This is a genomic window from Pseudomonas sp. BIGb0176 (assembly GCF_024810175.1).
In the GTDB taxonomy this organism is placed as follows: Bacteria; Pseudomonadota; Gammaproteobacteria; order Pseudomonadales; family Pseudomonadaceae; genus Aquipseudomonas; species Aquipseudomonas protegens.
The window spans coordinates 280,235-506,529 of record NZ_JANUEC010000003.1; the positions used below are offsets into that span (position 1 = coordinate 280,235).

The following is a 226,295-nucleotide window of genomic DNA, read 5'->3' on the forward strand; positions in this document are numbered from 1 at the left end:
CGACGAGGCGCGCGAGGCGTATGTGCAGTTGGGCCTGGGCTACTTGCAGCAGGGCATGAGCGAGCGGGCCAAGGTGCCACTGAAGAAAGCCCTGGAACTGGCCCCCGCCGATGCCGACGCCAATGCTGCCCTTGCACTGGTGTTCCAGGCCGAGATGGAACCGGCCCTGGCCGACGAGCATTTTCGCCAGGCCCTGGCGGCGCGTCCGGAGAGTGCCCGGATCCTCAATAACTACGGCAGCTTTCTGTTCCAGGAAAAACGTTACAAAGAGGCTTATCAGCGCTTTGAGCAAGCCGCTGCTGATACTCTGTACCCCGAACGTTCCCGAGTGTTTGAAAACCTCGGCATGACCGCTTCAAGGCTCGGCCAGCGTGATCTGGCCCAGCTGCAGCTGGAAAAGGCCTTGCGTCTCAATCATCAACAGCCCCGTGCATTGCTGGAAATGGCTGAGTTGTCTTACGAAGACAGGCATTATGTGCCCGCGCGCGACTATTACGATCGTTTTAGCCTGCTCGGCGAGCAAAATGCACGTAGTCTATTGCTCGGCGTTCGGCTGGCAACGGTGTTCGAAGATCGCGACAAGGCCGCCAGTTACGGTCTGCAACTAAAACGACTTTATCCCGGTACGCCGGAATATCAGCAATACCTGTCGGAGCAATGATGAAAGCGGCCCATCCCGAAGTTCAAGCAGTGACTCGCGTAAACCCCGGTGAGACCCTGCGTCAGGCCCGCGAAAGCAATGGTTGGTCGCTGGCCGAAGTGGCCCACAAGCTCAACCTCACCGTGAGCTCCCTGAGCAACCTGGAAGCTGGCGCCTTCGACAAGCTGCCGGGGCACACTTTCGCCCGTGGCTATATTCGTGCCTACGCCAAATTGCTGGGCATGGATCAGGCGGTACTGGTCCAGGAGTTCGATCAATACACCGGTACCGACTCCCAGGGCAGCAGCGTCCATGCCCTGGGGCGCATCGAAGAGCCGGTGCGGGTTTCCCACACTATCTTGCGCATTGTCAGTTTGCTGCTGCTGGTGGCGGTGGTTGGTGGCGGTTTCATCTGGTGGCAGGATCAGTCCTCCCAGCGCGGCAAGGAGCCGGTCTCCCTGAGCCCCGAGCATGTCGAGGTCGAAGGCGCCGACGGCACTACCCAGATTCATCCTATCGACGAGCCCGAAGACCAAGCGGTTGCCGAGGGGCAGAGCGAGGCGCTGGACAACGCCGCTCAAAGCGAAGGCCAGGCAGCGAGCGAGACTCCTGCCGCCCCAGCCGTTTCGACCGCTCCGGCACCGGCTGCCACTGCGTCCGTCCCCGCAGCTCCCGTGCACAACGCGCCGGCTCCGGCGCCTGTCGCACCGGCTGCCGTGGCGCAAGCGCCTGTCACGCCGACCGCGCCTGCTGCTGCGGTTGCACCGGGCAGCGCTGCGGCAACTGCAGTTGCAGGCGCGGGCCAGGTACAGATCCAGTTCAGCGCCGACTGCTGGGCCCAGGTCATCGATGCCAACGGCAAGGTTCTGCTCAGCGCCCTCAAGCGCAAGGGTGAAAATGTCGATGTCAGCGGCAAGCCGCCTTTTGCCGTACGTCTGGGCTATGCCCGTGGCGCACAAATCACTTACAACGGTCAGGCGGTGGATATCGCCCCGTTCACCAGTGGCGAGACTGCTCGCCTGAAGTTAGGTCAATAAGTCATGCACGGCGAATCTCCAATCAAGCGTCGCGAATCCCGCAAGATCTGGGTCGGCTCGGTACCGGTCGGAGGCGATGCCCCGATTGCGGTGCAGAGCATGACCAACAGCGACACCAACGACGTGGCCGCAACCGTCGCCCAGATCAACCGCCTGGAAGCCGCCGGTGTCGATATCGTGCGGGTTTCGGTGCCGGACATGGACGCCGCCGAGGCGTTCGGCCGGATCAAGCAGCAGGTCAAGGTACCGCTGGTGGCCGACATCCACTTCGACTACAAGATCGCGCTGCGCGTGGCCGAACTGGGCGTCGATTGCCTGCGGATCAACCCGGGCAATATCGGTCGTGAAGACCGGGTACGCGCGGTGGTGGATGCTGCCCGTGATCGCGGGATCCCGATCCGTATCGGGGTCAACGCCGGTTCCCTGGAAAAAGACCTGCAGAAAAAATACGGCGAACCGACCCCGGCTGCATTGGTGGAGTCGGCGCTGCGTCACGTAGAGCACCTGGAACGCCTGAATTTCAAGGACTTCAAGGTCAGCGTGAAAGCCTCGGACGTGTTCATGGCCGTCGAGGCCTATCGCCTGCTGGCCAAGGAAATCATCCAGCCCCTGCACCTGGGGATCACCGAAGCCGGTGGTTTGCGTTCAGGCACAGTGAAATCCGCCGTCGGCCTCGGTATGCTGCTGGCCGAAGGAATTGGCGATACCATTCGCATTTCGCTGGCGGCCGACCCGGTCGAGGAAGTGAAGGTCGGCTACGACATTCTCAAGTCCCTGCACCTGCGTTCCCGTGGCATCAACTTCATCGCCTGCCCGAGCTGCTCGCGGCAGAACTTCGATGTGGTGAAAACCATGAACGAACTGGAAGGGCGGCTTGAAGACCTGTTGGTGCCGTTGGATGTTGCAGTGATCGGTTGCGTGGTCAACGGCCCGGGTGAAGCCAAAGAGGCGCACATCGGCCTGACCGGTGGTACACCGAACCTGATCTACATCGATGGCAAGCCGGCACAGAAACTGACCAATGACAATCTGGTGGACGAGCTTGAAAAGCTGATCCGGCAGAAGGCGGCCGAAAAGGTCGAGGCCGACGCAGCGCTGATCGCTCGCGGCTAACCGAACGTATTTAAGGATTTTTTGTGAGCAAGTCTCTGCAAGCCATTCGTGGCATGAATGACATCCTGCCCGAGCAGACGCCCCTGTGGCGTTATTTCGAGGGTACTGTGGCGCGCCTGCTGGATAACTACGGTTACAAGCAGATCCGCATGCCGATCGTCGAGTTCACCGAGCTGTTCAAGCGCTCCATCGGTGAAGTGACCGACATCGTCGAAAAAGAGATGTACACCTTCGAGGATCGCAACGGCGACTCCCTCACCCTGCGTCCGGAAGGCACCGCTGCCTGTGTCCGTGCAGTGCTGGAGCACGGCATTACCGGCGGTGGCCAGGTGCAGAAGCTGTGGTACATCGGCCCGATGTTCCGTCACGAGCGCCCGCAGAAAGGCCGTTATCGCCAGTTCCACCAGATCGGTTGCGAGGTATTCAACCTCGACGGGCCGGACATCGATGCTGAACTGATCGTGCTGACCTGGCGCCTGTGGGGCGAGCTGGGCATCCGTGATGCGGTCAAGCTCGAACTCAACAGCCTGGGTACCGCCGAAGCGCGCGCGCGCTATCGCGACGCGCTGGTGGAGTTCCTGTCGGCGCGCATGGACAAGCTGGACGAAGACAGCCAGCGCCGCCTGAAGACCAACCCGCTGCGGGTGCTGGATACCAAGAACCCGGACACTCAAGCCGTGCTGGTGGAGGCGCCCAAGCTGGCCGACTACCTGGACGAAGAGTCCCGCGTGCACTTCGAAGGCCTCAAGGCTCGCCTGGATGCTGCGGGTATCCCCTATGTGATCAACCCCAAGCTGGTGCGTGGGCTGGATTACTACAGCAAGACCGTTTTCGAATGGGTCACCGACAAGCTCGGTGCCCAGGGCACTGTCTGTGCCGGTGGCCGTTACGATGGCCTGGTGGAGCAGATGGGCGGCAAGCCTACCTCGGGCGTTGGCTTTGCCATGGGGATCGAGCGTCTGGTGCTGCTGCTGGAAACCCTGGAGCAGGTCCCGGAAGAAATCTCGCGCCAGGTCGACGTTTACCTCTGCGCCTTCGGTGAGGCCGCCGAACTGGCTGCGCTGGCGCTGAGCGAGCGTGTTCGCGATCAATTGCCGAACCTGCGTCTGCAGATCAATGCCGGTGCCGGCAGCTTCAAGAGCCAATTCAAGAAGGCCGACAAGAGCGGCGCGCTGTATGCGCTGATCCTCGGTGACGACGAACTGGCCCAGCAAGTGGTAGGTTTCAAACCCCTGCGTGGCCAGGGCGAACAACAAAGCATTGCCTGGGATGCACTCGCTGCGCACCTGGCCACCTGCGTCGTGCAGGGTTGAAGCTGTCAAACAGCCGATTTAGCGAATAAGGAGTATTGGGGTGTCGAGTACCGAAGATGAACAGCTGGCGGAATTGAAAGACTGGTGGCAGCGTAACGGCAAACCCCTGGTGACTGGCGGCCTGCTGGCCCTGGTTATCGTGTTCGGCTGGCAAGCCTGGCACAAGTATCAGAACAATCAGTCGCAAGGCGCTTCGGTGCTCTATCAGCAACTGCTGGAAACTACCCTGACGCCGGATGGCAAGCCGGATGCGGCTCGTGTTACGGACCTGGCGGGCAAGCTCAACAGCGAGTTCGGCGGTACTGCCTACGCGCAGTACGGCAACCTGTTCGTGGCCAAGGTGGCAGTAGACACCGGCAAGCTGGACGATGCAGCGGCACAGCTCAAGGCCGTGGCCGACAAGCCCGCCAACCCGACCCTGGGTGAAGTGGCGCGTCAGCGCCTGGCACAGGTACTGGCGGCGCAGAACAAGGCCGACGAGGCTCTGAAGCTGCTCGACGGCGATGCCGACAAGGCATTCCTGGCGACTCGTGAAGAACTCAAGGGCGATCTGCTGGTCCAGCTGGGCCGTGTGGACGAAGCCCATGCGGCATACCAAAAAGCCAAGGCGGCGCTCTCGGATGAAGCGGCAGTCGGTGGCCTACAAATCAAGCTGGACGACCTGGCCAAAGGGGATGCATGACGTGATCCGTTGGAAACATGCAGCATTGCTGGCTCTGGCCTTGTTGGCCGCGGGTTGCAGCAGCAACAGCAAGAAAGAACTGCCACCGGCGGAACTGGTCGACTTCAAAGAAGAAGTGGTCCTGCAGAAGCAGTGGAGCCGTTCGATCGGTGACGGTCAGGGCGAAACCTATAACATGCTGGTGCCAGCCATCGATGGTGACACCATCTATGCCGCTGACGTGACCGGCGTGGTGGTTTCCATGGATCGCATGAACGGCGACGTCAAATGGAAGAAAGATCTCGAACTGCCTGTTTCCGGCGCCGTGGGCGTGGGTTATGGGTTGGTCATGATCGGCACTCTGAAAGGCGAAGTGGTTGCCCTGGATGCCTCCAGCGGTGAAGAGAAATGGCGTGCCCGTGTGACCAGTGAAGTGCTGGCTCCGCCAGCTACCAACGGTGACGTGGTGGTGGTGCAGACTCAGGACGACCGCGTGATTGGCCTTGAAGCCAGCACCGGTCACCAGATCTGGCTCTACGACAGCACTCCAGCGGTGTTGACCCTGCGGGGCACCAGTGCGCCGTTGGCGACCAACCGTCTGGCCCTGGCCGGTCTATCCACCGGCAAGGTGGTCGCGCTGGATATTCGCAACGGCGTGCCGGTGTGGGAGCAGCGTGTAGCCATTCCACAAGGCCGTTCCGAACTGGATCGGGTCGTGGACATCGACGGTGGCCTGCTGCTGTCCGGTGGCACCCTGTACGTTGCCAGCTACCAGGGGCGTGTGGTTGCCCTGGACCTGGAGAGCGGCCGTCCGCTGTGGCAGCGTGATGCTTCCAGCTACGCCGGTGTGGCCCAAGGGTTCGGCAGCGTTTATGTCAGCCTGTCCTCGGGTACCGTGGAAGGCGTGGACGAGCGTTCGACTACCGCGCTGTGGAGCAACGACTCCCTGGCTCGCCGCCAACTGTCGGCACCGGAAGTCTTCTCCAGCTACGTAGCCGTGGGCGACCTGGAAGGTTACCTGCACCTGCTGAGCCAGGTTGACGGTCGCTTCGTCGGTCGTACGCGCATCGATAGCGACGGCCTGCGTGCTCGTCCGCTGGTGGTGGGCGACATGATTTATGTGTATGGCAACAGCGGCAAACTGGAAGCCCTGACCATCAAGTAATGGTTTGACTATGCTTGGGGTGATCCCCAAGCGAACTGCAGGAGCGAGCGTGCTCGCGATGGATGCCAGGTGACGCCAGCTTGCTGGACGAGCGCGGCGCCATGGAGTTAATCGCGAGCACGCTCGCTCCTACAGTGCTGCCCCGAGCACCAGCCGCTGCCTCGCAGCGGCTTTTGTATTTTCTGAATTAACGCAGTGGAGAGCCGCATGGTTCCCGTAATCGCCCTGGTGGGCCGACCTAACGTCGGCAAGTCCACCTTGTTCAACCGCCTGACTCGGACTCGCGACGCCATTGTCGGCGACCTGTCCGGTCTGACCCGTGATCGCCAATACGGTGAGGCCAAGTGGCAAGGGCGTACCTATATTCTGATCGACACCGGCGGTATCTCCGGTGACGAGCATGGAATGGATGAAAAGATGGCCGAGCAGTCGCTGCTGGCCATCGAAGAAGCTGATGTGGTGTTGTTCCTGGTGGACGCCAAGGCCGGGTTTACCGCGGCCGACCAGATGATCGGCGAGCACCTGCGCAAACGTAACAAGACTTCCTACGTGATCGCCAACAAGGTCGACAACATCGACCCGGACATGGCCCGCGCCGAGTTCGCGCCGCTGGGCATGGGCGATGCCATCCCGATCGCCGGTGCTCATGGCCGCGGTATCACCCAGATGCTGGAAATCGCCCTGAGCGAATTCCCCAAGGATGACGCTGACGAGCCGGAAGAAGGCGAGGAAGAGATCGTTGCCGAGGGTGAGGAAGCCAAGCGCATTCCGGGCCCGAGCGAGAAGGACGGGATCAAGATCGCCATCATCGGTCGTCCCAACGTCGGCAAGTCGACCCTGGTCAACCGCATGCTCGGTGAAGACCGGGTGATCGTCTATGACCAGCCCGGCACCACCCGCGACAGTATCTACATCCCGTTCGAGCGCAACGACGAGAAGTACACCCTGATCGACACCGCCGGTGTGCGCAAGCGCGGCAAGATCCACGAGGAAGTCGAAAAGTTCTCGGTGGTCAAGACGCTGCAGGCGATCAAGGACGCCAACGTGGTGATCTTCGTCATGGACGCCCGCGAAGGTGTGGTGGACCACGACCTGAACCTGCTGGGCTTTGCCCTGGAAGCCGGTCGGGCCCTGGTGATCGCCCTGAACAAGTGGGACGGCATGCAGCCGAGCGAGCGCGACTATGTGAAGACCGAGCTGCAACGCCGGCTGTTCTTCGTCGACTTCGCCGATATCCACTTCATCTCGGCGCTGCACGGTACCGGTGTGGGCAACCTCTACCAGTCGGTGCAGAACTCCTTCAAGTCGGCGGTAACCCGCTGGCCCACCAGCCGCCTGACGCAGATCCTCGAAGATGCCGTTGGCGAGCACGCGCCGCCCATGGTCAACAATCGCCGGATCAAACTGCGCTACGCCCACTTGGGTGGTGCCAACCCGCCGCTGATCGTGATCCACGGCAACCAGGTGGAGAAGGTGCCCAAGTCTTATGTGCGCTATCTGGAAAACACCTACCGCCGAGTCTTGAAGCTGGTAGGTACGCCGATCCGCATCGAGTTCAAGGGCGGCGAGAACCCGTACGAAGGCAACAAGAACACGCTGACCGACCGCCAGGTCAACAAGAAGCGTCGCTTGATGTCGCACCACAAGAAGGCCGATAAGAAGCGCCGCGACAAGCGCTGACCGGCTTAGGGGCCGGCTTGCCGGTGAAGCTCCGGACCTGCTTCAGAGCTTCGCTGGCAAGCCAGTTCCTACGGGATCTGTGTGGATAAGAGGGCGCCCCGGGCGCCCTTTTTCATGCCTGGCGTTTGGGCTATTCTCGGGGACCTCCGCGCCGCCGTAGTGCGGACTGCTCAGCAGGGAATCCTCATGATCATCAGTAAGTTGCCGAATGTCGGCACCACCATCTTCACGCAAATGTCCCAGCTCGCGGTGGAAACCGGAGCGCTCAACCTGTCCCAGGGCTTTCCTGATTTCGATGGCCCGCAAGCCCTGCGTGATGCGCTTGGCTGGCATGCCGCCAATGGCCATAACCAGTACGCACCCATGACCGGCCTACCGGCACTGCGCCAGCAGGTCGCCGCGAAAATCGCCCGCAGCTATGGCGTCCAGGTCGATGCGGACGCTGAGGTGACCATCACCCCCGGTGCGACCCAGGCAATCTTCTGTGCCATCCAGGCGGTGATCCAGCGCGGTGACGAAGTCATTGTGTTCGACCCCAGTTACGACAGCTATGAGCCGTCGGTGGAGCTGGCCGGTGGGCGTTGTGTGCATGTGCCGTTGGCCGGGCAGGGCTTTGCCCTCGATTGGCAGAAACTCGGTGAAGCCCTGAGTCCGCGCACGCGGATGATCATCCTCAATTCGCCGCACAACCCCAGTGGTGCCTTGATCAGCCGCGCCGAGCTGGACCAGTTGGCCGCCCTGATCCGTGATCGCGATATTTATCTGGTCAGTGACGAGGTCTACGAACACCTGGTGTTCGATGGCGTACCCCATGTCAGTGTGCTGGCCCATGAGGAGCTGTATCAGCGGGCCTTCGTGGTCAGCTCGTTCGGCAAGACCTACCACGTGACCGGCTGGAAGACCGGTTATGTGGTTGCACCACCGGCCCTGAGCGCCGAGCTGCGCAAGGTGCATCAATATGTCAGCTTCTGCGGGGTCACGCCTTTGCAGTACGCTCTGGCGGACTTCATGGCCGACCACCCGGAACATGTCGAAGAGTTGCCGGCCTTTTACCAGGCCAAGCGTGATCTGTTCTGCGATCTGCTGAGCGCCTCGCGTTTCAGCTTCAACCGGGTGTCGGGTACCTATTTTCAATTGGTGGACTATTCGCAGATTCGTCCAGACTTGAATGATGTCGACATGGCGATATGGATGACCCGCGAACACGGCGTGGCGGCCATTCCGGTGTCGGTGTTCTATCAGCAGCCGCCCCAGGGGCAGCGCCTGGTGCGTCTGTGTTTTGCCAAGCGCGAGGAGACGTTGCGCCAAGCAGCGGAGAAACTATGCGTGATCTGAGTGCATTACCCGATCTGAATCTGGCCCTGATCCAGACCACCCTGGCCTGGCACGACCGCCAGGCCAACTTCGAGCATTTCGAGCAGTTGCTGGAGCAGGCCCGTGGTGCAGATCTGATCATCCTGCCGGAAATGTTTACCACCGGATTCTCCATGGAATCCGCGACTCTCGCGGAAGCGGAGAATGGCCCTACCAGCAAATGGCTACGTGGCCAGGCGAAAAAGCTGAATGCGGTGATCACCGGCAGCGTGATAATCCAGGCAGCGGATGGCAGCCATCGCAATCGCTTGCTGTGGGCGCGCCCTGACGGTGAGGTCTGGCACTACGACAAGCGCCACCTGTTTCGCATGGCCGGCGAGCACAATCACTACACGCCGGGGGAACGGCAGGTACAGTTCGAGCTCAAGGGTTGGCGTATTCGCCCGCTGATCTGCTACGACCTGCGGTTCCCGGTGTGGAGCCGGGACGCCCAGGACACCGACCTGCTGCTCTACACCGCCAATTGGCCGGGTGCCCGCCGCCTGCACTGGAATCGCCTGCTGCCAGCCCGGGCCATTGAAAACCTCTGCTACGTTGCGGCGGTGAACCGGGTGGGCACCGACGGCAAGGGCTTTGCCTATACCGGAGACAGCCAGGTTCTGGACTATCAGGGCGAAACCCTGCTCAGCGCCGGAGAGGCCGATGGCGTCTTCCAGGTGTGCCTGAACGCGGGTGAACTGGCGGCTTACCGTGCGCGTTTTCCGGCGAACCTCGACGCCGATACCTTCATGTTCACTTAGGATCGCTTCGGCACTGCACACTTTTTTACAGGTTGTGAATATCAAGCTTCGAGGGTGAAGGCCGATAGCAGGATCAGTTCAGGAGGAATCAACCATGACTACCATCACTGCCACCATCGTCAATCCTTACCCCCTGTCGGCACCCAAAACTGCTTCGACTGAAGCCGAAGGCAACAGCGCCAGCCCGCTGGCGCCGGTGGATGACAGCAAGGACGGTCAGGATAAGGAGCTGCGGGTCAACTCTGGCGATGCCAATATCGATGCGGTAAAGGCCGGTGGTGATCCGGTCAAGGCGCTGCAGAAACAGATCGAGCAGACCCAGAAAACCCTGACCGAACAGCAGGCCCAATTGGCCAATGTGCAGAAGGGCCAGGCCAGCGACGAACAGAAAGCCCAGCAGGTGATGGAAGTCCAGGCGCAGATCGCCGTGACCAACAGCACCTTGCAGGTGCTGCAGGCGGCTTTGCTGCAAGCCATGTTCAGCGTTGATGTGCATGCCTGAAACAGTCGTTGCTGACATTTAGCTGGTGTTATCTGTTCCGGCATAAAAAAGGCCCCGGGGAGTCGAGCTCCTCGGGGCCTTTCGCTTTTGGCAGCCTTTAGGCTGCCTTGGCCTGCTGCTCGCTCAAGGAGCGGTTCAGCGCACTGAACAGCGCCTTGAAGCTGGCGGTGGTGATGTTTTCGTCGATACCGACGCCGTGCACGGCGCGCTCACCGTTGACCCGCAGTTCGATGTAGGCCGCCGCCTTGGCGTTGGTGCCGGCGCCGATGGCGTGCTCGTTGTAGTCCATGATCTCCACCGGAACCGGCAGCCCGGCTACCAGCGCTTCCAGGGCACCGTTGCCCTTGCCGCGCCAGCTGAGGTTGGTCTCGCCCTGGCCCTTGCTCGAGACTTCCACTTCCACGGCGCTGTGGCCGTTCTCTTCCTGCAAGCGATGGCTGACCAGCGCGTAGGGAGTGTTGGCCTGCAAGTACTCGCTGTGCAACAGCGCGTGGATCTGCTGGGCGGTCATTTCCAGGCCCAGGCGGTCGGTTTCCCGCTGCACCACCTGGCTGAACTCGATCTGCATGCGGCGTGGCAAGCTGATGCCGTATTCCTGCTCGAGCAGGTAGGCGATACCACCCTTGCCCGACTGGCTGTTGACGCGGATCACCGCCTCGTAGCTGCGACCGATATCGGCCGGGTCGATCGGCAAGTACGGCACCTCCCACAAGCCATCGGCTTTCTGCTGGGCGAAGCCCTTGCGGATCGCGTCCTGGTGCGAGCCGGAGAACGCAGTGTGGACCAGGTCGCCGACATAAGGGTGACGCGGGTGCACGGCAATCTGGTTGCACTCTTCCACGACTTTGCGCACGCCGTCGATGTCGGAGAAATCCAGTTCAGGGTTTACACCCTGGGTGTAGAGGTTCAAGGCCACGGTGACCAGGTCGACGTTACCGGTACGCTCGCCGTTGCCGAACAGGCAGCCTTCGACACGGTCGGCGCCGGCCATCAGGCCCAGCTCGGTGGCGGCCACGCCCGTACCGCGGTCGTTGTGGGTGTGCAGGCTGATGAGCACGCTGTCACGACGGTTGATGTTGCGGCAGAACCACTCGATCTGGTCGGCGTAGATGTTCGGTGTGGCGACTTCAACGGTGGCCGGCAGGTTGAGGATCACCTTGTTGCTTGGCGTGGCGTTCCAGACTTCCACCACGGCGTCGCAGACTTCCTTGGCGAACTCCAGCTCGGTGGCGCTGAAGGTCTCTGGCGAGTACTCGAACTGCCACTGGGTTTCCGGTTGCTGGGCGGCGTATTTGACGAACAGCTTGGCCGCATTCACCGCGATCTCTTTCACACCGGCCTTGTCCTGGTTGAAGACAATGCGGCGGAACGAAGGGCTGGTGGCGTTGTACAGGTGGACGATGGCCTTTTTCGCTCCACGCAAGGACTCGAAGGTGCGGGCGATCAAGTCTTCGCGGGCCTGGGTCAATACCTGGATGGTGGTGTCGTCCGGAATGTGGCCGCCTTCGATCAGGGTGCGCACGAAGTCGAAGTCGGTTTGCGAAGCGGCCGGGAAAGAAGCTTCGATTTCCTTCACACCCACAGCTACCAGGGTCTTCCAGAAGCGCAGCTTCTTGACGGCATCCATCGGTTCGATCAACGACTGGTTGCCATCACGCAGGTCCGAACTGCACCAGATCGGCGCGCTGGTGATGGTTTTCGACGGCCAGGTACGGTCCGGCAAGTTGATGGTCGGGAACGCGCGGTACTTGGAGGATGGGTCTTTGAGCATGGTCATGGAGAAATCCTTATTGTCCGGGCCGAAAAGAGGCGGCCTGCCGGTGAGTCAAGAGTGAGGTTGACGCAAGGGGGTGAGGCACCGCGATTCAGCCTGGCAGTCGTGCGCTGACGAGGCAGAGGCTCCGGTGTTGACGACGCTGAATGAGGGTGTGAGAGGTTTTCATGTGCTCAACCCTAACCACTGGGGTGAGAGATGGCAAGCAGTCGAAAAAAATTGAGAGGAATACTCGAAAACAAAGCTATATCGAGATTTTATGCTGGGTATTCTTTGAAAGAATACTAACGATTGCGCAGTCGAGTAGGGCTGCGCAATCCCTGTGGGCGTCGGCTCGCCGCTGAATCAATGCCTGATGCAGGCAAGCGGCGCTGCGCGATCAGGGCTGGAAGGCCCCGATAAAGATGGCCGGATCGACCCGCGCATCATTCAGGCTGACGTTCCAGTGCATATGCGGCCCGGTGGCGCGGCCGGTCGCCCCCACCTTGCCCACCACGGCGCCACGGGCCAGGGACTGGCCGATCTTCACGTCGATTTTCGACATGTGGCAGAACATGCTGATGAAGCCCTGGCCGTGGTCGACGAACACGGTGTTGCCGTTGAAGAAGTAGTTGCCGATCAGGATCACTTTGCCCGCCGCCGGGGTCTTGATCGGTGTGCCTGCTGGCACCGCGAAGTCCAGGCCCGCGTGAGGGTTGCGCTCTTCACCGTTGAAGAAACGGCGTACGCCGAACTTGCTCGACAGGGGGCCATTCACCGGCTTGTCCAACAGCAGGTTGCTTGGGGTGTTGGGGCTGAAGCTGCGGTAGGCGCGGATCTGTTCCGCCAACTCGCCGTCGATGCGCTTGAGGTCCGCCGGGTTCGGATTGACCTGGCGCTGGTTCTTCAGGGTGATGTGCTGCTCCGGGTATTTCTTGTTGCCGACCACGAAGTTCAGACTGCGCCCGCCGGTGCTTACTTGTTGAGTGCCGGGCTTGACCGTCAGCGGGATGCCGACAATCGCCAGCCAGTTGTTCTGCTCCTTCACCACCAGCACCGGCTTGCCCTGGTAGCTGGCCTTGGGCGCCTGGGCGGCGCTGCCCAGGTCGACCACCGCTACGCCACCGGGCACGGGTTTGTTCAGCAGGCGGGTGATGTAGCTGTCGGCGTGAGCATTGAAGGCCAGGCACAGCAACAGCAGGGAGCAGAGAAAACGCGGCATGGATCAATCCAGTAGAGAAAGAGTGACGGGCGTCAGGTGGTTGTCTTCGACGCGTACTTGCAGCTCGCCTTCGCCCAGGCGGGCACTGAGGCGCTGGCCTGGGCGGGTCTGGCCGGCACTGCGAATGGCCTGCCCGCGATCGTCCAGCAGGATGCTGTAACCGCGCCCCAGGGTGGCCAGGGGGCTGACCACATGCAGGGTCTGCATCTGGCTGTGCAATTGCAGGCGGCGGCCCTTGAGGCCTTCGCGCATGGCCCGGGGCAGGCGTTCGGCCAAGCTGTCCAGGCGCTGGCGCAGCAGTGCCAGTTGCCGCCCTGGATGCTGGGCTCCGAGGCGGGTTTCCAGGCGGATCAAGCGTTCGCGACGGGTATTGAGGCTGCGCTCGAAGGCGCGGCGCAGGCGCATGTCCAGGTCGTCCAGGCGCTGTGCCTGCTGGCGCAGGCGTTCGCCGGGATGGCGCAGGCGTCGGGCCAGGCCGTCCAGGCGCAGCCGGTCGCGCACCAGCCGGTCGCGCATGCGCATCACCAGGCGTCGATGCAGGTTGTCGACCCGGCGTTGCAGGTCACTGGAATCGGGGGCCAGCAGTTCGGCTGCTGCGGAAGGCGTGGGCGCGCGAACGTCGGCCACGAAATCACTGATGGAGACGTCGGTTTCATGGCCGACGGCGCTGACGATCGGTGTCACGCAGGCATCCACCGCACGGGCCACGGCTTCTTCGTTGAAGCACCAGAGGTCCTCCAGGGAGCCGCCGCCACGGGCCAGGATCAGCGCGTCGAAGCCCCGGGCGTCGGCCAGCTGCAGGGCCCGGACGATCTGCGCCGTAGCCTCGCGGCCCTGCACGGCGGTAGGGATCAGGGTCAGCACGACCTGCGGTGCGCGGCGCCGGAACACACTGATGATGTCGCGGATCACCGCGCCGGTGGGCGAACTGATGATGCCGATGCGTTGCGGATGGGCCGGTAGTGGCACTTTGCGTTCGGCGCTGAACAGCCCTTCGGCGCTCAGCTTGTCTTTCAGGGCATCGAAAGCCAGGCGCAGGGCGCCATCACCGGCCGGTTCCACGGTGTCGAGAATCAGCTGGTAGTCACCGCGCCCTTCGAACAGCGAGACCTTGCCCCGCACCTTGACCGCCAGGCCGTCCTTCAGCGCCTGGCGGACCCGCGCGGCGTTCTGCCGGAACAGTGCGCAGCGCACCTGGGCGCCGCTGTCCTTGAGGGTGAAGTACACATGGCCGGAAGCCGGGCGGGCGAGGTTGGAGATCTCGCCCTCCACCCAGATATTGCTGAACACGTCCTCGAGCAGCACCCGGGCGCGGCCGTTGAGCTGGGTGACGGTGAGGACCTCGCGGTCCAGGCCGAGTCGTGCGAAGGGATCTTTAATCATGGGGCGCAGTTTAAAGGCCTGTCTCTGAATGGAACAACGCAAATCAACTACAAGTGATTGCGAAAATGTTCGACGAATTGCGCCACCAGGGGCGTCGGCTCCTGTCGATAGGCGAGGGCCACGGTGCTCTGGCAATCGGCATCCGCCAGCGGTAGGAAGCGGATGCTGGCCGGGGCGATGTCCTGCATCGACTCGGGCAGCAGGGCGATGCCGAAGCCGGCCTGGATCAGTTGCAATTGGGTGGTCTTGCGCGACATCACCCGCGCCGCCCTGGGAAAAAAGCCCTGGCGCATGCACAGCTCGGCCGAGAGGTAACTCAAGCCGCCCCGCTGGGGGTGGGGGATGGAGATGAAGGCTTCCTCGCGAAGCTGGGCCAGGTCGACGCCCCCGGCCGGAGGGTCCAGCGCCAGTGGGTGCTGAGGTGGCACCGCCAGCAGCAAGGGTTCGGCGAACAGGGACGTGATCTGTACACCTGCCCGTTGACGTAACACCGGCAGGCGCAACAGGCCGATATCCAGGTGCCCCTGCGCCAACTCTTCCAGTTGCGCCTCGGAAGACAGCTTGGCGATGTCCATCGAGGCTCCAGGGCAATGCTGCAAGTAGCTGCCGATGCCCTGGAGTAGCCGGCCGCTCATGGGCACGGTGCTGGAGTGGCTCAGGCGCAAGGTGCCCAATTGCCCCATGCCTACCTGAGTGGCCAGTTCGCTGGCCTTGTGCAATTCACTCAGCAGGTTGCGTGCCTTGGGGAAGAACGCTTCACCGGCCGCCGTCAGCCGCGGCAGGCGCGCGGTGCGCTCGAACAGTGGGGTCTGCAATTGGTTTTCCAGCTCCTTGATCTGCCGGCTGAGGGCTGACTGGGCGACGAACAGGCGCTCGGCGGCGGCGCTGAAGCTGCCGCATTCGGCGATTTCCACGAAATAGCGCAGTTGGCGGGTCGAAATCACGAGGCATGCCTTTTTGCGATGAGTTGGCGACTTCGACGATATTAGTCGCAAGGCTCACTGCTGGCTAAAGTCACTGCGTATTCAACTGGGAAGTCGCAGCGATGAGCGTGGTAATCGAGGGTTTGAACCAGTGGTCTTTCGGCCCGGGCAGTTGGTTGGTGATCGGCCTGGGCATCGCGCTGGCGTACATAGTGTTCGGCATTGCCGGGTTCGGTACGGCGCTGGTGGCAGGGCCGGTGCTGATCCTGTTCATGCCGCTGTCGAAGATCGTGCCGCTGCTGGTGCTCCTGGATTTTGTCGCGGCCTTTGGCAACCTTCTGCCCTCGCGCAAGGATGTGGCCAGGCCGGAGTTGCTGCGCCTGTTGCCCTGCATGGCAGTAGGTTGCACCTTGGGGGTGATCTTCCTGCTCAACCTCAAATCCGATCTGTTGCTGCTATTGATGGGGCTGTTCATCAGTGCTTATGCCATCTACAGCCTGTGGGTGAAGGCGCGTCCGACCCAACTGGCGGCCGGCTGGGCGGTGCCGATGGGGATTGTCGGTGGGCTGTTTGGCGCCCTCTTCGGCAGCGGCGGCTTTCTATATGCCATCTACCTGAACAGCCGCCTGCCCAAGGACCCGGCGCGGGCGACCCAGAGCGCGCTGATCAGTTGCAGCACCGTGGTGCGCCTGAGCCTGTTCGCCCTGGCCGGGGTCTATGCCGAGTTGCCGCTGCTGCTATTGGCGCTATGCCTGTTGCCGGCGATGGCCTTGGGGTTGTGGATTGGCCGCCGGCTGACGATGAAACTGTCCCGGGAGGCTTTTGTACGCCTGGTGACCTGGCTGGTGCTGGCCAGTGGCGTTGCCTTGATCGGCCGTTACCTGAGTACTTGACCTGCTGGGGCCAGGGATTAAGCTGCGGGCCTTTGAATTCGTTCGCCGGCAGGCCGGCTCCTACAATTGATGACAGGAGCCGGCTTGCCGGCGAAAGCGTGAGTACCGTCCCCGCATGTTCCAGGCTTATCCATGAACTCCCAAAGCATCCTCGTCCCGAAAATTTCCACCCTGCCGGTGCACGAGCCCCGGGCCCGGGCGATCGTGCGCTGGCTGGTGCGCAAGAACATCGTCGAGGAAAGCCTCAGCACCTGCGGGCGCACGGGCAATCGCATGGGGCACGCCATTGCCGCCGGGGCACGGGAGGTGGTGCTGCGGCCAGAGGCGCTGCCCTTCGGCGAGCCGATCAATGGCCTGGAAATCATCACCAAGCGCTGCATCTATACCCCGGCCAAGGGCTTTCTCGAGGAAGCGGGCTGTGCCGAGTGCCGGCAGGAAATCGGTGAGGCGCTGTTCGAAAGCCTGGAAGACTGGATGCCAGGGCGTACCGACAACTTCACCTGCCCCGAATGTGGCCATGAAGATGACATCAACGGCTTTCTGTTTCTTCAGGAATGCGGTTTTTCCAACTTGGGCTTCATCTTCAACAACTGGGCCGAAGCGGGTTTTAAACAGAGCTTTATCGACGAGTTCGCCGACTGGCTGGATCAGCCGATAAGTTGGGTCAAGGTCGAGTTGTAGCGCGCGGATATCTCCATCTATCACTCCAGCGATATTAGCCAGAGTTTTACATTGAGCCCGGGTAGCTGTCTGAGTATAATGGCGCGCTTCCATTTTCCCGCCCGGGAGCCCCCGCGATGCTGCGTATCAGCCAAGAAGCCCTCACCTTCGACGACATTCTCCTAGTGCCCGGTTATTCCGAAGTACTGCCTAATGAAGTCAGTCTTAAGACCCGTTTGACCCGTGGCATCGAGCTGAATATTCCACTGGTTTCCGCCGCCATGGACACCGTCACTGAAGCCCGTCTGGCAATCGCCATGGCTCAGGAAGGCGGCATCGGCATCATCCACAAGAACATGACCATCGAGCAGCAGGCTGCCGAAGTGCGCAAGGTCAAGCGTTTCGAAGCCGGTGTGGTCAAGGACCCGATCACCATCGAGGCCGACGCCACCGTGCGTGACCTGCTCGAACTGACCAGCATGCATAACATCTCCGGTGTGCCGGTACTGCACAACGGCGACCTGGTGGGCATCGTGACTTCCCGCGACGTGCGTTTCGAAAGCCGTCTGGAAGTCAGCGTCCGTGAAGTGATGACGCCTAAAGAACGCCTGGTCACGGTCAAGGAAGGCGCCGACAAGACCGCCGTCCGCGAGCTGCTGCACAAGCACCGCATCGAGCGTGTACTGATCGTCGACGACGCCTTCGCTCTCAAGGGCATGATGACCGTCAACGATATCGAGAAAGCCAAGGCTTACCCGCTGGCCAGCAAGGACGACCAGGGTCGCCTGCGCGTCGGCGCTGCGGTCGGTACTGGCAAGGACACTGGCGATCGCGTTGCTGCGCTGGTCAATGCCGGTGTCGACGTGGTGGTGGTGGACACCGCCCACGGTCACTCCAAAGGCGTGATCGACCGCGTTCGCTGGGTCAAGGAGAACTTCCCGCAAGTGCAGGTGATCGGCGGCAACATCGCCACTGGCGCTGCCGCCAAGGCCCTGGCCGAAGCTGGCGCCGACGCAGTCAAGGTCGGTATCGGCCCAGGCTCGATCTGCACCACCCGTATCGTTGCCGGTGTTGGCGTGCCGCAAATCAGCGCCATCGCCAATGTTGCAGCGGCGCTGGTAGGCACTGGCGTGCCGCTGATCGCCGACGGCGGTATCCGGTTCTCCGGTGACTTGTCCAAGGCCATCGTCGCCGGTGCTTCCTGCGTGATGATGGGTTCGATGTTCGCCGGTACCGAAGAGGCTCCAGGCGAGATCGAGCTGTTCCAGGGCCGCTCCTACAAGGCTTACCGTGGCATGGGTTCCCTGGGCGCCATGTCCCAGGCCCAGGGCTCTTCCGACCGCTACTTCCAGGACTCCTCCGCGGGTGCCGAGAAGCTGGTGCCGGAAGGTATCGAAGGTCGCGTGCCGTACAAGGGCACCCTGACCGCGATCATCCATCAGCTGATGGGCGGCCTGCGTTCTTCCATGGGCTACACCGGTAGCGCCAACATCGAAGAAATGCGCACCAAGCCGGAGTTTGTCCGCATCACCGGTGCCGGCATGGCTGAATCCCACGTCCACGACGTGCAGATCACCAAGGAAGCGCCAAACTATCGCGTAGGTTGATAGTGATCGCCTCCAGGCCAAGGCCCGGAGGCGATTGACGAATTTAGTAACCGGGGCTGTGTTTTTCAGCCCCGTGTCGTTTCTGAAATTAGACGAGACTGACCATGGCCCTCGACATTCACGCTCACCGTATCCTGATCCTCGACTTCGGTTCCCAGTACACCCAACTGATCGCCCGCCGTGTGCGCGAGATCGGGGTCTACTGCGAACTGCATCCGTTCGACATGGACGACGAAGCGATCCGCGAATTCGCTCCCAAAGGCGTCATCCTCGCCGGCGGCCCCGAATCCGTGCACGAAGCCAACAGCCCTCGCTGCCCGCAGGCGGTGTTTGACCTGGGCGTCCCGGTCTTCGGCATCTGCTACGGCATGCAGACCATGGCCGAGCAGTTGGGCGGCAAGGTCGAAGGTTCCGAGCTGCGTGAGTTCGGCTATGCCCGGGTTGATGTAGTCGGCAAGAGCCGCCTGCTGGACGGCATCGAAGACCACGTCGACGCCGACGGCCTGTTCGGCCTAGACGTTTGGATGAGCCACGGTGACAAGGTCACCAAGATGCCGGAAGACTTCCACATCCTGGCCAGCACCCCGAGCTGCCCGATTGCCGGCATGTTCAACGACGACCTGCGCTACTACGGCGTGCAGTTCCACCCGGAAGTGACCCACACCAAGCAGGGCGGTCGCATCCTGTCGCGCTTCATCCTCGATATCTGCGGCTGTGAAGCGCTGTGGACCCCGTCGAAGATCGCCGAGGACGCCATTGCCCAGATCCGTGCCCAGGTTGGCACCGACAACGTCCTGCTGGGCCTGTCCGGCGGCGTCGACTCCTCGGTGGTCGCGGCCCTGCTGCACAAGGCCATCGGCGACCAGCTGACCTGCGTCTTCGTCGACAACGGCCTGCTGCGCCTGCACGAAGGCGAGCAAGTAATGGCCATGTTCGCCGAGAACATGGGCGTCAAGGTGATCCGCGCCAACGCCGAGGAGCAGTTCCTCAATAACCTGGCCGGCGAAGCCGACCCGGAGAAGAAGCGCAAGATCATCGGCCGTACCTTCATCGACGTGTTCGATGCCGAATCCTGCAAGCTGGAAAACATCAAGTACCTGGCCCAGGGCACCATCTACCCGGACGTGATCGAGTCGGCTGGCGCGAAAAGCGGCAAGGCCCACGTGATCAAGTCGCACCACAACGTGGGCGGCCTGCCGGAGGAAATGAACCTCAAGCTGGTCGAGCCACTGCGCGAGCTGTTCAAGGACGAAGTCCGTCGTCTGGGCCTGGAACTGGGCCTGCCGTACGACATGGTCTACCGTCACCCGTTCCCGGGCCCGGGCCTGGGTGTGCGCATCCTCGGTGAGGTGAAGAAGGAATACGCCGACCTGCTGCGTCGCGCCGACCACATCTTCATCGAAGAACTGCGCAAGGCCGACTGGTACCACAAGGTCAGCCAGGCGTTCGTGGTGTTCCAGCCGGTGAAATCCGTGGGCGTGGTGGGCGATGGCCGTCGTTACGCCTGGGTCGTGGCCCTGCGTGCCGTGGAAACCATCGACTTCATGACCGCACGTTGGGCGCACCTGCCTTACGAACTGCTGGAAACCGTCAGCGGCCGGATCATCAACGAGATCGAAGGCATCTCCCGCGTCACCTACGACGTGTCGAGCAAGCCGCCGGCCACGATTGAGTGGGAATGATCGGGGCCGAGTGATCGGCGCTTGATCCATTCGCGTTAGCCAATGGCGATCGGGACCTTCGGGTGTCGATCGCCATTGTCGTTTCTAGGGGATTGCCTGCGGTACACATCGGCATTTGTGTTGCAGGACCTTTGGAAGCGGCGCTTTTTCGGCTTCCGGCAATATCACGTAAGACATGCTCGGCCCCTTGTCCTGGGCTTCTCTCTACCCTTGGATCTCCCCCCGCCTGTTTTTGCTGCGGCTTGTTCGCGGCGGGGTTTGATCGGAGGGTACAAGGTTGTCGGTTGACAACCTTGTGTGACTGGCGATACTGGAGGCTATGGATGGCTCGTGCAACTCATCCCAAGAAGGACATTGAAATGGCCCTGCGCTACGCCGAATGGCAGGGCTGGCGCATCGAGGTCGGCGGTGGTCATGCCTGGGGGCGGATCTACTGTCCGTACAACAACGAAGTGTGTCGCTGTGGCGAGTTTTGCATCACCAGCGTATGGCGCACGCCGAAGAATCCGACCCAGCACGCCCGGGCGTTATGCCGGGTGATCGATAACTGCACCCTGAACCAGCTGCGTGGAGCCAAGTCGCCGGCAGCCCGCAAGGAGTAAGCACCATGGAATACCTGTTCACCCTCAACTACCTGCTGCCGCTGGAGGGCTGTGATCCGCTGCAACTGGTGGAGCGCCTCGGTGCGGCGGGTTGCACCGACGTTCTGGTGGGCACCGGCCTGGCCGGGCGCCTGGCCCTGGAGTTCAGTCGCGAGGCCGAGAGTGCCGAAGCGGCGCTGCTCAGTGCCCTGGGGGATATCAAGCGGATCATTCCCGAAGCGCGGCTGGTGGAGGCCAGCCCGGATTTTGTCGGCCTCAGCGAGATCGCCGAGATCGTCGGCGTGTCCCGGCAGAACATGCGCAAGCTGATGCTCGGCCATGCCGACAGCTTTCCCCTGGCGATCCATGAAGGCAGCGCTTCGCTGTGGCACTTGGCGGAGGTCCTGAGCTGGCTGGACAGCAAGGGCGGCTACGCCCTCAAGCACCCGGTGATCGAGGTGGCGCGGGTGGCACAGCAGGTGAACACCGCCAAGGAGTCGAAGCGCATCGGCCCCCTCAGCGGTGAACTGGTGGCCTTGCTGGGCTGATGGGGCAGGGTGGGGCTTAGCGCCGCGCCACGTCGGAGAAGTAGAACTTGTCCAGGGTGTGCCGTGATTCGGTGTACTCGAACTGGCGCCCGTCCTGGAGAAAGGTCTGGTTGCTCACCACGATCACGTGGCTCTGGCCGTCCAGGTCGAGCAACTGCTGGTCGTCCTTGCTCCGCGGGCTGGCCTCGATGGTGCGTTGGGCGTAGCTGATGCTCAATTGCAGGGTTTGTTCGATGTAGGCATAGATCGACTGCTCGGCGATCTGCCGGTCCAGCCCTGGAATCAGATCGGCGACAAAGTGGTTGATGTCGAGAATCACCCGTTTGCCGTCAATGCGCCTGACCCGCTTGATCCGGGTGATCAGGCTGCCTTCTTCGGCTTGCAGATGGGCCCGCAGCGGGCCTTCGAGAGGAAACTGGCTGAACTCCACCACCTCGGTGCTGACGTCATCCCCCAGGCCTGGATAGGTTTCCTGGAAGCTGACGATGCCGCCCAGTTGGAACTCGATGGGATTGGGCGAGAGCACGAAGGTGCCCTTGCCGTGGATCTTCTGCGCGAAGCCGCGCTCCTGCAGCAGTTCGATGGCCTTGCGCACGGTGCCGCGGCTGGCCTGGTAGCTGTCCATCAGTTCGCTTTCCGAAGGCAGGCGGGCGCCACGCTCCAGACGTTCGGTGGTGATGCTGGCAAGCAGATCGCTGTAGATCTGGTTGTATTTGCTCATGGGATGGCTCTGCGCCGCGCTGTGCTCAAGGCAGGCACCTTAAGGGCTGCGCGGGGTATTTGTCCATGTACCTGGCAGGCCGGAGTCGGCTCGGAAAAGCACATTTCGAGCGTTGGCCAGAAGAAAAATCCAAACTCGTCTGTACGAGTTGTTGATTTAACTCGTACAGACGAGTAGTTTCCTCCTCGGCGTGCTGCCAATAACAAAAAACTCAGGTGGAAGAACGAGCATGAGCCACGACTATTCAACGATCGCCAGCGAGTTGCTGCACAGCCTCGGTGGCGCCGACAACCTCGAGCAGGCTGCCCATTGCGTGACCCGCCTGCGCCTGGCCCTGAAGGACCCGAGCCGGGTCGACAGCGCCACGCTCAACCAGATCGACCTGGTCAAGGGATCGTTCTTCACCGGCGGCCTGTTCCAGGTTGTGATCGGCCCCGGCGAAGTGGAAAAGGTCTATGCGGCGCTGCGTGAGCAGACTGGCCTTGCGGCCTCGACCATTGCCGATGTGAAGGACAAGGGCGCGCAGAAGACCCACGCCATGCAGCGCCTGGTGCGGGTGTTCTCCGATGTGTTCATGCCTATTCTGCCGGCCCTGATCATCGCCGGCCTGCTGATGGGGGTGAACAACCTGCTGGGTGCCAAGGGCATGTTCATCGAGGGCCAGACCCTGCTCGAGGCCTATCCGGACCTGGACGGGCTGTGGAGCCTGATCAACCTGATGGCCAACACTTCCTTCGTGTTCCTGCCGGCCCTGGTGGGCTGGTCGGCGGCCAAGCGCTTCGGCGGCAGCGAGATCCTCGGCATCGTCCTGGGCCTGATGCTGGTGCACCCGGACCTGCTCAACGCCTGGAACTACGGCAAGGCCGTGGCCGGGCTGGATGGCCAGAGCCTGCCGTACTTCGACATCCTCGGCCTGTTCCAGATCGAGAAGGTCGGCTACCAGGGGCAGATCCTGCCGATCCTGCTGGCAGCCTATGTGATGAGCGTGATCGAAAAATGGCTGCGGGCCCGGGTGCCCAACGCCATTACCCTGCTGGTGGTGCCCATCACCACCATCGTGGTCACCGGGGTGCTGGCCCTGGCGATCATCGGCCCGGTGACCCGCCATCTGGGGATCCTGATCACCGAAGGCGTGGTCACCCTGTTCGACCTGGCGCCGGTGGTGGGTGGGGCGATCTTTGGCCTGCTCTATGCGCCGCTGGTGATCACCGGCATGCACCACATGTTCCTGGCGGTCGATCTGCAACTGATCTCCACCCAGGGCGGCACCTTTATCTGGCCCATGATCGTCATGTCCAACCTGGCCCAGGGCAGCGCGGCCCTGGCGGTGTTCACCATGAGCCGCAATGCCCGGGACCGCAGCATGGCTTCGACCTCGGCGATCTCGGCCTATTTCGGCATCACCGAGCCGGCGATGTTCGGCGTCAACCTGCGCTACAAGTTTCCGTTCTATGCCGCGCTGATCGGTTCGGCCCTGGGCAGCATCTTCCTCTCGCTGAACAAGGTCCAGGCCTCGGCTATCGGCGTCGGTGGGCTGCCGGGGTTCATCTCGATCATTCCGCAATACATCCCGATGTTCGTGATCGGCATGGTCGTCGCCCTGGTGGTGCCTTTCGTCCTGACCTGCGGCCTGAGCCTGAAGATCATCCGTCCCGGCTACCGAGTGGCCTGACCGGCCTTCTAGGCGCCGGCTCGCCGGCGAATGCCCTCGCACTTTCCAAAGGATTCCCCCATGCAAGACTGGCAGCGTTCGGTGATCTACCAGATCTACCCGAAAAGTTTTCACAGCCACCAAGGGCAGGCCACCGGCGACCTGCTGGGAGTGGTAGACAAGCTCGACTACCTGCACTGGCTGGGGGTCGATTGCCTGTGGTTGACCCCGTTCCTGCGTTCGCCGCAACGCGACAACGGCTATGACATCAGCGACTACTACGCCATCGATCCCAGCTACGGCAGCATGGCCGACTGCGAGTTGCTGATCGCCGAGGCCGGCAAGCGCGGGATCAAGCTGATGCTGGACATCGTGGTCAACCACACCTCCATCGAGCACGCCTGGTTCCAGCAGGCTCGCAGCAGCCTGGACAACCCCTACCGGGATTTCTACATCTGGCGCGATGAGCCCAACAACTGGGAGTCCAAGTTCGGCGGCTCTGCCTGGGAATACGAGGCACAGACCGGGCAGTACTACCTGCACCTGTTCGACCACACCCAGGCCGACCTCAACTGGGACAACCCCCGGGTGCGCGCCGAAGTGTTCAAGATGATGCGCTTCTGGCGGGACAAGGGCGTCGGCGGCTTTCGCCTCGACGTGATCAACCTCATCTCCAAGCCTGCGGACTTCCCCGAGGACCAGAGCGATGGCCGGCGCTTCTATACCGATGGCCCGAACGTTCATGAGTACTTGCAGGAAATGCATCGGGAAGTGTTCGCCGGCCATGACCTGGTGAATGTCGGCGAGATGTCGTCCACCCGCCTGGAACACTGCATCCGCTACTCGAACCCGGAGTCGAAGGAGCTGTCCATGACCTTCAACTTCCATCACCTGAAGGTGGATTACCCCAATCAGCAGAAGTGGTTGCGGGCCGATTTCGACTTCCTTGAACTCAAGCGCATCCTGTCCGACTGGCAGTGCGGCATGCAGGCCGGTGGCGGCTGGAATGCGCTGTTCTGGTGTAACCACGACCAGCCCCGGGTGGTCTCGCGCTTTGGCGACGACGGCGAACACCGTGTGGTGTCGGCGAAGATGCTGGCCACCGCATTGCACCTGCTGCAGGGCACGCCCTTTGTCTATCAGGGCGAAGAGCTGGGCATGACCAATCCGCATTTCCAGCGCATCGAGCAGTATCGCGACGTCGAGACCCTGAACATCTACCGCCTCAAGCGCGAGGCCGGTGAAGAGCCGCAGGCCATCATGGCGGCGATCCAGCAGAAGTCCCGGGACAACGGGCGTACGCCAATGCAGTGGAATGCCGGGGCCAATGCCGGTTTCAGCAGCGGCACCCCCTGGATCGAGGTTGCGGCCAACGCTGGCCAGATCAACGTCCAGGCACAGCTCGACGACCCGCAATCAGTGCTGCACCACTATCGCCAATTGATCGCGTTGCGCCGTGAGCAGGGTTTGATCCAGCACGGCGTCTATCGCCAATTGCTGCCCGAGCATCCGCAGGTCTGGGCCTACGTGCGGGAAGGGCAGGGCGAGCGACTGCTGGTGGTGAACAACTTCTACGGTTCGCCGTGCGAGGTTGAATTGCCGCAGGAGGTCGTCGAGCCGGGCATGCAGCAGCGTCTGCTGATCAGCAACTACCCGGGGGATGGCGCCCGCAGCCGGCATTTGCGGCTGCGGCCCTATGAGTCCTTCGTCCTGCACCTGACCGACTGCTGATAATCCTCGCAGAAGCTGCCGGGCGGTTTGCGTCTGCCGTGAATGCGCTGTTGCAGATACAGCGCAGGGCTTCGTTCGTCGGCAAGCCGGCTTCTGCGGATCGAAATATCACAATAAAAATAATGGGGTGGCTTATGAAAACAACAATAAATCGCGGCCTGGCGGCGTCCTGCCTGTGCCTGGCATTGCCCTTTCCGGCCCAGGCCCTGGAGTTCGCCGGCTACCTGCGCAGCGGCCTTGGCACTTCGGTCAACAGCGGCCCGCAATCCTGCTTTCAGCTACCCGGCGCGCCCTCCAAGTACCGCCTGGGCAACGAGTGCGAGCAGTACGCCGAGCTTGAGCTGCGCCAGGACCTGTACACCCTGGAAGACGGCTCGGTGCTCAGCGTCGACGGCATGGCTTCGCTCTACAACCGCTACGACCGCAACCTGACCTTCCAGGGCGAAAACGGCTCGGCGCGCATGCCGCAGATGTACGCCCAGTGGTCGAACCTGCCCAGCCTCAATGGCGGCTCGCTGTGGGCCGGGCGCCGTTACTACAAGCGTAACGACATCCATATTTCCGACTTCTACTACTGGAACCAGAGCGCCACCGGCGGCGGGGTCGAGGACGTGCGCATCGGCGATCTGAAATACAGCTACGCCTTTTCCCGCAAGGACAACCTCTACCAGAAGCAGGCCGTGAGCCGTCATGACTTCAACGTTGCCGGTTTCCAGACCAACCCCGGCGGCGAGCTGGAGCTGGGCCTGAGTTACCTGGAAAAGCCCGATCGCCGTGGTGCCCACAATGGCTGGGCGATCACCGCCCAGCATGTGCAGAAAGACTTTTTCGGCGGCAAGAACAAACTGGCCCTGCAATACGGTGAGGGCCCCGGTACCGGCCTGGGCTACACCGGCAATCCCTACCTGGATGACGGCAACAAGAGCTATCGCCTGGTGGAGTTCTTCGATTGGCAGGTCACCCCGCGCTTCGGCGGCCAGGTAGAGGCGGTCTATCAGAAGGACATTCGCCCCGACGGCCAGGACCAGAACTGGATCTCCCTGGGTGTGCGCCCGGCCTATGCCATCACCGAACAGTTCAAGCTGGTGACCGAGTTTGGTCATGATCAGGTGGAGGCGCCCGGTGGCACCCGCAAACTCAGCAAGTTCACCTTCGCGCCCACCTGGTCGCCCAAGGGGCCGGAGTTCTGGGCGCGGCCCGAGGTGCGCCTGTATTACACCTATGCCAGTTGGAACGAGGCCGCCAAACGCGCGGCCAACGAACTGGCGGCCGGCTCCGCGCTGTCCGACAGTGGTGTCTTCGGCACCGCCCGGCACGGGGCGAACGTCGGTTTGCAGGTCGAGTACTGGTGGAAATAAGCGATGCTGTCGGGGCTCGCGCTCCATCGGCACTTCAAGGAATCATTAGCAGGTGACGTCATGGCCATAACCCAACCCTTGCAATTGCTCGCGCCCCTGTCCGGGGTGCTGCTGCCCCTGGACCAGGTTCCGGACCCGGTGTTTTCCAGCCGGGTGATCGGTGACGGGCTGTGCATCGACCCGACTTCCCAGACCCTCTGTGCGCCTCTGTCCGGGGTGATCAGCAACCTGCAACACAGCGGCCATGCGGTGAGCATCACCGGTGAACAGGGCCAGCAGGTGCTGATGCACATCGGGCTGGACACGGTGAACCTCGCGGGCAAGGGCTTCACCTGTCTGGTCGAGGAGGGGCAGCAGATCTCGGCAGGCCAGCCGCTGATCGAGTTCGATGCTGATTATCTGGCCCAGCACGCGCGCAGCCTGTTGACCCTGATGCTGGTGGTCAGTGGCGAGGCGGTGACGGGGCTGGTGTCCGGCAGCCTGCTGGTGGAGCTGGGACAGCCGGTGTTGCAGATCGAGCCCGCCTGCGCAGAGGAGGGGGCCAAGGTCGAGGGCGCTGAAACTGAGGCGCTGTTTTCCAAACCGCTGATCCTGGGCAACCCCCAGGGGCTGCATGCACGTCCGGCGGCGTTGCTGGCCCAGGCCGCCAAGGGCTTTGCCGCGAATATCTGCCTGCACCGGCGCCAGAACTCGGCCAATGCCAAGTCCCTGGTGTCGATCATGGCGTTGCAGACGGTGCAGGGCGATGTCTTGCAGGTCAGTGCTGCGGGTGCGGATGCCGAGCAGGCGATCCAGGTTCTGGTGGAGCTGCTGGTCTCGGGTTGTGGCGAGAAAGTCAGTGCTGCGGCGCCGAGTCCTGAGCCAGTAGCGGCGCGGGATGAGTCGTTGGAGACGGTTCTGCGGGGTGTCTGTGCGTCACCGGGTTCGGCGGTCGGCCAGGTGGTCCATGTGGCTGAGCAGCGCTTGCAGATAAGCGAGTGGGCGGCAAACCCGCAGCAGGAGCGCGAAATCCTTGAGCGGGCCTTGCGAGAGGCGGTGCGGGGCCTGCAACAGCTGCGGGACAATGCCCCGGGTGAAGCACAGCAGGAAATCTTCCGCGCCCACCAGGAACTCCTCGACGACCCGAGCCTGTTGCAGCAGGCCCAAGCCCTGATCGTCGCCGGCAAGAGCGCCGCCTTTGCCTGGAACTGTGCCATCGAGGTTACCGCCGAGCTGTTCAAGGGCCTGGGCAGTACGCTGCTGGCTGAGCGCGCGGTGGATCTGGCGGATGTCGGCCAACGGGTGCTCAAGCTGATTCTCGGGGTGCAAGAGCATGCCGTGAGCTTGCCGGACCAGGCCATCCTGATTGCCGAGCAACTGACCCCCTCGCAGACCGCCAGCCTGGACACGGCCAAGGTGCTGGGGTTTGCCACTGTCGGCGGCGGCGCCACCAGCCACGTGGCGATTCTCGCCCGAGCCCTGGGCCTGCCGGCGATCTGTGGGCTGTCGCCCCGGGTCCTGTCCCTGGCCAACGGCACCCGGGTGCTGCTGGATGCCGATCGCGGCGAACTGCATACGGACCCTGACCCGCAACGCTTGCAGCAACTGGAGGCCCTGCGTCAGCAGCAACGCCTGCGCCAGCATCAGGACCTGGCCCAGGCGGCGCAACCGGCGGTGACCCGTGATGGTCATCATCTGGAGGTCACGGCCAACATTGCCTCTCTGGCGGAGGCCGAGCAGGCCATGAGCCTGGGAGGCGAGGGCGTCGGCCTGTTGCGTTCGGAGTTCCTCTACCAGGACCGCAGCCATGCCCCCAGCCTGGAGGAGCAGGCCGAAACCTATAGGGCCATCGCCCAGGCCCTGGGCCCTGGGCGCAATCTGGTGGTGCGCACCCTGGACGTGGGCGGCGACAAGCCCCTGGCCTATGTGCCCATGGACAGTGAAGCCAACCCCTTTCTCGGCCTGCGGGGCATCCGTCTGTGCCTGGAGCGTCCCGAACTGCTGCGGGAGCAGTTCCGGGCGATTCTCGCCAGCGCCGGGCAGGCACGCCTGCACATCATGTTGCCCATGGTCAGCCAGCTGGCGGAGCTGCGTCAGGCGCGGCAGCTACTGGATGACGAGGTTCGGGCCCTGGGCCTGGCGGAGCGGCCCAAGTTGGGCATCATGATCGAGGTGCCTTCGGCGGCCCTGATGGCAGACCGCTTTGCTCCGGAGGTGGATTTCTTCTCCATCGGCACCAACGACCTGACCCAGTACACCCTGGCCATGGACCGTGATCATCCGCGTCTGGCCAGTCAGGCCGACAGCTTTCACCCGTCGGTGCTGCGCCTGATCGCGCGAACGGTGCAGGCCGCCCATGCCCACGGCAAGTGGGTCGGAGTCTGTGGTGCACTGGCGTCCGAAACCCTGGCAGTGCCGCTGTTGCTGGGCCTGGGGGTGGACGAACTGTCGGTGAGCGTGCCGTTGATTCCGGCCATCAAGGCCCGGGTACGCGAGCTGGATCTGAGCGAATGCCAGGCGCTGGCAGCTCGGATCATCGATCTGGAGGACGCGGTTCAGGTACGTGAATACCTGCACAAGCAGCAAGTCGCAGCCGATTCACTGGTTCTGGAGAGCTGAAAATGTTCGAGAAATTGCAACGCGCGTTCTGGAAAGCCCTGACTCCGGATCTGATCCCTGATCAGCCGAAGGCCCCCAGGGCCAACGGCAATGTTCTGAATGACGCAATGCTGGCGGCGCTGGGTGGCAGCGCCAACATCAAGAGCCAGCAACCCCTGGCCCTGACCCGCCTGCGCCTTGAGCTGCATGATCCGCAACTGCTGGACAGCAGCGCCCTGCGCGTGGCGGGGGTACCGGCGGTGATGCCCCTGGCCGGTGGCGTGGTGCACCTGCTGTTGGGGTTGCAGGGCTGAGGGGCCTGTTCGCCGGCCAACCGGTTCCTGCAAGAGCAACGGGCTTGCCAGCGAGCAGACTCTCGAAAACACCCATCGTTTCCCCGTCTCGCCTGCGTCCCGTCGCCGCGCCGGCCTTACTGTTTCTCAACTGCGGGTGTATCGTATTCGCCTTTTGCGGGCCTGGGCCCGCGGCTGATACGTGAGGTAGTTGAGTCCATGTCCTTTACCCGTCGACAAATACTCGGTGGTCTGGCCGGTCTGGTAGTGGTGGGCGTGGGGGCGGGCGGCGCATCGCGTTATTGGCTGGGAAAGATGGCTGACGCCGAGGCGGGGCACGATTACGAGCTGATCGCCGCGCCACTGGACGTGGAGCTGGTGCCTGGGCACAAGACCGAGGCCTGGGCCTTCGGCCCTTCGGCGCCGGGTACCGAACTGCGGGTGCGCCAGGGCGAATGGCTGCGGGTACGCTTCATCAACCACCTGCCGGTGGCCACCACCATCCACTGGCACGGCATCCGCCTGCCCCTGGAAATGGACGGTGTGCCTTACGTCTCGCAACTGCCGGTGCTGCCCGGCGAATACTTCGACTACAAGTTCCGCGTGCCGGATGCCGGCAGCTACTGGTATCACCCCCATGTGAACAGCAGTGAAGAACTGGGTCGCGGCCTGGTGGGCCCGCTGATCATCGAAGAACGCGAACCCACCGGCTTCAAGTACGAGCGCACCCTGAGCCTGAAAAGCTGGCACGTGGATGAAGAGGGCGCGTTCATGCCCTTCAGCATCCCTCGGGAGGCGGCGCGCGGTGGTACGGCCGGGCGCCTGTCCACCATCAACGGTGTGTCCCAGGCGGTGATCGACCTGCCGGCCGGGCAGATCACCCGGGTGCGCCTGCTGAACCTGGACAACACCCTGACCTACCGCATCAACATCCCGGATGTCGAAGCGCAGATCTATGCGCTGGACGGCAACCCCATCGAACCGCGCCCCTTGGGCAAGGAATACTGGCTGGGCCCGGGCATGCGCATCTGCCTGGCGATCAAGGCGCCGGCGGCCGGTGTGGAGTTGTCCCTGCGCAACGGACCGGTGCGCCTGGGCACTTTGCGCTCGGTGGCCAACAACGACGCGCCCACCCAGTGGCCCGCCGCCTTGCCGGCCAACCCCGTGGCCGAGCCGGATCTCGACAACGCCGAGAAGCTCAACTTCAATTTCGAATGGGTTGGCTCGGTCTCGGTGAACGTGGACAATGGCAAGCCGCCTAGCCTGTGGCAGATCAACGGCCAGGCCTGGGACATCACCGACAAGACCTGCGCCGACCGCCCGATTGCCACCCTGAAAAAGGGCAAGAGCTACATTTTCGAATTGAAGAACATGACCCAGTACCAGCACCCGATCCACTTGCACGGCATGAGCTTCAAGGTCATCGCCTCGAACCGCAAGAAGATCACCCCCTACTTCACCGACACCTACCTGCTGGGCAAGAACGAGCGCGCCCGGGTCGCCCTGGTGGCGGATAACCCGGGGGTCTGGATGTTCCACTGCCACGTGATCGACCACATGGAAACCGGCCTGATGGCCGCCATCGAGGTGGTGTGATGCGCCAGATACGCCCGGCGCCGATCATCGACCGCAGCCGCGACCAGGACTTCATGCGTGAAGCCCTGGCCCTGGCCGCGCAGGGCGCTGCCCTGGGCGAGGTGCCGGTTGGCGCGGTGCTGGTGCTGGATGGGCAGGTCATCGGCCGTGGCTACAACTGCCCCATCAGCGGCAGCGATCCCAGCGCCCACGCCGAGATGGTGGCGATCCGCGAAGCGGCCCAGGCGGTGAGCAACTATCGCCTGCCCGGCAGCACCCTGTACGTGACCCTTGAACCTTGCAGCATGTGCGCCGGGCTGATCGTCCATTCGCGCATTGCCCGGGTGGTGTACGGCGCACTGGAACCCAAGGCCGGCATTGTGCAGAGCCAGGGGCAGTTCTTCACCCAAGGGTTTCTCAACCATCGAGTGCTGTACGAGGGCGGAGTTCTGGCCGAGGAGTGCGGCACGGTGCTGAGCGAATTCTTCAAGGCGCGTCGAGCGCGCTGATCTCAAACCGGTTCGCGGCCTACACAAAACCGTAGGAGCCGGCTTGCCGGCGAAGAGGCCCTTGAGCCTTGCGCCGCTCTGGCGGGCGCCTTCGCTGGCAAGCGGAACGCCGCCCGGCCAGCTCCTGCGGGGGAAGGCGGGTTATTTCTTGGCGACTATCACCGCACGCATCGGCGCCGGCAGGCCTTCGATGGTCTTGCTGTGGTCGTTGGGGTCCAGGAAGTCGCTCAGGGACTGGTACTTCATCCACTCGGTGCCGCGCTGCTCCTCGACGCTGGTCACGCTGACATCCACGCACCGCACGTCGCTGAACCCGGCGCGCCGCAGCCACAGTTCCAGGGCCGGCACCGACGGCAGGAACCACACGTTGCGCATCTGCGCGTAGCGGTCTTCCGGTACCAGCACCTGATGCTGGTCGCCTTCCACCACCAGGGTTTCCAACACCAGTTCACCGCCCTTGACCAGGCAGTCCTTGAGCGCCAGCAGGTGCTCGATGGGCGAACGGCGGTGGTAGAACACCCCCATGGAAAACACCGTGTCGAAGCCTTCCAGGTTGGCCGGCAGGTCTTCGAAGGGGAAGGGCAGGTGCCACACCGAAGGCTCCGACAAGTAACGCTGCACCGCCTGGAACTGGCAGAAGAACAGCCAGTTGGGGTCGACGCCGATCACGCTGTGGGCGCCGGCGCCAAGCATGCGCCACATGTAGTAGCCATTACCGCAGCCGACATCGAGGATGCGCTTGCCCTCAAGGTCCAGGTGCGGGGCGACCCGCGACCACTTCCAGTCCGAACGCCATTCGGTGTCCACGTGCACGCCGAACAGGTCGAACGGGCCCTTGCGCCACGGCGACAGGCCCATCAGTGCGGTGCGCATCTGCGCCCGAGTGGCGTTGTCGCAGTCGGTGTCCAGGCGCAGGCCATTGATCAGGTCGATTTCGCTGGGCTGGATCTTCGGCAATGCATCCAGGGCGCTTTGCCAGCGCTCCAGGTCGCCATGGCCTTTTTCCATCTTGGCGTCGAGCTGGGCTTGCAGCCCGTTGGCCCAGGTGGCCAGGGGCGTACCCGCCAGACGGCGAGCGAGGGGGGACAGATCAATCATGGCAGGGCAATCAACGAGGCAAAGTTAAGGCATTGGAACCACGGCACCACTTTCGAGAACCCGGCAGCCAGCAGGCGTTCGCGGTGTTCTTCGAGGCTGTCGGGCTTCATGACGTTTTCGATGGCACTGCGCTTCTGGGCGATTTCCAGTTCGCTGTAGCCGTTGGCGCGCTTGAAGGCGATGTGCAGGTCGGTGAGCAGGGCGTGTTCCTGGTCATCGTTGAAGCGCAGCTTCTCCGAGAGGATCAGCGCGCCACCGGGCAGCAGTGACTGGCGGATGCGCCCCAGCAGGGCCAGACGCTGCTCGGGGGCGATGAACTGCAGGGTGAAGTTCAGGGCCACCACCGAGGCCGGCTGGAATTCCAGGGCCAGGATATCGCCCTCGATCACCTGCACCGGCAGCAGCTCCTGGAACATCGAGTCCTGGCCGTTGAGGTATTCCCGGCACCGTTCGACCATGGCTGCGGAGTTGTCCACCGCGATGACCCGGCAGCCATCCGTGCGCACATGGCGGCGCAGGGCCTGGGTCACTGCCCCCAGGGAAGAGCCCAGGTCGTAGAGCACGCTGTTGGGCTGGGCGAACTGCGCCGCCAGCACCCCGAGGTTCTCGACAATGGTCGGGTAACCCGGCACCGAGCGCTTGATCATGTCCGGGAACACCCGCACCACATCCTCGTTGAAGGCGAAGTCGGGCACCTGGGCCAGTGGCTGGGCGAAAAGGCGGTCGGGTTCTTTGCTCACGGCGGTTCCGGCGATGGAGATAAAAAGAGGGCGGCATTGTAGCCGCTGCCGCAGGCTGCGATAAGGCCCGCAGGGCCTTCAGGGGCGCAAGGGCGACGCAAGGTGGGGGCCTTTCGCCGGCAAGCCGGCTCCTACGGAGAGTAGGGACCGGCCTGTCGGCGCAGGCGGCTCAGCGTGGCTTCTGGCTGAACGCCGAAGCGGCAATGCCCCACTGGCCCAGCCAGTAGAAAATGATGATCAGGTAGGGCGCGGCGTCGAAGGCCAGCACGAAGCGGCTGATGCCGATCAGGCTGTCGGAGAAGGCAAAGCTCAGGGCGCCCAGCGCTGCCAGTACCGCGGACCGCGTGGGCACCGCTGAGCCGAGGCGTGCCAGGGCGCGCCAGAGCATGGCGCTGATGGTCAGGGCGTAGACGATCACCGGCACCAGCAACGGCCCCAGGCCGTGGGAGATCAGGATGCTCAACAGCACCGCGCCAATGGCCAGTGCCACCAGCAAGGGCAGCAGCGCCGGGCGCCGGCAGTCGCTGAGATAAGCCTTGAGGTAGGCCAGGTGCGCCACCAGGAAGGCTCCGAGACCGAACACGAACAGGTCCGTGGGCCAGGCCAGCAGGACATCCCCCAGCACCGAGAACAGCAGGCCGATGATGATCCAGCGCCGGTAGTCCCCGGGCGGTGCATCGTGCAGCCAGCCCAGCAGGGCCAGCACCGGCAGTGGCTTGACCAGCAGGCAGAGCAGGGTGGCATGCACGCTGACGCCGTAGAGGAAGGTCGCGGCGCCCATCAGCGCCAGTATCAGCCAGCCCATGTCAGTTCACCGTGATCGAGCAGTCGAAGGCCTTCACCGGGGCCTCTTCCGGTGCCCAGGGTTGCTGGTAGGTCAGCAGCAGCCGGCCCTGGCCGCTGGCGAAGGCCTGGAAACGCCAGGTCGACTGCCCGCCACTGCCCACCAGACCGGTGTCTTCGGGGTTGCTGTAGACCTCGGGGCTGACCTTGCGCAGGATGCCGCCGGCCGAATCCTGGATCGCCCAGCGATAACCGGTGGTGGGGTTGCTTGGCAGGGTGAGGATCAGGTTCTGCCCATTGTGCAGTTGCAGCGGGCATTCACTCTGGTTTTCAACGGTGACGTTCTGCTTGGGCTGGCTGGCGCAAGCGGTCAGCAGGGCGAGGCTGAGCAGGGCAAGAAGGCGGGGTGTGGGCATGGGTCAGGAAGCTCCGATCATTCATGACGAACGGCGAGCATAACTGAAGATGATGGGCGGTGTGGGGAGGGGAATAAAGGTTGGCGGTTATGGCCTGTTCGCCGGCAAGCCGGCTCCTGCGAGGGGGGCCCTGCAGGAGCCGGCTTGCGGCGAAAGGGGTTAGAACAGCACTTTGGCCACGTCGGCAAAACGCTTGGCAAAATGCACGGTGATGCCTTCCTTGAGGTAGTCCGGCAGTTCTTCGAAATGCCCGCGGTTGGGCTCCGGCAGGATCAGCTCGTGGATCTTCTGGCGCCGCGCGGCGATGACTTTCTCGCGCACCCCGCCAATGGGCAGCACGTGGCCGGTGAGGGTCAGCTCGCCGGTCATGGCCACGCCTTTCTTCGGCGGCTGGTTGCGCGCCAGGGACAGCAGGGCGCTGGCCATGGTCACCCCGGCACTGGGGCCGTCCTTGGGGGTGGCGCCTTCGGGAACGTGCAGGTGGACGAAGGCTTCGTCGAAGAACTTGCTGTCGCCGCCGAATTGCTTGAGGTGCGAGCTGACGTAGCTGTAGGCGATCTCCGCCGATTCCTTCATCACATCCCCCAGTTGCCCGGTGAGCTTGAAGCCGCGGTTGTGGGTGTGAATGCGCGTGGCCTCGATAGGCAGGGTGGCGCCGCCCATGCTGGTCCAGGCCAGGCCGGTGATGACCCCGGTGCCGCTCAGGACCTGCTCGTTACGGAACACCGGCATGCCCAGGGAAGCCTCCAGGTCCTTGGGCGCGATCTTGATCGTGGCGTCCGGCTCGTCCAGCAGCTTGACCACGGCCTTGCGTACCAGCTTGCCCAGTTGTTTCTCCAGCTGGCGCACCCCGGCTTCCCGGGCGTAGCCATCGATCACCGTGCGCAGGGCGCCGTCGCTGATGCTCAGGCTGGTCTTGGCGACACCGGCCTTTTCCAGCTGCTTGGGCCACAGGTGGCGTTTGGCGATGGCCAGTTTTTCTTCGGTGATGTAGCCGGACAGGCGAATCACTTCCATACGGTCCAGCAGCGGGCCGGGAATCGAATCCAGGGTGTTGGCAGTGCACACGAACAGGACCTTGGACAGGTCCATGCGCAGGTCCAGGTAATGATCGAGGAAGTCGACGTTCTGCTCCGGGTCCAGGGTCTCCAGGAGGGCCGAGGCCGGGTCGCCCTGGTAGCTCTGGCCCATCTTGTCGATCTCGTCGAGCATGATCACCGGGTTCATCACCTCCACTTCCTTGAGGGCCTGCACCAGCTTGCCCGGCTGGGCGCCGATGTAGGTGCGGCGGTGGCCCTTGATCTCGGCTTCATCACGCATGCCGCCGACGCTGAAGCGGTAGAACGGCCGCCCCAGGGATTCGGCGATGGATTTGCCGACGCTGGTCTTGCCGACACCGGGTGGGCCTACCAGCAGCACGATGGAGCCGCTGATCTCGCCCTTGTAGGCGCCCACCGCGAGGAATTCGAGGATACGGTTCTTGATGTCGTCGAGCCCGGCGTGGTGCTTGTCCAGCACCTTGCGCGCGTGCTTGAGGTCGAGCTTGTCGTCGCCGAAGACACCCCAGGGCACGGCCGTGGCCCATTCCAGGTAGTTGCGGGTAACCGCATATTCCGGCGAGCCGGTCTCCAGGATCGACAGCTTGTTCATTTCCTCGTCGATGCGTTTCTGCGCCTGGGGCGGCAGCACTTTGCCAGTCAGGCGCTGTTCGAACTGCTCCAGGTCGGCGCTGCGGTCATCCTTGGTCAACCCCAGCTCCTGCTGGATCACCTTGAGCTGCTCCTTGAGGAAGAACTCGCGCTGGTGCTCGCCGATCTTGCGGTTGACCTCGGCGGAAATCTCTTTCTGCAGGCGCGCCACTTCGACTTCCTTGCGCAGCATCGGCAGGACTTTTTCCATGCGCTTGAGCATGGGCACGCAGTCCAGCACTTCCTGCAGTTCGTTGCCGGTGGCGGAGGTCAGGGCGGCGGCGAAGTCGGTCAGGGGCGACGGATCGTTGGGGCTGAAGCGGTTGAGGTAGTTCTTCAGCTCTTCGCTGTACAGCGGGTTGAGCGGCAGCAACTCCTTGATCGCATTGATCAGCGCCATGCCGTAGGCCTTGACCTCGTCGGTGGGCTCGCTGGGCTGATGGGGGTACTCGACCTCCACCAGGTAGGGCGGACGATGGTGCTTGAGCCAGGTGCGGATGCGCACCCGGGTCAGGCCCTGGGCAACGAACTGCAGCTTGCCGTTTTCACGGCTGGCGTGATGGACCTTGACCAGGGTGCCGTACTCCGGCAGCGCGGAGGTATCGAAGTGCCGCGGGTCCTCCTGCGGGGTGTCCATGAAAAACAGGGCAAGGGAGTGATGCTCGGATTTGCTCACCAGTTCCAGGGTTTCGGCCCAGGGCTCTTCATTGACGATGACCGGCAATACTTGCGCAGGAAAGAAGGGACGATTGTGAATCGGGATGATGTAGACCTTGTCCGGCAGATTCTGTCCGGGCAGGGCCAGGCCGGTGCCATGGGCAGCCTGGTGTTCGGTGTTTTCCGGATCGACGTAGTCACGTGGATCTTCGGGAAATTCTTGCTGGTCGCTCATGGAGGCTCCTGCGCGATGGACTATGCAGCTTAGATGGGGCAGGTCGCCGCGGGTTTCAATGGGGGACTGGTTTCAGCGTTTTTCCGAAGCGGTGGGAAATGCCGCTGCATCGCCCCTTGCCCTGGCAGAGAAGCGTTGCATAGCCGCGGTCTAGGCTGTTCTTGCTGCATGCCTGGGGGTTTTTGCGAAGGGATTCAAGCTCACTTGAAGGGGCTGTTTGACATGGGTTGTCAATAAAATGACTGCGATGTCACCTGTTTTATTGCGTGATCTTGTGTAATTTGAGGATTAATCTGATTGCCCGGAATGCCGGAATGAAGCTGGCATTTATTTGACGCGCGCATTCAGCTTCTCAGAGGGATGGGTATGAAGAAGGGATTTTTCAGCTTCCGGCAGGGGTTATCCGCGTCGGCCTTTTCAAGGCCCGCCGGGGACTTGGAGCGACTGAGAGCAGCCTTATGAAGTGGCGCCGAACCTTTCAGGCAAGGATTGTCGGGGTGCTGGCGCTATTGCTGTTGGTATTGATTGCCGCGGTGTATTTCGCGGTCAAGACCGCCACCACCCAAGCGGTGGAGCGCCAGGCGCAATTGCAACTGAAGATCGGCACCCGGGTATTCGAACGGCTGCTGGACTTGCGCGGTCGTAACCTGCAGTACGGTGTCGACTGGCTGGTGGTGGATTCCGAGTTTCGCCGGGCGGTGCTCAGCGGCAAGCCGGTGGATATCCTTGCCGCCCTGGCCCAGCATAGCGGCGGCATCCGTTCCAGCGAGATGTTCGTGCTCAGCCCCGAGGGCCGGGTCATCGCCAGCACCCTGCCGGTGATCGCCCGGGACCAGCGCTTTCCCTACGACCAGGCCCTGCGCCGGGCCATGCGGCACAACACCCACATGCTCTTCGTCGCAATCAAGGGCCGGCCCTATCTGCTGGTCCAGGGGGAAGTGCTGGAGTCGCTACCCATCGCCCGAGTAGTGATGGGCTTTCCCATGGATGAGCTGTTTGCCCAGGAACTGCGCTCCATGAGCAACCTGGAAGTGTCGTTTCTGACGGTCGATGGTCAGCATCCCGGCGAGCTGTTCAGCACCCAGCCGGAGTTCTTCTGGTCGCCCATCATCAATGTCCTGGCCGACTCCCTATGGCAATCCCTGCCGCAGTTGAGCGAGACCCATGGCCAGCGTTTCCTCAACCAGGCCTTGCAACTGGCCAATACCGGGGATGCCGGCGATCCGCGGGTCATGGCCTTGCTGCAAAGCCCCCTGGAGCAGGCGTTGCAGGCCTTTGCCCCGCTGGACCGGGAGTTCATGTGGATCGCCATGGTGGCGCTGGTGGTCTCCCTGGTCTGCGCCCTGCTGATGGCGCGGCGGGTATCGCGGCCCCTGGAAGACCTGGCCCAGGCGGCAAGGCGCATCGGTGCCGGTAACTATCAGGCCCCGGTAACCATCAAGCGCAGCGACGAGTTCGGGGTGCTGGCAGATGCCTTCAACGCCATGCAGAGCGCCATTGCCACCCGCGAACGGCAACTGGCCCACAACGCTCTGCATGATCCGCTGACCGGGCTGCCGAACCGGGCCCTGGCCATCGAACGCCTGACCAAGGCCATTGCCGCCCGGCGCAATGTGGTGCTGCTCTACCTGGGCATCGACAACTATCGGGCGATCAACGAAGGCTTTGGCACAGAAGGCCTGGACCAGATGATGGGCGAGCTCAGCCGGCGCCTGCGAGAAGTATTGTCCCAGGGCGATACGGCGGCCCGGATCACCGCCAGTGAATTCCTCCTGCTGCTGGAGAACACCGAACTGGACGGGGCCATGGCCATGGCTGACCGGCTGCATGACCTGCTCAGCCGGCCGCAACTGATCCAGGGCGATGAGGTGCGCCGGCAGATCTGCATGGGGATGGCGGTGTACCCCGCCGACGGCAAGTCCGCCGAGGAGCTGATCAGCCGCGCCGCCATCGCCCGCCATGATGCTTCGCTCAAGCCCGGTTACTTGCAGGTCTACCAGCAGGACCGAGACCTGGCTCACCAGCGGCAGATCAGCCTGATCCGCGACCTGCGCCGGGCGGCCGCCGAAGGTGAGCTGTTCCTGTTGTACCAGCCCAAGCTCGATTTGCGCCGGGACTACCTGCACCAGGCCGAAGCCCTGCTGCGCTGGCAGCACCCGGTGTTCGGCGTGGTCTCGCCGGCGGAATTCATTCCCCTGGCCGAGCGCACCGGCAGCATGCACAGCCTCACCGCCTGGGTCATCGAAGCCTGTATCCGCCAGTTGGCGGAGTGGAACCGCCGGGCCCTGCCCGTACGCCTGTCACTGAACATCTCGGCCAGCGACCTGGAGGACGACGGCCTGGAAGTACGGGTCAGCGATTACCTTGAGGGCTATCAGGTGGCAGCCGAACAGTTGGTGTTCGAGATCACCGAGAGCGCCATCATGCGCGACCCGGAGCAGGCCCTGGCCGTGCTGCAACGCTTGCGCGGCTGCGGCATCAGCCTGTCGGTGGACGATTTCGGTACCGGCTATTCATCGCTGGCGCAGTTGCAGCGCCTGCCGGTGCAGGAACTGAAGATCGACCAGTCGTTCATCCGCAATCTGGATGAAACCAGCGGCGATGCGGTGATCGTGCGTTCCACCATTGAAATGAGCCACAAGCTGGGGCTCAAGGTGGTGGCCGAAGGCGTGGAATATGAGCATTGCCTGAAATTGCTGGAAAGCTGGGGCTGCGACACGGTGCAGGGCTATCTGATCAGCCGACCGTTGCCGACCGAGGCCTTTGAGCGCTGGCTGGTGAACTCCCGGGTGTCGAGCTGAAAGCTGGATGGCCGAGGGGCCATCCAGGGGGCGCGCTCAGGGGGCGGCGGACTCGGCCTTGGTCAACAGGCTTTGCAGCTCCGGTTCTATGCCTTCCTCACTGAGGTTGTCCATGATTTCCAGAATGCAGGGCGCATAGCGGGGCTCGATGGCCGCTTCCGACCAGTCCAGTTCATAGATCGCCATGACCCTCACGTCCAGGTAGGGCGAATCCACCAGCAGGCGTTTCAGCAGCTCGATGGCCGGCGGGCTGCGCAACTCTCCCAGGGACACCGCGCAGCGGTGCTGCCAGTACTCGGGGCGCGACAGCAGGGTTTCGCCGAGGCGTTGCCATTGCGCCGGGGTAAAGGCGTGGAGGACTCCCTTGGCCACCTGCTCGGTGGTGTATTCGTTCCAGTTGGCGGCTTCCGAGTCACCGAACCAGTGGTGTAACCGTTCAAACAACTCATCACGCTTATCCGTACTCATGATGTCTTTCTCCTGCGAGGGCGGTCGCGCCAGCACGCTGTTCCTGGCGTGCCGCCCAATGCCATGGCGTTTATACCGGCGTGCCAGAACCGATGCTGCCTCATTTGCGCAGGGCTTCCCAGCATTAACGGCGCGCGCTGACCAACCGTGTCTTGGCATTCTGGTGCAGGCCGCCCGATAGCGCGGCCCCGATTGTCCCGGTTTACCAGGTGCCGGCGAACTTCACCGCCGCCGCGGCGCGCGACGGCACCTTGAGGGTATGCAGCAGGGAAGACACGTGGATGCGCACGGTGAACGGCGAGATATCCAGCTCTCGGGCGATTTCCTTGTTGGTCTTGCCCTGGGCGATCAGGCGCAGGACTTCCTGTTGCCGGGTGGTCAGCTGGCTCACTTCGGCGCAGGCGTCCAGGGGCAGCAGCAGGCCGGAAGGCGCGTACTTGACCACCACGTCGCCTTCGCGGATGGCCTGAATCGCCTGGCCGATCTCGTCCGGGCTGATGCTCTTGCCGATGAAACCGTCGGCCCCGGCGGCCATGACTTCGGCGATCAGGTCCTGGTTGTCGACCATCGACACCACGATGATCGAGGTGCGCGGCAATTGCTGGCGCAGGCCGGCAATCATGCTGACCGAGGTCAGGCCGGGAAAGCGCAGGTCGAGAATCAGCGAGTCCGGCTCCTCGCCGCTCTCGGCCAGGGCCATTACCGCAGCCAGGTCGCCGGCCTCTTCGAGCACGGCATCGGGCAGCAAGCGCTGGATGGTGCGCAGCATGCCTTCGCGAAACAACGGGTGGTCGTCGGCGACGATAATCCGGCATGTCATGTTTGAAACTCCTTGAAACATCCAGTCCTGTGGGCATGCTAACTTGGCGCACGGCGTTGTAACTGCCCGCTGGTCGTGTCCGATGGGCCAGTTTGCCGAACGGCAAAAGACCACGGCAGCGCATATTGCACAAGGAGGTGATTGCATGAAAGTTGAGAAAGACAGTGAACTCGATCAGGCCACCCTGCGGATTATCGTGGCCGGATGCGCCCTGGTCTGGTTTGGCGTGATCGGCTTCCTGCCGGGGCAGGATGTGGATCCCTACGTGCCGGTGATGATCTACATTTCCCTGTTCATGCTGGGTTCGATCGTGCTGCGCATGGCCATTGCCCGTTGGCCCGGGCACTACCCGGCGCGGCGCATCCTGGGCATGGTCTATGACTACACCGGCACCTGTTACGGCCTGGTGGTAGGCGGCGAGGGGGCGCTGCCGATCTATGCGGTGATGGTCTGGGTCAACCTGGGCAATGGCATGCGTTTCGGCTCGCGCTACCTGGCCATCGCCACCGTGCTGGCGCTGTTCGCGCTGTTCATGGTCTACCTGCTGACCCCCTATTGGCAGGCCCAGCCCTACATGGTGCTGATGCTGATGATCACCAGCACGGTGATCCCGGTGTACGCCCACATCCTGCTCAAGCGCACCCGCCTTGCTTCGGAAGAGGCGATTGCCGCCAACCTGGAAAAGTCCCGTTTCCTGGCCCAGGCCAGCCATGACCTGCGCCAGCCGATCCACTCCATCGGCCTGTTCACCGCCTGCCTGCGCGAAGCCAGCCTGGGGGTGGATGAGCGGCGCCTGGTGGACAACATCGATCGTTCGCTGCTCAACGTCTCGCAGTTGTTCCGCTCGATCCTCGACCTCTACACCCTGGACAACGGGCGAGTGCAGCCCAAGTACGAAACCGTCCACCTGGGCGAACTGTTGCGCGACCTGGTACGCCAGAATTCCGAGGCGGCGCGCTGGGCCGGTGTCGAACTGCGGCTGCGGCCCTGCGCCCATTGGGTGCGGGTCGACCCGGGGCTGTTGGCGACCATGGTGCAGAACGTACTGTCCAATTGCTTCAAGTACGCCGCGGAACGGCCGGTGCTGATTGGCGTGCGCCGGCGTGGCCAAGGCCTGGCCATTGTCATCTATGACCAGGGCCGGGGGATTGCCGAGGAGCATCTGCCGAAGATCTTCGATGAGTTCTACCGGGTTCGCCAGGTACGGGACAAGGACGTCGAAGGCGTCGGCCTGGGCCTGTCCATCGTCAAGCGCCTGGGGCAGATGACTGACCTGCAGGTAATGATTCGTTCGCGGGTCGACCACGGCACCACGGTCAGCCTGCACGGCCTGTCACTGGCCGCGCCACAGCGTTTGCACGGTCGTGACGAGGCGTTGCAGAGCGGCTTGCTGACCGGGCTGCGGGTCTGTCTGGTGGAGGATGACCGTAACGTGCTGCTGGCCACTTCGGCGCTGCTGGAGCGCTGGGGCTGCGTGGTCCAGGCCGAATCGAGCGGGGAGAACCTGCTGACCGATTGCGACATTATCGTCGCCGACTATGACCTGGGCACCCGGGCCTCGGGTATCGAATGCATCGACAGCATCCGTCAGCAGCGGGGCTGGGAAGTGCCGGCGCTGATCATCACCGGGCACGACATCGAGAAAATCCACGTCGCCCTGCACGACCGCAACATCGCCATACTGTCCAAGCCGGTGCGGCCGGTGGAACTGCGCAGCACCTTGCGAGCCCTGCGCGAGGCACCGCTGGTGCCTGCCCACAGGGCTGCGGCGCCAGAGACAGTTACCAGGTCCGGCACGGGATAAGCAGAGGGTAGTTGGTCATGGTCAGCTTCTTGTTCTCGCCGCTGGCCAGTTCGACGAAGTCATCCAGCATGCCCGAGTACGAAGAGATCGAACTGCGCTCGGTGTAGTAGTGGGTGGTCACCGGCCCGTAGTTGGTGTTGCTCTGGCCGGTGCCCACGTACTCGTTCCAGCGGCTGGTGCCGTACACCATATCGTGGCCCTGGACGAAGTAGCGGCCCGGTTGCAGCCCCGTGAACTGGAAGATGCCGTTGCCGTCGGTGCGGGTCACCCGGTGCACGGCCAGGGCTTCGGGGACCATGCTCACCGGTGCGCCTTCGGGTTGGGACGCGCGCAACTTGTGCCAGGCCTGCAAGTGCGGGGTGGCCGGGTAGAGATAGATCTCGACGTTGCGGCTGTCTTCGATACCGTCATTGCCGACGATACAGAACTTGCCGGTGAGCGTTGCGGTGCCGGGTTGCAGCGCGGCGCGCGCGGCCTGGGTGTCGAAGGGCTCGTCGGGGTACTGCACGGTGGGAATCTTGACTGGCGGGTATTCGTCCAGGGTTCGCCCTTGGCGCGGCGCGCAGGCAATCAGGGTACAGGCGAGCAGGGCCAGGCCTGTCACCATGAAGAGACGGGGTTTCATCAACTCAGGACCTTTTCAGGAGGGAGTGGTGCTCGCCCGACGCTGTCCCGCTGCTACACCGGTGCAGCCCGTCGCGGCGAACCTGGTTGGCCAGGGGCTAGCGGTTTATTGCTTGCTGCACTCGGCCGGCAGCGCTACTGCTCCACCCATGGTGGCGAAGGCGACCATGCCGCCGCTGGGCAGTACGCAATTGTATTCGCCGGCACTGGTGCTGGCGGTGAAGTAGGTCTGGGACGCGTCGCTGCGCACGTTGGAAACCGTGGAAACCGGCTTGCCAAGGGTGATCTGGGCGCGGTTCTTGAGGTCGTCGTTGCTCGGTTTGGCGATGGCGCAACCGCCCAGTGCGAGTGCCAGGAGGCTGAGCAGGGCAACGGGGCGGAGGCTGGACTGGAGTTTCATGATGAATCTTCCTTGGTGTTGTTGTGTTTTCAACGGCGCAGCCGCTCCCGACACCGCAGGCTGGCAACGGTGGGGAGATCAGATGGTTGCCCGGAACTATAGCCCCGGGTTGGGGGAGGGTCGATTAGCACAAATGGGCTAATGTCGCTTTGCAATTACGGGACTGCTGGGCAGGCGAGCAGGGCCGCTTGAGAGGACCGGCGAGGCGCCGCCGGTCCTGGAGCCGGGGTCAGGTCAGCAGTTGTTCCTGCAGGCGTCGGCCCAGTACGTCCAGCAGGTCGCAGCCATCGCGCAGGGGGATGACGCACAGTTGGGCGAAGTCCTGGAGCAGGGCCGGGTTGCTCTGCAGGTTGTCGTGGCTGGCGATGTTCTCCAGCAACTGGGTGGCCGCGCGGATGCGGTGCGCGGCGGCTTCGTGGAGAGCGTCCAGCGGGGCCTGGGTGTCCACCAGCAGGGCGGGGATGTTGTAGTCGTTGCTGGTGAGGGGCATGTATTGCTCCACGGCTTTGTCCAAAGTGCAGGCTACAAACAGGTCAGGCATTTGCTGGTGCTTTGCGCGCCTGACTATATGGGGGGCTTCCACACCCCTGTCACTGAGTTTTCAATGACCCCCAGACCTTAAGGGCAGAGCCCTTGAGGGGCAAGGTGATGCGATGGGACGTGAGTTGTAGGAATTTTCGGTGACCGTCCTTTGAGGGGCTGCCGGTCGAGCAAGATGGAATGACAAGCCCCTTGTAGGAGCCGGCTCGCCGGCGAAGAGGCCCGCAAGCCATGCAGCGCCCGGGCCCGCGCCTTCGCTGGCAAGCCAGCTCCTACGCAGAGGGCGAACGGCACAAAAAAAGGCGGCTACCAGAAGGTAGCCGCCTTTTTCATGCCTGCCGGTAAAGCTTATTCCGACAGTTTGTAGGCAATGATGTAGTCGCCCATCTTGGTGCCCAGGGAGCCGTGGCCGCCCACGACCACCAGCACGTACTGCTTGCCATCCTTGCCGGTGTAGCTCATCGGCGTGGCCTGGCCACCCGCTGGCAGGCGGGATTTCCACAGCTCCTTGCCGTTCTTCACGTCATAGGCGCGGATGTACTGGTCCAGGGTGCCGCTGAGGAAGCCCACGCCACCACCGGTAACCATGGAGCCGCCCATGCTCGGCACGCCCATCGGCAGGCCGATCGGGATCGGCGAGCTGTCACGGCTGGTGCCGTTCTTGTGCTTCCACACCACCTTGTTGGTGGTCAGGTCGATACCGGCCACGTAGCCCCAGGCCGGAGCCTGGCAAGGTACGCCGAGCGGCGACATGAACGGGTGCATGATCACCGCGTAAGGCGCGCCGGTGTTGGGTTGCACGCCCGAGGTCTCGCTTTCGCGCTTGCTCCCGGCGGCCACTTCGGCACGCGGCACCAGCTTGGAAACGAAGGCCATGTAGTTCGGGCTGGTGAACAGCAGTTGGCGAACCGGGTCCAGGGACACGCTGCCCCAGTTGAACACGCCCACGTTACCCGGGTAGATCAGGCTGCCCTGCACCGACGGCGGGGTGTACTGGCCTTCATAGCGCAGTTCCTTGAACTGGATGCGGCACAGCATCTGGTCGAACGGCGTGGCGCCCCACATGGCTTTCTCGTCCAGTGGCGGCGGCAGCAGGTTCAGGTCCGAACGGGCCTGGGTTGGCGCGGTGTGGTCGCCTTCGACAGCGCCAGTGGGGGCCGGTACTTCACGGATCGGCACGATCGGGGTGCCATCGCGACGGTCCAGCACGTACAGGCTGCCTTGCTTGGTCGGCTGGATCAGCGCCGGCTTGACGCCGTCCGCAGTCTTCATGTCGAGCAGGGTCGGCTGGCTGCCCACGTCCATGTCCCACAGGTCGTGGTGGGTGAACTGGTAGTTCCAGCGCAGCTTGCCGGTGTCGATGTCCAGGGCCACGGTGCCGGCGCTGAATTTCTCGGCGCCCGCGGTGCGGTTGCCGCCCCATTGGTCAGGCATCTGGTTGCCCAGTGGCAGGTAGACCATGCCCAGTTTCTCGTCGACGCTGGCCAGGGACCACATGTTCGGCGAGTTGCGGGTATAGGTCTTGCCTTCCGGCAGCGGAGTGGTCTCGTCCGGGTTGCCCGAATCCCAGTTCCACACCAGGTGGCCGTCGTGCACGTCGAAGGCGCGGATCACGCCGGACGGCTCGTTGGTCGACTCGTTGTCGGTCACGTGGCCGCCAATGATCACCAGGTTACGGGTGATGGCCGCCGGGGAGGTGGAGTAGTAGCCGCCCGGGGTGAATGGGCCGATACCGGCCTTCAGGTCCACGGCGCCCTTGGTGCCGAAGTCTTCACAGACCTTGCCGGTGTCGGCGTTGATGGCGATCAGGCGCGCATCGGCGGTAGGCAGGAACAGGCGACGCGGGCAGCTGGTGGCGATGGCCTGGCCCGCCGGGGACAGGGTGGCCGGCTGGCTGATGGCGTCGGCGTTCTTGAAGTTGGCTTCGTCGTAGTACGACACGCCACGGCAGGTCATGTGTGCCCAGCCACGGAAGTCGTCGCCGTTGGGGCCCTGGATCTGCGGGTCGAAGCGCCAGATTTCCTTGCCGGTATCCGGGTCCAGGGCCAGCACCTTGCTGTGGGCGGTGCAGGCATAGAGCTTGCCGTTGACCTTCAGCGGGGTGTTCTGGTTGGTGATTTCCACCGGGTCCTTGTCGGTCGGCATGTCGCCGGTGCGGATGCGCCAGGCTTCCTGCAGCTTGCCGATGTTGGCCGGGGTGATCTGCTTCAGCGGCGAGTAGCGATCGCCGAACTCGGTGCGGCCGTAGGCCTGCCATTCACCGTCGGGGATGGCCGGCGCGGTGCTGGTCATGTCCGCGGTGTCGCGGCCCAGGTCACCGGAGATTTCCCCGGGGTTGGTGAACTGGCTGCCAATGGCGGCGCCACCGGCCAGGACCACGGCCACGCTCAGGGCAGCGGTGCCCAGCGGGGCCGGGCCATCGCGCAGCAGCGGGCGACGGAACCAGGGCAGCAGCAGGACCACGCCGAGGGCGAACCACAGCGACAGGCGTGGCACCAGTTGCCACCAGTCCAGGCCGATTTCCCAGAGCGACCAGACGGTACTGGCGAACAGTACCAGGGCGTACAGGCCCAGTGCCGCGCGTTTACCGGCCAGCAGCAAGAGGCCGGTCAACGTCAGGCCGATACCGGCCAGGACGTAATACAGCGAGCCGCCGAGCATGCTCAGCTTGATCCCCCCGGCCAGCAAGGCCAGGCCCATTAGCAGCAGCAAGATCCCGAGCAGGCTTGGCAGCAAGCGGCTCGGACTTGAAGCACCCTCAGTGCTCATAGTGTGGTTCTCCGTGACGTTTAGAGTGTTCCCGCGCATGTTCACTGTAGATGACGATCAGGCGCGGGCTTGGTTCAGCTGAAAACTGTGAATGGCGTCGTTGTGTGCCTGTCGGCCTTAGAACGAACTCTGGATCTTGATCCCGCCGATCAGGGCGTCGTCCACCCGGCTCACGCCGCCGGGGTGGCGGATGTATTGCAGGTTGGGGCGCACGGTCAGCCAGTTGGCCAGGTGCACGCCGTAGTACAGCTCGGCGCTGTATTCGGTGTCCTGGGGCGGCAGGTAGCTCGGGTTGTCGTAGTCGTAGAGCGCCCGGGCCTGGTTGCTGGCCTGGGCGTTCTTGCGGTACGCCGGGTTGACATGGACCCGGGCCAGGGCAAAGCCGATGTCATCCTTGGCCCGGGCATCGAACAGCCCCTTGTAGACCAGGCCCGCCTGGACATAGTTGTCGATGGCGTTGGTCTTCTTGTCGTGGGCGGTGACGTTGGCGAACAGGCTCAGGCCGCGGGAGTGGTCGCTGGCCTGGCTGGTGACCTGCTGTTGCGCGCCCAGCCACAGGCCGTGCTTGCTGGAGCTGCTGCGGTAGGCCTCGCCGGTCAGGGCTGCAGGCTGGCCATTGCCATCCTTGTAGACGTCGCTGGCCTTGGCGCTGCTGTAGTAATAGCCGGCGCGGTACTCACCGGCCAGGCCGTTGAGTTTGGGTGTCCACACCAGTTCCACTGGCAACAGTGTGCCCTGGGTGCCGCTGCCGCTGAGCTTGAAGCCGTTGTCGCGATCGAGGTTCGAGGGGTTCTGCTCATAGGCACCGATCTGCGCGTAGAGCTCGGCGCTCAGGTGGTACTTGACCCGCAGGGCCCACTGGCTGACCGGCCAGTTGTACCAGACGCTGCCGGCCCAGTTGCCCACCTGGGAGCCGCAGAACGCCAGGTTCTGGAAGTCGCAGGGGAAGCTGTTGAAGTCTTCGCCCTGGCCGAAGCGGCCGGCCTTGATGTCGAGCTTCTGGTCGAAGAATTTCTGCTGGTACCACATTTGCGTCAGGCGCCAGGTCTGGCCGCGGCCCCAGACTTCCTGGGCCGAGGTGAAGCCGCCGACCCGCGGGTCGTTGATCCGGTCGTTGCTGATGTTGTCGCCGTCGCGCTTGGTCACCGTCAGTTGGAATTCGGCGTCGTCCCAGCCGAGGATCTTCTGCAGGTCCAGGTGGCTGCCGAAGGCAAACTGGTCGCTGTAGCGCGCGGTGCGGTCGTGGTCGTAGCCACCGTGCAGGTTGGCGCCCATCTCGCCGACGTAGTCGATCTTGAAGTCGTAGCCTTTGTTGGCCAGTTCCGTGCGGGTGCCATTCCAGTCGCCGAGCATCCACGGTGAGTCACTGTCGAAGGCCGGTGCGGCCTGGGCGCAGGCGGCAAATCCAAGGGCGCCGAGCAGGCTCAGGCTCTTGGGCAGGGCGACGGAAGTCAGGACAGCGCTGTCTTTTAAACGCTGAAAAGTGGGCATAGGCATTCGGATAAGGTCTTTTTCTAGGAATAGGCAGAAGCAAGGGCATGGCGCGTAGCGTCGATGCAGGTTGATCGCGAACGGCAGGCCACTGATTTCAAAGGGAAAGATGAAACGGTTCAGCTTTATTAGGGGGCTAAGGATAAAGCGCCGTCTCCGGGAGAGAAAGCGCTTTTATTGACATGAACAGTTTCGCAATCGGTAACAGTTCCCGGCCCGGGCTCTGCTCAGCGTGGGGCGCTGGCCTGGGCGAGGCTGGGTTTGTGCCGGGTGTGGCTCAGGGCAAAGTGCGCCACCAGGCCGAAGATCAACCCCCAGAACGCGGCCGCCAGGCCCAGGAAGCTCATGCCCGATGCCGTGACCAGGAAGGTGATCAGCGCCGCTTCACGCTGTTTTTCGTCGGCCATGGCGCCGCTCAACCCGGCGCTGATGGCGCCGAACAGGGCCAGGCCGGCCAGTGCCGCAATCAGTTCCTTGGGCAGGGCGGCGAACACCGAGGCCAGGGTCGCGCCGAAAATCCCCATGAGGATGTAGAACAGGCCGCAGGCGATCCCGGCGATGTAGCGCTTGTCCTTGTCTTCATGGGCTTCGCGGCCGGTGCAGATGGCAGCGGTGATGGCCGCCAGGTTGATCCCGTGGGAGCCGAACGGCGCCAGCAGTGCCGAGGTGATGGCTGTCCAGGAAATGATCGAGCGGGCCGGGGTGTTGTAGCCGGCGCTGCGCATCACCGCCATGCCCGGCACGTATTGCCCGGTCAGGGTGACCAGGGCCAGGGGCAGGCCGATGTTGATGATGGCGTGCCAGCTCCACTCGGGAGCGATGAAGATCGGCTGGGCCACCGCCAGGGTGATGGCACCGCCATTGAGTTCGCCCAGGCCTGCGGCCATCGCGCAGCCCACCAGCAGCACCGCGAGGATCGCGTAGCGGGGTGACAGGCGCTTGCCCAGCAGGTAGGCGGCGATCATCGCCAGCACCAGGGCCGGTTGCAGGCTGACCGAAGTGAACAGGCCGGCGCCGAAGCGGAACAGGATGCCCGCCAGCATGGCGGCGGCAATCGCCTTGGGCAGGCGGCTCATGAGCTTGTCGAAGGCCCCGGAAAGCCCGACCAGCGCGATGAGCAATGAGGCCACGATGTAGGCGCCGATGGCCTGGGGCAGCGACACCGTGGGTAGCATCGACACCATCAGCGCCGCGCCGGGGGTGGACCAGGCGGTGATCACCGGCACTTTCAGGCGCCAGCTCAGCAGCAGGCCGGTGAGGCCGCTGCCGATGGAGATGGCCCAGATCCACGATGACACCTGGTCGCTGGGCAGATGGGCTTCGCGGGCGGCCTGGAACACGATGATCAAGGGGCCGGCGTAGGAAATGATCACGGCGATCAGGCCGGCGATCACGGCGGAGAGGGACAGGTCCTTGCTGAGACTGTGCATGGCATCTCGACTGGGCATGGGTGGGAGGGATTGAGTCGATTGGGTTGGTGTTGGTTGAGTGTATTTCAATGAATTGAATCGATTCAATTGTTTCTCGGGATGGCTCTACCGAAGTTGGCTGTGGTTTGTTGATAACTTAATGATTTATAGGGATTTATAGATCATATAAAAATTTTTTAGCGGTTTTGAGTCGCCAGTTTGGCTTGAAGATCGAATCAATTTTCCAAATGAGTCGATGTTAAGGGGCGATCCATGGCTGTGATATGCTCCGGTCCACCTCAACGCAGCCGATGGTCATCAGCCTCCATGTGGGTTCCCCAGTTAAGCGAGTTCAATCAACCGGTCTACCTGTCCATCGCCGACGCCCTGGCGCGGGATATCGGCAGCGGTTTGTTGAATGATGGTGACCGCTTGCCGACCCTGCGCGAGCTGGCGGTAACCCTGAATGTCACTCCTGGCACCATCAGCCGCGCCTACAGCGAAGCTCAGCGGCGCGGGTTGGTGCAGGGCGAAGTCGGCCGCGGCACTTACGTGCTGGCGCAGCCGCCGCTGGTGTTGCCCGAAGGTTCCAGCGCTCCGTCCCTGTCCCTGGGGCAGGCCGAAGCCCTGGACCTGTCGATCATCAAGCCCTACAGCGAAACCCTGGAGTACTGGTTGCGTGGCGCCCTGGTGGGCATGGCCCGCAGCAGTGACTTCGGCCGGGCGCTGGACTACGCCCCCGATGGAGGCCACCCGGCTCATCGCGAGGCCGGGGCGCAGTGGTTGCGGCATTCCTTGCCCGAGGCCAACTGGCAGCAGGTGGTCATTACCTCCGGTGCCCAGCACGGGCTGATGGTGGCCATCAGCGCCCTGAGCAACGCCGGCGACCTGGTGCTTTGCGAGTCGCTCTGCTACCCGGGCATCATCTCCGTGGCCCACGGCCTGGAGCGGCGCCTGCGGGGCGTGGCCATGGATGAAGAGGGGATACTCCCCGAGGCCCTGCGCGAGCAGTGCCTGCGGGAAAAACCGGCGCTGCTGGTGTGCGTCGCCAGTTGCCAGAACCCCACCACGGCGATCATGTCGCCAAGGCGTCGGGCGCAAATTGCGGCAATCGCCGAAGAGTTCGACTTCCTGATCATCGACGACGATATCTACGGCTTTCTCGCCACCGATCCGTCGATCAAGCCGCTGGCGAGCTATGCGCCGCAGCGTTCGGTGTACCTCACCAGCCTGTCCAAGGCGATCATGCCGGCGTTGCGCGTGGGTTACCTCTACAGCCCGCCAAAGCTGCTGTCGCGGCTGAGTTCCATGGTCCGTAGCAGCGTGTGGATGCCGTCGCCGCTGACCGCGCAATTGGCCAGCAATGTGATTGTCGAAGGCTTGGACCGCAAGCTGGTACAGACCCAGCGCAATGAAGCGGCAGCGCGCCAGGCGATTGCCCGGGACGTGTTTGCCGGCCTGGAGATCCGGACCCAGCCCCACAGCTATCACCTGTGGCTGACCTTGCCGGAGCCCTGGACGGGCGATGAGTTCGCCACCCTGGCCCGAGCCAATGGCGTGCTGGTGATGAGCGGCAGCCAGTTCCAGGTGGAACGCGGTGCCAGCTCCCGTTGTGTGCGGGTGGTATTGATGTCGCCCACCACCCAGGACGAGTTGCGCTTTGCCCTGACCCAGCTGGCCAGCCTGATCGAGGCTGACCCGCGGCGTTACCGCTAAACCCTTGGCCGGCAAGCCGGCTCCTACGGGGCCGTGTAGGAGCCGGCTTGCCGGCGAACAGGGCCTTAAAAGGTAGTACGCAACCCCACTTCCACACTGCGCCCGGCGGCCGGCGCGATATCCCGCAGGATCGAGCTGGCATAGCGCACGGTCTGGTTGGTCAGGTTCTCGCCCTTGACGAAGGCCAGCCACTGGCTATGTCCGATATCGAAGCGATAACCGGCACTGGCGCCAAAGGTGGTGTAGCCATCGGTGCCGCTTTCGTTGTCCGGCACCCGGCCCTGGCTGGCGGCATGTTGTACATCCAGGCGTGCCTGCCAGCGGTCCAGTTCCCACAGCAGGCCACTGTTCAGGCGCAATGGAGCGATGCGGGGCAGGTCCTGGCCGTTATCCAGGTTCTTGGCCCGGGTGTAGTCGCCGGACAGTTCCAGGGCGAACTTGCCGTAGGCGTTTTCCCCCAGGGTCCAGCGATCCTGGGCCTCGATCCCACTGAAGCGTGCCCGCACTCCGCTGTAGGCGTATTCCGGGATACCTGTCGCATCTTCTTCGCCTTCATCGTTGAGGGTGCGCCCCGTGCCCAGCAGGCCGATGTAGTTGGAGAAGTGGCTGTAGAACACGCCGACGCTGCCTTTGTGGATGCCGTTGTCGAAGCGCAGGGCTAGGTCGCTGGACACGGCTTTTTCCTTCGATAGCTTGGCGCTGCCCACTTCATAGGTGCCGGTGGCGACGTGGGCGCCGTTGGCATACAGCTCGTAGAAGGTCGGGGCGCGCTCGGTGTAGCCCAGGGTCGCGGCCAGGGACCAGACCGGGGTCAGGGTGTAGACCGCCCCCGAGGACAGGCTGCCGGCGGTGAAGCTGCTGGACTTGTCGGCCTGGGCGAAGCGTTCGTTGCCCTTGCTGTCCGGGTCCACGGTGGTGTGTTCCAGGCGCCCGCCGAGGCTGAGCCGCAGGCGTTCGGTGGCTTGCAGTTCTTCGAGGATGAACAGCGCGCCGCTGTTGGTATCGGTCTGTGGCACGAAGGCTTCTTCGCCCAGGGCGGAGAATTCGTTGCGGTTGACCTGTGCACCGATCACCCCTTCGAGCGGGCCCAGCGGCTGGTGCCGGGCCTCGACACGGGCCTCGTAGCCCTTGTTCTTGAAGGTGGTGCCGGTTTCGCCGCCCTCGATCTCGCGGTGTTCGTAGTCGGTGTAGCCGGCGTTGAACTTGAGCGAGCTGAACGGGCCCTGCAGGTTGCGCAGTTCCGAAGCGAAGGCGTAGTGGTCCTGCTTCATGCGGATGCGCACGTCTTCTTCGGCGGGGGAGCCGTAGTTGGAGTCGTAGTTGCTGTAGGACAGGCCGGCATAGCCGTCGTCCCAGGTGTAGGAACCGCCGATGGCACCGCCGTCCTGGCGACCGTCGCTGTTGCCCAGGCGGCCTTTCTTGCCATCCCCGTCTTCACTGGCCGCAGCGTGACGGCTGCGGGCGTAGCCGGGAATCTTCAGGTCATTGAACTGCCGCGAGTTGGCATCCAGGTGCAGGGCAAAGGTGCCATCGCCGGCTTCCAGCTTGCCGGCGCTGCTGCGGGTGGTGTCGGCGCCGCCGTAGCGCAACTCGCCCGCCCCGTGGATGCCCTCGATGGCCTCGGTGGGAATCCGATTGTCGAAGCTGTTGACCACCCCGCCAATGGCGTTGCCGCCGTACAGCAGGGCCGCCGGGCCGCGGACGATCTCGATGCGCTCGACGTTAACCGGGTCCAGGGGCACCGCATGGTCGTAGGACAGCGACGAGGCGTCGAGGGCCCCGACGCCGTTCTGCAGAATGCGAATCCGGTCGCCATCCAGGCCGCGAATGATCGGCCGGCTGGCCCCCGGCCCGAAGTAGGATGAAGACACGCCCGGCTGTTTGTTCAGGGTTTCACCGAGGCTGCCTTTTTGTTCCAGGGTCAGTTGGTCGCCTTCCAGCACAGTGCTTGGGGCGGCCAGTTCGGTGCTGCCCAGGGGGTTGGCGGTGATGACCTGCTGGGGCAATTCCACGGCATGGGCCTGGGAGGCGATCAGCAGCGCGGCGGACAGTGGCGACAGGCGCCAGAGCAGGGAGCGAGAAGGGCGGGGAGTTGAGCGGGACATCGGTCATTCCTTGGCGAACAGAGCGCTAGGCGCTTTGAGTCAGTGAGCAGGCGGGACACGGGGGTGCCCAAAATGCGGGTGAGTTGTTATTGATTGATACAATATAACATCTCTTTTATTTCGAAAAGCCAGGAACTTTTCGCCGTTCATGCCCGATCACCTCGGTGACGGGCTGCGACTACAGTTACTCAAGCGTGCTGGCGCGGGGCCAAGCCCTCGGCTAAGGTGCGCGGCTTTCCTCATTTTCTTCCCGCAAAGGCCTGGCATGACCGACACCCACACCGACCCGCTGCATGGCGTGACCCTGGAACAGATCCTCAAGGCGCTGGTGGAACACTACGAGTGGTCGGGGCTGGCCGAACGCATTGATATCCGCTGCTTCAAGAGCGACCCGAGCATCAAGTCGAGCCTGACCTTCCTGCGCAAGACGCCCTGGGCGAGGGAGAAGGTCGAGAAACTCTATGTGAAGTTGCAACGTACCAAGCGCCCGCTTTAAGGAGCTTTATGGCTGGCTTCTCGCTGCCGGGGCTGTGCACTCGGCGTGGCCTGATTGCCGTGGCGGCGATCCTTGGCTGGTTCGGGCTGACCGTCCAGCTGTACCTGATCCTGCTGTTGCGCTGGGACAGTGGCGCCAGCCTGCTGGGCGGGCTGGTGAACTTCTTCAGTTTCTTCACCGTGCTCAGCAATACCCTGGTGGCCAGCGTGCTGACCTGCGCCCTCAACCTGCGGGTTTCCAAGGGGCAGGCGTTCATGCTCCAGCCCTGGGTCAGCGGCGCCGTGGCGGCGAGCATTCTGCTGGTGGGGCTGGCCTACAGCCTGCTGTTGCGCCACCTCTGGCATCCCCAGGGTTGGCAATGGCTGGCGGACGAGTTGCTGCATGACGTGATGCCGCTGCTGTTCCTGGTCTATTGGTGGTGTTGCGTGCCCAAGGGCGGGCTGCGGATGAGGCACATCGGGTGGTGGACGCTCTACCCGATTGTGTATTTCGCCTACCTGTTGCTGCGTGGGCACTTGCTTGGGCTGTACCCCTATCCCTTCATCTCCGTGGACAGGCTGGGCTACCCCCGGGTGCTGCTCAATGCCCTCGGGATATTGGCGGGGTTCGTCCTGGTATCCCTGCTGCTGCTGGGGCTGGACCGCTGGCTGGGTAAACTCCGGTCCCGGGTCCCGTAGGAGCCGGCTTGCCGGTGAGGGGGCCCTTGGGACCGCCTTCGCTGGCAAGCCAGTTCCTACCCTGATGCGCGATTATTCTTCTTCGCTGCTGTCCAGGCGCCAGTAACCGGCGGCCTTGACGAATTCGTCGTTGAGCTGGTGCTCATCCAGCAGCACTCGACGCACCTGGCGCGACACCTTGCTCTCGGTGGCTACCCAGGCATACAGCTTGCCTTGCGGCACCTGCACCTGGCGCACCGTGCTGATCAGGTCCTGCCCGCCTGCGTCCCGTTCAACCCAGATCACCTGCACCTGGGCGGCGCTGTCCAGAGCCTGGCGTTCGGCGGCGTTCTGCACCTCGATCACCGCCAGCACCTGGCGCCCGGCCGGCAGTTCTTCCAGGCGCCGGGCAATGGCCGGCAGCGCGGTTTCATCGCCGATCAGCAGGTAGCTGTCGAAGATATCCGGCACCACCATCGAGCCCCGTGGCCCGCCGATGTGCAGGAACTGGCCCGGTGCGGCCTGTTCGGCCCAGGTGGAGGCGGGGCCGTCGCCGTGGAGCACGAAGTCGATGTCCAGTTCGCCCAGCTCCAGGTCATAGCGGCGCGGGGTGTAGTCGCGCATGGCGGGCATCGGGCCGCTGTCCTTGCCCGGGCCCAGTACCAGGGTTTCCAGGGCGGCTTGCTGTTCGGCGTTCTGCGGGAACAGCAGCTTCACATGGTCGTCGCTGCCCAGGCTGATGAACCCGGCCAGCTCAGGGCCGCCCAGGGTGATGCGGCGCATGCGCGGGGTCAGGTCGACTACGCGCAGCACCTCCAGGCGGCGGCGCTTGATCTCGTGCATGACCCGATGGATGGACAGTTCTGGGCTGGCAGTCATTGGCTTTTCTCCGGGGCGGGGTGGCTCACAGGACCATCGACAATGGCCTTGGCGGTGTTGTTCAGCAGGTCGCGCACCCGAAGGATTTCTTCCGGGCTCCAGCGGCCATGGTGCATTTGCAGGGCGTGGCGCAGGTTGTGCACCGCCTCGTGGATTTCAGCGGGGCGATCATGTCCGCGCAGGGAACGCTTGCTGACCTCGATGCGCATGCGCACGCCGTCCAGGGCGATGGCCTGCTCCTGCAGGGAAAGACGTCCGGCGTCGGTCACGCTGTAGCGCTTTTTGCCGCCTTCGGCATCGCCCTGGATCATTTCGCTTTCTTCGAGAAAGGTCAGGGTCGGGTAGATCACCCCGGGGCTGGGGCTGTAGGCGCCGTCGAACATGCTTTCGATCTGGCGGATCAGGTCGTAGCCGTGGCAGGGCTGCTCGGCGATCAGCGCCAACAGCAGCAGTTTCAGGTCGCCGGGGGCGAATACCCGGGGCCCGCGGCCACCGCGTTCGCGGCCCGGGCGGCGTTCGAAGATCTCATGGCTGTCCCCGTGCTCGCGATGGGGAGGGTGGTGGTGCTCTCTCATTTTCTCTTTCTCCGTTTCGATTTAGACATAACTTAAGATATATCTTAAGAGTGACGCAAGCACTTCTGCCTGCGGCAATGCTGCCGTTTGTCGGAGAGAGAGGGGGCTGCCTGTCGTGATTCAGCGTTGCGCCACGCTGCCCAGGCATTGGGTGCCACTGCCCGGTTGCAGGTAGGGCATGAGGATCGGCGCCATGCCCTTGAGCACCTGCACCGGCAAGGCCGAGGTGAATCTGAAGGCCTGGGCCGAGGCCCCCGGCACGTAGGCGGTAAGGGTGCCGAAATGGTGGTCGCCGATGTAGAACACGAAGGTTGCGGTGCGGTTGATGGATTTGGAGCTCAACACCCGCCCGCCGGCGCCAATGGCTTCGATGCGGTTGTCGCCGGTACCGGTCTTGCCGCCCATGGCCAATGGCGTGCCATCAGCCAGCTTGAAGCTGCCGGACACCCGTTTCGCGGTGCCGGCATCCACCACCTGCGACAAGGCTCCGCGCAGCGCCGTGGCCACCTCCGAGGGCATCACCCGCTTGCCCTTGTCCGGGTCGTTGAGCAGGCGGGTTTCATAGGGCGTGCCGGCGGCGAAGTGCAGGCTGTCGATGCGCAAGGTTGGCAGGCGCACGCCGTCGTTGAGGATGGTGCCCACCAGTTCCGCCAACGCCGCGGGGCGGTCGCCGGAGCTGCCGATAGCAGTGGCCAGGGACGGTACCAGGTGGTCGAACGGATAGCCGACGCTCTGCCAGCGCTGGTGGATATCGAGGAAGGCCTCGATCTCCAGCATGGTGCGGATACGGCTGTCGCGGGCACTGCGATGGCGGCTCTTGAACAGCCAGCTGTAGACCTCCTGGCGCTCGAACTCGCTGGCCTTGACGATCTGGGTGAAGTTCGCCTCCGGGTTGTTCATCAGGTAGCCCAGCAGCCAGAGGTCCAGGGGGTGGACCTTGGCGATGTAGCCCTGGTCCGGCAGGTCATAGGCGCCGGGGCCGTAGCTGGCGTAGAGCTTGTCCAGGCGCTCGTCGGTGAGCTTCTCGCTGACCTTGGCGCTCTTCATGTGGGCCCGGACGAAGCGGTTGAAGCTCTCCTGGCTGGCGTCCGGCAGCAGGTAGCGGTGCACGGCGGCGAGGCGGATTGCCGTGGGGTGCATGCTGTCGAGGAAGGTTTCCAGGCGCGACTGGGTGTCCTTGTTGCGGTACTTCTTCCAGAAACGCAGCAGGAACGAGGTGCCCTCACGGTCGGCAAAGCGTGCCAGGTACTCCTGGCGCCGCGGGTTCTGGTCGTCCTTGAGCAATTCGGCGCTGCTGCTGTCGCCGCCATAAGTGCTGTAGCGCACCAGGTCGCGCATCAGGCGGATGAACGGCAGGTTGATGGATTCGCGCAGGGCATCGCGCAGGGTCGGGCTGCGGCCGTTGTCTTCGTTGCGAAAGTTGTGGAAGTGATGCACCCCGCCACCGGTGAAGAAGGCCTCGCCGGGGCTGGCGGAGTAGGTGCGGTCCAGGGCGGCGTCGAGCATCTTCGGCAGGCTGCGGTCGCTGTTCTGCATCAGGTAGTCGAGGGCCCAGCGGCTCAGGCGGTCCTGCTCGTTCACCGGGATCTTTTTCAACTGCGCGGGTGTTTGCCCGGCGTACTTGTCGTGCAGCTCGGAAATGATCTGCAGGTAGGTGGTCAGCACCCGCAGCTTGGCGGTGGAGCCCAGTTCCAGCTTGCTGCCTTCGTTGATGTCGAAAGGCTGGTCGGTGCTGTCGGTCTGCACCCGCACCCGCGAGCCGTCGGGGGTCAGTTCGAACAGGGTGAAGCTGTAGCGCACCTGGGTGGTGCTGGTGGGGGTCAGCAGGCGTTCGCCTAGCACACCAATCTGCGCGGCAAAGGCCGGGTCCGCAAGGTGCTTGAGGTACTCGGTGGCCTGGCGCTGCAGGTCGCTCTGCAAGGTGCTGGTGGCCGAGAGGTCGAGGCGGTCCAGGTCATACAGTGGCCGGTTGAGCAGGGCGGCGAGGCGGCTGCGGGCGACGCTGATGCCCTTGTTGGTCTCGATCGGCTGAATGGTCGGCTGCTGCTGCCAGTCCCGGTAGGTCACCTGGCTGGCCAGGGCGGCGCTGCTCAGCGCCGGGTCGATGACGTTGTTCTGTGCCAGCAGGCGGATATGGCTGTCCGTCAGATCCGCCAGTTCTGCGCGCCCCTTGGCCAGGTAATGGGAGGGACGGCGCTGGGCAATCATCAGTGACAGCACCTGGCGCAGGGCCAGCCCTCGTGCGGCGAGGCTTTTCGAGTCCATGGCGGTGCTGCCGAGCACCTGGTTGACCTTGTCGAAGTCAGCGCCATACCAGACCCGCAGCCCCTCGGCCATGCCGTGCACTTCGCCGTGGCCGGGCACCGCGGACAGCGGCACGCTGTTGAGGTAGTCGCGCACGATGCGTTTGCGGGCCTCCAGGGTCTGTGGGCCGTCCTGATAGGCCCGCACGCTGGCGGAAACCATCTGCCGGATCTTCTCGCCCCCGGATACCGTCAGGCCATCCGGCGAATGGCGGTATTTTTCCAACTGGGTGGCCAGGGTGCTACCCCCGGCGCTCTGCCCCGGCAGGTGCAAGAGCCGGGCGATCTGCGACCAGGCGGCCTTGGCAAAGCGCGGCCAGTCCACCGCCGGGTTGGCCTCGGCCGGCTTGGGGGCCAGCAGATCGCGGTTCTCGATGAACAGCAGGCTGTGCACCACCAGCGGCGGAATACTGGCAAAGCTCTCATACAGCTGTTGCGGGTAATTGAACTGGTACAGGGGCGCGGCGCGGCAGTCGGTAATGGACAGGCCAGCCTGGATCTTTTCGGTGTAGGGCACGAAAAATCCGCTTTTGCTGTAGTCCATCAGTGCCGGGGAGAAACGCGTCTGGGCGTCGATCAGGTAACCGCGCTTGAGCAAGCGTGGCAGGAACTCCCCCAGGGCGCTGTAGCCCAGGCGCCGGTCGAACGGCCCGGCACCGGGATAGAGCACGGCATCACTGGGGCCGGGCTCCAGGGAGTAGCTCAGGTCAGCGGCCAGCCGGCTGAATTCCCGGGCCTGGAGTTTCGAGGTGCGCATCTCCCGGGCAGCGGCAAAGCCAAGGGCAATCAGGGCGATCAGCAGCAACAGCCAGAACAGGCGCCAGGCATAACGGCGGGATTTGCGGCGTTTCGGTAAAGGCGTTTCGTCCTCGCTGTGGCTTGGCACTGCGTTCTTATGCGAATCGGTCTGCCACAGAGCGCCCATAGTCGATTGATCCATTCACGCAGATTGATCGGACTTGCCTGAAGCTTAGTCGGTGGTGGGCGTCGGTGAAGAAAATGTGAAAACGACCCGGCCCCGCTTCTGTGGCAAGGGAGCAAGCTCCCTCGCCACAGGGTAGAGCCTTTTCCCAGGTAAATACGCCCTAGGTAGGGGCATGACGATGCACCAGGCCTGTGCAATACTCCCGGCCCTTTCCGAGTGAGGTTTCAGGGCAAAAAGCAGGTAATGCTTCTCCGTGAAAGCGGTATTTGCCGAGATTTCTCTCTGAATATTGCAACTTATAGAGTGAAAAGCCCTGTCGGGAGCTTTTTATACTGCGCACCCCGCTGATCTGGCAGGTCTTGTCCTACCAGACGCTCCGTCCCACAAGGCCGGTGCGGTCGAGCAAGCTTCGGCTATCCGCTGGTGCTTCGAAGGCTCGGTGGTTCATATCCAATAACAAAATGAGGTTGTATCTCTATGCCAGTTGGCAACCAACTGCCCCACGGCGAGACCGCTCAGGGCGGCCCGCTGAAACGCGAACTCGGCGAACGGCATATTCGCTTGATGGCCCTCGGCGCCTGTATCGGTGTCGGCCTGTTCCTCGGCTCGGCCAAGGCCATCGAGATGGCCGGCCCGGCCATCATGCTGTCCTACATCATTGGCGGCCTGGCGATCCTGGTGATCATGCGCGCCCTCGGCGAGATGGCGGTGCATAACCCGGTCGCAGGTTCCTTCAGCCGTTACGCACAAGACTACCTGGGCCCGCTGGCGGGCTTTCTCACCGGCTGGAACTACTGGTTCCTGTGGCTGGTGACCTGTGTTGCGGAAATCACCGCAGTGGCGGTGTACATGGGGATCTGGTTCCCCGATGTGCCGCGCTGGATCTGGGCCCTGGCGGCCCTGGTGAGCATGGGCTCGATCAACCTGATCGCGGTCAAGGCCTTCGGTGAGTTCGAGTTCTGGTTCGCCCTGATCAAGATCGTCACCATCATCGCCATGGTGGTCGGCGGTATCGGTATCATCGCCTTCGGTTTCGGCAATGACGGCGTGGCCCTGGGCATCTCCAACCTGTGGACCCACGGCGGCTTCATGCCCAATGGCGTGACCGGCGTGCTGATGTCCCTGCAGATGGTGATGTTCGCCTACCTGGGCGTAGAGATGATCGGCCTCACCGCCGGTGAAGCGCGTAACCCGCAAAAGACCATTCCCAACGCCATCGGCTCGGTGTTCTGGCGCATCCTGCTGTTCTACGTGGGCGCGCTGTTCGTGATCCTGTCGATCTACCCGTGGAACGAGATTGGCACCCAGGGCAGCCCCTTCGTGATGACCTTCGAGCGCCTGGGTATCAAGACCGCCGCCGGCATCATCAACTTCGTGGTGATCACCGCTGCGCTGTCGTCCTGCAACGGCGGCATCTTCAGCACCGGGCGCATGCTCTACAGCCTGGCGCAGAACGGCCAGGCCCCGGCCGGCTTCGCCAAGACCTCGAACAACGGCGTGCCACGTCGCGCGTTGCTGCTGTCGATCTTCGCCCTGCTGCTGGGCGTGCTGCTGAACTATTTGGTGCCGGAAAAAGTGTTCGTCTGGGTGACCTCCATCGCCACCTTCGGTGCGATCTGGACCTGGGTGATGATCCTTCTGGCCCAGCTCAAGTTCCGCAAGGGCCTGAGCCCGGCAGAACGTGCCGGCCTGAAGTACCGCATGTGGCTGTACCCGATCAGTTCCTACCTGGCCCTGGCCTTCCTGGTACTGGTGGTGGGGCTGATGGCCTACTTCCCGGATACCCGTGTGGCGCTCTATGTCGGCCCGGCGTTCCTGGTGCTGCTGACGGTGCTGTTCTATCTGTTCAAGCTGCAACCGACCAATGTCCAGCAAGGTTCGGCGCGATCGGCGTCCTGACCTGCGCTTGGGTGATGCGGCTGGCTTGAGCATCCCGGACTGAAACGCTGAGACCAGAAATCCGGCGACCTGCAAAGGCCGCCGGATTTTTTTTGCCCGGGTCAACCGCCCAGGGTGCCGCTGGTATCGGCGTCGAAGATGGCCTTGGTCTGCAGCGCCGCCGGCGCCAGCAGGGCGAGCAACGCCGTTTCGCTGTGGAGCTGATGGGCGGCCAGGGTCTTGGGTGTCGGCTCGATGGGAATCAGCACCTCTTCGCCGGGCCCATGCAGCCAGATCGCCGTGACCTGCAGCGCCGAGATGAACAGCAGGCGCAGTTCATAGCTTTTTCCCTGCAGTTGCGGCGCCTGTTCCGCCAGGTCCAGGGCGTTGACGGCGGACGCCGCCAGGCTGCCATGGTTCAGCGCAGAGAAGCCGACCTTGCCGGCCACCTCGGTCAACTGCGCATCGGCAATCGACACTCCGGCATCGAACACCAGGTAATGCCAGTCACCGGCCTTGGCCTCGGCCAGCCCCTTGCCCTGGGCCAGGTCCTCCAGGCTCAGGGCGTAGCCGCGAAAGGCCTGGGACAGATTCAGGTTACGGGCACGGGCCTTGGCAAACCCGCGGTTGATACCGAAACCCTGGGTCTGCAGGGCCGCCTGAAGGGCCGAGTGCAGGTGCTGGACGCCATCGACAGGCGCCTTGGGGTAAGTCAGTTGCATGTCGCCTCCTAGTTTTTTCGGGTGAAGTAGGTGTGGGTCCAGTTGCCGCCGCCGTTGTAGGAGCCGGGGAAACTGTTCAGGGCGCGGGTCGAGTAGCCGTAGATCGAATCCGCCACCAGGATGTAGCCGCCATCGCTGCCGTAGATCGTCAGGAAATGCGCGCCGCCACCGTACCAGGCACAGCGCAGGCCGACGGGGCGGCCCATGCCGAGCTGGTTGTCGATGGCCGGCATCTGCATCCGGTCCTCACGCATGCCGCCGTAGCAGCGGGTGGTGCGCAGGGCCGAATCCAGGTAGCCGTAGACGTTGCACGGCCCGGGCTGGCTGCAGCAGGAGTTGCGGCCCAGTTCGGCGTTGGCCACTCCGCACTGGGTCCAGGAACCGGTGCCGTAGTAGTTGCCCACCGATGCGGACAATGCTGCCCAGCACCAGTTGCTCTGGGTTTGCTGCTGCACGCTGAAGTTGAGCCGGGCAGCGGCCTGGGGCGCGGCTTCGGTGTGTGGATCGACTTCGCTCAGTTGCGGGTCGAGCAGGCTGCCGGCCAGGCACTGGGGCAGGGCCTGGGGAGCGTCGCCTGGGGTCAGGTTGCTACTTAACATGTTCATCCTCCATGAATGAAATCCAGCCTCCGGCTGGTGTCGTCGTTGCGTGTCGGGCTACTGCGCGTAGCCGGACCCGGGACATGATGTTGCGCTGGACCAGCCTCGATGGCCTGCGTTGACCGGGTCTGCAAACAACCTTAGAGGATTGATGCGTCAATGCAATTAAAATATGCGTTTATGCATACCGCCTGCCGTGGACGTCCCTGGAAAGAGGGGCATCCATGGCGATGGCCGGGGCTATTTTTCGTCGAGGAAATGTTCCAGGGCTGCATTGAACAGGCCCGGGTCCTGGAGGAAGGCGAAGTGGCTGACGTTGGGCAGGATCAGCAGCCCGGCGCCGGGAATCGCCTGGGCCATGTATTCGGTGTGCTCGCGCTTGATGGCTTCATCGTGGTCGCCATCGACGATCAGTACCGGCGTCTTGATCTTCGCCAGGTCGGCGTCGCTCCAGTTCGGCTGGCTGGCCCACATGTGGCCGATCTGCTCGACAAAGGCCGGGTACTCCTTGGGCGTGGGTGACAGGCGGGTGTACTCCTGGCCGGCGCGCTCGATGTAGGCGGCGAAGGTCGGGTTGTTCTCCACGCCTTCTTTGACCCCTGAGGTCTGGGTGTTGGCGGCGTAGGCGAAGACCTTGCCGACCCGCTGCGGGTAACGCATGGCCAGGTCCAGGCCGAGGATCGCGCCGTCGCTCCAGCCGACGAAATCGGCGCGGGGGATCTTCAGCTGGTCCAGCAGGGCGATCACGTCGTCGGCCATCAGGTCGTAGCCGTAGGGCCGGGCGTCCCGGGTGCTGCGCCCGTGGCCGCGGCTGTCGACGCTGATCACCGTGTGCCGGGCGGCCAGGGCCTTGGCCTGGAGCCCCCAATAGTCGGCATTACCCAGGCCGCCATGCAGCAGCACCACCGGTGAGCCGTGGCCGAGCTTGCTGTAATACAGGCGGATGCCGTTGACTTCGGCATAACCGGCTTGCGCCCCGGCCACCGGGGCCGGTGTGGGCGGCAGGCTCTGCCAGCGTTCGCCGGCAAAGGCACTGTTGAAGGACATCAGTAAAGCGATCACTGCAAACAGACGACGAGGCATGGGCTTCTCCGTGCATGGGCCCTCTGGTCGGACCGACCTTGGGCAGGTGGTTACCGCGATTGAGTCGATGCGAGACAGGCTAGACGTCGATGATCACCAGGGTGCCGTGGCTGCCGGGCAGCACGCTATGGGCCTGGCCGGCCTCCACCAGGTACATCTGGCCCGTCGCCACTTCCACCACGGCCTGGCCAATGCCCAGGTGCAGGCAGCCCTGGGTCACCAGCAGGCCTTCGTTGAAGTCGTGGGTTTCTTCCGGGTAGGGCTGGCCGTCCATGCGCAGCACCTTGATGCGGGCCGGGCCGACCTGGCCCACCAGCGTGGATTGCCAGGGCGCTGGCAGTTGGCGGCACAGTTGTTCGAATGACAGCAAGGGCATGGCGGGTCTCCGAAAGGTCAGTGGGGTTGGGGTCTGCTTTCGGTGGTCCGGTCAAGCAAGGTCTGGGTCGGGTTTTCTAGAACTCGTTCATCAACAGCACACGGCATTCGCGGCGCTGAAAAGCATTGATCTGCGGCACCAGGCGGGTGAAGTGCTCGGTCTGGCAGTGGGTGTCGAGGGCCGCTTGGTCCGGCCACTGTTCGACGAAGATGAAGTGCCCGGGGTCTTTCTGATCGACGAACAGATCGTAGGCGATGCACAGCGGTTCCTGGCGGGTTTTTTCCACCAGTTCGGCGTACCACGGGCGCACGGTGTCCAGGTGTTCGGGCTGGATGAAATCTTCAGCGATGACCTTGAGCATTGCAATCTTCCTTGGGTGATGCCCCGCGCTCCCCGGCAACCGGGGAGCACTGGGCAATGGGGCTTAAGCGGCGGCTTCGGTGTTGGGTTCGAAGCTGTCGGCCCGGGCCAGTTGCCACATGCGCGAGTAGAACTCGCCGTTGACCTCGCCGGTGAGCAGCTCGCCGGGCTTGAGGAACACGTGCAACTGGGAGAACAGCTTGATCTCGGTGGCCGACATGCGTCGCACCAGGTGCTTGGCTTCCAGTTGCGAAGGGTGTTGCAGGCCGGCGGCAGCGAGCATTTCCGCCAGGGCCTTAAGGGTGTTGCGGTGGAAGCTGAATACCCGCTGGGCCTTGTCCGGCACCACCAGGGCGCGCTGGCGCAGGTTGTCCTGGGTGGCGACACCGGTGGGGCACTTGTTGGTATGGCAGCTCTGGGACTGGATGCAGCCGATGGCGAACATGAAGCCCCGGGCCGAGTTGGCCCAGTCGGCACCGATGGCCAGCACGCTGGCGATGTCGAAGGCGCTGACGATCTTGCCACTGGCGCCGAGCTTGATCTTGTCCCGCAGGTTCAGGCCCACCAGGGTGTTGTGGACGAACAGCAGGCCCTCGCGCATCGGTGCGCCGATGTGGTCGGTGAACTCCACGGGGGCCGCGCCGGTGCCGCCTTCCTTGCCGTCCACCACGATGAAGTCCGGCAGGATGCCGGTTTCCAGCATGGCCTTGGCGATGCCCATGAACTCCCAGGGGTGGCCCAGGCAGAACTTGAAGCCCACCGGCTTGCCGCCGGACAGCTCACGCAGTTGCTGGATGAAATGCATCATCTCGATCGGGGTGGAAAAGGCGCTGTGGCTCGACGGTGAAATGCAGTCCTCGCCCATGCGGATGCCCCGGGTGTCGGCGATTTCCTGGGTCACCTTGTGCTTGGGCAGGATGCCGCCGTGGCCAGGCTTGGCGCCCTGGCTCATCTTGATCTCGATCATCCGCACCTGGGGGTTCTGCGCCTGCACGGCGAAGCGCTCCGGGTCGAAACGGCCGTCGCTGGTGCGGCAGCCGAAGTAGCCGCTGCCCAGTTCCCAGGTCAGGTCGCCGCCGTGTTCGCGGTGGTAGGGGCTGATGCTGCCTTCACCGGTGTCGTGGGCGAAGTTGCCGAGCTTGGCACCCTGGTTCAGGGCGCGGATGGCGTTGGCGCTGAGGGAGCCGAAGCTCATGGCCGAGATGTTGAACACCGAGGCCGAGTAGGGCTGGGTGCATTGCGGGCCGCCGACGGTCACGCGAAAGCTGTTGGGATCACTCAGGGGCGCCGGGCGCATGGAGTGGCCGATGAATTCGAAGCCCGACTGGTAGACATCGATCAGGGTGCCGAAGGGTTTGTCGGCGCTTTCGTTCTTGGCCCGGGAGTACACCAGGGAGCGTTGGGCGCGGGAAAAGGGCAGGGCGTCGCTGTCGGATTCCAGCAGGTACTGGCGGATCTCCGGGCGGATGCCTTCCACCAGGTAGCGGATATTGCCCAGGATCGGGTAATTGCGCCGCACCGCGTGCGGGCTTTGCAGCAGGTCGAAGATCCCCAGCAGGCTCAGCAGGCCGGTGACCAGGGCGAATGGCCAGAGCCAGTCGTGTTCGAGAAAGGGCAGGCTGGCGAGGGTGAAAATCACACAGGCGGCAAAGAAGGCGTAGCGGCTCAGAAGGGACAGGCTCATACGGTTTCCTTGGTTCGGACTCATTAAGGTCGTTTATCAGTACTCATTCTTATGGGTGCACAAGATCTTATTGTTGTGTGGGGCTGCCGGGGCGGCCCTGAAGGGGTATCAGGCGCTTTGCGCCTGGAGAAAAATCGAAAACAGCTCGGACTGGGATTTGATGCCCAGCTTGCTGTAGATGTGCTTTTTATGAACTTTCACGGTTTCGGCGGAGATTTCCAGCTTACGAGCGATCTCCTTGTTGGAGCAACCGCTGAGCATCAGGCGCCCCACATCCAGCTCCCGGGCGGTGAGTTGTGCGCCCCGCAGTTGTTGCATGGAGTGGTCCAGCTGGCTGCGCCAATCGGGCATTGGATGCAATTGCGCTGGGTTGTCTTGCTCAATGCTTTCGTGGGGCAGGCGCTGGCGCAGCAAGGCCACCACCCAGGGCTCGATCAGTGACAGCAGGGCGATCTGGGGTGGGGCGAAGCGTTGTCGCGAACCCAGGGACAGGCACAGGGTGCGGTCGTCCGCCAGCTGGCAATTGAACTGGATCTCATCGGCCACCACATTCAGACGAAAGTAGCGTTGGTAGTACTCGGTCAGCTGGAAGTGTTCCGGGGCCACTTCCGCCAGGCGCAGCAGGCCGCTGCGCGATTGTTCGCGGCTGGCAACGTAGAAGGGGTCGAGCAGGTACAGGCCGTTGAGGTAGTCCTGGAACAACTGGTCGGGGCTGCCGTCCTCCCCCGGGCATTCGGCGAACACCAGGGGTTTGCGCTCACTGCAAAACAGCAGCGCCACCCAGCTGTCGAAACTCACGTACTGCTCCAGCAGGCGTACCAGCTGGGGCCAGAAACTGGCCTGGTCCAGGGCTTCGATCATCTGCCCCACCGAGCGGTGCCAGGCGATGTCATCCAGCGACAATGTCATGCATCTACCCCTATCGGGTTACCCCGGCTGCGTGATTTGCGGGCCGGTTGCTGCTGCGCATACTGCGGCACAGCCAAAGAACAAGGAATACCCATGAAGGTTGAACTGGCCCAGTTGGCGGGCCGTGATAACGCCACAGCTTACAACCTGGAACGGGCCCTGGCGGCCATTGCCGCCTGCGCCGCCGATACCCGGTTGATCGTGTTTCCAGAAACCCACCTGATGGGTTTCCCCAGCGCCGAGACCGTGGCCGCCGTGGCCGAGCCGCTGGATGGCCCCACCGTGCAGGCCGTGATCCAGGCCGCCCGGGCGCGCAATATCGCGGTGGTGATCGGCATGGCCGAAAACGACGACGGCCGATTCTATAACACCACTTTGCTGATTACCCCCGAGGGCATCGCCCTGCGTTATCGCAAGACCCACCTATGGGCGTCCGACCGCGGTGTGTTCACCCCCGGTGACCGCTACGCCACCTGCCTGTGGAACGGTGTGCGGGTCGGCCTGCTGATCTGCTACGACATCGAGTTCCCCGAAAGCGCCCGGGCCCTGGCGCAACTGGGCGCCGAACTGCTGATCGTGACCAACGGCAACATGGACCCCTACGGGCCCACCCACCGTACCGCGATCATGGCCCGGGCCCAGGAAAACCAGGCGTTCGCGCTAATGGTCAACCGAGTGGAAGAAGGCGATGGCGGCCTGCTGTTCGCCGGCGGCAGCGCCCTGGTGGACCCCCTGGGTAGCCTGCTGTTCGAAGCCGGGCGCGAGGAAGGTCAGTTCAAGGTCGAGCTGGATCTCAAGCAACTGCAGGTGGCGCGCCAGGACTACCGCTACCTCGAAGACCAGCGCCTGAAGCTTGCGGGCGAAGTGCTCGAACACGGCGATGGCGTGCGTGAACTGCTGATTCCGATCCGCTGAAAGGGCCGTCCGCGGACGGCCAATCCCATAAGAAAGACCCCCTGCTTCACTCATTTCAGTCCTGCCATAAATCTAATAATTGCGGAGTACTCGCTCATGGCTCGCTTGCAACGCACCCTTTCATTGGGCGCGGTGGTGCTGTTCGGTATCGCTTACATGACGCCGATCATTGTCCTCGGCACCTTTGGCATCCTCGCCCAATCCACCGCTGGCATGGTGCCGGCAGCCTATCTGGCAGCGCTGGTGGCGATGTTCTTCACCGCCATGAGCTACGGGCGCATGGCCGCGGCGTTTCCCGTGGCCGGCTCGGCTTACAGCTATGTGCGCAAGGCCATCAGCCCCAAGCTGGGTTTCATCGCCGGCTGGGCGGTGCTGCTGGATTACCTGTTCCTGCCCATGGCCATCTGGCTGATCGGCGCCGCTTACCTGCATTCGGCGTTTCCCGGTGTACCGCAGTGGGTCTGGGTGCTGGCTTTCATCGGGGTGACCAGCGCGATCAATATCGTTGGCCTGAAACTGGCCAACGGCATCAACGGCCTGCTGATGCTGGTGCAGTTCCTGGTGCTGATCGCCTTTGTCGGCCTGTGCATCCACTACCTTGGTGGCGAGGCCGGGCGGCCGCTGTTCACCCTGGCACCGTTCTTCAACGGGCAGATGCACCTGCCGCTGATCATGAGCGGGGCGGCAATCGCCTGTTATTCATTCCTGGGCTTTGACGCGGTCAGCACCCTGACCGAGGAAACCCGCGACCCACGGCGGACCATTCCCCGGGCGATCATGCTGATTACCCTGGTGGGCGGGCTGATCTTTGTCGCGGTGTCCTACTTCGTCCAGGTTGCCCATCCGTCCTTCGAGTTCGCCGATGTGGATTCGGCGGCCTACGAGATTGCGCGCAATATCGGCGGCGACCTGTTCGTCTCGATCTTCCTGATCGGGCTGATTGTCGGTCAGTTCGCCTCGGGGCTTTCGGCCCAGGCCAGCGGCTCGCGACTGCTGTTCGCCATGGGCCGCGACGGTGTCTTGCCCAAGCGCTTTTTCGGCAGCCTGCACGAGCGCTTCGGTACCCCGGTCAACAGCATCCTGCTGTGCGCCGTGGTGGCGTTGCTGGCATTGAAGCTGGATGTCACCACCTCGACGTCCTTCATCAACTTCGGCGCCTTCCTGGCCTTCAGCCTGGTCAACCTGTCGGTGATCTTTCATTACTGGGTGGGGGCCCGGCAGCGTGGCCTGCGGGAGCTGATCCTGTTCCTGATCTTTCCCCTCATCGGTCTGGCGGCCGATCTGTGGCTGATGTCCAGCCTCGATCACCTGGCGATCTACCTGGGGGCAAGCTGGCTGGTTATTGGCCTGGTGTACCTGGGTTTCCTCACTCGCGGTTTCTCCCGCCAGCCTCCGGAAATGGATTTTCAGGAAGCGGCATAGAACTGTCGGCAGTTTCCTTATTGCAATCGGTTCTCGTTTGGGTGATTTGGATATGTTATTGTATAACGCATCCAGCTCACCCAGATGCCCAGGAGGCCTCATGAAACCCGGTATCCATCCTGACTACCGCACCGTGCTTTTCCACGATACCGCTGCCGACGTGTACTTCCTCATCGGCTCCACCGTCGATACCGATCGCAGCCACACCTACAGCGACGGCAAGACTTACCCCTATGTGGCGCTGGACGTTTCCAGCGCCTCGCACCCGGTGTACACCGGCCAGCAGCGCAAGACCCAGTCCGAAGGCCGCATCGCCGGCTTCAACAAGCGTTTCGCTTCCTTCGGTTCCGGCGCCAAAGCCGCCCAGTGACGGCGTGCACGGCGAGTGTTGCGACTGCGCAACACTCGCTGAAGGTGGTTGGCGGCGCAGCCGCAGCGGACCGATGGTATTAAAAAGCCACTATCTCGATTGGAAATTCTTCTAGTCTTCAATCAGGCAACAGGGATTACCGTTGCCAGCTCTAACAATGAAGGACACGTGCATCGACGTTGACCCGAGGTGTCTCATGGGTGAGCTAAACGTTGCCACTGTCACACGCCGACCCGAGATTCTGCTGGTCGATAGCCAGGAAGTGATCCTGCAACGCCTGCAGCAGTTGCTCAGCCCGCTTCCCTACACGCTGCATTTCGCCCGCGATGCCACCCAGGCCCTGCAGCTCCTGGCCAGCCGGGAGGTGGACCTGGTGATCAGCGCCGCCCATCTGCCGCAGATGGATGGCCCGACCCTGCTGGCGCGTATCCATCAGCAGTACCCGAGGACCACCCGCATCCTGCTGACCGGCGACCCGGACCTGAAATTGATTGCCAAGGCCATCAACGAAGGGGAGATCTACCGTTACCTGAGCAAGCCCTGGGATGACCAGGAATTGCTGCTGGCCCTGCGCCAGGCCCTTGAGCATCAGCACTCCGAGCGCGAGCGCCTGCGCCTGCAGGATCTGGCCCAGCAGCAGAATGCCGAGCTCAAGGCGCTCAACACGCTGCTGGAAAAACGCGTGGCGGCACGCACCTCGGAGCTGCAGCAGACCGCCGACATGCTCGACCTGGCCTATGAGGAGCTCAAGCACAGCTACGCCACTGGCGCCGAGCTGTTTTCCCTGCTGGTCAACCAGCGCTTGCCCGCGGACAAGCAGACCAACCGGCGGATCATCGAGCTGGTGCGGGCCTACTGCAAAGTCCAGGGCATCGACCCTGGCGCCCAGCGTGACCTGGCCATGGCCGCGGCGTTGCACAACATCGGCAAGCTGAGTTGGAGCGACAGCATGATGACCAGCCCGGCGGATTTGCTGCATCACCATCAGCGCGAGCGTTATCGGGCCTATCCGGCGCAGAGCGAATCGTTGCTGATGACCCTGGAACCGGTGCAGGACGCCGCGCGGCTGATCCGCCATCACCAGGAACACTGGGACGGCAGCGGTTTTCCCGACCACCTCAAGGGCGACGCGATTCCCCTGGGCTCGCGGCTGCTCAAGCTGGCGGTGGACTTCATCGAGTTGCAGTGCGGGCTGATCCTGGAACGGCACATGAACAGCGACGAGGCCCTGGTGTTCATCCGCAAGTACGCCGGCCGCTTGTACGACCCGGACCTGGTGGAAGGTTTCATCCAGGTGTGTGCGGTCTACCTCAGCGACGTGACCCTGGGCGACCCTTCGGTGAAGGTTCTGAGTACCCGGGAGCTGGCGGCGGGGATGATCCTGGCGCGCAACCTGAATGCCGATAACGGCATGCTGCTGCTCAACGCCGGCAAGGTGCTCAACCTGCCGCTGGTGGACAAGCTGATCGCTTTTGAAACCATGGAGGGCGCCCGCTACAGCGTGTTCGTCAAGTTGCCCCAGGAACAGCAGGCAAGGGCCTGAAGCCGGGTGGCGGTCACATCGAAAAATGCCGGCGGCGGATGACGAGCCGCCGCCGCGCATGTGATCCTTGCGCCCTCATTCTCAAGGCTCCCGGGTTCCCATGTCGCTGTCGTCCGTTGCTGCACCCTCCATCATTCGTATCGCCGCTGCCCTGCTGATCGGTGCCGACGGCCAGACCCTGCTGGTGCGCAAGCGCGGCACCCAGGCCTTCATGCAGCCCGGTGGTAAGATCGAAGCCGGTGAACAACCGGTGCACGCCCTGGCCCGTGAGCTGGAAGAAGAACTGGGATTGCGCATCGACCCGGCCCAGGCCCGTTACCTGCAACAGTTCTCGGCACCGGCGGCCAACGAGCCGGGGCATGTGGTGGAGGCCGAGGTGTTCCTGGTCCATATCCATGGCCCGGTGACCCCGGCGGCAGAGATCGAGGAAGTACGCTGGATCGACCCGGCCGGCGATGGAGATTTGTTCCTTGCGCCGTTGACACGCGATCTGATCTTGCCGTTTTATCGCAAGGCCCGAGCGGGCCACGCCTGACCCCCTCCCATTGCCAAGGATTGCCATGATTCCACTCCACGACTACCTGATCTTCGCCGCTGCTTCCCTGCTGATGGTGCTGACCCCGGGGCCGAACATGATCTACCTGATTTCCCGTTCGATCTGCCAGGGGCGCAAGGCTGGGGTGACGTCGTTATTGGGGGTGGTGGCGGGGTTCTTTGTCCACCTGTTCGCCGCCGCGCTGGGCCTGACCGCGGTGTTCATGGCGGTGCCCATGGCCTATGAGGTGCTCAAGTGGGCCGGCGCCCTGTACCTGCTGTGGCTGGCCTGGCAGGCCCTCAAGCCTGGCGCGCGCTCGCCCTTCGAAGCCCAGCAGCTGCCGGCGGATTCGCCGCGCAAGCTGGTGACCATGGGCTTTCTGACCAGCGCCCTGAACCCCAAGATCGCGGTGTTCTACCTGTCGATCTTTCCGCAGTTCATCCACCCCGAGCACGGTTCGGTGTTCTCCCAGAGCATCATCCTGGGCCTGACCCAGATCAGCGTGAGTTTCTCGGTGAACCTGCTGATCGCCCTGTTTGCCGCCGGTATCGCCTCCTGGTTTGCCAGCAACCCCACCTGGCTCTCGGTGCAGCGTTATTTCATGGGCTTTGTGCTGGCGGGGCTGGCCGTGCGCCTGATGTTCGAACAGCGTCGCGTCAACTGATCGAGGAGCGCCAGCATGAGTGATTTTCCAAGCCCGCAAGCGGTGGTCGAAGCACAACTGCAGGCCTACAACCGCAAGGATCTGGAGGCCTGGCTGGCGACTTATGCCGTAGATGCCCGGCAATACGAACATCCGGCCACCTTGCTGGCCAGGGGGCACGAGGAAATACGAGCTCGGGCCGTGGTGCGTTTCCAGGAACCCAACCTGCATGCCCGGCTGATCCAGCGTACGGTCATGGGCAACGTGGTGGTCGATCACGAACTGATCAGCCGCACCTTCGCCGATGGCAGCGGCACCCTGGAAACCGTGGCCATTTATGAAGTGCAGGGCGGCAAGATAAAATGCGCTTCATTCATTACCGGACACAAGACCCTCGACTGAGCATGCAGATCCAGCGCCTGACCCCTGACGATGTGGAGCAATACCGGGCCTTGATGCTCGAGGCCTATGAGCGCCATCCCCAGGCGTTCACCTCCAGCGTCAAAGAGCGGGAAAAACTGCCTCTGGCCTGGTGGGCCGCACGCCTGGACGGCGAGCTGGACCTGTTGCTGGGGGCGTTTTCCGAAGGGCGGTTGCTGGGGATCGTCGGCCTGGCCTTCGAGCTGCGGGAGAAGGCCCGGCACAAGGCGACCCTGTTCGGCCTCTATGTCACCGGCACGCAGCGCAACAGCGGGCTGGGCTACCGCCTGGTCCAGGGGCTGCTGGCCGAAGCGGCTGAATACGAAGGGCTGCGCCTGATCCAGTTGACCGTGACGGCCGGCAATGAAGCGGCGCTGGCCCTGTACCAGCGCTGCGGTTTCGTCCAGTTCGGCCTGGAACCCCAGGCAGTGCGGGTGGGCGAGGACTATTTCGACAAGATCCACATGTGGCGCCAATTGCCGGCCGAAGGTTGACCCTGGTTCGCTGGCAAGCCGGCTCCTGGGCAAGCCTGCTTGGGGTCAGCGTACGGCGCTGACGCCGTCCAGGGTCGAGAACGAGGTGTCCTTGGCCGTGAGCAAAAAGTCGCGCATGTAGGGCGCATCCAGCATGTCGGCGCGAATCGCCGCGTACAGGGTGGCGAACAGGCCCTTTTCCCCGAGCCGCTTGGCCTTCACATAACCCCGTGAGCTGTACTCGTGCAGGGCCCAGTGGGGCATCCCGCACACGCCCCGGCCGCTGGCCACCAGTTGCATCATCATCACCGTCAGCTCCGAAGTCCGTACCTGGGCCGGTTCGATGTCCGCCGGTTCCAGGAAGCGGGTGAAGATGTCCAGGCGGTCGCGTTCCACCGGGTAGGTGATCAGGGTTTCGCTCAGCAGGTCTTCCGGGACTACGTATGGCTTGCTTGCCAGCGGGTGCTGGTTGGCGACCGCGAGCATGGCTTCGTAGGTGAACAGCGGCACGTAGGTGATACCCGCCAGCTCCAGGGGGTCGGAGGTCACCACCAGGTCCAGGTCGCCCCGGGCCAGGGCTGGCAACGGAGCGAACGAGAAGCCGGAGGCCAGGTCCAGCTCCACTTCCGGCCAGGCGTCGCGGAACTGATCGATGGTCGGCATCAGCCACTGGAAGCAGCTGTGGCATTCGATGGCCATGTGCAGGCGCCCGGCAGTACCGCCGGCCAGCCGCGAAATGTCGCGTTCGGCGCCGCGCAGCAGGGGCAGGGTCGCATCCGCCAGTTGCAGCAGGCGCAGACCGGCGCTGGTGAAACGCACGGGCTTGGTCTTGCGCACGAACAGCGGCATGCCCAGGCGCTCTTCCAGCTCCTTGAACTGATGGGACAAGGCGGACTGGGTCAGGTGCAGGCGTTCAGCGGCTTCCACCAGGCTGTCGGCTTCGCGCAAGGCGTGCAGGGTCTTCAGGTGACGGATTTCGAGCACCAGGATCTCCATGAGTAAATTTTGTGGTTAAAGCGAAAAGATTGAGTTTGTCTCATGTTGACGGGCCTGTCGACCATCCCGCGTTCATCGATTCGCGGGCATCTTTGCCGATACGGGCGACAGCGCCTGTGTGTTGTGCACCGGGTGCCGGGGGCAAGCGCCGACCCTTGCCGCGGAAAAAGTACCGCTGGGGCAATCTTCATCAAATTGTCACGCAACTGTGGCAGCGCGAATCATCCAGGTTCATCAGACTCGCGCTCCACTGGGGTTCTGCGTTTCGGTGTTTTTCATGCGGGTACGATTTCTTTCGACTGTTCTACTCTTGGCCGGGCTGTTGCTCGGCCCGCTGTGTTTTGCGGCCGCGCGCTGCGATGTCAATGTCCCGACCCAACGGGTCGACCTGCCGCAGGTGAGCCTGGCCTACCAGAGCATTGGGCGCACCTCCGACCCGGCGTTACTGCTGGTCATGGGCCTGGGCGGGCAACTGATCCACTGGCCGGATGAGGTGGTGGTGGCCCTGTGTCAGCAAGGGTTTCGGGTGATCCGCTACGACAATCGCGATGTCGGCCTGTCCACCTGGCGCCAGGCCCCGGCCAGCGCCAACCTGACCTTCGAAGTGCTGCGCTACAAGCTGGGCCTGCCGGTGGCGGCGCCCTACACCCTGACCGACATGGCCGATGACGCCCTGGGCCTGATGGACGCCCTGCATATCGAGCAATTCCACGTGCTGGGGGCGAGCATGGGCGGGATGATCGCCCAGCACCTGGCAGCCATGGAGCCGCGGCGGGTCGAGAGTCTGACGCTGATCATGACCAGTTCCGGGGCCGAAGGTTTGCCGGCGCCGAACGCCGCGCTGGTGCAACTGCTCTCGCGGCGCAACGCACCGAGCCGGGAAGCGGCGCTGGAGCAGCAGGCCGACCTGCTGGCGGCCCTGGGCAGCCCGAAGGTCAGCGATGACCGCCAGGTCCTGTTGCAACAGGCGGCGGTGGCCTATGACCGGGCGTTCAACCCGGAAGGGGTCAAGCGCCAGATCATGGCGATTCTTGCCGAGCCGAGCCGGGTGGCATTGCTCAAGCAACTGCGGGTGCCGACCCTGGTGGTGCATGGCACCGCCGACCCGTTGCTGCCGGTGATGCACGGCGTGCACCTGGCGGCGCAGATCCAGGGCAGTCAGTTGAAGTTGATTCCGGGGCTGGCCCACCGGTTCCAGGAAGCCTTCAAGGCGCCGCTGCTGGCGGCGGTGCTGCCATACCTGCAAACCCACCGGGAAGACACTTCCCACTGGGCGCAGATCGAGCCGCTCGATAGCAGCAACATCCTCTAGGGCAGCGCGGCAAGCCGGCTCTTGCGGTTGGGTGCAGGAGCCGGCTTGCCGGCGAATGAAGCGCCGCGGTTTCAGCGAACGATCTTGTCCACCTGGATGCCGAGTTTCTTCAGCCGGTACCAGAAGCTGCGCTCGGAAATGCCGATCAACTGCGCCGCTGCCGCCTGGACACCGTTGCTCTGCTGTAGGGCGGCGAGAATGTAGGCCTTTTCCACTTCCGCCAGGGCCGCTTCCAGGTCGCTGGGCACTTGCGGGCCGACACTGATGGCTGCGCTGCTCTCTGTGCCCTGCGCCTGGGGGCCGAACAGATACCCTGGCAGGTCCTTTTCTTCGATGACCTGGCCGCTGGCGACGATGGTGGCCCGCTCCACGCAGTTCTGCAGTTCGCGGATATTCCCCGGCCAGGCGTAGCTGGCCATGGCCTGCAGGGCTTCGGGGCTGAAGCCGCTGATGCGCTTGCCGGCGGTGGCACCCAGGCTGTGGGCAAAGTGCCGGGCCAGCAGGGCGATATCCTCGACCCGTTCGCGCAGTGCCGGCAAGGGGATCGGGAATACATTCAGGCGGTAGTACAGGTCTTCGCGAAATTCCTTGTTGGCCACCGCTTCCAGCAGGTTCTTGTTGGTGGCGGCGATCACCCGCACATCCACCTTGCGCTCCCGCGGATCGCCCACCGGCTCGATCACCCGCTCCTGCAGGGCACGCAGGATCTTGGCCTGCAGGGCCAGGGGCATGTCGCCGACTTCGTCGAGGAACAGGGTGCCCTTGTCGGCTTGCTGGAAACGTCCGACCCGGTCCGCCACGGCGCCGGTGAAGGCGCCCTTGCGGTGGCCGAACATCTCGCTTTCCAGCAGGCCCTCGGGAATGGCCGCGCAATTGACCGCGACAAAGGGCTTGTCGGCCCGGTTGCCGTGCTTGTGGATGGCCCGGGCGACCATTTCCTTGCCGGTGCCGCTTTCCCCGGTCAGGAGGATGGTGGCGTTGCTTTCGCGCACCGAATCCACGGCTTGCAGCACCCGACGGAAGGCCGGGCTGTCGCCCACCAGGCTGTCGATCTGCTGATGCTCTGCGAGCTCGGCGCGCATGCGCTGGTTGTCTTTGAGGATGTCGCGAAACTGCAGGGCCTTGCTGACGGTGATGTCCAGTTCGTCGATGTCGAAGGGTTTGGCGATGTAGTCGTAGGCGCCGTTGCGCATGGACTGCACGGCATTCTTCACCGTGCTGTAGGCGGTCATCACGATCACCGGCAACTGCGGGTAGCGCTGCTTGATTTCCCCCAGCAACTGCGGCCCGTCCATGCCGGGCATGCGCCAGTCGCTGATCACCAGGTCGATGTCTTCCTGCTCCAGCACCTTGAGCGCGTGCAGGCCGTTGCCTGCGGTGAATACCTGGATGCCGTTCTGGCTCAGGGCCGAGGACAGCAGGTCGCAGAGTTTCGGCTCGTCATCGACCACCAGCAGGTTATGCGTCATCACCGTCCTCGTCGTCTTCTTCACCGTTGGCCGGAATGTACAGGCTGAAGGTGGCGCCAGCATCTTTTTCGCTGGTGCACTCGATATGGCCGTCATGGCTTTCCATGATCGAGAAGACTTTAGCCAATCCCAGGCCGGTGCCCGAGGCCTTGGTGGTGACGAATGGGGTGAAGATGCGTTCCAGCATGTCCGGCTCGATGCCCTGGCCGGTGTCGCTGACGCTGATGATGGTTTCGTCGTCGCGCTGGGAAATGCCCAGGGTCAGGCGGCCGCCGTCGGGCATGGCGTCGATGGCGTTGAGAATCAGGTTGAGGCAGGCCTGCTTGAGTTGCCGGGCATCGGCGTGGAGGGTCGCGCCGGGGGCCTGGTCGTCGATCCGCGCGTCGATGTTGTGGGTGGCCAGTTCCGGGGTGCAGAAGCCCAGCAATTCCTCCACCAGCGGGCGGGCCAGCTGGGTGGCGCGTATCGGCGCGCTGGGCTTGGCGAAATCGAGGAATTCGGTGATCAGGTCGTTGATCCGGCTGACCTCGCTGATCACGTATTCCAGGTGGCGCTTGTCGTTTTCCGGCAGGTTGGCCCGGCGGTGCAGCAACTGCGTGGCGGTCTTGATGATGCCCAGCGGGTTGCGGATCTCGTGGGCCAGGCCCATGGCCACTTCGCCCAGGGCATGCAGGCGGTCGCGGCGGCGCAACTGGGCTTCCAGATGCTGCAGTTCCCCCAGGCGCTCGGTCATGTGGTTGAAGGTGCTGCTCAGCTCCGCCAGTTCGTCGCCGCCGATCACCGGCACCCGTTGGCGGTAATCGCCGGCGATCACCGCCTGCACGCCCTTGGACAGGCCCCGCAGCGGTCGGGTCAGGCGCTGGGAAACCAGCCAGCCGACGCACAGCGAGGCTGCCGAGCTGAGCAGGAAGATCAGGATGAACAGGTTGCTCTGGTTGACCAGGCCCACCAGGCTGCTATGGCGCAGCAGGCCGCTGAAGATCACCCCCACCAGGTCGCCGCTGTCGTTGAAGATCGGCCGGTACAGGCCGCTGTAGCGGCTGGTGAACTGCTCGGTGGGCTGGCGGGTGGCGCGCAGGATGTCTTCGATCTTGTGCGGCACCTGGGGCGGGTGGTCCTCGAAGCGCTGGGTGGCGAAGATTTCCGAGAAGTCATCGGCCTTGGCCAGGTACAGGCGCAGGTCCAGGGAATGCACGTCGGCCACGCTGGTGAGGAAGCTGGCGTCCAGGTAGGTGGCGATCAGCAACTGGTAGTCGACCCCGTCGAGCTGGGTCTGGAACGTCGAGACCACCGCCCCGGTGGCCACGCCGCCGACCTGGATGGTCTGCAGCACGGCATTGGAGGCGGTACTGATCTGCCCCACCACGTCATCGGCGGCAGTGGTGAACACCACCTTGTGATCGTTCTTGCGGATCAGCGCCACCACGTCGATGCCCATGGAATCGGCGATGTCGGCGGTGAGCTTGTCATGCTTGGCCGCATTGCGGTCCGTGGGCGGGCGCGTATAGCGCAGGAACAGCTGGGCGATCCGCGCGTTGTCATGGAGGATTTCGGTGATCTCGTCCTCGACGATCTTGGTGGACTCCTGCAGCCAGATCCGCACGTTGCTGTCGAAGATTTCCGACAGGGTAGTGGCCGCCAGTTCCGCGGCGATCATGGTGGGAATCACACTGACCAGCCAGAACGCCAGCACCAGCTTGCGTTGCAGGCTCCAGCGGGAAATGGCGAAGGGGCGAGGAGGGCGACGATCTTTTCTGGTCATGTACTTTCGCTTATTGCAGCAGCCATGGCGGGGTCGGAGCGATCCGGGCGGACAAAGCGTTTTATCAGTTTGAGCAGGGCATTGAGCAAGGGATTGCGATGCCGGAAAAACAACATGTTACCGGTGAACTGGCAACCCAGGCGCAACTTGCTGGCATAACCGGCCTGGCCGCACTCGTACAGGGGAATGCGTTGCTGAATACAGTAGTCGACGTTGGCCAGCCAACTGCGGAAATACAGATTGTGCTCACGGGTGACACTGAGGTCGTGGGCAAAGAACTTGTCGATCAGCCGATGCTGGTCGATGAGCACCAGGTTGAAGGCCACCAGTTGCTCGTCGACCCAGTACAGGACACAGGCCGCGCGTTCCCCCAACTGCTCGAGGATGCCGGTGAAGTAGCCTGCCGGCAGGCGTTCGAACTGCAGGTCGCTACGATTCAGGGTGGCCTCGTAGAGGCGCATGATGTCCGGCAGCACGTCGTCGATCTGGCGTCGCCATTCTATGCGTGGCGCCGGTGTCCGGAGTTTGCGGCGCAGGTCCTTGCGGGTGGATTTGCCCAGGGTGCCCAGGTAGGCGTCGATCGAGGCAAAGGGTACCGGCAGCAGCGCCGTGGGCAGGCTCGGCATGGCTTGCAGGCCCGCGGCCAGGCAACTGGCAGCCCATTGCCGGTCGTTGCTCGGCGCATCCTTGACCGCCATCAGGCCGATGCCGAAGCTGTCGGCATCGCGTCGCGCCAGTTGCAGCAACTGCTCCAGCAGCTCCTGGCGGCGTTGCGCAGGCACATGGCTGGCGGTGCCGGCATTGCACTGTTCGGCCACAGGCGAGCCTATGGCGTACAGGCGCAGCTCCAGGGCCCCGGGCCACTGGCGTGCCAGGCGTTCGGTGAAGCGCTTGGCCAGCCCGGAGACCGTAGTATCAAGCCGGTACTGGGTGGTGAAGGCCGGCGCCACTGCCACCAGGGTCGAACCCTCGTAGAGCGCCAGGTAGCGCCAGCGAAAATCGGCGATCGCGGCTTTTTCCACGGCCAGGTAATAGTCCCAATCCTCCAGGGCCCCTGGGAAACAGTCATTCCAGGCGCTGCGATCGATGGCCTGGATGGTTGAAAAGGCTTGGGCGGTTATCACGTCTCTTCCTTAAGTCACGCCAGCTGTCGGTAGTCTTCGCGCACCGCAGGTGCCACCACTCGCTGCTGGATGAAATCTGCGCTCAGCTCGATCACCCGCTGGTACTGCAGGTCCACGGTGATCATGTGATAGCAGTTGTCGAGGAGGATCTTGGTCACCGGGCCGCCGAGCTTGCGCTCCACGTAGTCGGCGTTCCAGGTACTGGTGATGTCGTCTTCGCTGGAGTGCAGCACCAGGGCCGGGGTCAGGATCGACGGCATGCGTTTCTTGACCACGGCGTTCATCCGGTGCAATTCGCGCACCGTCACGCCCTCCATGGTCAGGAGCCCGGCATTGCTGCTTTCACCGGCTTTCATCTGCTTCTCGACGATGGCCCGCAGGCGTTCGTTCTTGATGCCGTAGGGTGGCTTTTCCTCGAAGCGGCAGATGTGCACGCCAAAGGGGATCTTCATCAGCAACGGGGTGAGGAAGGCCAGTTTGTTGATGCTCCAGCCGTCGTACTTCAGGGTGGTGGAGTACATCAGCAGGCCGCTGATCCGTCCCGGATGCTCGGAGGCCAGGTACATGGACATCACCGCACCCATGGACAGGCCGCCGACGAACACCTGCTCGTGGCGCTGCTCTACATCGGCGAAGGTCTTGCACACGCCCTCGTACCAGTCCTGCCAGCCGGTGGCCTGCAGGTCGCTGTTGTCCCCGCAGTGCCCGGGCAGGGTCGGTACGTACACCGTGCACGTACCGTCCTTGGCCAGGCCCTGGGCCACCCGACGGAGTTCCGTCGGGGTGCCGGTCAGGCCGTGGATCAACAAGACCCCGACCGGACCCGTGCCGAGAACGAAGCCGGCGCTGCCTTCGCCCAGATCGATCTCAGCCTTGCTCATCGCTTCATGGCCCGATCCAGCAGGCGATCCAGCAGTGCGATGCCCAGGTCGATTTCCGCGTAGCTGATTTCCAGCGACGGGGCCAGGGTGATGACGTTCTTGTAGTAGCCGCCCACATCGAGGATCAGGCCCAGGCGCTGGCCGTTGATTTCGATGTCGCCCTTCATGCCTTCCTCGACCATGTAGTCCAGGGTCGCCTTGTCCGGGGTGAAGCCGTCGGTGGTGCAGATCTCGCAGCGCAGGGCCAGGCCCAGGCCGTCGACGTCGCCGATGATCGGGTAGCGCTTCTGCAGGTCCTGCAGGCCGGCCAGGAAGTACTTGCCCTTCTCCATGACCATCGCGCCGTAGTCGATCTCGCTGGTCATCTTGAACATTTCCAGGCCCACGGCGGTGCCCAACGGGTTGGAGGCGAAGGTGGAGTGGGTCGAACCTGGCGGGAACACGCCCGGGTTGATCAGCTCTTCACGGGCCCAGATGCCGCCCAGCGGGTTGAGGCCGTTGGTCAGCGCCTTGCCAAACACGATCACGTCCGGCTTGACGTCGAAGTGCTCGATCGACCACAGCTTGCCGGTGCGGTAGAAGCCCATCTGGATCTCGTCGACCACCATCAGGATGCCGTGCTGGTCGAGTACGTGCTTGAGCTCGCTGTAGAAGTTCATCGGCGGGATCACGTAGCCGCCGGTGCCCTGGATCGGCTCGACATAGAAGGCGGCATATTCGCTCTGGCCGACCTTCGGGTCCCAGACGCCGTTGTATTCGGTTTCGAACAGGCGGGCGAACTGCTGCACGCAGTGGCTGCCGTACTCTTCCTTGGTCATGCCTTTGGGGCCGCGGAAGTGGTAAGGGAATGGAATGAACTGCGCACGCTCGCCGAAGTGGCCGTAGCGGCGGCGGTAGCGGTAGCTGGAGGTGATCGACGAAGCGCCCAGGGTACGGCCGTGGTAGCCGCCTTCGAAGGCGAACATCAGGCTCTTGCCGTTGGTGGCGTTACGCACCACTTTCAGCGAGTCCTCCACCGACTGCGAACCGCCGACGTTGAAGTGCACGCGGCCGTCGAGGCCGAACTTCTTCTTGGCGTCGACCGCGATCATTTCCGACAGCTCGATCTTGCCTTTGTGCAGGTATTGGCTGGCGATCTGCGGCAGGGTGTCGATCTGTTGCTTGAGGGCGTTGTTCAGGCGTGGGTTGGCGTAGCCGAAGTTCACCGCCGAGTACCACATCTGCAGGTCGAGGTAGGCCTGGTCGCTGGTGTCCCAGACGTAGGAGCCTTCGCAGCGGCTGAAGATGCGCGGTGGTTCGATGTAGTGAACGGTATCGCCGTAGGAGCAGTACTTGGCTTCTTTTTCCAGAAGGATCTGGTCTTCTGCGGTAGCGATGCGGATATCAGACATGGTGGAAGAGTTCCTGGGTTTCAAGAGAGAAGTTGGTCGCGTTGGCGGCGTTGTTCGGCAGCTTGGCCAGCAGCGCTGGCAGTTCGGCGAAGGAGTCGAACCGCGCATGGGGAATCTTGTTGCGTTCGCAGTAGTCGGCCAGGCGATCCTTGGCGAACACGAAGTCGGCGGTGGAAGCCACGCACATGTCCGACTGGCCGTCGCCGATCACCAGCACGCGCTTGCCCCGCGGGGTGGATTTGCACTTGCAGTTGCCGGAAGCGGCGCGGCAGGCGTCGCTGGCGTAGGGGAAGTCGATGCGCCAGCTGTTGTGGTCGACCTGGCGCAGGCGGTTGGCGAGGATCGGCAGCAGGGTCACGTAGTTGCGTGCCAGGATGCGGGCGATGCCCTGCTCGATGCCGTCGCTGACCACTTCGATGGAAGCGCCCAGGCCGATCACGTGATCGACGAAGTCGGGGAAGTCGGGGTCGATTTCGACACTGTCGAAGTAGCCCAGCAGTTCGGCGGGCGAAGCCTTGACCAGGGCCAGTTGGCGGCTGAGGCATTCTCGGGAGCCGATGTGACCGTCCAGCCATTCCTGCTCTATGCCTTCCCAGCTGGGGTCGGCGAAGCGTTGGAGAACGTTATCGATCACGTCGGCGCGGGAGATGGTCCCGTCGAAGTCACATACGATATGCCAGTGCATCATCTGCTGTTACCTGTTGAATAAGAGCGCTCTTTGCGCTTGTGGCAGGGGTACAGCAGGGACTGTGCCAAGTGGCGAAAACCCAGCGGGGCTGGGGCCTTGGCGAGGAAGGAGGGGGATTTGTAGAGTTCTTGCTACAATTTTTGTAGGTCCCTACAAAGAACATCAGTGCTTGCGCCCAAGGGCCGCTCTGATGATTGATGCGCGCATGTTCAGACAAGGAAACTCATTCATGCCCAGGCTTTTATCCCCCGCCTTACTGGCCGGCCTGCTCTCCCTGACCCTCGCCAGTGGCGCCATGGCCGACTCCGGCATCACCGGTGAACTGGGCCTGGGCCTGGGCTATCAACCCCATGACCCCACAGGCAGCAGCTACGACACCGTGCCGCTGCCGTACATGGACCTGGATTGGGGAGATGTCAGCCTGAACGGTGACGATGGCCTGACCTGGGATGCCTTCAAGAGCAATGGCTTGAGCATCGGCCCCTACATCAATTACCTGCAGGGGCGTAATTCCGACGGTGCGCTGCGCGGCCTGCGGGATGTTCGCGACATGGCCGATATCGGCGCCTTCATCGAGTACGCCCCCGACGACTTCTGGCGGCTGTTCGCCGCCGTGGGCCAGGCGGTGGGCGGGGCCGGGGGCCAGGGCGGGGTGCTGGGCAAGGTCGGGGGTGAAATCGGCTACCCGCTGGGCCTGGGCATCATTGGCAGCAACAACCTGACCCTGCACTTCGCCGATGGCCGCCAGAGCCAGACCTTCTTCGGCGTCGACGCCAAGGAGTCCCTCGCTTCCGGCATTGGCCAGTACAACGCCAGCGGTGGCATGCAGAACTTCACCCTGAGCCAGAATTTCCACTTCCCCCTGGGGGACAACTGGGCGCTGGTGGCCAGTGCCAGCTGGACGCGCCTGGTCAACTCCGCCGCCGACAGCACCATCGTCCGCGACAAGGGCGAGGTCAACCAGGGGCAGGTGCAGACCGCCATCAGCTACAAGTTCTGAGGGGCGCCTCCCTGGCCTGAGCACGGCCTGGGGCGGCTACAGCAAAAACTGGTCTGGCCTTTGCAATGGTCGCCATGAATTCAATTTCTCAGGAAGTTCTTCATGGCTCGACCTGCCTATCGTCTACTCGCCTATTCCCTCTGGGACCTGATCCCGATTGCCATGGCCCTGGCGCATTTCGCCTTTGTGCTGTGGTTGGTGCTGGATTTCCACGCCCTGTCCTGGTGGGTCATCCTGCCGGCGGCGCTGCTCTACGCAGTCAGCCTGTCGTGGAGCATCAACAGCATTTCCCATAACCAGATCCACAACGCCTATTTCACCCCCGGGTGGATGAACCGCGGCTTCGACCTGCTGCTGTCGGTGACCATAGGTTTTTCCCAGACCCTGTACCGCGACATCCACAACCGCCACCACCGGGGCAACTCCGACCTGCCGGACGCCAATGGCAAGACCGTCGACCCGCTCTCCATCTACCTGCATGGCAAGGATGGCCAGCCGGACAACCCCTGGGCCTACACCTTCCTGAGCTTTTTTCGCGACGACCCCAAGGAGATCTACCAGGAAATGCAGCGCAAGCGGCCTGATGATGCCCGTTGGGTAAAGGTGGAAATCGGCGTCACGGTCGCCTTCTACCTGGTTCTGGCGCTGTATGACTGGCACGCGGTGCTGGTGCTGCTGCCGTTCTGGTACCTGGGGCAGTCACTGTCGTCACTCAATGGCTACTACGAGCACCTGGGGGGCAACCCGGACCTGCCTATCGCCTGGGGCGTGAGCTCCTACAGCCCGCTGTACAACCTGATCTGGATGAACAACGGCTACCACGCCGAGCATCACTACCGGCCGAAGATGCACTGGACCAAGGTCAAGGCTTTCCACCGCGAGATCCGCGATCAGCAACGGGCTGCCGGGGTGAAAGTGATTCCGGTGTCCCACGGCCTGGGTTTCCTGGTGTCCCACCGCAAGGCCTAAACCCCGTGGCTGTAGGAGCTGGCTTGCCTGCGAAGGGGCCGGCAAGATCGCCTTCGCCAGCAAGCCGGCTCCTGCACAACGTCCCTTCGCTGTAGCAAAGAGGCCCTCAGGCCTCTTCACCCTCCGCCAAGAGGGCAATCCCGCCGATGATCACAAAGACCCCGACCCAGTGCAGCAGGCTGATCTGCTCGCCCAGGCCCAGCCACGAGCCCAGCAGCACCACCACGAATACCAGGGAGCTCAAGGGGAAGGCCAGGGACAGGCTGCTGCGCCGCAGGATCAGCATCCACACGAAAAACGCGCCGATATAGCAGGCAATCGCCATCAGCACCCCGGGGTTGACCGCGACCGCCGCCAGCCATTGCAGGTTGAAATCCATCTGGCCCAACTGGTCGCCGCCAACCTTGGTGGCGATCTGGCCGGCGCTCTCGAAACCGATGAGCAGGGCCCAGAGCACGATGGTGCCCAGGCGCTCGTGCAGCCAGCCGTGGGAGGTGTTCGAACTCATGAAACGTTTCCTTCTATTCGTTGAACAAGGCTCAGGTACTGGCCACGCACACCAGCATCACCCCGGCGGTGATCACCAGGGTGCCGAGCCAGCGACGGCGGCTGACGGTCTCGCCCAGCACCACCTTGCCCGCCAGTACCACGCCGCAATAGGCCAGGGCCGCCGCGGGGAACAGCAGGCTCAGGGGCGCCCGGGACAGGGCTTCGAGCCAGACGAAGAACTCGATGGCGTAGGCGCCGATGCCGCACCACAGCAAGGGCGCGTTGAACACCTGGCCCCAGAAAGCGTTCAGGCGAAAACCGCCTTCCAGCTCTGGCAGGCGGTCCAGGCCGAGCTTGAAACAGAGTTGGCCGACCACGTCCAGGACAATGGAAAAGGCCACCAGCAGAACAACGGTCAGGGTCACGGGAACAGCTCCTCGAACAGCGAGATCAGGGCTTCATTGGTCACCGAGTTGCGCAGCAGGTCGTCCTGGCTCCAGCGCTCGGCCGGAGGCTGGTCGGACTTGGCTTCCCAGCGTTTGAAGGCGTTGCTGAAGGCCGGCTGGGCGAACTCGCCGCAGACGTCGATGCCCAGGATCCGCTTGCGCGCGGCCAGGGTGCGCAGGGCCTGCAGCAGGTGGGTCAGGCGCATGCCGCCCTGGTCCCAGTTGGTGGCGGCGTCTTCGCTGGCCAGCACATCCTTGTCGATGGTGATCCAGATCGCCTCGGTGGGCAGGCTGTCGATCATCTGTTCGAGAAAGGCCTGCCAGTCCAGTTCCGCCAGGTTGCGCCAATGCAGGTGGTTTTCCTGCTGCTGGTGCCCGGCGCCGTCGCCGACCCGCCCCCAGACCTTGGACGGCGCGTGCTGCCAGGGGAACAATTGCAGCTTGCCGTGCTTGAGGGCGGCGACGTTGCCGCCGCGCAGTTGTGGGTTGTGCAGGTCTTCGCTGCAGGGGCCGAGGGTGACGATGCGCTGGATGTGCGGCAGTTTCAGCGCCCGGTTGACCCAGGAGCCGCAATGCCGGCGCGGAGCCAGGCGCACCCAGTCCGGGTGGTTGTCGAAGTGGATCAGGCTCACCGGCTCTTGCAGGTCGCCGAGAAAGGCCGGGGTCAGGTGGTGATAGTCACCGGAGCCGACAAAGAAGATTTCCGGCTGCGGGCCGCTGTGGCGGGGCCGCTGGCGCAGGCGTTCGGTGAAGTGACGGTAGGTGCGCTCGGTGGACCACAGGCGCAGCTTGGGCCCCAGGTCCAGCAGGTCGAGACGCCGCGCCTGGCCGCTGTTCAGGCGTCGGATGATCGGCTCCTGGGCGGTCAGGCTGTGGTCGAGATCTAAGATATTCAAAGTGTTCTTTACCCATGGCAGCGCCCTCCAGAAAACTGCGTGATACCGCTCGAACGCAGGCTGGACGGGCTTTGCCGGGTAAATGCAAGGGTCGGGCCAGGGTCGTTGCCGGGTTGCCGGCGAAAGACCGCGGCGCAGGCTTCGCGAGCAAGCTCGCTCCTACGGGAAGGGCGGGAGCTCAGGCGTGGAGGCGCACCCAGACGCTGACCAGGATCGTCGCGGCGATCAGCCAGGCCACGGCGGCTACCGCCAGGGAAGCTTCCAGGCGCAGGTGGTCGACCATCACATACAGGGTCGCCAGGTAGACGAAGTAGGGAATGATCGACCACATGCCGAACAGGATGGTGGTCTTCAGGTCATCGAGGGAGCGGCCCTTGCCGACGATGTAGTGGGCGATCAGGGCAAAGGTCGGGAACAGCGGCACCAGGCCGGCGATGTAGTAGTTCCGGGTCTTGGCCAGGGCCGCCAGAATCACCACCACCGCCGCGCCCAGGGCGGCCTTCAACAATAGATCCATGGTTACTCGCGCCTTGGGTTAGTGGCTCAGGCCGTACTTCTTGACCTTGTCGAACAGGGTGGTCTTGGCCATGCCCAGCTCCTGGCTGGCCTGGGTCAGGTTGCCGCCGCTGCGCTGCAAGGCATCGTTGAGCAGGTTGCGCTCGAAGGCTTCCACCGCCTCGGCAAAGCCCAGCCCCTGGGCGACACTGCTGCCGGGCTTCTTGAAGGCCGGCAGGCCGAGGGCAAAGCGTTCGGCGACGTTGCGCAACTCGCGCACGTTGCCCGGCCAGTCGTGGCTCATGAGGGTCGACAGGGTCTGGTTGTCCAGCTCCGGCACCGCGCGGTCAAAGCGCAGTGACGACTGCTGCAGGAAATGCTCGAACAACTGCAGGATGTCTTCGCGGCGTTCGCGCAGGGGCGGCAGTTCCAGGGTCACCACGTTGAGGCGGTAGTACAGGTCGCTGCGAAACTCCTTGGCCCGGCTCATTTCGTCCAGGTCCGACTTGGTGGCGGCGATCACCCGGCAATCCACGGCCACGCTCTGGTTGGAACCGAGGCGCTCCAGGGTACGCTCCTGCAACACTCGCAAGAGCTTGATCTGCAGGTTGATCGGCATGCTTTCCACTTCGTCGAGGAATAGCGTGCCCTGGTGGGCGTGCTCGATCTTGCCGATGCGCCGTTTGCCGGCGCCGGTGAAGGCGTTGGCCTCGTGGCCGAAGATCTCGCTTTCGAAGAGGTTCTCGGGCAGGCCGCCGCAGTTCAGGGCGACGAACTGCTGCTGGTGGCGCCGGCTGAAGTCGTGCAGGCAACGGGCGACCAGTTCCTTGCCGGTGCCGGTCTCGCCTTCGATCAGCACGTTGGCCGAGGTATCGGCAACGTTGGCGATCAGCTCCCGCAGGTTCTGCATGGCCGGCGAGCGGCCGATGATCCGCCCTTCCAGGGAACTGCGTTCGGCCAGCTGGCGGCGCAGCGAGGTCACTTCCCGGGCCAGGCCCCGTTGCTCCAGGGCGCGGCGGGCCACATCCACCAGGCGCTCGGGGGAGAAGGGTTTTTCCATGAAGTCGTAGGCGCCTTTCTGCATGGCGCCCACGGCCATGGAAATATCGCCGTGGCCAGTGATCAGCACCACCGGCAGGCTGCGGTCCCGGGCCTTGAGGCGGTTCAGCAGTTCCAGGCCATCGATGCCCGGCAGGCGAATATCGCTGACCACGATGCCGGGAAAGTTTTCACCGACCTGGGCCAGGGCTTCTTCGGCGCTGCCCACACCGATGCAGGGAATGTCTTCCAGGGCCAGGGCCTGTTGGCAACCCAGCAGGACATGGGGGTCGTCTTCGACGATCAGCACGGTCAGCTCGTTGTTCATATCGGCTCGGCTCGAGTGGGGCTTGCCAGGGGCAAGCTGAGGACAAAGGCGGTGCCGCCGCTTGCCGGGTGTTCCACCCCCAGGCTGCCGCCGGTGGCGGCGGCGAGGCTGGCGGACAGGGTCAGGCCGAGGCCCAGGCCCTGCTCGCCGGGTTTGGTGGTGAAGAAGGGTTCGAACAGGTGCTTGCGCGCTTCAAGATCGATGCCGTGGCCGTTGTCGCGCACCCGCAGGCGGTACTTGCCCTCGCTGAATTCGCCCTCCAGCCACAGTTGCGGCTCCGGTTGGGCCTGCATGGCATCCAGGGCATTGCCGATCAGGTTGACCAGGATCTGCTCCAGGCGGGTCTGGTCGATCTGCAGGGTCTGCTCGGTGAAGTCGCGGTGCAGTTGCAGGGGCAGGGGTTCGAGGCGCGCATTGAGCACTTGCAGGGCTGCGTCAACGGCCTTGTCCAGGCTGGCCTGGCCCTGGTCGTCGCCACGGCGGGCGAAGGAGCGCAGGCTGGCGGTGATGCGGCCCATGCGGTCGATCAGTTCATTGATGGTCTTGAGGTTGGCGCTGGCGGTGTCCAGGGCGCCGCGCTCGAGGAAGCGCACGGTGTTGCCGGACAAGGTACGCAAGGCCGCCAGGGGCTGGTTCAGCTCGTGGGCGATGCTGGTGGACATCTGGCCGATGGCCGCCAGCTTGCCGGCCTGGACCAGTTCGTCCTGGGCCCGGCGCAGGGTTTCCTCGGCCTGGCGGCGTTCGCGGATCTGGCCCTTGAGCCGTTCGTTGCTGGCCCGCAGGTCGGCGGTGCGTTCGGTGATCCGCCGTTCCAGCTGGCTGTTGGCTTCCTGCAGGGCTTCACGGGCGGCCAGGCGAGTGGCGATGACCTTGCGCCGTTCGTTCCAGGCGATCAGCAGAAAGGCCACCAGGGCAAAGGCCACCGCCACCAGGATGCCCTGGTTGATGGCTTCGCGGCGCAGGTCCTGCAACGGGGTGAGCAGGGTGAAGTTCCAGGGGGTATCGCTCAGGGGCCGGGTCTGGGACAGGTAGCTGATGGCTTTCTCGTCGGACACCAGCTCGGTGTTGGCCGGAAAGGTCAGCTTTTCCACGCCTTCGGCCAGGCGTTCCCGGGCCAGGGGTTCCAGTTCGTTGAGGGGGAACCAGTAATATTGCAGGCTGCGGGCCAGGCGTTCCTTGGTGTCGTCGCTGAGCGGGCGGACCGACTTGAGGCGGCGCGCCGGGTCGCTGGACAGGATGATGATGCCGTTTTCGTCGCTGACGAAGGCTTCCAGGCGGGCACGCTGCCAGCGTTCCTCCAGGGCCTCCAGGCGTACCTTGACCACCGCCACGCCGATGATCTTGCCTTGTTCTTCCAGGCCATGGGCCAGGTAGTAGCCAGGTTCGCCGTTGGTGCTGCCGATGCCGTAGAAGCGCCCGGGCTGGCCGCGCACGGCGTTCTGGTAGTAGGCCCGGAACGACAGGTCTTCGCCCAGGTAGCTGTCGACGTCACGCCAGTTGCTGGTGGCTACCACCCGGCCCGTGGTGTCCATGACATAGATGGCCCGGCTGCGGCTGCGGCGGTTCAGGCCTTCGAGGTATTGATTGACGGTTTGCCGGTGTTCCGGCGAAGGATCGCCCAGCAGCTGGGAAACACTGGATTCCAGTTCCAGCAGGCTTGGCAGATAGGTGTACTTGCTGATCTCACTTTCTACGGCGCGGGCATGCAGCTCCAGCTGGCGCTGGCCGTTTTCGCCGAGGGTGCGGATGCCGTTGTGCTCGCTGATCCAGAACCCGACGTAGCCCAGGCCGATCATCAGCAGGATGACCAGGGGCGGCAGGAACAGATGTCGGATCAGGCGGGGTTTCACGGCGAGTGATGGCGGCGCGGCGCGATAGAGAGTGGGGTCGCATTTCATCACAGATGCCTTGGGTCAACCACTGCGCAGTGTCTGTAGGAGCCGGCTTGCCGGCGACCAGGGCGGCACTGACGATAGGGGAGTCAGATACCGTCCCGTCGCAGGCAAGCCGGTGCCTACAGGAACGCGGGTTTTAGTGCTGCAGGATCTTCTCGAGGAAGTGCTGCGCACGTTCGGAGCGGGCGCTGATATCGCCGAAGAACTCTTCTTTCTGGCAGTCCTCGATGATCTGGCCCTTGTCCATGAAGATCACCCGGTTCGCCACTTTGCGGGCAAAGCCCATTTCGTGGGTCACGCACATCATGGTCATGCCTTCATGGGCCAGTTGCACCATGACGTCCAGCACTTCGTTGACCATTTCCGGGTCCAGGGCCGAGGTCGGTTCGTCGAACAGCATGACGATCGGGTCCATGGCCAGGGCGCGGGCGATGGCCACACGTTGTTGCTGGCCACCGGAGAGTTGCCCCGGGTGCTTGTGGGCGTGGGCGGCGAGGCCGACGCGGTCCAGCAGTTGCAGGCCTTTCTTGGTGGCCTCTTCCTTGCTGCGGCCCAGCACCTTGATCTGCGCGATGGTCAGGTTCTCGGTGATGGTCAGGTGCGGGAACAGCTCGAAATGCTGGAACACCATGCCCACGCGGGAACGCAGTTTCGGCAGGTTGGTCTTGGGGTCGGCGATGGAAGTGCCGTCCACCACGATGTCGCCTTTCTGGAAGGGTTCCAGGGCGTTGACGCACTTGATCAGGGTCGACTTGCCGGAGCCGGACGGCCCGCAGACCACCACCACTTCACCTTTCTTGACCTCGGTGCTGCAATCGGTCAGCACCTGGAAGTCCCCATACCACTTGTTGATGTTCTTGATAGAGATCATACGGCGAACCTTTTTTGCAGACGCTTGACCAGCAGCGAGGCGGCAAAGCTGATTGTGAAATAGACCAGACCAGCGATGATCAGGAATTCATTGGAGCGGCCGATGATGTCGCCGCTGGACCGCGAGGCGTTGAGGAAATCCACCAGGCCCACGGTGTACACCAGGGAGGTGTCCTGGAACAGGATGATGCTCTGCTGCAGCAGCAGCGGGGTCATCTTGCGGAACGCCTGGGGCAGGATGATCAGGCGCATGGTCTGGCCATAGCTCATGCCCAGTGCCTGGGCGGCGCCCATCTGGCCCTTGGGGATCGACTGCACGCCGGCACGGACGATTTCGCAGAAGTACGCCGCTTCGAACATCATGAAGGCCACGATGCACGAGGTGAATGCGCCGATCGGGGTGTCTTCGCCGGTGATCCAGCGCAGCACGAAAGGCACCGCCAGGTAGAACCAGGTGATCACCAGCAGCAGCGGGATCGAGCGGAAGTAGTTAACGTAGGCACCCGCCAGGTTCGACAGCAGCTTGTTGTGAGACAAGCGCATCAAGGCCAGCAAGGTACCGAGGATGATCCCGCCGACCACACCCATGACCATCAGCTTGAGGGTCATCAGCATGCCGTTCCACAGGCCGGGAATGGCCGGGATGATGCCCGAGAAGTCGAATTCCATTATTTACCTCCCACGGAGATCAGGCCGGGGACCGAAACTTTCTTCTCCACCAGGCGCATCAGCAGCATCAGGCTCATGTTCAGGGTGAAGTAGATCAGGGTAGCCAGGGTGAAGGCTTCGAACAGGTTGGCCGAGAACTCGGCGGTCTGCTTGGTCTGGGCCAGCAATTCCATCAAGCCGATCAGCGACGCCACGGAGGAGTTCTTGAATACGTTGAGGAATTCCGAGGTGAGCGGCGGAATGATGATCCGGTAGGCCTGGGGCAGCAGCACGTTCCAGTAGATCTGCGGCAGCGAGAAGCCCATGGCGCGTGCGGCGGATTCCTGGCCACGGGGCAGGGCCTGGATACCGGTACGTACCTGTTCGCAAACCCGTGCGGCGGTGAACAGGCCCAGGCACACGACAACGCTCAGGTAGGCCGAGGTGGTCGGGTTGAGGTCCTGCTTGTACCACTCCTGGAGGTTCTCCGGCAGCAGGTCCGGCACCAGGAAGTACCAGATGAACAGCTGCACCAGCAGCGGCACGTTGCGGAAGATCTCCACGTACACGGTGGCGATGCCCGACACCAGGCGGTTCGGCACGGTGCGCATGACGCCCAGGATCGAGCCCAGCAGCAGCGCGATGATCCAGGCCACCACGGCGATGGCGATGGTCCAGCCCAGGCCGGAGATGAACCAGTCGAGATAGGTCTCGCTGCCCACACCGGTGGACTTGAAGAACACGCCCCAGTCCCAGTTGTAATTCATTAGGGTTACCCCTCAGATCGTTCGATGTACAAGCACCCGCCTGGGGACGTCCGTTCCCGCCTGATCATGACGATCAGGCACACACGATCGGCTCGACAACCACCGGTTCGAGTGTTTCCAAAAAATGCCAGCAGGTAGTGACAGACTCCTGAAAGGGCAGGGCCCCTTCAGGAGATAAGGTTAGTCAGGAATCAGGACTTTTTGTCGTCAGCCGCTTTGTCGGTCGGGTTGGCGATCAGGGCCTTGAGCTCATCGCTCATCGGGAACATCAGGTTCAGGCCTTTTGGCGGGATCGGCGACTGGAACCACTTGTCGTAGATCTTGTTGATTTCGCCCGATTTGTAGGTGGCGACGATGGCGTCATCCACGGCTTTCTTGAACGGGGCATCGCCCTTGCGCACCATGCAGCCGTAGATTTCGTAGGACTGAGGGGTACCGGTCACGGCCCAGTCGGTCGGTTTCTTGGCCTTGGCCATTTCACCGGCCAGCAGCGCGTCGTCCATCATGAAGGCTACGGCGCGGCCCGATTCCAGCATCTGGAACGACTCACCGTGGTCCTTGGCGGAGATCACGTTCATGCCCATCTGCTTGTCGGCGTTCATGGCCTTGAGGATGCGCTCGGAAGTGGTACCGGCTGTGGTTACCACGTTCTTGCCTTTCAGGTCCGCGAAGTCCTTGTAGGAAGAGTCCTTCTTGGACAGCAGACGGGTGCCGATCTCGAAGATGCCAACGGAGAAGTCGACTTGTTGCTGACGCTCGACGTTGTTGGTGGTGGAGCCGCACTCGACGTCCACGGTGCCGTTCTGCACCAGCGGGATGCGGGTCTGGGAGGTGACCAGGTTGTACTTGACCTTCAGGTCAGGCATGTCGAGGTCTTTCTTGATCGCTTCGACGATTTTCAGCTGGATGTCGTGGGAGTAACCCACTGGCACGCCGGAAGCGTCAGCGATGTAGGAAAACGGAATGGAAGCGTCGCGATGTCCGAGGGTGATGGTGCCGGACTCTTTGATTTTCTTCAGTGTGCCGGTGAGCTCGGCAGCGAAAACTGGAGTGCTAATCAGAGCGGCAGCGATAGCTGCGCCCAACAGATGGGGAACGATGCGCATCAATATTTCCTCGACATTTGTTTTTTTTATGAAGCCAGTTCGACGGCTCTTTTATACAGCGAATGCCTTGACGGCTCCTGTTGTGTTGGCACGACAGGCATTCGTCGCACAGTGTAGAGCATGAGTCGTGCCAGACCCATTGATCATCGTCAAACCCTTGATTTTCAAGCCTATAGAATATTTATGACCTGGGGATTTCAGCGGCTGTATCCGGTTATCCGAACCCCTGCGGCTTCGCCATTCGGAAAACCGAACGTGCCCCTGCCATTGTAGGAGCCGGCTTGCCGGCGAAACGTTCAATCCTGCGGGCCCACAAAAAAGCCCCTGGACCTTCCGGCGCAGGGGCTTTGCTTGCCTATGTGGCTCAGGCAGCCTTGATCTTGCCGCGATTGTGCTCGACTTTCTGCAGATAATCCTGCAGTTGCTGCTGCTGCGCCTCGGTGGTGAACAGCCCGAGCTTGCTCCGGCGCCAGAGAATGTCCTGGGCTTTCACTGCCCATTCCTCGCTGCACAGGTAATCCACTTCACGGGTATAGAGGCCGCCGCCCAGGTGTTCGCCCAGGTCGCTGAGGCTGTGCACGCCTTCCAGCAGGCGCCAGGTACGGCTGCCGTAGCTGGTGGCCCAGCGCTGGGCGATCTGGCTGGGTACCCAGTCGAACTTCTTGCGGATGGCTTCTGCCAGTGCCTGTGGCGTGCTCATGTTCTCGCCACCGGGCAGGGTGGCCTGGGCTGTCCAGCTCGGCTTGGCCTGCTTGAAGTACGGCGCCAGCTGCGCCATCGCCGATTCCGCCAGTTTGCGGTAGGTGGTCAGCTTGCCGCCGAACACCGACAGCAGGGGGGCCTCCTCGCCATGGCTGGAAAGGGCCAGGGTGTAGTCGCGGGTCACGGCCGAAGGGTTGTCGGATTCGTCATTGCACAGCGGGCGAACGCCGGAATAGCTGTGCAGGATATCGCTGCGGCTCAGCTGTTTCTTGAAGTGCGCATTGACCACTTGCAGCAGGTAATCGGTTTCACCTTCAGTGATCGCTACCTTGGCCGGGTCACCGGTGTATTCGCGGTCGGTGGTACCGATCAGGGTGAACTGGTTGAGGTAGGGAATGGTGAAGACGATGCGCTGGTCTTCGTTCTGCAGGATGTGCGCGTGCTCGCCCTCGTACAGCTTGGGCACGATCAGGTGGCTGCCCTGGATCAGGCGGATACCGTACGGCGACTCCAGCTTGAGGTCGTCCTTGATGAACTTGGCGACCCAGGGGCCCGCGGCGTTCACCAGGGCCTTGGCGCTGATGGAGAACAGGCTGCCATCGGCGCGCTCCAGCTCCAGTTGCCACAGGCCCTTGCTGCGGCGGGCGCTGATGCAGCGGGTCTGGGTATGAACGTGGGCGCCGTGTTCGCGGGCGGCCATGGCATTGAGCACCACCAGGCGCGCATCGTCGACCCAGCAATCGGAGTATTCGAAGCCCTTGGTGATTTCGGCTTTCAGGGCGCTGTCGGCACCGAACTTCAGGCTGCGCGAGCCGGCGAGTTTTTCCCGCTTGCCCAGGTGGTCATACAGGAACAGGCCGGCGCGAATCATCCAGGCCGGGCGCAGGTGCGGCCGGTGCGGCAGGACGAAACGCATGGGCTTGACGATATGCGGGGCCTTGGCCAGCAGCACTTCGCGTTCGGCCAGGGCTTCGCGCACCAGGCGGAACTCGTAATGTTCGAGGTAGCGCAGGCCGCCGTGGATCAGCTTGCTGCTGGCCGAGGAGGTATGGCTGGCCAGGTCGTCCTTTTCGCAAAGGAACACGGACAGGCCGCGACCTGCCGCATCGGCGGCAATTCCAACACCATTGATCCCACCGCCAATGACGGCGATATCGTAAACCTCGGAAAGAGGGCGCGCGGGCAAGGTAGAAGTGGGCATCGACAGGCCTCGTGTTACTTTGATATTTGAATTCGAACATTAATGTTCATTTTCGAAAATACTAGCGCATAAAGATGCACGCATCCAGCGTGCTTCGATTGAAAAAACTGATCGAAGCAGCGCTAAAGGAAAGTTTTCGAACATTGTCGACGGGTAACTGTAGCCGCTGCTGTTGCCTTGGGCTGGATGGCGGGATCGGCCGCGGCGATTTCGAAAGCGATGAAGCGTCGAGGCTCGTCGTTCGAGCGCGGCCGGATCCGCAGGAGGGAGAGCAGTCAGACCACTTCGAGGCGGATCTTGTGCTGGTTGAGCAGTTGGGTCAGGGCCGGTACCGGTTGCTGGTCGGTGACCAGGCAATCGATCAGGCTGATGGGCCCCAGGCGGATCATGGCGTTGCGCCCGAACTTGCTGGAGTCGGCAGCCAGGATCACCTGCCGGGCATTGGCGATGATCGCCTGGGATACCCGCACTTCCTGGTAGTCGAAGTCCAGCAGGCTGCCGTCCTCGTCGATGCCACTGATGCCCACCAGGGCGAAGTCGACCTTGAACTGGTTGATGAAGTCGACACTGGCCTGGCCCACTACGCCGCCGTCACGGCGCACATTGCCGCCGGTGAGCAGCACGTCGAAATCATCCTTGGCACTGAGCATCGAGGCCACGTGCAGGTTGTTGGTGATGATCTTCAGGTGGCTGTGATTGAGCAGGGCCCGGGCGATGGATTCGGTGGTGGTGCCGATATTGATGAACAGCGAGGCGTGATCGGGGATCTGCGCGGCAACGGCTTCGCCGATACGCTGCTTTTCGTCGCGCATCTGGTCGGCGCGCATGGCGTAGGCGGTGTTTTCTACGCTGGAGTCATAGGCTGCGCCACCGTGGTAGCGGCGCAGCAGATTGGCTTCCGCCAGCTGGTTGATATCGCGGCGGATGGTTTGCGGGGTTACGACGAACAGCTGGGCCAATTCCTCGATGCTGACGTAGCCGCGTTCGCGAACCAGATCGAGGATTTGCTGCTGACGGGGAGGCAGATTCATGGGGCTTCCTTTGGGCTGCCGTGCAAAATTTGCCCATGATGCCGCAGGAATCCCCTCCCTACCAGTTACAAGCGGTTACCAATCCACGGCTTGGCTTATTTGGCCTCGTCGTGGGGTTCCCAGTCGCGGGTGCGGCTGACGGCCTTCTTCCAGCCTGCGTACAGGCCTTCTTTTTCCGCTTCCGCCAGTTGTGGTTCGAACTCGCGCTCGATCACCGCCTTGCCCCGCAGTTCTTCCAGGCTGCCCCAGAAACCGCAGGCCAGGCCCGCCAGGTAGGCAGCGCCCAGGGCGGTGGTTTCACGCATTTGCGGGCGTTCCACCTGGGTGCCGAGGATGTCGGCCTGGAACTGCATGAGGAAGTTGTTGGCCACGGCGCCGCCGTCCACCCGCAGGGCTTTGAGGCGTTCGCCGGAGTCCTGCTGCATGGCGTCGAGCACGTCGCGGGTCTGGTAGGCGATGGACTCCAGGGCGGCACGGATGATGTGGTCTACGCGCACGCCGCGGGTCAGGCCGAACAGCGCGCCACGGGCATAGGGGTCCCAGTAGGGAGCACCCAGGCCGGTGAAGGCCGGCACCAGATACACGCCGTTGCTGTCCTTGACCTTGCCGGCGAAGTATTCGGTGTCGTGGGCGTCGTTGATGATCTTCAGTTCATCACGCAGCCACTGCACGGTGGAACCACCGTTGAATACTGCACCTTCCAGGGCGTAGGCCACTTCGCCACGGGGGCCGCAGGCGATAGTGGTGAGCATGCCGTGCTGGGATTTAACCGCCTTGTCGCCGGTGTTCATCAGCAGGAAGCAGCCGGTGCCATAGGTGTTCTTGGCCTGGCCCGGCTCGACGCACATCTGGCCGAACAGCGCGGCCTGCTGGTCGCCGGCGATACCGCCGATGGCGATGCCGCTCTTGGTGCGGCCATATATTTCCGACGAGGACTTCACTTCCGGGAGCATTTCCCGCGGGATGTCCAGCACCTCCAGCATCTTCGCGTCCCACTCCAGGGTGTGGATGTTGAAGAGCATGGTGCGCGAGGCGTTGGTGTAGTCGGTGACGTGGGTCTTGCCGCCGGTGAATTTCCAGATCAGCCAGCTGTCGATGGTGCCGAACAGCAGCTCGCCGTTGCGCGCACGCTCGCGGCTGCCTTCGACGTTGTCGAGGATCCACTTGAGCTTGGTACCGGAGAAGTAGGGGTCGGTCACCAGGCCGGTGGTTTCGCGGATGTAGTCTTCCAGGCCGTCGCGCTTGAGCTGCTGGCAGATCTCGGTGCTGCGGCGGCACTGCCAGACGATGGCGTTGTAGATCGGCCGGCCGGTGTTCTTGTCCCAGACCACAGTGGTTTCACGCTGGTTGGTGATACCGATGGCGGCCACCTGGTCGTGATGCAGGCCGGCTTGTGCCAGGGCCTCGACCATCACCGCGCTCTGGGTGGCGAAGATTTCCATCGGGTCATGTTCGACCCAGCCGGCCTGAGGGTAATGCTGGGCGAATTCGCGCTGGGCGGTGCAGACCACGTTGGCGTCGCGATCGAAAATGATCGCCCGGGAACTGGTCGTACCCTGATCGAGGGCAATGATGTAGTTCTTATTCTGAATGTCGGTCATGTCGATTGCCTTGGACGAAATAAGGGAGTGAGAACAGGCGCGCGATCGATTTGGGCAGGATCACGCGCCACTGGATTCAGGAAGCTTTGACTTTGCCTTCGGTGACCTGTTCGGCCTCCGGGGCGACAGCAGCGCTGGGCAAATGGCGGGCAATCAAGCCGCGATAGGCCGCAGCACCCAGGCAGGCGCCGAGGATCGGAGCGAAGATTGGCACCAGGAAATACGGAATATCACGGCCGCCGGTGAAGGAAATTTCACCCCAGCCGGTCACGAACGTCATCAGTTTAGGCCCGAAGTCCCGCGCCGGGTTCATCGCAAACCCGGTCAGCGGGCCCATGGCACTGCCGATCACGGCAATCAGCAGGCCGATCAGCAGCGGAGCCATCGGGCCGCGCGGCAGGCCATTGTTGTCATCGGTCAGGGACATGATCACTCCCATCAGGATGGCGGTGATCACCAGCTCCACAAGGAACGCCTGGGCAGTGGACAGCGCCGGGTTGGGGAAGGTGGAGAACACCGAGGCCAGTTCCAGGCTGGCCTGGGTGCCACGGACCATCTGGTGGGTTTGTTCGAAATCGAAGAACAGGTTGCTGTACAGCGTGTAAACCAACAGCGCCGCACAGAAGGCGCCAGCGATCTGGGCGAGGATGTAGAACGGCAGTTTGCGCTTTTCAAAATCGGCGAACAGGCACAGGGCGATGCTCACGGCCGGGTTCAGGTGCGCGCCGGAAACTCCGGCGGTCAGGTAGATCGCCATGCTCACGCCGATCCCCCAGATGATGCTGATTTCCCATAGGCCGAAGCTGGCCCCCGCGACCTTGAGCGCGGCGACACAGCCGGTGCCGAAGAAGATCAACAGCGCAGTACCCAGAAACTCGGCGATGCATTGGCCCGATAGCGACGGTTGTTGCAGAGCAGTTGTCATGTGAACCTCGATTTTTGTTGTTGTCTGGCGCTGCTGCAAAAGGCATGGAGCGCGACTTTAAACGAAGGCGGAATCCCCATTCCGACCTCGCCTTGCTACTGGGTACAACCTTGGATCTACCGCATGATATTCAGAAACGAAAAAATATAGACAAGAAACACCGCTGTCAAAGGTCGAAAGTGAACGGATGGTCATTTTATAGATATCAATCAAATGAATGATTCCGGGGCATAGTCGCGGGAACGACAGGCATGGTTGCTTTCGTAGGCACACGGGCCGGTTATCAAGGCTTGGAATAGAGCCTTTTGCTGGTGAATGACCTAAAATTCGCGCGCTTGGTTTTGCCTTTTCATTCCTCGCCTGGAGCTGCCATGACCCCTGCACTGGACCTGCTGAAAAAAGTTCGCGCCGAACATCGCATCCACAGTTACGAACATGACCCCAAGGCCGCCTCCTATGGCCTGGAGGCCGCGGAGAAACTTGATCTTGATCCAGCGCAGGTGTTCAAGACCTTGCTTGCCAGCAGTGAAAAGGGTGAGCTGCTGGTGGCGGTGGTGCCGGTCGTCGGAAGTCTTGACCTGAAGGCCCTGGCCCACGCAGCGGGCGTGAAGAAGGCTGAAATGGCCGACCCGGCTGCCGCCCAGCGCGCCACGGGGTACCTGCTGGGAGGCATCAGCCCGCTGGGGCAGAAGAAGCGCCTGCGGACCTTTATCGATAACAGTGCGCAGCCGTTCGCCAGCATCTTTGTCAGCGCCGGGCGCCGTGGCCTGGAAGTCGAGCTGGCGCCGGCGGTGCTGGCCGAGCATACCCAGGCCAGGTTCGCTGATATCGGTCGTCTTTGAGTCGCAACGGCTGCGGCCAGGGCCGCTGCTGTATGCAGGAAAATCCCGACTTCTGTGTCTGTCGCCCGTTGGGGGCCAGGGCCCATGCTGGTGGCCAGTTATTCACGGAGAAGGGATATGCAGCTTGAGTTTCATCAGGTCGATGCGTTCAGCGAGCGCCCGTTCGCGGGTAATCCGGCCATGGTTTACCGGCTTGAGTCCTGGCTCGATGACAGGCTGATGCAGCAGATTGCCGCCGAGCACAATCTGGCAGAAACCGCTTTTGTGGTGCGTGAGGCCCAGGGCTGGCGGATTCGCTGGTTCACCCCGGTGACTGAAGTGCCGTTGTGCGGGCATGCAACCTTGGCCACTGCCTATGTGTTGTTCGAGGTTCATGGCCAGACCGCGCAGCGTATCGACTTCCTTAGCCAGTCCGGGCCCCTGAGTGTCACCCGTGAAGAGGGCCTGTTGTGGCTGGATTTCCCGCTGCGCAGCCCGAGCAGCCAGGCAGGGCGGGAGGCGGTGGCACAAGCGCTGGGGGTTGAGGTCGTCGAATTGCTGGGGGCCAACGAGCTATTGGCCGTGCTGGAGTCGGAGCAGGCGGTGCGTGAGTGCCGGCCGGATATGACGGCGCTGGCGAAACTGCCCTGGCCCGGGGTGATCGTGACTGCGCGTGGGGAGCAGCACGACTTTGTCTCGCGCTATTTTGCCCCCGCCATCGGTATCGATGAGGACCCGGTGACCGGATCCACCCATTGCTGCCTGGCGCCTTACTGGGCGCAGCGGTTGGATAAGCCGCAGTTGAGCGCCTACCAGTGCTCTGCCCGAGGTGGCGCATTGTTTTGTCGTCTGGAAGGTGAGCGGGTGAAGATCGGTGGGCATGCCCGGCTGATTGCCAGTGGGCAGTTGCATCTGCCATGACTGTGCTGGGTGTTTCGCCGGCAAGCCGGCTCCTACAGTGGGCTGTCGTAGGAGCTGGCTTGCCAGCGAAGACGGCTCAATGCGCGCTGCTGTAGCGGCGCACCCCTGAGTCGCTTTGCGGGATCTGCGCTGCGGTACTGCCCGAGGCCTGGAACAGCACCAGGTGTTCCGCCGCGACCCGGATACCCACGTCGGCGCCGACCTGATGATCGGCGTGGCTCGGAAAGATCGATTCCAGCTGGCTGCCGGTGGGCAGTTGCAGGCGATACAGGGTCGAGGCGCCGAGGAACGTCTTGCCCACGACGCGGGCTTTCAAGGCGCTGTCGGGGGCGTGGACGATGTCGTCCGGACGCAACAGCACATCCACCGCACCGCCGGTTGGCCAGGTGTAGGCACGGTTGCCCTGCAGCAAGCCGAGTTCGGTCTGTACCGATTCCGGGCTGCTCAACTGGCCGCGAATGAAGTAGCCCTGACCGATGAAGCTGGCGACGAAGGGCGTCTGGGGTTCGTGGTAGAGGTTGTACGGTGTGTCCCACTGTTCCAGGCGGCCTTCCTTGAATACCCCTACCTGATCGCTCACGGCAAAGGCTTCCTCCTGGTCGTGAGTGACCAGGATCGCACTGGTGCCACGGGCCTTGAGGATGTCACGCACCTCGTGGCTGAGCTTGCGTCGCAGTTCGCCGTCGAGGTTGGAGAAGGGCTCGTCCAGCAACAGCAGTTGTGGTTCGGGAGCCAGGGCACGAGCCAGGGCCACCCGTTGTTGCTGGCCACCGGACAGTTCGTGGGGGAAGCGCTGGCCGAGGCTCTTCAGGTTCACCAGCTCCAGCAGTTCGGCCACCACCCGCTCTTTCTGCGGGTGTTTGCGAATGCCGAAGGCAATGTTGTCGGCCACGCTCAGGTGCGGGAACAGGGCGTAGTCCTGGAACACCATGCCGATCCGGCGTTTCTCCGGCGCCAGGGTGAAACCGGCGCTGGAGATGGTCTCGCCCGCCAGCTGGATTTCCCCCTCATGCACCGGCTCGAACCCGGCGATGGCGCGCAGGGTGGTGGTCTTGCCGCAGCCGGATGAGCCCAGCAGGCAGCCGATATCCCCTGCATTGAGGTGCAGGTTGAGGTTCTGCACCACGCGTTGGTCCTGGTAGCCGCAAGCGAGGTTGCGCAGGTTCAGTAGCAAGGGCTGGCTCATGCGTGGTGGTACGCCGGCTCGACGAGGAATTCGAGCAGGGCCTTTTGTGCGTGGAGGCGGTTTTCCGCCTGGTCCCAGGCCACCGAACGCGGGTCGTCCAGCAGGTCGAGGCTGATTTCTTCACCGCGGTGGGCGGGCAGGCAATGCATGAACAGAACGTCCTCGGCGGCCAGGTCCAGCAGTGCACGGTTGACCTGGAAGGGAGCGAACAGTTGCAGGCGCTTGGCGGTCTCCTCTTCCTGGCCCATGGAGGTCCAGACATCGGTGCTCACCAGGTGGGCGCCACGCACGGCTTCGCGAGGGTCGCGGACGATGGTCACGCGCTCGCCGGCCTGAGCGACGAAGTCTGCGTTCGGCTCGTAGCCTTCAGGGCAGGCGATGCGCAGTTGGAAGTCGAACTGGATGGCCGCTTCTATATAGCTGTTGCACATGTTGTTGCCGTCGCCGATCCAGGCCACGGTCTTGCCCTGAATCGAGCCGCGATGCTCGAGGAACGTCTGCATGTCAGCCAGCAGTTGGCAGGGGTGCAGGTCATCGGACAGGCCGTTGATCACCGGTACGCGGGAGTTGGCCGCAAACTCGGTCAGGGTGCTGTGGGCAAAGGTGCGGATCATCACGGCATCGAGCATGCGCGACATGACGATGGCGCAGTCGCCGATGGGCTCGCCGCGCCCCAGTTGAGTGTCCCGTGGCGAAAGGAAGATGGCCTGGCCGCCCAGCTGGATCATGCCGGCTTCGAAGGACAGTCGGGTTCGGGTCGACGACTTCTCGAAAATCATGCCAAGCACACGATTTTTCAAGGGCTCGAAGAGTACGCCGCGGTTACGCAGGTCCTTCAGCTCGATGCCTCGACGAATCACACTGACCAGCTCTTCGGGCGTGCAATCCATCAGGGAGAGAAAGTGCCTTGCGCTCATCATTAACTACCTTTTTGCAACGGACCGCAGATTCTCAAAGCCTTGTTTAGTCGAACAACGGGCTGGACCTGCGGCGAAAGCCGCACGGGGCGACGAAATAGGGGAAGGCGCGATCTTATAATTAAATGTCGCGTCTTACCAATAGTAGTGCTACGGCGATTATGGGCATGAGAGGCCAGGACGCGAATGCGCTGGCACTTTTGAGACCAGTTTCCAGACAGCAGCCGGGCATTTGTACACTGCCCCGGCGCGCCTTGGCAATCGAGCGCGGCGCGGGTGATGCCCATGCAGTCGTTTTCTGACCTGGAGGGCGGGGGCTGCGTCCCGGATAATCCGCGGGCTGGCAGCCTGAAACATTTCCTAATGCAAAGTGCTGAGGTTATAAAGGCGAATCAGTGGCAGGGACGGGTGAACGATGGAATCCAGGGAGCAACAACTGATGACGCTCTTGGGGCTCACGGCCCGGGCACTCACCGACATGACAGCTTCGGTGACGGCGTTTTCCTTCGAGCTGCTGCGCAGTGAATATCCGGTGACCCGAGCGGCCGCGCGCAAGATGATCGACCGGATGATGAGCCTCAGTGCAGGCCTGGACGAGCATTGGCGATTGCTCGCACAACTCTCGGGTGGCTATGGAGAGCGGGAGGCCGTGGATGCAACCACCCACGTCTCAGCGGATGGGCCGCCACGGTTGCCCTCCAACTGAAGGCGCCGATCATGGCCGGGGCTGATGGCCGTGAATTCATGGGACGAACGTCACTGGTGTCCTGTCAGGGGAGCGCCCATAGTTTTTGCTTCCGGCAAGCGAATACGCTGCGCTCTCAAACAATAGAGACTGGCCATGACCAAGACTCTCCATCACCGTGCCTGCCACCTGTGTGAGGCCATCTGTGGCCTGACCCTGGAAATCACTGAAGAAGACGGCAGTGCTCCGCGCATCAGCTCGATCAAGGGCGATCTTCAGGACAGTTTCAGCCGCGGTCATATCTGCCCCAAGGCCGTGGCCTTGCAAGATATCCAGAATGACCCGGACCGCCTGCGCCAGCCGGTGCGCCGGGTTGGCAATGAGTGGCAACCGATCGAATGGGACGAGGCCTTTGCCCTGGTGGCCGAGCGGCTGGCGAGTATTCAGCAGCGTCATGGCAACAACGCGGTGGCGACCTACCAGGGCAATCCCAGCGTGCACAACTATGGGCTGATGACCCACAGCAACTACTTTCTCGGCCAGCTCAAGACGCGCAATCGCTTCTCGGCTACCTCGGTCGACCAATTACCTCAGCACCTGACCAGCTACCTGATGTATGGCCACGGCTTGCTGTTGCCGATTCCGGATATCGATCACACCGATTTCATGTTGATTCTTGGCGGCAATCCCCTGGCGTCCAACGGCAGCATCATGACCGTTCCGGATGTGGAAAAGCGCTTGAAAGCGATCCAGGCCCGTGGCGGCAAGGTAGTGGTGGTCGATCCGCGGCGCAGCGAAACCGCGGCCATGGCCGACCAGCATCTGTTTGTCCGCCCGGGGGGCGATGTCGCGCTGCTGTTTGGCCTGCTCAACAGCATCTTCGAAGAGGGGCCGACCCGCGACAGTCACTTGCAGGTGGACGGGCTGGCCGAGGTGCGCCAGGCCATATCCCGGTTCACGGCAGAGGCGATGAGCCCCCTGTGCGCCATTGCGACGCCGCAGATCCGCCAACTGGCCAGGGATTTCGCCTCGGCCGACAGAGCGGTCTGCTACGGGCGCATGGGCGTCTCGACCCAGGCCTTCGGCACGCTGTGCCATTGGTTGCTGCAATTGCTCAACCTGGTCACCGGTAACCTCGACCGCGTGGGTGGCGCCTTGTGTACCAGCCCCGCGGTGGATCTGGTAGCGGCGACTTCGGGCGGCCACTTCAATGCCTGGCAGAGCCGGGTTTCCGGGCTTCCGGAATACGGCGGCGAGTTGCCGGTGTCGGCCCTGGCAGAAGAGATGCTCACCGAAGGGGAGGGGCAGGTACGGGCGCTGATCACGGTGGCGGGCAACCCGGTGCTGTCCACGCCCAATGGCCGGCAGCTGGAGCAGGCGCTGGATGGCTTGGAGTTCATGCTCAGCATCGACCTGTACATCAACGAAACCACGCGCTATGCCGACTTGATCCTGCCGTCCACCTCGGCCCTGGAAAATGATCACTACGACACCACGTTCAATCTGTTCGCGGTGCGCAATGTCAGCCGTTTCAACCGCGCGATCCTGCCCAAGCCCGAAGGTGCACTGCACGACTGGGAGATCTTCGTCGGCCTGGCCAAGGCCTTTGCCGAGCGCACCGAAAGCTCGCTCAAGCCGACTATCGCTCCGGCGCAAATGATTGATATGGGGCTGCGTGCCGGGCCTTATGGCGACGCCTCGCCGTTCAAGCTGTCATTGGCGACGCTGGCCGAGCATCCCCATGGCATCGATCTGGGGCCGCTGCAGCCGAATCTGGCCGGGCGCCTGAAAACCGAAAACCGGCGGGTCCAGGCTGCACCGCCGGCGATCATGGCCGACCTGGAGCGCTTTGCTGCCCTGAAGGCGCCGCAGGAGGGGGAACTGTTGTTGATCGGCCGCAGGCATGTGCGCAGTAACAACTCCTGGATGCACAACTATCACCGCCTGGTGAAGGGCAAGCCTCGTCACCAACTGCTGATGCATCCGCAGGATCTGGCTCACCGGGGTTTGCAGGACGGTCAACGGGTACGCATCAGTTCACGGGTCGGCGCGGTGGAAGTCGAAGTGCTGGCCAGCGCCGAGATGATGCCGGGGGTTGTGAGCCTGCCCCATGGCTGGGGGCATGTGCGTCCGGGCGTGCAGATGAACATAGCCACGGAGCAGCCGGGTTGCAGCGCCAATGACCTGACCGACGAGCGCCAGCTCGATGTGCTGTCGGGAAATGCGGCGTTGAACGGGGTGCCGGTCAGGGTGCAGGCGGCCTGAGATGTTTGTCGGAGAGGCCGAGCAGGGTGCTCAGGATTCCGTTACAATGCGCCACCGTGCCGACAACAGAGTCGGAAAGTTCAGCCGAGGTGTTCCATGGATATCATCGAAACTATTAAAGAGCAGATTGCCAACAACACCATTCTGCTTTACATGAAAGGCTCGCCGAATGCCCCGCAGTGCGGCTTCTCTGCCAAAGCCGCTCAGGCCGTAATGGGCTGTGGTGAGAAGTTCGCTTACGTGGACATCCTGCAGAACCCGGAAATTCGCGCCAACCTGCCCAAGTACGCCAATTGGCCAACCTTCCCACAACTGTGGGTGGCCGGTGAGCTGGTCGGCGGCAGCGACATCATGGCTGAAATGTTCGCCAACGGTGAATTGCAGAGCCTGATCAAGGCCGCTGCCGAAAAAGCCGCTGCCAAGACCGAAGCGTAAAAGCGCGCCTGCTCGCGAGGGTTTCCGGGAATCGACATGCTACTCGTGTGATTCTCGGAAACTTGCGGCAAGCACTCTGCTCCGGTTTGTTACGCGAACATATCCGCGTAATAAAAAAAGCCCCGCTCTCATAAGAGAAGCGGGGCTTTTTTATTCTTCGGGTATTACGAGTTGAGTTACTCGTCACCCATTTGCGATTGCAGATAGTTCTCGATACCCACTTTATCGATCAGGCCCAATTGGGTTTCCAGCCAGTCGATATGCTCTTCTTCGGATTCCAGAATATCTTCCAGCAGTTCACGGCTGCCGAAGTCACCAACCGATTCGCAATGGGCGATCGCGGCCTTGAGGTCGGCATGGCCGGTGCGCTCGATACGCAGGTCGCATTCGAGCATTTCCTTGGTGTGCTCACCGATATGCAACTTGCCCAGGTCCTGGACGTTGGGCAGGCCTTCGAGGAAGAGGATGCGCTTGATCAGCTTGTCCGCATGCTTCATCTCGTCGATGGACTCGTGGTACTCGTGCTTGCCCAGCTTGTTCAGGCCCCAATCTTCATACATGCGCGCATGCAGGAAGTACTGATTGATCGCGACCAGTTCATTGGCAAGGATTTTATTGAGATGCTGGATGACTGTAATGTCGCCTTTCATGATGGGGTCCTGCCCTGTATTTAGTGGAACATGGGCGGAGTCTGAGCTGCATGAACATTACTGTCAAACCTAAGTTATTGAATAATATATGAAAATTAATCGGAATAAGAATGTTTGTGTTCCGCGTTTTGTCTCTAAGCGATTGAATTACAGGCATAAAAAAACCGGACGCCAGGTCCGGTTGTTTGTAACGCCGCTAATTATTGATTAAATCAGGCGACATTAAATTCCACAGGGTAGGGGATTGCCGCTTGGCTGCTCTGCAATTCGGTCAGGGTTTCGCGAACCACTTGCTTGGCCAGGCAGGCACATTTGCCGCACTGGCTGGCAACGCCGGTGGCCTGGCGTACTTCGCGGTAGCTGCAGCAACCTTCGTAGATCGCTTCGCGAATTTGTCCGTCGGTGACACCGGTGCAGAGGCAGACATACATAAGATGAGAACCGTCGCTGGTTAGGGCTCAATTGCGATGGATCTTAATGTTAACGAGAATTATTGTCAAAGTGGTTTCGACGCCCTTTGTTGCTGATTCTTGCTTGAGTGACGAACGGCTTTTCTTGGCATTAATGACAGATCATTCGCATTTTTCGCGTTGGAGGCCGGCCAGAGGAAAAACCACTAAGGACAGCTTAAAAACGCCGTGTATGATGGTCGGTCCTTGCGAAGAGGGCGCACGTCACGGGGCTGTCGTATCAGCATGGCAGGCTCGGGGCCAACCCTTCTTCTTCATTACTACGTCCACACCAGGAGATATCCAATGAGCGTACTCGTAGGCAAACAAGCCCCTGACTTCACCGTTCCGGCCGTTCTCGGCAATGGCGAAATCGTCGACAGCTTCACCCTGTCCTCGGCCATCAAAGGCAAATACGGCCTGGTGTTCTTCTACCCACTGGACTTCACCTTCGTGTGCCCGTCCGAGCTGATCGCTCTGGACCACCGCATGGCCGACTTCAAGGCACGCAACGTTGAAGTGATCGCTGTGTCCATCGACTCGCACTTCACTCACAACGCCTGGCGTAACACCCCGATCAATGCCGGCGGCATCGGTCAGGTTCAATACATCATGGCTGCTGACATGAAGCACGAAATCGCCAAGGCCTACGACGTTGAGTCCGAAGGCGGCGTGGCTTTCCGTGGCGCGTTCCTGATCGACGACAAAGGCGTTGTCCGCTCGCAGATCGTCAACGACCTGCCACTGGGCCGCAACATGGAAGAGCTGATCCGTCTGGTCGACGCTCTGCAGTTCCACGAAGAGCACGGCGAAGTCTGCCCTGCCAACTGGAAGAAAGGCGACAAGGGCATGACCGCTTCGCCAGAAGGCGTTGCTGCTTACCTGAGCGAGAACGCCGGCAAGCTGTAAGGCTTGGCGTCACGCATAAAAAAACCGGCCTTAGGGCCGGTTTTTTTATGGGGCAAAGGTAAGCGACTATTCAGTCGTCGAAATCCTGCCAGCCGCCCATCTGTTTCCAGCGGTTGACGATGCCGCAGAACAGCTCGGCGGTCTTCTCGGTGTCGTAGCGAGCCGAGTGGGCCTCGCGACCGTCGAAGTCGATGTCTGCGCTCTGACAGGCCTTGGCCAGCACGGTCTGGCCGTATGCCAGGCCAGCCAGAGTGGCGGTATCGAAGCTGGAGAACGGGTGGAACGGATTGCGCTTCATGTCCAGGCGCGCCACGGCGGCATTCAGGAAGCCCAGGTCGAAGCTGCTGTTGTGGCCTACCAGGATGGCGCGCTTGCAGCCATTGGCCTTCAGCGCCTTGCGCACCCCGCGGAAAATATCGGTGAGGGCGGTTTCTTCGCTCACAGCCATGCGCAGGGGATGGTCAAGCTTGATCCCGGTGAATTCCAGGGCTGCAGCTTCGATGTTCGCGCCTTCGAAAGGCTCGACCCGGAAGAAGTAGGTGTGTTCGGGGAACACGAAGCCTTTTTCGTCCATGCCGATGGTGGTTGCGGCAATTTCCAGCAGGGCGTCGGTGGCCGAGTTGAAGCCACCGGTTTCAACATCGACGACTACCGGCAGGTAACCGCGAAAGCGTGCCGCCATCGGATGGCGAGGACCGCCGCTGCTACCTTCTTGTTCGTCGTCGAAATGGTCGTCACTCACGAGTGATCCTCCAGCAGGCGCCAGCGCAGTTTTTCACCGGCGCGCAGCGGAATGACAGTCAGCTCGCCAAACGGCAGGCTGGCAGGAGCGGTCCATTCTTCACGGACCAGGGTGATGCTGTCGGTGTTGGCCGGCAGGCCGTAGAAGCGCGGGCCGTTGAGGCTGGCGAAAGCTTCCAGCTGATCCAGGGCATTGCGTTGTTCGAACGCTTCGGCGTACAGCTCGATGGCGGCGTAGGCGCTGTAGCAGCCGGCGCAACCGCAAGCGGCTTCCTTGGCGTGCTGGGCGTGAGGTGCCGAGTCGGTGCCGAGGAAGAACTTCGCGTTGCCGCTGGTGGCCGCATCCAGCAGGGCTTCCTGGTGGGTGTTGCGCTTGAGGATCGGCAGGCAATAGAAGTGCGGACGAATACCGCCCACCAGCATGTGGTTGCGGTTGTACAGCAGGTGGTGCGCGGTGATGGTTGCGCCAACGTTGGCCGAAGCCTCCTTGACGAACTGCACGGCTTCAGCGGTGGTGATGTGTTCGAACACCACTTTCAGGCTGGGGAAGCGTTCAACCACACGCCGCATGTGCTCGTCGATGAAGATTTTCTCGCGGTCGAAGACGTCGACGTCGCCGCGGGTTACCTCGCCGTGGATCAACAGCGGCAGGCCGACTTCGGCCATGGCTTCAAGCACCGGGAAAATCTTGTCGATGCTGGTCACGCCCGAATCCGAGTTGGTGGTCGCGCCGGCCGGGTACAGCTTGGCGGCGTGGACGAAACCGCAGGCCTTGGCCGCGCGGATTTCCTCCGGCTGGGTACGGTCGGTCAGGTAGAGCACCATCAGTGGCTCGAAGCGGCTGCCGGCCGGGCGCGCAGCTAGAATGCGCTGGCGATAGGCGTCGGCTTCCGCGGCGTTGCGCACCGGAGGTACCAGGTTGGGCATGATGATGGCGCGGCCAAAGGTGCGCGCGACATCTGCGACTGTATTGGGCAACACGGCCCCATCGCGAAGATGAATATGCCAGTCGTCGGGACGCAGCAGGGTCAGGCGGTCGGACATTGGAGGTTCCAGGCGGGTAAAACTCGGGGGAATGCTACCGGAAAAGACTCTTCCAGGCACTCGCTATCAAGTTTTGCGACGAGCAACCGATATCCCGAAGGTATGGCGTATTAACGCCTGTCGATTTTTCTGTTGTACACGTCAGTGGAGCCTCCCGTGCGCCAGCGTTATCTAGCCTTGCTCAGTGTGTTTGCCAGCCTGCCTGCGATGGCTCTCACTTTCCAGACTCGCCTGGAGAGCATTGAGTGGACGGTCGAAGGTGACAAGTTCGAGTGCCGCCTGATCCAACCGGTTACCGATTTCGGTTCCGGCGAATTCGTTCGTCGCGCCGGCGAGCAGGCGATTTTCCGCCTCAAGAGTTTCAACCCCATGCAGGCCGGTGGTTCCGCGACCCTGCTTGCGGCCGCCGCCCCCTGGCAGCCGGGGCGTGGCGACATCAACCTCGGGGCGGTCAAGGCCGGTACCGATGGGGTGCTGTTCAACAGCAACCAGATGCAGGCCGGACGTCTGATCGTCGGTTTGCTGGAGGGGCGCAGCCCGGTGGTCCGGCACTTCTCCCGCGAAGGCGGAGTGTCCGAGGTACGCCTGTTGCCGGTGAAGTTCAGCAAGGCCTACGGCGACTATCAAAGCTGCATGGCCAAGCTGTTGCCGATGAACTATGAACAGGTCAAGCAGGCCGAGATCGGTTTCCCCGGGGGGGGCATCGACCTGGACGCCCGGGCCAAGGCCAAGCTGCAAGTGATGGTGGACTTCATCAAGGCCGACCCCACGGTCAATCATGTCGAATTGGACGGGCACTCTGATAACAGTGGCAACCGCCTGACCAACCGTGACCTGTCGCGCCGTCGTGCGCTGGCGGTCATGGAGTTCTTCAAGGCCAATGGCCTGGCGGAAAACCAGATCGTGGTGCGCTTCCATGGCGAGCGCTATCCCCTGGCCCCCAACACCAATGCGGCCAACCGGGCGAAGAACCGGCGGGTCAATGTGCATCTGGAGCGGGTCGCTCCTGCCGAAAAGCCGGCCCCAGCGCCTCAGGCGGCTTCCGGATCCAGCGCAGCGGCGACTTCCTGATACGGCTGTCGTCGTCGCTCGCTCGACATAATCTGTCGCTTGGTCGTCATAAGCTGTCGCGCCTCTGTAAATTATCCGCGTGGATCGGTAGACTTGGCGGCTTTCCGTACAACCCCGTGGAGTGATGGCATGGCGGACGTTAACAAGGTCGTTCTGGCGTATTCGGGCGGCCTGGACACTTCGGTGATCCTCAAGTGGCTGCAGGATACTTACAACTGTGAAGTAGTGACTTTCACTGCTGACCTGGGCCAAGGCGAAGAGGTCGAGCCGGCCCGCGCCAAGGCGCAAGCCATGGGCGTCAAAGAGATCTACATCGACGATCTGCGCGAAGAGTTCGTGCGTGATTTCGTCTTCCCGATGTTCCGCGCCAACACCGTCTACGAAGGCGAGTACCTGCTGGGTACTTCCATCGCTCGTCCGTTGATCGCCAAGCGCCTGATCGAAATCGCCAACGAAACCGGCGCCGACGCCATTTCCCATGGCGCCACCGGCAAGGGCAACGATCAGGTGCGTTTCGAACTGGGCGCCTACGCCCTCAAGCCGGGTGTGAAGGTGATTGCCCCTTGGCGCGAGTGGGACCTGCTGTCCCGCGAGAAGCTGATGGACTACGCCGAGAAGCACGGGATCCCGATCGAGCGTCACGGCAAGAAGAAATCCCCGTACTCGATGGATGCCAACCTGCTGCACATCTCCTATGAAGGTGGCGTGCTGGAAGACACCTGGACCGAGCACGAAGAAGACATGTGGCGCTGGACTGTCTCCCCGGAGAAGGCCCCAGATACCCCGCAATACCTGGAACTGACCTACCGCAACGGCGATATCGTGGCACTGGACGGCGTCGAGATGACCCCGGCCACCGTGCTGGCGACCCTGAACCGCATCGGTGGCGAACACGGTATCGGTCGTCTGGACATCGTCGAGAACCGTTACGTGGGCATGAAGTCCCGCGGCTGCTACGAGACACCTGGCGGCACCATCATGCTGCGTGCCCACCGCGCCATCGAGTCCATCACCCTGGACCGCGAAGTGGCTCACCTCAAAGACGAGCTGATGCCCAAGTACGCCAGCCTGATCTACACCGGCTACTGGTGGAGCCCTGAGCGTCTGATGCTGCAACAGATGATCGACGCCTCCCAGGCCCACGTGAATGGTGTGGTACGCCTGAAGCTGTACAAGGGCAATGTGATCGTGACCGGTCGCAAGTCTGACGAGTCGCTGTTCGACGCCAACATCGCTACCTTCGAAGAGGACGGCGGTGCCTACAACCAGGCGGACGCAGCTGGCTTCATCAAGCTCAACGCCCTGCGCATGCGCATTGCCGCGAACAAGGGTCGGACCCTGGTCTGATGCTTTGAGTGGTTGAAGAAAGCCCCGCGATAAGCGGGGCTTTTTTTTGCCCTGGATAATTGCAGTGAGCGTCGAGGCCTAATTCAGATCAGCAAATGTCTGTTGGGCAAGGTGAGCCACTTCTTGATGGGCGAAGTACCAAGTACCGCTACCGAGAGTGCTTGTAGGTTGGAGTTTTATTAGTACGAAAAGTAGCTGATTTGACGATTGATCCTAGGCGGTTTGGATATTGAACCACTTTTATCTAGGTCGTTTTGTAAGGCAATTCGGTATTGTTTGTAAGGATCGTCCTCGTAAGGTCGTAGCCCTCTGTAGCACGGTGTCAGAGTCAATTCTCTGGGGTATTGTGCGGGCTCTAAAAAAACTCTCAGGACTGAGATGGACCTATGAAAAGAGTATTGATCGTGGATGATCACCCTGTTGTCCGTTTGGCTGTGCGCATGTTGATGGAGCGCCATGGCCTTGAAGTAGTAGCGGAAGCAGATAACGGCACGGATGCATTGAAGTTGGCTCTTGAATATGTTCCAGACATCTTGATTCTGGATATTGGAATTCCGCAACTTGATGGGCTCGAAGTTATAAACCGGCTGATGTCCAGAGGTATGTCGATCAAGATTCTGGTATTGACCCTGCAAGTTCCGGGGCCTTTCTCCATGCGCTGCATGCAGGCCGGTGCTGCCGGTTATGTGTGCAAGCAGCAGGACATCACCGAGCTGTTGAGTGCCGTGCGTGCGGTGCTTGCGGGATACAGCTACTTCCCCAACGAGGCCTTGCACACCTTTCGCTCAAGCCAGGGCATCAGCAGTGAGCAGCAGATGATCGAGCTGCTTTCAGGGCGCGAATTGATCGTATTGAAACAACTCACCAACGGCATGAGTAACAAGGAAATTGCCGAGGGGTTGTGCTTGAGCAACAAGACCATCAGTACCTACAAGCGCCGGTTGCTGGCCAAGCTCAATGCTCGTTCACTGGTTGATCTGATCGAGTTCGCTCAACGGCATCGGTTGATATGAGCCTTTAGAGCACGTGCGCATTGAGACGGTGTTGCTGGATGGGCTCGCTTGAGTGCCGACGCAGCCGGTCAGTCGGGGAGGCTGACCGGCCAGATTTGCGGCTGGGCACAGGTACAAAAAAACCTCCATGGGGAGGTTCTTTTGTGACTAGAGGTCAAAGTCGTAATCGGCCAACTGTTTTTGCAGGCGCCGTTCCTCGAGGAGATTGTCGATGGTCCGGCGCTTGCTCAGATTGGTTTTCGCCACTTCGACCACCGGTTCTGCGTCATCTGTTTCAGCTGCGACGAAATCGTCTTCTACGTCCAGTTGTTCTTTGCCAGTACTCATAAGGTCGACTCCAGGCTAGGACTGCCATTGGCGCTCCTTATATCGATATTCTCCTGGCGGGTAAAAAAGATTTTTTCAATCGATCTATCGGCAAAATCAATGCTTGCTCAATCGTCGGAAGTCTTTTGCTTGTATTCGCACAGGTCTTCGATTCGACAGCTGCCACAGCGTGGCTTGCGTGCCAGGCAAACGTAGCGGCCGTGGAGGATCAGCCAGTGATGGGAGTCCAGCAGAAACTCCTTGGGCACGAACTTCATGAGTTTCTTTTCGACCTCGACCACGTTCTTTCCCGGGGCCAGCCCGGTTCGGTTGCTGACCCGGAAGATATGGGTGTCCACCGCCATGGTCAGTTGCCGGAAAGCGGTGTTGAGGACCACGTTGGCGGTCTTGCGGCCCACTCCGGGCAGAGCCTCCAGCTCTTCCCGGGTCTGTGGCACTTCGCTGTTATGGCGTTCCACCAGCAGGCGACAGGTCTCGATGACGTTCTTGGCCTTGCTGTTGTACAGGCCGATGGTCTTGATGTATTCGGACAGGCCTTCGACACCCAGGGCGTAGATTGCCGCTGGGGTATTGGCTACGGGGAAGAGCTTGGCAGTCGCCTTGTTGACTCCGACGTCGGTCGATTGCGCCGAGAGAATCACCGCGATCAGCAGCTCGAACGGCGAGGAATAGGCCAGCTCGGTTTTCGGTTCGGGGTTGTCTTCGTGTAGCCGGCGAAAGATTTCCAGGCGTTTGGCGGCATTCATGGGTGATTCATTTCCTCGAAGGCGGTCGGTTTAAGGTCCAGGAGCCGGCCCAGGCTCGTTTTGCGGCCAGCAGCGCACCCAGCAGGATAAAACCGCCGGGGGCGAGGGTCAGCAGGCGTAGCCCCCCATGTGGCAGCACGACCCAGCCGCTGCCTGCATCCGGCTGGCCGACAAGCCAGCCCAGATGGCTGCCCAGCGTACCAGCGCCCAGCAGCTCGCGCAGGGCACCCAGGCCGATCAGGGCCACACAGAAAGCGCCGGCCAGGCGCAGTCGGTTGCGGTGCTGGAAGAAACCCGCCTGTTCCAGTACCACGCATTGCAGGGGCAGCAGGCCCAGGTACAGGCTCAATTGCTGGTGCAGCTCATAACTCCAGGCCTGCAGCGCCAGCCACAGGCAACTGCCGAGGCTGGCGCTGAGCAGCAGGCTGGCCAGCCAGTGGTGGCGGGCCTCGATGGGCGGACGCAGCAAGCGCATGCCGGCGCCGTAGAGGCCGATCAGCAATACCCAGGCCAGGGTCAGGCCGATTGCCTTGACCCAGGAGTCCGTAGCCCCGATCAGGGGTGGCAGCATCAGCAGCCCCGGCAATGACAGCGGCTTATTCATGAGGCGTTCCAGGGAGCAGTTGTCCGCGGTGTTCGTCGAAGTAGCGCAAGGCATCATGCAAGGCACTGATCACCGCACGGGAAGTGATGGTGGCGCCGGCAATCTGATCGAACTGCCCGTTGTCCTTTTTCAAGGCCCAGGCGCTGTCGCCCGGATCATTGCGGGATTTTCCTGAAAACCCCTGGAGCCAGGCATTGGGCCAGCTGGCAATATGTGCTCCCAGCCCTGGAGTCTCATCCTGCCGGAGGGTCTTGCTGCCCAGCAGGCGCCCCTGGCTGTCGATAGCGATCAGCAACTCGATGGGGCCGGCGTAGCCTGTGACCTGGCTGCGCAGCAGCACGGCGCTGGGCCGGCCATTGCGGGTGGCCAGGTAGCCATCGAGCAGGCGACTGCTGCTCAGTTGCCCATCGGCCAAGGGCAATGGCTGGTCCAGGGGCTGGTTGTCATAGCTGGCGGCGGGCAGCACATCCAACAGCTTGCGTGCCTGCAAGGCCCGTTGTTCGGCTTCTATGCGTGGAGTGGCGGCATATTGCAGCCACAGGGTGGCACCGATGCCCAGGGAGCCGAGCAGCATCAGCAGCAACAGGCTGCGAGCCCCTTTCATGAGGGGCGCTCCAGCGGTTTTTCGGAGTTCAGGCGCTCCAGGGCCGGTACCGCCAGGTTCATCAGCAGCACGGCGAATGCGAGCCCGTCGGGGTAGCCACCCCAGGTGCGGATCAGGTAGGTGAGCAGGCCAACGCCAACGCCAAACAGCAGGCGGGCCTTGGCGGCCTTGGGGCCGGACACCGGCTCGGTGACGATAAAGAACGCACCGAGCATGCTGGCGCCGCTGAGCAGGTGGAACAGCGGCGAACCGTGGGAGTCGGAGCCGCTGCCGTTCCAGCACAGCAGGCTGATCAGCAGCAGGCTGCCAAGCATGCCCACGGGCGCCTGCCAGCCGATGACCCGCTGTTGCAGCAGAAACAGGCCGCCAGCCAGAAATCCAAGGTTGACCCATTCGGTACCACGGCCGCCGAAGTGACCGAAGGCGGGGTTGCCGGCAAAGAGTTCATCGACGGTCAGGCTCTTGTTGATCCGCAGGCTGTCCAGCGCCGTGGCCTGGGCCCAGGCGTCCGGGGGCGGGTTGCCTCCCAGGCCGAATACCTGTTGCAGCCCGCCGAGCAGGTCCAGGGCATGGGGCGTGGGCCAGTGAGTCATGGATTGCGGGAAGCACAACAGGGCCAGCGCATAGCCCAGCATGGCCGGGTTGAAGGGGTTCTGGCCGACACCGCCATACACCTGCTTGCCCAAGAGCACGGCGCTGGCGGCAGCGCTCAGCGGCAGCCACCAGGGGCAATAGGGTGGCAGGGCCAGGGCCAGCAAGGTGGCACTGACCAGCGCACTGCCATCGCTGAGGGCAGGTTGCAGCGGACGCCGCCGCAGGAACAGCACCAAGGCTTCCATGGCCAGGGCCCCACTGGCTGCCAGCAGTAGATTCAGCAGCGGCCCCCAGGCATACAACCACAGCAGTACCAGCAGCCCCGGCAGCGTGGCCAGCAGCACGCGCTGCATGGCCTGGCGCAGGCGCGGGTCGACTGTTTCAGGGCACGTCATGGGCGTTTACCTGGCGCTCGGCTTCGCTCAGGCGGGCTTGGGCCTGGGCCAGTTGTTCGCGGCTGGTATCGGTCTGGCGTTGCAGTTTGCTCAGTTCGGCTCGGGCGTAGGCCAGTTCGGTCTTCAGTTGTCGCAGTTGTGGGGCGATCGGGCGTTTCTCGATCCGCTCCAGTACTGGTGCCGGTTTGCCACTGGCGTCTTCCGCGGCGTGCAGCGCCTGTTCGGCCGCCGCCAGGGCCGCGGCCAGGGTTTGCAGTTCGGCTTCGGGGGCTGCTGCGGCCTGGGCCTTTTTCAGTTCGGCGCGGCGCATCGCCAACTGGATCTTGGCTCGCTTGAGGTCGGCATCCCGGGCCACCGGCGCGGGCGGTGGAGGCGCCTGGGCTTCCAGTTGGGCCAGTGCCTGCTCCGCCACTTCGAACTGGCGCTGCAGGACGACCAACTGCGATTGCTGCTCGAAGGTCGGCGGATGACCGAAGGCCTTGAGGGATTTGTGCAATTGGGCGCGACTCATGGCCAGCTCGATCTTGGCCTTTTTCAAGGCGGCATCGGCCGCCGCGGCTTTCTGCGCGCGGACCCGCTCGATAGCCGACTGAACCGGGTCTTGGCTGGCGTCGCTGGCCTGGGTGGCGCGCTGGGCCCTGGCCTGACGTTCGGCCAGGCGCCGGGCCTCTTCGCGCTGCAAGCGATCATTGCGCTGCTCGAAGCGGCGCCGGGCGTGATCGCGTTTGGCGGCGCGAGCCTGCAACTGCTCGGCGCTGCTGGCCAGGCCGCCGACAATGGGCAGCACTCGGGCCATGGGCAACGGCAGCATGTCGATGCAATCCACCGGGCAGGGCGCCACACAGAGGTCGCAGCCGGTGCATTCGTCGATCAATACGCTGTGCATGAGCTTCGCCGCGCCGACGATGGCGTCCACCGGGCAGGCCTGGATGCACTTGGTGCAGCCGATGCATTCGGCCTCGCGGATATGGGCGATCTGCGCCGGGGCTTCGCCACGGCTGTGGTCCAGTTCTACCACCGGCAGCTGGAGCAGTTGTGCCAGGCCGGCGATGGTTTCCTGGCCCCCTGGCGGACACTTGTTGATGGCCTCGCCACTGGCGATGCCCTGGGCGTAGGGTTTGCATCCGGCGTGGCCGCACTTGCCGCATTGGGTCTGGGGCAGAAGGGCGTCGATGCGTTGAATCAGACTCATGTCTTGGGCAGTCCGTTGAAGCCGAAAAACGCCACTGCCATCAGGCCGGCGCTGATCAGGTCGATCGGCAGGCCTTGCCAGGGCAGGGGAATATCGTTGGTGGAAATACGCTGGCGCAGGTCATTGAACAGGCTCAGTACCAACCAGAAGCCCAGCCCGGCACCCAGGCTCATGGCGCCGAGGGTCGCCAGCCCGAGGTTTTCCCCGCTGGCGATCAACAGCAGGCCGAGCATCCCGGCATTGGCCAGCAACAAGGGCCAGAGGCCATCGAATGGCAAACCGGGCAGGGCCCGGGGCAGCCAGTGTAGCGCCGGCCTGATCAGCAGCACACTCAGGGACAGCCAGGCAAACAGCTGCAAGGACTGCAGCCCCCAGGGCACCAGCACGCCACGATAGAGGACATGGCCGAGTACGCAACTGACCAGCATCAAGACCGTCGTTGCCAGGCCCAGCGCATGGATCCGAAGCCGAGCGCCATCGGCTGGGGCCTGCAGCAGCGGGTCGATGCCCAGCGGCCACTGCAACACGAAGTTGTTGATCAGGGCAGTGCTGACAAGGGCGAGGAGGAAGTCGGTCATGGTCGGGGCCGGTACGGGCAGGCTGTCCTTCAAGAGTAGGCAAACTCCAGCGTCGGCGCAGGGCCCGCCAGATATGCAAATCCCCCCGCTGCGCCGGGCGCAACGGGGGGATGGGGTCCAGCCTGCAGCCTTACTTGATCCGCTGGCCGGGCTTGGCGCCGCTGTCCGGGCTCAGCAGGTAGATTTCTTCACCGCCAGGGCCGGCAGCCATCACCATGCCTTCGGAGATGCCGAACTTCATTTTCCGTGGCTTGAGGTTGGCGATCATCATGGTCAGGCGGCCATCGAGCTTGGACGGATCAGGGTAGGCGCTCTTGATGCCGGAGAACACGTTGCGCTGTTCGTCGCCGATATCCAGGGTCAGGCGCAGCAGCTTGTCGGCACCTTCCACGGCTTCGGCCTTGACGATCAGGGCGACACGCAGGTCGATGGCGGCAAAGGCATCGAAGTCGATTTCCGCGGACAGCGGGTCCTTCACCAGTTCACCGTTGCCTTTAGGGCCACCGGTGTCGGTCTGGCTGGCGGCCAGGTCTTCCTTGGAGGCATCGGTCATGGCTTGCACTTTTACCGGGTCGATCCGCGTCATGAGTGGCTTGAATTCGTTGAGCTGATGGTTGGCCAGCAGTTGCTGGTGGTCGTTCCAGGTCAGCGGGGCCACGTTGAGGAAGGCCTCGGCATCGGCAGCCAGCAGTGGCAGCACCGGTTTGAGGAAGATCACCAACTGGCGGAACAGGTTGATGCCAGTGGCGCAGATGGCCTGGACTTCATCCTGCTTGCCTTCCTGCTTGTTCAGCGACCATGGAGCCTTGTCGGCGATCCAGGCGTTGGCGCGGTCGGCCAGGCCCATGATCTCGCGCATGGCCCGGGCGAAGTCACGGGCTTCATAGGCGTCGGCGATGCTTGGCGCCGCGGCCAGGAAAGCCTCGGTCAGCTCGGGGGCGGCATTGCTGTCCACCATCACCCCGGCATTGCCCTTGTGGATGAAACCGGCGCAACGGCTGGCGATGTTCACCACCTTGCCCACCAGGTCGGAGTTGACCTTCTGCACGAAGTCTTCGAGGTTCAGGTCCAGGTCGTCGACACCACGGCCCAGCTTGGACGCGTAGTAGTAGCGCAGGTATTCCGGCGACAGGTGCTCCAGGTAGGTGCGGGCCTTGATGAAGGTGCCACGGGACTTGGACATCTTCTGGCCATTGACCGTCAGGTAGCCGTGGACGTTGATGCCGGTCGGCTTGCGATAGCCGGCGCCTTCGAGCATGGCGGGCCAGAACAGGGCGTGGAAGTTGACGATGTCCTTGCCGATGAAGTGATACAGCTCGGCGGTGGAGTCCTTGCCCCAGAAGGCGTCGAAATCCAGTTCCGGACGACGGCTGCAGAGGTTCTTGAAGCTGGCCATGTAGCCGATCGGCGCGTCCAGCCACACATAGAAGTACTTGCCCGGCTCATCCGGGATCTCGAAGCCGAAGTACGGTGCATCGCGGGAGATGTCCCACTGCTGCAGGCCGGCGTCCAGCCACTCGGCGATCTTGTTGGCCACGGCGTCCTGCAGGGTGCCGCTGCGGGTCCAGCTCTGCAGCATCTGCTGGAAGTCCGGCAGCTTGAAGAAGAAGTGCTGGGAGTCCTTGAGCACCGGAGTGGCGCCGGAGATCGCCGACTTAGGATCCTTCAGGTCGGTCGGGGCATAGGTGGCACCGCATTTTTCGCAGTTGTCGCCGTACTGGTCCTCGGTGCCGCATTTCGGGCAGGTGCCCTTGATGAAGCGGTCGGCCAGGAACATTTTCTTTTCCGGGTCGAAATACTGGGTGATGGAGCGCGTGGCGATGTGCCCGGCGTCCCGCAGCTTGAGGTAGATCTGGCTCGACAGCTCACGGTTTTCTTCGGCGTGAGTGGAGTGGAAGTTGTCGAAATCCACCAGGAACTCGGCAAAGTCGGCGCAGTGTTCAGCCTGCACGTTGGCGATCAACTGCTCCGGGGTGATGCCTTCCTTCTCCGCGCGCAACATGATGGCCGAGCCGTGTGCGTCGTCCGCGCAGACATAGATGCATTGGTTGCCGCGTAGCTTCTGGAAGCGCACCCACATGTCGGTCTGGATGTACTCAAGCATGTGGCCAAGGTGGATGGAACCATTGGCATAGGGCAGGGCGCTGGTGACGAGGATCTTGCGTGGCTCGGACATGGGGCTCGGCTACTTGATGAAACGGAGGTCGGCCACTATAAAGCGCCGGAGCGGAATTTTCACCCTTCCAGGCACATTGTGCGCAGCAAGCTTTCTCGCCACGAAGGAGTCGGCGGCGTAGGATAGCCGGCTGATTTTCCTGTCTTGTTATCGGAGTTGCCCATGAGCGCCGTCAATCGCGCAGCGGTGGAAGCCGTCCTTCGTCAATACACCGACCCTTACCTGAACCAGGACCCGGTCAACGCCGGCTGCGTGCGGGACATCGAGGTCCAGGGCGACCGGGTCACGGTCCGCATGGAACTGGGTTATGCCGCCGGCCTGTTCAAGAGTGGCTGGGCGCAGATGCTGCAACTGGCCATCGAGGGCCTGGACGGCGTGAGCTCGGCCAAGGTCGAGATCAGCAGCGTCATTGCCGCGCACAAGGCCCAGGCGCAGATCCCGGGCCTGGCCAACGTCAAGAACGTGGTGGCGGTGGCTTCCGGCAAGGGCGGTGTGGGCAAGTCCACCACCGCGGCCAACCTGGCCCTGGCCCTGGCCCGCGAAGGCGCCAAGGTGGGGATTCTCGACGCCGATATCTATGGTCCGAGCCAGGGCATCATGTTCGGCATCGCCGAAGGCACCCGTCCGAAGATCAAGGACCAGAAGTGGTTCGTGCCGATCGAGTCCCACGGCGTGGAGGTCATGTCCATGGCCTTCCTCACCGATGACAACACGCCGATGGTCTGGCGCGGTCCTATGGTCTCCGGGGCCTTGCTGCAATTGGTGACCCAGACCGACTGGGGCAACCTGGACTACCTGGTGATCGACATGCCGCCAGGCACCGGCGACATCCAGCTGACCCTGGCGCAGAAAGTCCCGGTGGCCGGTGCGGTGATCGTCACCACGCCCCAGGACCTGGCTCTGCTGGATGCGCGCAAGGGCGTGGAGATGTTCCGCAAGGTCAATATCCCGGTGCTGGGCGTGGTGGAGAACATGGCGGTGCACATCTGCTCCAACTGTGGCCATGCCGAGCACCTGTTTGGCGAAGGCGGCGGCGAGAAGCTGGCCAGCCAGTACGACGTCGAGCTGCTGGCCTCGCTACCGTTGTCGATGCTGATCCGCGAGCAGGCCGACGGCGGCAAGCCGACGGTGATCGCCGAGCCGGAAAGCCAGATCGCCATGGTCTACCAGGAGTTGGCGCGGCATGTGGGCGCGCGCATTGTCTTGCAAGAAGCGGCCGCTCCGGCGATGCCCAATATCACCATCAGCGACGACTGAAGCCCCAGGCGGGTGAGTCATGTAGGAGCCGGCTTGCCGGCGAAGGCGTCCTCAAGATCGCTTTCGCCGGCAAGCCGGCTCCTACCGTTGCGACGGCAGGATCAGACCCGCAGGCCGCCGTCCATTTCCAGGATGCGCCCGGTGTAGTAGTCGTTCTCGAAGATATAGGCCGCCGAGTGGGCGATCTCTTCCGGCTTGCCCATGCGCTTGAGGGGAATACCGGCAGTCATCTTCTCCAGGGCCTCGGGTTTCATGCCCAGAGTCATCTCGGTTTCGATAAAGCCCGGGGCAATGCCCGCCACGCGGATACCGTAACGCGCGAGCTCCTTGGCCCAGGTGACCGTGGCTGCCGCGACCCCGGCCTTGGCTGCGGAATAGTTGGTCTGGCCGATATTGCCGGCGCGGGAGATCGAAGAAATGTTGATGATCGCGCCGTTGTTTCCGAGCTCGATCATCTTCGCCGCCACTTCCCGGGTACAGAGGAAGACCCCGGTCAGGTTGACGTCGATCACCGCCTGCCACTGGGCCAGGCTCATCTTGGTCATCTGGCCGTCCTTGACCTTGACCAGCAGGCCGTCGCGCAGGATCCCGGCGTTGTTGATCAGGCCGTGGATGGCGCCAAAGTCCTCGGCGACCTGGGCCACCATGTGGTTCACCTGCTCTTCATCGGCGACGCTGCACAGATAGGCACGGGCTTCGACGCCGTGGGTCTTGCACGCCGCGACAGCCTGGTCGAGCTTTTCCTGGTTCAGATCGACCAACGCCAGGCGCGCGCCCCTGGCTGCGAAATACTCGGCCATGGAGCGGCCCAGACCTTGGCAACCGCCGGTGATAATGATTACTTTGTCAGTGAGTTGCATTCGCATGTCCCGCTAGCTGGTCTTGAGGGGAGTCCTTTTCGGGAACCCTCGCTCGGCGGCCGGACCTGGCCTGGCTGCAGATGAGAATTGCCCTGTTGGCGTAGCTGGAACAATGCTCCAGGCGCCCGTCCGTTTTCGACGGATTCTACATAAGGAGTCATAAAGTGAGCGTTGAAGCTGCCAAGAATGCACGAGAACTGCTGCTCAAGGAATATCGTGGGGTGCTGTCCACTCACTCCAAGGCCATGCCGGGATTTCCCTTCGGGTCCGTGGTGCCCTATTGCCTGGACGCCGAGGGCCGGCCGCTGATCCTGATCAGCCGTATCGCCCAGCACACCCACAACCTGCAGAAGGATCCCAAGTGCTCGCTGCTGGTGGGTGAGCGCGATGCCGATGACGTGCAGGCAGTCGGTCGCCTGACCTACCTGGCCGAGGCTGAGAAGCTCGAGGATGAGGCTGCCATCGAAGCCGCAGCCGAGCGTTACTACCGTTACTTTCCCGAGTCACAGAACTACCACAAGGCCCATGACTTCGATTTCTGGGTGCTCAAGCCGGTACGCCACCGCTACATCGGCGGCTTCGGGGCGATCCACTGGGTCGACCAACTGACCCTGGCCAACCCCTTCGCCGGAAAGGCCGAACTGAGCATGGTGGAACACATGAACAGCGACCATGCCAAGGCCATTGCCCACTATGTCCAGTTGACCGGGTTGCCGGACAACGCGCCGGCGCAGATGGCCGGGATCGATACCGAAGGCATGCACCTGCGCATCGGCCAGGCGTTGTATTGGCTGCCCTTCCAGGCGCCTTGCAATACGCCGACACAAGTACGCGAGGCCCTGGTTTTCCTGGCCCGAGCTGATCAATGGCCGAAAAATCCGCCCCTGGGTGCTTGAATTCACGAATTGGCGACGTCATTTACGGTCTACTGGAAGGCATTCTTCCGCAGAGGAAACCATTTGATGCGCCCTTTTCTGTTGCTCTTTTTACTTTTCCCGGTGCTCGAGCTGTTCGTCTTCGTCAAGGTCAGCGCGGCCATCGGGTTTTTCCCGGCGCTGCTGCTGATCATTCTCGGTTCGATGCTCGGTGTGCTGGTGTTGCGCGTGGCCGGTCTGGCCACGGCACTGCGTGCCCGTGAAAGCCTCAATCGCGGTGAGCTGCCGGCCCAGCAAATGCTCGAGGGCCTGATGCTGGCCCTGGGTGGCGGTTTGCTGATCCTGCCGGGTTTCATCAGCGATGTGTTCGGCCTGCTGATGCTATTGCCGATCAGCCGTCGCCTGCTGGCCAATAAAATGCGCCAGCGTGCCGAGGAGCAGGCCCTGCGCCAGCGCGCCTTTGCCGACGACATGCGTGCCGCCCGTGGCGGCCCTGCGCCCCAGCAGCCGCTGGGCCGCGAGCCCAACGTGATCGAAGGCGAATTCGAGCACCGCGACTCCTGAGTCAGAAGCTCACGTCTCACGGCACCTTCGGGTGCCGTGTTCGTTTTGGCGCCAGCGATGTAAAAAATTTCATCGGCCAGCCCTTGTAATAACCTTATGCGCCCTTATGTAACGGTCACCGCAAGGTTTCTGGTGCTGACACCAGACAGACTTCCGCGGCTCGCTTGTCGAGCCGCACCCGGCAAAGCCGGATTTGCTAACCCGCCGGTATCGACACCGGCCGTTGAAAACCACAATTAGGAGAGATCGACAATGAAGCTTCGTCCTCTGCATGACCGCGTCGTCATCCGTCGCAGCGAAGAAGAATCGAAAACTGCCGGCGGTATCGTTCTGCCTGGTTCGGCTGCTGAAAAACCTAACCGTGGCGAAATCGTCGCTGTAGGTACCGGCCGTGTGCTGGACAACGGTGAAGTACGTGCGCTGGCCGTGAAAGTGGGTGACAAAGTGGTGTTTGGCCCGTACTCCGGCAGCAACACCGTGAAAGTCGATGGCGAAGATCTGCTGGTAATGGCCGAGAACGAGATTCTCGCTGTTATCGAAGGCTGATTTCCCGCGTATTTTCCCGCTACTACACAGTATTTAAGGAATATCGATCATGGCTGCTAAAGAAGTTAAATTCGGCGATTCCGCCCGCAAGAAAATGCTCACTGGTGTCAACGTTCTGGCTGACGCAGTAAAAGCGACCCTGGGCCCGAAAGGCCGTAACGTGATCATCGAGAAGAGCTTCGGCGCTCCGACCATCACCAAGGACGGCGTTTCCGTTGCCAAAGAAATCGAGCTGAAAGATCGCTTCGAAAACATGGGCGCGCAGCTGGTCAAAGACGTTGCCTCCCGTGCCAACGATGACGCTGGCGACGGCACCACCACCGCTACCGTTCTGGCTCAGTCGATCGTCAACGAAGGCCTGAAAGCCGTCGCTGCCGGCATGAACCCGATGGACCTGAAACGCGGTATCGACAAGGCGACCATCGCCATCGTCAAAGAACTGAAGGGTCTGTCCAAGCCATGCGCTGACTCCAAGGCCATCGCTCAGGTCGGCACCATCTCCGCCAACTCCGACAACTCCATCGGCGACATCATTGCCGAAGCCATGGAAAAAGTTGGTAAAGAAGGCGTGATCACCGTTGAAGAAGGCTCGGGCCTGGAAAACGAACTGTCTGTCGTAGAAGGCATGCAATTCGACCGCGGCTACCTGTCCCCTTACTTCATCAACAAGCCGGACACCATGGTCGCCGAACTCGACGGCCCGCTGATCCTGCTGGTGGACAAGAAGATCTCCAACATCCGCGAAATGCTGCCAGTGCTGGAAGCCGTTGCCAAAGCCGGCCGCCCACTGCTGATCGTGGCTGAAGACGTTGAAGGCGAAGCCCTGGCGACTCTGGTTGTGAACAACATGCGTGGCATCGTCAAAGTCGCTGCCGTCAAGGCACCTGGCTTCGGCGACCGTCGCAAGGCCATGCTGCAGGACATCGCCGTTCTGACCGGCGGTACCGTCATCTCCGAAGAGATCGGCCTGAGCCTGGAAAGCACCACCCTGGAGCACCTGGGTAACGCCAAGCGCGTGATCCTGTCCAAAGAAAACACCACCATCATCGACGGTGCTGGCGTTGAAGCGGACATCCAGGCTCGTGTGACTCAGATCCGTCAACAAGTCGCCGACACTTCGTCCGACTACGACCGTGAAAAACTGCAAGAGCGTCTGGCCAAGCTGTCCGGCGGCGTTGCAGTGATCAAGGTTGGCGCTGGTTCCGAAGTTGAAATGAAAGAGAAGAAGGCCCGCGTTGAAGACGCCCTGCACGCTACCCGTGCAGCCGTTGAAGAAGGCGTGGTACCTGGCGGTGGCGTAGCCCTGATCCGTGCTCTGCAAGGCATCAACGACCTGAAAGGCGACAACGCCGACCAGGACGTGGGTATCGCTGTTCTGCGTCGCGCTATCGAAGCTCCACTGCGCCAGATCGTTGCCAACTCCGGTGACGAGCCAAGCGTTGTCGTGGACAAGGTCAAGCAGGGTGCCGGCAACTTCGGCTACAACGCTGCTACCAGCGAATACGGCGACATGATCGAAATGGGCATCCTGGATCCAACCAAGGTAACCCGTTCCGCGCTGCAAGCAGCTTCGTCCATCGGCGGTCTGATCCTGACCACCGAAGCCGCTGTTGCTGAAATCGTGGAAGACAAGCCTGCAGCTGGCGGCATGCCAGACATGGGTGGCATGGGTGGCATGGGCGGCATGATGTAAGCCAGCCTTACCCCTGTACTGAAAAAGCCCCGCCGGTGAAAGCCGGCGGGGCTTTTTTATGCCCCGGATATGGGGGGCGCCTGGATCTTCGCGGGCAAGCCTGCTCCACTTCTGCAGGAGCGGGCTTGCCCGCGAACGACTTCAGCGCTGGCTCAGTTCATCCGCCGCTGCCTTGGGCGCCTTCCAGCCCAGCAATTGCTGCTTGAAGCCATAACTGGCGCTCTGGTAGTAGCTGATGCCGCGCTGGATCAACGGATCGCTGTCCGGTACCCGGGATTCCTGGCTGGCGCCCAGGGCCTGGTCATGCCGGCGCAACCCCTGGCGCGGGCTGAGAATCGCCAGGTCCTGGCCGTCGAACAGGCCCAGGTGCTGATAGTTGCCCACCAGCACCCGGGGAGGCAGAGGGTTGTCCTGCAGCAGGTTGCGTCCGAAGAAGGTCGACTCGTAGTCCAGGTTCAACAGGCCCAGCAGGGTTGGCGCCAGGTCGATCTGGCTGGCCAGCTGTGCATTCTCCCGCGCCGGAATCAGCTTGGGCGCATAGATGAACAACGGAATCTGATAGTTGCTGATGGGCAGGTCTTCCTTGCCCGCGCTGCCTGCGGTGTGGTCGGCGACAAACACGAAAATGGTGTTGTCGAACCAGGGCTTCTGGCGGGCGGCCTTGAGGAACTCGCCAATGGCGTAGTCGGTGTATTTGACCGCGCCGTCCCGGCCCTTGCCGGACTTGATGTCGATCCGGCCATCGGGATAGGTGTAAGGGCGATGGTTGGAGGTGGTCATCAGTTGCAACAGGAAGGGCCGCTGCTGTGCGTAGTCGGCGTCCGCCAGCTTCAGGGTCTGGGTGTAAAGGTCTTCGTCGGCCATGCCCCAGGCGTTCTTGAAGTGGATCTCGGATTCCTCGACGCTGCTCTGGTCCACCACGCGGTAGCCGTTGCCGCTGAAGAAGGCATTCATGTTGTCGAAGTAACCTCGGCCGCCATAGACAAACACACTGTCGTAACCCACGGCCCGCAGTTGCTGGCCAAGGCTGGCGAAACCACTTTCACGACCGATGCGCTTGACGATGGAGCGCCCCGGGGTGGGGGGAATCGCCAGGGTGATGGCTTCCAGGCCGCGGTCGGTGCGGGTGCCGGTGGCGTAGAAGTTGTTGAAGTACAGGCTCTGTGCGCGCAACGCATCCAGGTTCGGGGTCAGGTTGCGGTCGTCGCCGTTGCTGCCCATGTATTTGGCGCTGAAGCTTTCTATGGTCACCAGGACGATGTTGGGGGTGCGTGGAGCCCCCGGGTTGTCGATGGCGCGCCGGATATCCAGCGGGTCCTTGCCGATGAAGCGGGCATTGGGTTCATTCAGTTCGGCGCGCATCTGGCGGGCCACCACATCGGCGGGCAGGCTGCGATAGAACTGCTGGTAGTCCAGCTCGTTGTTGCGAAAGGCGGCAAAGAACTGATAGGGGCCGTTGCTCGCCAGTTCGTTCTGATAGGCGTTGCCGCCTTGGCTGCGCGGGCTGTCCTGGCTGAGCAGTTGCAGGCTGGCGCCGACCACCAGCAGCAGGCCGAGGGCACTGAGCAGGCGGCCACGCAGAGGCGGCAAGGGCGCATCCAGCGCAGCCTTCAGGGGCTTGCGCAGGGCCAGGCTCAGGGCGATTGCCGCCAGGGCCAGCAGGCTCATGTACAGGCCGATCGGGTAGGACTCGAGAATGTTGTTGAGAACCTCGTCGGAGTACACCAGGTAATCGACGGCGATGAAGTTGAAGCGCACGCCGAATTCATCCCAGAACAGCCACTCCGCCACGGCCGTGAACAGCATGGCGAACAGGCTCAGGCTGAACAGGCCCTGCAACAGCCAGCGGTGGCCGCGCCGACGCCACAGGGCGGGTGGGCAGAGCACCAGGTACAGGCCCAGGGGCAGGGCGGCATAGGCCAGGAAACCCAGGTCGTAGAGCAGGCCGACGCCAAACAGCGGCAGCCAGCCGCTACCGGCTTCGTCGAGGTGGGTGAGCAGCAAAATGCCGCGGGTCAGCAGGAAAATCGCCAGCCAGGTGCTGGTCAGCAGCAGCACGAAACGCGCCGGAGCTGTCTTGAGAAGATCCATCAGAGGGTGTTCCTTGGGGGCAAATGGCCCGCAGTCTGGGGTTGTCCCTGTAGTCAGCTTGTGAACCGCTGGTGAAAATATTGTTAAGCCCCCAGGCTCGGGAAAACTCTGCCAGGCACCGGCCGACAAGGCTGGCGGCGAGCCGGACTTGGCCTTAAGCTGCGCGAGCCAAGATGGCCGTAACCCTGTACGGAGAGAGTGCCGATGCGAATTCTACTGGTTGAAGACAACCGCGATATTCTCGCCAACCTGGCTGACTACCTGGGGCTCAAGGGCTATACCGTGGATTGCGCCCAGGATGGCCTGTCCGGGTTGCACCTGGCGGCCACTGAGCATTACGACCTGATCGTGCTCGATATCATGCTGCCGGGAATCGATGGCTATACCCTGTGCAAGCGCCTGCGCGAAGACGCCCGGCGTGATACTCCGGTGATCATGCTCACCGCCCGCGACCAGCTCGACGACCGCCTTCAGGGCTTCAAGTCCGGGGCGGATGACTACCTGCTCAAACCCTTCGCTCTCTCGGAACTGGCGGCGCGTATCGAGGCGGTGATGCGCCGTTCCCAGGGTGGTGGCCGTCGGTCGCTGCAGGTTGGCGACCTGAGCTACGACCTCGATACCCTGGAGGTCACCCGCGAAGGCCGCTTGCTCAAGCTCAACCCCGTGGGCCTCAAGCTGCTGGCGGTGCTGATGCAGAAAAGCCCCCATGTGCTGCGTCGGGAGATCCTCGAAGAAGCCCTGTGGGGCGACGATTGCCCGGACAGCGACAGCCTGCGCAGCCACGTTCACCAATTGCGCCAGGTGATCGACAAGCCGTTCGCCAAGCCGCTGCTGCACACCGTGCACGGTGTCGGGTACCGCCTGGCCGAGGGCCGAGATGGAGTTTAAGCAGAGCCTTGCCCAGCGCATCATCATCGCCTTTGCGTTGATGAGCGCACTGGTGGCGGGGGCGTTCGCCATGGGTATCGTGGCGACGGTGCACCTGGTGGAGGAGAAGCTCATCTCCGCAGGCCTGGGCGGTGACCTGCAACGCCTGTTGCTGATGGATAACGTCGGCGACTGGAGCCACCGTCCCGAGCCCGACCAGTTGTTCTACTACAGTGGCGGGCGCGGCGACTTCGAGCTGCCCAAGGATTTGCGCCATCTGGATCCGGGTTTCCACGAGGTGTTCCGCGAGGAGTTGTCCTATCACGCCATGGTCGAGGTGGTGGACGGTCGGCGCTATGTGCTGCTGCAGGACCAGAGCGATTTCGAAGAGCGCGAGCGAGTGCTGTTCGCCGTGGTGCTGGTAGGTTTTGTCCTGAGCCTGGCGCTGGCGGTGTTTCTCGGCTGGATCCTGGCTCGCCGGGTGATGGCGCCGGTGGTCCGCCTGGCCCGCCAGGTACGTCACCGGGACCAGTTGCTGGGGCTGGCCCCGCCCTTGGCGCCGGATTATGCCGCGGACGAGGTCGGCGAACTGGCCATCGCCTTTGACGCAACCCTGGGGCGCTTGCGCCAGGCCTTGAGCCGCGAGCGGCTGTTCACCAGTGACGTCAGTCATGAGCTGCGCACGCCATTGATGGTTCTGGCCACCTCCTGCGAGCTGCTGCTGGAGAATCCACGGCTGGACCCCCGTGGGCGAGCCCAGGTCGAACGCATCGCTCGCGCTTGCGACGAGATGCGCGAGCTGGTGCAGACCTTCCTGATGCTGGCCCGAGCCCAGCGTGAAGATGCCAGCATGTCGCCGCAGCTGAGCCTGAGCCAGGCGGCCAGTGACTTGACCGGTATCTGGCGCGAAGCCATCGAGGCCAAGGGGCTCGAGCTGATCTTCGAGCCCGGAACCCCAGGTGACAATCGCTACAACGCCACCTTCCTGCATGCGGTGATGGGCAACCTGCTGCGCAACGCCTTGCACTACACCGAACAGGGTTTCATCCGCCTGAGCCTGGTGCCCGATGGATTCGTGGTGGAGGACAGCGGCGTGGGCATTCCCGAGGAGAAGCGCGAGGCAATGTTCCAGCCGTTTGTGCGGGGCGATGAAAAGCGTGGGGAAGGCCTGGGGCTGGGGCTGTCCCTGGTGCAGCGGATCTGCGAGAACCAGGGCTGGACTGTCAGCCTCACTACCATGACGCCCAATGGCTGTCGTTTTTTCGTTCAGCTGAACTCGGCCAAGGCCTGATTGTTCTTTCCCGGCCCTGTTTTACGGGGCCGGTCACTTGTCGTTTTTTCCTCTTAAGTGGCCCCAGGCCACTGTCCTCAGCCTGTAAAACCCTGAAATATTTCCTCGTTGGACGGTACGAAGTTTTCACAAAGGGATGACCTGTCGCTGACACGTCGCTGCTTAAGGTGGCGCCATCAGTTGCAGGAGACTTTGATGATGGCTACGCCGATCAAGCTGGAATTTTCCGAAAAATACGATGCCCAACACGCCCAGGAATACCTGCTCAAGCACCAGGATGGTCTGGCGCGGCAGTTGTCCCACAAGCGTGACGAACAATTGGCCCGTACTGCGCTGGCCCTGGCGGGAGAGCCCGGGCTGGTACTGGACCTGCCCTGCGGTGCCGGTCGTTTCTGGCCGCTGCTGGCAGAAAAAACCAATCGAGTGATCATTGGCGCTGACAATTCAGCAGCTATGCTGAGTACCGCCACGGTGGCCCAGCCGGCCGACGTGGTAAAACGGGTACGGCCCTTGCAGACCTCTGCGTTTGCCATTGATTTGCCGGACAACGCCGTGGACTGCATTTTCTCCATGCGTTTATTGCACCACATAGGCCAAGCGGAGCACCGCATGGCGCTGCTACGGGAGTTTCAGCGGGTCAGCCGTGACAGCGTGATCATCTCGTTGTGGGTCGATGGCAACTTCAAGGCCTGGAAACGCAAGCGCATGGAGCGCAAGCGCCAGGCTGAAGTTGGGCAGGAGGGTTACCAGAATCGTTTTGTGTTACCGGCGGCCACGGTCGAAGAAGAATTCAGGCAAGCCGGCTTTCGTGTCCAGGAGCACCTGGACTTCTTTCCGCTCTACGCCATGTGGCGGGTCTACGTATTACGCAAGAGGTAAGAGGATGGCTGTTGAATGTGCTTCGGAACTGGATGCCGCGCCCACAGATTGCTTCGAATACTTCTGGAATAAACAAGGTGAATGGGTCGAGGAACCCAATCAGCGTCGAGGCGGCGAGAGCGGCGTCCAACGCATTCAAAGCAGTAGCGGCGGCCTGCTCTATGCCAAGCGGCAGATCGGGCACATTCATCGCAGTTGGTTGCACCCTTTCGGGCGACCGACGGTCCTGCGTGAGCGCGAGGCTCTGCAAGGCCTGCGCCTGCTGGACGTAGAGGTCCCGGAACTGGTGTTCTGCGGGGCCCGGCGTGGCCCGGAGCGACAATGGCAGGCGTTGCTGGTCACCGCAGCGCTGGAGGGCTTCATGGAGGTCGACAACTGGTATGCCGCCGGTGGGCGCGAGCGCCATGGTGAAGCCTTTCATGATCGTTTGTTGCAGGCAGTGGCTGCGACCCTGGCGCGCATGCACAAAGGGCGCTGGCAACATGGTTGCCTGTACGCCAAGCACGTTTTCGTACGGGTGGACGGCGAGGGCGAGCAGGCTCAGGTGCGAGTCGCACTGCTGGATTTCGAGAAATGCCGCCAGCGCTTGAGCAGCCGCCGGGCCGCAGCCCATGACCTCAAGCAACTGCGTCGCCATTCGTCGTGGAATGACGCGGACTGGCAAAAGCTCTACTACTTTTACAAGACGGTGTTTGGCAGCCCCATCAAAGGTTTATAGCGATGAAGCTAGAAATTGCACGAGGTTTGTTCCTGGCAGGAGCCTTGGCAGTCGCTTCTTTGGCCGTGGCTGCCTGGGAGCAGCCGCGCACGCAGGTCCTGAGCGCCCAGGGAGACGCCCATTGCCTGTTGCCGCGGGTGGCCAAAGCCTCTGTGGCGGTCAAGCCCGATCATGACCTGTTGCTGTTCATGTTCGGCATGGCTCAAGGATTGAAACCCCAGAGTTGAAACTTGTTCAGCCCCTAGAAAAAGGCCTTGCAATGCGAGGCCTTTTGTTTGCCCGGAAATGATCAGATCAGATGCAGGTGGTTGTCCCACAGGCCCGCTGGAAGGTCCAGGGGCTTGGCCACGATTTGCGTCTGGCGGCAGTCGTAGAAGCGGCAGCGACCTTGTCCCGAGGTCACCACGAAGCCATCGGCTACCGCTCCGACACCGGCGCAATCGGGCAGCGGGGCGTCGACCCGCACGGCACCGCTGTCCAGGTCCCAGATAAAGAAGCGGTTGCCCCGGGGAGCGGTCAGGGCCACCAGCCGCAGGTCGCTGTGCACTGCCACGCTGGCGGTGTAGTGCCCCATGGCCTGCAATTGTTCCTGGGCTACCGGGAAGGGGGCGAAAGGCTGGCCGGGACGCTTGATCGCCAACAGTTCCGAGGATTCGTGGGCAGCGCCCATGAACTGCTGGCCGGTGACTATGGTGCCGTCGCCGGCAATGCCCATGTGGCGCACGCTATTCATCTGCTGGGCCAGGGTTTCCTTGCTCAGCAGCGTGCCATCGCGCTGCATCAGGACCAGGCTCGGTTCCATGGCGTCGAGGTTCATCTCCACCCGGCTTTCGGCTTCGGTACGGATACCGCCGTTGGCCACCACCAGGGTTTCCCCGTCGGGCATCCATGACACCTGGTGGGGGCCGATGCCATGGGTGGACAGCTCGCTGTTGTGCATCAGGCGCTCACCCTCGAAGCGGTAGACACCCAGCAAGCCCCGGCCCGGGTCCCGGGTATCGTTCTCGGTGGCGTACAGCCATTCGCCGCTCTTGTGGATCACCGCATGTCCGTAGAAATGCCGGTCCGGTTGCGCGGTCAGGGTCTGCAGGAGCGCGCCGTTGCGCAGGTCGATCAGGTAGCTTTCGGTGCCCGGGCGCCGCGCCACGAACAGGGCGATGGGCAGTTGCGGGTGGTTGATGATGTCATGGCAACGTTGGCCGACCTGGGTGGCAAACACCTGTTTACCGTCCAGTTGATAACCGACGGCGTAATGCTTGCCGTCACCATCGTCCCTGGCCGAAAGCAGCAAGGGCTGCTTGCCCTTTTGCTTGAACAGCGTCCAGCCGCCCAAGGTCACCGCACTGAGCAGCAGGCTGCCCAGTGCCAAAGCCTGACGTCGCAGCATCATCAGTCACCGTCGTTGGCGTTGAAGCCCAGTTGGATCCCCAGCGCCTTGGCCAATTCGCCTTCATGCAGGCGGTGGACCACGTTGAGGCTGTCATACAGGTCGTTGAGTTGCTGGCGGCCAGCGTCGTCACTGAGCATTTCGGTCAGCGAGCGCTGGGTGCTGGCGAAGAGTTTCAGCGAGGCGGCGTAGGCGGCGTCGATCTTGTCGGCCAGAGGCTTCTGATCGGCAGGCAACAGGCCGCGCAGGCCCTTGTTGTCGACCCCGGCCCAGACTGTCTGGGCAGCGCTGAGGCTGGCTTCCAGGCCCTGCAGGGACGACTGGCTGCGCCAGGCATCGGCCTGGAACGGCTGCGGGATGCCCTTGGTCTGGCGGCCCATCGGCGTGCCGAGCTTCTTCTTCAGGGTATCCAGAGCCGTGACCTGGACCCGCAGCAGGTCGGCGATGGCCTCGTGGGAATCGGCGTACCGCTGGTTGGGGAACTTGCTCATCTGCGCGAGCATGCCGTCGTTGGTGTTCCAGCTCGACAGGATTTCTTCGGCCAGTTGTTTCTGGCGCTCACCAATGGCAGTCAGCAGCGGGCAGTAGCGGGCTTTCTGCGTGCTGTCGGCCATGTCGATCTTGCTGTCGAAGAGGATGTATTCGTAGGCCGACAGCCCCTGCACCACGACGCTGGACTTGGCCAGGGCGGCGGCATCGATCTGCGGGTTGGCGGTGACCAGTTGCTCCACCTGACGGCCCACCAGGTTCTTCTTGTCCGGCCAGAACTGGACCTGCCAGGAGCGGTTGCCCTCGGCCAGTGGGCCGATCAGCAACGGCTGGAGCTCGGCCCAGGCTTTTTGCGCATGGAGGAAGTCGGCCCGGGCGGTGTCCAGGCTTTCCTTGCCTTCACAGAAGGCCAGGGCACTGATGGCCAACTGGCGGTCGGCGTCGACCCAGCGACTGTAGGTCGGCAGGATGACCTGCTTGGCGATAGCCGCCGAGGTCACGGCTTGTGGGTCCTGGGGCGAGCAGGCGCCCAGGGCGAGTGCGGCAAGGCTGGTGAACAGCAGTTTGGGGCGGAACATGTTCGGGCTCCCTTTATTGTGGAGAAAACGTGTGAGTCGAGCGTTATAGAGAATTCAGGAATGCCAGCAACGCAGCGCGCTGCTGGGCATTGAAGGTCAAGACCTGTTGTTTCGCGCCTTCGGCTTCGCCGCCGTGCCAGAGCACCGCCTCCATCAGGTTGCGGGCGCGGCCGTCATGCAGGAACTGGGTGTGGCCGCTGACGGTTTCGGTCAGGCCGATGCCCCACAGCGGCGCGGTGCGCCAGTCGCGGCCACTGGCCTTGAACTCCGTGCGGTGGTCCGCAAGGCCATCGCCCATGTCATGCAGCAGCAGGTCGCTGTAGGGGCGTATCACCTGGTTGGCCAGCTCGGGTTCGGCGGCGTTGGCCGCGGTGGTGAAACTTGGGGTATGGCAGGACTGGCAGCCGGCCTGGAAGAACAGGTTCTTGCCGGCCAGGACCTGGGGCGAGTCGACATCGCGACGTGCCGGCACCGCCAGGTTGCGGGTATAGAACAGCACCAGGCGCAGGATGTTGTCGCTGACCTCCGGCTCGCCATCCGGGCCGTTGCCATTGGGGGCCTGCTTGCAGGCGGTTTGCGCGTCGGTGCAGTCATCGAAGGGTCTCAGACGGGTGGTCAGGCCCATATCACCAGAAAACGCGTGAACATTTTGTTGATTGAGGTTGGGTTGCCCGGCTTTCCAGCCAAAACGCCCGAGTACGGTCTTTTGCAGGGCGTCATCCCAGACCCAGTTGGGCCGGCCGGCGATGGCATTTTTATTCGCCGGCCTGGCATTGGCCAGGATCGCCTCTTCGGGAATGGCTTCCAGCAGCCCCAGGCCGATCATCGGTGGCGCCACCCGGGCGGAAAAACGCGTGTCCGGGTGCATAGGCCCGTAGCCCAGGTCGGTGATCTGCAGCTTGGGTTTGCGCAGCTCCACTTGAGTGCCGTCCTGGAAGCGTACCGGCAGGGGATCGTAGTCCACCCGTACCCGGCCTTCGGGAGCGACCCCGGGAATGGCCATGTCCTGCAACTGGCCGCCGTACACCGGCTCCGGAACGATGCCTGCCTGTTCGATGAGCCTGGCAAAGGCCGGATCGTCGGGGATCGACAGGCGCACCAGCATTGACACCGCGTTCAGCGCATCCGGCGCTGGGGGATGGCCGCGCCCGTCCTTGACGTGGCAGTTCTGGCAGGCGTTGGTGTTGAACAACGGGCCGAGGCCGTCGCGGGCGGTGGTGGTGGAGGGGGCGATGACCCAGGGGCTGCGGAAGAAACTGTTGCCGACGCTGAAGTCCAGGCGCCGGGTGGGTGGCAGGTTGGCCGACGGCAGGGAGAAGGCATTGCGATCGCTCTTGTTGACCGTGGTCGCGCCGCCCGCCCGGGCTTCTCCAGGTTCGGCCTGGGTAAAGCGCGGCGCGTCATCGCAGGCACTCAGGCTCAGGGCCATGAACAGAGCGGACCAGCGAAGCGGCAACGAGGGCATCGGACATCCTGCAAGACGAGCAAAACAAGGGCGCAAAGTCTAACAGGGCGGCCTGGATTGAATAAGAGGAATTATCGTTTGGTTTGACCCAGGACAAGCTGGCCGGGGCGCAGGCAACGATGTTGCAGGTTGTGCAAACGGCTGCGACGGGCACAAAAAAGGCGACCCGAGGGCCGCCTTTCTGCCTGGCGCAACGCTGATCAGAATTCGTGATCTGCGTTGTCCGGGTTCAGGTCGCTGATGCCCAGCTTGCCGGCGGCCTGCTCGATCGAGCCGGTCTGCTTGACCAGAGCGGCGATGGCGTCACGCACGATCTGGTTGCCGGACTCGTTGCCCGCCGCAATCAGTTGGTCGTAGTGCTCGCCCTTGTTGGCGTGGTCGACCATGACCTGGATCTTGGCTTCGGTGGCCGCCAGGTCGGCTTTCAGGGCCGCGTCGGCGGCCGGGTCGGCCTTGGCCACCAGGGACGACAGGCTGGCGCCGCTCATCTTGGTGCCGTCGGTACGGGTGTACTCGCCCAGGTAGACGTTGCGGATGCCCTTGGCGTCGTAGAAGTGCGAGTTGTGGGTGTTGTCGCTGAAGCAGTCCTGCTCGTCTTCAGGGGAGTTGGCTTCCAGGGAAACCTTCATCCGCTCGCCGGCCAGTTCACCCAGGGACAGGCTGCCCATGCCGAACAGCATCTTGCGCAGGCCGGTCTCGGCCGGCTCGGCTTCCAGGGTGGCGCGGTAGTTGTCGGCCACGTCCGGCTTCCAGTTGCCGACCATTTCTTCCAGGTCGTTGACCAGCAGTTGGGTCACGGCCTTCAGGTAGGCACGACGACGGTCGTTGTGGCCGCCAGTGGCACCGGCACCTTCCAGGTAGTCCGAAGCAGGGCGGGCGCCGGCGCCAGGGCCGGTGCCGTTGAGGTCCTGGCCCCAGAGCAGGAATTCGATGGCGTGGTAGCCGGTGGCGACGTTGGCCTCGGCACCGCCCAGCTCGTTCAGGCTGGCGAGTTTTTCCGGGGTGATGTCTTTTACGTCGACCTTGTCTTCGCCGACCTGGATCTCGGTGTTGGCGATGATGTTGGCGGTGGCACCCGGGTTGCCCAGTGCGTGCTCGTAGCTCTTGTCGACGTAGTCGATCAGGCCTTCGTCCAGGGGCCAGGCGTTCACCTGACCTTCCCAGTCATCGATGATGGTGTTGCCGAAGCGGAACACTTCGCTCTGCAGGTAAGGCACGCGAGCGGCGACCCAGGCAGCCTTGGCGGCTTTCAGGGTGTCGTCGTTGGGCTTGGCGAGGAAGGCATCGATGGCGGTCTGCAGGGTTTTCGCGGTGGATTCGGAGTCGCTGTATACGGCGAAGACCATGTCGGCGTAATGCGCGACCACGGCCTTGGCAGCCGCTTCGTCGACCTTGCCGGCTGCATCGGCCGCTGGGGTGGCAGTGCTGGTGGCCGGGGTCGGCGCTTGGGCGGCAGCCTTGTCGTCTTTGCCTTCGCCGCAGCCGGCGAGGGAAATTGCGATGGCCAACAGACTGGCGGTAGCCAGAGGCATACGAATCATGGCGAACATCCTGCTTCGAGAGGGGAGTGGACGGCGCGGGGGCGCGCAAAAGCTGCGACATAATGCGAAAGATTTGCATTATGTGTAAAGGGTTGTACCTGGAAATATTTCTTATTCAACAGGGGATTGCGCTGGGTCAGGTTCGCCAGCGCCGTGCCTGGCTCAGAGGATTGCCGCATTGCTGCGCTGGGCCTGTTTCAGGTAGGCCCCCAGCTCCCGGGCGGGCAGGGGTTTGCTGTAGTGGTAGCCCTGACCTTCGTGGCAGCCTTCGGAGATGATGTAGGCCTCCTGCTCGGCAGTTTCCACGCCCTCGGCGATCACCTGCATGCCCAGGCTCTTACCCAGCTGGATGATCGCGCGCACGATGGTGGCATCGTCGTCGTCATCCAGCAGGTCCTGGACGAAGCTCTTGTCGATCTTGATCTTGTCCAGGGGCAGGCTCTTGAGGTAGCTCAGGGACGAATAGCCAGTGCCGAAGTCGTCGATGGCAATCAGGGCGCCGGAGCGACGCAGGCTCAGCAGGTGCTGGGCGGCGGTGCTGATGTCTTCCATCAGGCCGGTTTCGGTGACTTCCAGCTCCAGGCTGCGGGGCGGCAGGCGGTAGATCTGCAACAGATTGTTGACCACCCGTGGCAACTCGGCGTGGTGCAGTTGCACGGTGGACAGGTTGACCGCCATGCGCAGGTCGCTGAAACCCATGTCGTGCCATTCCCGCAGCTGGCGGCAGGCCTGGTCCAGCACCCATTCGCCGATGGCGATGATGGTGCCGTTCTGTTCCGCCAGGGGAATGAACAGGTCTGGCGGCACCAGGCCATGCTCGGGGTGCTGCCAGCGGATCAGCGCTTCGACGCCCACCACACGGTGGTCGCGATAGCTGATCTGCGGTTGGTAGACGAGGAAGAACTGATCCCGGGCCAGGGCCTCGCGCAGGTCTTTTTCCAGCTCGCGGCGGCGACGCATCTCGCTGTCGACGCTGGCGATATAGAACTGATACCGATTGCGTGACCGGGTCTTGGCCAGGGTCATGGTCTGTTCGGCTTTTTGCAGGAGCTTTTCCGTGCTGTCGCCGTCTTCCGGGAACAGGGTGATACCGATGGTGGCACGCAGGCGGATTTCCTGGTGATCCAGGGCGAAGGTGGCCTCAAGGTCATCGAGGATGCTCTGGGCCAGTTCCGCAGCTTCGTAAGGCTGTTCGATATCGGCCTGGACCAGGGCGAACTGATCGCCCCCCAGGCGCGCCAGGGCGCCAAGCCGGCCGCTGTGGCCGCGCAGGCGGTCGGCCAGGGCCAGCAACAGCTGGTCGCCGGTCTGGTAGCTGAACTGTTCGTTGATGCCCTTGAAATCATCCAGGCCGACACAGAGCACCGCCACCCGGCGTTGCAGGCGCCCGGCGTCCACCAGGATCTTGTCCAGTTGCTGTTGCAACTGCTGGCGGTTTGGCAAGCCGGTGAGGAAGTCGTACTGGGCCATGCGCAACAGGCTGTTTTCCGCCTCGTGACGCAAGTGGGTGTTGCGTTCGATGGAGGCCAGCAACTGGTTGGCGGTATTGATCCAGATCCCCAGCTCGTTCTTCTCGTGGCCCTTGAGCAGGGGCAACTGGTGTTCGCTGGGGCGGTCGGGGTTGATGGTGGTCAGGTGCTCGATGATTCGCGACAGCGGCTTGGTCAGCAGCCAGTGATAGACCAGGTACAGCACCAGGCCCATGGCCAGGGCCCGCAGGACTCCGGAAATGAAGATGATCACCGAACTGACGATGAAGCCCTGGCCATAAGTGGCGGTGTCGAGGGTGATGCTCAGGTCGCCGTAATATTCGCTGTAGGGGCCACGGCCCACCAATTGCGTAGTGAAGGTGCGTTCCTGACCGAGGATCAGGTCGGTCAGCCAGCGGCTGGAGGATTTCTGCAGGTCGCGGGATTTCTCCGCGAGCATGGTCTCGTTCGGGTGGCCAATGGAGGCCATGCGCACAGCGTCATCCTGGAACAGGCCTTCAATGACTTGCATGCCCATTTCCCGGTCCAGGCTGTAGACCGCCTGTGTCGATGGGTCGCGAAACATGTCGAGAATGCGCTGGGCATCGCTAGCTACCGCCTGCCGAGTCTTGTAGGCATCGAAGACGATCTGGGCGCAGCTCAGGACCACGCCCACTATGAGTGCCGACAGCAGCACAACCCGGAGCAACTTCACCGACAAGCTGTTTTTGAGTTCCAGCTTCAAAGGGCTATTCCTTGTTCCGTGCGTGTAGCGTCAAGTTGCCATGAGTATTGGCAATCCCGTGATGGCCGTCAAAGTGACATTAGTGCCGAGAACAGGATGTCTGCGGGCCAGGCCCGGGTGATCAGAATCAGGATTGCTCGTGCTGTGGATAGTGTGTCGGTAGCGACGCCTTGCAACTTGAGGGGCGGCGTTGTTTTTTACCTGCCATGAATCTTAGCGCTTCAGGTGGGCGGGACAAGATCCCGGCTTTGCCACAGGCAAAAAAAACCCGGCCAGGCCGGGTTTTTTACACTGCAAACGGACTTAAGCGACGAAGTTCTTGCCTTCGAACTGCTCAGCCACGAATTTCCAGTTGACCAGGTTCCAGAACGCTTCGACGTATTTTGGGCGAACGTTGCGGTAGTCGATGTAGTAGGCGTGTTCCCAGACGTCGCAGGTCAGCAGCGGGGTGTCGCCGCTGGTCAGCGGGTTGCCGGCGCCGATGGTGCTGGCCAGGGCCAGGGAACCGTCAGCCTTTTTCACCAGCCAGCCCCAGCCGGAACCGAAGGTGCCAACCGAAGTCTTGGTGAATTCTTCTTTGAACTTGTCGAACGAACCGAACGCAGCGTTGATGGCTTCAGCCAGGGCGCCGGTAGGTTGGCCGCCGGCGTTTGGCGCCAGGCAGTTCCAGTAGAAAGTGTGGTTCCAGACCTGGGCTGCGTTGTTGAAGATGCCGCCCGAAGAGGTTTTGACGATCTCTTCCAGAGTCTTGCCTTCGAACTCGGTGCCTGGCACCAGGTTGTTCAGGTTCACGACGTAGGTGTTGTGGTGCTTGTCGTGGTGGTATTCCAGGGTTTCCTTGGAAATGTGCGGCTGCAGAGCGTCGTGTGCATAGGGCAGCGGCGGCAATTCGAAAGCCATGATGATTCTCCTAATCAGGTCAGTTGCGGTGAGCGCAAGGCCGATCACGGGCGGCCAGACAAGCGCCGGGGAGTTTGTACTCTTTGCGGCGCAGGGTTCGGATCATAGCACCGGGGGTGCGGCTTAACCACGCAACAACTGTGTGGGATAGAGGTTCCAGAGCCTTTTGGAATAAGTCACGCGGCGCTGATCAACTGCAGGGCGACGCTGAACATCATCACCGCCACCAGCAGGTCGAGTATCCTCCAGGTGCTCGGGCGCGCCAGCCACGGAGCCAGCCAGGCGGCGCCCAGCGCCAGGGTGAAGAACCACAGCAGCGAAGCGCTCGCGGCCCCCACCACATAGGCGCCCGGTTCGGTCTGCTGGGCCCCCAGCGAGCCGATCAGCAGCACCGTGTCCAGGTACACGTGGGGGTTGAGCAGGGTCACCGCCAGGGCGCTGAGCATCACCGCCCGCAGCGAACGCACGGTCTGTCCTTCGCCCTGCTGCAGGCTCTGTTTCGAGCAGGCACGGCGCAATGCCTGGGCGCCATACCAGATCAGGAATGCCGCGCCGCCCCAGCGTGCCACCGCCAGCAGCATCGGGCTCTGGGTGAGCACGGTGGCCAGGCCGAACACGCCGGCCGCCACAAGCAACGCATCACAGGTGACGCAAAGCGCCGCCACCGGCAGGTGGTGCTCGCGGCGCAGGCTCTGGGCCAGGACGAAAGCGTTCTGAGTACCGATGGCCATGATCAGGCCGAAGGCCACCAACAGGCCATTCACATAGCTTTGCCACATGGTTATTGCTCCTCGCCGGCGGCCAGTTGTTGCAATACCTGCATGGCCCGCCCGGCATCCGCCTGGCCGACAAACAGGTGGTCGTGGTAGTAGCCGGCGATCACGTTGCAACTGATCCCGGCCTTGCCCAGGGCCCCGGCGAAGGCAGCGGTCAGGCCCACGGCTTCGAGCGCCGAATGCACGTTGAGGGTGATCCAGGCGGCTACATAGTCAAAGCCCAGGCCCAGGCGCTCGGCCTGCTGGCGCGGGAGAATCACGGTCAGGCCTTCGCGCTCGCGAAAACTGCCCAGCACTTCGCAGTCCTGCAGCAGGCTGCGGTCGGGGAGGGAGCAGAACACGTACTCGCCGTCATTGAGCTGCGGGCTCATGCTGCGCAGCAGGGTTGCGAGGGAGGTTTCACCGGCCATGAACGGAATCCTTGAACGAAGAGGCATTGCTGAGGCTTTACGCTGGCTATTTTCCCGGCCCGGGTTGTATAAGAAAAACCAATATTGCTGATCTCTCATTAGGAAAACTGATGTTCGACTACAAGTTGCTCTCGGCCTTGGCCGCAGTGATCGAGCAGGCAGGGTTCGAGCGGGCGGCCCAGGTGCTGGGTTTGTCACAGTCGGCGATTTCCCAGCGGATCAAACTGCTGGAGGCCCGGGTCGGCCAGCCAGTGCTGGTGCGGGTGACGCCGCCGGCGCCGACGGAAATCGGCCGGCGCCTGCTCAACCATGTGCAGCAGGTGCGCCTGCTGGAGCGCGACCTGCAAAGCCTGGTGCCGGCGCTGGACGAGGAGGGCCTGCCGGAGCGCTTGCGCATCGCCCTCAACGCCGACAGCCTGGCCACCTGGTGGGCTGGCGCTGTGGGCGATTTTTGCGCCGAGCACCATCTGCTCCTGGACCTCGTGGTGGAAGACCAGACCGTCGGCCTCAAGCGCATGCGCGCCGGGGAAGTGGCGGCCTGCGTCTGTGCCAGCGAGCGCCCGGTGGCCGGGGCCCGCAGCCTGCTGCTGGGGGCCATGCGCTACCGGGCCATGGCCAGCCCGGAATTCATCGCCCGGCATTTTCCCCAGGGCGTGCGTGCCGAGCAGTTGCCGCGCACACCGGCGCTGGTGTTTGGCCCCGACGATTTCCTGCAGCATCGCTACCTGGCTTCCCTGGGCGTGGACGGTGCTTTCGAGCATCATCTGTGCCCGTCTTCCGAGGGCTTCATTCGCCTGACCGAGGCCGGCCTGGGCTGGGGGCTGGTGCCCGAGTTGCAGGTCCGCGAGCAGCTCGAGCGGGGCCTGCTGTTGGAACTGTTGCCGGATAAACCCATCGATGTGCCGCTGTACTGGCATCATTGGCGCAACGGCGGCCAATTGCTGGGGCTGCTCACCGAGCACCTGGCACGTTTGTCGGCACAATGGCTGGTGCCCTGGGAGCAGCCGTAAGCGTCAAGCGACAAGCTGCAAGTAGACAGCTTGCGCACTGATTTTTAACTTGCAGCTTGTAGCTCGTAGCTCGTCACTGCTTTCTTAGGAATATTTCATGAAGATTCTGGTTACCGGCGCAAGCGGCTTCATCGGCGGGCGCTTCGCCCGCTTTGCCCTTGAGCAGGGCCTGGAGGTGCGGGTCAATGGCCGTCGCGCCGAAGCCGTGGAGCATCTGGTGCGCCGTGGCGCTGAGTTCGTCCAGGGTGACCTGAGCGATGCCGATCTGGTGCGCGAGCTGTGCCGCGACGTCGACAGCGTGGTGCATTGCGCCGGTGCCGTGGGCTTGTGGGGGCGCTACCAGGACTTCCACCAGGGCAATGTGCTGGTCACCGAGAACGTGGTCGAAGCCTGCCTCAAGCAGCGGGTGCAGCGGCTGGTGCACCTGTCTTCGCCCTCGATCTACTTCGACGGCCGGGATCACCTGGGGTTGACCGAGGAACAAGTGCCCAAGCGCTTCCGGCATCCTTATGCGGCCACCAAGTACCTGGCCGAGCAAAAGGTCTTCGGCGCCCAGGAGTTCGGCCTTGAAGTGCTTGCCCTGCGCCCGCGCTTCGTCACCGGCGCCGGCGACATGAGCATCTTCCCGCGGCTGTTGAAGATGCAGCGCAAGGGCCGCCTGGCCATTGTCGGCAACGGCCTGAACAAGGTCGATTTCACCAGTGTGCACAACCTCAACGAGGCGTTGTTCAGCAGCCTGCACGCCAGCGGCTCGGCCTTGGGCAAGGCCTACAACATCAGCAACGGCACACCGGTGCCTTTGTGGGATGTGGTCAATTATGTGATGCGCCAGATGCAGGTGCCGCAAGTCACCCGTTATCGTTCCTTCGGCCTGGCCTATGGCGTGGCGGCGCTCAACGAAGGTTTCTGCAAGCTCTGGCCGGGGCGACCGGAGCCGACTCTGTCGCGCCTGGGAATGCAGGTCATGAACAAGAATTTCACCCTGGATATCAGCCGTGCCCGGCATTATCTCGGCTATGAGCCCAAGGTCAGCCTGTGGGCGGCCCTGGATGAGTTCTGCGCCTGGTGGAAAGCCCAGGACATAAGCTGAAACCAAAGACTGAACCGAGTTTGCCCGGCCCGGTCCATTGGCCGGGCGGATTAGCGGTTTATACTCGCCGCACTCAGCCACCACCGCGTTTCACAAAGGTTGCCCCATGCGTAACGATGCAAACGATGACTTCGACGACGTTCCCAGTCTGCGCGCCGATCCTCTCGACGACGATGTCTTCCCCACCACCAGCGCTGCCCGCGAGCGTACCTCCGTGCATTCGCGCGGCACGCCGGTAGTCAAGGTCAAGAGCCCCAGCACCGGCCCGCTCTGGGCATTGGTGGGCGCCTTGTTCTTTGCCTTCATCGGCCTTGCCTGGTGGAGCTTCCAGCAGATTTCGCTGATGGAACAGCAATTGGTGGCGACCCAGGAAAGCTTCGCCAGGATCAGTGAGGAAGCGGCCGGACGCCTGCAGGACATCTCCGGCAAGGTGGTGGCCAGCCAGACCAATGTCACCACGGACAGTGAAGCGCTGAAGCTGCAGATCAAGCAACTGGAGAGCCGCCTGCAGGACCAGAGCCGACAGCAGCAGGGCGTGGCGGGGCAGGCCACCGATCTGGACAAGCGCCTGGCGCAGATGAGCGCGCAGACCGCCGAACAGCAAGCAGCCAACAGCCAGTTGCAGGCTCAGGTGAAAGCCTTGAGCGGTGAACTGGCGAGCCTGAAAAGCGCCCAGATCGACAATGGCAAGGTCGATGCCCAGCTCAAGAGCCTGGGCGCCGACCTGGCCACGCTGAAGAAACAGGGCAATCCGAGCGCCGCCATCGAGCGTCTGGAACAGGACCTGATCGTGCTCAAGAGCCAGCAGGACAACCGTCCCGCCGCTGCGCAAAACGGTGCCAGCACTGCCGAGTTCGACGCCTTTCGCGGCCAGGTGACCCGCAACATCAACACGCTGCAAAGCCAGATCCAGAACCTGCAGCAGCAGATCAACACCCGCCCTTGATGGGGGCCGCCTTCCCACGCCTGGCGTGGGAAGGCGTCGGTTCACCCCCCGTGTGCTGAATGTTTCCGCATATCCTGCAGCCGTCTACGCTCTTCGAACGCCAACACGAACGAGGAGCGGGCGATGAGACTGTGGCTTGGAAATACCTGGGTGGGCTGGCTGCTGCTGTTGTGCTTGGGCCCGCTGCAGGCGGCGCCGTCGGTGGATGATGGCGCGGCGGCCCGGGCGCTGCTGGAAAAGGCCCTGGGCTACTACCACGATCAGGGCGACAAGGCATTCGCTGCCTTCAGCCGCCAGGGCGAGTTCGTCGACCACGACCGCTATGTGTTCGTGGTGGATACCCAAGGCGTGATGCTGGCCAGTGGCGGTCCCTCGTCGGCGTTGATTGGCCGTGATGTGTCGCAAGTCCTGGGGCCGGACCTGCGCAAGGCGTTCAAGCAAGCGTTGAAGACGCCCGAGGGCAATGGCATCCAGCAGGCCGAGTACCGCTGGCAGAACTGGGCCGACGGCAAGATCGAGCGCAAGCATGTGTATTTCCAGCGGGTCGGCGAACGCATCCTGGCGGTGGGTTACTACCAGCCCCGGGCGTCGGCCGAGCAGGCCAGGGCATTGCTGGAGAGGGCAGCCACGGCCTTGAGCACGGACCGCAACGGTACGCTCAAGGCGATCAACCAGTTGCAGGGCGGTTTTCTCGAAGACGATCTGTACGTGTTCGTGGTGGACATGGACAGCCGGCGCTACCTGGCCCATGGCACCAACCTGCGTTTGCTCAACACCGACTTCGCCAAGATCAAGGATCCCGAAGGCAAGCCGGTGGGCGAGCCGATGCTGGCGCTCATGGCTCGCGAGGATCAGGGCGAATACCAATACCGCTGGAAGAACCCGGTGACCGGCAAGGTGGAGGACAAGCACGCCTACCTGCGCAAGGTAGGGAATCTGCTGGTTGCGGTGGGCTACTACAGCCCTTGATCATGCTGCCCTGCAGCCGCTGCCGCAGGCTGCTTCAGCAAAGGCTGGAGCGCTTCGACCAAAGCGGCTACAGGAGCCCGGGGCGGGTTAACGCGCCTTGTCTTCACGACCGCGCAGCAGGCGATTGGGCATGGCGATCGCCGCTGCCAGCCCCAGCAGGGATACCCCGGCACTGACCAGCAACAGATGCTTGAAGGTCGTCAGCAACTCGGCTCGCAAGGCGTCCCGCGCCGGGCCGGGGGCGGCGTTCAGGCCTTCCAGCAGGGCATTGCCGGAGTGCCCTTCAACCATCAGCCCGGCGCCACCGAGATGGGCCAGGCTGGAATCCTGGAGCAAGGCCAGCAGCAACGCCGACATCAGCGCCACGCCCACCGCCCCGCCGAGGGCGCGGAACAGGTTGGTGGTGCTGGTGGCCACGCCGATATCCCGTTGTTCCACCGAGTTCTGCGTGCCCACCAGGGAGGTGGGGAACTGCATGCCGCCGGCGATCCCGCAGAGCAGCATGAACAGGCCGCTGAGCAGCTCCGCCTGCGGCGGCACCAGGGCCATGCCGAGGATCGACAGCGGCATCAGCAGCGCGCCACTGAGGATCATCGGCTTGTAGCGCCCGGTGACCGAGGTCAGGCGCCCGGCACAATAGGCGCCCATTGGCAGGCCCATGGCCAGCGGCAGCAGGTGCAGGGCGGCACTGTCGGCCCCGGCGCCGGTGATGCTCTGGAAGCGCAGCGGCATCAGCACGATCAGGGAAATGGCCTGGAAGCTGGTGAAGAAGATCGTGCACCAGCACAGCAGCGCGTTGCGGTTGGTGAACAGGTGCATCGGCAGCAGGGGTTCCCGGGCCCGGCGCTCATGCCAGACGAACAGTGCCAGGACGATGACCGCGATGGCCAGCAGATCGAGCACTTCGGCGCTGCGCCAGGAATAGCCCTGGCCTACCTGGGTGATACCCAGCAGCAGGGCGGTCAGGCCGATGATCATCAGCACGGTACCGAGGTAGTCGATGATCGGCTTGCGCTGGGGCACCGGCAGCCCGATCAGAGTGCGATGCGCCACCCACCAGGCGCCCAGGCCCAGAGGCAGGTTGATCAGGAACACCCAGCGCCAGGAAAGGAATTCGGTCATGTAGCCGCCCAGCACCGGGCCGGCGACGCTGGCCACTGCGTACATGCTGCTGAAGTAGCCCTGGTAGCGACCGCGCTCCCGAGGCGGAACTATGTCGCCAATAATGGCCTGGCTCACGGAGATCATGCCGCCGGCGCCGATACCCTGAAAAATCCGCGCCAGTACCAGTTGCTCCATGTTCTGTGCCAGGCCGCAGAACAGCGAGGCCAGGGTGAACAGCCCCATGCCGAACAGCATCAAGCGGCGGCGGCCGTAGAGGTCGCCGAGCTTGCCGTAGATGGGCACTGCCACGGTCATCGCCACCATGTAGCCGGAGATCACCCAGGCCAGCAGGCCGACGTCCTTGAACTGGGCGGAAATGGCCGGCATGGAGACGGCGACGATGGTCTGGTCCAGGGCGCCGAGAAAGATCGCCAGCATCAGGGCGATCAGCACGCTGCGAATGGCCGGTTTGGGCGAGACGGGCTGTTGGAAGTGGGTCACGAAAGAACCTGCGGGCAGAGATTGACCCGGCGGAGCAAGGCCGGTGGAAGTGCGCTTCAGTGTACTAGATAGGAGCCTACTAGATAGCCATACAAGGAAGTCTCCGGGGATTTTTCATCTGGGCTTAACTGATGGGAACGATGCTCTGTGAAGACCTGGGCGGTCAGACGAAAACGCAGATTATTTGGCGGTAATTAGCTGGTAATGGGACGCATTCTGTATAGTGCCCGGCACTGGGCTGGTGCTCTGAACGCCGGCCCGGTCAATGTCCATTGATGTTGCTGTTGCTTGCATTTCGCCCGGGCGTATTCGTTTATCGAAGAGCCCTGGCGGTTGTCTGATGGTTCGCCCGCTGGCGCCCCCGTCGCCCGTCACACTGAGGCCTGGACTGTAGTGATGAACAAGCCTGCCCTTGCGTCGATTCCGGTGTTCAAGCTCTATGGCGAGAGCCTGGACTGGCCTACCCCGGACCTGCTTCATTGCGAGCCCATCAGCCAGCGCAGCCGCGAGCACCATTGGGAAATCAAGCCCCATCGGCATGCCGACCTCTGCCAGTTGCTGTTTGTATACCGTGGGCAGGCGGAACTGGAGATCGAAGGCCAGCGTACCCTGCTGGACAAATCGATGGTCCAGGTCCTGCCGCCGCTGTCGGTCCATGGCTTCCGGTTTTCCGAAGACATAGAAGGTTATGTGGTGACGCTGGCAGCGCCGCTGGTAAGCCATCTGCAAACCCAACTGGGGCAGGGGCAAAATACCCTGGCCAGGCCCGAGGGGTATCCGACGGGGGCAGACGAGGCGTACCTGAACGGTTTGTTCGCCGCCTTGCAGCAGGAGTACCAGGGGCAGCAGCCGGCTCGGGAAATGCTCATGCATGCGCTGGTCAGCATGATTGTGGTCTGGGTCGGGCGCCAGGCGTTGCAGCGCAGCAGTGCCAGCCGGCGTCCCCAGCGGGCCCGTGAGTATTTCAATGGCTTCATCCAGTTGGTGGAAGCCCATTACCGCGAGCATGTGAAGGTCGAGGACCTGGCCCACAAGCTGGGCATTTCCGTGTCGCACCTCAACGGCACCTGCCGTGAACTGGCAGGGCAGCCCGCGCTGCAGATCATGCACGAACGCCAGCTACTGGAAGCCAAGCGGCTGCTGACCTACACCGGGATGACCATCTACGAGATTTCCGCGGACCTGGGGTTTTCCGACCCCACCAACTTCACCCGGCTGTTCCGGCGCCGGGAGGGGATCTCGCCCAAGGTATTTCGCGACCGCCTGAAGGCCGATCAGGCCGGGGACGCCGATTCGCTGACGCTCACCTGAGGGCGTTCAAGGTGGCGTTGTGGGGCATGCAGCGCTCCAGGTTGCAACTGGCGTAGTTGCGCGGTTGCATGCGCGCCTGCTCCACGCGATAAGCGGCAGTACCGTATAGCGCCAGGGTCACGGTGCAGGTCATGAAGATGGCCAGGTACCTTCTTGTCTTGACGTTCATGGCAACGACCTCTGAACCCATACCCCTTTGGTTTAAAGGGGTACTGTTATCAGCATAGGTCAGTTGCGGGGGCTTGCCCGGCCTGTTTGGCAGGGTATTCAGCAGTTGGATCGAGCAGCCCGGCCAGCGCCGTGCATCTATCTACAAACCTTCGTCCCAGAGCGGTTGCTGGGGAAACCTGAGGACCAGGAAGTCGAGCATGCTGCGCAAGGTCGCCGGCATGTGCTTGCGCGAGGCATAGACCGCGTACATGTTCATCGTGCGCGGTTCGGCGTGGGGCAGCAGGCGTACCAGCTCTCCACGCTTGATGTACTCACCGGCCTGGTAGCTGGGCAGCATGGCGATCCCGGCGCCGGCCATGGTGGTGCGCAGCAGCGTGCTGGCCTCGTTGGCGCTGATGTTGCCCTGCACCGGCACCGATACCTGTTCGCCATCCTGTTCGAAATGCCACAGGCTCTTGCCGAAGTAGGAGTGGGTCAGGCAGTTGTGCCGGTTCAGTTCCTCCACCCGCTGGGGCGCGGGGTGCTCTCGCAGATAGGCCGGCGAGGCGCAGATCACCGAGCGGCAGACCGTCAGGCGCCGGGCGATCAGGTTCGGGTCCAGGTCATTGCTGGTACGGATCGCCAGGTCAATGCGTTCATCCACCAGGTTCACCGTGCGATCGAGCATCTGCAGGTCGATGCTGACCCCCGGGTAGCGCTTGACGTAGTCGGCCACGGCATCCGCCAGTTGCGACTGGCCGAACGAGGTACTGACGCTGATGCGCAGCAGACCGCGGGGTGCATCGTCCGGCTCGCCGACCGCGGCCTGCATGTCGCTGGACAGCTCCAGCATCTGCCGGCAGCGGGGCAGAATCTCACCGCCGGCGGCGGTCAGGCTGAGCTTGCGCGTGGTTCGGTGCATCAGCCGGGCGCCGACCCAGTCCTCCAATTCCGCCAGATAACGTGACACCACCGGACGCGACAGGTCCAGGTGATCGGCGGCGGCCGACTGGCTGCCCAGGTCGACGACGGTGACGAAGACCCGCATTGCTTGGAGACGATCCATGATTTGCCCGCTTTCAGAAACAAACTATGTTCAAGCATCGCATTTTTTGTAACGAGTCTGGCAACTAAGCTCTGTCCATCCCAACCCAGCCAACAGATGCCGGAGCTGCCCTCATGATCGGATTCACTTCACTCAAACGCTTGCTGCTGGCCACTGCCACCCTGGGCTTTGCCGCCCATGCCGCGGCCGCCGAGCCGCCCCTGAGCCTGGATGTCTACAACCCGGGCGCCAACGCAATCTTCCCGGTGACCTCGGTGCTGGTCAGCGGCAAGAAGGACGCGATCCTGGTGGACGCCCAGTTCGGCAAGTCCCAGGCACAGCAACTGGTGGACAAGATCCGCGCCAGCGGCAAGCACTTGACCACCATCTACATCAGCCATGGTGACCCGGACTACTACTTCGGCCTCGACACCCTGACCGCCGCCTTCCCCGACGCCAAGGTGGTGGCTTCGCAGCCGACCGTGGATCACATCAAGGCCACGGTGGACGGCAAGCTGGCGTTCTGGGGCCCGAAAATGGGCACCGACGTACCGGCCAAGACCATCGTGCCGGGCGTGCTCAAGGGCCACAGCCTGACCCTGGAAGGGCAGAAGCTCGACGTCATTGGCCTGGACGGCAAGCAGCCGGACCGCAGCTTTGTGTGGATCCCGTCGATCAAGGCGGTGGTCGGTGGCGTGGTGGTCGCGGAAAACATCCACGTGTGGATGGCCGACACCCAGACCCCGCAGTCCCATGCGGACTGGCTGGCTACCCTCAAGACCATCGACAGCCTGCAACCCAAGACCGTGATCCCCGGGCACTTCCTCGGTGACAGCGCGCGTTCCCTGGCCCCGGTGCACTTCACCGCGGACTACATCAAGGCCTTCGACGAGGAAACCGCCAAGGCCAAGGATTCCGCCGAGCTGATCGCGGCCATGAAAAAGCGTTACCCGGACCTGGGCGAGGACAGCTCCCTGGAGCTGAGCGCCAAGGTCGCCAAGGGCGAAATGAAGTGGTGAAAACGGTTTGACCCGCTCCCTTGTGGGGGCGGATGCCTCTGTACTCTCTTAGCCAACTGGAGACATGTCATGAGCAAGATCGCAATCATTGGTGCCACCGGCCGTGCCGGTAGCCAACTGCTGGAAGAAGCCCTGCGTCGCGGCCACAGCGTGACCGCCATCGCCCGCAACACGGCGAAGATCGGTCCGCGTGCCGGCGTGGTCAGCCGCGATGTGGATGTGGCCGACAGTGCCGCGCTGCAAGCGGCGGTGGCCGGTCACGATGTGGTGATCAGCGCGGCGCATTTTTCCAGCATCGCTGCCAATGCCATCATCGACCCGGTGAAAAAGGCCGGGGTCAAGCGCCTGCTGGTGGTAGGCGGTGCCGGTTCGCTGTTGCTGCCGGGTGGCAGCAAGGTCATCGATAGCCCGGGCTTCCCGGAGGAATACAAGGCCGAAGCCAGCGCCGGCGGGGTGTACCTGGAGACCCTGCGCAAGGAGCAGGACCTGGACTGGACCTTCCTTTCGCCATCGGCGGAGTTCGTCGAGGGTGAGCGTACCGGGCACTTCCGCCTGGGCCAGGACGACCTGCTGGTCAGCGCAGAGGGCCGTAGCTGGATCACTTTTGCCGACTACGCCATCGCCATGCTCGACGAGGTGGAAAAGCCCGCCCATAGCCGTCAGCGTTTCACCGTCGGCTACTGATCACTGGCCGATTGACCCGTTAGCCGCCTGTTGCAGGCGGCTAACGGGTTGTTCCGGCAAGCGTTGAAGGCCCCTCGCGGGGCTTTTCGCTGTCTGCCGGTATTTCAGCGCTGCCGGGCCTGTTCCACCAGCCAGTCCAGCAGTTCCTGCAGGGCCGGCGAAGGCCCCGGGCGCTCCGGGTACACCAGGTAATACGCCTGCCCTGTCGGCACCTTCAATTCAAAGGGCATGACCAGCCGCCCGGCACTCAGGTCATCGCCAATCAATGCCCAGTCGCCAATCGCCACACCTGTGCCCTGGGAGGCCACGGACATCGCCAGGTCCAGGGTCTCGAAGTGCTGGCCCTTGCCCAGGGTGTCCAGGGGCGTGCCAGCGGCCTTGAGCCAGGTTTGCCAGTCCCGCTGATCATGGGAGGGGTGCAGCAGCAGGTGCTGTTGCAGGTCTCTGGGGCTCGTCAGCGGCACCGGGCCTTCCAGCAGGGGCCGGGAACAGACCGGAGTCAGCTGTTCATTGAACAGGTGTCGCGAGCCCAGGGTCGGTGCCGGTGGTGCGCCGTACATGACCGCGGCGTCGAACGGCTCGCGGCCGAAATCCACGCCATGGGCAATGGTGGTGGTCAGTTGCACCGGCACATCGGGGCGCTCCTTCTGCCACTGCAGCAACCGCGGCAGCAGCCAGCGCATCACGCAGGTCGGGGCCTTGAGCCGCAGGTTGCGCTTCTGGCCGCCGATCTCGTCCACCGCGCCATTGATCATTTCGAACACCTGCTGCACCCGTGGCAGCCATTCCAGCCCCTCGGCGGTGAGGCTCAGGCCCCGGGCCTGGCGCAGGAACAACGGATAGCCCAGGTGACTTTCCAGCCCGGCGATCTGCCGGCTCACCGCTCCCTGGGTGATGTGCAACTGCTCGGCGGCGCGAGTGAAGTTGCAGCACTGGGCGGTGATCAGAAAAGTGTGCAGCGCGGGTAAGGGAGGAAGGCGTTTCATGGCTGGCCGAGGCATGACGTGGGGACATGGCTAGTATGACTTTTTATCCATTGTTGCGGCTACAGGCCCACCGTTCCAATAGCCCCTCTATCGGCGCCCGCAGGCGTTTTCCAGCCTGTGGCCGACGTGCGGTTTTCCTCCAATAAGAAGGGCGATGAGATGGCGACGTGCGGTGAAGTACTGGTCAAGCTACTGGAAGGTTATGGCGTCGAGCAGGTGTTCGGCATTCCCGGGGTACACACCGTGGAGCTGTATCGCGGCCTGGCCCGTTCGCCCATCCATCATGTGACTCCGCGCCACGAGCAAGGCGCCGGCTTCATGGCCGACGGCTACGCCCGAACCAGCGGCAAGCCCGGTGTGTGTTTCATCATCACCGGCCCCGGCATGACCAACATCACCACCGCCATGGGCCAGGCCTACGCCGATTCGATTCCCATGCTGGTGATCTCCAGCGTGCAGGCCCGCAGCCAGTTGGGGGGCGGGCGCGGCAAGCTCCACGAGCTGCCCAACCAGAGTGCGCTGGTCAGCGGCGTGGCGGCGTTTTCCCATACCCTGATGTGTGCCGACGAGTTGCCAGCGGTGCTGGCTCGGGCCTTTGCCCTGTTCCAGGCCGGGCGCCCACGCCCTGTGCATATCGAGATTCCCCTCGATGTGCTGGTCCAGGACGCCGACCACCTGCTGAGCAGCGAGCCGGTGCAGATCGCCCGCGCCGGCGCCGCCCCGGCCGCTGTCACGCAGATGAGCCAACTGCTGGCCAGTGCCAAGCGGCCGCTGATTCTCGCGGGCGGGGGCGCCATCGATGCCGCCCCGGCCCTGACCCGCCTGGCCGAGCTGTTGCAAGCGCCGGTGGCCCTGACCATCAATGCCAAGGGCATGCTGCCTTCGGCGCATCCGCTGCTGATCGGTTCCACCCAGTCCATGGTGGCGACCCGGGCCCTGGTGGCAGAGGCCGATGTGGTCTTGGCCATTGGCACCGAGCTGGCGGAAACCGATTACGACGTGACCTTCGCCGGTGGTTTCGAGATTCCCGCTACCCTGCTGCGTATCGATATCGATGCCGACCAGACCGTGCGCAACTATCCGCCGAAAGTGGCACTGGTGGCCGACGCCCGGATCGCTGCCGAAGCGCTGCTGGCGCAACTTGCCGGGCTGGAATTGGCAGCGCGTCGCAGCGACTGGGGCCAGGTCCGCGCCGCCGCCTTGCGCAGTGAGCTGAGCCAGCTCTGGGACGGCCCGACCCAGGCCCAGACCCTGTTTCTGCAGACTGTGGTCCAGGAACTGCCGGAGATTGTCCTGGTGGGCGATTCCACCCAGCCGGTGTACAGCGGCAACCTGACCTTCAACCCCGAGCAGCCACGACGCTGGTTCAACTCCTCCACCGGGTACGGCACCCTGGGTTATGCCTTGCCGGCGGCCATTGGCGCCTGGCTCGGCGGCGGTTCGCACGCCAGCCAGCGACGGCCGGTGGCCTGCCTGATCGGCGATGGCGGCTTGCAGTTCACCCTTTCGGAACTGGCCTGCGCGGTGGAGGCTCGCACCCCGATCATCGTCCTACTGTGGAATAACCAGGGCTACGAAGAGATCAAGAAATACATGGTCAACCGCGCCATCGAGCCGGTGGGCGTCGACATCTACACCCCGGATTTCATTGCCGTGGCCAAGGGCCTGGGCTGCGCCGCCGAGCGCATCGACAGCGTCGAGCAACTGCGCGCGGCGCTGCGCTCGGCGGCGGATCGCCAGGGCCCGACCCTGATAGAGGTCGATCAGAACCGCTGGACCCAAGGAGTACAGGCATGAGCGCGCAACCCCTGTTGAACGGGCTTTACATCGACGGCCAATGGTTGGCGGGCAGCGAGCATCTGCAGGTGATCAACCCCAGCACCGAGGGCGTACTGGCCCAGGTTGCCGGTGGCGGTCCCGAGGCCGTGGAGCAGGCGCTGTGCGCTGCCAGCGCCGGCCTTGCGCGTTGGTCGCACAGCAGCGGGGCTGAACGTGCCGCGGTCCTGCGACGGATTGCGGCCGGGGTGGCCGAACGCCGGGAGCAACTGATGCACCTGCAGTCGAGCAACAACGGCAAGCCGCAATTCGAGGCCGCCATGGATGTGGACGATGTGATTGCCACCTTCGAGTACTACGCCGGGCTGGCCGAAGGCCTGGATGCCGCTCAGGACGCCAACGTGGCACTGCCCAGCGAGGCCTTCAGTGCCCGCCTGCGCCGCGAGCCCTGTGGCATCGTCGGGCTGATCGTGCCGTGGAACTTCCCCATGGTCACCACCGCCTGGAAGCTCGCTCCGGCCCTGGCCGCCGGTTGCAGCGTGGTGCTCAAGCCTTCCGAAGTCACCCCTTTGCCGGAGCTGGAACTGGCGGCAATCATCGCCGGCAGCGGCTTGCCCCGGGGCGTGTTCAACCTGGTCTGCGGCACCGGCCTGGCGGTGGGCGCGCCCCTGGCAGCCGACCCGCGAGTGGCGAAAATCTCCTTCACCGGCAGCAACGCCGTGGGGGTCCAGGTGATGCAGCGCGCGGCGGAAACCGTCAAGGGCGTGAGCCTGGAGCTGGGGGGCAAGTCGTCGTTGCTGGTGCTGGCGGATGCCGATCTGGATCTGGCGGTGGAGCTGGCCTGTGGTGGCGGCTTTTTCAACGCCGGGCAGATGTGCTCGGCCACCAGCCGGGTGCTGGTGGCCGATGAGTTGGCCGATGAGTTCCTGTTGCGCCTCAAGGCCCGGGCCGAAGCCATTCGTGTGGCCGACCCGTTCGACCCGGAGGTGGAAATGGGCGCGCTGGTCAATCAGGCGCAATACCGGCGGGTGCAGGCCCATATCGAGGAAGGCTTGAATGTGGGGGCCAAGCTGGTCTGCGGCGGTGGCCGCCCGGCCGGCTTGCAGCAGGGGTATTTCATCCAGCCCACGGTGTTCACCGAGGTGCCGCTGGACAGTGCGCTATGGCGTGAGGAGATCTTTGGCCCGGTGCTCTGCGTGCGCAGTTTCAGCAACGAGCAGCAGGCCATCGAAATGGCCAATGACAGCGAGTTCGGCCTGGTGGCCAGCGTAGTGGGAGCGGATGCAGCGCATGCCGAGCAAGTGGCCAATGCCCTGCAGGCCGGTCTGGTGTGGATCAATGCGCCACAGGTGATCTTTCCCCAGACGGCGTGGGGCGGCTACAAGCAGAGCAGCATCGGTCGTGAACTGGGGCCCTGGGGGCTACAGGCCTTTCAGGAAATCAAGCATGTGATCCGCGCTCGTTAGGCAGGCCTCAGCTGCTCACCCGCAGGCGCGCCATATCCCGCAACGGCGGCGCGCCGAACAAGCGGCTGTACTCGCGGCTGAACTGCGACGGGCTTTCATAACCCACCCGATAGCCCGCCACCGAAGCCTCCAGCCCCTCGGCCAGCATCAGCCGCCGGGCTTCTTGCAGGCGCAACTGTTTCTGGTACTGCAGCGGGCTCATGGCGGTCATGGCCTTGAAACGGTGGTGCAGGGTCGAGACGCTCAGGTTCACCTCCCGGGCCAGATCATCGATGCGCAACGGGTGCACGAAATTGCCGTTGAGCCACTTGATGGCCTGGTTGACCCGGTGGCCCTGGCTGTTGGCGGTGGCGATCTCATACAGGCGGTGGCCCTGGGGGCTGCGCAGCAGGCGATAGAGAATTTCCCGGCGTACCAGCGGCGCGAGCATGGCGATGTCTTTCGGGGTATCCAGCAGGCGGGTCAGGCGCAACACCGCGTCGAGCATTGCCGGGTCCAGGCGCTCCACGTACAGGCCGCGCCCGGTAGGCCGGGCGGGTACGCCGATGGGGCCGGCATCGGCAATCAATGCATTGATTTCCCCGGGGTCGATGTCCAGGCGCAGGGCCAGGATCGGCTCCTCTGGTGAAACGATCGCCACCTTGCCGCTCAGGGGGACGGAAACCGAGACCACCAGGTAATTCAAGGGGTCGTAGTTGTAGCTTTCATCGGCCAGGCGTACTTCCTTGCGGCCCTGGGCCATGATGCACAGCGCCGGCTGTGCCAGCACCGAACCGAATTGATGAGAGCTGCTGTGGCGCGAGACGAACAACGAGTCGATGGCCGTGGCGTAGCTGCCGTCCTCGGCGGTGTTGCGTGCAATGATCGCGGCCAGTTCCACGCGCTGCCGTTCCATCTCCGGGGCCAGGGGCGGTGGCGGGGTTTCCAGTGATGGCATGGGGCAGCCTCCGAGTGTTTGCAGTCGGCACAGCTTAAGTTTGTGCAAGAAGCGCGGGTAGGCGAATCCTGCGTAAAACTTGCCTGATCCTGCTGCTTGCGCGCGCGATAGGCAAGATCAGCCGATGCTCCTGAGCTTCACTTGCTTGAAACACCGTTGTCATGCTTTTGCCCAATGGCGCGGAGTCGGGGAGGGAGCAAAGGGCTTGTCGCAGGATTGGGCAAATCAACGGCAGAAATCGACTAACGCGCGCGAGGGCATGCCCCGTATCGTTGATCCTGTCGCAGCCCGTCCCATGGCTGCCTCGACAACACCCTGGGAGGGTCGCACATGTCCACGCATATTCCCGTCAGTCACATGGCCTTTGTCCGAGCCCGGGCCGGGCGTTCCAAGGAGCTGGGTGCGCGTTTGAGCAGCCTGATCGAACCGTCCCGCCAGGCCTGTGGTTGCCTGCATTTTGCCCTGCAGCATTCGCAGTGCGATGCCGACCTGTGGCTGGTGTCCGGTTTCTGGAGCAGCCAGCAGGCGATGACGGCCTATTTCAATTCCCCGGCCATGGCGATCTTTGCCGAGCTGGTGCAGGACCTGGTGGTCAACAGCCTGGATTTTCATACCTTCAGTACCGTGTCGGCGCTGCAAGCCCATGGCGAATATCCGCAACTACAGCAGGCGCCGGTGCACAAGCTGGCCAGTTGAAGGTTTAGAATGGCCGACTTTTCATTGGCCAGGACTCGCAACATGGCACGCAAAGAGTTTGCACACTACGAAGCAGTTTCCGCTGTGGTTCCAGGGGAGGGGGGATACAGCGCCGCCATCGCCGTCAAGGCTCTCGGCGCATCAAGCGCACCACGCTTTCATAAAGTCCTGGATGAGCAGAAATTCAAGACGGCGCATGACGCCGACCAGGCTGCCGCACAACAACTCGAACAGTTGGCCGACGTCGATCAGGGCGGCGAATTGAGCTGGAAGAGCTACTGAGTCCAAGCGCTATTTGACTGCCCCCGGGCGGTGCATCCTGAACAGAGCCTCTGGCCCCAGTTGGAAGTAATCCGCCGGCCCGCCGCCGCGCAGAATCGGCTCTGCCGCGGCGGTGTCGTAGATCCCGTCCTTGAGCAGCCACTTGGCGATATGCACGGCGACCACTTCGCCGAGGATCAGCCAGCTCGGCACCAGTTCCTTGTCCGCCCGCTGCAATTGAATGATCTGGGTGACCTTGCACTCGAAGGACACCGGGCTCTCGGCTACCCGGGGCACGCTGATGACTTTCGACGCCACGGGGGTCAGGCCGGCCAGTTCGAACTCGTTTACCTCGGCCGGGACTGCGGCGCAGCTCTGGTTCATCTGCTCGGCCAGAGGTCGGGTGGCCAGGTTCCAGGCGAACTCGCCGGTCTGCTCGATATTGTTCAGGCTGTCTTTGCGCCCGACGCTGGAGAAACCGATGATCGGTGGAATGTAGTTGAAGGCGTTGAAGAAGCTGTAGGGCGCCAGGTTCAGGCGCCCCTCGCGATCCTGGGAAGAGATCCAGCCGATGGGGCGCGGGCCGACGATGGCATTGAACGGGTCGTGGGGCAGGCCGTGGCCCAGGGCAGGTTGGTAAAAGTGGATATCGTCGGGCATGGCTCAAGGTTCCTGCTTGGGGCGAGTTAAGGGCGTCATAGTGCAGTGCGCAATCGCCCAATTCCAGCGTCCTGGCCCTTGAGCGTTCCACGCTGTGGGTGTTTTCCCCTGGCCAGAAACGACTAAGCCCGGCCAAGGCCGGGCTGTGGTGTCAGGTGCATCAATCAGCTGATGCTGGCGGAACCGGTGCGGTCGTAGCCATCGGCGGCGAAGGTAGCGGAACCGGTGCGGTCGTAGCCATCAGCGGCGAAGGTAGCGGAACCGGTGCGGTCGTAGCCATCGGCAGCGAAGGTAGCAGAACCGGTGCGGTCGTAGCCATCGGCAGCGAAGGTAGCAGAACCGGTGCGGTCGTAGCCATCAGCGGCGAAGGTGGCGGAGCCGGTGCGATCGTAGCCATCGGCGGCGAAGGTGTTGGCAGCCAGTACCGAGAGGGTCAGGGCGAGGATCAGTTTGCTTTTCATGATGGTGACTCCGGGTTCGTTGAGATGAATGCGTTGGGCTTGGTATGAATCCTACTCCGGTAAAGTTGATATAAAAGCGCAAATTTATGCTTATAAATATCTGCTTTATCGATATTTATTAGGTCGGCCCTCGCCGCCAAATACCGCGTTCAAGCCTCACTGCATAGAAGAGCCAAGTACCCACTTGGATTCATTAGCAGGCTATGCATCCAGCATTAACTGATCATTAATTGAGCAGATTGCTTGTAAGAAAATATTTCAACGATTTTTTCATCCGCGCCTTACCTGTTTTTCACCCCTTGACGTTCAGCCTCCGCGCAGGCCTGCAGTCCATAGACAGGCCGCCTTGAATGCGACCTTTGGAGCACCTTTGCGAATGAACAAGCTACCCCAGATCACCCTGGCCTTCTGGGTCATGAAAATCTGCGCGACCACCCTCGGCGAAACAGCGGGGGACCTGCTGTCGATGACCCTGAATGTGGGTTATGCCATCAGCTCGATGATTCTGATCAGTGTGTTCCTGCTGACCCTGGTCACCCAGCTGTGGTCCAAGACCTACAACCCGGTGCTGTACTGGATCGTGATCCTCTCCACCAGTACCGCCGGCACCACCATGTCGGATTTCATGGACCGCACCCTGGGCCTGGGCTATGCCAGTGGCTCGTTGATCCTGATCGGTATTCTGCTGGCGATCTTCGCGCTCTGGCGTCTGAGTGGCGACTCGCTGAACGTCAACAAGATCCAGACCTTTCGCGGCGAGATGTTCTATTGGATGGCGATCCTGTTTTCCAACACCCTGGGCACCGCCCTCGGCGACTACCTGGCGGACGATTCGGGGCTGGGCTTTGCCGGCGGGGCGCTGTTGATCGGCTTGACCATCGCCGTGGTGGTGCTGCTCAAGTACTTCACCAGGCTCTCGTCGGTGCTGTTGTTCTGGGTCGCTTTCGTATTGACCCGGCCGTTCGGCGCAACCTTGGGCGACTTCCTCACCAAACCCCACGAAAAAGGCGGCCTGGATTTCGGCACCATCGGCTCGTCGGCGGTATTGGCGGGAATCCTGCTGGTGATGATCGTGGGGGCGGCCTGGGCCCAGAACCGCGATGGGCGCCAGGGCGCAGCCGAACTTTCCTGACCTGTACAGCCTCTGTAGGAGCCGGCTTGCCGGCGAAAGCTTCCCCACAGATTGCGAAAAGCGCCCGGGCCTTGCACCCGGGCGTTGTTGTTTTCAGTCAGTCTCGATCCGCGAATGCTTGCGGGTGTCTTTCATGGTCGCGTAGACCAGCAGCGAACAGGCGATGCAGGCGGTGACGTACCAGTAGTAGCCGGTTTCCATGCCGATGCTCTTGAACCACAGGGCGATGTATTCGGCGGTACCGCCGAAGATCGACACGGTCAGTGCGTACGGCAGGCCCACGCCCAGGGCGCGGATTTCCGTAGGGAACAGCTCGGCCTTGACCACCGCGTTGATCGAGGTGTAGCCGCTGACGATGATCAGCGCCGCCATGATCAGGAAGAACGCGCCCCACCAGGTCTGGATGGTGTGCAGGGTGGTGAGGATCGGCACGGTGAACAGGGTGCCGAGGATACCGAAGGCAATCAGGATCGGGCGCCGGCCAACCTTGTCCGAGAGAGCACCGATCACCGGTTGCAGGCACATGAACAGGAACAGCGTGGCGGCGGAAATGGTGGTGGAGTCGGAGATGCTCATGCCGACAGTGTTCACCAGGTATTTCTGCATGTAGGTGGTGTAGGTATAGAAGGCCAGGGTGCCGCCCATGGTCAGGCCGACCACGGTCATCAACTCCTTGGGATGACGCATCAGGGTGCGCATCAGGCTTTCCTTGGGCTTTTCCTTCTTCTTGGTGAAGGACTCGGTTTCTTCCATGCCGCGACGCAGGTACAGGGCTACCACGGCGCAGAGGGCACCGATGCCGAACGGAATCCGCCAGCCCCAGGACTGCAGTTCCTCGGTGGTCAGAATGTTCTGCAGCACGATCAGCACCGCCAGGGCGATGAGCTGGCCGGAGATCAGGGTCACGTACTGGAAGCTGGAGAAGAAGCCACGACGTTCCTTGGTCGCCATCTCGCTGAGGTAGGTGGCCGAGGTACCGTATTCACCGCCTACCGACAGGCCCTGCATCAGGCGCGCCAGCACCAGCAGGATGGGGGCGCCGACGCCGATGGTTTCGTAACCCGGGGTCAGGGCGATGATCAGCGAGCCGAAGCACATCAGCAGCACCGAGGCCATCAAGGCGGCCTTACGCCCTTTGCGGTCGGCATACAGCCCCATCAGCCAGCCACCGATCGGGCGCATCAGGAAGCCCACGGCGAAGATCGCGGCGGTGTTCAGCAGTTGGGCAGTGGTGTCGCCCTTGGGGAAGAAGACTTTGGCGAAGTACAGCGAGAAGGCGGCGTAGACGTACCAGTCGTACCACTCGACCATGTTGCCCACGGAACCGCTGAAGATCGACTTAAGGCGGCTGGCGGTGGTCTTTTCTGTGGCGGGCGCAGCCGCCGACCCGGCAGGCAGGGTATTAGAGATATCCATGAAGGACCCTTCTATTCATTGTTTTTGTGGAGTGCGCGCGAGCGCAGCCTGCTGGGGCTATAGCAGGACCTGTGCCAAGGGCGAGAAGCCCGGGCTAGAGGGGGGGAGGCGGGAGTGATGAGCGGAAATCCGCCTATCGGCACCTTGCGGGTAAGCGGGAAATTGCCGAAAGCGGCCGTGCCCCTGGGCATGTGGGCGAAGGCGTCGATGGGGGGCCGGGCTTGAGGGCTGATTCTCCGGCAAGCCGGGTCCTATAGGGGTTACTCCTCCTTGAGGAACTGTTCCCTGGTCAGTCCATGGCGCTGCATCTTTTCGTTAAGAGTCCGGCGGGGCAGTTGCAGCTCGTTGAGCACCGCCTTGATATCACCCTTGTGCCGGCTCAGGGCCGCGCGCAGGCATTGGGCCTCGAAGGCTTCCTGCTGCGCCGCCAGGGACTGGCCGGGTTCGATGGCGTCGGGTTCCGGCTCGCCCAGGCCCAGCACCTGGCGCTCGGCGGCGTTGGCCAGCTCGCGCACGTTGCCCGGCCAGTCGTGGCTGAGCAGGCGGCTCAGTTGCGCGCCGCTCAAGGGCGCGACGCTGCGCCCCAGGCGTTCCCCGGCATTCTGGGCAAAGTGCTCGTAGAGCAGTGGGATGTCCTCGCGGCGCTCGCGCAATGGTGGCAGGCGCAGTTCAGCCACGGTCAGGCGGTAGGCCAGGTCTTCACGGAAACGCCCGGCACGGGCCTCGTCCAGCAGGTCGGGCTTGGTGGCGGCGATGATCCGCAGGTCGACCTTGATGCTCTGGTTGGAACCCAGGCGTTCCAGCTTCTGCTCCTGCAACACCCGCAGCAGCTTGACCTGCTGGGCCAGGGGCATGCTTTCGATCTCGTCGAGAAACAGCGTGCCGCCGTCGGCGTATTCCAGCTTGCCGATGCGTTTGCCCTGGGCGCCGGTGAAGGCGCCGCTTTCATGGCCGAACAGCTCGGCCTCGAACAACTGCTCGGGGATCGCCGCGCAGTTCAGGGCGACGAAGGGCTTGCCGGCCCGCGGGCCGAAGTCGTGCAGGCAGCGGGCAATCAGTTCTTTGCCGCTGCCGGTCTCGCCGCGGATCAGCACGTTGACCGGCAGGGCTGCCAGTTCCAGTACCTGGCGGCGCAGGGTCTGCAAGGCCCTGGAGACCCCCAGCAAGGTGGCGTCGAGCTTGGCCCGGCTGTCGGCCTGTTGGTGCAGGCGGCGGTTTTCCAGGACCAGGCGGCGCTTGTCCAGGGCCCGGCGCAGGCTGCTGAGCAGGGTGTCGGGGCTGAAGGGTTTTTCCAGGAAGTCGTAGGCCCCGTCGCGCATGGCTTCCACCGCCATGGGCACATCGCCGTGGCCTGTGAGCAGGATGATCGGCAGGTCCGGGTCCAGGCGCTGGACCTGGGCCAGCAGTTCCAGGCCACTGATGCCGGGCATGCGCACATCACTGAGGATCACCCCGGGAAAGTTCTTCGGCAGTTGCGCCAGACAGTCCTCGGCCCGGCTGAACAGCTGGACCTCGAAGCCCGACAGGCTCAGCCACTGCTCGACGGCGGTACGGATGCTGGCTTCGTCGTCCACCACGATCACTGAGTTCAGCATTGGATATGGGCCTCCAGGTCGATGGGCAGGCTCAGGGTGAACACCGCCCCTTGCTCCTGGTTGGCCACGCTCAGGCGGCCACCCAGCTCGTGGACTATGGCATAGGACACCGCCAGCCCCAGCCCCAGGCCATCACCCACCGGTTTGGTGGTGAAGAATGGATCGAAGACGCTCAGCAAGTGTTCCTCGGCAATGCCGCCGCCGTTGTCGGCCACCCGCAGTTGCCAGAGCTGGTCTTCGGCTTCGAGACTGATCTCCAGGCGCTTGTGCGGTTTGTCCTGCATGGCGTCCAGGGCATTGCGCAGCAGGTTGATCAGCACCTGTTCCAGGCGGATGGCGTCGCCCCGGACCCAGGCTGGGCGGGTCAGTTGCAGCACCACTTCGACGTCTTCAGCACGCAGCCGGGCTTCCAGCAAGTGCAGCGACTGGTCCACCACAGCGGTCAGGTCCAGGCGTTCTCGCAGGCCACTGGGGCTCTTGCGGGCGAAGGTCTTGAGATGGCTGGTGAGGGCGGCCATGCGGGTCAGCATGTCGTCCAGTGGGCGCAGGGCTTTGTAGGCTTCGTCCACCCTGCCGTGATCCAGCAACAGCCTGAGGGTTGCCAGCTGCATGCGCTGGGTGGTCAGGGGCTGGTTGATTTCGTGGGCCAGGGCGGCGGACATCTGCCCCAGGGCCGCGAGCTTGGCCGATTGCACCAGGCCTTCCTGGGCGGTGCGCAGATCGCGGGTACGTTCCTCCACCAGTTGCTCCAGCTCCTGGCGATTGCGCTGGCGGACTTTCCCCAGGCGCCAGCGCTGGTTGAGGAACAGCAGCAGGAACACCAGGGTCAGCCAGGCACCGGCGGCGGCAAGCCCGGCATTGCGGGTTTCCTCGAAGGCATTCGGCGGTTTGCGCAGCAGGTGCAGGGTCCAGCCTTCGGCGGCCAACGGCAGGGACTCCCAGAGGTAGCTGGCGCGGCCCTCGGGGCCTTCGACCCGGGCCAGGCTGCTGTTGTCGTCAAAGCGTTGCAGCGTCTGGTGCTGCAGCGGGGTCAGGGGCTGTTTGTCGTACTGGCGGGTGAGCTTGATTTCTTCCAGGTCGTTGCTCGACAGCGGCTGCAAGTGCCGGTAGCGCCAGCCTGGCTGGTTGGCGATGAACACAATGCCCCGGGCATCGCTGACCAGCAGGGTGTCGTTGCCCTGGCTCCATTCATGTTCCAGCTCGGGGAATTCCAGCTTCACCACCATGGCCCCGAGGAAGTCCTGGTTGTCGGCCTTGACTGCGCTGGCCAGGAAATACCCCGGGATGCCGCTGGTCACGCCCACCGCGTAGAAGCGCCCGCTGCCCTGGCTGCGGGTCTGCTTGAAGTAGGGGCGAAAGCCGTAGTTGTGGCCCACGTAGCTGCTGGGCAGGCGCCAGTTGCTGGCGGCCACGGCCAGGCCCTCATGGTTCAGCAGCTCCAGGGTCGAGGAGCGGGCCGCGCCATTGATCTTTTCCAGCTTGCGGTTCAATGCGTCCTGGGTTTCGGTGGCCACCGGCCCCTGCAGCGCCGCGCGCAGTTCCGGGTCCAGGGCCAGGACCGCCGGCAGGGCGCGATAGCGTTCGATCAGGGTATGCAGCGAGTTGGCATACAGCCCCAACTGCTCATTGGCACGGGCGGCTTCCTCCACCAGCGTCTGCCGTTCTGCATGGCGCATGGCCAGGCCGGCGCTGAGCACGGTGCCAGCAAGAATCACCAGGATATAGAACGTCAAGCGGAGGGGGCGAGAGATCTGGGCCATGAGTCGGGGCAGGCTGCAATGGGGGCGGGAACGATAGCATGAGCGCCGGGGCTAACGTTGATCGCGGACAGTGTCGGGAAAGGGCGGTGCATAAAAAAAGCGGCGGGCCATTCAATGAACAGCACCGCCGCCTGGGCCGAACGGAGGAAGGGCTTACTGCACTTCTACCGCCAGGCTGTCACTGATCTTCTTCTGCCAGATGGCGGGACCTGTGATGTGCACCGACTCGCCCTTGCTGTCGACGGCGACGGTCACCGGCATGTCCTTGACCTCGAATTCGTAGATCGCTTCCATGCCCAGTTCGGCAAAGGCCAGGACCTTGGACTTCTTGATCGCCTGGGCTACCAGGTAGGCAGCACCGCCGACGGCCATCAGGTACACGGCCTTGTTGTCCTTGATCGCTTCGATCGCGGTCGGGCCGCGCTCGGACTTGCCGATCATGCCCAGCAGGCCGGTCTGCTCGAGGATCTGGCGGGTGAACTTGTCCATCCGCGTGGCGGTGGTCGGGCCAGCCGGGCCGACCACTTCGTCACCGACCGGATCGACCGGGCCGACGTAGTAGATGAAGCGACCCTTGAGGTCCACCGGCAGGGTTTCGCCTTTGTTCAGCATCTCGACCATGCGTTTGTGCGCAGCGTCGCGGCCGGTGAGCATCTTGCCGTTGAGCAGTACGGTTTCGCCCGGCTTCCAGCTTTGCACTTCTTCCGGGGTCAGGGTGTCGAGGTTGACCCGACGGGCCGACGGGCCGGCTTCCCAGACGATTTCCGGGTAGGCGTCCAGCGGTGGCGCTTCCAGGCTCGCCGGGCCGGAGCCATCCAGTACGAAGTGCGCGTGACGGGTGGCGGCGCAGTTGGGGATCATGCACACCGGCAGGGAAGCGGCGTGGGTCGGGTAGTCCATGATCTTCACGTCGAGCACGGTGGTCAGGCCACCGAGGCCCTGGGCGCCGATGCCCAGCTGGTTGACCTTCTCGAACAGCTCCAGGCGGATCTCTTCGATGCGGTTCTGCGGGCCACGGGCCTTGAGCTCGTGGATGTCGATGGATTCCATCAACACTTCCTTGGCCATCACTGCCGCTTTCTCGGCGGTGCCGCCGATACCGATGCCTAGCATGCCCGGTGGGCACCAGCCGGCGCCCATGGTCGGAACAGTCTTGAGTACCCAGTCGACGATCGAGTCGGACGGGTTGAGCATGGCCATCTTCGATTTGTTCTCGGAGCCGCCGCCCTTGGCCGCCACGTCCACTTCCACGGTGTTGCCCGGGACGATGGAGTAGTGGATCACCGCGGGGGTGTTGTCCTTGGTGTTTTTCCTGCTACCTGCCGGGTCGGCCAGGATGGAGGCGCGCAGGACGTTTTCCGGCAGGTTGTAGGCGCGACGCACGCCCTCGTTGATCATGTCGTCCAGGCTCATGGTGGCGCCGTCCCAGCGCACGTCCATGCCCACGCGCACGAATACCGTGACGATGCCGGTGTCCTGGCAGATCGGCCGGTGGCCGGTGGCACACATGCGCGAGTTGATCAGGATCTGCGCTATGGAATCACGGGCAGCCGGCGATTCTTCCCGCAGGTAGGCCTCGTGCATCGCCTGGATGAAGTCCACGGGGTGGTAGTAGGAAATGAACTGCAGGGCGTCGGCAACGCTCTGAATCAGGTCGTCTTGCTTGATCACGGTCATGAGTCGCGCTCCTCTAAAAGACGGGAACATTTAATAAGGTGCCTGCACTTGGGTGCATCGGTCGGATGCAGGCACCTTCTAAGGCACGCCGGACAGACAACTGGCGCGACGCTAAAAAGGCGCGGCAGTATACCTCGCCTGGGGGTTGGGTACACCCGCCGGCCGGGCCAACCAAAGTCGCCCATCGGATGGGCACTGTTCTTGCCTGAGTCGGCGCTGAAACCTGGTGACGGGGTTTTAAATTTGAATAGTCATTTGCCGGGCTCAGCACTAAAGTGGCAAGTGGCCTGCAGGGTAGGAAACTCTTTAAGCCTCCTTTCTCACGGTGAGTCAACGATTGACCCATAAAGCCATCCAGAGCCTGTTATTCAAGCGCTTCGCCATTGCCGCGGGCACTTACGCACTGATCCTGCTGCTGTTCTGGCTGGCCGTCGTCACGGGGCATTCCCGTGCTTCGAGCGGCAGCGCGCTGCTGGGCACTGGCCTGGTGCTGGCCAGCCAGGCGCTGCTGTGCTGGGTGTTCGTCAGCGGACGCAACCTGCAGTTCGCCGACCCCAGCCTGACCGAAGTCCAGGTGGTGCTGGGCATCGCCTGGCAGACCTGGCTGATGGCCCATCTGGATCAGGCCCGCGGGGTGTTCCTGGTGTTCTACCTGCTGCCGTTGCTGTTCGGCCTGTTTCACCTCTCCCGCCGGGCCTATCTGCGCAGCGCGGCGCTGATCTTCTTCTGCTTTGCCGGGGTCAACCTGTGGGACGGCTATCGCCTGCTCCTCGGTGATCCGCAACTGGCCGCGCTGCAGGTCTGCGTGCTGCTGGTGATGCTGGTGTGGATGTGCCTGTATGCCGCCTATGTCCAGGCTTCGCGCTCACGCATGCGCCAGCGGCGCTTTGCCTTGCAGGCCCATCAGGACACGCTGCGAGGCATGATGCGACAGCTGGAGGACCTGGTAGCCACCGATGAACTGACGGGCCTGTTCAACCGCCGGCACTTCCTGCGCATTGCCAGCCGCGAGCTGCAAGCCATGGATCAGGAGCAGGTGCATGGGCTGGCGCTGATCGACCTGGACCATTTCAAGCGCATCAACGATCTCCACGGCCATGCTGCCGGCGACCAGGTACTGCAGGCCTTCGCCGCGGTGGCCACGGCTTGCCTGCGCGATGGCGACGTATTGGCCCGTTACGGTGGCGAGGAATTCGTGGTACTGCTGCCCGAGTGTGACGCCGAGCGCCTGACCTCCTGCTGCGAGCGTTTGCGCCTGGCGTTCACCGAAGTGCAACTGGTGGGCCTTAACGTACGAGACCTGAGCCTGTCGGCGGGGATGACCCTGCTGCGGGCCGGCGACGATCTGGACCATGCCCTGCAACGCGCCGATCAGGCGCTGTATCGGGCCAAGCGCGACGGTCGCAATCGTTGCTCTGCGGCCTGGGAAAACCTCGATGCCTGAATTGACCGTTGGCAACCGGTGCTGGCCGGTGGCGCCTGGAAGCAACCTGCTGGATGCCCTGAATCAGGCTGGCGTGACGGTGCCCTACAGTTGCCGCGCCGGTAGTTGCCATGCCTGCCTGGTGCATTGTGTCCAGGGCTTGCCCAGCGATAGCCGGCCAGATGCCTTGAGCGACGAACAGCGCCGGCTCGGCTGGCGCCTGGCTTGCCAGTGCCAGGTGGTGGAGGACCTGCACGTCGAGACCTTCGACCCTGTGCGTGATGGCCTGCCTGCGACGGTGAGCGGCCTGGACTGGTTGTCGAGCTCGGTCCTGCGCCTGCGCCTGCAGCCGCAGCGGCCCTTGCGTTACCGCGCCGGCCAGCATCTGGTGCTGTGGGCCGCCGGCCAGATCGCCCGGCCTTATTCCCTGGCCAGCCTGCCGGAAGACGACCGCTTTCTGGAGTTCCACCTGGATTGCCGGCATCCGGGCCAGTTCAGCGATGCGGCGCGCCAGTTGCAATTGGGCGACCCGATGCGCCTGGGGGAGTTGCGGGGCGGCGCCTTGCACTACGATCCGGACTGGCAGCAGCGCCCACTCTGGCTACTGGCCGCGGGAACCGGCCTGGCGCCGCTGTTCGGCATACTGCGCGAGGCCTTGCGCCAGGATCACCAGGGCCCTATCCGTATCATTCACCTGGCCCATGACAGCAGTGAGCATTACCTGGCCAAACCCCTGGCGGCCCTGGCGGCGAACCGGGCCCAGCTGTCCGTCGAGCTGTGGACCGGGGCCGAGCTGACAGCCGCTTTGGCGCAACTGCGGCTTGTTTCCCGGCAAACCCAGGCCTTACTCTGCGGTCACCCTGACAGTGTCGAAGCCTTCGCCCGGCGCCTGTACCTGGCGGGGCTGCCGCGCAATCAACTGCTGGCCGATGTGTTCCTGCCCCGCGGTTGAGCGCTGATTCTTCCAGAGCGAGATCCCCATGACCGATGCCATCGAGTTGCAACGTGAGGGCGGGCTGCTGACCCTGCGCCTGAACCGTCCCGACAAGAAAAACGCCTTGACCCGCGCCATGTACGCTCGCCTGGCCGACGCCCTGAGCGAGGCCGATGGCGATCCCGAGATCAACGCCGTGATGATCTGCGGCAGCAGCGAATGCTTTACCGCCGGCAATGACATCGCCGACTTCCTCCAGCAACCGCCCCGGGACCTCGACAGCCCGGTGTTTCGCTTCATGCGCAGCCTTGTGCAATGTCGCAAGCCGGTGGTGGCCGCAGTGGCCGGCGCGGCAGTAGGCATCGGCACCACGATGCTGCTGCATTGCGATCTGGTCTATGTCAGTCGCGATGCACGGCTGCGCATGCCGTTCGTCAACCTGGGGCTGTGCCCGGAATTTGGTTCGAGCCTGATCCTGCCGCGCTTGCTGGGGCAGGCCAAGGCGGCGGAGTTGCTGTTGCTGGGCGAAGGCTTCAGTGGCGAACAGGCCGCCGCCTGGGGGATTGCCAGCGCCGCCCTGGGGGATGGTGTGGCCACCTTGGCCAAGGCCCGGGAGGCGGCCTTGCGTTTCAGCCAGTTGGCGCCCGAAGCGGTGCAGGTGAGCAAGCGCCTGATGAAGGCGCCGGGCCGCGAGCAACTGCGCCAGGTCATTGAGCAAGAGGGCGTGGAATTCACCCGGCGCCTGCAGTCCCCGGAAGCCATCGCCGCGTTGTCCGGGTTTCTCAGCAAGGGCTGAGACCCTGGAAAGCGGTTTCACGCGGGCATGAAAAAGCCCCGGTGTTTTCGGCACCGGGGCTTTTTGTTCAGCAAGGCGAAGACTCAGACCATCGGGTCGCCCACGTGCAGGATCTTCATGCCGTTGGTGCCGCCGGTGGTGTGGTAGCTGTCGCCCTTGGTGAGAATCACCCAGTCGCCTTTCTCTACGACACCGCGCTTGAGCAGCTCATCGATCGCTGCCTGGCTGACCTGCTCGGGCGGCAGGGAAGCCGGGTCGAACGGGATGGTGTAGACGCCACGGAACATGGCTGCGCGAGCCTGGGTTTCGCGGTGCGGGGAGTAGGCGTAGATCGGCACCGAGGAGCGAATGCGCGACATGATCAGCGGGGTGTAGCCACTTTCGGTCAGGGCGATGATCGCCTTCACGCCCGGGAAGTGGTTGGCGGTGTACATGGCAGCCAGGGCGATGCTCTGGTCGCAGCTTTCGAACACCTTGCCCATGCGGTGGCTGGAGGTCTTGCTGGTGGGGTGCTTTTCCGCACCGACGCAGATCCGCGCCATGGCCTGCACCGCTTCCAGCGGGTAGGCACCGGCGGCGCTTTCCGCCGAGAGCATCACCGCATCGGTGTAGTCGAGCACGGCGTTGGCCACGTCGGACACTTCGGCGCGGGTCGGCATCGGGTTCTGGATCATCGACTCCATCATCTGGGTCGCAACGATCACCGCCTTGTTGTGGCGACGGGCGTGCAGAATGATTTTCTTCTGGATGCCCACCAGCTCGGCGTCGCCGATTTCCACGCCCAGGTCGCCACGGGCAACCATGACCGCGTCGCTGGCCTTGATCAGGCCGTCGAGGGTTTCGTCGTCGGCCACCGCTTCGGCGCGTTCGATCTTCGCTACCAGCCAGGCAGTACCACCGGCTTCGTCACGCAGCTTGCGCGCGTATTCCATGTCGGCGGCGTCCCGTGGGAAGGACACGGCCAGGTAATCGACTTCCATCTCGGCCGCGAGCTTGATATCGGCCTTGTCTTTCTCGGTCAGGGCCGGAGCGGTCAGGCCACCACCACGACGGTTGATGCCCTTGTGGTCGGACAGCGGGCCGCCGATGGTCACCACGCAATGCAATTCGGTGGCGGTGGCGGTTTCCACACGCATCACCACGCGGCCGTCGTCCAGCAGCAGCTCGTCGCCCACACCGCAGTCCTTGACCAGATCCGGGTAGTCGATGCCGACGATATCCTGGGTGCCTTCGGTCAGCGGATGGCTGGTGGAGAAGGTGAACTTGTCACCGATCTTCAGCTCGATGCGCTTGTTGGCGAATTTGGCGATGCGGATCTTCGGGCCCTGCAGGTCGCCGAGGATGGCCACGAAGCGGCCGTGCTTGGCTGCCAGGTCGCGGACCAGTTTGGCGCGAGCCTTGTGCTCGTCCGGAGTGCCGTGGGAGAAGTTCAGACGGGCAACATCCAGGCCCGCGAGAATCAGCTGTTCGAGAACTTCCGGCGAGTTACTGGCCGGGCCAAGGGTGGCAACGATTTTGGTACGACGAACGGACATGCACGGACTCCTGAGTTCAAGCGCAACGAGAGGCTACTATGCTCCGAAGTTGTAGTCATTGTTCGTTTGCACTACTTATTGCTTTGTTTGTTTACCGCAACAACCTTGAAGATTTTTGCCGATGAGTCGATACACTGCACAAGACAGGAGATACCCCATGCGATTCGTACTCATTGCTGCCCTGGCCGTCAGTGTTGTCGGCTGTACCCGCTGGTCCATGGACCATCATTTGAATAACGCCTACCGCGCTTATGACCGCGGCAACTGCGAGAGCGTGATGCTCGAGTTGAGCCAGGTCGACCGTGACAGCCGTGCCCGTCGCTATATCCAGCCGGAAGTGTCGATGCTGCGCGGGCAATGCCTGGAGCGCCAGAAGTTGTTCGTCGATGCCGCGCAGACCTACCAGTTCATCATTACCCAGTACCCCACCAGCGAGTACGCGTTTCGCGCCCGGGCTCGCCTGGATACCCTGCAACAGTTGGGGCACTACCCGGCAAATGGCGCCGCTCAAGTTCGTCGCACGGCGTTGTAAAAGAGATTCACTAGGGGGCGGTGTAATTGCCCCTCGTGCTTGAGCTAACATCTGCACAGGCTGTTCGAAAACTGCCCCGGCCCGGCTGGTGGCAGTGGCGTTGGAATCCTTCTGGCAGTCTTCCTCGCGCATCGAATCCGGGAGGGCGGGCCGATATCAGGGCCTGTTCCGAAGCACTAGTGCGGTCATGCTTAATGACCTTTCATAGCGATACCCAGCATGTTCATGGAACCTCGGATCGAGCGGCACCAACTGCCGTCCTTTTTAAAAGTATTCAATCGTTTCACCGACAAGCCGGTGGGTTTCCTTGGCAACCTGTCGGCCGACGGGCTGATGCTGATCAGCCAGTTGCCGATGCTGATCGGTGCTGAATTCGACTTGCGGGTGAAAGTCCCCGGCGGTGACGGCCAGGTGCAGTTCATCGACTTCAGTGCCTGCTGCCTCTGGTGCCATGAGGACCTGACGCCGCACCACTACGACAGCGGTTTCAGCCTGTTGCGGGCCGGTGCGGAGTTTGTCGAGCTGGAGCAGGCGTTGCGTCATTACTTCAGCTTTCACCCGTTGCAGACCTCGGCCTGAGGCGCTCGGCAGCAGCTACAGGCTGCCGGCTTTCTTCCAGCTCAGATAGCGGCTGACCAGTTCGGCCCCCAGTTCTCCCGGGCGGGCGTCGAGCAGGGCGACGCCGTGGGCGCTCAGGCGTTCGTGCAGCTCGGCGCGGCTGTTCAGGTAGTTCACCGTCGCGCTGTAGGCCAGGGCTTCGGGCAGGGTTTGCACCGGGCTCTGGCGCAACTGGTCGAGCACCTCTTCGCGCAGGCTGGCCACCAGCACCCGATGCTGGCGGCCGATTCGCTTGACCGCCGTCAGCAGTTCCTGGTCATCCTCGTCCCGCAGGTTGGTAATCAGCACCACCAGTGCCCGGCGTTTCTGCCGGGCCAGCAGCTCGCTGGCGGCGGCCTGGTAATCGGCGGGGCGCTGACTGGTGTCCAGGTCGTAGACGCCATTGAGCAGCACGCTCAACTGGGCCGAGCCCTTGACCGGTGCAAGGTAGCGCGAGCGTTCCCCGGCAAAGCTGTACAGGCCCACCGCATCGCCCTGGCGCAGGGCGACATAGCTCAGCAGCAGGCAGGCGTTGAGGGCGTGGTCGAAGTGCGCCAGCTCGCCATCCTGGCTGCGCATGCGGCGCCCGCAGTCGAGCATGAAGATGATCTGCTGGTCGCGTTCGTCCTGGTACTCCCGGACGATGGGCGCGCGTTGGCGGGCCGTGGCCTTCCAATCGATCTGCCGCAGGCTGTCGCCTTCGCGAAACTCCCGCAGTTGGTTGAACTCCAGGCCCAGGCCGCGGCGTTGCCGCTGGCGCACACCGAGTTGGCTGAGCCAGTTGTCCACCGCCAGCAATTGCGCGCCGTAGAGCCGGGCGAAGTCCGGGTAGACCCGGGTGCTGTCGTGCACCTTGAGCAGGCGCCTGGCGCTCCATAATCCGAGAGGGCTGGGCAGGCTGACTTCGCACTGGTCGAAATTGAAGTGGCCGCGCTGCAGTGGGCGCACGTTATAGCCGATCCGGCTGACCTGCCCCGGCTCCAAGCGCGTGGACTGCGGCAGGTGCTCGAAGCCCAGGCCCTGGGGCGGGTGGTCGAACAGCTGCACATCCAGTGGTTGCCGGTAGTCGTGCAGGATCTCCAGTTGCACTTCGCTCCAGCGGCCCAGGGGCAGGCTGCCGGGTAGCTGGCGCTGGATCTGCGGCGAGGCCACGCGCAGCAGGCGCAGGGCGTCCAGCAATGCCAGCAGCAACAACGCCAGCAGCAGGCCCCAGGCAATCGAGTCCAGGCGCGGCAGGGCCTCGCTGCCCAGGGCGCGGGCGGCGCCGAGCAGGGTGTACAGGCCGGTCAAAGTACCCAGCCAGATCAACAGCAGACGGGTCGGCTTCATTGGCGTGGGCGGCTCACAGGCGCGGTGCCGGAATCTGTTCGAGCATCTGCTTGAGCACCTGTTCCACCGACAGGCCTTCGATGTCCAGCTCCGGGGCGACCCGTACTCGATGCCGCAGCACGGCCATGGCGCAGCCCTTTATGTCATCGGGAATCACGAATTCGCCGCCACGCAGCAGGGCCCGGGCACGAGCGCCGCGTACCAGGGCAATGGAGGCGCGGGGGCCGGCGCCCAGGGTCAGGCCTGGCCAACTGCGGGTGGCCCGGGCCAGGCGCACGGCATAATCGAGCACCTGCTCGTCCAGGGGCAGTTCGCTGGCGATGCGCTGCAGGGCCAGTACGTCCTTGGCCTGGAGTACGGTGCGCAGAGGCTGTACGTCGAGCATGTCGGCGCGGGTCGAGCGCGTCACCTGGCGGACCATGGTCAGTTCTTGTTCGGCATCCGGGTAGTCCATGCGCAGCTTGAGCATGAAGCGATCCAGCTCGGCCTCCGGCAGCGGGTAGGTGCCTTCCTGTTCGATGGGGTTCTGGGTAGCCAGGACCATGAACGGCTGGGCGATGGGCAGCGCTCGGCCTTCGAGGGTGACCTGACGTTCCTGCATGGCTTCCAGCAGGGCGGCCTGGGTCTTGGCCGGCGCGCGGTTGATCTCGTCCGCCAGCAGCAGGTTGGTGAACAGCGGGCCCTTGCGCAGCTTGAACTGCTCGGTCTGCAGGTCGTATACCGCATGCCCGGTGACGTCGCTGGGCATCAGGTCGGGGGTGAACTGGATGCGCGCGAACTCGCCGCCAAAGCAGCGGGCCAGGGCTCGTACCAGCAGGGTCTTGCCGAGCCCGGGTACGCCTTCGAGCAGCACATGGCCGCCAGCGATCAGGGCGGTCAGCACATCATCGATGACCGCTTCCTGGCCGATCACCGCCTTCTGCAGTTCCAGGCGCACCGCCTGAGCCAGCTGGCTGGCCCGCTGGCGCTGCTGGGCAGCATGGACCTGAGGCTGTGGAGCCTCGGAAGGCTCGGGGAATTCGATCGGTTGTTCGCTCATAGGGCATTCCTGAGAGTTTGCAGGCGGGCGACCTGGTGGCTGAAATCAACGCTGGAAAGGCGCTGCCCGGACAAGGGTTGCAGGGCCTGTCGAATGGCCTCGACAGGTTGTTGGCTGAGCAGGGCCAGCACGTCCCACTGGGCCTCGGCCGGCAATTGCTCGAAGCCCGGGTGGCGGCGCCGCGCACGGCGCCGGATATCCAGTTGCAAGGCCTGCAGCAACGCACCCTGGCCGGCATGGCGCAGCAGGAAGTCGGCACTGGCCCGCAGGTGTTCACGCAGTTGGCGCCGCGCCTTGGGGGCTGGAGCCAGCAACGGCCCGTGGCGCATGCCGGCCTGCCAGAGCCACAGGCCGAGCAGCAGGGCCAGGGCTACCAGCGCCTGGGGGAAATAGCGCCAGAGCAACTGCCAGAGGTCCGGGTGATCGGTATTGAACAGCAGCGTCACGGCGCTATCGGTATTGAGGTACCACAGCAGCCAGGCGTTGTCGTACAGGCCGATGGCCGGGGCTTTCCAGATATCGGCATCGGTGAGCACGATGACCGCGCCCTTGCCGTATTCAAGCTGGATCATGTGGGTCGCCGCGCCGCTGTTGGCCCAGGATTGCGCCAGGCTTTGCGGGTCGTCCAGGTGGAAGTCGGTGTCGAAACTGATGTAGGCCGGAGCCTGTTCGTCTTCCAGGTAGACCTTGGTCAGCTTCGGATAGGCATCGTCGGCTTCCGGCTCCGGTGGCTCGTCAAGGTCCTGGCTGAGCTGCTGGTGGATCTGCACCCGGTCCAGCAGCAGGTCGCCGCTCTTCTGGCTGTCCTCGTCCCACAGGGCCTCGGCGACGAAGAGCAGGCGGCCGCCGGCGCGGGCCCACTCCAGGAGCTGGTCGACCTGGGGCGGGCTCATGTTCGAGCGCTCCCCCAGCAGCAACAGGCTGTTGCCGGCCGGGGGCAAGCTGGCCAGGACGTCCAGGCTATTGGCGTGTTGCACCTTGAGGCCACGTTCGCGCAGGAACATCTCGGCTGCCAGGTAGGGGTTGGCCCGGGCCTCGGGGGAGGGGCCGTGATCGACCAATTCCTGATAGGGCGTGGCATGGCGATACAGGTAATAGCCGCCGGCCCCGAGGACCAGAGCCAGGAGCAGGACCAGGCCGCCCCACAGGTAGCGCTTCATGGCTGTGCTCCGGGGCCGAACAGGCTGCGCCAGGCGCCGCACAGTTGTGGTTGCAGGTCGGCGCCGGGTACCTGATGACCGTACGCCATGTTCTGCCAGTGGCGGGTCAGGCTGATGCTGAAAGCCTCCAATTGTGGCTGCTGCAGCGCCTTGATGCGCTCCAGCACCTGGCCTTCGGTATCGGCCACGCTGAGGGGCAGGTGGAAGTCTTCCAGCAAGCGACTGAGCAGCGCCCGGTACAGCAGGCCCAGGGCTTCCCGGGGCTGGCTGGCCCAGAGTTCAGCGGCGCGGGCGGCGACATCGGCGGGCAGGGTTTCGCTGCTGACTTCCAGGCCGAACAACTGCTGGGGCATGGCCGCGGGGCGTTTCTTGCGCGGCAGCGGACGACGGCTGACGAAGGCCTGCAGCCAATCGCGGTAGCGCCAGATCAGCCAGCCCAGAGCCGCCAGCAGCAACCCCCAGAGCAGAATCTCCAGGCCCTTGGCGACCCCGCCGAAACTGTCCTTGCCGAGGCTTTCCAGCAGGTTCTTGAGCCAGCCTGGAGGCTTGCCCTTGGCGTCCTTCTTCTGGGCTTGCTCGTCACCGAAACGGTAGCGAGTGACCGACTCCTGGTTCTTGAAGGGGGGCTTGTCCAGGATGGCCTGGATGCTGTCCCTGGAGGCCTTGCTGGTCAGCGGTTGCTGCAGCAGCCGCGGGGTCTCGGGGCCGGCCGCGGAACTGCTGGGGGCGGCGGCCCAGAGCGGTTGGGTCGGTGCCAGGAACAGCAGGCCGGCGAGCAAGAGCAGCGTGCTGGCACCGGTCAGGCGCTGGCGCAGGCGACGGAATACCAGCTCGATGTCCCAGGCCTCCAGCTCGGTGCGTCGGTTCAGGTACAGGCTGAAACCGCAGGCCACGTAGATCGGCTCCCAGATCACCAGGACCAGGGCGTAGAAGACGTTGGTCAGGTGTTCCAGCCATAGCCAGTCCTGTTGGGCGGCGATCATCAGGCTCTGCCAGCTCCAGTCCACTTCGACCTGTTGTGGCAGCAGCAGGTAGAACAGCACCATCAGGCCAATCCACAGGGCGCCTTCCAGGTGCATGCCAATCAGGGTCAGCCAGCGCGCGGCCCCGGCATTTTTCTGTAGCAGCACCGCCAGGCGTTGTTGCCGGGCGTCGGCGCTCAGGCCTTCAAGTTGTACCACCGGCAGGGTGAAGCTGCGGCTCATGCTGAAGCGGCGCCAGGTCAGGCTGGCCAGCAGTTGCGGCTTGAGCAGGCGAGGCCATTGTTTCAGCGCTTGCCCCAGGCTGGGTGTTTCGCCGAACAGGGCTTTAGACAGAATAAACAGCGGCAGGCGTTCGAAGGCCGGCTTCAGCCACCAGAACAGCAGGATCGCCAGCGACGGCGATTCCCAGAGCAGTAGGCTCAGCAGGGCGAACACTGGCAGGCTGACGATGGCCCAACTGGTCATCAGCAAGCGCCGATGACGCTGGCTCAGTAGCACGCCCAGGTCCATGGCCTCCCAGGCGCTGCGGGGGCGGATCACCACGCTGGCATCACTCAGGCGCATGGGATTCACGTCCGGCCAGGGTCAGGTAGGCCGCCACCAGGCCCCAAAGGGCACTGCCGACGCTGTATTTGACCCAGGCGGCCGGCCAGGTCATGGAGGACCAGTAGGCTTCGACAAAGGCGGCGATCAGCAAGAAGCCGATGACGCCGTAGATCAGTTGCACGCTGACGCGCGCGGCTTGCAGCAGGGCTTCGCCGCGGGTCAGGCGGCCCGGCGCGATCAACGCCCAGCCAAGTTTTAGCCCGGCGGCGCCAGACAGGGCAATGGCGCTGAGTTCAAAGGCGCCGTGGCCGATCACGAACGGCCAGAAGGTCTGGCCGAAGCCGATCTGGGTCAGGTGGCCGGCAATGGCGCCGATCATCAGGCCGTTGAAAAACAGGAAGAACACACTGCCCACGCCGAACAGCAGGCCGCTGGCAAAGGTCTGAAAGGCGATCCCGATGTTGTGCATGATGTAGTAGCCGAACATCACCCAGTCTTCGCTCGAGGCCCGTTCGGCGGCCCGCCCCAGGCGCCCGGCGGTAGGGTCGTACATGCCCTGCATCTCGCTGACTTGCTGCGGGCTCACCAGGCTGTAGATCAGATCGGGAAACAGGTACACCAGCACCCCGATGGCCAGCAGGCTGCCGAAGAACAGCAGGCTGGCCAGCAGCACCAGGCGCCACTCCTGACGCACCAGGCGGGGGAAACCGGCCAGCACGAAACTCAATAGATTGGCCCCGAAGGCGCTGCGCTGTCGGTACAGCTGCTGGTGGCCGCGCAGGGCCAGTTGTTGCAGCGGATCGATCAGGTAGCTGCTGTAGCCGCGTTCTTCGGCCAGGGCCAGGTGCTGGCACAGGCGCCGGTAGTCCTGGACGAAGCTCTGGCATTCCTCGGCTTTGGCCCGGCCATGTTCCAGACGCTCGAGCAATTGCTCGAACTGTTGCCATTGCGCCTGGTGGCGGTGTTCGAAAAGGCTTTGTTTCATGGGGTTCCCAGGAAGCCGCGGGCAATGCCATTGAGTTCGGCCGTGGCCTGGGCACTGGGTACATGCAGCGGTTGTGCGAGGATGCCGGCCAGTTCCCGGGTACGTTCGGCCGACAGCTGGCCCTGGCGCTCGGCAAAGCCGAGGATCGCCCGTTGCTCATTCAGGCTCAGGGCGAAGGGCGCGGTGCGGGGGACGGCTGGCGGCAGTTCGGGGCGTTTGACCGGCTGCTCGCGGTAGATCACCAGGGTGCCGGCGGCCAGATCGCCGAGGCGTTTGAAGGTCGGGTGCTGCAGGCAACTGATGGCGCCGAGGAAATAGCCGAAAGGCAGCATGTCGGCAAAGCGCAGCAGGTTGCGGGTCAGGGAGGCACTCCAGCCAATCGGGGTGCCGTCGTCCTGCACCACTCGCAGCCCCATCAGTTGCTTGCCGGGGGAGCGCCCCTGGTTCAGCACCTCGAACAGCACCATGTACCACCAACTGATGAGGAACAGCAGGATGGAGCCGAGGCCGACGCCGACTTCGTCGAAAAAGCCCAGGATGATGAACAGCAGGCCCAGCACCAGCCCGCGGATGCCCAGGTCGAGACTGAAGGCCAGGGTGCGCACCAGCAACCCCGCAGGCCGCAGCGGCAGGTCGATGCCCTCGGGGGTTTCGACCTGGTAGCGCGTATCCAGTGGCGGGTGCAGCGATGCGTTCCTTGGCGTTGCTGTCGTCTCAAGCATGGGTAACTTATCGGCTTGGTCTGGTAAAAAATCCAGCGCCGATGCTAGCAGTGTCTGAGGGACAAACGACATCATTAACTACGAATTCGCCAAGTCCAATGCCTTTGCCCCGGTTCGTGCGGCTGGCCCTGACGGCGCCTGAACGCCTAGACTGCGGCGGTCTTTCAGTTCAGGAACAGGCCGTGACTTCCCTCTTTTGGTACGACTACGAAACCACCGGCATCAATCCGCGTTGTGATCGCCCGTTGCAAGTGGCCGGTATCCGCACCGACCTGGCACTCAACGAGATCGACGAGCCGGTCAACCTCTACTGCCAGCCCAGCGACGATATCCTGCCCCATCCGATGGCTTGCATGATCACTGGCATCACCCCTGGCCGTCTGGCCGAACAAGGCCTGGGGGAGGCGGATTTCATGACCCGGGTGCACGAGCAACTGGCGCGCCCCGGGACCTGCGGCGTGGGCTACAACACCCTGCGTTTCGACGATGAGATGACCCGCTACAGCCTGTATCGCAATTTCTTCGACCCCTACGCCCGGGAGTGGCAGGGCGGCAACAGCCGTTGGGACCTGATCGACGTGGTGCGCACGGCTTATGCGTTGCGCCCCCAGGGGATCGTCTGGCCCGAGGAGCAGGGGCAGGTAAGCCTCAAGCTGGAGCGCCTGACCGCAGCCAACGGCATCGATCACGGCCAGGCCCATGACGCGCTGTCCGATGTTCGGGCGACCATCGCCCTGGCGCGATTGGTTCGCGACAAACAGCCCAGACTCTATGACTGGCTGTTCCAGTTGCGCAGCAAGCAGCGGGTGATGGATCAGGTCCGCCTGTTGCAACCCATGGTGCACATCTCCGGGCGCTTTTCTGCGGCGCGCCACTACATCGGCGTGGTCCTGCCCCTGGCCTGGCATCCACGCAATCGCAATGCCTTGATTGTCTGCGACCTGCACCTGGACCCTCAGGGGCTGTTGGAGTTGGACGCCGAAACCCTGCGCCAGCGTTTGTACACGCGCCGGGAAGATCTGCTCGAAGGCGAGTTGCCGGTGCCGTTGAAACTCATCCATATCAATCGCTGCCCGGTCGTGGCGCCATTGAGTGTTCTGCGCAGTGAAGATCAACAGCGGCTGCACTTGGACATGGAGCTATATCAGCGTCGGGCTGTGGCCTTGAGCGAAGCTCAAGAAGTTTGGCGGGATAAACTTTCGGTGATTTATGGGCCGGATGAATTTGCCGCAAGCGATGACCCGGAGCAACAGTTGTACGACGGTTTTATTGGTGACCGTGACCGGCGTTTGTGTGAGCAAGTACGTGAGGCTGACCCGTTGCACTTGGCCCAGCAACAATGGCCATTCGATGATGAGCGCTTGCCGGAATTACTCTTTCGCTACCGTGCCCGCAACTTTCCAGAAACATTGAACAAAGCCGAGCAAGAACGTTGGCTGGTTTTTTGTCAGCAGCGTTTGCTAGATCCGCAACTCGGTGCTCCCAATACCCTGGAAAGTTTCCGGCAAGGGCTTGAGCAATCGCTGTTAAGTGCGGACCCGATGCAGCGTCAGGTTCTGGATCAATGGCAGGACTATGTGCAGGCCCTGACGAGGCGCCTGGCTCTTTGAGCAGCGGCCCCGCTCCTTGGGCGGGTTGCCAGGGCATAAAAAAACGCCAGCATGCTGGCGTTTTCTCTGTAGGGCTGCAAAGCCCGGGCGCTCAACGGAGAGGCTTAGCCCAGCAGGGTGGCCCAGCCTTCTACCACGTCGCCGCCCCACTTGGCTTTCCACTCTTTCAGAGTCTTGTGGTTGCCACCTTTGGTTTCGATGACTTCGCCGTTGTGCGGGTTCTTGTACTGTTTAACTTTACGGGCGCGCTTGGTGCCGGTGGTTTTAACCGCGGCGCGAGGTGCTTTAACTTTCGAGTCCGGATCCAGCAGGGCGATGATGTCGCGCAGGGATTTGGAGTACTCGCCCATCAGGCTGCGCAGTTTGCCTTCGAACTCCAGTTCGGCTTTCAGTTTGTCGTCTTGGGACAGGTTCTTCAAACGCGCTTGCAGTTCTTTGATGGCTTCTTCAGTGGCACGGTATTCGTTGATCAGGGACATGAGGACTACCTTATTGAGCGCTGAGTGGCTGGGTGACAGTGTCGCAATAATAGTCAGGGAGTTTGAGCAAGTAAACATAATACCGCTGTTTTATTCGTCTCTCTTAGTGTGTTTAGGCGTAAAAGACATTTCGCTATTTAATAGGTTGATGCATTCGGGCCGGTTATTCACAAACTAGTTAAGCACTATTTACAAGTGCCATTACGGCGCCTGGAGTAGCGGCCGCTAAGCCGGGCCGGAGCGGCCCTTGGTGATCTGCCCGGGGCGCTGGATGCAATGAATACTGCAGTTTTGTCGCGCAATCGCTAGAATGGCGACCTTTGCGAAGTTCTGGAGTTTCCCCCCCATGCGCACCTTTCGGTTGGTGATTTCTTGCCCTGACCGCGTTGGCATCGTTGCCAAAGTCAGTAACTTTCTAGCCTCCCACAACGGTTGGATCACCGAAGCGAGCCACCACTCGGACAATCTCAGTGGCTGGTTTTTCATGCGCCACGAGATTCGTGCCGATTCACTGCCCTTTGGCCTGGAGGCTTTTCGCGAGGCCTTTGCGCCGATCGCCGAAGAGTTCTCGATGGACTGGCGCATTACCGATACCGCCGAGAAAAAGCGCGTGGTACTGATGGCCAGCCGCGAATCCCACTGCCTGGCCGACTTGCTGCACCGCTGGCACAGCGATGAGCTGGATTGCCAGATCGCCTGCGTGATTTCCAACCACGATGATCTGCGCAGCATGGTCGAGTGGCACGGCATTCCTTATTACCACGTGCCGGTCAACCCGCAGGACAAGGAGCCGGCCTTCGCCGAGGTGTCGCGCCTGGTCAAGCAGCACGACGCCGAAGTGGTGGTGCTGGCGCGCTACATGCAGATCCTGCCGCCGGAGCTGTGCAGCGAGTACGCGCACAAGGTGATCAACATCCACCACAGCTTCCTGCCATCCTTTGTCGGTGCCAAGCCTTACCATCAGGCCTCGCTGCGCGGTGTGAAGCTGATCGGCGCAACCTGCCACTACGTCACCGAGGAACTGGACGCCGGTCCTATCATCGAGCAGGACGTGGTGCGGGTCAGCCACAGCGACAGCATCGAGGACATGGTGCGTTTCGGTCGTGACGTGGAGAAAATGGTCCTGGCCCGCGGCCTGCGCTATCACCTGGAAGACCGTGTGCTGGTGCACGGCAACAAGACTGTGGTGTTCTGATTGAAAAAAAACCAGGCGCGGGGGTTCAATACCCCGCTCCTGGTTTTGCACATCACGAGGTCAGCCCGATGACCGATCCACTGGATAAAGCCACGTCCAAGGCACCCGCCACCCTCGGCGAAGGTTGCCTGAGCCGTTATGACCCTGATGAGTTGAGCCCTGACGACGGCACCGATTTTCCCGATGCCGCGCAGTTGTGGGAGCAATTGCAGCAGGAACCCCAGGCGCCATCCCGGCCCAAGCCTGCTTGAGCCTGCCGCCGGCTAGCCGGCGACAGGGCATTGGGCGCTTTCAGATCCTGAAACTGCCCACCAGTTGCTTCAAGCGTGCTGCCTGCTGCTCCAGATCGGAGCAGGCCCGCAAGGTGGCCTGGAGGTTTTCCACGCCTTCCTGATTCAGCGTATTGATCTCGGTAATGTCCATATTGATGGACTCCACCACCGAGGTCTGCTCTTCGGTCGCCGTGGCCACCGACTGGTTCATGCCGTCAATCTCGCCTATGCGCTGGGTCACGCTGTTGAGTCGTTCCCCGGCCTGGTTGGCGATTTCCACGCTGTCCTGGCTGTGGCGCTGGCTGTTACTCATGGTGCTCACCGATTCGCGAGCGCCCACTTGCAACTCCTCGATCATGCCCTGCACTTGCTGCGCCGACTCCTGGGTGCGGTGCGCCAGGTTGCGCACTTCATCGGCAACCACGGCAAAGCCGCGTCCTGCCTCGCCGGCCCGGGCCGCTTCGATGGCCGCGTTGAGGGCCAGCAGATTGGTCTGCTGGGAAATGCTGGTGATCACTTCGAGGATCTGCCCGATGTTCACGGTCTTGCTATTGAGGGTTTCGATGTTGCTGCTGGAGGCGCTGATCATGTCCGACAGTTGGTTCATCGCCTGGATGCTGCGATCCACCACTTGCTGGCCGTCTTCGGCGAGGTTGCGCGCATCGCTGGCCTGTTGCGAAGCCTGGGCGGCATTGCGGGCGATTTCCTGGGCGGCGGCCCCGAGCTGATTGATGGCGGCGGCCACGCTGTTGGTGCGGCTGGCCTGCTCGTCGGAGTTGAGCATCGACGAGTTGGAGGCGCTGACCACGCGCAGGGCGACTTCGTTGACGTGCTCGGTGGCCGAGGACACTTCGCGGATCGAGCCGTGGATGCGTTCGACGAAACGGTTGAAGGCGGTGCCGAGGATGCCGAACTCGTCCTGGTTATGGATGTTCAGGCGTCGAGTCAGGTCGCCTTCGCCATCGGCGATGTCCTGCATGGCCCGGGTCATCACGTGCAGCGGCTGCATCAGCAGGCGGATCAGCAGGCCCAGCAGGGCAATGGTCAGGGCCACGGCCGTCAGGGTGGCGATGATCGCCGAGGTGCGGAACTCGCTGAGCATGGCGAAAGCCTTGTCCTTGTCCACGGACAGGCCGATGTACCAGTTCACCGAGGACAGGCCCTTGATCTGGGTGAAGGTGACAATGCGCGGCTTGCCATCGACAGTGATCTCGCTGAGTTCACTGCTGATCTTGGGGGTGTCCTGGGGGTAGACGTCCTTGAGGGTCTTCATCACCAGGTTCTTGTCCGGGTGCACCAGGATCTTGCCGTCGGCGCTGATCAGGAAGGCGTAGCCCATGCCGTCGAAGTCCAGGGCATTGATGCTGTCGGTGATTACTTGCAGGCTCAGGTCGCCGCCGACCACACCGATCCTCTGGCCGGCCTTGATCACGCTGTCGACGATGGAGATCACCAACTGGCCGGACGCCAGGTCGATATAGGGTTCGGTCAGGGCCGAGCCGCTGCTGCTTTCGGCACTCTTGTACCAGGGGCGGGCGCGAGGATCGTAGCCATCCGGCATCTTGCTGTTGGGACGGATGATGAAGGTGCCGTCATTGTTGCCCAGGTAGGCCCCCATGAAGGTCGAGCTGACGGATTTCTGTTCCAGCAGGTTGCTGACATTCGCAGGGTCCGTGTTGAGGGCCACCGACTGGGAGATGTTCTCGATCAGCAGGGCGCGACCGGCGAGCCAGGTCTGAATATTTTTTGCCGTGACGTCGCCCATTTCCTGAAGATAGTTGTCCAGATCATCACGAATGGCGTTGCGTTGCAGGTAATCGTTGTAGAGCGTGAATAGTGCAAATGCAGCTATGACGATCAGCGAGGCGGCAAGCAGGATCTTGTGGCTGAAGCGCAGATTTTTGTTCATGGCTTGGGGTGTCCGCTAAGGTCTTTGAGTCCAGGGCATCGGGTTGGAAAAACGCACAGAAGGGCGGTGTTATAAGTAAGCTGATATCTCCATCTATCCCACGGGAATTACCTGACCTTTATTTCAGATACTTCTGATCCATCATTTATTCATATCGACCGTGTAAGGCCAAAGATTAACCAGGGGTGACAAAATGCCTGACTCATCGCAACTCGTAATCGGTGCCGGCCTCGATGGCCTGCCGATCGCCCAGGCCATGCGCCTGGCCAACCGCCACGGTCTGGTGGCGGGCGCCACGGGCACCGGCAAGACCGTCACCCTGCAGCGCCTTGCAGAAGCCTTCAGTGATGCCGGGGTGGCGGTATTTGCCGCAGACATCAAAGGCGACCTCTGTGGGCTGGGGGCTGCGGGCAACCCCCAGGGCAAGGTTGCCGAGCGGATCGCCGGCATGCCCTGGCTCAAGCATCAACCACAGGCCTATCCGGTGACCCTGTGGGATATCCATGGGCAAAGCGGTCATCCTCTGCGCACCACCCTGAGCGAAATGGGCCCGCTGCTGCTGGGCAGTTTGCTGGAACTCACCGACAGCCAGCAGTCGGCGCTCTATGCGGCGTTCAAGGTGGCTGATCGCGAAGGCCTGTTGCTGCTCGACCTGAAGGACCTCAAGGCGCTGCTCAACCACCTCAAGGACAACCCGCAGCTGCTCGGGGACGATGCTGCGTTGATGACTACCGGCTCCAGCCAGGCGCTGTTGCGGCGCCTGGCGACCTTGGAGCAGCAGGGCGCCGAAGCACTGTTCGGTGAGCCGGCGTTGCAGCTGGAGGACATTCTGCAGCCGGCCGCCGATGGTCGTGGGCGGATTCATCTGCTCGATGCCAGCCGCCTCGTGCATGAGGCGCCGAAAGTCTATGCGACCTTCCTTTTATGGCTGCTGGCCGAGCTGTTCGAGCAACTGCCGGAGCGGGGCGATGCGGACAAGCCGCTGCTGGCGCTGTTCTTCGACGAAGCGCACCTGCTGTTCGCCGGTACTCCCAAGGCCTTGCAGGACCGGCTGGAGCAGGTGGTGCGGCTGATTCGTTCCAAAGGTGTGGGGGTGTATTTCGTTACCCAGTCGCCCGGGGACCTGCCGGACAATGTCCTGGCTCAATTGGGATTGCGTATCCAGCATGGCTTGCGGGCCTTTACTGCCAAGGAACAGAAGTCCCTGCGCGCCGTGGCGGATGGTTTCCGTCCCAACCCCGCCTTCGATGCGCTGGCGGTACTGACCGAGCTGGGCATCGGCGAAGCGCTGGTGGGCACCTTGCAGGACAAGGGCACGCCAGAAATGGTCCAGCGGGTACTGGTGGCGCCGCCGCAGTCGCGGATCGGGCCGCTGACCGAGGCCGAGCGCCAGGCCCTGATCGCCAGTTCGCCGCTGCTGGGGCGCTATGACAAACCGATCGACCGCGAATCAGCCTATGAAGTGTTGCTGGGGCGCAAGGAGTTGGCACCGCAGGATCAGCAGCCTTCTGGCAAAGCAGCGGCTGAAGAGCCCAGCCTGGCCGACCGGGCGGGTGAGTTCCTTGGCACGGCTGCCGGGCAGGCATTGAAGTCGGCCATGCGCCAGGCGGCTAATCAATTGGGACGGCAACTGGTGCGGGGCTTGATGGGTTCCCTGCTCGGCGGCAGCAAGCGGCGCTGAAGTACAGGCTTGAGTCAGCCCCGCGGTTTGGCGTGGCTGGCCAGGCGCTCCAGGGCCGCGCGCAGGTTGGGATCGGTGATGCCCTCTGCGGTGGCCTGGATGGTTTCAGCGGCGTTGTTCGACAGGTCCATGGTGTGTCCCGCGGCCCCTTGCTGGACCGTCGGCGGCTGGACCTTGAACAGGATGCGCGTCAGGTTGCTGAACTCGTTGAACTCCAGCAATTGACGTTGCAGGCGCTTTTGCTGATAGCGCAGGCGCGTTGCCCAGTGCCCGTCGGTGACGATCAGCAGCAGGCTGCCTTCACGCCAGGAAGCAACGTGGCAATGTTCGCGAGCGGCCGGCTGCAGCTGGCTTTCCAGCAGGCGCTGCAGATGTGCCAGGCGCTGGGCGTGGCCGAGTATGGCTTTCAGAGGCTTGGCTTCGCGAAGAAGAACGGCGGGAGCGCGTGCCGTAAGGGGGCGAAATGCCATGATCAGAAACCTGAAGTTACAGAGGCGCCATGGTAGCAGAAAGCGCCCGCCACGCCGGTGCCATCGCTTGTTCGTACTTTGATCAATTTCTAGTTCTTTGCTGATCGTAATCATTAACTTCTGTGGTCAATGGGCTTGAAGTTCAGCGAAAAGCCCTTATTTTAGGTGAGCCCCGTCACAGCGCTGTGCCAGCATCGTGGAATAACGCCACTTTCCTCACCATCGTTTCCGGGTAGAATGCTCGTTCGCATGCGGCCATGAGGGCTGCTCGGGCGACTCACGGGGCCGCCCTCCAACCCTATGTGTGGAAGATCCTGCCGATATGTTTGCGCCTTTGTTAAAGAAACTTTTTGGAAGCAAGAACGAGCGTGAAGTCAAACGCATGCTCAAGACGGTACAGATCGTCAATGCCTTCGAAGAGCAAATGGTGGCCCTTTCGGACGATCAATTGCGTGCCAAGACTGCCGAGTTCAAGGCCCGTATCGCCAAGGGTGAAACCCTCGACAAACTGCTTCCCGAAGCCTTCGCGGTCGCCCGTGAAGCCGGTAAGCGGATCATGGGAATGCGCCACTTCGATGTGCAGCTGATCGGCGGCATGACCTTGCATGAAGGCAAGATCGCCGAGATGCGCACCGGTGAGGGCAAGACTCTGGTAGCGACCCTGGGTGTGTACCTCAATGCGCTGTCCGGCAAGGGCGTGCACGTGGTGACCGTGAACGACTACCTGGCTCGCCGCGACGCCAACTGGATGCGCCCGCTGTACGAATTCCTCGGCCTGAGCGTCGGCGTGGTCACGCCGTTCCAGCCGCCTGAAGAGAAACGTGCTGCTTACGCCGCCGACATCACCTACGGCACCAACAACGAATTCGGTTTCGACTACCTGCGCGACAACATGGCTTTCAGCATGGAAGACAAGTTCCAGCGCGAGCTCAATTTTGCCGTGATCGACGAAGTCGACTCGATCCTCATCGACGAAGCCCGTACTCCGTTGATCATTTCCGGCCAGGCTGAGGACAGCTCCCGCCTGTACACCGAGATCAACAAGCTGATCCCGCGCCTCGAGCAGCACATCGAGGAAGTGGAAGGCCAGGTCACCAAGGCCGGGCACTTCACCGTCGACGAGAAGACCCGCCAGGTCGAGCTCAACGAAGCCGGTCACCAGTTCATCGAAGAAATGCTGACCCAGGTCGGCCTGCTGGCTGAAGGCGAAAGCCTCTACTCGGCGCACAACCTGGGCCTGTTGACCCACGTTTACGCCGGCCTGCGTGCGCACAAGCTGTTCAACCGCAACGTTGAATACATCGTCCAGGATGGGCAGGTGGTCCTGGTGGACGAACACACCGGTCGTACCATGCCCGGTCGCCGCTTGTCCGAAGGCCTGCACCAGGCCATCGAAGCCAAGGAAAACCTCAATATCCAGGCCGAGAGCCAGACCCTGGCCTCGACCACCTTCCAGAACTACTTCCGTCTGTACACCAAGCTGTCCGGCATGACCGGCACCGCCGACACCGAAGCCTTCGAGTTCCATCAGATCTACGGTCTGCAGGTGATGGTGATTCCGCCTAACAAGCCGCTGGCCCGTAAGGACTACAACGACCTGGTGTTCCTGACCGCGGACGAGAAATACGCCGCGATCATCAACGACATCAAGGAGTGCATGACCCAGGGCCGTCCGGTGCTGGTAGGCACCGCGACCATCGAAACGTCCGAGCACATGTCCAACCTGCTCAACAAGGAAGGCATCGAGCACAAGGTCCTGAACGCCAAGTTCCACGAAAAGGAAGCGGAAATCATTGCCCAGGCCGGTCGCCCGGGCGCCCTGACCATCGCCACCAACATGGCCGGTCGTGGTACCGACATCCTGTTGGGCGGCAACTGGGAAGTGGAAGTGGCTTCCCTGGAGAACCCGACTCCGGAGCAGATCGCCCAGATCAAGGCCGACTGGCAGAAGCGTCACCAGCAAGTGCTGGAGTCCGGTGGCCTGCAGGTGATCGCTTCCGAGCGCCATGAGTCCCGTCGTATCGACAACCAGCTGCGTGGCCGTGCCGGCCGCCAGGGCGACGCCGGTTCCAGCCGCTTCTACCTGTCCCTGGAAGACAGCCTGATGCGTATCTTCGCCTCTGACCGGGTGAAGAACTTCATGAAGGCCCTGGGCATGCAGTCCGGCGAGGCGATCGAGCACCGCATGGTGACCAACGCCATCGAGAAGGCCCAGCGCAAGGTCGAAGGCCGCAACTTCGACATCCGCAAGCAATTGCTGGAGTTCGACGACGTCAACAACGAGCAGCGTAAAGTGATCTATCACATGCGCAACACCTTGTTGGCCGCGGACAACATTGGCGAAACCATCGCCGACTTCCGCCAGGACGTGCTCAACGCTACCGTCAGCGCCCACATCCCGCCGCAATCGCTGCCTGAGCAGTGGGACGTGGCAGGCCTGGAAGAAGCCATCCAGAGTGGCTTCGGTGTCAGCCTGCCGATCCAGCAATGGCTCGACGAAGACGATCACCTGTACGAGGAAACCCTGCGCGAGAAGCTGCTCAACGAGCTGATCGCCGCGTACAACGAGAAAGAAGACCAGGCCGGTGCCGAAGCCCTGCGCACTTTCGAGAAGCAGATTGTTCTGCGGGTACTGGACGACCTGTGGAAAGACCACCTGTCGACCATGGACCACCTGCGTCACGGTATTCACCTGCGTGGTTACGCGCAGAAGAACCCGAAGCAGGAGTACAAGCGCGAATCCTTCACCCTGTTCTCCGAGTTGCTCGACTCCATCAAGCGCGACTCGATCCGCGTGCTGTCCCACGTCCAGGTGCGTCGCGAAGACCCGGCCGAGGAAGAGGCTCGCCTGCGTCAGGAAGCCGAGGCTCTGGCCCAGCGCATGCAGTTTGAACACGCCGAGGCACCGGGGCTGGATCAGCCGGAAGCCCTGGAAGAGGGCGTCGAGGTCGATGTGGCCCTGGCCACCGCGCCAGTGCGCAACGAGCAGAAGCTTGGCCGCAATGAACTGTGCTACTGCGGTTCGGGCAAGAAGTACAAACACTGTCACGGCCAGATCAACTAAGATCCCCGCCAGACACTGAAACACCCGCGCCGTGACGGCATCAGCCGTCGCGGCGTTTTTCCATTTGCGGCACCGTCTTTTGAGACGACGGTGCAGACACCTGATAAGAGGAGCGCATTCATGGCTGTTGGTCTTGGTCCTTTGCCTACGTTGCACCCGGTTGCCGGCTTCGAGCTCGGTATCGCTTCGGCCGGCATCAAGCGCCCGGGGCGCAAGGATGTGGTGGTCATGCGTTGTGCCGAAGGCTCCACGGTGGCGGGGGTGTTCACCCTCAACGCGTTCTGCGCCGCACCGGTGATTCTGGCCAAGCAGCGGGTACAAGGCCCGGTGCGGTATCTGCTGACCAACACCGGTAACGCCAACGCCGGCACTGGTGAGCCGGGCCTGGCCGCGGCGTCCCGCACCTGCGCCAAGCTGGCGGAGCTGACCGGCGTCGATGCCAGCGCCGTGCTGCCTTACTCCACCGGGGTGATCGGCGAGCCATTGCCGGTAGAGAAAATCGAAGGCGCTTTGCAAGCTGCGCTGGACGACCTGTCCGTGGACAACTGGGCTGCCGCCGCCACTGGCATCATGACCACCGACACCCTGCCCAAGGGCGCCAGCCGCCAGTTCCAGCATGATGGCGTGACCATCACCGTGACCGGCATCAGCAAAGGCGCGGGGATGATCCGCCCGAACATGGCAACCATGCTCGGCTACATCGCCACTGACGCCAAAGTCTCCCGCGAAGTGCTGCAGAACCTGTTGCTGGACGGTGCCAACAAGTCCTTCAACCGCATCACCATCGACGGCGACACGTCGACCAACGACTGCTGCATGCTGATCGCCACGGGGCAGGCCAAGCTGCCGGAAATCACCAAGGCCGAGGGCCCGCTGTTCGCTGCCCTGAAGCAGGCGGTGTTCGAGGTGTGCATGGAAGTGGCCCAGGCCATCGTCCGTGACGGTGAGGGCGCGACCAAGTTCGTCACTGTGGACGTCAACGGCGGGGCTACTTACCAGGAGTGCCTGGACGTGGGCTACACCGTGGCTCACTCGCCACTGATCAAGACCGCGCTGTTCGCTTCGGACCCGAACTGGGGCCGCATCCTGGCGGCAGTAGGTCGTGCCGGGGTGCCGGACCTGGATGTCAGCAAGATCGACGTGTTCCTCGGTGAAGTCTGCATTGCCAGCCGTGGCGCCCGTGCTGCCAGCTACACCGAAGCCCAGGGCGCGGCGGTGATGCAGCAGGAAGAAATCACCATCCGCATCGAACTGGGCCGTGGCGCGTGCAGCGAAACCATCTGGACCACCGACCTGTCTCACGAATACGTGAAGATCAACGCGGAATACCGCACCTAAGAACCTCGCCGGCGTTGCCGCTCCTGCTGTAGGAGCCGGCTTGCCGGCGAAGCGCAGATCCAACGCCCGGCCCGCAAGGGCCTGGCCAACATGCCTGAGCAGAGGAAGTAGTGCGGTGAAACGAGTACATGTGGCTGCGGCCGTTATCCGGGATGCCAGCGGCAAGATCCTGATTGCCCGGCGTGCCGATACTCAGCATCAAGGTGGCCTGTGGGAGTTCCCCGGCGGCAAGGTCGAGCCCGGGGAGGCGGTCGAAGCCGCGCTGGCCCGCGAGCTACAGGAAGAACTGGGCATCGCCGTCACCGCAGCGCGCCCGCTGATCAAGGTGCAGCACGATTATCCGGACAAGCAGGTACTGCTGGATGTTTGGGAAGTCTCGGCGTTCAGCGGTGAGCCTCACGGCGCCGAAGGGCAACCTCTGGCCTGGGTCACTGCTCGTGAGCTGGCCGACTATGAGTTCCCCGCGGCCAATCAGCCGATTGTCGCTGCCGCGCGTCTGCCAGCCCACTACCTGATCACCCCGGAAGGCCTGGAAACCCCGACCCTGCTGCGAGGCATGCAAAAAGCCGTGGCCCAGGGCTGCAAGCTGATTCAACTGCGGGCTCCCGGCGGCTACGATCCGCAATACCGCGACCTGGCGGTGGATGCGGTGGGCCTGTGCGCCGGCAAGGCGCAACTGATGCTCAAGGGGCCCTTCGAATGGCTGGGGGATTTCCCCTCGGCGGGCTGGCACATCACTGCGGCGCAACTGCGCAAGTACGCCAGCGCCGGGCGGCCGTTCGGCAAGGATCGCTGGTTGGCGGCTTCTTGCCATAACGCCGAGGAGCTGTCCCTGGCCCAGCAGATGGACGTGGACTTCGTGACCTTGTCTCCGGTACAGCCCACCCAGACTCATCCGGATGCACAGCCATTGGGCTGGCAACAGGCCGAGCAACTGATCGGCGGTTTCAACAAGCCGGTGTATCTGCTGGGTGGCGTGGGGCCCGCCGAATGCCAGCAGGCCTGGGCAGCGGGTGCTCAAGGTGTAGCGGGTATCCGCGCCTTCTGGCCGCAGGATTGAAGACATCCTCAATGGCAGCCTGGGCCCAGGTCTGCGGGAGCAGGCTTGCCTGAGAGGCATCGTCGGGCGCTTGCAGGCCCTTTCGCCCGCAAGCCGCGTGGTCAGGGCTTGGCGGCGGCCTGCCAGAGGATTTCGGCAATGCCCTGGCGCTTGGCGATCAGTCGGGCGGCGACAAACAGCAGGTCCGACAGGCGATTGATGTAGGCCAGCCCAACCCCTTGCAAAGGCTCAACGGCATTCAGGTGCTGACAGCGACGTTCGGCGCTGCGGGCCAGGCTGCGGCAGACATGGGCCTGGGCGATCAGCGCCGAGCCGCCGGGCAGGATGAAGTTCTCCAGCGGGCCCAACTCCTCGTTCCACAGATCGATGGCCGCCTCCAGGCGCTGTACTTCAGCCTCGTTGAGGGCCTGATAGACCGGCATCGCCAGCTCGCCACCCAGGTCGAACAACCGATGCTGACAGGGAGCCAGCACTGTGATCACTTCCTCGAGCCCGGGGCAGTCACCGCTCTGCTCACCGAGGCCTGCCAGTAGCAGGCCCAATTGGCTGTTCAGGGTATCAACCTCGCCAATGGCTTCGACCCGAGGGTGATCCTTGGGCACCCGACGGCCATCCCCCAGTCCGGTTTCGCCTTTGTCGCCAGTGCGGGTGTAGATCTTCGACAAGCGAAAGCCCATGTTCAGTTCTCCAGTGGTAACGGTTCTTGGACCAGCGGCTGGCTGCTGGCCAGGGGCAGGCGCAAGGTGAAGCAAGTGCCCTGCCCGCGAGTGGACTGCACCTCCATCTGCCCCTTGTGGTTATTGGTGATGATGAAGTACGACACCGACAGGCCGAGCCCGGTGCCCTGGCCGATTTCCTTGGTGGTGAAGAAGGGCTCGAAGGTACGCTTGCGCACGTTTTCGCTCATGCCGATTCCGTTGTCCTCCACCTGGATCTCTGCCCAGGGCGGATTCAAACGGGTACGCAGGATGATACGTCCGGGTTCGCTGTCATCTTCGCGCTGATGGATGGCCTGGGCGGCGTTTTTCAGCAGGTTGAGCAGCACCTGTTCCAGTTCGTTGGCAGTGCCGGCAACCGGGCCCAGGTTCGGGTCGAACTGGCGAATGATCGCCTGGCCCTTGAAGTCGAAGCCAATGGCCAGGTCGAAGTCGTTGCTGGCGATCTCCACCGCCTGGTCGATCAGCGCCGGCAGGTCGCAGGGGGCCATCTGGCGGTTGCTGCGCCGGCTGAAGCTGAGCATGTGGGTGACGATCTTCGCCGCCCGGGCTCCGGCCTGCTGAATGCCATCGAGCAGTTGCGGCACTTCGCGGCTTTCCAGGTAGCGATTGACGGTCTGCAGTTCAACACCGATCTGCTGCGCGTGCTCAAGGTTCTTTGGCAGGTCGGTAGACAGTCGTCGGCGAATGTTCTGTACGTTGTGCAGGATCGCTCCCAGCGGGTTGTTGATCTCATGGGCCATGCCGGCCGCGAGGCCGCCCACCGAAAGCATTTTCTCCGATTGCACCATCATCTCCTCCAGGGACAGGCGCTGGGTGATGTCGTCGATACGGATCACCACCCCGCGTCCGGCGCCCCCCATCAGGGGGTAGAAGGTCAGGGCGTAGTGCTTGGGTTCTTCGTCCTTGAACCAGGTGACCCGCTCCACCTTGGTCACCGTGTGCTGCTCGACGGTTTCCTTGAGTTGCGGCAGGAACGGCTTGAGCGGTTCGAAGGCGAGGAAGATCGGCTGGTTCAGGGCTTCGTCGAGCCGGGTGCCGGACAGGGCGCTGGCTTCCTGGTTCCACTGGGTGACGTAGAGCTGTTCATCCAGAGCGATCAGCGCCGAGGGCATGGAGTCGATGATGCTGTTGAGGTAGTTCTGAAAGCCGGTGAGCTTCTTCTCGATCTTGCTGCGCACCTGGACTTCCAGTTCCAGCTTGCGGTTGGTATGGCGGGTTTCCTCCGCCAGCCCCTGGGCCTGGTCGTAGGCGGCCTGGGAGTCGTCCCGGGCGCGCTTGAGCTGCTGCTCGCGAGCTTCGATACGCGACAGCATGGTGTTGAAGGCTTCTGCCAGGCTGCCGATTTCATCGTGGTTGCCCCGGGCTGCGCGCAGGGCGTAGTTCTCCTCGCGGGTGACCTGGCGCGACAGTTCCTCGAGCTGATGGATCGGCTGGGTGATCAGGCGCTTGATCTGCCGGGCGATGACCAGCCACAGCAGCACACTGAAGATCAGGATTCCCAGGCTGGCGGTCAGGGTGCCGGTGTAGAAGGCCATCGGCAGTTCGCTGGTGGCCACCAGCAGCAGGTGGCCGGGGGCCTGGCCCGGGCGGGGCAGGGTGATGACCTGGTTGCTGCGAAACTCGGTCATTTGCCAGGCTTCGATGTGCCGGTAGCGTTCGGGCAGCTTGAGGCGTTCGCCGTGCTGCAACTGGGCCAGGCGCTGGCCCTTGCCGTCATAGAGTGCGGCTGCCCGCAGCGGGGTATAGCTGTCGAGTTCGTTGAGCAGCTTCTCGGCATCTTCGGGAGAGTTCAGCGCCTGGATCGCCAGGGTCGGATTGGACACCAGGCGGCCAATGGTCTGCAGCGCCTGGGGCGCCATGCTTTCCTGGGAGATCCAGTAGGCCGCGCTGATAAAGGTCAGGTTGGCGACCAGCAGAACGGTGGTCAGCAGGACAAGCAGGGCGGCCAGGAGCTTTTGGCCCACTGGCAGGTTTTCGAGGCGCTGGCGCAATGGCATCGGCTATATCGCTGGAAATGAGCAAGTGGGGAGCGTAGCCGCTGCTCAGGCGCTGGGCAATCCGCGTTGCTGCAGCTGGTTCACCAGGCGCTGTTGCAACTGCTGCAGATGAGGCAGTTGCAGGCGATGCCGGGCAGCGGCTTCACAGGCGTAACCCAGCAGGTAGCTGATTTCGGTGCGTCGCCCGTTACTGACATCCTGGTGCATGGAGGAATAGTTGGCGGCGGTGGCCAGGATCACCCGTTCCACTTCCTGTTGCAGGTTTTGCGCGGCAGCGGGTTGCCCGCAGCATTGCAGCAGCTCGCTCAGCTCGGCGCACAGGGTGGCCACTTCGCAATGATGCTGCTGCAAGCCACCGTTACGGCAGTCGTGCAGTACCGTCAGTGGGTTGATCGCGCAGTTGAGTGCCAGCTTGCGCCAGAGCCGGGTGAGGATCTGGGTGCTCCATTCATGGGGAATGCCGCTGGCCGCCAATTCGTCGAGCCAGATCGGCGGCGTGGGGTGCCCCGAGTCCCCCAGCCAGGTGTAGCCGTGGCCGGCAAAGACCACGCGCCAGTCGCCATCGCGGAAGGCGCCCTCGGTGCTGGAGGCGGCAATGCAGCGTGCCTGGGGCACTCGGGCGGCCACGGCATCCTGGCTGCCCAGGCCGTTCTGCAGCAGGATCAGTTCGGCTCCCGGCTCCAGGCGCGGGGCGATGCTGGCCACTGCCGCCTCGGCGTCGTAGGCCTTGCAGGCCAGCAACAGGCGCTGGATGGGGGCGCTGCTGGTGCTGGTTTCTCCGGGAATTGCCAGCAGGCTGCTCTGGCCCTGTTCTACCAGGGTCAGGCCGCCGGCCGCCTGATAGGCCCGCAAGCGGGCGGGGTCACGCAGAATCAGGCGTACCGGCAAGCCGGCGCGGGCCAGGCGGGTGGCCCACAGGGTGCCGAGGCTGCCGGCGCCGAGAACATGCCAGGTGGTGGACATCAGGTTTTCGCTCTGTTTGGCCGCCCGGGGGAGGGCGCGGGGTGAAGGAGGGGAAAGACCCGTTATAATGAGCGCGGATTTTAACCGCAAGCCGGGCGTGTTCGATGTTTTGAACAGCGCCCCTTTTTATTTGGAGAGATTACATGCCGTCGTTTGACGTGGTATCCGAACTGGACAAGCACGAAGTCACCAACGCGGTGGAAAACGCCGTCAAGGAACTGGATCGCCGTTACGACCTCAAGGGCAAGGGCAGCTTCGAGTTCAAGGACAAGGAACTGACCGTCAACCTGACCGCCGAGGCCGAGTTCCAGCTTGAAGCGATGATCGAGATTCTCAAGCTGGCCCTGGTCAAGCGCAAGATCGACGTGCAGTGCCTGGAGGTCAAGGACGCCTATGCCTCGGGCAAGGTGATGAAGCAGGAAGCGGTCCTCAAGGAAGGTGTCGATAAAGAACTGGCGAAGAAAATCGTCGCCCATATCAAGGACGCCAAGTTGAAAGTGCAAGCCGCCATTCAGGGCGAGCAGGTACGAGTGACCGGCAAAAAGCGTGACGACCTGCAAGAGGCCATCGCCGCCCTGCGTGCCAAAGAGTTCGGCATGCCGCTGCAATTCAACAACTTCCGCGATTGATCGGCTTCTCCGGGAACCTCTAGAGCTTATTGGCGTCCGAGGCCGGAGGAATGGCAGAAACGATTGAGCTCCCGCGGGGCTGGTCGTTCTGCCTGTCAGTCATGTGCGCCGCAACCCCGGGAATCTGGAGAAATAGATGGATTTGAACGCTGAAGTAGACAATCTGGTCCGGGCCTCCCAGGCCTGGATTCCAATGATCATGGAATACGGCAGCCGGGTGCTGCTGGCTGTCATCACCCTGGCCATCGGCTGGTGGTTGATCAACAAACTGACTCACAAAGTGGGCAAGTTGCTGGCCCTGCGCAATGCCGACCTGGCGCTGCAAGGTTTTATCAGCAGCCTGGCCAACATCATTCTCAAGGTCCTGCTGATCGTCAGTGTGGCTTCGATGATCGGTGTCGAAACCACCTCCTTCGTGGCCGCGATCGGTGCTGCCGGCCTGGCCATCGGCCTGGCCCTGCAAGGCAGCCTGGCGAACTTCGCCGGTGGGGTATTGATCCTGCTGTTCCGCCCGTTTCGTATCGGTGACTGGATCGAAGCCCAGGGCATCAGCGGTACCGTCGACAGCATCCAGATCTTCCACACCGTGCTGCGTACCGGTGACAACAAGACAGTGATCGTGCCCAACGGCAACCTGTCCAACGGCATCATCACCAACTACAACCGTCAACCGACCCGCAAGGTGGTGTTCGACGTGGGTGTGGACTATGACGCGGACCTGCAGAAGGCCCGCGAGGTGTTGCTGGAACTGGCCAAGGATGAGCGGGTACTGGCCGATCCGGCCCCGGTAGCTGTGGTTTCTACCCTGGGCGATAGCGCTATTACCCTGTCGCTGCGGGTATGGGTCAAGACTTCGGACTATTGGGACGTGCTGTTCCAGTTCAATGAGTTGTCCCGTGATCGCTTGAAGGCAGCGGGCATTGATATTCCTTTTCCACAACGGGTGATTCGAGTGGTTCAGGAAGCAGCAGCGCAATAAGTCAGTTTCATGACCTGGCCGTTCGGTCAGCTAATGTTGTTCAAGACAAGGGGCTATCAGCCCCTTGTTTGTTTTCAAGTTCGGACTTGGCAACTATGTAAGTTCGAATCGGCAAGGTCTGAAGTAGCTATTGAAGCCTACTTTATTAGTTAGCTTGCTATCTTGATCGGCGGGTTCAATAGGGTACTTTTGCAAGGCAAAAAAAACCGCCAACCTGGCTCAGGTTGGCGGTTCTTATTAGTACTGCGTGTTAAAGCAATCCGCTGAGCCGTGAATTACAAGATGCTCAGTGGGTACTCTACGATCAGACGCAGGTCGTTCAGGTTGTCGTAGTTGGTCGCGCGGTAATCGCTATTGGTACCACGATAGATCGCGTTACGCAGACGGAAGGACAGGTCTTTGGCCGGGCCTTCCTGAAGCACGTACTTGGCTTCTACGTCCCATTCATGCTCTTTGCCGTCACTGGAGTCAGCAACGGTAACGTTGCTGCCGCGAATGTAGCGAGTCATGAAGCTCAGGCCTGGCACGCCGAAGGAGGCCATGTTCAGGTCGTAGCGAGCCTGCCAGGATCTTTCGTCTTCGCCCACGAAGTCGGAGATTTGCACAGAGTTGGCTACGTAAACGGTGCCACCACCATCAACGCCGTAGTTGTAGCCGGTCTTGCCGCTGGACTGCTGGTAAGCCACGGTGAATTTGTGGGCTTCGATGCTATAGGCAGCTGCCAGGCTCCAGACGCGGTTGTCCAGGTCGCCAGCCAGCTTCTTACCATCATCCTTGCTGCGATAGCCGTTGAAGTCGAAGTTCAGAGATTGTTTTTCGCTCAGCGGCAGGGTGTAGTTGACGTTGAAGTACTGCTTCTTCCAGTAGTCTTCAACATCGGAAGCGTGCACGGCGAAAATGAAGTTCTCAAGACCCGAGTAGGTAGCACCTACGATGTTTGCAGAGCTCAGGCCCGGGTTCTGTTTGCCAGTAACGCGGCTGCGACCGTTGATGCTGTCACGGCCCATGCCGGTCTGGGCGCTCAATGCGGTGAAGCGACCACCGATCAGTTCCAGGCCCTTGATTTCGTTGCTGGTGATCAGGGTACCGGTGGCAACTTCAGGCAACAGACGGCCGTCGTCTGTAGTAAATACTGGGCTGGATACGAACTGGTTGCCGTATTTCAGTACAGTATCGGAGATGCGGAACTTCGCAGCGCCGCCCAGTTTCGACTGGGTGTTTTCAGGCTCGCCGGAACCATTGGTGGCGAACAGGCCGTTACCCGCACGACCCGAACCGCCGTCGAGTTTCACGCTGCCCATGGCCATGGCATCGACGCCGAAGCCGACGGTGCCTTGAGTGAAGCCGGACTGATAGGTGAGCAGTTCGCTGATACCGGTGTCTTGACGGTAGCCGCTGGTTTTGTCGTCAGTGCCTGTGGTGTAAGTACCGTTACCACGACGCACGTTACCAACGCCGTCCTTATAGTCACGGTTCATGTACATTGCGCGAGTTTTCGCGGTCAGGGTGCTGTCTTCGATAAAGCCTTTTGCATCGTCCTGGGAGGATGCAATTGCAAACTGCGAGGTGCCTGCTGATACAGCCAGGGCGATCATGCTCCACTTCATCACGCGCATCGTGATTTGCTCCTTTGGTTTTTAGAAGAGTACTGCCGTCCCACCTGTTTTTTTATCTGGGCGGCTCTTTCTTTTTGTGTCGGCGCAAACTTATATCACGCTGACAATGTTGGCGATACTTGCCTATCTATCCTTTCAGCTTCTTTACGGCCCTGTCGCAATTTGCTCGATAGGCGTCGTAATTCTGCAGTCAGTCTGTATCCAGGCCGACAACTTTCAGCAGTGTTTTTCGAAGCCGAGAATGAAGGAAACAAGTCCCCATGCACACACTCTAAAAAGCACCGCGGGGCAGCCCTGCCACTATTATTATGAGTCTGTAAGGCCTGACTTCCGTTAGACCGTTGCAGACGATGCGGGGTTGAATGCAACAAGCGTGCACAAACTGAATCTAGCCACCCATTTTTCTTCAAAGAGCCGTTCGGGCCTGTAAAAACCGCATAAAACCGCTGTTTCAAGGGGCGTTTTGTTTGGCTTGACTCTGTGGTTTTCCTGGTGCAGGGCTGTGCATTAAGTTGCACAGTGCGGCGAAACGTTACCGCTGCACACTGCAAAGTGAGTAAACGGCGGATGCTTGAGGAATTTAGCGTAGACCGCCTGTGCGATTCTGGTGCAAAACTTTTGCAACGCTGTGCACGATTCATACAGTCAGGCCCAGGCAAAATAAGGGGCGCAAGGGTTGGCTCGGGTCATTTTCCGAATGGTCTGCGGGTTGTGGGCGCAAATGGTGCGAGGCGCGAGGAAATGTCCTGCTGTGGGGCGTGGCCTTTGCATCGCGATCGGCTCCTTGCCGTGCCTGAGTGTGTGCTGTCCGGTCTCTGGCTCATTGGTCATGAAGCGCAGGGCATTCGCAGGTATGCTGCGCGTCTGTCGCCTGGCAGGAGTCCGTCTACTGGACGCCGGGCTGAAACAAGCTGAGCGGGAGTAAACGCGGTGTTCACTTTAGATTCACGGCTGCAACAAGACACATTGACCCTCGGGGATTTCCCCCTCTGCCGGTTGCTGCTGTCCAATGACGCCAACTATCCCTGGTTCATCCTGGTGCCGCGTCGCGAGGATATCAGCGAGTTGTTTCAACTGGATGTCACCGACCAGCAACAGCTATGGCAGGAAACCACCGCGCTGGCCGAGTTGCTCAAGGACTCGTTCGATGCCGACAAGTTGAATGTGGCGACGTTGGGCAATGTGGTGAGCCAACTGCATATGCACGTGATCGTGCGCAGGCGTGATGATGCGGCATGGCCGGCACCGGTATGGGGCAAGCATCCGGCCAAGCCTTACAGCACCGAGCAAGTGGCGGCGATCCGTGAACGCCTGCGGTTGGTGCTGACCGATGATTTTCAGTTTCTGGAGGGGTGAGGCATGAGTCTGCAAGAGCGTGTAACCGACCTGGAGAGCCGCCTGGCGTTTCAGGATGACACCATTCAGGCCTTGAACGATGTGCTGGTGGCGCAGCAGAGGGCAGTGGAGCGCCTGCAGTTGCAGATGGCGGCATTGCTCAAGCGCCAGGAAGAAATGGTCGGGCAGTTCGAGTCGTTCGAAGAGGAAGCGCCACCCCCTCATTATTGAGGGGGATCGTTGGCCATAAAAAACCGCGCCTGGGCGCGGTTTTTTATGGGCGGCCGATCAGCGGCGCGGCAGCGCGGCAATCACGTCTTCGGCTTGCAGGCCCTTGTCACGGTTCATTACCGAGAACTCAACGCGCTGGCCTTCCACCAGGACGCGATGGCCTTCTCCGCGAATGGCGCGAAAGTGCACGAAAATATCATCGCCGGAATCCCGGGAGATAAAACCGAAGCCCTTGGAGGTGTTGAACCACTTCACGGTACCGGTATCACGATTGCTCATATCGTAGCTTGGCGTGGCGGAAGCGGAAGGTGATGACTTGTAGAAGCTGATGGCCAGGTGCAGGACTACGGCGATCAGTGCAGTCAGCAAGCTGACCAGAACCGCCGGTTGGCCACCAATGACTGGCATGGGGGCCAGCAGGGTGAGGGTTTGCAGTACAACGACCAGCACCAGCAGGGCGCTGACCAGATTTTGCAGGTGATGACGAGAGCCTTTGTTCCAGTAGGGAATAACTGGAGCCAGGATCAGGTTGAGCAGGCCGAAAAGGGCCAGGTAAAGAGCATCGGGTTGTTGCAGGTAGGGAACCGCGTCAGATCTCAGACTCGGAATCAAGGACAGCAGCAAAGCTGCAATGCCTGTCAGCAGGTGGACGATTTTCAACATTTTGATTAACTCACGTTAAGAAGGAAGCACAAGGAGGAGCTGATCACGCACGGTTCGCTTCTGAACAAATAGGTGAGGCGGTGGTTACGTACGCGGTGTCAGCCTATGCGCGCTGGCCGAAGAAATAGGCAACAGCGACACGGGCTCTATTTAACAGCAAAGCCCAGACCTTCTCAAATCAGCAGCGGGGCTTGGCCCGGGCGTACAAATGAGCGCTTCTGCAGGCCGAGCTCGGAGAATCGGGCAAAAGCCTGTTCTAGACAGATGGCGGTGATTTTTCCAAGGAACGTCGGATTTCTGCTGCTGTCTGACCTGACTCGAACTCAGTGAGGTTTATCCCGGGCCGGGCCACGGGACAATCCACCGCAGGCCGATTGACGATCCTGGGCGGCGCAGGGGCGGTACTCTTGCTAGAGTGGTCCGGCAGATGAATGGGTGAATCCATCCCGATAACGGAGAGAAACATGGCAATTGATATCGGTATCAGCGAAGAAGATCGTAAATCCATCGTCGACGGTCTTTCCCGTCTGCTTTCGGATACCTACGTGTTGTACCTGAAAACCCATAATTTCCATTGGAACGTCACCGGCCCGCAATTCCGTACCCTGCACTTGATGTTCGAAGAGCAGTACAACGAACTGGCCCTTGCAGTGGACCTGATCGCCGAACGCATTCGCGCCCTGGGCTTCCCGGCTCCGGGGGCCTATTCCATCTATGCCCGGCTGTCTTCGATCAAGGAAGAGGAAGGGGTGCCTGCCGCCGAGGAAATGATCAAGCAACTGGTCGCCGGCCAGGAAGCAGTGACCCGTACCGCCCGCGGCATCTTTCCGTTGCTGGACAAGGTCAGCGACGAGCCCACGGCGGATCTGCTGACCCAGCGCATGCAGGTGCATGAAAAAACCGCGTGGATGCTGCGCTCTCTGCTGGAAAACCGTTAAGCCCGCTCTTGCGAATGGCGTCCCGTACGCCGTTCGCACCCTCGCCCAGCAGGCAGCACCTGCGTTCTCCAGACCTTCCGGGGTTGCAGCCGGATAGATGCCTGACGGTCGGTGACGCCCGCGATGGGGTCATACGGCTGCACAGGGCCGATTTAATGGATATAATCCCGCTCTTTGCTACGTAGCCCGGGCTTTGGCGTGGGCTCTGGCTGTAGTTCAAGCAGTAACCTGGATTGCCGAGACGCCCCCCATGCCCATGTACGACTATCAATGCGCTTCCTGTGGTCATCAGCTGGAAGCCATTCAAAAGATCAGCGCCGCGCCGCTGGTCGACTGCCCAGCCTGCCAGGCGCCCGAGCTGAAAAAAATGCTGTCCATGCCTGGTTTCCGCCTGAGCGGCACCGGCTGGTACGAAACCGACTTCAAGACCGGCTCCAAGAAGAACCTGGCCGGTGGCGACAAAGCTGACTAAGTTGAACGACACGCGCGAGTTCTTGCACTATCCGGCACCTTGAGGTGCGCAAGGCCTCCATCGAATTTCGAATTACGAGAAGTGAAACCACTACCATGATGCGCAGCCATTATTGCGGCCAACTGAACGAAAGCCTGGAAGGTCAGGAAGTAACCCTTTGCGGATGGGTCCACCGTCGCCGTGACCATGGCGGAGTGATTTTCCTCGATATCCGTGATCGTGAAGGTCTGGCCCAGGTGGTGTTCGACCCGGACCGCGCTGAAACCTTCGCCGCCGCCGACCGCGTGCGCAGCGAATACGTAGTCAAGATCACCGGCAAGGTCCGTCTGCGTCCGGCCGGTGCCGGCAACGCCAACATGGCTTCGGGCATGATCGAAGTCCTGGGCTACGAGCTGGAAGTGCTGAACGAGGCGGAAACCCCGCCGTTCCCGCTCAACGAATACTCGGACGTGGGTGAAGAAACCCGTCTGCGCTATCGCTTCATCGACCTGCGCCGTCCGGAAATGGCCGAGAAGCTGCGCCTGCGTTCGCGCATGACCACCAGCATCCGTCGCTACCTGGACGAGAACGGTTTCCTCGACGTGGAAACCCCGATCCTGACCCGCGCCACCCCAGAGGGCGCCCGCGACTACCTGGTGCCGAGCCGCACCCACGCCGGCAGCTTCTTCGCCCTGCCGCAATCGCCACAGCTGTTCAAGCAACTGCTGATGGTGGCCGGCTTCGACCGCTACTACCAGATCGCCAAGTGCTTCCGCGACGAAGACCTGCGTGCCGACCGTCAGCCTGAGTTCACTCAGATCGACATCGAGACCAGCTTCCTCGACGAAAAAGACATCATGGGCCTGACCGAAGGCATGATCCGCAACCTGTTCAAGGAAGTGCTGGGTCTGGAATTCGGCGAATTCCCGCACATGACCTTTGAAGAAGCCATGCGTCGCTACGGTTCCGACAAGCCGGACCTGCGCAACCCGCTGGAACTGGTGGACGTTGCCGACCAGCTCAAGGAAGTGGAGTTCAAGGTGTTCAGCGGCCCGGCCAACGATCCGAAATGCCGCATCGCCGCCTTGCGCGTTCCAGGCGGGGCGAGCATGCCGCGCAAGCAGATCGACGACTACACCAAGTTTGTCGGCATCTACGGCGCCAAGGGCCTGGCCTACATCAAGGTCAACGAGCGCGCCAAAGGCGTTGAAGGCCTGCAATCGCCGATCGTCAAGAACATCCCGGAAGCCAACCTGAACGTGATCCTCGATCGCGTGGGCGCGGTCGACGGCGACATCGTGTTCTTCGGGGCCGACAAGGCCAAGATCGTCAGCGAAGCCCTGGGCGCGCTGCGTATCAAGCTCGGTCACGACCTGAACCTGCTGACGTGCGAATGGGCGCCGATGTGGGTTGTCGACTTCCCGATGTTCGAAGAGAACGACGACGGCAGCTTCACCGCCCTGCATCACCCGTTCACCGCGCCGAAGTGCTCGCCGGAAGAACTGGAAGCCAACCCGGCTACCGCTCTGTCGCGCGCCTACGACATGGTTTTGAACGGCACCGAATTGGGTGGCGGTTCGATCCGTATCCACCGCAAGGAAATGCAGCAAGCGGTATTCCGCCTGCTGGGCATCAGCGAAGCGGAACAGGAAGAGAAGTTCGGCTTCCTGCTGGACGCCCTCAAGTACGGCGCGCCGCCGCACGGTGGCCTGGCCTTCGGCCTGGACCGCCTGGTGATGCTGATGACCGGCGCCCAGTCGATCCGCGAAGTGATCGCCTTCCCGAAAACCCAGAGCGCGGCCTGCGTCATGACTCAGGCACCGGGTCTGGTGGATGCCAAGGCTCTGCGCGAGCTGCACATCCGCCTGCGCGAACAGCCCAAGGCTGAATAAGCCGGCCCGATAAGGCGCACCTTCGGGTGCGCTTTTTCTATGGGTCGAGTTTTTGTTGCCCGCACCCGCCAGGCGGCGTGGGCAATGTTTCAAAGAGAATTTGGAGCAAGTTATGGCAGGTCATTCCAAGTGGGCGAACATCAAGCACCGCAAAGAGCGTCAGGATGCCAAGAGAGGCAAGATTTTCACCAAGTGGATTCGTGAGCTGACTGTCGCGGCCCGTCAGGGCGGCGGCGATCCCAACTCCAACCCACGCCTGCGCCTGGCCCTGGACAAGGCCCTGGGTGCCAACATGAGCCGCGACATCATCGATCGGGCCATCGCCCGTGGCACCGGCGCTGCCGGCAGCGACGATGTGGTCGAGCTGACCTATGAAGGCTACGGCCCCAACGGCGTGGCGGTGATGGTCGAGTGCATGACCGACAACCGCAACCGCACCGCGGCAGCTGTTCGTCATGCCTTCAGCAAGTGCGGCGGCAACCTGGGTACCGACGGTTCGGTGGCCTACCTGTTCGAGCGCAAGGGGCAGATCACCTTCGCCGAAGGTGTCGATGAAGACGCCTTGATGGAAGCGGCGATGGAAGCCGATGCCGACGACGTGGTCAGCAACGAAGACGGTTCGATCGATGTGTTCACCTCGTTCGCCGGTTTCTATGGCGTGCGCAATGCCTTGGAAGCGGCGGGTTTTACTGCTGCGGACGCGGAAATCGTTATGCTGCCGACCACCAGTGCCGAGCTGGACCTGGAAGGCGCCGAGAAGGTCCTCAAGCTGATCGACATGCTGGAAGACCTGGATGATGTGCAGAACGTCTATTCCAACGCGGATATTCCCGAGTCGGTCGCCGAGCAACTCGGCTGATTCAACTGCACTAACCTTGAGGCCGGAGGTGCGAAGCCGTGATCATTGCGCGGCAGGGCGCTTCCGGCTTCTGCCTTTTCGCTGTTCCGGTCCTGGCCGGCAAGCCTCTTTATTCAAGCAGCAGGCGTTATGACTCTTATTCTTGGCATCGACCCCGGTTCGCGCATTACCGGTTATGGCGTGGTTCGAGACACGGGGCGCGGCTGTGTGTACGTGGCCTCTGGCTGTATCCGTACCGGGGCTGGCGAGCTGCCCGACCGGCTGCAGATCGTCTATCGCGGGGTGCGTGAAGTGATCCAGACCTACGGTCCGGTGACCATGGGGATCGAGAAGGTGTTCATGGCGCGCAACGCCGACTCGGCGCTCAAGCTCGGCCAGGCGCGGGGGGCAGCGATCGTTGCGGGTGCCGAAGAGGGGCTGGAAATTGCCGAGTACACCGCCACCCAGGTCAAGCAGGCCGTGGCCGGCACTGGCGGGGCCAACAAGGAACAGGTGCAGATGATGGTCATGCACCTGCTCAAGCTGACCACCAAGCCGCAGATCGATGCCTCGGATGCCCTGGCCATTGCCATCTGTCACGCTCATACCCGTTCCAGCCTGCTGCCCCATGGTCTGGGGACAGCACGCAGTCGTGGCGGCCGCCTGCGTCTCTGATAGCATCAGCGCAGTCATTTTAGGGATTGAGCGTTTTGCGCCTGGGTAGCCGGCGCAGACGCTCGCCCAACGAGTCGCCAGCTGCGGGCTGGCCATCGCCTAAGGATCTGAAACGTGATTGGACGCTTGCGCGGCACCCTGGCTGAGAAACAGCCGCCGCACCTGATTCTTGATGTAAACGGGCTGGGATATGAAGTCGAAGTGCCGATGACCACCCTGTATCGCCTGCCGTCGGTCGGCGAGCCCCTGACCCTGCACACCCATTTGGTCGTCCGCGAGGATGCGCAGTTACTCTACGGTTTTGCCAGCAAGCGCGAGCGAGACTTTTTCCGCGAGTTGATCCGTCTCAATGGTGTGGGCCCGAAACTGGCCCTGGCGTTGATGTCCAGCCTTGAGGTGGATGAGCTGGTGCGTTGCGTGCAGGCCCAGGACACCTCGGCCCTGACCAAGGTGCCCGGAGTCGGCAAGAAGACCGCCGAGCGCCTGCTGGTAGAACTCAAGGACCGTTTCAAGGCCTGGGAAGCTGTGCCGAGCATGTTTGCCCTGGTGCCGAACCAGCCGGATGCGCCGGCGCCAGTGGCCAGCGCCGAGTCGGACGCGGTCAGCGCGCTGATCTCCCTGGGCTATAAGCCGCAGGAAGCCAGCAAGGCCGTATCCGCGATCAAAGACAAAGGTTTGAGCAGTGAAGACATGATCCGCCGAGCCCTGAAGGGAATGATTTAAGTGATTGAAGCCGACCGTCTGATCGCCGCCACGGGCCCCCGTGAGCGCGAGGAAATCCAGGACCGGGCGATTCGTCCGGTCAGCCTGGCCGACTACATCGGCCAGCCTAGCGTGCGCGAGCAGATGGAGCTGTTCATCCAGGCCGCCCGTGGGCGCAACGAGTCCCTGGACCACACCCTGATCTTCGGTCCCCCGGGCCTGGGCAAGACCACCCTGGCCAACATCATCGCCGAGGAAATGGGGGTGTCGATCAAGAGTACGTCCGGCCCGGTGCTGGAGCGCCCTGGCGATCTGGCGGCCTTGCTGACCAATCTTGAGCCTCACGACGTACTGTTCATCGACGAGATTCACCGGCTTTCGCCGATTGTCGAAGAAGTGCTGTACCCGGCCATGGAAGATTTTCAGCTCGACATCATGATCGGCGAAGGCCCTGCGGCGCGCTCGATCAAGCTCGATCTGCCGCCGTTCACCCTGGTGGGGGCAACCACGCGTGCGGGGATGCTGACCAACCCGCTGCGGGACCGCTTCGGCATCGTCCAGCGCCTGGAGTTCTACAGCACTGCGGACCTGGCAACCATTGTCAGCCGTTCCGCGGGCATTCTTGGTTTGCCCCTGGATCCGGAAGGCGCCTTCGAGGTTGCGCGCCGTGCCCGGGGCACTCCGCGGATCGCCAACCGCCTGCTGCGTCGGGTGCGGGATTTCGCCGAGGTGCGGGCCAAGGGGCATATCACCAAACCGATCGCCGACCTGGCGCTGAACCTGCTGGACGTCGATGAGCGTGGCTTCGACCACCAGGACCGACGTCTATTGCTGACCATGATCGAGAAGTTCGACGGCGGACCGGTGGGGGTCGACAGCCTGGCCGCGGCCATCAGTGAAGAGCGCCATACCATCGAGGATGTGCTGGAGCCGTACCTGATCCAGCAGGGCTATATCATGCGCACCCCCCGTGGCCGTGTGGTGACCCGGCATGCCTACCTGCACTTCGGTCTTAACATTCCGTCACGAATGGGGGACATGCCCGTGGTAGACGAATTCCTCGATGCCGTGGACGATTAATAACCCGCTCTTTGTCGATTTATTCGGGGTTTGTGCTGTCCTAGGGACTGGCATGGTTAAAACATCACGAAAAGTCGTACAAGAATGAAAAAACAGTTGCCTGGCCGGATTGGCAACCTGAGGAGTAAGCACTAGAGTATGCGCGCGCAAAACGGGCTTGAGCCGTTCGCACATCGTTGTCGCGTTTATTACGAGGACACCGATGCCGGCGGCATCGTGTATTACGTTAATTACCTTAAGTTTATGGAGCGGGCTCGAACCGAGCGGCTACGACACCTGGGCTTTGCCCAGTCGCAGCTGGCGGGGGAGAACCTGTTATTTGTCGTGCACTCCAGCGAAGCGCGTTATCACGCGCCGGCGCGACTGGACGACGAACTTCTGGTCAGTGCCCACGTTACCGAATTGAACCGGGTCAGCCTGCGCTTCACTCAGCAGGTCAGGCGAGCCAAAGACAATGCACTGCTCTGTGAAGGGCAGTTCCTGGTGGCCTGTGTGCGCGCCGACAATTTCAAACCCCGCGCCATTCCAGACGCTCTGCGTACGGCCTTTGCCGACGAGAGCAGCGCGGGTACACACTCAGAGCAGGAGATAAAGCGTGGAAGCTAACGTCGTCGACCATTCCTCCATGTGGAGCCTGGTCAGCAATGCCAGCGTTGTAGTGCAGTTGGTAATGCTGACCCTGGTTGCCGCATCGGTGACTTCATGGATCATGATCTTTCAGCGCAGCAACCTGCTGCGTGCCGGTCGACGTGCCCTGGAGAGCTTCGAAGAGCGCTTCTGGTCCGGTATCGACCTGTCCAAGCTGTACCGCCAGGCGGGCAGCAACCCTGATCCGGATTCCGGCGTGGAGCAGATCTTCCGTGCCGGTTTCAAGGAGTTCTCCCGCCTGCGCCAGCAACCGGGTGTCGATCCTGAAGCGGTCATGGAAGGCGTGGCCCGTGCCATGCGCGTAGCGATTTCCCGCGAAGAAGAAAAGCTCGAGCAGAGCCTGCCGTTCCTCGCCACTGTCGGTTCCGTCAGCCCGTACATCGGCCTGTTCGGTACCGTCTGGGGGATCATGAACTCCTTCCGCGGCCTGGCTCAGGCCCAGCAAGCGACCCTGGCTACCGTAGCCCCGGGTATCGCCGAAGCATTGATCGCCACGGCCATCGGCCTGTTCGCGGCCATCCCGGCGGTGATCGCCTACAACCGCTTCGCCGCTCGTGGCGAGACGCTGATCAGCCGTTACTACACCTTCGCCGACGAGTTCCAGGCGATCCTGCACCGTAAAGTGCACACCAGCGAAGAGTGAGCAGGTAAAACCCATGGCCCGAGTTCGCCACAAACGCAAGCCGGTTGCCGAGATGAACGTGGTGCCTTACATCGACGTGATGTTGGTACTGCTGGTTATCTTCATGGTGACCGCGCCGATGCTCAACCAGGGCGTGAAAGTTGACCTGCCCAAGGTTTCCAGCGAAGCCTTGCCCCAGGACAACAACACCCAGGTGCTGACCATCTCGATCAAGGCTGACAAGACCTACTACTGGAACCTTGGCAGCGAAGTCGACACCGAAAAGCAACAGGACAAGGCGATGACCTTGCCGCAAATGACCGACGCGGTGACCAAGATCATCCGTGCCGGCAATGAAGGCGGCAAGCACACCCAGGTGTTCATTCGCGGTGATAAATCCGTCGACTACGGCGCCGTGATGGGTGCCATGGGCGGCCTGCAGAAAGCCGGAGTCGGTAACGTTGGCTTGATTACCGAGGCGCCCTGATGCACCAACAGCGAGAGCCGTCCGCCTCGGAAAGCTACTTCTGGCCTAGTGTCTGGGCAATTGCCCTGCACGTGCTGGTGTTTGGCATGCTGTTCGTCAGCTTTGCCATGACCCCGGAACTGCCCCCGGCCAAGCCGATCGTTCAAGCGACCCTGTACCAGCTCAAATCCAAGAGTCCGGCAACCACCCAGACCAATCACAAGATTGCGGGTGAGGCGAAGAAATCCGCCGCGCGCCAGACCGAAGCCGAACAGTTGGAGCAGAAGAAGGTCGAGCAGGAAGAGATCAAGGCCGCGGAACAAAAGAAAGAAGAGGCTGCTCAAAAAGCCGAGGAAGCGAAAAAGGCCGATGAGGCCAAGAAAGCCGATGAGGCGAAGAAGGCGGATGACGCCAAGAAAGCCGCAGAAGCGAAAAAGGCTGAAGAGAAACAATTGGCTGATATAGCCAAGAAGAAATCCGAAGAAGAAGCCAAGAAAGCTGCTGAAGAAGAGGCCAAGAAAAAGGCCGCTGAAGAAGCGAAGAAGAAAATCGTCGAAGACGCGAAGAAGAAAGCCGCGGAAGACGCGAAGAAAAAAGCTGAAGCAGACGAAGCGAAGAAAAAGATCGCCGAGGATGCCAAGAAGAAAGCTGCTGCCGACGCTGCGAAGAAGAAGGCCCAGGAAGCAGCGCGCAAATCTGCCGAAGAGAAAAAGGCCCAGGCCCTGGCGGACTTGCTGTCCGATAAGCCGGAGCGTGAAGCCACCAAGTCGGATGAGGTGGGTGACAGTGTCGCAGGCAGTTTCGATGACCTGATTCGCATTCGTGCGGCGGAAGGCTGGGCTCGTCCTCCTTCGGCGCGCAAGGGCATGACGGTGGAACTGCGGATCGGCATGTTGCCTGATGGCACGGTGACCACGGTCAGCGTGATCAAGTCCAGTGGTGATGGTCCGTTCGACGCTTCGGCGGTGGCGGCAGTCAAGAACATTGGGCGTTTGACAGAAATGCAGGGTTTGAGTCCGAAGGATTTCGCGCCCTATCGTTCATTCAAGATGACATTCACACCTGAGGATCTAGCCTTGTGAGAAACCTTCTTCGAGGAATGCTTGTCGTTATTTGCTGTATGGCAGGGATAGCGGCAGCGGATGAAAAAAACATTCTGGTCACCAGTGGCAGTGATCGGGCGACGCCGATTGCGGTAGTGCCGTTTGGCTGGCAGGGCGGCAGCGTGCTGCCGGACGACATGGCACAGATCATCGGTGATGACCTGCGCAACTCGGGTTACTACGCACCGATTCCAAAGCAGAACATGATCAGCTTGCCGACCCAGGCCAGCGAAGTCATTTTCCGCGACTGGAAAGCCCTGGGCGCCCAGTACGTGATGGTCGGCAGCATTGTTCCAGCCGGCGGTCGCCTGCAGGTGCAGTACGCGCTGTTCAACGTCGCGACCGAGCAGCAAGTGCTGACCGGCAGCGTGTCGGGTAGCGTTGATCAGTTGCGGGACATGTCGCACTACATTTCCGACCAGTCCTTTGAAAAACTCACCGGCATCAAGGGGGCGTTCTCTACGCGCCTGCTGTATGTGACGGCTGAGCGTTTCTCAGTGAACAACACCCGTTACACCCTGCAGCGTTCGGACTACGACGGTGCTCGGGCGGTAACCCTGTTGCAGTCTCGCGAGCCGATCCTGTCGCCGCGCTTTGCTCCGGATGGCAAGCGCATTGCGTACGTGTCGTTCGAACAGAAGCGCCCACGCATCTTCGTCCAGCACATCGATACCGGGCGTCGTGAGCAGATCACCAACTTCGAAGGCCTGAACGGCGCTCCAGCCTGGTCGCCAGATGGCACCCGCCTGGCTTTCGTGCTGTCCAAGGACGGCAACCCGGATATCTATGTGATGAACATGGCGTCCCGGCAGATCAGCCGCGTCACCAGTGGCCCGGGCATCAACACCGAACCGTTCTGGGGCAAGGATGGTTCCACCATCTATTTCACCTCCGACCGTGGCGGCAAGCCGCAAGTCTATAAAAGCAATATCAATGGCGGTGGCGCTGAGCGTGTGACCTTTATTGGTAACTACAACGCCAACCCGAAACTTTCTGCTGACGAAAAGACCTTGGTAATGATTCACCGCCAGGATGGTTTCACCAACTTCCGGGTAGCGGCTCAGGATTTGCAGCGCGGTAGCGTAAAAATCCTTACAGACACTAACCTTGATGAGTCAGCTACTGTTGCGCCCAACGGCACCATGGTAATCTACGCCACCCGCCAGCAGGGCCGGGGAGTCTTGATGCTCGTGTCCATTAATGGACGTGTGAGGCTCCCGCTTCCTACCGCTCAAGGCGAAGTCAGAGAACCGTCCTGGTCCCCTTACCTGAACTGACGCGGCGCTACAATGTTTCACTTAACACACTGGGGTTCATTAGGAGTTTCACGATGGAAATGTTGAAGTTTGGTAAGTTTGCTGCGCTGGCTCTGGCCATGGCTGTGGCTGTAGGTTGCTCCTCCAAAGGCGGCGACAATGCCGGTGAAGGCGCTGTTGATCCAAACGCTGGTTACGGCGCTAACACCGGTGCTGTTGATGGCTCCCTGAGCGAAGAAGCTGCTCTGCGCGCAATCACCACCTTCTACTTCGAATACGACAGCTCGGACCTGAAGCCAGAAGCCATGCGCGCTCTGGACGTTCACGCCAAAGACCTGAAAGCAAACGGCGCTCGCGTTGTTCTGGAAGGCAACACCGACGAACGTGGTACTCGTGAGTACAACATGGCTCTGGGCGAGCGTCGTGCTAAAGCCGTTCAGCGCTACCTGGTTCTGCAGGGCGTTTCCCCTGCACAGCTGGAGCTGGTTTCCTACGGTAAAGAGCGTCCAGTTGCTACTGGCCACGACGAGCAGTCCTGGGCTCAAAACCGTCGCGTCGAACTGCGTAAGTAATTCGTCATGCGAACGTGCCGTCGTGCTGTAACTATTTTGGCTCTCAGTCTCACGCCGCTTGCGGCGTGGTCTGCGGTTCCTGTGGTCGATAACAACTCCGGCTATAACAATAGCGGGAGCAGTTATCCGCCAGCGGGTTATGGCACGAACGGCGCCTATGCCGGGGGAGGGGTTTCGACCCCTGTCTCGGCACAGGGCGAGCTGTTCCAGCAACTGCAGCAAATGCAGGAACAGATTGCACGCCAACAGGGTGTGATCGAAGTTCTGCAAAATGATGTAGCGCGGATGAAGCAAGAAAGCCTGGAGCGTTACCAGGATCTTGATCGACGCATAGGAAGCGGTGTCGCACCTGCCGCAACTCCTGAGAATTCTTCTGCCGGTGGCGATAACAGCGCTGCCGGTGCCGCTGCTCAGGCGCCAGCCGCCAGTAGCGAACCCGGTGATCCGGCCAAGGAAAAGCTCTACTACGATGCTGCCTTCGACCTGATCAAGGCCAAGGATTTCGACAAGGCCAGCCAGGCCTTCTCGGCATTCCTGCGCAAGTACCCCAACAGCCAGTACGCCGGCAATGCCCAGTACTGGTTGGGTGAAGTGAACCTGGCCAAAGGCGACCTGCAAGGCGCGGGCCAGGCATTTGCCAAGGTTTCCCAGCTGTATCCCAAGCACGCCAAGGTGCCGGATTCACTGTACAAGCTGGCTGACGTAGAGCGTCGTCTCGGTCACACCGACCGGGTCAAGGGCATCCTGCAGCAGGTGGTGGCCCAGTATCCGGGCACTTCCGCCGCTCAGTTGGCCCAACGGGACCTGCAGCGCATGTAAGTGCGTTGGCCTCCGTTACAAGAAACCCGCGCTTGTCGCGGGTTTTTTCGTTAGAATCCATGCCCTTTTTCTGAAACACGCTTCCTGGGATCTGCGCGATGGCGGGGTTCCTTGAAGTGCCTGACGGAGGCGGACAGCCTGTTTAGCTGTTACGCCCGTGGCGACTATGCAAGACACATTGAGAATCACCGAAGTTTTCTACTCGTTGCAGGGGGAAACTCGGACTGCCGGGCTGCCCACGGTTTTTGTGCGCCTGACCGGTTGCCCGTTGCGTTGCCAATACTGCGACAGTGCCTACGCGTTCAGCGGCGGTAGCCAGCGGACCCTCGACAGCCTGCTGGAGCAGGTTGCCGGTTTCCGCCCTCGCTACGTCTGCGTCACTGGTGGCGAGCCTCTGGCCCAGCCCAACGCCATTCCCTTGCTCCAGCACTTGTGCGATGCCGGCTACGAGGTCTCGCTGGAAACCAGCGGTGCCCTGGACATCTCTGCGGTGGACCCGCGCGTCAGCCGGATCCTTGATCTCAAGACTCCCGGCTCCAAGGAAGCGCACCGCAACCGCTACGAGAATATCGAGCTGCTGACCGCCAACGACCAGGTCAAGTTTGTCATCTGCTCCCGCGAGGACTATGACTGGGCGGTGTCCAAGCTGATCCAGTACGGTCTTGAGCGACGCGCCGGCGAAGTGCTGTTTTCGCCCAGCCACCATGACTTGAATGCACGAGACCTGGCGGACTGGATCGTCGCCGACAACCTGCCAGTACGTCTGCAACTGCAGCTGCATAAATACCTTTGGAATGATGAGCCGGGGCGCTGACATGACTGAACAAGCACAGAACCCATCTTCGAGTGAAAAGCGTGCCGTGATCCTGCTGTCCGGTGGCCTGGACTCTGCCACCGTGGTGGCCATGGCTCGCGCCGAAGGCTACCGCTGCTACACCATGAGCTTCGATTACGGCCAGCGCCATCGGGCCGAGTTGCACGCCGCCGAGCGCGTGGCCCGGGACCTCGGTGTGGTGGAGCACAAGGTGATCGGCCTGAACCTCAACGGTATTGGCGGATCGGCACTGACTGATAGCACCATCGAGGTGCCAGAGGCGCCGGGGGAGGGCATTCCTGTCACCTACGTGCCGGCACGCAACACCGTCTTCCTGTCCCTGGCCCTGGGCTGGGCGGAAGTCCTGCACGCGCGGGATATCTTCATCGGTGTCAATGCGGTGGATTATTCCGGTTACCCGGATTGCCGTCCCGAGTTCGTCGAAGCCTTCGAGCGCATGGCCAACCTGGCGACCAAGGCCGGTGTCGAAGGGCAGGGCTTTCGTATCCAGGCGCCGCTGCAGAACCTCAGCAAGGCCGAGATCATCCAGGCCGGTGTGCGCCTGGGGGTTGATTACGGGCTGACGGTTTCCTGCTATCAGGCAGACGATAGCGGCCACGCGTGCGGCAAATGTGACAGCTGCCGTTTGCGTGCTGAAGGCTTCAAGGCGGCCGGAATCAGTGATCCAACACCTTATTTTTGATTTTTTTCACATAGGGTGTTGAATTCCCGTTAGAAATCAGTATTATACGCGCCACCACACAGCGGGTCGTTAGCTCAGTTGGTAGAGCAGTTGGCTTTTAACCAATTGGTCGTAGGTTCGAATCCCACACGACCCACCATATTTAGCGGTTTAGAAAATCCGGAAGGCCCACGAAAGTGAGGATTTCCGGGTTTTTTTTTGCCTTGCAAAAAACCGTGATCCCGCCACTCAGCTGCTCAGCTTGCCTTCTTCTCACTGCTTGAATATCAACTCTTCTGCAGAGGCTGGCCTTTTGCCGGTAGCCGGACTCATCTCTAAAAACCTTGATAAATTCAGGGGCTTTATCTGAATTCCCCCTTTTTTTCAGGGGTTATCGCTTTAAATTCAGAATAAGTGCGGGGCTCGTTGACAGCACAAATGCCTCCCGCGTAAATCTTGCCGCCATTGCCGACAGGGGTTGCGTCCCTGGCAAGGAGAACACATACCAGGGTCGGTAACTTCGCAGTCAGCAGGGCTTTGCCCTGCCTGTACGAATCTGTCCCTGAGTCTGTGCGTGAGTCACAAGCCCGGCTTACTCAAGGTGACAGGATGTTCACAGAAGCAGTTGCAATATCCGTTAGGCGCAGTGCCCCCTCCAGCCCTTCCGTCATTCGTGGCAAGGGGTGCTTTCTCTACGATGAGCAGGGCAAATCCTTCCTCGACATGTCCGGTGGCAGCGGTGCCGCCAACCTGGGTTATCAGCGCGATGACCTGGTCGAAGTCCTCAAGCGTCAATCCGAACTGCTGATCCATACCGGTTGGAACATCGACAACCCGCAGCGCCATGAAGTGGTCGCCAAGCTGGAGGGGCTGGTGCCCTATGCGCAGGCTTCGGTGTTTGGCGCGGTCACCGGTGCCGAGGCAATCGAGGTGGCGCTGAAAATCGCCCGCGCCGCTACCGGACGCCAGGGCGTGGTGTATTTCCACAATTCCTTCCATGGCAAGACCCAGGGCGCCCTGTCGGTGACCTCCAACCGCGGTTTTCGCAAGCACCTGGCCGGTGGCGACAGCCTGCAACTGACCGCCCTGGCCCTGGACTATGACGCCGACCAGGACCCGGCCCTGGCCGCCTTGTGGCGCGAGCAACTGGCCGAGGATCTGCGCCAGGCGCAGCAGGCCAATTGCTTGCCCGCGGCGCTGATCATCGAGCCGATCCAGGCAGCAGAGGGCATGTATCCGGTGCCCCTGGAGCTGCTCGAAGCGATTGTCGAACTGGGCAGGACCTTCGGCGTGATCACCATCTTCGATGAGATCTACACCGGTTTTGGCCGCACCGGGACGCCGTTTTTCAGCAACCCGCAACTGCTGCCGGACCTGTTGGTGCTGGGCAAGGCCCTGGGCAATGGCTTGCCGATTTCCGCGGTGGTAGGCCGCCCGGAACTGGTGGACTGCCTGGGCTATGCCGAGCATTCCTCCACCTTCACCCAGATGCCGCTGGCCTGTGCCGTGGCTTCCAAGGTGCTGGATATCTACCACCAGGAACAGCCCTGGCAGTGGGCGGCGAGCAACGGCGCGTACCTGCGCCAGGCCCTGGAAGGCCTGGGGGCCCAGGACGCGCGAGTGGTCAATGTGCGCGGCCGCGGCATGATGCTCGCCTTCGATTTCGAGGGCCAGGGCCAGGGCGCTGATGTACTGGCGCTGCGCAACCGGCTGCTGGAGCACGGGGTGATCGTGCGCACCGGCGGGCGCAATCCGGCGACGGTCAAGCTGACCCCGCCACTGAGCATCTCCCAGCAGGAAATCCAGGCATTCATGCAGACACTGCAGGGCGTTTGTCGCTCCCTCTAATAACAACAAGGCAGGGATATCATGTTGCAGGCTTTTACCCGCATGGCGGGTACCGATGTTGCGGGTGTCATCGATGTCCAGGGCAGCCTTGGCTTTGCCGCGCTCGACCAGTTGCGCGAGGGGGTCAGCGCCGAGCTGCAAGGGCTGCCGGAGCCGGTGCTGGCGCTGTATGCCAGCCATGGCCGGGCCATGTATGCGGCGTTGATCGCGGCCTTGTCCGCCGCCCGGCGAGTGGTGTTCATCGACCCGGCGAGCAACCTCGACGAGTTGATGCCGGTGCTCCAGCACCTGGGCGTGAACCTGGTCCTCAATGGCACGACACGGCCTGGTTCACAACTGACCCGTTCCTTGCCGGTGCTCGACCTGCAGCACCTGCAACCCCGGCCCGTGCCCCCTGGCCGGGAATACCCGTTGCGTTGCCAGGACTACGTGATCTTCACCAGCGGCTCCACTGGCGAGCCCAAGGCCATAGTGCAGCGCATCGAGGCCCTGGGCCGGCACATTGACAACTACATCGGCTATGTCGGAATCGGCCCCGGGCAGCGTGTGCTGCAACTGGCTTCCGCGGGGTGGGACGCCGGCCTGATGGACATCTTCGCCAGCCTGAAGACTGGCGCCACCCTGTGCAGCCTCAACCCCCGGGAGCATGACTTCGCCGCAGTCGAGGCGCTGATCGCCGAACATGACATCGATGTGTTGCATATGACGGTGCCCTATCTGCGTGCCTTCTACAGCGATGCGAGCGCCATCTATGCCCGGCCCAAGCAACTGGTGATCGGCGGCGAGATCATCCACCCCTCGGACATCCAGCGCTTCAACCACGCCTTTGCCCCAGGCTCGCAGCTGTTCAACGCCTACGGGCCGACCGAATGCACCACCGCGCTCTACGCCCGCATCGACCAGGGGCAGACGCTGCAGGACCCGACCTGGGCCCTGGACCGGCCGGTGGAAGGCGTCACCCTGGACATTGCCAAGGAACCGGGGCAGCCCTACGGCGAAGGGGTGGGTGAACTGCTGCTCTATTCTTCCCTGGTGGCCCGGCGCTTGGACCCGGCCAGCGGGCTGATCGTCGAGCTGACCCAGCCCAGCCCCCTGGACTCGCAGCGCCAGTGCTACGCCACCGGTGATCTGGCGTGCCACCAGCCCGATGGCGCCATACGCCTGCTGGGGCGCAAGGATTCCATCGTCAAGATCAACGGGCAGAAGGTCAGCCTGGTCCAGGTGGAGTCGGAGCTCAAGGCTCTGGCCCAGGTACGGGAAGCCTGTGTGATCGCCCATCAGGCCGGGGACAACCTGGCCCTGGTGGCCTTTGTCATTGCCCGTGACGCCAGCCTTGGCGAAGACCTCCTGCGTCAGGCCGCCAGGGCCGCACTGCCGGCGCACCGGGTGCCGGCGCGCTTCCTGCTGGTGGAGCGTTTTGCCTTGAACCGCAACAACAAGATCGACCGGCAGGCGTTGGCGCAACTGGCTGCCCGCGCCATGGCGGCGCCGGAGCCGGCACAGGCCGCACCGGAGCCTTTCTGGCAAGCCATCGGCCAGGTACTTGGCGGGCAGAGCCCGGACCGGGCCAAGAGCTTTATCGACAATGGCGGCGATTCGCTGCGGGCCTTGCAGGTGGTTGCCACGCTGAAGAGAAAGGGCCTGGTGCTGGACCTGGAAGAGTTGCTGTCGGATCAGGCCCTGGGGCAATTGCCGGTGCATGCGGCGGCGGCCAAGGCCCGGCCCGGGGTTTCCCGGCCGCAGGTCGAGGGCCTGCCCAATCGCCGCTTCCTGCTGAGCCGCGGCATCAGCGACCTGGATCACTGGAACCAGGCCCTGGTGCTGGACTTAGCTGCCGGCCAGGAGCCACAGCGAGTCAGCCAGGCGCTGCGGGCAATTTTCCGCCATCACTTTATCGAGGCGGGCGTTCAGGATCAGGGGCTGCAGCCCGCCGGAACGGATCTGCAGCAAGCGGTGCAGCGGACCTGCGCAGCCATCTCCCTGAGCCAGGGGCAACTCTTCTGCTTCAGCCAGCAACAGGACGCCGCTGGCCATCACCTGATCATTGCCGGGCACCAGTTCCAGGTCGATCGCTACTCCTGGATGCTGCTGGTTTCCGAGCTGGACGAATGCCTGGGGCAGGGCCTGGAGTGCATGCAAAGCTGGCCGCGGCCGACGGCCTTCGAGGAGTGGCAGCAGAGCTACCAGCGCGAGCATGCCGCGGCGACCCATGAAGCGTTCTGGGAAGCACTGCCCTGGGGCCGCTGCGCGCAGTTGACCGGGCAGCGCCCCGAGTTTCCCCGGCGCGAGGCCTTTCGGCGAGCCGAACTGTGCCTGGGGCCGGTCCGCGACCTGCCGCAGTGGGCCCAGGGTGTGGCCGAGACCAGCCAGTTGCTGCTGGCGGCCATCCTGCGCGCCATGAGCCAGAGCGATGACAACCCGTTCCAGAAAGTCCATTTGCTCGACCATGGGCGGGCCCTGGACAAGAGCGGCGCCGAGCTCAACAGCGTGTTCGGCTGGCTGACGGTGATCTACCCGCTGGTGCTGCAAGTTGCCAGCCTGGACCTGGAGCAGATCGCCAGGGAAATCAAGGCCGGCCAGCAAGCCAGCCAGGGCATTGCCCACAGCTTCGGCAACCGTTATTTCGCCACGCCCGAGGCCGAGCGCCTCAAGGGCCTGTTCGATTGCGGCTACAGCTACAACTTCCTGGGCGCCGTGGAGAACCCGCCCGGGGCCCGGGTCGGCGTGCATCCCTTGAGCCTGCAACTGATGCAGGGCAGCCCCAGCCATCACCTGGAGTTCACCGGCTACCTGGCCGCGGGCGAGTTGCTGCTGAAAATCGACTATGACCCGCAGGTCTTCGGCGAAGAACGCCTGGAGTCGCTGCTGACCGGGATCACCGCTGCCTTGAGCTAGAGAAACCTCCATGAACGCCTTACCCGATAACAACAAGAAATCCCGTTCACTGGTCGCCGTGCTGATTTTCCTCGGCTGCCTGCTGATCTGGTCCACCAACTGGATCGCCATTTCGCTGCAGGTGGAACACAGCGATGTCGGCTCTTCGCTGATGCTGCGTTTCCTCATTGCCTACGGGGTGCTGTGGCTGTGGCAACGGCTGTTCGCCGGCCCGCAGCAGCCGGTAACCCGCAAGGCCTACTTGCTGATGGCCGGGGTGGGGGCGGTGTACTTCTATGCCGGCATCGGCCTGGCCTACCTGGCCACCGCTTACCTGGGCAGTGCGCAGATGGCCTGCCTCAGCGCCTTTGTGATTTTCTACATCATCGGCATCAAGCGCCTGTTCCTGCATGTGCCGGTCGCCCTGCACAACCTGCTCGGCGCACTGGTGAGCATCGCCGGGCTGGGGCTGTTCATGCTTGGCGATCCGGGGCGGCCGCTGTCGCTGGCGGGGGTGGCCCTGGGCCTGACTTCCTTCCTGGCGGTGGCCATCGGATCGGTGCTTTCGGAGCACATCCAGAAGACCTGCCAGCTCGGCACCTTGCACATCAACAAGGTGGCGGCCGGCTGGGCCTGCGCTCTATACGCCGTCAGCCTGTTGCTGGGCGGCCATGGCTTGCAACTGCCGGGCACCCTGGCCGATCTGGGCATCCTGCTGTACCTGGGGGTGGTGTGCTCGGCGCTGGTGTTCGTGCTGTTCATCGACCTGATCAAGCGCATGGGCGCCGAGAACGCCGGCTACGTCGGCGTGCTGTACCCCATCGGCGCCAGCTACCTGTCGGTGTGGCTGGGGGAAACGCCCCTGAGCCTGCACCTGATGCTCGGCAGTGCCCTGGTGATGCTGGGCAGCCTGATCAATTTCAAGTTTCGCTACCACCCCGCCCCCAAGAAAGTGGAGTTCAGCTGAATGAGCAATGTACGGATACGCCAGGCCACCACGGACGATCTGATCGGTATTTTCGAGGCCCACCGCAACTCGGTAGAGCGCCTGTGCACCTCTGAATACAGCGATCAGCAGATCCGCATGTGGCTCGATGGGCGCTCCCCGGAAACCTACCGCGAAGCCGTGGAAAAGGGATCGCTGTGGCTGGCCGAGGGCGAGCAGATCGAAGGGTTCGTCGAACTCGACGGCAATGAGGTCAGCAAGCTGTTCATCCGTGGCGATGTGGCCAGGCGTGGCCTGGGCAGCCGTCTGCTGGAGGTGGCGCTGGCTCGGCTGCGGGCCAGCGGTGCCAGCTCGGCCTACCTGGAGGCGACCCTGACGGCCGAAGGCTTCTATGCCTACCACGGCTTCCAGAAGATCGGCGAGGGCACCTTCAGCCGCGGCAACAGCCCGGTGTCCATCGAGATCATCAAGATGGAACGCCCGCTTTGATCTGACCGTCAGCGGCCACTTCAGCACAGCAGGTCTTGCCCGTCCCCGGTTCGCGGGGGCGCGGCCGGCTGCACCCGGAAAACGGCACACGAGGCTTATCCAAGATGACAGGGATGTTATTGAAATTGACGGTGCTCGATCAGAATCTGTGCGCCGGGTGCGGCGCCTGCGCCCTGGTGTGCCCACAGCAGGTGATCGTTTTCGACCCGGACCGGGTGGTGCCGCTGCTGGAGGGCATCGGCGACAGTTGTGAAAGCTGCACCGAGTGCCTGGCGGTGTGCCCGGGGCTGCAGCCGGACACCGATCGCTCCGAACTGGAACTGTTCGGCCGTACCCGCCGCGCCGAAGAGCGCTGGCTGGGGATCAGCCGCCAGGCCATCGGTGCGCGTTCCACCGACCCGCAGATAGTCCGGCGCTCGGCCAGTGGCGGCACCGCCACCACCTTGCTGCTGACCGCCCGGGAGCACTTTGACGTGGACCTGACCCTGACCATGGGCCGTCATCCGGGGCAGGGTTGGCGCAGCGCGCCGCAACTGGGCAGCGCTGCAGCGGCGATCATCAACAATGCCCAGTCCACCTACCAGCTGGCGCCTTACCTCAATGCCCTGCGCGAATGCTACGAACAGCAGCCGGACGCGCGCATCGCCGTGGTGGGGCTGGCCTGCCACGTCCAGGCGATCCGCAAGCTGCAGCGCCGGGACACGGCCATCGGCCACTGGGCCCGCAGCCGAATCATCTGCGTGATCGAGACCGCCTGCTCCTCCAACACCCTGCCGGCCGGCACCCATAGCATCATCAGCGAGGTGCTGGGGCAAGACCCGCAGCAGGTGCGCGATATCAAGTACCGCGAAGGCGATTACCCCGGCCGGCTGCAAGTCACCTTGCTGGACAGCCAGACCTTTGGCATCGATTTCTGGGAGATCCTCGGCAAGCTCAAGGACAACAAGACCTTTCGCTGCCTCAGTTGCGGTGACTGGATGAGCGGGCTGGCCGACGTCAGCGTGTGTGACGGCGACCCCAACATCTTCGAAGCCAGCCTCAACGGTTCCGAAGAACAGAAACACGGCCGCGCGCTGATCCGCACCGAGATGGGCCAGGCCCTGGTGGACAGCGCCATCACCCATGGCCGGCTGGAAAGCTGGGGAGTGGACCTTGGGGGCTTCAACCTCGGCCTTGAACGCAAGAAGAACCGTCGGCGCTTCTATGAAACCCAGCCGCTGGTGTTGCCCGCGGGCCCCGGGGTGGGCGACCACTTCGAGGACGAAGCGCTGGTGGACGACGCCGAACTGATCAACCCCGCCAAATACAGGAGTAGCCCATGATCGATTACCCGGACCGGCCCATCGATTTCACCCTCGGCCGCCAACAGCAAGTCTGGGCCAACATCGACGGCTACCTGCCATCGGACAAGTCCATCAGCCATCGGATGATCCTGTTTGCCGCCCTGGCCCGGCATCCGGTGCGCCTGCGGGACCTGAACCGCGGCAAGGCGGTGACCCTGTTGCTCGATGCCCTGCAGCAACTGGGCCTTGAGGTGACGCCAGGGCAGACGCCCCAGACCCTGGAGATCAGCGGTGAGTTCGCCCAGGCGACCCACGAGCGGCGGGTCGACCTGGGGCCCTCCAGCGCGGCCGCACGGTTACTGATCGGGATGCTGGTGGGGCTCAATGTGCCGTGCATCGTCGATGGCGACGAAACCCTGCGCAACCGTCCCTTCGACTGGATCGTCGAGCCCCTGAACCAGATGGGCGCCCACCTGGAGTACCTGGGGCGTCCGGGCGCGCTGCCGATCCGTATCCACCAGGCTGCATTCCGCGGCGGCGCGGCGCAGATCCACATCGGCAGCGCCCAGGCCATCAGCACCTTGCTGTTTGCCGGGGTGGCGGCACGCAAGCCGATGTCGATCCGGTACCCGGTGGTGGCCCGGGATCACACCCAGCGCATCATCAACAGTTTTGGCGACCGGCTGCTGGACGAGCAGTTGCAGATCCACTACCAGCCACGGGACTGCGCGATTCCCGAGGAGATCAGCATCCCTCGCGACCCCTCGGCCATTGCCTATCCGGCGGCGTTGTTCCTGCTGTGCAACCGCCACCAGGAGCAGCAGCGCCTGAGCTTCGACAATGTGTGCCTGAACCCTACGCGCCTGGGCTTTTTCAACTGGCTGCTGGCCTGTGGTTTCAACCTGACCCTGGAGGTGGACAGCATTCGTCATGGCGAGCCGGTGGGCCGCCTGCTGCTGCGCGGGGGTGGCCAGCCCAGGGCTCACGACTTGCGCGACAAGCACCAGTTCCACGCAATGATCGACGAAGTGCCGCTGGCCCTGGCCATCAGCTGCGTGCTGCCCGGCAGCGCGACCTTCAGTGACCTCTACGAGCTGACCTTCAAGGAATCGGACCGGATCGCCGCCACCCGCAGCATGCTCAATGCCCTGGGCCTGGACTACCAGGTCGACGGCTACGACGTGCGGGTGGAAGGCGGGCAGGTGCCCAGTGTGCAGGGAGCGATCCCGACTTTCGGCGACCATCGCCTGTCGATGACCGCCCACGTCCTGCTGCTGGCTCACGGGCTGCAGGCCACCATCCTCGAAGGGCATTGCTACCAGACTTCATTTCCAGGGTTTGCCCAGTGCCTGGATCGCCTGACCGGACGGGAGGCCTGATGAGCAGCAGCCGATACACACTCACCGCCTGTGGCGCCGACGGCGTGATCGCCGTGCATGAACCTCTGGCCGCTCTGGCGGCCACTGAAGTGCAGGTGGCGGTGGACTACTCCATGGTCAGCCCGGGCACCGAGCGTCATTACCTGCAGCAGGTACGCGAGACTGGCGAGCAACTGCCGCTGGGCTATTGCGCGGCCGGGGTGGTTAGCGCCGTAGGGCCCGAGGTGGAAGGCGTGCAGCCGGGAGACCGGGTGGTGGCCATGGGCTGGAAGATTGCCACCCATTCCAACTGGATCCAGGTGCCCCAGCGGCTGGTGTGCAAGGTACCGCCGCCACTGACCCAGGACCAGGCGATTCTTGCCACCCTGGGTGCCACTGCGGTGCATGCGGTGGACCGTGCGCAATTGCAGGCGGGGGAGCAGATCCTGGTGGTGGGCATGGGCCTGGTGGGCAAGATGCTGAGCCTGGTGGCGGCCTGTCATGGTGCGCGGATCTGGGTCGCGGACCTCAACCCCGCCGCCATCGACCCGGGCCTGCCGGTGCAGGTGCTCGACCTGCTGGCCGAGCCGGGGGCGATGGCCGGGCAGTTCACCCGGATCTTCCTGTGCATCGATGCTGATATCAGCGCCTTGTTCCCGCGGTTGCTGGCCTTGCTCAATCCGCAGGGCAACGGGGCTGGCCGCTCGCGGCTGGTGAATGTTGGGCGGGTCAGCCTGACCCTGGAGCTCTCGCCGCAAATGGGCAACATCGACATCATCAACGTGTCCCGCTGCGGTAACGGTTACCGCGACGATGCCTACCATCACGGGCGCAAGAGCGTGCAGTGCCCGGCAGGGGAGGCCACGGTGGAGCGCAACATCGCTCGCTGCCTCGACTACCTGGTGGCCGGCAAGGATTGGCTGGAGCACCTGCAGCGAGTCGAGATGGACCTGGGGCAGGCGTTGGCGCACTACAACGGCGCGGCGTTCTTCGCCCCTGGAATCAACCTGATCAAGCACAGGGAAGTGTGACGGCATGGCTCATCTATCTATTGCTTCGTGCCTGGACGACGTCTTCGCCCGGCATGCCACGGATACCGCGCTGAGCTGCAACGGCGCACGGCTCAGCTACCGGGAGCTGGAACAGCGTTCGGCACAGGTGGCGGCCCGCTTG

211 protein-coding genes, 1 tRNA gene and 1 pseudogene (2 of these 213 running past the window's edge) are annotated in these 226,295 nt (G+C 62.7%); 112 read left to right on the forward strand and 101 right to left on the reverse strand.

Annotated elements, in window-relative coordinates:
* The 10 genes from pilW to M2395_RS19430 all read left to right on the forward strand — a co-directional run.
* On the forward strand, positions 1-661 hold the 3' portion of the coding sequence (pilW, locus tag M2395_RS19385) for a type IV pilus biogenesis/stability protein PilW (RefSeq protein WP_053153598.1). The gene continues 98 nt to the left of window position 1, outside the view; 661 of the gene's 759 nt are visible here — the last part of the coding sequence; its start codon lies off the left edge, out of view; the stop codon is at positions 659-661.
* Positions 661-1,677 carry a RodZ domain-containing protein gene (locus M2395_RS19390; protein WP_015636879.1) on the forward strand — a complete coding sequence of 339 codons (1,017 nt, stop codon included), beginning with the start codon at positions 661-663 and terminating at the stop codon, positions 1,675-1,677. The genes pilW and M2395_RS19390 overlap by 1 nt, the downstream gene beginning before the upstream one ends.
* A gap of 3 nt (positions 1,678-1,680) precedes the next feature.
* Entirely contained in the window at positions 1,681-2,790 is a 1,110-nt protein-coding gene (gene ispG, locus M2395_RS19395; RefSeq protein ID WP_011063207.1) for a flavodoxin-dependent (E)-4-hydroxy-3-methylbut-2-enyl-diphosphate synthase, read from the forward strand.
* 23 nt (positions 2,791-2,813) lie between these two features.
* Positions 2,814-4,103: a histidine--tRNA ligase gene (gene hisS, locus M2395_RS19400; protein WP_015636878.1), complete on the forward strand. Its 1,290-nt coding sequence runs from the start codon at positions 2,814-2,816 to the stop codon at positions 4,101-4,103.
* Positions 4,104-4,143: 40 nt separating this feature from the next.
* Positions 4,144-4,785, forward strand: a complete 642-nt coding sequence (locus M2395_RS19405; RefSeq protein ID WP_011063205.1) for a tetratricopeptide repeat protein — start codon at positions 4,144-4,146, stop codon at positions 4,783-4,785.
* Entirely contained in the window at positions 4,778-5,929 is a 1,152-nt protein-coding gene (gene bamB, locus M2395_RS19410) for an outer membrane protein assembly factor BamB (protein ID WP_011063204.1), read from the forward strand. The genes M2395_RS19405 and bamB overlap by 8 nt, the downstream gene beginning before the upstream one ends.
* Before the next feature lie 207 nt (positions 5,930-6,136).
* Complete coding sequence (gene der / locus M2395_RS19415; protein WP_011063203.1) at positions 6,137-7,609, forward strand: ribosome biogenesis GTPase Der; 1,473 nt, start codon at positions 6,137-6,139, stop codon at positions 7,607-7,609.
* Between the two features lie 186 nt (positions 7,610-7,795).
* Complete coding sequence (locus M2395_RS19420) at positions 7,796-8,944, forward strand: pyridoxal phosphate-dependent aminotransferase (protein WP_047337705.1); 1,149 nt, start codon at positions 7,796-7,798, stop codon at positions 8,942-8,944.
* Positions 8,932-9,723 carry an amidohydrolase gene (locus M2395_RS19425; RefSeq protein WP_011063201.1) on the forward strand — a complete coding sequence of 264 codons (792 nt, stop codon included), beginning with the start codon at positions 8,932-8,934 and terminating at the stop codon, positions 9,721-9,723. The genes M2395_RS19420 and M2395_RS19425 overlap by 13 nt, the downstream gene beginning before the upstream one ends.
* 94 nt (positions 9,724-9,817) lie before the next feature.
* Positions 9,818-10,225, forward strand: a complete 408-nt coding sequence (locus M2395_RS19430; protein ID WP_011063200.1) for a hypothetical protein — start codon at positions 9,818-9,820, stop codon at positions 10,223-10,225.
* 97 nt (positions 10,226-10,322) lie between these two features.
* Here the strand turns inward: M2395_RS19430 and leuA are convergent, their stop codons facing one another.
* The 4 genes from leuA to M2395_RS19450 form a co-directional block, all read right to left on the reverse strand.
* Complete coding sequence (gene leuA, locus M2395_RS19435; protein ID WP_011063199.1) at positions 10,323-12,002, reverse strand: 2-isopropylmalate synthase; 1,680 nt, start codon at positions 12,000-12,002, stop codon at positions 10,323-10,325.
* 376 nt (positions 12,003-12,378) lie between these two features.
* A complete protein-coding gene (locus M2395_RS19440; protein ID WP_011063198.1) occupies positions 12,379-13,200 on the reverse strand; it encodes a M23 family metallopeptidase in 822 nt (273 codons plus the stop codon).
* Positions 13,201-13,203: 3 nt separating this feature from the next.
* Positions 13,204-14,583: an exodeoxyribonuclease VII large subunit gene (gene xseA / locus M2395_RS19445; RefSeq protein WP_011063197.1), complete on the reverse strand. Its 1,380-nt coding sequence runs from the start codon at positions 14,581-14,583 to the stop codon at positions 13,204-13,206.
* Between the two features lie 47 nt (positions 14,584-14,630).
* Positions 14,631-15,527 carry a LysR family transcriptional regulator gene (locus M2395_RS19450; protein WP_123431378.1) on the reverse strand — a complete coding sequence of 299 codons (897 nt, stop codon included), beginning with the start codon at positions 15,525-15,527 and terminating at the stop codon, positions 14,631-14,633.
* A gap of 101 nt (positions 15,528-15,628) precedes the next feature.
* Between M2395_RS19450 and M2395_RS19455 the strand changes: the two genes are divergently transcribed.
* The 6 genes from M2395_RS19455 to M2395_RS19480 all read left to right on the forward strand — a co-directional run bounded on the left by M2395_RS19455 (position 15,629) and on the right by M2395_RS19480 (position 21,477).
* Entirely contained in the window at positions 15,629-16,399 is a 771-nt protein-coding gene (locus tag M2395_RS19455) for a sulfite exporter TauE/SafE family protein (RefSeq protein WP_011063195.1), read from the forward strand.
* 132 nt (positions 16,400-16,531) lie between these two features.
* Positions 16,532-17,080 carry a hypothetical protein gene (locus M2395_RS19460; RefSeq protein WP_011063194.1) on the forward strand — a complete coding sequence of 183 codons (549 nt, stop codon included), beginning with the start codon at positions 16,532-16,534 and terminating at the stop codon, positions 17,078-17,080.
* 116 nt (positions 17,081-17,196) lie between these two features.
* Positions 17,197-18,666: an IMP dehydrogenase gene (gene guaB / locus M2395_RS19465; protein ID WP_015636874.1), complete on the forward strand. Its 1,470-nt coding sequence runs from the start codon at positions 17,197-17,199 to the stop codon at positions 18,664-18,666.
* Positions 18,667-18,770: 104 nt separating this feature from the next.
* Positions 18,771-20,348: a glutamine-hydrolyzing GMP synthase gene (guaA, locus tag M2395_RS19470; RefSeq protein WP_011063192.1), complete on the forward strand. Its 1,578-nt coding sequence runs from the start codon at positions 18,771-18,773 to the stop codon at positions 20,346-20,348.
* A gap of 323 nt (positions 20,349-20,671) precedes the next feature.
* Entirely contained in the window at positions 20,672-20,950 is a 279-nt protein-coding gene (locus M2395_RS19475; RefSeq protein WP_026019975.1) for a hypothetical protein, read from the forward strand.
* 5 nt (positions 20,951-20,955) lie between these two features.
* Positions 20,956-21,477: an AlpA family transcriptional regulator gene (locus M2395_RS19480; protein ID WP_053153583.1), complete on the forward strand. Its 522-nt coding sequence runs from the start codon at positions 20,956-20,958 to the stop codon at positions 21,475-21,477.
* Between the two features lie 16 nt (positions 21,478-21,493).
* Here the strand turns inward: M2395_RS19480 and treR are convergent, their stop codons facing one another.
* Positions 21,494-22,198, reverse strand: coding sequence for a trehalose operon repressor (gene treR, locus M2395_RS19485; RefSeq protein WP_011063188.1), 705 nt, complete (start codon positions 22,196-22,198; stop codon positions 21,494-21,496).
* Between the two features lie 229 nt (positions 22,199-22,427).
* Here treR and treP point away from each other — a divergent pair, with 229 nt between their 5' ends.
* The 7 genes from treP (at position 22,428) to tadA (ending at position 31,892) form a co-directional block, all read left to right on the forward strand.
* A complete protein-coding gene (gene treP / locus M2395_RS19490) occupies positions 22,428-23,870 on the forward strand; it encodes a PTS system trehalose-specific EIIBC component (RefSeq protein WP_053153580.1) in 1,443 nt (480 codons plus the stop codon).
* Positions 23,871-23,930: 60 nt separating this feature from the next.
* Positions 23,931-25,580 carry an alpha,alpha-phosphotrehalase gene (treC, locus tag M2395_RS19495; protein ID WP_053153577.1) on the forward strand — a complete coding sequence of 550 codons (1,650 nt, stop codon included), beginning with the start codon at positions 23,931-23,933 and terminating at the stop codon, positions 25,578-25,580.
* Positions 25,581-25,714: 134 nt separating this feature from the next.
* A complete protein-coding gene (locus M2395_RS19500) occupies positions 25,715-26,938 on the forward strand; it encodes a carbohydrate porin (protein WP_053159956.1) in 1,224 nt (407 codons plus the stop codon).
* A 60-nt stretch (positions 26,939-26,998) separates the two neighbouring features.
* Positions 26,999-29,536 (forward strand): phosphoenolpyruvate--protein phosphotransferase, encoded by a 2,538-nt coding sequence (gene ptsP / locus M2395_RS19505; protein ID WP_123431377.1) that lies wholly within the window; start codon positions 26,999-27,001, stop codon positions 29,534-29,536.
* Positions 29,537-29,538: 2 nt separating this feature from the next.
* Positions 29,539-29,829 (forward strand): PTS transporter subunit EIIB, encoded by a 291-nt coding sequence (locus tag M2395_RS19510; RefSeq protein ID WP_011063183.1) that lies wholly within the window; start codon positions 29,539-29,541, stop codon positions 29,827-29,829.
* Between the two features lie 198 nt (positions 29,830-30,027).
* Positions 30,028-31,404 (forward strand): multicopper oxidase family protein, encoded by a 1,377-nt coding sequence (locus M2395_RS19515; protein WP_015636864.1) that lies wholly within the window; start codon positions 30,028-30,030, stop codon positions 31,402-31,404.
* Positions 31,404-31,892, forward strand: a complete 489-nt coding sequence (gene tadA, locus M2395_RS19520) for a tRNA adenosine(34) deaminase TadA (protein ID WP_011063181.1) — start codon at positions 31,404-31,406, stop codon at positions 31,890-31,892. The genes M2395_RS19515 and tadA overlap by 1 nt, the downstream gene beginning before the upstream one ends.
* A gap of 141 nt (positions 31,893-32,033) precedes the next feature.
* Here the strand turns inward: tadA and cmoB are convergent, their stop codons facing one another.
* The 5 genes from cmoB to lon all read right to left on the reverse strand — a co-directional run bounded on the left by cmoB (position 32,034) and on the right by lon (position 37,509).
* Positions 32,034-32,990 carry a tRNA 5-methoxyuridine(34)/uridine 5-oxyacetic acid(34) synthase CmoB gene (cmoB, locus tag M2395_RS19525; protein ID WP_015636863.1) on the reverse strand — a complete coding sequence of 319 codons (957 nt, stop codon included), beginning with the start codon at positions 32,988-32,990 and terminating at the stop codon, positions 32,034-32,036.
* Positions 32,987-33,730: a carboxy-S-adenosyl-L-methionine synthase CmoA gene (gene cmoA, locus M2395_RS19530; protein ID WP_011063179.1), complete on the reverse strand. Its 744-nt coding sequence runs from the start codon at positions 33,728-33,730 to the stop codon at positions 32,987-32,989. The genes cmoB and cmoA overlap by 4 nt, the downstream gene beginning before the upstream one ends.
* A 169-nt stretch (positions 33,731-33,899) precedes the next feature.
* Positions 33,900-34,535, reverse strand: coding sequence for a lysoplasmalogenase (locus tag M2395_RS19535; RefSeq protein ID WP_011063178.1), 636 nt, complete (start codon positions 34,533-34,535; stop codon positions 33,900-33,902).
* 1 nt (position 34,536) lies between these two features.
* The gene (locus tag M2395_RS19540) at positions 34,537-34,929 is read right to left on the reverse strand and encodes a protease inhibitor I42 family protein (RefSeq protein ID WP_011063177.1); all 393 of its coding nucleotides are present in this window, start codon (positions 34,927-34,929) and stop codon (positions 34,537-34,539) included.
* Positions 34,930-35,088: 159 nt separating this feature from the next.
* A complete protein-coding gene (gene lon, locus M2395_RS19545; protein ID WP_077934714.1) occupies positions 35,089-37,509 on the reverse strand; it encodes an endopeptidase La in 2,421 nt (806 codons plus the stop codon).
* 458 nt (positions 37,510-37,967) lie between these two features.
* On the opposite strand from lon, the gene M2395_RS19550 reads away from it, so the two are divergent.
* On the forward strand, positions 37,968-40,310 hold the full coding sequence (locus tag M2395_RS19550; RefSeq protein WP_077934713.1) for a bifunctional diguanylate cyclase/phosphodiesterase: 2,343 nt from the start codon (positions 37,968-37,970) through the stop codon (positions 40,308-40,310).
* A 36-nt stretch (positions 40,311-40,346) separates the two neighbouring features.
* Here M2395_RS19550 and M2395_RS19555 read toward each other — a convergent pair whose 3' ends face one another.
* Together M2395_RS19555 and M2395_RS19560 are read right to left on the reverse strand one after the other, a co-directional pair.
* Entirely contained in the window at positions 40,347-40,778 is a 432-nt protein-coding gene (locus tag M2395_RS19555; protein ID WP_011063174.1) for a hypothetical protein, read from the reverse strand.
* A gap of 202 nt (positions 40,779-40,980) precedes the next feature.
* Entirely contained in the window at positions 40,981-41,598 is a 618-nt protein-coding gene (locus M2395_RS19560) for a response regulator transcription factor (RefSeq protein WP_015636859.1), read from the reverse strand.
* Between the two features lie 145 nt (positions 41,599-41,743).
* Here M2395_RS19560 and M2395_RS19565 point away from each other — a divergent pair, with 145 nt between their 5' ends.
* On the forward strand, positions 41,744-43,402 hold the full coding sequence (locus tag M2395_RS19565; RefSeq protein WP_077934712.1) for a hybrid sensor histidine kinase/response regulator: 1,659 nt from the start codon (positions 41,744-41,746) through the stop codon (positions 43,400-43,402).
* On the opposite strand, the gene M2395_RS19570 is transcribed toward M2395_RS19565, so the two are convergent.
* From M2395_RS19570 to M2395_RS19595, 6 genes are all read right to left on the reverse strand, one after another.
* On the reverse strand, positions 43,380-44,027 hold the full coding sequence (locus tag M2395_RS19570) for a carboxypeptidase-like regulatory domain-containing protein (RefSeq protein WP_026019976.1): 648 nt from the start codon (positions 44,025-44,027) through the stop codon (positions 43,380-43,382). The two genes, M2395_RS19565 and M2395_RS19570, sit on opposite strands and share 23 nt — an antisense overlap.
* Before the next feature lie 105 nt (positions 44,028-44,132).
* Complete coding sequence (locus M2395_RS19575) at positions 44,133-44,426, reverse strand: hypothetical protein (RefSeq protein WP_015636856.1); 294 nt, start codon at positions 44,424-44,426, stop codon at positions 44,133-44,135.
* A gap of 229 nt (positions 44,427-44,655) precedes the next feature.
* On the reverse strand, positions 44,656-44,967 hold the full coding sequence (locus M2395_RS19580; RefSeq protein ID WP_019093113.1) for a hypothetical protein: 312 nt from the start codon (positions 44,965-44,967) through the stop codon (positions 44,656-44,658).
* Between the two features lie 347 nt (positions 44,968-45,314).
* Entirely contained in the window at positions 45,315-47,735 is a 2,421-nt protein-coding gene (locus tag M2395_RS19585) for a glucose/quinate/shikimate family membrane-bound PQQ-dependent dehydrogenase (protein ID WP_015636854.1), read from the reverse strand.
* 117 nt (positions 47,736-47,852) lie between these two features.
* Complete coding sequence (locus M2395_RS19590) at positions 47,853-49,226, reverse strand: carbohydrate porin (RefSeq protein WP_077934711.1); 1,374 nt, start codon at positions 49,224-49,226, stop codon at positions 47,853-47,855.
* 227 nt (positions 49,227-49,453) lie between these two features.
* The gene (locus tag M2395_RS19595) at positions 49,454-50,656 is read right to left on the reverse strand and encodes a benzoate/H(+) symporter BenE family transporter (RefSeq protein WP_123431376.1); all 1,203 of its coding nucleotides are present in this window, start codon (positions 50,654-50,656) and stop codon (positions 49,454-49,456) included.
* A gap of 306 nt (positions 50,657-50,962) precedes the next feature.
* Between M2395_RS19595 and M2395_RS19600 the strand changes: the two genes are divergently transcribed.
* A complete protein-coding gene (locus M2395_RS19600; RefSeq protein ID WP_053153556.1) occupies positions 50,963-52,351 on the forward strand; it encodes a PLP-dependent aminotransferase family protein in 1,389 nt (462 codons plus the stop codon).
* A gap of 65 nt (positions 52,352-52,416) precedes the next feature.
* On the opposite strand, the gene M2395_RS19605 is transcribed toward M2395_RS19600, so the two are convergent.
* Entirely contained in the window at positions 52,417-54,456 is a 2,040-nt protein-coding gene (locus M2395_RS19605) for a TonB-dependent receptor (RefSeq protein ID WP_053153553.1), read from the reverse strand.
* A 265-nt stretch (positions 54,457-54,721) separates the two neighbouring features.
* On the opposite strand from M2395_RS19605, the gene M2395_RS19610 reads away from it, so the two are divergent.
* Both M2395_RS19610 and M2395_RS19615 read left to right on the forward strand, forming a co-directional pair.
* The gene (locus tag M2395_RS19610) at positions 54,722-54,952 is read left to right on the forward strand and encodes a VF530 family DNA-binding protein (protein ID WP_019093117.1); all 231 of its coding nucleotides are present in this window, start codon (positions 54,722-54,724) and stop codon (positions 54,950-54,952) included.
* Between the two features lie 8 nt (positions 54,953-54,960).
* Positions 54,961-55,629 (forward strand): Pr6Pr family membrane protein, encoded by a 669-nt coding sequence (locus tag M2395_RS19615; protein ID WP_072450854.1) that lies wholly within the window; start codon positions 54,961-54,963, stop codon positions 55,627-55,629.
* Positions 55,630-55,701: 72 nt separating this feature from the next.
* Here the strand turns inward: M2395_RS19615 and M2395_RS19620 are convergent, their stop codons facing one another.
* From M2395_RS19620 to M2395_RS19630, 3 genes are all read right to left on the reverse strand, one after another.
* Positions 55,702-56,487, reverse strand: coding sequence for a siderophore-interacting protein (locus tag M2395_RS19620; RefSeq protein ID WP_015636848.1), 786 nt, complete (start codon positions 56,485-56,487; stop codon positions 55,702-55,704).
* A complete protein-coding gene (locus M2395_RS19625; RefSeq protein WP_011063161.1) occupies positions 56,484-57,062 on the reverse strand; it encodes a PadR family transcriptional regulator in 579 nt (192 codons plus the stop codon). Before M2395_RS19625 ends, M2395_RS19620 begins: the two co-directional genes overlap by 4 nt.
* A 120-nt stretch (positions 57,063-57,182) precedes the next feature.
* Positions 57,183-60,290: a transglycosylase domain-containing protein gene (locus M2395_RS19630; protein ID WP_077934710.1), complete on the reverse strand. Its 3,108-nt coding sequence runs from the start codon at positions 60,288-60,290 to the stop codon at positions 57,183-57,185.
* Positions 60,291-60,767: 477 nt separating this feature from the next.
* Here M2395_RS19630 and M2395_RS19635 point away from each other — a divergent pair, with 477 nt between their 5' ends.
* Positions 60,768-62,189 carry an amino acid permease gene (locus M2395_RS19635; protein WP_015636846.1) on the forward strand — a complete coding sequence of 474 codons (1,422 nt, stop codon included), beginning with the start codon at positions 60,768-60,770 and terminating at the stop codon, positions 62,187-62,189.
* Positions 62,190-62,290: 101 nt separating this feature from the next.
* Here the strand turns inward: M2395_RS19635 and M2395_RS19640 are convergent, their stop codons facing one another.
* The 7 genes from M2395_RS19640 to M2395_RS19670 all read right to left on the reverse strand — a co-directional run bounded on the left by M2395_RS19640 (position 62,291) and on the right by M2395_RS19670 (position 67,901).
* A complete protein-coding gene (locus tag M2395_RS19640) occupies positions 62,291-62,890 on the reverse strand; it encodes a hypothetical protein (RefSeq protein WP_123431375.1) in 600 nt (199 codons plus the stop codon).
* A gap of 8 nt (positions 62,891-62,898) precedes the next feature.
* Positions 62,899-63,489 (reverse strand): papain-like cysteine protease family protein, encoded by a 591-nt coding sequence (locus M2395_RS19645; RefSeq protein ID WP_011063158.1) that lies wholly within the window; start codon positions 63,487-63,489, stop codon positions 62,899-62,901.
* A 240-nt stretch (positions 63,490-63,729) separates the two neighbouring features.
* Positions 63,730-64,572 carry an alpha/beta fold hydrolase gene (locus M2395_RS19650; RefSeq protein ID WP_015636843.1) on the reverse strand — a complete coding sequence of 281 codons (843 nt, stop codon included), beginning with the start codon at positions 64,570-64,572 and terminating at the stop codon, positions 63,730-63,732.
* Positions 64,573-64,651: 79 nt separating this feature from the next.
* Complete coding sequence (locus M2395_RS19655) at positions 64,652-64,948, reverse strand: cupin domain-containing protein (protein ID WP_123431374.1); 297 nt, start codon at positions 64,946-64,948, stop codon at positions 64,652-64,654.
* 76 nt (positions 64,949-65,024) lie between these two features.
* Positions 65,025-65,309, reverse strand: coding sequence for a putative quinol monooxygenase (locus M2395_RS19660; protein ID WP_019093120.1), 285 nt, complete (start codon positions 65,307-65,309; stop codon positions 65,025-65,027).
* 63 nt (positions 65,310-65,372) lie between these two features.
* The gene (locus M2395_RS19665; protein WP_011063154.1) at positions 65,373-66,992 is read right to left on the reverse strand and encodes an FMN-binding glutamate synthase family protein; all 1,620 of its coding nucleotides are present in this window, start codon (positions 66,990-66,992) and stop codon (positions 65,373-65,375) included.
* Positions 66,993-67,100: 108 nt separating this feature from the next.
* Positions 67,101-67,901 carry a LuxR C-terminal-related transcriptional regulator gene (locus M2395_RS19670; protein ID WP_053153547.1) on the reverse strand — a complete coding sequence of 267 codons (801 nt, stop codon included), beginning with the start codon at positions 67,899-67,901 and terminating at the stop codon, positions 67,101-67,103.
* A gap of 93 nt (positions 67,902-67,994) precedes the next feature.
* On the opposite strand from M2395_RS19670, the gene M2395_RS19675 reads away from it, so the two are divergent.
* The 8 genes from M2395_RS19675 to M2395_RS19710 all read left to right on the forward strand — a co-directional run bounded on the left by M2395_RS19675 (position 67,995) and on the right by M2395_RS19710 (position 74,243).
* The gene (locus tag M2395_RS19675) at positions 67,995-68,816 is read left to right on the forward strand and encodes a carbon-nitrogen hydrolase family protein (RefSeq protein ID WP_015636841.1); all 822 of its coding nucleotides are present in this window, start codon (positions 67,995-67,997) and stop codon (positions 68,814-68,816) included.
* Between the two features lie 96 nt (positions 68,817-68,912).
* Positions 68,913-70,238 (forward strand): APC family permease, encoded by a 1,326-nt coding sequence (locus M2395_RS19680; protein ID WP_015636840.1) that lies wholly within the window; start codon positions 68,913-68,915, stop codon positions 70,236-70,238.
* 100 nt (positions 70,239-70,338) lie between these two features.
* The gene (locus M2395_RS19685) at positions 70,339-70,608 is read left to right on the forward strand and encodes a type B 50S ribosomal protein L31 (RefSeq protein ID WP_011063150.1); all 270 of its coding nucleotides are present in this window, start codon (positions 70,339-70,341) and stop codon (positions 70,606-70,608) included.
* A gap of 196 nt (positions 70,609-70,804) precedes the next feature.
* Positions 70,805-72,151: an HD domain-containing phosphohydrolase gene (locus M2395_RS19690; protein ID WP_123431373.1), complete on the forward strand. Its 1,347-nt coding sequence runs from the start codon at positions 70,805-70,807 to the stop codon at positions 72,149-72,151.
* A gap of 100 nt (positions 72,152-72,251) precedes the next feature.
* Positions 72,252-72,686, forward strand: a complete 435-nt coding sequence (locus M2395_RS19695; protein ID WP_015636837.1) for an NUDIX domain-containing protein — start codon at positions 72,252-72,254, stop codon at positions 72,684-72,686.
* A 25-nt stretch (positions 72,687-72,711) separates the two neighbouring features.
* Positions 72,712-73,350 carry a LysE family translocator gene (locus tag M2395_RS19700; RefSeq protein WP_011063147.1) on the forward strand — a complete coding sequence of 213 codons (639 nt, stop codon included), beginning with the start codon at positions 72,712-72,714 and terminating at the stop codon, positions 73,348-73,350.
* 15 nt (positions 73,351-73,365) lie between these two features.
* Positions 73,366-73,731, forward strand: a complete 366-nt coding sequence (locus M2395_RS19705) for a nuclear transport factor 2 family protein (RefSeq protein ID WP_019093123.1) — start codon at positions 73,366-73,368, stop codon at positions 73,729-73,731.
* Positions 73,732-73,733: 2 nt separating this feature from the next.
* Positions 73,734-74,243 carry a GNAT family N-acetyltransferase gene (locus M2395_RS19710; protein ID WP_053153541.1) on the forward strand — a complete coding sequence of 170 codons (510 nt, stop codon included), beginning with the start codon at positions 73,734-73,736 and terminating at the stop codon, positions 74,241-74,243.
* Between the two features lie 45 nt (positions 74,244-74,288).
* Here M2395_RS19710 and metR read toward each other — a convergent pair whose 3' ends face one another.
* A complete protein-coding gene (gene metR, locus M2395_RS19715; protein ID WP_011063144.1) occupies positions 74,289-75,206 on the reverse strand; it encodes a transcriptional regulator MetR in 918 nt (305 codons plus the stop codon).
* Positions 75,207-75,495: 289 nt separating this feature from the next.
* Between metR and M2395_RS19720 the strand changes: the two genes are divergently transcribed.
* Positions 75,496-76,530, forward strand: a complete 1,035-nt coding sequence (locus M2395_RS19720; protein WP_015636833.1) for an alpha/beta fold hydrolase — start codon at positions 75,496-75,498, stop codon at positions 76,528-76,530.
* Between the two features lie 71 nt (positions 76,531-76,601).
* Here M2395_RS19720 and M2395_RS19725 read toward each other — a convergent pair whose 3' ends face one another.
* Genes M2395_RS19725 through M2395_RS19750 form a run of 6 tightly spaced genes read right to left on the reverse strand, consistent with a single transcriptional unit; the run spans position 76,602 to position 83,845 of the window.
* Entirely contained in the window at positions 76,602-77,999 is a 1,398-nt protein-coding gene (locus M2395_RS19725; protein ID WP_015636832.1) for a sigma-54 dependent transcriptional regulator, read from the reverse strand.
* A complete protein-coding gene (locus tag M2395_RS19730) occupies positions 77,989-79,761 on the reverse strand; it encodes a HAMP domain-containing sensor histidine kinase (protein ID WP_123431372.1) in 1,773 nt (590 codons plus the stop codon). The genes M2395_RS19725 and M2395_RS19730 overlap by 11 nt, the downstream gene beginning before the upstream one ends.
* Positions 79,758-80,885 carry a GNAT family N-acetyltransferase gene (locus M2395_RS19735; protein WP_015636831.1) on the reverse strand — a complete coding sequence of 376 codons (1,128 nt, stop codon included), beginning with the start codon at positions 80,883-80,885 and terminating at the stop codon, positions 79,758-79,760. The genes M2395_RS19730 and M2395_RS19735 overlap by 4 nt, the downstream gene beginning before the upstream one ends.
* A gap of 14 nt (positions 80,886-80,899) precedes the next feature.
* Positions 80,900-81,766: a carboxylesterase gene (locus tag M2395_RS19740; protein WP_123431371.1), complete on the reverse strand. Its 867-nt coding sequence runs from the start codon at positions 81,764-81,766 to the stop codon at positions 80,900-80,902.
* The gene (locus M2395_RS19745; protein ID WP_011063138.1) at positions 81,763-83,157 is read right to left on the reverse strand and encodes an aspartate aminotransferase family protein; all 1,395 of its coding nucleotides are present in this window, start codon (positions 83,155-83,157) and stop codon (positions 81,763-81,765) included. Before M2395_RS19745 ends, M2395_RS19740 begins: the two co-directional genes overlap by 4 nt.
* On the reverse strand, positions 83,150-83,845 hold the full coding sequence (locus M2395_RS19750) for an HAD-IB family phosphatase (protein WP_011063137.1): 696 nt from the start codon (positions 83,843-83,845) through the stop codon (positions 83,150-83,152). Before M2395_RS19750 ends, M2395_RS19745 begins: the two co-directional genes overlap by 8 nt.
* 190 nt (positions 83,846-84,035) lie before the next feature.
* On the opposite strand from M2395_RS19750, the gene M2395_RS19755 reads away from it, so the two are divergent.
* Together M2395_RS19755 and M2395_RS19760 are read left to right on the forward strand one after the other, a co-directional pair.
* Positions 84,036-84,845 carry a MipA/OmpV family protein gene (locus M2395_RS19755; RefSeq protein WP_123431370.1) on the forward strand — a complete coding sequence of 270 codons (810 nt, stop codon included), beginning with the start codon at positions 84,036-84,038 and terminating at the stop codon, positions 84,843-84,845.
* Positions 84,846-84,947: 102 nt separating this feature from the next.
* Complete coding sequence (locus M2395_RS19760; protein ID WP_077934703.1) at positions 84,948-85,814, forward strand: fatty acid desaturase; 867 nt, start codon at positions 84,948-84,950, stop codon at positions 85,812-85,814.
* Between the two features lie 106 nt (positions 85,815-85,920).
* On the opposite strand, the gene M2395_RS19765 is transcribed toward M2395_RS19760, so the two are convergent.
* The 14 genes from M2395_RS19765 to M2395_RS19830 all read right to left on the reverse strand — a co-directional run bounded on the left by M2395_RS19765 (position 85,921) and on the right by M2395_RS19830 (position 100,252).
* On the reverse strand, positions 85,921-86,322 hold the full coding sequence (locus tag M2395_RS19765) for an EamA family transporter (RefSeq protein ID WP_011063134.1): 402 nt from the start codon (positions 86,320-86,322) through the stop codon (positions 85,921-85,923).
* 31 nt (positions 86,323-86,353) lie between these two features.
* Entirely contained in the window at positions 86,354-86,728 is a 375-nt protein-coding gene (locus M2395_RS19770; RefSeq protein WP_011063133.1) for a transporter, read from the reverse strand.
* Positions 86,725-87,645 carry an arginase family protein gene (locus M2395_RS19775; RefSeq protein ID WP_011063132.1) on the reverse strand — a complete coding sequence of 307 codons (921 nt, stop codon included), beginning with the start codon at positions 87,643-87,645 and terminating at the stop codon, positions 86,725-86,727. Before M2395_RS19775 ends, M2395_RS19770 begins: the two co-directional genes overlap by 4 nt.
* 178 nt (positions 87,646-87,823) lie before the next feature.
* On the reverse strand, positions 87,824-88,153 hold the full coding sequence (locus tag M2395_RS19780) for a GlpM family protein (protein WP_185057809.1): 330 nt from the start codon (positions 88,151-88,153) through the stop codon (positions 87,824-87,826).
* Between the two features lie 27 nt (positions 88,154-88,180).
* Entirely contained in the window at positions 88,181-89,506 is a 1,326-nt protein-coding gene (locus M2395_RS19785; protein ID WP_011063130.1) for a sigma-54 dependent transcriptional regulator, read from the reverse strand.
* Positions 89,503-91,404, reverse strand: a complete 1,902-nt coding sequence (locus M2395_RS19790; protein ID WP_065365275.1) for a sensor histidine kinase — start codon at positions 91,402-91,404, stop codon at positions 89,503-89,505. Before M2395_RS19790 ends, M2395_RS19785 begins: the two co-directional genes overlap by 4 nt.
* 133 nt (positions 91,405-91,537) lie before the next feature.
* A complete protein-coding gene (locus tag M2395_RS19795) occupies positions 91,538-92,272 on the reverse strand; it encodes an amino acid ABC transporter ATP-binding protein (protein ID WP_011063128.1) in 735 nt (244 codons plus the stop codon).
* A complete protein-coding gene (locus M2395_RS19800; protein WP_011063127.1) occupies positions 92,269-92,940 on the reverse strand; it encodes an amino acid ABC transporter permease in 672 nt (223 codons plus the stop codon). The genes M2395_RS19795 and M2395_RS19800 overlap by 4 nt, the downstream gene beginning before the upstream one ends.
* Positions 92,940-93,686 (reverse strand): amino acid ABC transporter permease, encoded by a 747-nt coding sequence (locus M2395_RS19805; protein WP_011063126.1) that lies wholly within the window; start codon positions 93,684-93,686, stop codon positions 92,940-92,942. Before M2395_RS19805 ends, M2395_RS19800 begins: the two co-directional genes overlap by 1 nt.
* Before the next feature lie 191 nt (positions 93,687-93,877).
* Positions 93,878-94,792 (reverse strand): glutamate/aspartate ABC transporter substrate-binding protein, encoded by a 915-nt coding sequence (locus tag M2395_RS19810; RefSeq protein WP_011063125.1) that lies wholly within the window; start codon positions 94,790-94,792, stop codon positions 93,878-93,880.
* 364 nt (positions 94,793-95,156) lie between these two features.
* On the reverse strand, positions 95,157-96,695 hold the full coding sequence (glpD, locus tag M2395_RS19815) for a glycerol-3-phosphate dehydrogenase (protein ID WP_053153529.1): 1,539 nt from the start codon (positions 96,693-96,695) through the stop codon (positions 95,157-95,159).
* 275 nt (positions 96,696-96,970) lie between these two features.
* A complete protein-coding gene (locus tag M2395_RS19820; protein WP_011063123.1) occupies positions 96,971-97,726 on the reverse strand; it encodes a DeoR/GlpR family transcriptional regulator in 756 nt (251 codons plus the stop codon).
* 95 nt (positions 97,727-97,821) lie between these two features.
* Positions 97,822-99,327, reverse strand: a complete 1,506-nt coding sequence (glpK, locus tag M2395_RS19825; RefSeq protein WP_019093252.1) for a glycerol kinase GlpK — start codon at positions 99,325-99,327, stop codon at positions 97,822-97,824.
* Between the two features lie 76 nt (positions 99,328-99,403).
* Complete coding sequence (locus M2395_RS19830) at positions 99,404-100,252, reverse strand: MIP/aquaporin family protein (RefSeq protein WP_123431369.1); 849 nt, start codon at positions 100,250-100,252, stop codon at positions 99,404-99,406.
* A 371-nt stretch (positions 100,253-100,623) separates the two neighbouring features.
* Here M2395_RS19830 and ybaK point away from each other — a divergent pair, with 371 nt between their 5' ends.
* Both ybaK and M2395_RS19840 read left to right on the forward strand, forming a co-directional pair.
* Positions 100,624-101,094: a Cys-tRNA(Pro) deacylase gene (gene ybaK, locus M2395_RS19835; RefSeq protein WP_123431368.1), complete on the forward strand. Its 471-nt coding sequence runs from the start codon at positions 100,624-100,626 to the stop codon at positions 101,092-101,094.
* Between the two features lie 117 nt (positions 101,095-101,211).
* Positions 101,212-101,994, forward strand: coding sequence for a PhzF family phenazine biosynthesis protein (locus M2395_RS19840; RefSeq protein WP_123431367.1), 783 nt, complete (start codon positions 101,212-101,214; stop codon positions 101,992-101,994).
* 76 nt (positions 101,995-102,070) lie between these two features.
* Here M2395_RS19840 and M2395_RS19845 read toward each other — a convergent pair whose 3' ends face one another.
* Together M2395_RS19845 and argF are read right to left on the reverse strand one after the other, a co-directional pair.
* The gene (locus M2395_RS19845; protein ID WP_011063118.1) at positions 102,071-103,180 is read right to left on the reverse strand and encodes an ABC transporter ATP-binding protein; all 1,110 of its coding nucleotides are present in this window, start codon (positions 103,178-103,180) and stop codon (positions 102,071-102,073) included.
* Positions 103,177-104,097, reverse strand: coding sequence for an ornithine carbamoyltransferase (gene argF, locus M2395_RS19850; RefSeq protein WP_011063117.1), 921 nt, complete (start codon positions 104,095-104,097; stop codon positions 103,177-103,179). The genes M2395_RS19845 and argF overlap by 4 nt, the downstream gene beginning before the upstream one ends.
* A 415-nt stretch (positions 104,098-104,512) precedes the next feature.
* Between argF and M2395_RS19855 the strand changes: the two genes are divergently transcribed.
* The 3 genes from M2395_RS19855 (at position 104,513) to grxD (ending at position 107,482) form a co-directional block, all read left to right on the forward strand.
* Complete coding sequence (locus tag M2395_RS19855; protein ID WP_123431366.1) at positions 104,513-104,803, forward strand: hypothetical protein; 291 nt, start codon at positions 104,513-104,515, stop codon at positions 104,801-104,803.
* A 135-nt stretch (positions 104,804-104,938) separates the two neighbouring features.
* The gene (locus tag M2395_RS19860) at positions 104,939-107,047 is read left to right on the forward strand and encodes a molybdopterin oxidoreductase family protein (RefSeq protein ID WP_123431365.1); all 2,109 of its coding nucleotides are present in this window, start codon (positions 104,939-104,941) and stop codon (positions 107,045-107,047) included.
* A 96-nt stretch (positions 107,048-107,143) separates the two neighbouring features.
* Positions 107,144-107,482, forward strand: a complete 339-nt coding sequence (grxD, locus tag M2395_RS19865) for a Grx4 family monothiol glutaredoxin (protein WP_011063114.1) — start codon at positions 107,144-107,146, stop codon at positions 107,480-107,482.
* Positions 107,483-107,658: 176 nt separating this feature from the next.
* On the opposite strand, the gene bfr is transcribed toward grxD, so the two are convergent.
* Entirely contained in the window at positions 107,659-108,132 is a 474-nt protein-coding gene (bfr, locus tag M2395_RS19870) for a bacterioferritin (RefSeq protein WP_011063113.1), read from the reverse strand.
* Between the two features lie 212 nt (positions 108,133-108,344).
* On the reverse strand, positions 108,345-108,563 hold the full coding sequence (locus M2395_RS19875) for a bacterioferritin-associated ferredoxin (protein WP_011063112.1): 219 nt from the start codon (positions 108,561-108,563) through the stop codon (positions 108,345-108,347).
* Between the two features lie 324 nt (positions 108,564-108,887).
* Between M2395_RS19875 and M2395_RS19880 the strand changes: the two genes are divergently transcribed.
* A complete protein-coding gene (locus M2395_RS19880; RefSeq protein WP_011063111.1) occupies positions 108,888-109,490 on the forward strand; it encodes a peroxiredoxin in 603 nt (200 codons plus the stop codon).
* A gap of 70 nt (positions 109,491-109,560) precedes the next feature.
* On the opposite strand, the gene rnt is transcribed toward M2395_RS19880, so the two are convergent.
* The gene (gene rnt / locus M2395_RS19885) at positions 109,561-110,232 is read right to left on the reverse strand and encodes a ribonuclease T (protein WP_011063110.1); all 672 of its coding nucleotides are present in this window, start codon (positions 110,230-110,232) and stop codon (positions 109,561-109,563) included.
* Complete coding sequence (gene pyrC / locus M2395_RS19890) at positions 110,229-111,275, reverse strand: dihydroorotase (RefSeq protein ID WP_011063109.1); 1,047 nt, start codon at positions 111,273-111,275, stop codon at positions 110,229-110,231. Before pyrC ends, rnt begins: the two co-directional genes overlap by 4 nt.
* A 156-nt stretch (positions 111,276-111,431) precedes the next feature.
* On the opposite strand from pyrC, the gene M2395_RS19895 reads away from it, so the two are divergent.
* The 3 genes from M2395_RS19895 (at position 111,432) to M2395_RS19905 (ending at position 114,706) form a co-directional block, all read left to right on the forward strand.
* Positions 111,432-112,346 carry an OmpA family protein gene (locus M2395_RS19895; protein ID WP_011063108.1) on the forward strand — a complete coding sequence of 305 codons (915 nt, stop codon included), beginning with the start codon at positions 111,432-111,434 and terminating at the stop codon, positions 112,344-112,346.
* Between the two features lie 129 nt (positions 112,347-112,475).
* A complete protein-coding gene (locus M2395_RS19900) occupies positions 112,476-113,693 on the forward strand; it encodes an argininosuccinate synthase (RefSeq protein ID WP_011063107.1) in 1,218 nt (405 codons plus the stop codon).
* A gap of 386 nt (positions 113,694-114,079) precedes the next feature.
* On the forward strand, positions 114,080-114,706 hold the full coding sequence (locus tag M2395_RS19905; RefSeq protein ID WP_011063106.1) for a response regulator transcription factor: 627 nt from the start codon (positions 114,080-114,082) through the stop codon (positions 114,704-114,706).
* 147 nt (positions 114,707-114,853) lie between these two features.
* On the opposite strand, the gene M2395_RS19910 is transcribed toward M2395_RS19905, so the two are convergent.
* From M2395_RS19910 to metG, 8 genes are all read right to left on the reverse strand, one after another.
* Positions 114,854-115,033, reverse strand: a complete 180-nt coding sequence (locus tag M2395_RS19910; RefSeq protein WP_011063105.1) for a PA3496 family putative envelope integrity protein — start codon at positions 115,031-115,033, stop codon at positions 114,854-114,856.
* 107 nt (positions 115,034-115,140) lie between these two features.
* Positions 115,141-115,779 carry an endonuclease III gene (gene nth / locus M2395_RS19915; RefSeq protein ID WP_011063104.1) on the reverse strand — a complete coding sequence of 213 codons (639 nt, stop codon included), beginning with the start codon at positions 115,777-115,779 and terminating at the stop codon, positions 115,141-115,143.
* A 7-nt stretch (positions 115,780-115,786) separates the two neighbouring features.
* The gene (locus M2395_RS19920) at positions 115,787-116,383 is read right to left on the reverse strand and encodes an Rnf-Nqr domain containing protein (RefSeq protein ID WP_123431364.1); all 597 of its coding nucleotides are present in this window, start codon (positions 116,381-116,383) and stop codon (positions 115,787-115,789) included.
* A complete protein-coding gene (locus tag M2395_RS19925) occupies positions 116,376-116,987 on the reverse strand; it encodes an RnfABCDGE type electron transport complex subunit G (protein WP_123431363.1) in 612 nt (203 codons plus the stop codon). The genes M2395_RS19920 and M2395_RS19925 overlap by 8 nt, the downstream gene beginning before the upstream one ends.
* Positions 116,984-117,976 (reverse strand): RnfABCDGE type electron transport complex subunit D, encoded by a 993-nt coding sequence (locus M2395_RS19930; protein ID WP_123431362.1) that lies wholly within the window; start codon positions 117,974-117,976, stop codon positions 116,984-116,986. The genes M2395_RS19925 and M2395_RS19930 overlap by 4 nt, the downstream gene beginning before the upstream one ends.
* Positions 117,963-119,168 (reverse strand): RnfABCDGE type electron transport complex subunit B, encoded by a 1,206-nt coding sequence (locus M2395_RS19935; protein ID WP_123431361.1) that lies wholly within the window; start codon positions 119,166-119,168, stop codon positions 117,963-117,965. The genes M2395_RS19930 and M2395_RS19935 overlap by 14 nt, the downstream gene beginning before the upstream one ends.
* Positions 119,165-119,746, reverse strand: coding sequence for an Rnf-Nqr domain containing protein (locus tag M2395_RS19940; RefSeq protein ID WP_183000092.1), 582 nt, complete (start codon positions 119,744-119,746; stop codon positions 119,165-119,167). The genes M2395_RS19935 and M2395_RS19940 overlap by 4 nt, the downstream gene beginning before the upstream one ends.
* 130 nt (positions 119,747-119,876) lie before the next feature.
* Positions 119,877-121,922: a methionine--tRNA ligase gene (gene metG, locus M2395_RS19945; RefSeq protein ID WP_015636808.1), complete on the reverse strand. Its 2,046-nt coding sequence runs from the start codon at positions 121,920-121,922 to the stop codon at positions 119,877-119,879.
* A gap of 162 nt (positions 121,923-122,084) precedes the next feature.
* On the opposite strand from metG, the gene apbC reads away from it, so the two are divergent.
* A complete protein-coding gene (apbC, locus tag M2395_RS19950) occupies positions 122,085-123,179 on the forward strand; it encodes an iron-sulfur cluster carrier protein ApbC (protein WP_123431359.1) in 1,095 nt (364 codons plus the stop codon).
* A 101-nt stretch (positions 123,180-123,280) separates the two neighbouring features.
* Here the strand turns inward: apbC and M2395_RS19955 are convergent, their stop codons facing one another.
* A complete protein-coding gene (locus M2395_RS19955; protein ID WP_015636807.1) occupies positions 123,281-124,039 on the reverse strand; it encodes an SDR family oxidoreductase in 759 nt (252 codons plus the stop codon).
* A 164-nt stretch (positions 124,040-124,203) separates the two neighbouring features.
* Here M2395_RS19955 and M2395_RS19960 point away from each other — a divergent pair, with 164 nt between their 5' ends.
* The 4 genes from M2395_RS19960 to groL all read left to right on the forward strand — a co-directional run bounded on the left by M2395_RS19960 (position 124,204) and on the right by groL (position 127,717).
* On the forward strand, positions 124,204-124,935 hold the full coding sequence (locus tag M2395_RS19960) for a HugZ family protein (RefSeq protein ID WP_015636806.1): 732 nt from the start codon (positions 124,204-124,206) through the stop codon (positions 124,933-124,935).
* Between the two features lie 66 nt (positions 124,936-125,001).
* Entirely contained in the window at positions 125,002-125,478 is a 477-nt protein-coding gene (locus M2395_RS19965) for an FxsA family protein (protein ID WP_011063094.1), read from the forward strand.
* Between the two features lie 252 nt (positions 125,479-125,730).
* Positions 125,731-126,024: a co-chaperone GroES gene (locus M2395_RS19970; RefSeq protein WP_011063093.1), complete on the forward strand. Its 294-nt coding sequence runs from the start codon at positions 125,731-125,733 to the stop codon at positions 126,022-126,024.
* Positions 126,025-126,073: 49 nt separating this feature from the next.
* Entirely contained in the window at positions 126,074-127,717 is a 1,644-nt protein-coding gene (groL, locus tag M2395_RS19975; RefSeq protein WP_011063092.1) for a chaperonin GroEL, read from the forward strand.
* A 141-nt stretch (positions 127,718-127,858) separates the two neighbouring features.
* Here the strand turns inward: groL and M2395_RS19980 are convergent, their stop codons facing one another.
* Positions 127,859-129,808: an LTA synthase family protein gene (locus tag M2395_RS19980; RefSeq protein WP_123431358.1), complete on the reverse strand. Its 1,950-nt coding sequence runs from the start codon at positions 129,806-129,808 to the stop codon at positions 127,859-127,861.
* 204 nt (positions 129,809-130,012) lie between these two features.
* Between M2395_RS19980 and colR the strand changes: the two genes are divergently transcribed.
* The 5 genes from colR to M2395_RS20005 all read left to right on the forward strand — a co-directional run bounded on the left by colR (position 130,013) and on the right by M2395_RS20005 (position 133,790).
* Positions 130,013-130,696, forward strand: coding sequence for a two-component system response regulator ColR (gene colR / locus M2395_RS19985; RefSeq protein WP_011063090.1), 684 nt, complete (start codon positions 130,013-130,015; stop codon positions 130,694-130,696).
* Entirely contained in the window at positions 130,686-131,966 is a 1,281-nt protein-coding gene (locus tag M2395_RS19990) for a HAMP domain-containing sensor histidine kinase (RefSeq protein ID WP_011063089.1), read from the forward strand. The genes colR and M2395_RS19990 overlap by 11 nt, the downstream gene beginning before the upstream one ends.
* 198 nt (positions 131,967-132,164) lie before the next feature.
* The gene (locus M2395_RS19995; RefSeq protein ID WP_011063088.1) at positions 132,165-132,845 is read left to right on the forward strand and encodes a class I SAM-dependent methyltransferase; all 681 of its coding nucleotides are present in this window, start codon (positions 132,165-132,167) and stop codon (positions 132,843-132,845) included.
* Positions 132,846-132,849: 4 nt separating this feature from the next.
* Entirely contained in the window at positions 132,850-133,563 is a 714-nt protein-coding gene (locus tag M2395_RS20000; RefSeq protein ID WP_011063087.1) for a lipopolysaccharide kinase InaA family protein, read from the forward strand.
* Between the two features lie 2 nt (positions 133,564-133,565).
* Positions 133,566-133,790, forward strand: coding sequence for a hypothetical protein (locus M2395_RS20005; RefSeq protein WP_011063086.1), 225 nt, complete (start codon positions 133,566-133,568; stop codon positions 133,788-133,790).
* A gap of 62 nt (positions 133,791-133,852) precedes the next feature.
* Here M2395_RS20005 and M2395_RS20010 read toward each other — a convergent pair whose 3' ends face one another.
* The 8 genes from M2395_RS20010 to M2395_RS20045 form a co-directional block, all read right to left on the reverse strand.
* A complete protein-coding gene (locus M2395_RS20010; RefSeq protein ID WP_123431447.1) occupies positions 133,853-134,950 on the reverse strand; it encodes a DUF1513 domain-containing protein in 1,098 nt (365 codons plus the stop codon).
* Between the two features lie 2 nt (positions 134,951-134,952).
* Positions 134,953-136,017 (reverse strand): imelysin family protein, encoded by a 1,065-nt coding sequence (locus M2395_RS20015; protein WP_123431357.1) that lies wholly within the window; start codon positions 136,015-136,017, stop codon positions 134,953-134,955.
* A gap of 43 nt (positions 136,018-136,060) precedes the next feature.
* Positions 136,061-137,482 (reverse strand): di-heme oxidoredictase family protein, encoded by a 1,422-nt coding sequence (locus M2395_RS20020; RefSeq protein ID WP_123431356.1) that lies wholly within the window; start codon positions 137,480-137,482, stop codon positions 136,061-136,063.
* Between the two features lie 200 nt (positions 137,483-137,682).
* Positions 137,683-139,023 (reverse strand): imelysin family protein, encoded by a 1,341-nt coding sequence (locus tag M2395_RS20025; RefSeq protein ID WP_011063082.1) that lies wholly within the window; start codon positions 139,021-139,023, stop codon positions 137,683-137,685.
* Between the two features lie 162 nt (positions 139,024-139,185).
* Entirely contained in the window at positions 139,186-141,237 is a 2,052-nt protein-coding gene (locus M2395_RS20030) for a bifunctional diguanylate cyclase/phosphodiesterase (RefSeq protein WP_011063081.1), read from the reverse strand.
* A 303-nt stretch (positions 141,238-141,540) separates the two neighbouring features.
* The gene (locus tag M2395_RS20035; protein ID WP_011063080.1) at positions 141,541-142,137 is read right to left on the reverse strand and encodes a superoxide dismutase; all 597 of its coding nucleotides are present in this window, start codon (positions 142,135-142,137) and stop codon (positions 141,541-141,543) included.
* 176 nt (positions 142,138-142,313) lie between these two features.
* Positions 142,314-142,916, reverse strand: a complete 603-nt coding sequence (locus tag M2395_RS20040; RefSeq protein ID WP_011063079.1) for a LysE/ArgO family amino acid transporter — start codon at positions 142,914-142,916, stop codon at positions 142,314-142,316.
* A gap of 2 nt (positions 142,917-142,918) precedes the next feature.
* Complete coding sequence (locus M2395_RS20045) at positions 142,919-143,323, reverse strand: ACT domain-containing protein (protein ID WP_011063078.1); 405 nt, start codon at positions 143,321-143,323, stop codon at positions 142,919-142,921.
* 110 nt (positions 143,324-143,433) lie between these two features.
* Here M2395_RS20045 and M2395_RS20050 point away from each other — a divergent pair, with 110 nt between their 5' ends.
* The 4 genes from M2395_RS20050 (at position 143,434) to M2395_RS20065 (ending at position 147,338) form a co-directional block, all read left to right on the forward strand.
* Complete coding sequence (locus tag M2395_RS20050) at positions 143,434-144,333, forward strand: LysR family transcriptional regulator ArgP (RefSeq protein ID WP_015636800.1); 900 nt, start codon at positions 143,434-143,436, stop codon at positions 144,331-144,333.
* A 97-nt stretch (positions 144,334-144,430) separates the two neighbouring features.
* Positions 144,431-145,423 carry an NAD(P)-dependent oxidoreductase gene (locus tag M2395_RS20055; protein ID WP_011063076.1) on the forward strand — a complete coding sequence of 331 codons (993 nt, stop codon included), beginning with the start codon at positions 144,431-144,433 and terminating at the stop codon, positions 145,421-145,423.
* Between the two features lie 106 nt (positions 145,424-145,529).
* Complete coding sequence (locus M2395_RS20060) at positions 145,530-146,369, forward strand: hypothetical protein (protein ID WP_015636799.1); 840 nt, start codon at positions 145,530-145,532, stop codon at positions 146,367-146,369.
* Positions 146,370-146,492: 123 nt separating this feature from the next.
* Positions 146,493-147,338 carry a cache domain-containing protein gene (locus tag M2395_RS20065; RefSeq protein WP_072442656.1) on the forward strand — a complete coding sequence of 282 codons (846 nt, stop codon included), beginning with the start codon at positions 146,493-146,495 and terminating at the stop codon, positions 147,336-147,338.
* Between the two features lie 87 nt (positions 147,339-147,425).
* On the opposite strand, the gene M2395_RS20070 is transcribed toward M2395_RS20065, so the two are convergent.
* Positions 147,426-148,943 (reverse strand): MDR family MFS transporter, encoded by a 1,518-nt coding sequence (locus M2395_RS20070; protein ID WP_019092982.1) that lies wholly within the window; start codon positions 148,941-148,943, stop codon positions 147,426-147,428.
* Positions 148,944-149,339: 396 nt separating this feature from the next.
* Between M2395_RS20070 and M2395_RS20075 the strand changes: the two genes are divergently transcribed.
* Positions 149,340-150,254, forward strand: coding sequence for a helix-turn-helix domain-containing protein (locus M2395_RS20075; protein ID WP_011063072.1), 915 nt, complete (start codon positions 149,340-149,342; stop codon positions 150,252-150,254).
* Here M2395_RS20075 and M2395_RS20080 read toward each other — a convergent pair.
* Entirely contained in the window at positions 150,247-150,423 is a 177-nt protein-coding gene (locus M2395_RS20080; protein WP_015636796.1) for a hypothetical protein, read from the reverse strand. The genes M2395_RS20075 and M2395_RS20080 overlap by 8 nt on opposite strands.
* 141 nt (positions 150,424-150,564) lie before the next feature.
* Positions 150,565-151,470 carry a LysR family transcriptional regulator gene (locus M2395_RS20085; protein WP_011063070.1) on the reverse strand — a complete coding sequence of 302 codons (906 nt, stop codon included), beginning with the start codon at positions 151,468-151,470 and terminating at the stop codon, positions 150,565-150,567.
* A 113-nt stretch (positions 151,471-151,583) separates the two neighbouring features.
* Between M2395_RS20085 and M2395_RS20090 the strand changes: the two genes are divergently transcribed.
* Together M2395_RS20090 and M2395_RS20095 are read left to right on the forward strand one after the other, a co-directional pair.
* Positions 151,584-152,468, forward strand: a complete 885-nt coding sequence (locus M2395_RS20090; RefSeq protein WP_053153498.1) for an MBL fold metallo-hydrolase — start codon at positions 151,584-151,586, stop codon at positions 152,466-152,468.
* A 69-nt stretch (positions 152,469-152,537) separates the two neighbouring features.
* Positions 152,538-153,152 (forward strand): NAD(P)-dependent oxidoreductase, encoded by a 615-nt coding sequence (locus M2395_RS20095; protein WP_015636794.1) that lies wholly within the window; start codon positions 152,538-152,540, stop codon positions 153,150-153,152.
* A gap of 104 nt (positions 153,153-153,256) precedes the next feature.
* Here the strand turns inward: M2395_RS20095 and M2395_RS20100 are convergent, their stop codons facing one another.
* Positions 153,257-154,138, reverse strand: coding sequence for a LysR substrate-binding domain-containing protein (locus tag M2395_RS20100; RefSeq protein ID WP_011063067.1), 882 nt, complete (start codon positions 154,136-154,138; stop codon positions 153,257-153,259).
* 159 nt (positions 154,139-154,297) lie between these two features.
* Between M2395_RS20100 and M2395_RS20105 the strand changes: the two genes are divergently transcribed.
* Positions 154,298-155,935: a 5-guanidino-2-oxopentanoate decarboxylase gene (locus M2395_RS20105; protein WP_077934690.1), complete on the forward strand. Its 1,638-nt coding sequence runs from the start codon at positions 154,298-154,300 to the stop codon at positions 155,933-155,935.
* Complete coding sequence (locus M2395_RS20110) at positions 155,932-157,380, forward strand: aldehyde dehydrogenase family protein (protein WP_011063065.1); 1,449 nt, start codon at positions 155,932-155,934, stop codon at positions 157,378-157,380. The genes M2395_RS20105 and M2395_RS20110 overlap by 4 nt, the downstream gene beginning before the upstream one ends.
* A gap of 7 nt (positions 157,381-157,387) precedes the next feature.
* Here M2395_RS20110 and M2395_RS20115 read toward each other — a convergent pair whose 3' ends face one another.
* The gene (locus tag M2395_RS20115; RefSeq protein ID WP_019092978.1) at positions 157,388-158,317 is read right to left on the reverse strand and encodes an AraC family transcriptional regulator; all 930 of its coding nucleotides are present in this window, start codon (positions 158,315-158,317) and stop codon (positions 157,388-157,390) included.
* A 330-nt stretch (positions 158,318-158,647) separates the two neighbouring features.
* Between M2395_RS20115 and M2395_RS20120 the strand changes: the two genes are divergently transcribed.
* Positions 158,648-159,013: a putative quinol monooxygenase gene (locus M2395_RS20120; RefSeq protein WP_011063063.1), complete on the forward strand. Its 366-nt coding sequence runs from the start codon at positions 158,648-158,650 to the stop codon at positions 159,011-159,013.
* Between the two features lie 9 nt (positions 159,014-159,022).
* Positions 159,023-159,295: a hypothetical protein gene (locus M2395_RS20125; RefSeq protein ID WP_123431355.1), complete on the forward strand. Its 273-nt coding sequence runs from the start codon at positions 159,023-159,025 to the stop codon at positions 159,293-159,295.
* 9 nt (positions 159,296-159,304) lie between these two features.
* Here the strand turns inward: M2395_RS20125 and M2395_RS20130 are convergent, their stop codons facing one another.
* Both M2395_RS20130 and M2395_RS20135 read right to left on the reverse strand, forming a co-directional pair.
* The gene (locus tag M2395_RS20130; RefSeq protein WP_011063061.1) at positions 159,305-159,934 is read right to left on the reverse strand and encodes a flavin reductase family protein; all 630 of its coding nucleotides are present in this window, start codon (positions 159,932-159,934) and stop codon (positions 159,305-159,307) included.
* Between the two features lie 164 nt (positions 159,935-160,098).
* Positions 160,099-160,395 (reverse strand): hypothetical protein, encoded by a 297-nt coding sequence (locus M2395_RS20135; RefSeq protein WP_047288821.1) that lies wholly within the window; start codon positions 160,393-160,395, stop codon positions 160,099-160,101.
* Between the two features lie 376 nt (positions 160,396-160,771).
* On the opposite strand from M2395_RS20135, the gene M2395_RS20140 reads away from it, so the two are divergent.
* The gene (locus M2395_RS20140) at positions 160,772-161,527 is read left to right on the forward strand and encodes a hypothetical protein (RefSeq protein ID WP_015636788.1); all 756 of its coding nucleotides are present in this window, start codon (positions 160,772-160,774) and stop codon (positions 161,525-161,527) included.
* Between the two features lie 93 nt (positions 161,528-161,620).
* On the opposite strand, the gene M2395_RS20145 is transcribed toward M2395_RS20140, so the two are convergent.
* The 4 genes from M2395_RS20145 to M2395_RS20160 all read right to left on the reverse strand — a co-directional run bounded on the left by M2395_RS20145 (position 161,621) and on the right by M2395_RS20160 (position 167,975).
* Positions 161,621-162,943 carry an MFS transporter gene (locus M2395_RS20145; protein ID WP_011063058.1) on the reverse strand — a complete coding sequence of 441 codons (1,323 nt, stop codon included), beginning with the start codon at positions 162,941-162,943 and terminating at the stop codon, positions 161,621-161,623.
* Positions 162,944-163,203: 260 nt separating this feature from the next.
* Positions 163,204-164,538, reverse strand: coding sequence for a sigma-54 dependent transcriptional regulator (locus M2395_RS20150; RefSeq protein WP_011063057.1), 1,335 nt, complete (start codon positions 164,536-164,538; stop codon positions 163,204-163,206).
* Entirely contained in the window at positions 164,532-166,298 is a 1,767-nt protein-coding gene (locus tag M2395_RS20155) for an ATP-binding protein (RefSeq protein WP_011063056.1), read from the reverse strand. Before M2395_RS20155 ends, M2395_RS20150 begins: the two co-directional genes overlap by 7 nt.
* 153 nt (positions 166,299-166,451) lie before the next feature.
* Complete coding sequence (locus M2395_RS20160; RefSeq protein ID WP_011063055.1) at positions 166,452-167,975, reverse strand: fumarate hydratase; 1,524 nt, start codon at positions 167,973-167,975, stop codon at positions 166,452-166,454.
* A gap of 337 nt (positions 167,976-168,312) precedes the next feature.
* On the opposite strand from M2395_RS20160, the gene M2395_RS20165 reads away from it, so the two are divergent.
* Genes M2395_RS20165 through M2395_RS20175 form a run of 3 tightly spaced genes read left to right on the forward strand, consistent with a single transcriptional unit; the run spans position 168,313 to position 171,128 of the window.
* The gene (locus M2395_RS20165) at positions 168,313-169,419 is read left to right on the forward strand and encodes a diguanylate cyclase (protein WP_019094622.1); all 1,107 of its coding nucleotides are present in this window, start codon (positions 168,313-168,315) and stop codon (positions 169,417-169,419) included.
* Complete coding sequence (locus tag M2395_RS20170) at positions 169,412-170,350, forward strand: iron-sulfur-binding ferredoxin reductase (RefSeq protein ID WP_065365295.1); 939 nt, start codon at positions 169,412-169,414, stop codon at positions 170,348-170,350. Before M2395_RS20165 ends, M2395_RS20170 begins: the two co-directional genes overlap by 8 nt.
* A gap of 28 nt (positions 170,351-170,378) precedes the next feature.
* Positions 170,379-171,128 (forward strand): enoyl-CoA hydratase-related protein, encoded by a 750-nt coding sequence (locus M2395_RS20175; protein ID WP_015636786.1) that lies wholly within the window; start codon positions 170,379-170,381, stop codon positions 171,126-171,128.
* Between the two features lie 83 nt (positions 171,129-171,211).
* On the opposite strand, the gene pyk is transcribed toward M2395_RS20175, so the two are convergent.
* Positions 171,212-172,663 (reverse strand): pyruvate kinase, encoded by a 1,452-nt coding sequence (gene pyk, locus M2395_RS20180; RefSeq protein WP_011063051.1) that lies wholly within the window; start codon positions 172,661-172,663, stop codon positions 171,212-171,214.
* Positions 172,664-172,820: 157 nt separating this feature from the next.
* Here pyk and M2395_RS20185 point away from each other — a divergent pair, with 157 nt between their 5' ends.
* Together M2395_RS20185 and M2395_RS20190 are read left to right on the forward strand one after the other, a co-directional pair.
* Complete coding sequence (locus M2395_RS20185) at positions 172,821-173,195, forward strand: hypothetical protein (protein WP_011063050.1); 375 nt, start codon at positions 172,821-172,823, stop codon at positions 173,193-173,195.
* A gap of 219 nt (positions 173,196-173,414) precedes the next feature.
* The gene (locus tag M2395_RS20190) at positions 173,415-173,774 is read left to right on the forward strand and encodes a PilZ domain-containing protein (protein ID WP_011063049.1); all 360 of its coding nucleotides are present in this window, start codon (positions 173,415-173,417) and stop codon (positions 173,772-173,774) included.
* A gap of 15 nt (positions 173,775-173,789) precedes the next feature.
* Here the strand turns inward: M2395_RS20190 and M2395_RS20195 are convergent, their stop codons facing one another.
* The 6 genes from M2395_RS20195 to M2395_RS20220 are packed head-to-tail and all read right to left on the reverse strand — an operon-like array spanning position 173,790 to position 180,556.
* Entirely contained in the window at positions 173,790-175,121 is a 1,332-nt protein-coding gene (locus M2395_RS20195; protein ID WP_011063048.1) for a DUF58 domain-containing protein, read from the reverse strand.
* A 13-nt stretch (positions 175,122-175,134) separates the two neighbouring features.
* On the reverse strand, positions 175,135-176,160 hold the full coding sequence (locus M2395_RS20200; RefSeq protein WP_015636785.1) for a MoxR family ATPase: 1,026 nt from the start codon (positions 176,158-176,160) through the stop codon (positions 175,135-175,137).
* Entirely contained in the window at positions 176,157-177,320 is a 1,164-nt protein-coding gene (locus tag M2395_RS20205; RefSeq protein WP_123431354.1) for a DUF4350 domain-containing protein, read from the reverse strand. Before M2395_RS20205 ends, M2395_RS20200 begins: the two co-directional genes overlap by 4 nt.
* Positions 177,317-178,867, reverse strand: coding sequence for a DUF4129 domain-containing protein (locus tag M2395_RS20210; RefSeq protein ID WP_011063045.1), 1,551 nt, complete (start codon positions 178,865-178,867; stop codon positions 177,317-177,319). Before M2395_RS20210 ends, M2395_RS20205 begins: the two co-directional genes overlap by 4 nt.
* Entirely contained in the window at positions 178,854-179,834 is a 981-nt protein-coding gene (locus M2395_RS20215; protein ID WP_011063044.1) for a stage II sporulation protein M, read from the reverse strand. Before M2395_RS20215 ends, M2395_RS20210 begins: the two co-directional genes overlap by 14 nt.
* Positions 179,831-180,556 (reverse strand): RDD family protein, encoded by a 726-nt coding sequence (locus tag M2395_RS20220; RefSeq protein ID WP_011063043.1) that lies wholly within the window; start codon positions 180,554-180,556, stop codon positions 179,831-179,833. Before M2395_RS20220 ends, M2395_RS20215 begins: the two co-directional genes overlap by 4 nt.
* A 182-nt stretch (positions 180,557-180,738) precedes the next feature.
* Between M2395_RS20220 and sbcB the strand changes: the two genes are divergently transcribed.
* On the forward strand, positions 180,739-182,166 hold the full coding sequence (sbcB, locus tag M2395_RS20225; protein WP_011063042.1) for an exodeoxyribonuclease I: 1,428 nt from the start codon (positions 180,739-180,741) through the stop codon (positions 182,164-182,166).
* Between the two features lie 104 nt (positions 182,167-182,270).
* Here sbcB and mvaT read toward each other — a convergent pair whose 3' ends face one another.
* Positions 182,271-182,645 carry a histone-like nucleoid-structuring protein MvaT gene (gene mvaT / locus M2395_RS20230; protein ID WP_011063041.1) on the reverse strand — a complete coding sequence of 125 codons (375 nt, stop codon included), beginning with the start codon at positions 182,643-182,645 and terminating at the stop codon, positions 182,271-182,273.
* A 346-nt stretch (positions 182,646-182,991) separates the two neighbouring features.
* On the opposite strand from mvaT, the gene purU reads away from it, so the two are divergent.
* Both purU and M2395_RS20240 read left to right on the forward strand, forming a co-directional pair.
* The gene (purU, locus tag M2395_RS20235) at positions 182,992-183,840 is read left to right on the forward strand and encodes a formyltetrahydrofolate deformylase (protein ID WP_011063040.1); all 849 of its coding nucleotides are present in this window, start codon (positions 182,992-182,994) and stop codon (positions 183,838-183,840) included.
* A 68-nt stretch (positions 183,841-183,908) separates the two neighbouring features.
* Positions 183,909-184,091, forward strand: coding sequence for a hypothetical protein (locus M2395_RS20240; protein ID WP_011063039.1), 183 nt, complete (start codon positions 183,909-183,911; stop codon positions 184,089-184,091).
* 40 nt (positions 184,092-184,131) lie between these two features.
* Here M2395_RS20240 and M2395_RS31890 read toward each other — a convergent pair whose 3' ends face one another.
* Together M2395_RS31890 and M2395_RS31895 are read right to left on the reverse strand one after the other, a co-directional pair.
* Positions 184,132-184,896 (reverse strand): methyl-accepting chemotaxis protein, encoded by a 765-nt coding sequence (locus tag M2395_RS31890; RefSeq protein WP_370059447.1) that lies wholly within the window; start codon positions 184,894-184,896, stop codon positions 184,132-184,134.
* 93 nt (positions 184,897-184,989) lie between these two features.
* A pseudogene (locus M2395_RS31895) lies at positions 184,990-186,021 on the reverse strand (cache domain-containing protein); the annotation flags it as partial.
* 193 nt (positions 186,022-186,214) lie between these two features.
* Here M2395_RS31895 and M2395_RS20250 point away from each other — a divergent pair.
* Positions 186,215-187,702, forward strand: a complete 1,488-nt coding sequence (locus M2395_RS20250; protein ID WP_053153471.1) for a helicase HerA-like domain-containing protein — start codon at positions 186,215-186,217, stop codon at positions 187,700-187,702.
* Positions 187,703-187,716: 14 nt separating this feature from the next.
* On the opposite strand, the gene M2395_RS20255 is transcribed toward M2395_RS20250, so the two are convergent.
* The gene (locus M2395_RS20255; RefSeq protein WP_011063036.1) at positions 187,717-188,172 is read right to left on the reverse strand and encodes a DUF721 domain-containing protein; all 456 of its coding nucleotides are present in this window, start codon (positions 188,170-188,172) and stop codon (positions 187,717-187,719) included.
* A 322-nt stretch (positions 188,173-188,494) separates the two neighbouring features.
* Here M2395_RS20255 and secA point away from each other — a divergent pair, with 322 nt between their 5' ends.
* From secA to M2395_RS20270, 3 genes are all read left to right on the forward strand, one after another.
* On the forward strand, positions 188,495-191,236 hold the full coding sequence (gene secA / locus M2395_RS20260; protein WP_011063035.1) for a preprotein translocase subunit SecA: 2,742 nt from the start codon (positions 188,495-188,497) through the stop codon (positions 191,234-191,236).
* A 120-nt stretch (positions 191,237-191,356) separates the two neighbouring features.
* Complete coding sequence (gene argJ, locus M2395_RS20265; protein ID WP_077934684.1) at positions 191,357-192,574, forward strand: bifunctional glutamate N-acetyltransferase/amino-acid acetyltransferase ArgJ; 1,218 nt, start codon at positions 191,357-191,359, stop codon at positions 192,572-192,574.
* Between the two features lie 115 nt (positions 192,575-192,689).
* Positions 192,690-193,634 carry a Nudix family hydrolase gene (locus M2395_RS20270; protein WP_123431353.1) on the forward strand — a complete coding sequence of 315 codons (945 nt, stop codon included), beginning with the start codon at positions 192,690-192,692 and terminating at the stop codon, positions 193,632-193,634.
* Positions 193,635-193,735: 101 nt separating this feature from the next.
* Here M2395_RS20270 and M2395_RS20275 read toward each other — a convergent pair whose 3' ends face one another.
* Genes M2395_RS20275 through M2395_RS20285 form a run of 3 tightly spaced genes read right to left on the reverse strand, consistent with a single transcriptional unit; the run spans position 193,736 to position 197,313 of the window.
* On the reverse strand, positions 193,736-194,311 hold the full coding sequence (locus tag M2395_RS20275) for a cob(I)yrinic acid a,c-diamide adenosyltransferase (RefSeq protein ID WP_065365300.1): 576 nt from the start codon (positions 194,309-194,311) through the stop codon (positions 193,736-193,738).
* A 2-nt stretch (positions 194,312-194,313) separates the two neighbouring features.
* Entirely contained in the window at positions 194,314-196,350 is a 2,037-nt protein-coding gene (locus tag M2395_RS20280; RefSeq protein ID WP_077934682.1) for an ATP-binding protein, read from the reverse strand.
* Positions 196,351-196,395: 45 nt separating this feature from the next.
* Positions 196,396-197,313, reverse strand: a complete 918-nt coding sequence (locus M2395_RS20285; RefSeq protein ID WP_053153461.1) for a putative 2-dehydropantoate 2-reductase — start codon at positions 197,311-197,313, stop codon at positions 196,396-196,398.
* Positions 197,314-197,456: 143 nt separating this feature from the next.
* On the opposite strand from M2395_RS20285, the gene M2395_RS20290 reads away from it, so the two are divergent.
* Together M2395_RS20290 and M2395_RS20295 are read left to right on the forward strand one after the other, a co-directional pair.
* Positions 197,457-197,942, forward strand: coding sequence for a YajQ family cyclic di-GMP-binding protein (locus M2395_RS20290; RefSeq protein ID WP_123431352.1), 486 nt, complete (start codon positions 197,457-197,459; stop codon positions 197,940-197,942).
* A 136-nt stretch (positions 197,943-198,078) separates the two neighbouring features.
* Positions 198,079-198,921, forward strand: coding sequence for a mechanosensitive ion channel family protein (locus tag M2395_RS20295; RefSeq protein WP_011063028.1), 843 nt, complete (start codon positions 198,079-198,081; stop codon positions 198,919-198,921).
* Positions 198,922-199,196: 275 nt separating this feature from the next.
* Here M2395_RS20295 and M2395_RS20300 read toward each other — a convergent pair whose 3' ends face one another.
* The gene (locus M2395_RS20300; protein ID WP_015636771.1) at positions 199,197-200,537 is read right to left on the reverse strand and encodes an OprD family porin; all 1,341 of its coding nucleotides are present in this window, start codon (positions 200,535-200,537) and stop codon (positions 199,197-199,199) included.
* A 930-nt stretch (positions 200,538-201,467) separates the two neighbouring features.
* Here M2395_RS20300 and M2395_RS20305 point away from each other — a divergent pair.
* Entirely contained in the window at positions 201,468-201,893 is a 426-nt protein-coding gene (locus tag M2395_RS20305) for an HIT domain-containing protein (RefSeq protein WP_011063026.1), read from the forward strand.
* 3 nt (positions 201,894-201,896) lie between these two features.
* Positions 201,897-202,103: a SlyX family protein gene (locus M2395_RS20310; protein WP_011063025.1), complete on the forward strand. Its 207-nt coding sequence runs from the start codon at positions 201,897-201,899 to the stop codon at positions 202,101-202,103.
* Between the two features lie 57 nt (positions 202,104-202,160).
* On the opposite strand, the gene M2395_RS31690 is transcribed toward M2395_RS20310, so the two are convergent.
* Positions 202,161-202,766: a cold-shock protein gene (locus M2395_RS31690; protein WP_011063024.1), complete on the reverse strand. Its 606-nt coding sequence runs from the start codon at positions 202,764-202,766 to the stop codon at positions 202,161-202,163.
* Between the two features lie 464 nt (positions 202,767-203,230).
* Between M2395_RS31690 and M2395_RS20320 the strand changes: the two genes are divergently transcribed.
* The 25 genes from M2395_RS20320 to M2395_RS20440 form a co-directional block, all read left to right on the forward strand.
* Complete coding sequence (locus M2395_RS20320; protein ID WP_011063023.1) at positions 203,231-203,704, forward strand: Dps family protein; 474 nt, start codon at positions 203,231-203,233, stop codon at positions 203,702-203,704.
* A gap of 250 nt (positions 203,705-203,954) precedes the next feature.
* On the forward strand, positions 203,955-204,176 hold the full coding sequence (locus M2395_RS20325) for an FmdB family zinc ribbon protein (protein ID WP_010457489.1): 222 nt from the start codon (positions 203,955-203,957) through the stop codon (positions 204,174-204,176).
* A gap of 95 nt (positions 204,177-204,271) precedes the next feature.
* Entirely contained in the window at positions 204,272-206,047 is a 1,776-nt protein-coding gene (gene aspS / locus M2395_RS20330; protein WP_011063022.1) for an aspartate--tRNA ligase, read from the forward strand.
* Positions 206,048-206,159: 112 nt separating this feature from the next.
* The gene (locus M2395_RS20335; RefSeq protein ID WP_011063021.1) at positions 206,160-206,906 is read left to right on the forward strand and encodes a YebC/PmpR family DNA-binding transcriptional regulator; all 747 of its coding nucleotides are present in this window, start codon (positions 206,160-206,162) and stop codon (positions 206,904-206,906) included.
* A gap of 129 nt (positions 206,907-207,035) precedes the next feature.
* The gene (gene ruvC, locus M2395_RS20340; protein ID WP_011063020.1) at positions 207,036-207,560 is read left to right on the forward strand and encodes a crossover junction endodeoxyribonuclease RuvC; all 525 of its coding nucleotides are present in this window, start codon (positions 207,036-207,038) and stop codon (positions 207,558-207,560) included.
* Positions 207,561-207,674: 114 nt separating this feature from the next.
* Entirely contained in the window at positions 207,675-208,283 is a 609-nt protein-coding gene (ruvA, locus tag M2395_RS20345) for a Holliday junction branch migration protein RuvA (RefSeq protein ID WP_011063019.1), read from the forward strand.
* Entirely contained in the window at positions 208,284-209,342 is a 1,059-nt protein-coding gene (gene ruvB / locus M2395_RS20350) for a Holliday junction branch migration DNA helicase RuvB (RefSeq protein ID WP_011063018.1), read from the forward strand.
* A gap of 138 nt (positions 209,343-209,480) precedes the next feature.
* Positions 209,481-209,948 (forward strand): tol-pal system-associated acyl-CoA thioesterase, encoded by a 468-nt coding sequence (gene ybgC / locus M2395_RS20355; protein ID WP_077934680.1) that lies wholly within the window; start codon positions 209,481-209,483, stop codon positions 209,946-209,948.
* A complete protein-coding gene (tolQ, locus tag M2395_RS20360) occupies positions 209,938-210,633 on the forward strand; it encodes a protein TolQ (protein ID WP_011063016.1) in 696 nt (231 codons plus the stop codon). The genes ybgC and tolQ overlap by 11 nt, the downstream gene beginning before the upstream one ends.
* Before the next feature lie 13 nt (positions 210,634-210,646).
* The gene (gene tolR, locus M2395_RS20365; RefSeq protein WP_011063015.1) at positions 210,647-211,099 is read left to right on the forward strand and encodes a protein TolR; all 453 of its coding nucleotides are present in this window, start codon (positions 210,647-210,649) and stop codon (positions 211,097-211,099) included.
* Positions 211,099-212,160 (forward strand): cell envelope integrity protein TolA, encoded by a 1,062-nt coding sequence (gene tolA, locus M2395_RS20370; RefSeq protein ID WP_011063014.1) that lies wholly within the window; start codon positions 211,099-211,101, stop codon positions 212,158-212,160. The genes tolR and tolA overlap by 1 nt, the downstream gene beginning before the upstream one ends.
* 17 nt (positions 212,161-212,177) lie before the next feature.
* Positions 212,178-213,458: a Tol-Pal system beta propeller repeat protein TolB gene (gene tolB / locus M2395_RS20375; protein WP_015636767.1), complete on the forward strand. Its 1,281-nt coding sequence runs from the start codon at positions 212,178-212,180 to the stop codon at positions 213,456-213,458.
* Positions 213,459-213,511: 53 nt separating this feature from the next.
* Positions 213,512-214,009 carry a peptidoglycan-associated lipoprotein Pal gene (gene pal / locus M2395_RS20380; protein ID WP_003227510.1) on the forward strand — a complete coding sequence of 166 codons (498 nt, stop codon included), beginning with the start codon at positions 213,512-213,514 and terminating at the stop codon, positions 214,007-214,009.
* A 6-nt stretch (positions 214,010-214,015) separates the two neighbouring features.
* The gene (gene ybgF / locus M2395_RS20385) at positions 214,016-214,828 is read left to right on the forward strand and encodes a tol-pal system protein YbgF (protein WP_011063012.1); all 813 of its coding nucleotides are present in this window, start codon (positions 214,016-214,018) and stop codon (positions 214,826-214,828) included.
* A 166-nt stretch (positions 214,829-214,994) separates the two neighbouring features.
* Entirely contained in the window at positions 214,995-215,642 is a 648-nt protein-coding gene (gene queE, locus M2395_RS20390; RefSeq protein WP_011063011.1) for a 7-carboxy-7-deazaguanine synthase QueE, read from the forward strand.
* Position 215,643: 1 nt separating this feature from the next.
* The gene (gene queC / locus M2395_RS20395) at positions 215,644-216,345 is read left to right on the forward strand and encodes a 7-cyano-7-deazaguanine synthase QueC (RefSeq protein WP_011063010.1); all 702 of its coding nucleotides are present in this window, start codon (positions 215,644-215,646) and stop codon (positions 216,343-216,345) included.
* A gap of 63 nt (positions 216,346-216,408) precedes the next feature.
* Positions 216,409-216,484 (forward strand) — tRNA-Lys (locus M2395_RS20400).
* 449 nt (positions 216,485-216,933) lie between these two features.
* Complete coding sequence (locus M2395_RS20405) at positions 216,934-218,172, forward strand: aspartate aminotransferase family protein (protein ID WP_053153450.1); 1,239 nt, start codon at positions 216,934-216,936, stop codon at positions 218,170-218,172.
* 21 nt (positions 218,173-218,193) lie between these two features.
* Positions 218,194-221,067: an AMP-binding protein gene (locus M2395_RS20410; RefSeq protein ID WP_123431351.1), complete on the forward strand. Its 2,874-nt coding sequence runs from the start codon at positions 218,194-218,196 to the stop codon at positions 221,065-221,067.
* 10 nt (positions 221,068-221,077) lie between these two features.
* Positions 221,078-222,013: a DMT family transporter gene (locus M2395_RS20415; RefSeq protein ID WP_011062906.1), complete on the forward strand. Its 936-nt coding sequence runs from the start codon at positions 221,078-221,080 to the stop codon at positions 222,011-222,013.
* Positions 222,014-222,481 (forward strand): GNAT family N-acetyltransferase, encoded by a 468-nt coding sequence (locus M2395_RS20420; RefSeq protein WP_019094547.1) that lies wholly within the window; start codon positions 222,014-222,016, stop codon positions 222,479-222,481.
* Positions 222,482-222,594: 113 nt separating this feature from the next.
* Positions 222,595-223,803, forward strand: coding sequence for a Coenzyme F420 hydrogenase/dehydrogenase, beta subunit C-terminal domain (locus tag M2395_RS20425; protein ID WP_011062905.1), 1,209 nt, complete (start codon positions 222,595-222,597; stop codon positions 223,801-223,803).
* Positions 223,800-225,143 carry a 3-phosphoshikimate 1-carboxyvinyltransferase gene (locus tag M2395_RS20430; protein ID WP_053159880.1) on the forward strand — a complete coding sequence of 448 codons (1,344 nt, stop codon included), beginning with the start codon at positions 223,800-223,802 and terminating at the stop codon, positions 225,141-225,143. The genes M2395_RS20425 and M2395_RS20430 overlap by 4 nt, the downstream gene beginning before the upstream one ends.
* Positions 225,143-226,153 (forward strand): zinc-binding alcohol dehydrogenase, encoded by a 1,011-nt coding sequence (locus tag M2395_RS20435; RefSeq protein WP_072442694.1) that lies wholly within the window; start codon positions 225,143-225,145, stop codon positions 226,151-226,153. Before M2395_RS20430 ends, M2395_RS20435 begins: the two co-directional genes overlap by 1 nt.
* A gap of 4 nt (positions 226,154-226,157) precedes the next feature.
* Positions 226,158-226,295, forward strand: partial view of a non-ribosomal peptide synthetase gene (locus M2395_RS20440; RefSeq protein WP_123431350.1) — the 5' portion only. The gene runs 2,928 nt beyond the window's last position; 138 of the gene's 3,066 nt are visible here — the first part of the coding sequence; it begins with the start codon at positions 226,158-226,160; the stop codon falls past the right edge of the window.

Excerpts from the sequence above, each read along its gene's own strand:
- M2395_RS19390 (WP_015636879.1), top strand. The coding sequence starts at position 661 with ATGAAAGCGGCCCATCCCGAAGTTCAAGCAGTGACTCGCGTAAACCCC.
- ispG (WP_011063207.1), top strand. The coding sequence starts at position 1,681 with ATGCACGGCGAATCTCCAATCAAGCGTCGCGAATCCCGCAAGATCTGG.
- bamB (WP_011063204.1), top strand. The coding sequence starts at position 4,778 with ATGCATGACGTGATCCGTTGGAAACATGCAGCATTGCTGGCTCTGGCC.
- der (WP_011063203.1), top strand. The coding sequence starts at position 6,137 with ATGGTTCCCGTAATCGCCCTGGTGGGCCGACCTAACGTCGGCAAGTCC.
- M2395_RS19420 (WP_047337705.1), top strand. The coding sequence starts at position 7,796 with ATGATCATCAGTAAGTTGCCGAATGTCGGCACCACCATCTTCACGCAA.
- M2395_RS19425 (WP_011063201.1), top strand. The coding sequence starts at position 8,932 with ATGCGTGATCTGAGTGCATTACCCGATCTGAATCTGGCCCTGATCCAG.
- M2395_RS19430 (WP_011063200.1), top strand. The coding sequence starts at position 9,818 with ATGACTACCATCACTGCCACCATCGTCAATCCTTACCCCCTGTCGGCA.
- leuA (WP_011063199.1), bottom strand. The coding sequence starts at position 12,002 with ATGACCATGCTCAAAGACCCATCCTCCAAGTACCGCGCGTTCCCGACC.
- M2395_RS19440 (WP_011063198.1), bottom strand. The coding sequence starts at position 13,200 with ATGCCGCGTTTTCTCTGCTCCCTGCTGTTGCTGTGCCTGGCCTTCAAT.
- xseA (WP_011063197.1), bottom strand. The coding sequence starts at position 14,583 with ATGATTAAAGATCCCTTCGCACGACTCGGCCTGGACCGCGAGGTCCTC.
- M2395_RS19455 (WP_011063195.1), top strand. The coding sequence starts at position 15,629 with ATGAGCGTGGTAATCGAGGGTTTGAACCAGTGGTCTTTCGGCCCGGGC.
- M2395_RS19460 (WP_011063194.1), top strand. The coding sequence starts at position 16,532 with ATGAACTCCCAAAGCATCCTCGTCCCGAAAATTTCCACCCTGCCGGTG.
- guaB (WP_015636874.1), top strand. The coding sequence starts at position 17,197 with ATGCTGCGTATCAGCCAAGAAGCCCTCACCTTCGACGACATTCTCCTA.
- guaA (WP_011063192.1), top strand. The coding sequence starts at position 18,771 with ATGGCCCTCGACATTCACGCTCACCGTATCCTGATCCTCGACTTCGGT.
- M2395_RS19475 (WP_026019975.1), top strand. The coding sequence starts at position 20,672 with ATGGCTCGTGCAACTCATCCCAAGAAGGACATTGAAATGGCCCTGCGC.
- M2395_RS19480 (WP_053153583.1), top strand. The coding sequence starts at position 20,956 with ATGGAATACCTGTTCACCCTCAACTACCTGCTGCCGCTGGAGGGCTGT.
- treR (WP_011063188.1), bottom strand. The coding sequence starts at position 22,198 with ATGAGCAAATACAACCAGATCTACAGCGATCTGCTTGCCAGCATCACC.
- treP (WP_053153580.1), top strand. The coding sequence starts at position 22,428 with ATGAGCCACGACTATTCAACGATCGCCAGCGAGTTGCTGCACAGCCTC.
- treC (WP_053153577.1), top strand. The coding sequence starts at position 23,931 with ATGCAAGACTGGCAGCGTTCGGTGATCTACCAGATCTACCCGAAAAGT.
- M2395_RS19500 (WP_053159956.1), top strand. The coding sequence starts at position 25,715 with ATGAAAACAACAATAAATCGCGGCCTGGCGGCGTCCTGCCTGTGCCTG.
- ptsP (WP_123431377.1), top strand. The coding sequence starts at position 26,999 with ATGGCCATAACCCAACCCTTGCAATTGCTCGCGCCCCTGTCCGGGGTG.
- M2395_RS19510 (WP_011063183.1), top strand. The coding sequence starts at position 29,539 with ATGTTCGAGAAATTGCAACGCGCGTTCTGGAAAGCCCTGACTCCGGAT.
- M2395_RS19515 (WP_015636864.1), top strand. The coding sequence starts at position 30,028 with ATGTCCTTTACCCGTCGACAAATACTCGGTGGTCTGGCCGGTCTGGTA.
- tadA (WP_011063181.1), top strand. The coding sequence starts at position 31,404 with ATGCGCCAGATACGCCCGGCGCCGATCATCGACCGCAGCCGCGACCAG.
- cmoB (WP_015636863.1), bottom strand. The coding sequence starts at position 32,990 with ATGATTGATCTGTCCCCCCTCGCTCGCCGTCTGGCGGGTACGCCCCTG.
- M2395_RS19535 (WP_011063178.1), bottom strand. The coding sequence starts at position 34,535 with ATGGGCTGGCTGATACTGGCGCTGATGGGCGCCGCGACCTTCCTCTAC.
- M2395_RS19540 (WP_011063177.1), bottom strand. The coding sequence starts at position 34,929 with ATGCCCACACCCCGCCTTCTTGCCCTGCTCAGCCTCGCCCTGCTGACC.
- lon (WP_077934714.1), bottom strand. The coding sequence starts at position 37,509 with ATGAGCGACCAGCAAGAATTTCCCGAAGATCCACGTGACTACGTCGAT.
- M2395_RS19550 (WP_077934713.1), top strand. The coding sequence starts at position 37,968 with ATGAAGTGGCGCCGAACCTTTCAGGCAAGGATTGTCGGGGTGCTGGCG.
- M2395_RS19555 (WP_011063174.1), bottom strand. The coding sequence starts at position 40,778 with ATGAGTACGGATAAGCGTGATGAGTTGTTTGAACGGTTACACCACTGG.
- M2395_RS19560 (WP_015636859.1), bottom strand. The coding sequence starts at position 41,598 with ATGACATGCCGGATTATCGTCGCCGACGACCACCCGTTGTTTCGCGAA.
- M2395_RS19565 (WP_077934712.1), top strand. The coding sequence starts at position 41,744 with ATGAAAGTTGAGAAAGACAGTGAACTCGATCAGGCCACCCTGCGGATT.
- M2395_RS19570 (WP_026019976.1), bottom strand. The coding sequence starts at position 44,027 with ATGAAACCCCGTCTCTTCATGGTGACAGGCCTGGCCCTGCTCGCCTGT.
- M2395_RS19575 (WP_015636856.1), bottom strand. The coding sequence starts at position 44,426 with ATGAAACTCCAGTCCAGCCTCCGCCCCGTTGCCCTGCTCAGCCTCCTG.
- M2395_RS19580 (WP_019093113.1), bottom strand. The coding sequence starts at position 44,967 with ATGCCTGACCTGTTTGTAGCCTGCACTTTGGACAAAGCCGTGGAGCAA.
- M2395_RS19585 (WP_015636854.1), bottom strand. The coding sequence starts at position 47,735 with ATGAGCACTGAGGGTGCTTCAAGTCCGAGCCGCTTGCTGCCAAGCCTG.
- M2395_RS19590 (WP_077934711.1), bottom strand. The coding sequence starts at position 49,226 with ATGCCCACTTTTCAGCGTTTAAAAGACAGCGCTGTCCTGACTTCCGTC.
- M2395_RS19595 (WP_123431376.1), bottom strand. The coding sequence starts at position 50,656 with ATGCACAGTCTCAGCAAGGACCTGTCCCTCTCCGCCGTGATCGCCGGC.
- M2395_RS19600 (WP_053153556.1), top strand. The coding sequence starts at position 50,963 with ATGTGGGTTCCCCAGTTAAGCGAGTTCAATCAACCGGTCTACCTGTCC.
- M2395_RS19605 (WP_053153553.1), bottom strand. The coding sequence starts at position 54,456 with ATGTCCCGCTCAACTCCCCGCCCTTCTCGCTCCCTGCTCTGGCGCCTG.
- M2395_RS19610 (WP_019093117.1), top strand. The coding sequence starts at position 54,722 with ATGACCGACACCCACACCGACCCGCTGCATGGCGTGACCCTGGAACAG.
- M2395_RS19615 (WP_072450854.1), top strand. The coding sequence starts at position 54,961 with ATGGCTGGCTTCTCGCTGCCGGGGCTGTGCACTCGGCGTGGCCTGATT.
- M2395_RS19620 (WP_015636848.1), bottom strand. The coding sequence starts at position 56,487 with ATGACTGCCAGCCCAGAACTGTCCATCCATCGGGTCATGCACGAGATC.
- M2395_RS19625 (WP_011063161.1), bottom strand. The coding sequence starts at position 57,062 with ATGAGAGAGCACCACCACCCTCCCCATCGCGAGCACGGGGACAGCCAT.
- M2395_RS19630 (WP_077934710.1), bottom strand. The coding sequence starts at position 60,290 with ATGGGCGCTCTGTGGCAGACCGATTCGCATAAGAACGCAGTGCCAAGC.
- M2395_RS19635 (WP_015636846.1), top strand. The coding sequence starts at position 60,768 with ATGCCAGTTGGCAACCAACTGCCCCACGGCGAGACCGCTCAGGGCGGC.
- M2395_RS19640 (WP_123431375.1), bottom strand. The coding sequence starts at position 62,890 with ATGCAACTGACTTACCCCAAGGCGCCTGTCGATGGCGTCCAGCACCTG.
- M2395_RS19645 (WP_011063158.1), bottom strand. The coding sequence starts at position 63,489 with ATGTTAAGTAGCAACCTGACCCCAGGCGACGCTCCCCAGGCCCTGCCC.
- M2395_RS19650 (WP_015636843.1), bottom strand. The coding sequence starts at position 64,572 with ATGCCTCGTCGTCTGTTTGCAGTGATCGCTTTACTGATGTCCTTCAAC.
- M2395_RS19655 (WP_123431374.1), bottom strand. The coding sequence starts at position 64,948 with ATGCCCTTGCTGTCATTCGAACAACTGTGCCGCCAACTGCCAGCGCCC.
- M2395_RS19660 (WP_019093120.1), bottom strand. The coding sequence starts at position 65,309 with ATGCTCAAGGTCATCGCTGAAGATTTCATCCAGCCCGAACACCTGGAC.
- M2395_RS19665 (WP_011063154.1), bottom strand. The coding sequence starts at position 66,992 with ATGAGCCTGTCCCTTCTGAGCCGCTACGCCTTCTTTGCCGCCTGTGTG.
- M2395_RS19670 (WP_053153547.1), bottom strand. The coding sequence starts at position 67,901 with ATGACATTGTCGCTGGATGACATCGCCTGGCACCGCTCGGTGGGGCAG.
- M2395_RS19675 (WP_015636841.1), top strand. The coding sequence starts at position 67,995 with ATGAAGGTTGAACTGGCCCAGTTGGCGGGCCGTGATAACGCCACAGCT.
- M2395_RS19680 (WP_015636840.1), top strand. The coding sequence starts at position 68,913 with ATGGCTCGCTTGCAACGCACCCTTTCATTGGGCGCGGTGGTGCTGTTC.
- M2395_RS19685 (WP_011063150.1), top strand. The coding sequence starts at position 70,339 with ATGAAACCCGGTATCCATCCTGACTACCGCACCGTGCTTTTCCACGAT.
- M2395_RS19690 (WP_123431373.1), top strand. The coding sequence starts at position 70,805 with ATGGGTGAGCTAAACGTTGCCACTGTCACACGCCGACCCGAGATTCTG.
- M2395_RS19695 (WP_015636837.1), top strand. The coding sequence starts at position 72,252 with ATGTCGCTGTCGTCCGTTGCTGCACCCTCCATCATTCGTATCGCCGCT.
- M2395_RS19700 (WP_011063147.1), top strand. The coding sequence starts at position 72,712 with ATGATTCCACTCCACGACTACCTGATCTTCGCCGCTGCTTCCCTGCTG.
- M2395_RS19705 (WP_019093123.1), top strand. The coding sequence starts at position 73,366 with ATGAGTGATTTTCCAAGCCCGCAAGCGGTGGTCGAAGCACAACTGCAG.
- M2395_RS19710 (WP_053153541.1), top strand. The coding sequence starts at position 73,734 with ATGCAGATCCAGCGCCTGACCCCTGACGATGTGGAGCAATACCGGGCC.
- M2395_RS19720 (WP_015636833.1), top strand. The coding sequence starts at position 75,496 with ATGCGGGTACGATTTCTTTCGACTGTTCTACTCTTGGCCGGGCTGTTG.
- M2395_RS19725 (WP_015636832.1), bottom strand. The coding sequence starts at position 77,999 with ATGACGCATAACCTGCTGGTGGTCGATGACGAGCCGAAACTCTGCGAC.
- M2395_RS19730 (WP_123431372.1), bottom strand. The coding sequence starts at position 79,761 with ATGACCAGAAAAGATCGTCGCCCTCCTCGCCCCTTCGCCATTTCCCGC.
- M2395_RS19740 (WP_123431371.1), bottom strand. The coding sequence starts at position 81,766 with ATGAGCAAGGCTGAGATCGATCTGGGCGAAGGCAGCGCCGGCTTCGTT.
- M2395_RS19745 (WP_011063138.1), bottom strand. The coding sequence starts at position 83,157 with ATGTCTGATATCCGCATCGCTACCGCAGAAGACCAGATCCTTCTGGAA.
- M2395_RS19750 (WP_011063137.1), bottom strand. The coding sequence starts at position 83,845 with ATGATGCACTGGCATATCGTATGTGACTTCGACGGGACCATCTCCCGC.
- M2395_RS19755 (WP_123431370.1), top strand. The coding sequence starts at position 84,036 with ATGATTGATGCGCGCATGTTCAGACAAGGAAACTCATTCATGCCCAGG.
- M2395_RS19760 (WP_077934703.1), top strand. The coding sequence starts at position 84,948 with ATGGCTCGACCTGCCTATCGTCTACTCGCCTATTCCCTCTGGGACCTG.
- M2395_RS19765 (WP_011063134.1), bottom strand. The coding sequence starts at position 86,322 with ATGAGTTCGAACACCTCCCACGGCTGGCTGCACGAGCGCCTGGGCACC.
- M2395_RS19785 (WP_011063130.1), bottom strand. The coding sequence starts at position 89,506 with ATGAACAACGAGCTGACCGTGCTGATCGTCGAAGACGACCCCCATGTC.
- M2395_RS19790 (WP_065365275.1), bottom strand. The coding sequence starts at position 91,404 with ATGAAATGCGACCCCACTCTCTATCGCGCCGCGCCGCCATCACTCGCC.
- M2395_RS19795 (WP_011063128.1), bottom strand. The coding sequence starts at position 92,272 with ATGATCTCTATCAAGAACATCAACAAGTGGTATGGGGACTTCCAGGTG.
- M2395_RS19800 (WP_011063127.1), bottom strand. The coding sequence starts at position 92,940 with ATGGAATTCGACTTCTCGGGCATCATCCCGGCCATTCCCGGCCTGTGG.
- M2395_RS19805 (WP_011063126.1), bottom strand. The coding sequence starts at position 93,686 with ATGAATTACAACTGGGACTGGGGCGTGTTCTTCAAGTCCACCGGTGTG.
- M2395_RS19810 (WP_011063125.1), bottom strand. The coding sequence starts at position 94,792 with ATGCGCATCGTTCCCCATCTGTTGGGCGCAGCTATCGCTGCCGCTCTG.
- glpD (WP_053153529.1), bottom strand. The coding sequence starts at position 96,695 with ATGCCCACTTCTACCTTGCCCGCGCGCCCTCTTTCCGAGGTTTACGAT.
- M2395_RS19820 (WP_011063123.1), bottom strand. The coding sequence starts at position 97,726 with ATGAATCTGCCTCCCCGTCAGCAGCAAATCCTCGATCTGGTTCGCGAA.
- glpK (WP_019093252.1), bottom strand. The coding sequence starts at position 99,327 with ATGACCGACATTCAGAATAAGAACTACATCATTGCCCTCGATCAGGGT.
- M2395_RS19830 (WP_123431369.1), bottom strand. The coding sequence starts at position 100,252 with ATGACAACTGCTCTGCAACAACCGTCGCTATCGGGCCAATGCATCGCC.
- ybaK (WP_123431368.1), top strand. The coding sequence starts at position 100,624 with ATGACCCCTGCACTGGACCTGCTGAAAAAAGTTCGCGCCGAACATCGC.
- M2395_RS19840 (WP_123431367.1), top strand. The coding sequence starts at position 101,212 with ATGCAGCTTGAGTTTCATCAGGTCGATGCGTTCAGCGAGCGCCCGTTC.
- M2395_RS19845 (WP_011063118.1), bottom strand. The coding sequence starts at position 103,180 with ATGAGCCAGCCCTTGCTACTGAACCTGCGCAACCTCGCTTGCGGCTAC.
- argF (WP_011063117.1), bottom strand. The coding sequence starts at position 104,097 with ATGAGCGCAAGGCACTTTCTCTCCCTGATGGATTGCACGCCCGAAGAG.
- M2395_RS19855 (WP_123431366.1), top strand. The coding sequence starts at position 104,513 with ATGGAATCCAGGGAGCAACAACTGATGACGCTCTTGGGGCTCACGGCC.
- M2395_RS19860 (WP_123431365.1), top strand. The coding sequence starts at position 104,939 with ATGACCAAGACTCTCCATCACCGTGCCTGCCACCTGTGTGAGGCCATC.
- grxD (WP_011063114.1), top strand. The coding sequence starts at position 107,144 with ATGGATATCATCGAAACTATTAAAGAGCAGATTGCCAACAACACCATT.
- bfr (WP_011063113.1), bottom strand. The coding sequence starts at position 108,132 with ATGAAAGGCGACATTACAGTCATCCAGCATCTCAATAAAATCCTTGCC.
- M2395_RS19875 (WP_011063112.1), bottom strand. The coding sequence starts at position 108,563 with ATGTATGTCTGCCTCTGCACCGGTGTCACCGACGGACAAATTCGCGAA.
- M2395_RS19880 (WP_011063111.1), top strand. The coding sequence starts at position 108,888 with ATGAGCGTACTCGTAGGCAAACAAGCCCCTGACTTCACCGTTCCGGCC.
- pyrC (WP_011063109.1), bottom strand. The coding sequence starts at position 111,275 with ATGTCCGACCGCCTGACCCTGCTGCGTCCCGACGACTGGCATATTCAT.
- M2395_RS19900 (WP_011063107.1), top strand. The coding sequence starts at position 112,476 with ATGGCGGACGTTAACAAGGTCGTTCTGGCGTATTCGGGCGGCCTGGAC.
- M2395_RS19905 (WP_011063106.1), top strand. The coding sequence starts at position 114,080 with ATGAAAAGAGTATTGATCGTGGATGATCACCCTGTTGTCCGTTTGGCT.
- M2395_RS19910 (WP_011063105.1), bottom strand. The coding sequence starts at position 115,033 with ATGAGTACTGGCAAAGAACAACTGGACGTAGAAGACGATTTCGTCGCA.
- nth (WP_011063104.1), bottom strand. The coding sequence starts at position 115,779 with ATGAATGCCGCCAAACGCCTGGAAATCTTTCGCCGGCTACACGAAGAC.
- M2395_RS19920 (WP_123431364.1), bottom strand. The coding sequence starts at position 116,383 with ATGAATAAGCCGCTGTCATTGCCGGGGCTGCTGATGCTGCCACCCCTG.
- M2395_RS19925 (WP_123431363.1), bottom strand. The coding sequence starts at position 116,987 with ATGAAAGGGGCTCGCAGCCTGTTGCTGCTGATGCTGCTCGGCTCCCTG.
- M2395_RS19930 (WP_123431362.1), bottom strand. The coding sequence starts at position 117,976 with ATGACGTGCCCTGAAACAGTCGACCCGCGCCTGCGCCAGGCCATGCAG.
- M2395_RS19935 (WP_123431361.1), bottom strand. The coding sequence starts at position 119,168 with ATGAGTCTGATTCAACGCATCGACGCCCTTCTGCCCCAGACCCAATGC.
- M2395_RS19940 (WP_183000092.1), bottom strand. The coding sequence starts at position 119,746 with ATGACCGACTTCCTCCTCGCCCTTGTCAGCACTGCCCTGATCAACAAC.
- metG (WP_015636808.1), bottom strand. The coding sequence starts at position 121,922 with ATGTCCGAGCCACGCAAGATCCTCGTCACCAGCGCCCTGCCCTATGCC.
- apbC (WP_123431359.1), top strand. The coding sequence starts at position 122,085 with ATGAGCGCCGTCAATCGCGCAGCGGTGGAAGCCGTCCTTCGTCAATAC.
- M2395_RS19955 (WP_015636807.1), bottom strand. The coding sequence starts at position 124,039 with ATGCAACTCACTGACAAAGTAATCATTATCACCGGCGGTTGCCAAGGT.
- M2395_RS19965 (WP_011063094.1), top strand. The coding sequence starts at position 125,002 with ATGCGCCCTTTTCTGTTGCTCTTTTTACTTTTCCCGGTGCTCGAGCTG.
- M2395_RS19970 (WP_011063093.1), top strand. The coding sequence starts at position 125,731 with ATGAAGCTTCGTCCTCTGCATGACCGCGTCGTCATCCGTCGCAGCGAA.
- groL (WP_011063092.1), top strand. The coding sequence starts at position 126,074 with ATGGCTGCTAAAGAAGTTAAATTCGGCGATTCCGCCCGCAAGAAAATG.
- M2395_RS19980 (WP_123431358.1), bottom strand. The coding sequence starts at position 129,808 with ATGGATCTTCTCAAGACAGCTCCGGCGCGTTTCGTGCTGCTGCTGACC.
- colR (WP_011063090.1), top strand. The coding sequence starts at position 130,013 with ATGCGAATTCTACTGGTTGAAGACAACCGCGATATTCTCGCCAACCTG.
- M2395_RS19990 (WP_011063089.1), top strand. The coding sequence starts at position 130,686 with ATGGAGTTTAAGCAGAGCCTTGCCCAGCGCATCATCATCGCCTTTGCG.
- M2395_RS19995 (WP_011063088.1), top strand. The coding sequence starts at position 132,165 with ATGGCTACGCCGATCAAGCTGGAATTTTCCGAAAAATACGATGCCCAA.
- M2395_RS20000 (WP_011063087.1), top strand. The coding sequence starts at position 132,850 with ATGGCTGTTGAATGTGCTTCGGAACTGGATGCCGCGCCCACAGATTGC.
- M2395_RS20005 (WP_011063086.1), top strand. The coding sequence starts at position 133,566 with ATGAAGCTAGAAATTGCACGAGGTTTGTTCCTGGCAGGAGCCTTGGCA.
- M2395_RS20010 (WP_123431447.1), bottom strand. The coding sequence starts at position 134,950 with ATGCTGCGACGTCAGGCTTTGGCACTGGGCAGCCTGCTGCTCAGTGCG.
- M2395_RS20015 (WP_123431357.1), bottom strand. The coding sequence starts at position 136,017 with ATGTTCCGCCCCAAACTGCTGTTCACCAGCCTTGCCGCACTCGCCCTG.
- M2395_RS20020 (WP_123431356.1), bottom strand. The coding sequence starts at position 137,482 with ATGCCCTCGTTGCCGCTTCGCTGGTCCGCTCTGTTCATGGCCCTGAGC.
- M2395_RS20025 (WP_011063082.1), bottom strand. The coding sequence starts at position 139,023 with ATGATTCGTATGCCTCTGGCTACCGCCAGTCTGTTGGCCATCGCAATT.
- M2395_RS20035 (WP_011063080.1), bottom strand. The coding sequence starts at position 142,137 with ATGGCTTTCGAATTGCCGCCGCTGCCCTATGCACACGACGCTCTGCAG.
- M2395_RS20040 (WP_011063079.1), bottom strand. The coding sequence starts at position 142,916 with ATGTGGCAAAGCTATGTGAATGGCCTGTTGGTGGCCTTCGGCCTGATC.
- M2395_RS20045 (WP_011063078.1), bottom strand. The coding sequence starts at position 143,323 with ATGGCCGGTGAAACCTCCCTCGCAACCCTGCTGCGCAGCATGAGCCCG.
- M2395_RS20050 (WP_015636800.1), top strand. The coding sequence starts at position 143,434 with ATGTTCGACTACAAGTTGCTCTCGGCCTTGGCCGCAGTGATCGAGCAG.
- M2395_RS20055 (WP_011063076.1), top strand. The coding sequence starts at position 144,431 with ATGAAGATTCTGGTTACCGGCGCAAGCGGCTTCATCGGCGGGCGCTTC.
- M2395_RS20060 (WP_015636799.1), top strand. The coding sequence starts at position 145,530 with ATGCGTAACGATGCAAACGATGACTTCGACGACGTTCCCAGTCTGCGC.
- M2395_RS20065 (WP_072442656.1), top strand. The coding sequence starts at position 146,493 with ATGAGACTGTGGCTTGGAAATACCTGGGTGGGCTGGCTGCTGCTGTTG.
- M2395_RS20075 (WP_011063072.1), top strand. The coding sequence starts at position 149,340 with ATGAACAAGCCTGCCCTTGCGTCGATTCCGGTGTTCAAGCTCTATGGC.
- M2395_RS20080 (WP_015636796.1), bottom strand. The coding sequence starts at position 150,423 with ATGAACGTCAAGACAAGAAGGTACCTGGCCATCTTCATGACCTGCACC.
- M2395_RS20085 (WP_011063070.1), bottom strand. The coding sequence starts at position 151,470 with ATGGATCGTCTCCAAGCAATGCGGGTCTTCGTCACCGTCGTCGACCTG.
- M2395_RS20090 (WP_053153498.1), top strand. The coding sequence starts at position 151,584 with ATGATCGGATTCACTTCACTCAAACGCTTGCTGCTGGCCACTGCCACC.
- M2395_RS20095 (WP_015636794.1), top strand. The coding sequence starts at position 152,538 with ATGAGCAAGATCGCAATCATTGGTGCCACCGGCCGTGCCGGTAGCCAA.
- M2395_RS20100 (WP_011063067.1), bottom strand. The coding sequence starts at position 154,138 with ATGAAACGCCTTCCTCCCTTACCCGCGCTGCACACTTTTCTGATCACC.
- M2395_RS20105 (WP_077934690.1), top strand. The coding sequence starts at position 154,298 with ATGGCGACGTGCGGTGAAGTACTGGTCAAGCTACTGGAAGGTTATGGC.
- M2395_RS20110 (WP_011063065.1), top strand. The coding sequence starts at position 155,932 with ATGAGCGCGCAACCCCTGTTGAACGGGCTTTACATCGACGGCCAATGG.
- M2395_RS20115 (WP_019092978.1), bottom strand. The coding sequence starts at position 158,317 with ATGCCATCACTGGAAACCCCGCCACCGCCCCTGGCCCCGGAGATGGAA.
- M2395_RS20120 (WP_011063063.1), top strand. The coding sequence starts at position 158,648 with ATGTCCACGCATATTCCCGTCAGTCACATGGCCTTTGTCCGAGCCCGG.
- M2395_RS20125 (WP_123431355.1), top strand. The coding sequence starts at position 159,023 with ATGGCCGACTTTTCATTGGCCAGGACTCGCAACATGGCACGCAAAGAG.
- M2395_RS20130 (WP_011063061.1), bottom strand. The coding sequence starts at position 159,934 with ATGCCCGACGATATCCACTTTTACCAACCTGCCCTGGGCCACGGCCTG.
- M2395_RS20135 (WP_047288821.1), bottom strand. The coding sequence starts at position 160,395 with ATGAAAAGCAAACTGATCCTCGCCCTGACCCTCTCGGTACTGGCTGCC.
- M2395_RS20140 (WP_015636788.1), top strand. The coding sequence starts at position 160,772 with ATGAACAAGCTACCCCAGATCACCCTGGCCTTCTGGGTCATGAAAATC.
- M2395_RS20145 (WP_011063058.1), bottom strand. The coding sequence starts at position 162,943 with ATGGATATCTCTAATACCCTGCCTGCCGGGTCGGCGGCTGCGCCCGCC.
- M2395_RS20150 (WP_011063057.1), bottom strand. The coding sequence starts at position 164,538 with ATGCTGAACTCAGTGATCGTGGTGGACGACGAAGCCAGCATCCGTACC.
- M2395_RS20155 (WP_011063056.1), bottom strand. The coding sequence starts at position 166,298 with ATGGCCCAGATCTCTCGCCCCCTCCGCTTGACGTTCTATATCCTGGTG.
- M2395_RS20160 (WP_011063055.1), bottom strand. The coding sequence starts at position 167,975 with ATGACCGTGATCAAGCAAGACGACCTGATTCAGAGCGTTGCCGACGCC.
- M2395_RS20170 (WP_065365295.1), top strand. The coding sequence starts at position 169,412 with ATGCCTGAATTGACCGTTGGCAACCGGTGCTGGCCGGTGGCGCCTGGA.
- M2395_RS20175 (WP_015636786.1), top strand. The coding sequence starts at position 170,379 with ATGACCGATGCCATCGAGTTGCAACGTGAGGGCGGGCTGCTGACCCTG.
- pyk (WP_011063051.1), bottom strand. The coding sequence starts at position 172,663 with ATGTCCGTTCGTCGTACCAAAATCGTTGCCACCCTTGGCCCGGCCAGT.
- M2395_RS20185 (WP_011063050.1), top strand. The coding sequence starts at position 172,821 with ATGCGATTCGTACTCATTGCTGCCCTGGCCGTCAGTGTTGTCGGCTGT.
- M2395_RS20190 (WP_011063049.1), top strand. The coding sequence starts at position 173,415 with ATGTTCATGGAACCTCGGATCGAGCGGCACCAACTGCCGTCCTTTTTA.
- M2395_RS20195 (WP_011063048.1), bottom strand. The coding sequence starts at position 175,121 with ATGAAGCCGACCCGTCTGCTGTTGATCTGGCTGGGTACTTTGACCGGC.
- M2395_RS20200 (WP_015636785.1), bottom strand. The coding sequence starts at position 176,160 with ATGAGCGAACAACCGATCGAATTCCCCGAGCCTTCCGAGGCTCCACAG.
- M2395_RS20205 (WP_123431354.1), bottom strand. The coding sequence starts at position 177,320 with ATGAAGCGCTACCTGTGGGGCGGCCTGGTCCTGCTCCTGGCTCTGGTC.
- M2395_RS20210 (WP_011063045.1), bottom strand. The coding sequence starts at position 178,867 with ATGCGCCTGAGTGATGCCAGCGTGGTGATCCGCCCCCGCAGCGCCTGG.
- M2395_RS20215 (WP_011063044.1), bottom strand. The coding sequence starts at position 179,834 with ATGAAACAAAGCCTTTTCGAACACCGCCACCAGGCGCAATGGCAACAG.
- M2395_RS20220 (WP_011063043.1), bottom strand. The coding sequence starts at position 180,556 with ATGCTTGAGACGACAGCAACGCCAAGGAACGCATCGCTGCACCCGCCA.
- mvaT (WP_011063041.1), bottom strand. The coding sequence starts at position 182,645 with ATGTCCCTGATCAACGAATACCGTGCCACTGAAGAAGCCATCAAAGAA.
- purU (WP_011063040.1), top strand. The coding sequence starts at position 182,992 with ATGCGCACCTTTCGGTTGGTGATTTCTTGCCCTGACCGCGTTGGCATC.
- M2395_RS20240 (WP_011063039.1), top strand. The coding sequence starts at position 183,909 with ATGACCGATCCACTGGATAAAGCCACGTCCAAGGCACCCGCCACCCTC.
- M2395_RS31890 (WP_370059447.1), bottom strand. The coding sequence starts at position 184,896 with ATGCTCAACTCCGACGAGCAGGCCAGCCGCACCAACAGCGTGGCCGCC.
- M2395_RS20250 (WP_053153471.1), top strand. The coding sequence starts at position 186,215 with ATGCCTGACTCATCGCAACTCGTAATCGGTGCCGGCCTCGATGGCCTG.
- M2395_RS20255 (WP_011063036.1), bottom strand. The coding sequence starts at position 188,172 with ATGGCATTTCGCCCCCTTACGGCACGCGCTCCCGCCGTTCTTCTTCGC.
- secA (WP_011063035.1), top strand. The coding sequence starts at position 188,495 with ATGTTTGCGCCTTTGTTAAAGAAACTTTTTGGAAGCAAGAACGAGCGT.
- argJ (WP_077934684.1), top strand. The coding sequence starts at position 191,357 with ATGGCTGTTGGTCTTGGTCCTTTGCCTACGTTGCACCCGGTTGCCGGC.
- M2395_RS20275 (WP_065365300.1), bottom strand. The coding sequence starts at position 194,311 with ATGGGCTTTCGCTTGTCGAAGATCTACACCCGCACTGGCGACAAAGGC.
- M2395_RS20280 (WP_077934682.1), bottom strand. The coding sequence starts at position 196,350 with ATGCCATTGCGCCAGCGCCTCGAAAACCTGCCAGTGGGCCAAAAGCTC.
- M2395_RS20285 (WP_053153461.1), bottom strand. The coding sequence starts at position 197,313 with ATGTCCACCACCTGGCATGTTCTCGGCGCCGGCAGCCTCGGCACCCTG.
- M2395_RS20290 (WP_123431352.1), top strand. The coding sequence starts at position 197,457 with ATGCCGTCGTTTGACGTGGTATCCGAACTGGACAAGCACGAAGTCACC.
- M2395_RS20295 (WP_011063028.1), top strand. The coding sequence starts at position 198,079 with ATGGATTTGAACGCTGAAGTAGACAATCTGGTCCGGGCCTCCCAGGCC.
- M2395_RS20300 (WP_015636771.1), bottom strand. The coding sequence starts at position 200,537 with ATGCGCGTGATGAAGTGGAGCATGATCGCCCTGGCTGTATCAGCAGGC.
- M2395_RS20310 (WP_011063025.1), top strand. The coding sequence starts at position 201,897 with ATGAGTCTGCAAGAGCGTGTAACCGACCTGGAGAGCCGCCTGGCGTTT.
- M2395_RS31690 (WP_011063024.1), bottom strand. The coding sequence starts at position 202,766 with ATGTTGAAAATCGTCCACCTGCTGACAGGCATTGCAGCTTTGCTGCTG.
- M2395_RS20320 (WP_011063023.1), top strand. The coding sequence starts at position 203,231 with ATGGCAATTGATATCGGTATCAGCGAAGAAGATCGTAAATCCATCGTC.
- M2395_RS20325 (WP_010457489.1), top strand. The coding sequence starts at position 203,955 with ATGCCCATGTACGACTATCAATGCGCTTCCTGTGGTCATCAGCTGGAA.
- aspS (WP_011063022.1), top strand. The coding sequence starts at position 204,272 with ATGATGCGCAGCCATTATTGCGGCCAACTGAACGAAAGCCTGGAAGGT.
- M2395_RS20335 (WP_011063021.1), top strand. The coding sequence starts at position 206,160 with ATGGCAGGTCATTCCAAGTGGGCGAACATCAAGCACCGCAAAGAGCGT.
- ruvC (WP_011063020.1), top strand. The coding sequence starts at position 207,036 with ATGACTCTTATTCTTGGCATCGACCCCGGTTCGCGCATTACCGGTTAT.
- ybgC (WP_077934680.1), top strand. The coding sequence starts at position 209,481 with ATGCGCGCGCAAAACGGGCTTGAGCCGTTCGCACATCGTTGTCGCGTT.
- tolR (WP_011063015.1), top strand. The coding sequence starts at position 210,647 with ATGGCCCGAGTTCGCCACAAACGCAAGCCGGTTGCCGAGATGAACGTG.
- tolA (WP_011063014.1), top strand. The coding sequence starts at position 211,099 with ATGCACCAACAGCGAGAGCCGTCCGCCTCGGAAAGCTACTTCTGGCCT.
- tolB (WP_015636767.1), top strand. The coding sequence starts at position 212,178 with ATGCTTGTCGTTATTTGCTGTATGGCAGGGATAGCGGCAGCGGATGAA.
- pal (WP_003227510.1), top strand. The coding sequence starts at position 213,512 with ATGGAAATGTTGAAGTTTGGTAAGTTTGCTGCGCTGGCTCTGGCCATG.
- ybgF (WP_011063012.1), top strand. The coding sequence starts at position 214,016 with ATGCGAACGTGCCGTCGTGCTGTAACTATTTTGGCTCTCAGTCTCACG.
- queE (WP_011063011.1), top strand. The coding sequence starts at position 214,995 with ATGCAAGACACATTGAGAATCACCGAAGTTTTCTACTCGTTGCAGGGG.
- queC (WP_011063010.1), top strand. The coding sequence starts at position 215,644 with ATGACTGAACAAGCACAGAACCCATCTTCGAGTGAAAAGCGTGCCGTG.
- M2395_RS20405 (WP_053153450.1), top strand. The coding sequence starts at position 216,934 with ATGTTCACAGAAGCAGTTGCAATATCCGTTAGGCGCAGTGCCCCCTCC.
- M2395_RS20410 (WP_123431351.1), top strand. The coding sequence starts at position 218,194 with ATGTTGCAGGCTTTTACCCGCATGGCGGGTACCGATGTTGCGGGTGTC.
- M2395_RS20415 (WP_011062906.1), top strand. The coding sequence starts at position 221,078 with ATGAACGCCTTACCCGATAACAACAAGAAATCCCGTTCACTGGTCGCC.
- M2395_RS20420 (WP_019094547.1), top strand. The coding sequence starts at position 222,014 with ATGAGCAATGTACGGATACGCCAGGCCACCACGGACGATCTGATCGGT.
- M2395_RS20425 (WP_011062905.1), top strand. The coding sequence starts at position 222,595 with ATGTTATTGAAATTGACGGTGCTCGATCAGAATCTGTGCGCCGGGTGC.
- M2395_RS20430 (WP_053159880.1), top strand. The coding sequence starts at position 223,800 with ATGATCGATTACCCGGACCGGCCCATCGATTTCACCCTCGGCCGCCAA.
- M2395_RS20435 (WP_072442694.1), top strand. The coding sequence starts at position 225,143 with ATGAGCAGCAGCCGATACACACTCACCGCCTGTGGCGCCGACGGCGTG.